Annotated in this window: 207 protein-coding genes, 12 tRNA genes, 13 pseudogenes and 3 riboswitches (2 of these 235 cut by a window edge); of the genes and pseudogenes, 186 read left to right on the top strand and 46 right to left on the bottom strand. The window is 41.4% G+C overall.

Translation table 11 applies throughout. The features are described from left to right. The 12 genes from HNQ34_RS02240 to HNQ34_RS02185 all read left to right on the top strand — a co-directional run. Positions 1-669 carry the 3' portion of an RNA-guided endonuclease InsQ/TnpB family protein gene (locus HNQ34_RS02240; RefSeq protein WP_183251099.1) on the top strand. The gene continues 492 nt to the left of window position 1, outside the view, so the window shows 669 of its 1,161 coding nt (coding positions 493-1,161); the start codon falls outside the window, past its left edge; it ends in the stop codon at positions 667-669. Positions 670-816: 147 nt separating this feature from the next. After that, positions 817-1,953 carry an N-acetyl-alpha-D-glucosaminyl L-malate synthase BshA gene (bshA, locus tag HNQ34_RS02235; RefSeq protein ID WP_183251098.1) on the top strand — a complete coding sequence of 379 codons (1,137 nt, stop codon included), beginning with the start codon at positions 817-819 and terminating at the stop codon, positions 1,951-1,953. Then, positions 1,950-3,167, top strand: a complete 1,218-nt coding sequence (locus tag HNQ34_RS02230; RefSeq protein WP_183251097.1) for a CCA tRNA nucleotidyltransferase — start codon at positions 1,950-1,952, stop codon at positions 3,165-3,167. The genes bshA and HNQ34_RS02230 overlap by 4 nt, the downstream gene beginning before the upstream one ends. Beyond that, positions 3,125-4,114 (top strand): biotin--[acetyl-CoA-carboxylase] ligase, encoded by a 990-nt coding sequence (locus HNQ34_RS02225; RefSeq protein ID WP_183251096.1) that lies wholly within the window; start codon positions 3,125-3,127, stop codon positions 4,112-4,114. Before HNQ34_RS02230 ends, HNQ34_RS02225 begins: the two co-directional genes overlap by 43 nt. Before the next feature lie 233 nt (positions 4,115-4,347). Next, positions 4,348-5,187 carry a 3-methyl-2-oxobutanoate hydroxymethyltransferase gene (panB, locus tag HNQ34_RS02220; protein WP_183251095.1) on the top strand — a complete coding sequence of 280 codons (840 nt, stop codon included), beginning with the start codon at positions 4,348-4,350 and terminating at the stop codon, positions 5,185-5,187. Further along, positions 5,184-6,035, top strand: a complete 852-nt coding sequence (gene panC / locus HNQ34_RS02215; protein ID WP_183251094.1) for a pantoate--beta-alanine ligase — start codon at positions 5,184-5,186, stop codon at positions 6,033-6,035. Before panB ends, panC begins: the two co-directional genes overlap by 4 nt. A gap of 16 nt (positions 6,036-6,051) precedes the next feature. Then, a complete protein-coding gene (panD, locus tag HNQ34_RS02210) occupies positions 6,052-6,435 on the top strand; it encodes an aspartate 1-decarboxylase (RefSeq protein WP_183251093.1) in 384 nt (127 codons plus the stop codon). 457 nt (positions 6,436-6,892) lie between these two features. Beyond that, positions 6,893-9,616, top strand: a complete 2,724-nt coding sequence (dinG, locus tag HNQ34_RS02205) for an ATP-dependent DNA helicase DinG (RefSeq protein ID WP_183251327.1) — start codon at positions 6,893-6,895, stop codon at positions 9,614-9,616. Positions 9,617-9,675: 59 nt separating this feature from the next. After that, the gene (locus HNQ34_RS02200) at positions 9,676-10,452 is read left to right on the top strand and encodes a ComEC/Rec2 family competence protein (protein WP_183251092.1); all 777 of its coding nucleotides are present in this window, start codon (positions 9,676-9,678) and stop codon (positions 10,450-10,452) included. Positions 10,453-10,675: 223 nt separating this feature from the next. Next, on the top strand, positions 10,676-10,846 hold the full coding sequence (locus HNQ34_RS02195; RefSeq protein ID WP_183251091.1) for a YpmA family protein: 171 nt from the start codon (positions 10,676-10,678) through the stop codon (positions 10,844-10,846). 12 nt (positions 10,847-10,858) lie between these two features. Beyond that, positions 10,859-11,335 (top strand): cell wall elongation regulator TseB-like domain-containing protein, encoded by a 477-nt coding sequence (locus tag HNQ34_RS02190; RefSeq protein WP_183251090.1) that lies wholly within the window; start codon positions 10,859-10,861, stop codon positions 11,333-11,335. A gap of 17 nt (positions 11,336-11,352) precedes the next feature. Then, the gene (locus HNQ34_RS02185) at positions 11,353-12,537 is read left to right on the top strand and encodes a pyridoxal phosphate-dependent aminotransferase (protein ID WP_183251089.1); all 1,185 of its coding nucleotides are present in this window, start codon (positions 11,353-11,355) and stop codon (positions 12,535-12,537) included. A gap of 53 nt (positions 12,538-12,590) precedes the next feature. Here the strand turns inward: HNQ34_RS02185 and HNQ34_RS02180 are convergent, their stop codons facing one another. Beyond that, positions 12,591-14,324, bottom strand: a complete 1,734-nt coding sequence (locus HNQ34_RS02180) for a coiled-coil domain-containing protein (RefSeq protein ID WP_183251088.1) — start codon at positions 14,322-14,324, stop codon at positions 12,591-12,593. Positions 14,325-14,720: 396 nt separating this feature from the next. Between HNQ34_RS02180 and HNQ34_RS02175 the strand changes: the two genes are divergently transcribed. Continuing rightward, positions 14,721-15,359, top strand: coding sequence for a BMQ_0737 family morphogenetic spore coat protein (locus HNQ34_RS02175; RefSeq protein WP_183251087.1), 639 nt, complete (start codon positions 14,721-14,723; stop codon positions 15,357-15,359). A gap of 107 nt (positions 15,360-15,466) precedes the next feature. Continuing rightward, a complete protein-coding gene (locus HNQ34_RS02170) occupies positions 15,467-16,048 on the top strand; it encodes a hypothetical protein (RefSeq protein WP_183251086.1) in 582 nt (193 codons plus the stop codon). A 182-nt stretch (positions 16,049-16,230) separates the two neighbouring features. On the opposite strand, the gene HNQ34_RS02165 is transcribed toward HNQ34_RS02170, so the two are convergent. Then, the gene (locus HNQ34_RS02165) at positions 16,231-16,689 is read right to left on the bottom strand and encodes a hypothetical protein (RefSeq protein WP_183251085.1); all 459 of its coding nucleotides are present in this window, start codon (positions 16,687-16,689) and stop codon (positions 16,231-16,233) included. 226 nt (positions 16,690-16,915) lie between these two features. Between HNQ34_RS02165 and asnS the strand changes: the two genes are divergently transcribed. The 4 genes from asnS to HNQ34_RS02145 all read left to right on the top strand — a co-directional run bounded on the left by asnS (position 16,916) and on the right by HNQ34_RS02145 (position 20,356). Then, positions 16,916-18,208, top strand: coding sequence for an asparagine--tRNA ligase (gene asnS, locus HNQ34_RS02160; protein ID WP_183251084.1), 1,293 nt, complete (start codon positions 16,916-16,918; stop codon positions 18,206-18,208). A gap of 228 nt (positions 18,209-18,436) precedes the next feature. After that, positions 18,437-19,138 carry a DnaD domain-containing protein gene (locus HNQ34_RS02155; protein ID WP_183251083.1) on the top strand — a complete coding sequence of 234 codons (702 nt, stop codon included), beginning with the start codon at positions 18,437-18,439 and terminating at the stop codon, positions 19,136-19,138. Between the two features lie 53 nt (positions 19,139-19,191). Continuing rightward, the gene (gene nth / locus HNQ34_RS02150) at positions 19,192-19,863 is read left to right on the top strand and encodes an endonuclease III (protein WP_183251082.1); all 672 of its coding nucleotides are present in this window, start codon (positions 19,192-19,194) and stop codon (positions 19,861-19,863) included. Then, on the top strand, positions 19,847-20,356 hold the full coding sequence (locus tag HNQ34_RS02145) for a YpoC family protein (protein WP_183251081.1): 510 nt from the start codon (positions 19,847-19,849) through the stop codon (positions 20,354-20,356). The genes nth and HNQ34_RS02145 overlap by 17 nt, the downstream gene beginning before the upstream one ends. Before the next feature lie 15 nt (positions 20,357-20,371). Here the strand turns inward: HNQ34_RS02145 and HNQ34_RS02140 are convergent, their stop codons facing one another. Both HNQ34_RS02140 and recU read right to left on the bottom strand, forming a co-directional pair. Next, positions 20,372-23,032 carry a PBP1A family penicillin-binding protein gene (locus HNQ34_RS02140; RefSeq protein WP_183251080.1) on the bottom strand — a complete coding sequence of 887 codons (2,661 nt, stop codon included), beginning with the start codon at positions 23,030-23,032 and terminating at the stop codon, positions 20,372-20,374. Positions 23,033-23,049: 17 nt separating this feature from the next. Beyond that, on the bottom strand, positions 23,050-23,649 hold the full coding sequence (gene recU, locus HNQ34_RS02135) for a Holliday junction resolvase RecU (RefSeq protein ID WP_183251079.1): 600 nt from the start codon (positions 23,647-23,649) through the stop codon (positions 23,050-23,052). Positions 23,650-23,717: 68 nt separating this feature from the next. Here recU and HNQ34_RS02130 point away from each other — a divergent pair, with 68 nt between their 5' ends. Beyond that, entirely contained in the window at positions 23,718-24,083 is a 366-nt protein-coding gene (locus tag HNQ34_RS02130) for a hypothetical protein (protein ID WP_246363688.1), read from the top strand. 28 nt (positions 24,084-24,111) lie between these two features. Then, a complete protein-coding gene (locus HNQ34_RS02125; RefSeq protein ID WP_183251078.1) occupies positions 24,112-24,495 on the top strand; it encodes a YppE family protein in 384 nt (127 codons plus the stop codon). 24 nt (positions 24,496-24,519) lie between these two features. On the opposite strand, the gene HNQ34_RS02120 is transcribed toward HNQ34_RS02125, so the two are convergent. After that, positions 24,520-24,690, bottom strand: a complete 171-nt coding sequence (locus HNQ34_RS02120) for a hypothetical protein (protein ID WP_183251077.1) — start codon at positions 24,688-24,690, stop codon at positions 24,520-24,522. Positions 24,691-24,768: 78 nt separating this feature from the next. Continuing rightward, the gene (locus HNQ34_RS02115) at positions 24,769-24,969 is read right to left on the bottom strand and encodes a YppF family protein (protein WP_183251076.1); all 201 of its coding nucleotides are present in this window, start codon (positions 24,967-24,969) and stop codon (positions 24,769-24,771) included. Between the two features lie 170 nt (positions 24,970-25,139). On the opposite strand from HNQ34_RS02115, the gene HNQ34_RS02110 reads away from it, so the two are divergent. Further along, on the top strand, positions 25,140-25,475 hold the full coding sequence (locus HNQ34_RS02110) for a YppG family protein (RefSeq protein WP_183251075.1): 336 nt from the start codon (positions 25,140-25,142) through the stop codon (positions 25,473-25,475). Between the two features lie 36 nt (positions 25,476-25,511). Here the strand turns inward: HNQ34_RS02110 and HNQ34_RS02105 are convergent, their stop codons facing one another. Both HNQ34_RS02105 and HNQ34_RS02100 read right to left on the bottom strand, forming a co-directional pair. Beyond that, the gene (locus tag HNQ34_RS02105; protein ID WP_183251074.1) at positions 25,512-25,766 is read right to left on the bottom strand and encodes a sigma-G-dependent sporulation-specific acid-soluble spore protein CsgA; all 255 of its coding nucleotides are present in this window, start codon (positions 25,764-25,766) and stop codon (positions 25,512-25,514) included. A 184-nt stretch (positions 25,767-25,950) separates the two neighbouring features. Further along, positions 25,951-26,418: an Hsp20/alpha crystallin family protein gene (locus HNQ34_RS02100; protein WP_183251073.1), complete on the bottom strand. Its 468-nt coding sequence runs from the start codon at positions 26,416-26,418 to the stop codon at positions 25,951-25,953. Positions 26,419-26,528: 110 nt separating this feature from the next. Between HNQ34_RS02100 and HNQ34_RS02095 the strand changes: the two genes are divergently transcribed. The 6 genes from HNQ34_RS02095 to HNQ34_RS02070 all read left to right on the top strand — a co-directional run bounded on the left by HNQ34_RS02095 (position 26,529) and on the right by HNQ34_RS02070 (position 30,148). Further along, positions 26,529-26,765: a hypothetical protein gene (locus HNQ34_RS02095; RefSeq protein ID WP_183251354.1), complete on the top strand. Its 237-nt coding sequence runs from the start codon at positions 26,529-26,531 to the stop codon at positions 26,763-26,765. A 189-nt stretch (positions 26,766-26,954) separates the two neighbouring features. Beyond that, a complete protein-coding gene (locus HNQ34_RS02090) occupies positions 26,955-27,629 on the top strand; it encodes a response regulator transcription factor (RefSeq protein ID WP_183251072.1) in 675 nt (224 codons plus the stop codon). Further along, on the top strand, positions 27,626-29,023 hold the full coding sequence (locus HNQ34_RS02085; protein WP_183251071.1) for a sensor histidine kinase: 1,398 nt from the start codon (positions 27,626-27,628) through the stop codon (positions 29,021-29,023). Before HNQ34_RS02090 ends, HNQ34_RS02085 begins: the two co-directional genes overlap by 4 nt. Positions 29,024-29,062: 39 nt before the next feature. Beyond that, a complete protein-coding gene (locus HNQ34_RS02080; protein ID WP_183251070.1) occupies positions 29,063-29,227 on the top strand; it encodes a hypothetical protein in 165 nt (54 codons plus the stop codon). Positions 29,228-29,239: 12 nt separating this feature from the next. Continuing rightward, entirely contained in the window at positions 29,240-29,803 is a 564-nt protein-coding gene (locus HNQ34_RS02075) for a glycerol-3-phosphate responsive antiterminator (RefSeq protein ID WP_183251069.1), read from the top strand. Positions 29,804-29,989: 186 nt separating this feature from the next. Next, positions 29,990-30,148: a hypothetical protein gene (locus HNQ34_RS02070; protein ID WP_183251068.1), complete on the top strand. Its 159-nt coding sequence runs from the start codon at positions 29,990-29,992 to the stop codon at positions 30,146-30,148. 811 nt (positions 30,149-30,959) lie between these two features. Here the strand turns inward: HNQ34_RS02070 and HNQ34_RS02065 are convergent. The 5 genes from HNQ34_RS02065 to HNQ34_RS17385 form a co-directional block, all read right to left on the bottom strand. Beyond that, on the bottom strand, positions 30,960-32,231 hold the full coding sequence (locus HNQ34_RS02065; RefSeq protein ID WP_183251067.1) for a cytochrome b family protein: 1,272 nt from the start codon (positions 32,229-32,231) through the stop codon (positions 30,960-30,962). A 256-nt stretch (positions 32,232-32,487) separates the two neighbouring features. Further along, a complete protein-coding gene (locus HNQ34_RS17705) occupies positions 32,488-32,631 on the bottom strand; it encodes a multicopper oxidase domain-containing protein (protein WP_312856091.1) in 144 nt (47 codons plus the stop codon). A gap of 19 nt (positions 32,632-32,650) precedes the next feature. Then, positions 32,651-32,809, bottom strand: a complete 159-nt coding sequence (locus HNQ34_RS17700; protein ID WP_281375860.1) for a multicopper oxidase domain-containing protein — start codon at positions 32,807-32,809, stop codon at positions 32,651-32,653. 10 nt (positions 32,810-32,819) lie between these two features. Next, entirely contained in the window at positions 32,820-33,260 is a 441-nt protein-coding gene (locus HNQ34_RS17390) for a cupredoxin domain-containing protein (RefSeq protein ID WP_246363685.1), read from the bottom strand. A 136-nt stretch (positions 33,261-33,396) separates the two neighbouring features. Continuing rightward, positions 33,397-33,483 (bottom strand): multicopper oxidase domain-containing protein, encoded by an 87-nt coding sequence (locus HNQ34_RS17385; protein WP_246363736.1) that lies wholly within the window; start codon positions 33,481-33,483, stop codon positions 33,397-33,399. Positions 33,484-34,090: 607 nt separating this feature from the next. Here HNQ34_RS17385 and HNQ34_RS02055 point away from each other — a divergent pair. Then, on the top strand, positions 34,091-35,743 hold the full coding sequence (locus tag HNQ34_RS02055) for a glycerol-3-phosphate dehydrogenase/oxidase (protein WP_183251066.1): 1,653 nt from the start codon (positions 34,091-34,093) through the stop codon (positions 35,741-35,743). Between the two features lie 36 nt (positions 35,744-35,779). Here the strand turns inward: HNQ34_RS02055 and HNQ34_RS02050 are convergent, their stop codons facing one another. After that, positions 35,780-36,553 carry an EcsC family protein gene (locus tag HNQ34_RS02050; protein WP_183251065.1) on the bottom strand — a complete coding sequence of 258 codons (774 nt, stop codon included), beginning with the start codon at positions 36,551-36,553 and terminating at the stop codon, positions 35,780-35,782. A 156-nt stretch (positions 36,554-36,709) separates the two neighbouring features. Here HNQ34_RS02050 and HNQ34_RS02045 point away from each other — a divergent pair, with 156 nt between their 5' ends. The 4 genes from HNQ34_RS02045 to HNQ34_RS02030 are packed head-to-tail and all read left to right on the top strand — an operon-like array spanning position 36,710 to position 41,425. Next, the gene (locus HNQ34_RS02045; RefSeq protein ID WP_183251064.1) at positions 36,710-37,897 is read left to right on the top strand and encodes a galactokinase; all 1,188 of its coding nucleotides are present in this window, start codon (positions 36,710-36,712) and stop codon (positions 37,895-37,897) included. Continuing rightward, positions 37,894-38,880 carry a UDP-glucose 4-epimerase GalE gene (galE, locus tag HNQ34_RS02040; RefSeq protein ID WP_183251063.1) on the top strand — a complete coding sequence of 329 codons (987 nt, stop codon included), beginning with the start codon at positions 37,894-37,896 and terminating at the stop codon, positions 38,878-38,880. The genes HNQ34_RS02045 and galE overlap by 4 nt, the downstream gene beginning before the upstream one ends. A gap of 2 nt (positions 38,881-38,882) precedes the next feature. Then, a complete protein-coding gene (gene galT / locus HNQ34_RS02035; RefSeq protein ID WP_312856078.1) occupies positions 38,883-40,409 on the top strand; it encodes a UDP-glucose--hexose-1-phosphate uridylyltransferase in 1,527 nt (508 codons plus the stop codon). Then, on the top strand, positions 40,409-41,425 hold the full coding sequence (locus tag HNQ34_RS02030) for a LacI family DNA-binding transcriptional regulator (protein WP_183251062.1): 1,017 nt from the start codon (positions 40,409-40,411) through the stop codon (positions 41,423-41,425). Before galT ends, HNQ34_RS02030 begins: the two co-directional genes overlap by 1 nt. A gap of 21 nt (positions 41,426-41,446) precedes the next feature. Here the strand turns inward: HNQ34_RS02030 and HNQ34_RS02025 are convergent, their stop codons facing one another. Both HNQ34_RS02025 and HNQ34_RS02020 read right to left on the bottom strand, forming a co-directional pair. After that, the gene (locus tag HNQ34_RS02025) at positions 41,447-41,884 is read right to left on the bottom strand and encodes an Hsp20/alpha crystallin family protein (RefSeq protein WP_183251061.1); all 438 of its coding nucleotides are present in this window, start codon (positions 41,882-41,884) and stop codon (positions 41,447-41,449) included. 97 nt (positions 41,885-41,981) lie between these two features. Next, entirely contained in the window at positions 41,982-42,263 is a 282-nt protein-coding gene (locus HNQ34_RS02020) for a hypothetical protein (RefSeq protein WP_183251060.1), read from the bottom strand. A 189-nt stretch (positions 42,264-42,452) separates the two neighbouring features. On the opposite strand from HNQ34_RS02020, the gene HNQ34_RS02015 reads away from it, so the two are divergent. The 18 genes and pseudogenes from HNQ34_RS02015 (at position 42,453) to HNQ34_RS01930 (ending at position 50,971) form a co-directional block, all read left to right on the top strand. Next, complete coding sequence (locus tag HNQ34_RS02015) at positions 42,453-43,076, top strand: PepSY domain-containing protein (protein ID WP_183251059.1); 624 nt, start codon at positions 42,453-42,455, stop codon at positions 43,074-43,076. 120 nt (positions 43,077-43,196) lie between these two features. Continuing rightward, entirely contained in the window at positions 43,197-43,727 is a 531-nt protein-coding gene (locus HNQ34_RS02010) for a hypothetical protein (protein ID WP_183251058.1), read from the top strand. A 13-nt stretch (positions 43,728-43,740) separates the two neighbouring features. Next, a complete protein-coding gene (locus HNQ34_RS02005; protein ID WP_183251057.1) occupies positions 43,741-44,415 on the top strand; it encodes a response regulator transcription factor in 675 nt (224 codons plus the stop codon). After that, positions 44,412-45,791 (top strand): HAMP domain-containing sensor histidine kinase, encoded by a 1,380-nt coding sequence (locus HNQ34_RS02000; RefSeq protein ID WP_183251056.1) that lies wholly within the window; start codon positions 44,412-44,414, stop codon positions 45,789-45,791. Before HNQ34_RS02005 ends, HNQ34_RS02000 begins: the two co-directional genes overlap by 4 nt. Positions 45,792-46,905: 1,114 nt before the next feature. Continuing rightward, a pseudogene (locus HNQ34_RS01995) lies at positions 46,906-47,500 on the top strand (DedA family protein). 85 nt (positions 47,501-47,585) lie between these two features. Then, positions 47,586-48,725 (top strand): MGDG synthase family glycosyltransferase, encoded by a 1,140-nt coding sequence (locus tag HNQ34_RS01990; RefSeq protein ID WP_183251055.1) that lies wholly within the window; start codon positions 47,586-47,588, stop codon positions 48,723-48,725. Between the two features lie 823 nt (positions 48,726-49,548). Next, positions 49,549-49,622, top strand: a tRNA-Pro gene (locus tag HNQ34_RS01985). A 16-nt stretch (positions 49,623-49,638) separates the two neighbouring features. After that, positions 49,639-49,711: transfer RNA gene (locus tag HNQ34_RS01980), tRNA-Ala, on the top strand. Between the two features lie 5 nt (positions 49,712-49,716). After that, positions 49,717-49,809: transfer RNA gene (locus tag HNQ34_RS01975), tRNA-Ser, on the top strand. A 382-nt stretch (positions 49,810-50,191) separates the two neighbouring features. Then, positions 50,192-50,264, top strand: a tRNA-Phe gene (locus tag HNQ34_RS01970). Positions 50,265-50,272: 8 nt separating this feature from the next. Further along, positions 50,273-50,354, top strand: a tRNA-Tyr gene (locus HNQ34_RS01965). A gap of 9 nt (positions 50,355-50,363) precedes the next feature. Then, positions 50,364-50,434, top strand: a tRNA-Trp gene (locus HNQ34_RS01960). Positions 50,435-50,441: 7 nt separating this feature from the next. Then, positions 50,442-50,517 (top strand) — tRNA-His (locus HNQ34_RS01955). A gap of 22 nt (positions 50,518-50,539) precedes the next feature. Continuing rightward, positions 50,540-50,614: transfer RNA gene (locus tag HNQ34_RS01950), tRNA-Gln, on the top strand. Positions 50,615-50,617: 3 nt separating this feature from the next. Continuing rightward, a tRNA-Gly gene (locus tag HNQ34_RS01945) sits at positions 50,618-50,689 on the top strand. Positions 50,690-50,695: 6 nt separating this feature from the next. Further along, a tRNA-Cys gene (locus tag HNQ34_RS01940) sits at positions 50,696-50,766 on the top strand. Between the two features lie 25 nt (positions 50,767-50,791). Next, positions 50,792-50,862 (top strand) — tRNA-Gly (locus HNQ34_RS01935). A 35-nt stretch (positions 50,863-50,897) separates the two neighbouring features. Further along, positions 50,898-50,971, top strand: a tRNA-Arg gene (locus HNQ34_RS01930). A 77-nt stretch (positions 50,972-51,048) separates the two neighbouring features. On the opposite strand, the gene HNQ34_RS01925 is transcribed toward HNQ34_RS01930, so the two are convergent. From HNQ34_RS01925 to HNQ34_RS17380, 3 genes are all read right to left on the bottom strand, one after another. Further along, on the bottom strand, positions 51,049-52,290 hold the full coding sequence (locus HNQ34_RS01925; protein ID WP_183251054.1) for an aminopeptidase: 1,242 nt from the start codon (positions 52,288-52,290) through the stop codon (positions 51,049-51,051). A 98-nt stretch (positions 52,291-52,388) separates the two neighbouring features. Then, entirely contained in the window at positions 52,389-52,676 is a 288-nt protein-coding gene (locus HNQ34_RS01920; protein ID WP_183251322.1) for a winged helix-turn-helix transcriptional regulator, read from the bottom strand. 198 nt (positions 52,677-52,874) lie between these two features. Then, on the bottom strand, positions 52,875-53,072 hold the full coding sequence (locus tag HNQ34_RS17380) for a diguanylate cyclase (RefSeq protein ID WP_246363682.1): 198 nt from the start codon (positions 53,070-53,072) through the stop codon (positions 52,875-52,877). A gap of 208 nt (positions 53,073-53,280) precedes the next feature. On the opposite strand from HNQ34_RS17380, the gene HNQ34_RS01910 reads away from it, so the two are divergent. Both HNQ34_RS01910 and HNQ34_RS17910 read left to right on the top strand, forming a co-directional pair. Continuing rightward, complete coding sequence (locus HNQ34_RS01910) at positions 53,281-53,787, top strand: DoxX family protein (protein WP_183251053.1); 507 nt, start codon at positions 53,281-53,283, stop codon at positions 53,785-53,787. A 250-nt stretch (positions 53,788-54,037) separates the two neighbouring features. After that, positions 54,038-54,269: pseudogene (locus tag HNQ34_RS17910) on the top strand (SdpI family protein); the annotation flags it as partial. A gap of 262 nt (positions 54,270-54,531) precedes the next feature. On the opposite strand, the gene HNQ34_RS01900 reads toward HNQ34_RS17910, so the two are convergent. Together HNQ34_RS01900 and HNQ34_RS01895 are read right to left on the bottom strand one after the other, a co-directional pair. Beyond that, complete coding sequence (locus HNQ34_RS01900) at positions 54,532-54,867, bottom strand: hypothetical protein (protein ID WP_183251052.1); 336 nt, start codon at positions 54,865-54,867, stop codon at positions 54,532-54,534. Positions 54,868-55,220: 353 nt separating this feature from the next. Next, positions 55,221-55,499: a hypothetical protein gene (locus tag HNQ34_RS01895; protein WP_183251051.1), complete on the bottom strand. Its 279-nt coding sequence runs from the start codon at positions 55,497-55,499 to the stop codon at positions 55,221-55,223. 192 nt (positions 55,500-55,691) lie between these two features. On the opposite strand from HNQ34_RS01895, the gene bioF reads away from it, so the two are divergent. From bioF to HNQ34_RS01870, 5 genes are all read left to right on the top strand, one after another. Continuing rightward, on the top strand, positions 55,692-56,861 hold the full coding sequence (bioF, locus tag HNQ34_RS01890) for an 8-amino-7-oxononanoate synthase (RefSeq protein WP_183251050.1): 1,170 nt from the start codon (positions 55,692-55,694) through the stop codon (positions 56,859-56,861). Further along, the gene (locus HNQ34_RS01885; protein WP_183251049.1) at positions 56,858-57,601 is read left to right on the top strand and encodes an alpha/beta fold hydrolase; all 744 of its coding nucleotides are present in this window, start codon (positions 56,858-56,860) and stop codon (positions 57,599-57,601) included. Before bioF ends, HNQ34_RS01885 begins: the two co-directional genes overlap by 4 nt. A 170-nt stretch (positions 57,602-57,771) precedes the next feature. Next, positions 57,772-59,052 carry an RNA-guided endonuclease IscB gene (gene iscB, locus HNQ34_RS01880; protein WP_183251048.1) on the top strand — a complete coding sequence of 427 codons (1,281 nt, stop codon included), beginning with the start codon at positions 57,772-57,774 and terminating at the stop codon, positions 59,050-59,052. A 65-nt stretch (positions 59,053-59,117) separates the two neighbouring features. Then, positions 59,118-59,903 (top strand): malonyl-ACP O-methyltransferase BioC, encoded by a 786-nt coding sequence (gene bioC / locus HNQ34_RS01875; RefSeq protein WP_183251319.1) that lies wholly within the window; start codon positions 59,118-59,120, stop codon positions 59,901-59,903. A gap of 696 nt (positions 59,904-60,599) precedes the next feature. Beyond that, entirely contained in the window at positions 60,600-62,432 is a 1,833-nt protein-coding gene (locus HNQ34_RS01870; protein WP_183251047.1) for a monovalent cation:proton antiporter family protein, read from the top strand. Between the two features lie 81 nt (positions 62,433-62,513). Here HNQ34_RS01870 and HNQ34_RS01865 read toward each other — a convergent pair whose 3' ends face one another. Beyond that, entirely contained in the window at positions 62,514-64,199 is a 1,686-nt protein-coding gene (locus tag HNQ34_RS01865; protein ID WP_183251046.1) for a sigma 54-interacting transcriptional regulator, read from the bottom strand. 233 nt (positions 64,200-64,432) lie between these two features. On the opposite strand from HNQ34_RS01865, the gene HNQ34_RS01860 reads away from it, so the two are divergent. The 18 genes and pseudogenes from HNQ34_RS01860 (at position 64,433) to HNQ34_RS01775 (ending at position 83,524) form a co-directional block, all read left to right on the top strand. Beyond that, positions 64,433-65,866 carry an aldehyde dehydrogenase family protein gene (locus HNQ34_RS01860; RefSeq protein WP_183251045.1) on the top strand — a complete coding sequence of 478 codons (1,434 nt, stop codon included), beginning with the start codon at positions 64,433-64,435 and terminating at the stop codon, positions 65,864-65,866. 22 nt (positions 65,867-65,888) lie between these two features. Further along, the gene (gene ahlS, locus HNQ34_RS01855; protein ID WP_183251044.1) at positions 65,889-66,737 is read left to right on the top strand and encodes an AhlS family quorum-quenching N-acyl homoserine lactonase; all 849 of its coding nucleotides are present in this window, start codon (positions 65,889-65,891) and stop codon (positions 66,735-66,737) included. Positions 66,738-66,750: 13 nt separating this feature from the next. Further along, positions 66,751-67,932 carry an iron-containing alcohol dehydrogenase gene (locus tag HNQ34_RS01850; RefSeq protein WP_183251043.1) on the top strand — a complete coding sequence of 394 codons (1,182 nt, stop codon included), beginning with the start codon at positions 66,751-66,753 and terminating at the stop codon, positions 67,930-67,932. A 338-nt stretch (positions 67,933-68,270) separates the two neighbouring features. After that, positions 68,271-68,359: riboswitch (cyclic di-GMP riboswitch) on the top strand. A gap of 31 nt (positions 68,360-68,390) precedes the next feature. Continuing rightward, positions 68,391-69,257, top strand: coding sequence for a Midasin (locus HNQ34_RS01845; protein WP_183251042.1), 867 nt, complete (start codon positions 68,391-68,393; stop codon positions 69,255-69,257). 222 nt (positions 69,258-69,479) lie between these two features. Continuing rightward, positions 69,480-70,568: an endospore germination permease gene (locus HNQ34_RS01840; protein ID WP_183251041.1), complete on the top strand. Its 1,089-nt coding sequence runs from the start codon at positions 69,480-69,482 to the stop codon at positions 70,566-70,568. Between the two features lie 4 nt (positions 70,569-70,572). Further along, positions 70,573-72,006, top strand: a complete 1,434-nt coding sequence (locus HNQ34_RS01835; protein WP_183251040.1) for a spore germination protein — start codon at positions 70,573-70,575, stop codon at positions 72,004-72,006. 94 nt (positions 72,007-72,100) lie between these two features. Next, complete coding sequence (locus tag HNQ34_RS01830; RefSeq protein WP_183251039.1) at positions 72,101-73,285, top strand: RNA-guided endonuclease InsQ/TnpB family protein; 1,185 nt, start codon at positions 72,101-72,103, stop codon at positions 73,283-73,285. 165 nt (positions 73,286-73,450) lie between these two features. Beyond that, positions 73,451-74,025 (top strand): annotated as a pseudogene (locus HNQ34_RS17905) (Fic family protein); the annotation flags it as partial. 295 nt (positions 74,026-74,320) lie between these two features. Continuing rightward, complete coding sequence (locus tag HNQ34_RS17365; protein WP_246363673.1) at positions 74,321-75,466, top strand: SEC-C metal-binding domain-containing protein; 1,146 nt, start codon at positions 74,321-74,323, stop codon at positions 75,464-75,466. Between the two features lie 232 nt (positions 75,467-75,698). Then, positions 75,699-75,899 (top strand): plasmid pRiA4b ORF-3 family protein, encoded by a 201-nt coding sequence (locus HNQ34_RS01815; RefSeq protein ID WP_183251038.1) that lies wholly within the window; start codon positions 75,699-75,701, stop codon positions 75,897-75,899. A gap of 149 nt (positions 75,900-76,048) precedes the next feature. Further along, the gene (locus tag HNQ34_RS01810) at positions 76,049-76,336 is read left to right on the top strand and encodes a hypothetical protein (RefSeq protein ID WP_183251037.1); all 288 of its coding nucleotides are present in this window, start codon (positions 76,049-76,051) and stop codon (positions 76,334-76,336) included. 391 nt (positions 76,337-76,727) lie between these two features. Then, positions 76,728-78,089: a GH1 family beta-glucosidase gene (locus HNQ34_RS01805; protein ID WP_183251036.1), complete on the top strand. Its 1,362-nt coding sequence runs from the start codon at positions 76,728-76,730 to the stop codon at positions 78,087-78,089. 190 nt (positions 78,090-78,279) lie between these two features. Next, positions 78,280-79,566 carry an ABC transporter substrate-binding protein gene (locus HNQ34_RS01800; RefSeq protein WP_183251035.1) on the top strand — a complete coding sequence of 429 codons (1,287 nt, stop codon included), beginning with the start codon at positions 78,280-78,282 and terminating at the stop codon, positions 79,564-79,566. Positions 79,567-79,624: 58 nt separating this feature from the next. Then, positions 79,625-80,551 carry a carbohydrate ABC transporter permease gene (locus HNQ34_RS01795; protein ID WP_183251034.1) on the top strand — a complete coding sequence of 309 codons (927 nt, stop codon included), beginning with the start codon at positions 79,625-79,627 and terminating at the stop codon, positions 80,549-80,551. A 20-nt stretch (positions 80,552-80,571) separates the two neighbouring features. Next, entirely contained in the window at positions 80,572-81,411 is an 840-nt protein-coding gene (locus HNQ34_RS01790) for a carbohydrate ABC transporter permease (protein ID WP_183251033.1), read from the top strand. A gap of 69 nt (positions 81,412-81,480) precedes the next feature. Next, positions 81,481-82,530 carry a LacI family DNA-binding transcriptional regulator gene (locus HNQ34_RS01785; RefSeq protein WP_183251032.1) on the top strand — a complete coding sequence of 350 codons (1,050 nt, stop codon included), beginning with the start codon at positions 81,481-81,483 and terminating at the stop codon, positions 82,528-82,530. Between the two features lie 64 nt (positions 82,531-82,594). Next, positions 82,595-82,900, top strand: a pseudogene (locus tag HNQ34_RS01780) (SDR family NAD(P)-dependent oxidoreductase); the annotation flags it as partial. A gap of 219 nt (positions 82,901-83,119) precedes the next feature. Continuing rightward, positions 83,120-83,524, top strand: coding sequence for a hypothetical protein (locus HNQ34_RS01775; protein WP_183251031.1), 405 nt, complete (start codon positions 83,120-83,122; stop codon positions 83,522-83,524). Between the two features lie 8 nt (positions 83,525-83,532). Here the strand turns inward: HNQ34_RS01775 and tnpC are convergent. The 6 genes and pseudogenes from tnpC to HNQ34_RS01745 form a co-directional block, all read right to left on the bottom strand. Next, positions 83,533-85,079, bottom strand: a pseudogene (tnpC, locus tag HNQ34_RS01770) (IS66 family transposase). 176 nt (positions 85,080-85,255) lie between these two features. After that, positions 85,256-86,436, bottom strand: a pseudogene (locus HNQ34_RS01765) (IS701 family transposase). Between the two features lie 213 nt (positions 86,437-86,649). Beyond that, the gene (locus HNQ34_RS01760; RefSeq protein ID WP_183251030.1) at positions 86,650-88,023 is read right to left on the bottom strand and encodes a short-chain fatty acid transporter; all 1,374 of its coding nucleotides are present in this window, start codon (positions 88,021-88,023) and stop codon (positions 86,650-86,652) included. An 82-nt stretch (positions 88,024-88,105) separates the two neighbouring features. After that, positions 88,106-89,704 (bottom strand): class I adenylate-forming enzyme family protein, encoded by a 1,599-nt coding sequence (locus HNQ34_RS01755; protein ID WP_183251029.1) that lies wholly within the window; start codon positions 89,702-89,704, stop codon positions 88,106-88,108. Between the two features lie 26 nt (positions 89,705-89,730). Next, on the bottom strand, positions 89,731-90,504 hold the full coding sequence (locus tag HNQ34_RS01750) for an SDR family NAD(P)-dependent oxidoreductase (protein WP_183251028.1): 774 nt from the start codon (positions 90,502-90,504) through the stop codon (positions 89,731-89,733). Between the two features lie 176 nt (positions 90,505-90,680). Next, complete coding sequence (locus HNQ34_RS01745; protein WP_246363667.1) at positions 90,681-92,021, bottom strand: sigma-54 interaction domain-containing protein; 1,341 nt, start codon at positions 92,019-92,021, stop codon at positions 90,681-90,683. Between the two features lie 252 nt (positions 92,022-92,273). On the opposite strand from HNQ34_RS01745, the gene HNQ34_RS01740 reads away from it, so the two are divergent. Further along, positions 92,274-93,485 (top strand): acyl-CoA dehydrogenase family protein, encoded by a 1,212-nt coding sequence (locus HNQ34_RS01740; RefSeq protein ID WP_183251026.1) that lies wholly within the window; start codon positions 92,274-92,276, stop codon positions 93,483-93,485. Next, complete coding sequence (locus HNQ34_RS01735) at positions 93,469-94,494, top strand: phosphotransferase family protein (RefSeq protein ID WP_312856076.1); 1,026 nt, start codon at positions 93,469-93,471, stop codon at positions 94,492-94,494. Before HNQ34_RS01740 ends, HNQ34_RS01735 begins: the two co-directional genes overlap by 17 nt. 198 nt (positions 94,495-94,692) lie before the next feature. On the opposite strand, the gene HNQ34_RS01730 is transcribed toward HNQ34_RS01735, so the two are convergent. Further along, the gene (locus HNQ34_RS01730; RefSeq protein ID WP_183251025.1) at positions 94,693-95,556 is read right to left on the bottom strand and encodes an NAD(P)-dependent oxidoreductase; all 864 of its coding nucleotides are present in this window, start codon (positions 95,554-95,556) and stop codon (positions 94,693-94,695) included. Between the two features lie 273 nt (positions 95,557-95,829). Between HNQ34_RS01730 and tnpB the strand changes: the two are divergent. The 4 genes and pseudogenes from tnpB to HNQ34_RS17900 all read left to right on the top strand — a co-directional run bounded on the left by tnpB (position 95,830) and on the right by HNQ34_RS17900 (position 99,574). Continuing rightward, a pseudogene (gene tnpB, locus HNQ34_RS01725) lies at positions 95,830-96,934 on the top strand (IS200/IS605 family element RNA-guided endonuclease TnpB). 401 nt (positions 96,935-97,335) lie between these two features. Further along, positions 97,336-98,514 (top strand): MFS transporter, encoded by a 1,179-nt coding sequence (locus tag HNQ34_RS01720; RefSeq protein ID WP_183251024.1) that lies wholly within the window; start codon positions 97,336-97,338, stop codon positions 98,512-98,514. A 200-nt stretch (positions 98,515-98,714) separates the two neighbouring features. After that, the gene (locus tag HNQ34_RS01715) at positions 98,715-99,059 is read left to right on the top strand and encodes a nucleotidyltransferase substrate binding protein (protein ID WP_312856090.1); all 345 of its coding nucleotides are present in this window, start codon (positions 98,715-98,717) and stop codon (positions 99,057-99,059) included. A gap of 245 nt (positions 99,060-99,304) precedes the next feature. Beyond that, the gene (locus HNQ34_RS17900; protein ID WP_409978346.1) at positions 99,305-99,574 is read left to right on the top strand and encodes an IS3 family transposase; all 270 of its coding nucleotides are present in this window, start codon (positions 99,305-99,307) and stop codon (positions 99,572-99,574) included. 212 nt (positions 99,575-99,786) lie between these two features. Here the strand turns inward: HNQ34_RS17900 and HNQ34_RS17895 are convergent. Together HNQ34_RS17895 and HNQ34_RS01700 are read right to left on the bottom strand one after the other, a co-directional pair. Next, a pseudogene (locus tag HNQ34_RS17895) lies at positions 99,787-100,102 on the bottom strand (IS66 family transposase); the annotation flags it as partial. A gap of 59 nt (positions 100,103-100,161) precedes the next feature. Further along, positions 100,162-102,519, bottom strand: coding sequence for a transporter substrate-binding protein (locus tag HNQ34_RS01700; protein ID WP_183251021.1), 2,358 nt, complete (start codon positions 102,517-102,519; stop codon positions 100,162-100,164). 531 nt (positions 102,520-103,050) lie between these two features. Here HNQ34_RS01700 and HNQ34_RS01695 point away from each other — a divergent pair. The 5 genes and pseudogenes from HNQ34_RS01695 to HNQ34_RS17890 all read left to right on the top strand — a co-directional run. Continuing rightward, the gene (locus HNQ34_RS01695; protein ID WP_183251020.1) at positions 103,051-104,097 is read left to right on the top strand and encodes an aliphatic amidase; all 1,047 of its coding nucleotides are present in this window, start codon (positions 103,051-103,053) and stop codon (positions 104,095-104,097) included. Between the two features lie 212 nt (positions 104,098-104,309). Further along, positions 104,310-105,833, top strand: coding sequence for an amidase (locus tag HNQ34_RS01690; RefSeq protein WP_183251019.1), 1,524 nt, complete (start codon positions 104,310-104,312; stop codon positions 105,831-105,833). A gap of 200 nt (positions 105,834-106,033) precedes the next feature. Continuing rightward, a complete protein-coding gene (locus tag HNQ34_RS01685; RefSeq protein WP_183251018.1) occupies positions 106,034-106,993 on the top strand; it encodes a bile acid:sodium symporter family protein in 960 nt (319 codons plus the stop codon). A 594-nt stretch (positions 106,994-107,587) separates the two neighbouring features. Then, a complete protein-coding gene (locus HNQ34_RS01680) occupies positions 107,588-107,734 on the top strand; it encodes a hypothetical protein (RefSeq protein ID WP_183251017.1) in 147 nt (48 codons plus the stop codon). Positions 107,735-107,925: 191 nt separating this feature from the next. Further along, positions 107,926-108,084 (top strand): annotated as a pseudogene (locus tag HNQ34_RS17890) (ABC transporter ATP-binding protein); the annotation flags it as partial. Between the two features lie 104 nt (positions 108,085-108,188). Here the strand turns inward: HNQ34_RS17890 and HNQ34_RS17690 are convergent. After that, complete coding sequence (locus tag HNQ34_RS17690) at positions 108,189-108,320, bottom strand: hypothetical protein (RefSeq protein ID WP_281375856.1); 132 nt, start codon at positions 108,318-108,320, stop codon at positions 108,189-108,191. Positions 108,321-108,598: 278 nt separating this feature from the next. Beyond that, positions 108,599-108,733, bottom strand: a pseudogene (locus tag HNQ34_RS01675) (Sir2 family NAD-dependent protein deacetylase); the annotation flags it as partial. Between the two features lie 279 nt (positions 108,734-109,012). Here HNQ34_RS01675 and HNQ34_RS01670 point away from each other — a divergent pair. Continuing rightward, positions 109,013-109,987, top strand: coding sequence for a bile acid:sodium symporter family protein (locus HNQ34_RS01670; RefSeq protein WP_183251015.1), 975 nt, complete (start codon positions 109,013-109,015; stop codon positions 109,985-109,987). 23 nt (positions 109,988-110,010) lie between these two features. Next, the gene (locus tag HNQ34_RS01665; protein WP_183251014.1) at positions 110,011-110,589 is read left to right on the top strand and encodes a Uma2 family endonuclease; all 579 of its coding nucleotides are present in this window, start codon (positions 110,011-110,013) and stop codon (positions 110,587-110,589) included. A 31-nt stretch (positions 110,590-110,620) separates the two neighbouring features. On the opposite strand, the gene HNQ34_RS01660 is transcribed toward HNQ34_RS01665, so the two are convergent. Continuing rightward, positions 110,621-111,349, bottom strand: a complete 729-nt coding sequence (locus tag HNQ34_RS01660) for a polysaccharide deacetylase family protein (protein WP_246363661.1) — start codon at positions 111,347-111,349, stop codon at positions 110,621-110,623. A 246-nt stretch (positions 111,350-111,595) separates the two neighbouring features. Here HNQ34_RS01660 and HNQ34_RS01655 point away from each other — a divergent pair, with 246 nt between their 5' ends. The 13 genes and pseudogenes from HNQ34_RS01655 (at position 111,596) to HNQ34_RS01595 (ending at position 124,203) form a co-directional block, all read left to right on the top strand. Beyond that, complete coding sequence (locus tag HNQ34_RS01655; protein ID WP_183251013.1) at positions 111,596-111,751, top strand: hypothetical protein; 156 nt, start codon at positions 111,596-111,598, stop codon at positions 111,749-111,751. A gap of 158 nt (positions 111,752-111,909) precedes the next feature. Beyond that, positions 111,910-112,887 carry a LacI family DNA-binding transcriptional regulator gene (locus HNQ34_RS01650; RefSeq protein ID WP_183251012.1) on the top strand — a complete coding sequence of 326 codons (978 nt, stop codon included), beginning with the start codon at positions 111,910-111,912 and terminating at the stop codon, positions 112,885-112,887. A 174-nt stretch (positions 112,888-113,061) separates the two neighbouring features. Beyond that, positions 113,062-114,363: an ABC transporter substrate-binding protein gene (locus tag HNQ34_RS01645; RefSeq protein ID WP_183251314.1), complete on the top strand. Its 1,302-nt coding sequence runs from the start codon at positions 113,062-113,064 to the stop codon at positions 114,361-114,363. A 72-nt stretch (positions 114,364-114,435) separates the two neighbouring features. After that, on the top strand, positions 114,436-115,317 hold the full coding sequence (locus HNQ34_RS01640) for a carbohydrate ABC transporter permease (RefSeq protein ID WP_183251011.1): 882 nt from the start codon (positions 114,436-114,438) through the stop codon (positions 115,315-115,317). Beyond that, the gene (locus HNQ34_RS01635; RefSeq protein ID WP_100660140.1) at positions 115,317-116,144 is read left to right on the top strand and encodes a carbohydrate ABC transporter permease; all 828 of its coding nucleotides are present in this window, start codon (positions 115,317-115,319) and stop codon (positions 116,142-116,144) included. The genes HNQ34_RS01640 and HNQ34_RS01635 overlap by 1 nt, the downstream gene beginning before the upstream one ends. Next, a complete protein-coding gene (locus HNQ34_RS01630) occupies positions 116,128-117,660 on the top strand; it encodes a glycoside hydrolase family 32 protein (protein WP_246363658.1) in 1,533 nt (510 codons plus the stop codon). Before HNQ34_RS01635 ends, HNQ34_RS01630 begins: the two co-directional genes overlap by 17 nt. Before the next feature lie 444 nt (positions 117,661-118,104). Next, positions 118,105-118,755 carry a hypothetical protein gene (locus tag HNQ34_RS01625; RefSeq protein ID WP_268852681.1) on the top strand — a complete coding sequence of 217 codons (651 nt, stop codon included), beginning with the start codon at positions 118,105-118,107 and terminating at the stop codon, positions 118,753-118,755. 133 nt (positions 118,756-118,888) lie between these two features. After that, on the top strand, positions 118,889-119,236 hold the full coding sequence (locus tag HNQ34_RS01620; RefSeq protein ID WP_183251009.1) for a hypothetical protein: 348 nt from the start codon (positions 118,889-118,891) through the stop codon (positions 119,234-119,236). 11 nt (positions 119,237-119,247) lie between these two features. Next, on the top strand, positions 119,248-119,526 hold the full coding sequence (locus HNQ34_RS01615; RefSeq protein ID WP_183251008.1) for a hypothetical protein: 279 nt from the start codon (positions 119,248-119,250) through the stop codon (positions 119,524-119,526). 1,295 nt (positions 119,527-120,821) lie between these two features. Next, positions 120,822-121,016, top strand: a pseudogene (locus HNQ34_RS17885) (DUF4351 domain-containing protein); the annotation flags it as partial. 130 nt (positions 121,017-121,146) lie between these two features. Next, entirely contained in the window at positions 121,147-122,097 is a 951-nt protein-coding gene (locus tag HNQ34_RS01605) for an alpha/beta hydrolase (RefSeq protein ID WP_183251007.1), read from the top strand. A 73-nt stretch (positions 122,098-122,170) separates the two neighbouring features. After that, positions 122,171-122,800, top strand: a complete 630-nt coding sequence (locus HNQ34_RS01600; protein ID WP_183251006.1) for an FMN-binding negative transcriptional regulator — start codon at positions 122,171-122,173, stop codon at positions 122,798-122,800. A gap of 326 nt (positions 122,801-123,126) precedes the next feature. Then, complete coding sequence (locus HNQ34_RS01595) at positions 123,127-124,203, top strand: NAD(P)H-dependent flavin oxidoreductase (protein ID WP_183251005.1); 1,077 nt, start codon at positions 123,127-123,129, stop codon at positions 124,201-124,203. A gap of 146 nt (positions 124,204-124,349) precedes the next feature. Here HNQ34_RS01595 and HNQ34_RS01590 read toward each other — a convergent pair whose 3' ends face one another. Continuing rightward, a complete protein-coding gene (locus HNQ34_RS01590; protein ID WP_183251004.1) occupies positions 124,350-125,177 on the bottom strand; it encodes a helix-turn-helix domain-containing protein in 828 nt (275 codons plus the stop codon). Positions 125,178-125,437: 260 nt separating this feature from the next. Between HNQ34_RS01590 and HNQ34_RS01585 the strand changes: the two genes are divergently transcribed. The 53 genes from HNQ34_RS01585 to HNQ34_RS01330 all read left to right on the top strand — a co-directional run bounded on the left by HNQ34_RS01585 (position 125,438) and on the right by HNQ34_RS01330 (position 185,497). Further along, on the top strand, positions 125,438-127,390 hold the full coding sequence (locus HNQ34_RS01585) for a primary-amine oxidase (RefSeq protein WP_183251003.1): 1,953 nt from the start codon (positions 125,438-125,440) through the stop codon (positions 127,388-127,390). Between the two features lie 76 nt (positions 127,391-127,466). Beyond that, positions 127,467-128,042 (top strand): hypothetical protein, encoded by a 576-nt coding sequence (locus tag HNQ34_RS01580; RefSeq protein WP_183251002.1) that lies wholly within the window; start codon positions 127,467-127,469, stop codon positions 128,040-128,042. A 116-nt stretch (positions 128,043-128,158) separates the two neighbouring features. Further along, entirely contained in the window at positions 128,159-129,415 is a 1,257-nt protein-coding gene (locus HNQ34_RS01575) for an ammonium transporter (protein ID WP_312856089.1), read from the top strand. 513 nt (positions 129,416-129,928) lie between these two features. Beyond that, positions 129,929-130,068: riboswitch (guanidine-I (ykkC/yxkD leader) on the top strand. Positions 130,069-130,229: 161 nt separating this feature from the next. Continuing rightward, positions 130,230-131,249, top strand: a complete 1,020-nt coding sequence (locus HNQ34_RS01570; protein ID WP_183251000.1) for an ABC transporter substrate-binding protein — start codon at positions 130,230-130,232, stop codon at positions 131,247-131,249. A gap of 12 nt (positions 131,250-131,261) precedes the next feature. After that, positions 131,262-132,080: an ABC transporter permease gene (locus HNQ34_RS01565; RefSeq protein WP_183250999.1), complete on the top strand. Its 819-nt coding sequence runs from the start codon at positions 131,262-131,264 to the stop codon at positions 132,078-132,080. After that, complete coding sequence (locus HNQ34_RS01560; protein WP_183250998.1) at positions 132,081-132,875, top strand: ABC transporter ATP-binding protein; 795 nt, start codon at positions 132,081-132,083, stop codon at positions 132,873-132,875. Between the two features lie 40 nt (positions 132,876-132,915). Beyond that, positions 132,916-133,017, top strand: a riboswitch (guanidine-I (ykkC/yxkD leader). Between the two features lie 88 nt (positions 133,018-133,105). After that, positions 133,106-133,828: an urea amidolyase associated protein UAAP1 gene (locus HNQ34_RS01555; RefSeq protein WP_183250997.1), complete on the top strand. Its 723-nt coding sequence runs from the start codon at positions 133,106-133,108 to the stop codon at positions 133,826-133,828. A 23-nt stretch (positions 133,829-133,851) separates the two neighbouring features. Then, entirely contained in the window at positions 133,852-134,502 is a 651-nt protein-coding gene (locus tag HNQ34_RS01550) for an urea amidolyase associated protein UAAP2 (protein WP_183250996.1), read from the top strand. Between the two features lie 28 nt (positions 134,503-134,530). Next, the gene (uca, locus tag HNQ34_RS01545; RefSeq protein ID WP_183250995.1) at positions 134,531-138,178 is read left to right on the top strand and encodes an urea carboxylase; all 3,648 of its coding nucleotides are present in this window, start codon (positions 134,531-134,533) and stop codon (positions 138,176-138,178) included. After that, positions 138,175-139,929, top strand: coding sequence for an allophanate hydrolase (gene atzF / locus HNQ34_RS01540; RefSeq protein WP_183250994.1), 1,755 nt, complete (start codon positions 138,175-138,177; stop codon positions 139,927-139,929). The genes uca and atzF overlap by 4 nt, the downstream gene beginning before the upstream one ends. Positions 139,930-140,448: 519 nt before the next feature. Further along, positions 140,449-141,480 (top strand): LacI family DNA-binding transcriptional regulator, encoded by a 1,032-nt coding sequence (locus tag HNQ34_RS01535; protein ID WP_312856088.1) that lies wholly within the window; start codon positions 140,449-140,451, stop codon positions 141,478-141,480. Positions 141,481-141,846: 366 nt separating this feature from the next. Then, positions 141,847-142,392, top strand: coding sequence for a 6-phospho-3-hexuloisomerase (gene hxlB / locus HNQ34_RS01530; protein ID WP_312856075.1), 546 nt, complete (start codon positions 141,847-141,849; stop codon positions 142,390-142,392). 43 nt (positions 142,393-142,435) lie between these two features. Then, positions 142,436-143,449 carry an ureidoglycolate dehydrogenase gene (allD, locus tag HNQ34_RS01525; protein WP_183250992.1) on the top strand — a complete coding sequence of 338 codons (1,014 nt, stop codon included), beginning with the start codon at positions 142,436-142,438 and terminating at the stop codon, positions 143,447-143,449. 34 nt (positions 143,450-143,483) lie between these two features. Then, on the top strand, positions 143,484-144,434 hold the full coding sequence (locus HNQ34_RS01520; protein ID WP_183250991.1) for a sugar kinase: 951 nt from the start codon (positions 143,484-143,486) through the stop codon (positions 144,432-144,434). A gap of 20 nt (positions 144,435-144,454) precedes the next feature. Next, the gene (locus tag HNQ34_RS01515; RefSeq protein WP_183250990.1) at positions 144,455-145,099 is read left to right on the top strand and encodes a bifunctional 4-hydroxy-2-oxoglutarate aldolase/2-dehydro-3-deoxy-phosphogluconate aldolase; all 645 of its coding nucleotides are present in this window, start codon (positions 144,455-144,457) and stop codon (positions 145,097-145,099) included. Between the two features lie 17 nt (positions 145,100-145,116). After that, positions 145,117-146,139, top strand: a complete 1,023-nt coding sequence (locus HNQ34_RS01510) for a TRAP transporter substrate-binding protein (protein WP_183250989.1) — start codon at positions 145,117-145,119, stop codon at positions 146,137-146,139. 65 nt (positions 146,140-146,204) lie between these two features. Further along, positions 146,205-146,750 carry a TRAP transporter small permease gene (locus HNQ34_RS01505; protein WP_183250988.1) on the top strand — a complete coding sequence of 182 codons (546 nt, stop codon included), beginning with the start codon at positions 146,205-146,207 and terminating at the stop codon, positions 146,748-146,750. After that, on the top strand, positions 146,744-148,021 hold the full coding sequence (locus tag HNQ34_RS01500; protein WP_312856087.1) for a TRAP transporter large permease: 1,278 nt from the start codon (positions 146,744-146,746) through the stop codon (positions 148,019-148,021). Before HNQ34_RS01505 ends, HNQ34_RS01500 begins: the two co-directional genes overlap by 7 nt. A 1,195-nt stretch (positions 148,022-149,216) precedes the next feature. Then, entirely contained in the window at positions 149,217-150,248 is a 1,032-nt protein-coding gene (locus HNQ34_RS01495) for a TRAP transporter substrate-binding protein (protein WP_183250986.1), read from the top strand. A gap of 210 nt (positions 150,249-150,458) precedes the next feature. Beyond that, positions 150,459-151,031 carry a TRAP transporter small permease gene (locus tag HNQ34_RS01490; protein WP_246363654.1) on the top strand — a complete coding sequence of 191 codons (573 nt, stop codon included), beginning with the start codon at positions 150,459-150,461 and terminating at the stop codon, positions 151,029-151,031. A gap of 32 nt (positions 151,032-151,063) precedes the next feature. Further along, entirely contained in the window at positions 151,064-152,341 is a 1,278-nt protein-coding gene (locus HNQ34_RS01485; RefSeq protein ID WP_183251307.1) for a TRAP transporter large permease, read from the top strand. Between the two features lie 39 nt (positions 152,342-152,380). Next, positions 152,381-153,421 carry a TRAP transporter substrate-binding protein gene (locus tag HNQ34_RS01480; RefSeq protein ID WP_183250985.1) on the top strand — a complete coding sequence of 347 codons (1,041 nt, stop codon included), beginning with the start codon at positions 152,381-152,383 and terminating at the stop codon, positions 153,419-153,421. A gap of 187 nt (positions 153,422-153,608) precedes the next feature. Next, positions 153,609-154,880, top strand: coding sequence for a nickel pincer cofactor-dependent isomerase, group 22 (locus tag HNQ34_RS01475; protein WP_183250984.1), 1,272 nt, complete (start codon positions 153,609-153,611; stop codon positions 154,878-154,880). Positions 154,881-155,068: 188 nt separating this feature from the next. Beyond that, the gene (locus HNQ34_RS01470) at positions 155,069-157,288 is read left to right on the top strand and encodes a dihydroxy-acid dehydratase domain-containing protein (RefSeq protein WP_183250983.1); all 2,220 of its coding nucleotides are present in this window, start codon (positions 155,069-155,071) and stop codon (positions 157,286-157,288) included. A gap of 248 nt (positions 157,289-157,536) precedes the next feature. After that, the gene (locus HNQ34_RS01465; RefSeq protein WP_183250982.1) at positions 157,537-158,313 is read left to right on the top strand and encodes an IclR family transcriptional regulator; all 777 of its coding nucleotides are present in this window, start codon (positions 157,537-157,539) and stop codon (positions 158,311-158,313) included. Positions 158,314-158,387: 74 nt separating this feature from the next. Continuing rightward, positions 158,388-159,287: a fumarylacetoacetate hydrolase family protein gene (locus HNQ34_RS01460; protein WP_183250981.1), complete on the top strand. Its 900-nt coding sequence runs from the start codon at positions 158,388-158,390 to the stop codon at positions 159,285-159,287. Between the two features lie 83 nt (positions 159,288-159,370). Next, positions 159,371-160,837 carry an alpha-ketoglutaric semialdehyde dehydrogenase GucD gene (gene gucD, locus HNQ34_RS01455; protein WP_183250980.1) on the top strand — a complete coding sequence of 489 codons (1,467 nt, stop codon included), beginning with the start codon at positions 159,371-159,373 and terminating at the stop codon, positions 160,835-160,837. Positions 160,838-160,917: 80 nt separating this feature from the next. After that, positions 160,918-161,745, top strand: coding sequence for an ATP-dependent sacrificial sulfur transferase LarE (gene larE, locus HNQ34_RS01450; RefSeq protein ID WP_183250979.1), 828 nt, complete (start codon positions 160,918-160,920; stop codon positions 161,743-161,745). Beyond that, positions 161,742-162,548, top strand: coding sequence for a nickel pincer cofactor biosynthesis protein LarB (gene larB / locus HNQ34_RS01445; RefSeq protein WP_183250978.1), 807 nt, complete (start codon positions 161,742-161,744; stop codon positions 162,546-162,548). The genes larE and larB overlap by 4 nt, the downstream gene beginning before the upstream one ends. After that, positions 162,545-163,822, top strand: a complete 1,278-nt coding sequence (gene larC / locus HNQ34_RS01440; RefSeq protein ID WP_183250977.1) for a nickel pincer cofactor biosynthesis protein LarC — start codon at positions 162,545-162,547, stop codon at positions 163,820-163,822. The genes larB and larC overlap by 4 nt, the downstream gene beginning before the upstream one ends. A gap of 29 nt (positions 163,823-163,851) precedes the next feature. Continuing rightward, the gene (locus HNQ34_RS01435) at positions 163,852-164,760 is read left to right on the top strand and encodes a dihydrodipicolinate synthase family protein (protein WP_183250976.1); all 909 of its coding nucleotides are present in this window, start codon (positions 163,852-163,854) and stop codon (positions 164,758-164,760) included. Between the two features lie 124 nt (positions 164,761-164,884). Continuing rightward, complete coding sequence (locus tag HNQ34_RS01430) at positions 164,885-165,838, top strand: U32 family peptidase (protein ID WP_183250975.1); 954 nt, start codon at positions 164,885-164,887, stop codon at positions 165,836-165,838. Between the two features lie 16 nt (positions 165,839-165,854). Next, positions 165,855-166,178, top strand: a complete 324-nt coding sequence (locus tag HNQ34_RS01425) for a UxaA family hydrolase (RefSeq protein ID WP_183250974.1) — start codon at positions 165,855-165,857, stop codon at positions 166,176-166,178. After that, positions 166,150-167,316: a UxaA family hydrolase gene (locus HNQ34_RS01420; RefSeq protein ID WP_183250973.1), complete on the top strand. Its 1,167-nt coding sequence runs from the start codon at positions 166,150-166,152 to the stop codon at positions 167,314-167,316. Before HNQ34_RS01425 ends, HNQ34_RS01420 begins: the two co-directional genes overlap by 29 nt. A 303-nt stretch (positions 167,317-167,619) precedes the next feature. Beyond that, positions 167,620-168,768 carry a galactonate dehydratase gene (gene dgoD / locus HNQ34_RS01415; protein ID WP_183250972.1) on the top strand — a complete coding sequence of 383 codons (1,149 nt, stop codon included), beginning with the start codon at positions 167,620-167,622 and terminating at the stop codon, positions 168,766-168,768. Positions 168,769-168,820: 52 nt separating this feature from the next. After that, positions 168,821-169,825, top strand: coding sequence for a C-terminal binding protein (locus HNQ34_RS01410; RefSeq protein ID WP_183250971.1), 1,005 nt, complete (start codon positions 168,821-168,823; stop codon positions 169,823-169,825). A gap of 58 nt (positions 169,826-169,883) precedes the next feature. Then, entirely contained in the window at positions 169,884-170,009 is a 126-nt protein-coding gene (locus HNQ34_RS17685; protein WP_281375850.1) for a hypothetical protein, read from the top strand. A gap of 123 nt (positions 170,010-170,132) precedes the next feature. Next, a complete protein-coding gene (locus tag HNQ34_RS01405; RefSeq protein WP_183250970.1) occupies positions 170,133-171,866 on the top strand; it encodes a sigma 54-interacting transcriptional regulator in 1,734 nt (577 codons plus the stop codon). Between the two features lie 182 nt (positions 171,867-172,048). Continuing rightward, positions 172,049-173,236, top strand: coding sequence for an iron-containing alcohol dehydrogenase (locus tag HNQ34_RS01400; RefSeq protein ID WP_312856086.1), 1,188 nt, complete (start codon positions 172,049-172,051; stop codon positions 173,234-173,236). Positions 173,237-173,259: 23 nt separating this feature from the next. Further along, positions 173,260-174,720 (top strand): CoA-acylating methylmalonate-semialdehyde dehydrogenase, encoded by a 1,461-nt coding sequence (locus tag HNQ34_RS01395; RefSeq protein ID WP_183251305.1) that lies wholly within the window; start codon positions 173,260-173,262, stop codon positions 174,718-174,720. A 430-nt stretch (positions 174,721-175,150) separates the two neighbouring features. Beyond that, positions 175,151-176,410, top strand: a complete 1,260-nt coding sequence (gene urtA / locus HNQ34_RS01390) for an urea ABC transporter substrate-binding protein (protein ID WP_183250968.1) — start codon at positions 175,151-175,153, stop codon at positions 176,408-176,410. A 59-nt stretch (positions 176,411-176,469) separates the two neighbouring features. Next, the gene (gene urtB / locus HNQ34_RS01385) at positions 176,470-177,369 is read left to right on the top strand and encodes an urea ABC transporter permease subunit UrtB (protein WP_183250967.1); all 900 of its coding nucleotides are present in this window, start codon (positions 176,470-176,472) and stop codon (positions 177,367-177,369) included. A 12-nt stretch (positions 177,370-177,381) separates the two neighbouring features. Then, on the top strand, positions 177,382-178,455 hold the full coding sequence (urtC, locus tag HNQ34_RS01380) for an urea ABC transporter permease subunit UrtC (protein ID WP_183250966.1): 1,074 nt from the start codon (positions 177,382-177,384) through the stop codon (positions 178,453-178,455). Then, entirely contained in the window at positions 178,412-179,161 is a 750-nt protein-coding gene (gene urtD, locus HNQ34_RS01375) for an urea ABC transporter ATP-binding protein UrtD (RefSeq protein ID WP_042535398.1), read from the top strand. Before urtC ends, urtD begins: the two co-directional genes overlap by 44 nt. Continuing rightward, complete coding sequence (gene urtE, locus HNQ34_RS01370; protein ID WP_183250965.1) at positions 179,155-179,856, top strand: urea ABC transporter ATP-binding subunit UrtE; 702 nt, start codon at positions 179,155-179,157, stop codon at positions 179,854-179,856. The genes urtD and urtE overlap by 7 nt, the downstream gene beginning before the upstream one ends. 55 nt (positions 179,857-179,911) lie before the next feature. Continuing rightward, on the top strand, positions 179,912-180,214 hold the full coding sequence (locus tag HNQ34_RS01365) for an urease subunit gamma (RefSeq protein WP_183250964.1): 303 nt from the start codon (positions 179,912-179,914) through the stop codon (positions 180,212-180,214). Between the two features lie 12 nt (positions 180,215-180,226). Beyond that, on the top strand, positions 180,227-180,562 hold the full coding sequence (locus HNQ34_RS01360; protein WP_183250963.1) for an urease subunit beta: 336 nt from the start codon (positions 180,227-180,229) through the stop codon (positions 180,560-180,562). Further along, on the top strand, positions 180,559-182,268 hold the full coding sequence (gene ureC, locus HNQ34_RS01355) for an urease subunit alpha (RefSeq protein ID WP_183250962.1): 1,710 nt from the start codon (positions 180,559-180,561) through the stop codon (positions 182,266-182,268). Before HNQ34_RS01360 ends, ureC begins: the two co-directional genes overlap by 4 nt. An 11-nt stretch (positions 182,269-182,279) precedes the next feature. Further along, a complete protein-coding gene (gene ureE / locus HNQ34_RS01350) occupies positions 182,280-182,729 on the top strand; it encodes an urease accessory protein UreE (protein ID WP_066324210.1) in 450 nt (149 codons plus the stop codon). Beyond that, positions 182,719-183,393: an urease accessory protein UreF gene (locus tag HNQ34_RS01345; RefSeq protein WP_183250961.1), complete on the top strand. Its 675-nt coding sequence runs from the start codon at positions 182,719-182,721 to the stop codon at positions 183,391-183,393. Before ureE ends, HNQ34_RS01345 begins: the two co-directional genes overlap by 11 nt. Before the next feature lie 27 nt (positions 183,394-183,420). Further along, positions 183,421-184,035, top strand: coding sequence for an urease accessory protein UreG (gene ureG / locus HNQ34_RS01340; RefSeq protein WP_183250960.1), 615 nt, complete (start codon positions 183,421-183,423; stop codon positions 184,033-184,035). Then, entirely contained in the window at positions 184,032-184,847 is an 816-nt protein-coding gene (locus HNQ34_RS01335) for an urease accessory protein UreD (protein WP_183250959.1), read from the top strand. The genes ureG and HNQ34_RS01335 overlap by 4 nt, the downstream gene beginning before the upstream one ends. A 23-nt stretch (positions 184,848-184,870) precedes the next feature. Beyond that, positions 184,871-185,497, top strand: coding sequence for a HoxN/HupN/NixA family nickel/cobalt transporter (locus HNQ34_RS01330; protein ID WP_183250958.1), 627 nt, complete (start codon positions 184,871-184,873; stop codon positions 185,495-185,497). 183 nt (positions 185,498-185,680) lie between these two features. Here the strand turns inward: HNQ34_RS01330 and HNQ34_RS01325 are convergent, their stop codons facing one another. Further along, positions 185,681-185,887: a capping complex subunit for YIEGIA gene (locus tag HNQ34_RS01325; RefSeq protein WP_183250957.1), complete on the bottom strand. Its 207-nt coding sequence runs from the start codon at positions 185,885-185,887 to the stop codon at positions 185,681-185,683. Between the two features lie 3 nt (positions 185,888-185,890). After that, a complete protein-coding gene (locus HNQ34_RS01320; RefSeq protein WP_183250956.1) occupies positions 185,891-186,802 on the bottom strand; it encodes a YIEGIA domain-containing protein in 912 nt (303 codons plus the stop codon). Between the two features lie 138 nt (positions 186,803-186,940). On the opposite strand from HNQ34_RS01320, the gene HNQ34_RS01315 reads away from it, so the two are divergent. Together HNQ34_RS01315 and HNQ34_RS17680 are read left to right on the top strand one after the other, a co-directional pair. After that, entirely contained in the window at positions 186,941-187,885 is a 945-nt protein-coding gene (locus HNQ34_RS01315) for a plastocyanin/azurin family copper-binding protein (protein WP_183250955.1), read from the top strand. A gap of 470 nt (positions 187,886-188,355) precedes the next feature. Beyond that, the gene (locus HNQ34_RS17680) at positions 188,356-188,484 is read left to right on the top strand and encodes a hypothetical protein (RefSeq protein WP_281375848.1); all 129 of its coding nucleotides are present in this window, start codon (positions 188,356-188,358) and stop codon (positions 188,482-188,484) included. 334 nt (positions 188,485-188,818) lie between these two features. On the opposite strand, the gene HNQ34_RS01310 is transcribed toward HNQ34_RS17680, so the two are convergent. The 3 genes and pseudogenes from HNQ34_RS01310 to HNQ34_RS17765 form a co-directional block, all read right to left on the bottom strand. Continuing rightward, complete coding sequence (locus tag HNQ34_RS01310) at positions 188,819-190,036, bottom strand: RNA-guided endonuclease InsQ/TnpB family protein (protein WP_183250954.1); 1,218 nt, start codon at positions 190,034-190,036, stop codon at positions 188,819-188,821. After that, on the bottom strand, positions 190,026-190,640 hold the full coding sequence (locus tag HNQ34_RS01305) for an IS607 family transposase (RefSeq protein ID WP_183251304.1): 615 nt from the start codon (positions 190,638-190,640) through the stop codon (positions 190,026-190,028). Before HNQ34_RS01305 ends, HNQ34_RS01310 begins: the two co-directional genes overlap by 11 nt. 541 nt (positions 190,641-191,181) lie before the next feature. Further along, positions 191,182-191,439, bottom strand: a pseudogene (locus HNQ34_RS17765) (YncE family protein); the annotation flags it as partial. Positions 191,440-192,056: 617 nt separating this feature from the next. Here HNQ34_RS17765 and HNQ34_RS01295 point away from each other — a divergent pair. The 12 genes from HNQ34_RS01295 to HNQ34_RS01240 all read left to right on the top strand — a co-directional run bounded on the left by HNQ34_RS01295 (position 192,057) and on the right by HNQ34_RS01240 (position 203,356). Beyond that, positions 192,057-193,910: a copper-translocating P-type ATPase gene (locus tag HNQ34_RS01295; RefSeq protein WP_183250953.1), complete on the top strand. Its 1,854-nt coding sequence runs from the start codon at positions 192,057-192,059 to the stop codon at positions 193,908-193,910. Positions 193,911-193,913: 3 nt separating this feature from the next. Then, the gene (locus HNQ34_RS01290) at positions 193,914-194,294 is read left to right on the top strand and encodes a cupredoxin domain-containing protein (RefSeq protein WP_183250952.1); all 381 of its coding nucleotides are present in this window, start codon (positions 193,914-193,916) and stop codon (positions 194,292-194,294) included. A gap of 61 nt (positions 194,295-194,355) precedes the next feature. Then, entirely contained in the window at positions 194,356-194,547 is a 192-nt protein-coding gene (locus tag HNQ34_RS01285) for a DUF2933 domain-containing protein (RefSeq protein WP_183250951.1), read from the top strand. Positions 194,548-194,681: 134 nt separating this feature from the next. Beyond that, entirely contained in the window at positions 194,682-195,065 is a 384-nt protein-coding gene (locus HNQ34_RS01280) for a DUF302 domain-containing protein (protein ID WP_183251302.1), read from the top strand. A 145-nt stretch (positions 195,066-195,210) separates the two neighbouring features. After that, a complete protein-coding gene (locus tag HNQ34_RS01275) occupies positions 195,211-196,494 on the top strand; it encodes a cell wall-binding repeat-containing protein (RefSeq protein ID WP_409978345.1) in 1,284 nt (427 codons plus the stop codon). A gap of 447 nt (positions 196,495-196,941) precedes the next feature. Then, positions 196,942-198,315, top strand: a complete 1,374-nt coding sequence (locus tag HNQ34_RS01270; protein ID WP_183250950.1) for a sensor histidine kinase — start codon at positions 196,942-196,944, stop codon at positions 198,313-198,315. Positions 198,316-198,320: 5 nt separating this feature from the next. Then, positions 198,321-198,992 carry a response regulator transcription factor gene (locus tag HNQ34_RS01265; RefSeq protein ID WP_183250949.1) on the top strand — a complete coding sequence of 224 codons (672 nt, stop codon included), beginning with the start codon at positions 198,321-198,323 and terminating at the stop codon, positions 198,990-198,992. A gap of 11 nt (positions 198,993-199,003) precedes the next feature. After that, on the top strand, positions 199,004-199,558 hold the full coding sequence (locus HNQ34_RS01260) for a TVP38/TMEM64 family protein (RefSeq protein WP_183250948.1): 555 nt from the start codon (positions 199,004-199,006) through the stop codon (positions 199,556-199,558). A 91-nt stretch (positions 199,559-199,649) separates the two neighbouring features. Next, the gene (locus tag HNQ34_RS01255) at positions 199,650-200,624 is read left to right on the top strand and encodes a F510_1955 family glycosylhydrolase (protein WP_183250947.1); all 975 of its coding nucleotides are present in this window, start codon (positions 199,650-199,652) and stop codon (positions 200,622-200,624) included. Positions 200,625-200,738: 114 nt separating this feature from the next. Next, on the top strand, positions 200,739-201,467 hold the full coding sequence (locus tag HNQ34_RS01250) for an urease accessory protein UreH domain-containing protein (protein WP_183250946.1): 729 nt from the start codon (positions 200,739-200,741) through the stop codon (positions 201,465-201,467). 24 nt (positions 201,468-201,491) lie between these two features. Further along, positions 201,492-201,692, top strand: a complete 201-nt coding sequence (locus tag HNQ34_RS01245) for an SHOCT domain-containing protein (RefSeq protein ID WP_183250945.1) — start codon at positions 201,492-201,494, stop codon at positions 201,690-201,692. A 221-nt stretch (positions 201,693-201,913) separates the two neighbouring features. After that, positions 201,914-203,356: a TlpA disulfide reductase family protein gene (locus HNQ34_RS01240; RefSeq protein WP_246363645.1), complete on the top strand. Its 1,443-nt coding sequence runs from the start codon at positions 201,914-201,916 to the stop codon at positions 203,354-203,356. 77 nt (positions 203,357-203,433) lie between these two features. Here the strand turns inward: HNQ34_RS01240 and HNQ34_RS01235 are convergent, their stop codons facing one another. After that, positions 203,434-204,141, bottom strand: a complete 708-nt coding sequence (locus HNQ34_RS01235) for a cytochrome c biogenesis protein CcdA (RefSeq protein WP_043968497.1) — start codon at positions 204,139-204,141, stop codon at positions 203,434-203,436. A gap of 187 nt (positions 204,142-204,328) precedes the next feature. Between HNQ34_RS01235 and HNQ34_RS01230 the strand changes: the two genes are divergently transcribed. The 3 genes from HNQ34_RS01230 to copZ are packed head-to-tail and all read left to right on the top strand — an operon-like array spanning position 204,329 to position 207,279. Beyond that, positions 204,329-204,640, top strand: coding sequence for a metal-sensing transcriptional repressor (locus HNQ34_RS01230; RefSeq protein WP_183250944.1), 312 nt, complete (start codon positions 204,329-204,331; stop codon positions 204,638-204,640). A gap of 17 nt (positions 204,641-204,657) precedes the next feature. Continuing rightward, positions 204,658-207,054 (top strand): heavy metal translocating P-type ATPase, encoded by a 2,397-nt coding sequence (locus HNQ34_RS01225; RefSeq protein ID WP_183250943.1) that lies wholly within the window; start codon positions 204,658-204,660, stop codon positions 207,052-207,054. A 21-nt stretch (positions 207,055-207,075) separates the two neighbouring features. After that, positions 207,076-207,279, top strand: coding sequence for a copper chaperone CopZ (gene copZ / locus HNQ34_RS01220; RefSeq protein ID WP_035019187.1), 204 nt, complete (start codon positions 207,076-207,078; stop codon positions 207,277-207,279). Between the two features lie 53 nt (positions 207,280-207,332). Here the strand turns inward: copZ and HNQ34_RS01215 are convergent, their stop codons facing one another. The 3 genes from HNQ34_RS01215 to HNQ34_RS01205 form a co-directional block, all read right to left on the bottom strand. Then, complete coding sequence (locus HNQ34_RS01215; RefSeq protein ID WP_183250942.1) at positions 207,333-207,680, bottom strand: four-helix bundle copper-binding protein; 348 nt, start codon at positions 207,678-207,680, stop codon at positions 207,333-207,335. A gap of 149 nt (positions 207,681-207,829) precedes the next feature. Next, a complete protein-coding gene (locus HNQ34_RS01210; RefSeq protein WP_183250941.1) occupies positions 207,830-209,446 on the bottom strand; it encodes a multicopper oxidase family protein in 1,617 nt (538 codons plus the stop codon). Positions 209,447-209,602: 156 nt separating this feature from the next. Continuing rightward, positions 209,603-210,475 (bottom strand): C39 family peptidase, encoded by an 873-nt coding sequence (locus HNQ34_RS01205; RefSeq protein ID WP_183250940.1) that lies wholly within the window; start codon positions 210,473-210,475, stop codon positions 209,603-209,605. 556 nt (positions 210,476-211,031) lie between these two features. Between HNQ34_RS01205 and HNQ34_RS01200 the strand changes: the two genes are divergently transcribed. The 4 genes and pseudogenes from HNQ34_RS01200 to HNQ34_RS01185 form a co-directional block, all read left to right on the top strand. Next, positions 211,032-212,231, top strand: a complete 1,200-nt coding sequence (locus HNQ34_RS01200; RefSeq protein WP_183250939.1) for an MFS transporter — start codon at positions 211,032-211,034, stop codon at positions 212,229-212,231. Positions 212,232-212,418: 187 nt separating this feature from the next. After that, positions 212,419-213,498, top strand: coding sequence for a pyruvate kinase (gene pyk, locus HNQ34_RS01195; protein ID WP_183250938.1), 1,080 nt, complete (start codon positions 212,419-212,421; stop codon positions 213,496-213,498). 510 nt (positions 213,499-214,008) lie between these two features. After that, positions 214,009-214,677: a haloacid dehalogenase type II gene (locus HNQ34_RS01190; RefSeq protein WP_183250937.1), complete on the top strand. Its 669-nt coding sequence runs from the start codon at positions 214,009-214,011 to the stop codon at positions 214,675-214,677. A gap of 109 nt (positions 214,678-214,786) precedes the next feature. After that, a pseudogene (locus HNQ34_RS01185) lies at positions 214,787-215,320 on the top strand (mannitol dehydrogenase family protein); the annotation flags it as partial. A 61-nt stretch (positions 215,321-215,381) separates the two neighbouring features. Here the strand turns inward: HNQ34_RS01185 and HNQ34_RS01180 are convergent. After that, positions 215,382-215,747: a hypothetical protein gene (locus tag HNQ34_RS01180; protein WP_183250935.1), complete on the bottom strand. Its 366-nt coding sequence runs from the start codon at positions 215,745-215,747 to the stop codon at positions 215,382-215,384. 384 nt (positions 215,748-216,131) lie between these two features. On the opposite strand from HNQ34_RS01180, the gene HNQ34_RS01175 reads away from it, so the two are divergent. From HNQ34_RS01175 to HNQ34_RS01150, 6 genes are read left to right on the top strand one after another with little or no spacing between them, the layout of a single operon-like run. Continuing rightward, positions 216,132-217,169, top strand: a complete 1,038-nt coding sequence (locus HNQ34_RS01175) for a tripartite tricarboxylate transporter substrate binding protein (protein ID WP_183250934.1) — start codon at positions 216,132-216,134, stop codon at positions 217,167-217,169. Positions 217,170-217,223: 54 nt separating this feature from the next. Further along, complete coding sequence (locus HNQ34_RS01170) at positions 217,224-217,679, top strand: tripartite tricarboxylate transporter TctB family protein (protein WP_183250933.1); 456 nt, start codon at positions 217,224-217,226, stop codon at positions 217,677-217,679. A gap of 13 nt (positions 217,680-217,692) precedes the next feature. Continuing rightward, the gene (locus HNQ34_RS01165; RefSeq protein WP_183250932.1) at positions 217,693-219,210 is read left to right on the top strand and encodes a tripartite tricarboxylate transporter permease; all 1,518 of its coding nucleotides are present in this window, start codon (positions 217,693-217,695) and stop codon (positions 219,208-219,210) included. Between the two features lie 58 nt (positions 219,211-219,268). Then, positions 219,269-220,864, top strand: coding sequence for an ATP-binding protein (locus HNQ34_RS01160; protein WP_183250931.1), 1,596 nt, complete (start codon positions 219,269-219,271; stop codon positions 220,862-220,864). Positions 220,865-220,867: 3 nt separating this feature from the next. Beyond that, positions 220,868-221,569: a response regulator gene (locus HNQ34_RS01155; RefSeq protein WP_183250930.1), complete on the top strand. Its 702-nt coding sequence runs from the start codon at positions 220,868-220,870 to the stop codon at positions 221,567-221,569. Positions 221,570-221,602: 33 nt separating this feature from the next. Beyond that, positions 221,603-222,526 (top strand): AEC family transporter, encoded by a 924-nt coding sequence (locus tag HNQ34_RS01150; RefSeq protein ID WP_183250929.1) that lies wholly within the window; start codon positions 221,603-221,605, stop codon positions 222,524-222,526. 78 nt (positions 222,527-222,604) lie between these two features. Here HNQ34_RS01150 and HNQ34_RS01145 read toward each other — a convergent pair whose 3' ends face one another. Continuing rightward, entirely contained in the window at positions 222,605-223,072 is a 468-nt protein-coding gene (locus HNQ34_RS01145; RefSeq protein WP_183250928.1) for a hypothetical protein, read from the bottom strand. A 367-nt stretch (positions 223,073-223,439) separates the two neighbouring features. Here HNQ34_RS01145 and ilvD point away from each other — a divergent pair, with 367 nt between their 5' ends. From ilvD to HNQ34_RS01120, 5 genes are all read left to right on the top strand, one after another. Beyond that, positions 223,440-225,116, top strand: coding sequence for a dihydroxy-acid dehydratase (gene ilvD / locus HNQ34_RS01140; RefSeq protein WP_183250927.1), 1,677 nt, complete (start codon positions 223,440-223,442; stop codon positions 225,114-225,116). 344 nt (positions 225,117-225,460) lie between these two features. Beyond that, the gene (locus HNQ34_RS01135; RefSeq protein ID WP_183250926.1) at positions 225,461-227,398 is read left to right on the top strand and encodes a FapA family protein; all 1,938 of its coding nucleotides are present in this window, start codon (positions 225,461-225,463) and stop codon (positions 227,396-227,398) included. Between the two features lie 495 nt (positions 227,399-227,893). Then, complete coding sequence (locus HNQ34_RS01130; protein WP_183250925.1) at positions 227,894-228,757, top strand: Cof-type HAD-IIB family hydrolase; 864 nt, start codon at positions 227,894-227,896, stop codon at positions 228,755-228,757. Between the two features lie 227 nt (positions 228,758-228,984). Further along, positions 228,985-229,797, top strand: coding sequence for an electron transfer flavoprotein subunit beta/FixA family protein (locus HNQ34_RS01125; RefSeq protein WP_183250924.1), 813 nt, complete (start codon positions 228,985-228,987; stop codon positions 229,795-229,797). Positions 229,798-230,215: 418 nt separating this feature from the next. Further along, positions 230,216-230,686, top strand: partial view of an electron transfer flavoprotein subunit alpha/FixB family protein gene (locus HNQ34_RS01120; RefSeq protein ID WP_183250923.1) — the start only. Its footprint extends 579 nt past the window's final position; only the first 471 of its 1,050 coding nucleotides appear in the window; the start codon lies at positions 230,216-230,218; its stop codon lies beyond the right edge, outside the window.

Genomic DNA, 230,686 nt, shown 5'->3' with positions numbered 1-230,686 from the left:
TACGTATCGGTATTAGTCGATGAACATGAACCAATATGTGAAACGAACAAAGGTGCTGGAATCGGCATAGATGTCGGATTAAAACATTTCGCTGTTTGTAGCAACGGCATGGTCTTTTCTAATATCAATGAGACTGCAAAAATCAAAAAGCTAGAGAAACGCCTAAAGCGTGAACAAAGAAAGTTATCACGAAAAATACACATGCATAAGCAGAAGGGAGGAAAACCTGCTACGTTTGGACGAAATATCCGCAAACAAATCGCCAAGGTACAAAAGCTTCATCATCGCTTATGTTGCATACGCCAAGACTACCTCAATAAAGTGATCAACGAAGTCGTGAAAACCAAACCTTCGTTTATTACGATGGAAGATCTAAACGTCAAAGGGATGATGAAAAACAAACATCTCGCGAAACACATTCAAAAGCAGTCGTTTCATTTATTCCGAAAGAAGTTGGAATGGAAATGTAAACAACATGGCATTGAACTACGGGTTGCCCCTCGTTTTTATCCATCAAGCAAGATGTGTAGCCAATGCGGTGGGACAAAAGTACATTTGAAGTTATCGGAACGTGTATTCCGTTGTGAACAATGCGGCTGTGAAATCGACCGCGATCAAAACGCGGCGATCAATCTGGCACGTGCGATGACATACGATGTCGCATGTTGAAGCGATTGTACCGATGGCTAGTCGGGAAGTAACGCCTTTGGAGTGCTAAACCAAACGAGAGTAGCGTTTTGCGAAATCGGGCACGATGAAGAAGGAACGTTCTCAAAAATGGGTATATTTGTCCATGTTTTGAGTAGCAGAGAAACTATGAGATTGAAAATAGGCATCGTTTGTTATCCAACGGTCGGCGGCTCTGGCGTTGTCGCCACCGAATTAGGAAAACTACTAGCAGAAAAAGGGCACGAAATTCACTTTATTTCTTCAAGCATGCCGTTTCGCCTAAATAAAGTATATTGCAACATTTATTACCATGAAGTGACGGTCAACCAATATTCTGTTTTTCAATATCCGCCGTATGATCTTGCGCTTGCAAGCAAAATCGCGGAAGTGACAAATCGGGAGAAGCTCGATGTGCTGCACGTTCATTATGCGATTCCGCACGCTGTTTGCGCAGTGCTCGCCAAGCAAATGGTCGACCATGATGTGAAAATTGTAACGACACTACACGGGACGGATATTACCGTTCTCGGTTATGATCCGTCGTTAAGCGATATGATTAAATTCGGCATTGAACAATCCGATGTCGTCACCGCTGTATCGAATGCGCTCGTCAAGCAAACGTACGAACTTCTCGATGTGCAAAAAGAGATTCATACCGTTTACAATTTTGTCGATGAACGTGTATATCGGAAAAAAAATGTCCATCATTTAAAAGATGAGTATGGTATAGGCGATCACGAAAAAGTGATCATCCATGTTTCCAACTTTCGCAAAGTCAAACGCGTGCCGGATGTCGTTCGCGCGTTTTCGTTTGTTCGCAGCCAAATTCCAGCGAAGCTGCTGCTTGTCGGCGACGGACCGGAAATGACGGTAGTGTGTCGGCTTGTCAAGCAGTTGGGACTAACGGACGACGTTCGTTGTTTAGGAAAACAAGAAAATCTCGAAGAACTGTATTCAATTAGCGATGTGAAATGGCTGCTATCGGAAAAAGAAAGCTTCGGCCTTGTGTTGCTTGAAGCGATGGCGTGCGGCGTTCCGTGCGTTGGCACGAACATCGGCGGCATTCCGGAAGTGATTGAAGATGGAAAAACGGGGTTTCTGTGCGAGCTTGGCCATATCGAAGAAGTCGCCGAAAAAACGTTGCGAATGTTGAAAAATGACGAACTTCATACATACATGGCTGAACAGGCGTTAAAAACCGTTTACGACAAATTTCATTCGCAACAAATCGTCAAGCAATACGAAAACATTTATTTTTCGTTGATGAAAGGGGTGAAGCGATGAAAGAGCCGTTTCGCCGCGCGCTCGGCCTCATTCGCACGTTGAAGCAGCACGGATATGAAGCCTATTTTGTCGGAGGAGCGGTTCGTGACCATTTGCTAAACCGGCCGATCGGTGATGTTGACATCGCGACATCGGCGTTGCCGGAAGAAGTGATGGCGATATTTCCGAAAACGGTTCCTGTCGGGCTGAAACATGGCACGGTCGTTGTGCTTCATGATGGAACGCCATATGAAGTGACGACATTTCGGACGGAAGGAACGTATGAAAAATATCGCCGGCCGGAGTCGGTCACATTTGTCCGCTCGCTTCGTAAAGATCTCGAGCGGCGCGACTTTACGATGAATGCAATCGCGATGGATGAAACAGGGCAATTGATCGACCTGTTTGGCGGACAACAAGCGATCGCTGAACGGATCATTCGCACTGTCGGCGACGCGAAAGCACGCTTTTCCGAAGATGCGCTCCGCATGATGCGTGCCATCCGCTTCGTCAGCCAGCTCGGATTTGCGCTGAGTGCAGAAACGAAGCAGGCGATTATCGAACACGCTTCCCTTCTTTCTTATATTTCGGTGGAGCGAATAACGGGCGAGTTTGAGAAATTAATGGAAGGACCGTTTGCACAAAAAGCCTTTTCGCTATTGGTGGAGACTGGGCTGTTTACGTATTTGCCGGGATTTAGCGACAAGCAAGAGGAACTTATGCAGCTGGCCAAATATGATTGGACGAAGCTGTCTGCGCCGCTGGAACGATGGAGTTTGCTTTGCTATTTGCTTCATGTACAACAAGAGGTATCCGTTTTTTTGCGCCGCTGGAAATTGCCGAACCGATTGATCAAAGATGTGCAAACGATTTTGCGTTTTCTATCCGTCGTTCGTTCGCGGTGCGATTGGACGAGAGAGCGGATGTATGAAGCTGGCGCAACTTACGCTTATGCGGCTGAAACAGTACGCTCGCTGATCAACGGAGAAGATGGAGAAGACAATCGCCGCCGGCTTCGTGAGCTGTTTGCCAAGCTGCCGATTCAAGAGCGAAATGAACTCGCAATTACCGGAAAAGATTTAATCGAATGGTATCAGCGCCCGGGCGGACCGTGGCTTGCGGATACGTTGCAAAAAGTGGAACAGGCGGTTCTTCACGGCCTCGTAGAAAATGAGAAGGAGCGGATAAAGGGGTGGCTCATTCTATGCAATCAGACACACGGAAAAAATTGTTAGAATTATTTTCCGAAGCAAAAGGCGATTTTATTTCCGGGCAAAAAATTAGCGATATTCTCGGCTGTTCCCGAACAGCGGTATGGAAACATATTGAAGATTTGCGCAAGGAAGGATTTGAACTAGAAGCGGTGCGCCGGCTCGGATACCGCATCGTCAGTACACCTGATAAAATTACGGCAAACGAAATTCGCCTCGGTTTAAAAACGGAAGTACTTGGACAAGTGATTCATTACGAAGAAGAAGTGACATCGACGCAAAAAATCGCTCATCAGCTTGCGCAGGAAGGAGCGGCAGAAGGAACGCTTGTCGTTTCCGAACTGCAAACGGCCGGGCGCGGGCGGATGGATCGAAAATGGTTTTCTCCGAAAGGAACGGGTGTTTGGATGAGCTTGATTTTGCGTCCGCCGATCCCGCCGCAAAAAACGCCGCAGCTGACGCTCTTGACGGCAGTGGCGATTGCGCAGGCGATTCAAGAAGTGACAGGGCTCGTTCCGGATATTAAATGGCCGAACGATATTTTAATCAACGGAAAAAAATGTGTCGGCATTTTAACTGAGCTGCAAGCCGATCCGGACCGTGTTCATTCGGTCATTATCGGCATGGGGTTGAACGTCAACCACGAACGCGATCAGTTTCCAGAAGAACTGCGCGATATTGCCACGTCGCTAGCCATTGAGAAAGGTGAAAAAATAAAGCGCGCGAAACTGATTCAAGAAATATTGACAAAAATGGAAACGTTATATCGTCAATATTTACAACACGGCTTTTTGCCGATTAAACTGTTATGGGAAGGATATGCGATCAGCATCGGCAAAGAAATTACGGCGCGAATGTTAAACGGAACGATTCGCGGCGTGGCGCGCGGCATTACGGAAGAAGGGGTATTGATGCTTGAAGATGCTGATGGCGTCGTTCATTATATTCATTCCGCTGATATTTCCTTCTAGAAAAAATGTTAGAATTTTGTTAAAATACAGATGGTTATGTAAGGGCAGTATCTTTCTTTAAGAACTGCACCATAATGAACGAGAATGAAAATGATCTGCCTTGATCCGCTGAAGGACTGGGACAGAGGGATGAACTCGACCGATACATAAACGTCCTTCTTTCTCAAGGTAGGGAAAGAAGGTTTTTTTATTCGGAGATTCATCTCCTCTGCGCACAAAGAGGAGGGAAACGAATGAAAACAAAAACTGATTTTTTGAAAATGAAAGAAACGAAGGAACCGATTGTGATGTTGACGGCATACGACTTTCCGTCAGCGAAGTTAGCGGAAGCAGCGGGAGTCGATATGATTCTTGTCGGCGATTCGCTCGGCATGGTCGTGTTAGGCTACGATTCCACGATTCCGGTGACGGTCGACGATATGATTCATCATACAAAAGCGGTGCGCCGCGGCGCGATGAATACGTTTATTGTAACCGATATGCCGTTTATGTCATACCATTTGTCGAAAGAAGACGCGCTTCGCAATGCGCAGCGCATCATGCAGCAGTCGGGCGCCAATGCGGTGAAAGTGGAAGGAGCCGATCAAGTTATTGATGTCATTCGCGCCTTGACGCAGGCGGGAGTTCCGGTGGTCGCTCACTTAGGGTTAACTCCGCAATCAGTTGGTGTGCTCGGCGGCTATAAAGTGCAAGGAAAAGACGCTGAAAGCGCTCGCAAATTATTAAACGACGCAAAATTGTGCGAGCAAGCCGGAGCGATCGCGCTTGTGCTCGAGTGCGTACCAAAACAAATTGCCGCGGAAATTACGAAGCAGTTGACCATTCCGACGATCGGCATCGGCGCCGGCGATGAAGTGGACGGTCAAGTGCTTGTGTATCACGATGTGCTTGGCTATGGGGTCGGGCGTGTGCCGAAGTTTGTGAAAACATATGCGAACGTGCAAGAAGTCATTCACAACGCGCTCATCAGCTATGTCACTGAGGTGAAGCTTCGCCAGTTTCCAGAAAGCGCGCACATGTTTACGATGAAAGAAGAAGAATGGGTTGCTTTATATGGAGGAAAACAGCAATGATTGTCGTGACTACGATTAAAGAGATGCAGCAAAAAATGATCGAGTATCGGAAACAAGGGAAAACGATCGGCTTTGTACCGACAATGGGCTACTTGCATGAAGGGCATGTGACGTTATTAAAAGAAGCACGAAAAGAAAACGATATTGTCGTCTTGAGTGTGTTTGTCAATCCGTTGCAATTCGGCCCGAACGAAGATTTTGACCGCTACCCGCGCGACATTGTGCGTGATGAACAAATCGCCAAAGATGCGGGTGTCGATGTGCTGTTTTATCCGGCCGTTGCGGAAATGTATCCGCGGCCGTTAAGCGTGCAAGTCGTGGTGAAAGAGCGTGTCGACGTGCTATGCGGAAAATCAAGGCCGGGACATTTTGACGGAGTAGCAACGGTGTTGACGAAATTGTTTCATATCGTCATGCCGACGCGGGCGTATTTCGGCATGAAAGACGCCCAACAAGTGGCGGTGGTGGACGGTTTAATTCGCGACTTCCATTTTCCGATCGAACTTGTGGCTGTTCCGACTGTTCGCGAAGCGGATGGATTGGCGAAAAGTTCACGCAACGTCTATTTATCAGAGGAAGAGCGAAAAGAAGCACCGGCGTTGTATGCGGCGCTAAAAAAAGCGAAAGCCGCGATCGAAAACGGATTGCGTGACCCACGAGCGGTGCGCGCGCTTATCGAAGATCATTTGAAAACATATACGCACGGCGTGATCGATTACGTCGAAGTTTACTCGTACCCAGAATTAAAGCCGCTTGACACGTTGGCTGGCAAAATCATTATTGCCATTGCTGTCCGGTTTACAAAAGCAAGGCTCATTGATAATATAACTTTTGACGTGGAATCATGAAAAAAGGGGGAGCATTATGTTCCGTACATTAATGAACGCGAAAATTCACCGTGCCCGTGTGACGGAAGCAAATTTAAATTATGTCGGCAGTATTACGATTGATGCCGATATTTTAGACGCGGTCGGCATGGTGGCGAACGAAAAAGTGCAAATCGTCAACAACAATAATGGGGCACGTTTTGAAACATATATTATTCCAGGTGAGCGTGGCAGCGGCGTGTTTTGCTTAAATGGTGCGGCTGCACGCCTCGTACAAAAAGATGACATTATTATCGTTATTTCTTATGCGCTCGTTCCGGAAGAAAAAATCGCGGAACATCGTCCGAAAGTTGCCATTATGGACGAAAACAACCGCATTAAGCAGCTGATTGCCGAAGAGCCAGCGCATACGATTTTATAAGAGGGAAAGGGGCTGTTTCTCCAATGAGAACGCCCCTCTTATTACGCAATTTGAGGTCAACAACCCAACGACTCAAGTCGTGGGCTTGAACGCTCCATGTTGACCAGATCAAGCCTTGAAACATAGTCTACGTTATCGATGTCATGACACGGTGTGGTGCTTCTCCAGCTCTACCTTCTTGTCGTGCAAGATGAGACAAATGTGGTGGATCACATTCGTGTCTTGTACATGACAACCATCGATCACATGGTCGAGGAGAACATCACCTGCTTTATGCAGAGGAAAGGGGAGAACCCGATGGTTTTTGTATTAGACACAAACTACAAATACATTCGTCGCATTCAACGATTGGATGGATACACGTATCGAAAGGAGGGAATGAAACTTGCGTAAGGCGCAAGGCACAATTCTTCCCACTCTTTCGGCAGGGGCTTCCTTGCGCGAGTTTCGTGAAACAATGGGCGAACGGTTTGTCGTCATTGACTTAGAAACAACAGGAAATGCGCCGAAAAAAGGCGACCGAATCATTCAAATCGGCATGGTCATTATTGAAGAAGGGAAAATAACAGAACGATTTTCAAGCTTCATCAACCCTGAGCGCGACATCCCGCCATTTATTCAGCAGTTAACGCAAATTGACGAACAAGCGGTTAGTGGCGCGCCTGTTTTTTCTCAGTTGGCTTCGGAAATCGCCGAGAGGATAAAACAGTCGTATTTTGTCGCGCATAACGTCGCGTTTGACTGGCCGTTTTTACAAGAAGAACTAAACATGGCGGGTATTTCTTTTCCTGCGCCGCCGATGATTGATACAGTCGAAATGTCGCGCATCTTATTTCCGACGCTTGAGAGCTACAAATTAAACGATCTTGCGCAAACGCTGCTAATTGCACATGAAAATCCGCATCAAGCGGATAGTGACGCCGAGGTCACCGCGAAATTATGGTTGATTTTGCTTGACAAACTAAAATCGCTGCCGCTCGTGACGCTGCAACAATTGCAGCGATTGTCGCGCGATATGAAAAGCGACGTTCACCCTATTATCGACGCCATCATCGCTAAAAAAATGACGTCATTGCATGATGATCGGTATGTGTATTATCGCGGAGTGGCGTTAAAAAAGCCGGCCGACGTTGCCCAAAAAAAACAGGAGAACACCGCGTCCTTTTCCGAATGGATCGCGAATGCTTCTGCGCTTCCGTTTCGTCATTATGAACATCGAAAAGGACAATGGGAGATGATGGAGATTGTTCATGAAGCGCTTGAAACGTCCCAGCACGCGTTAATCGAAGCAGGAACGGGAATGGGGAAATCGCTTGCGTATTTTATCCCGAGTCTCTATTTTGCCCGTAAGCAGCAAAAACCGGTTGTGATTAGCACCTATACGTTGCAGCTACAGCAACAGCTCATTGAACGCGACGTTCCACTTCTGCAAACAATTGTTCCATTTTCGTTTCGCATCGCGCTGTTAAAAGGAAAACGAAACTATCTTTCGCTTGAAAAGTTTGTACAATTTCTCCACGAACAAAACAAAACGTACGATGTCGTGTTAACAAAATGCCAGCTGCTTGTGTGGCTGACGGAAACAGAAACAGGCGATGTCGATGAACTGCAGCTATCTTCAGGGGGACAGTTGCTTTGGCCGACGCTACATATGGATGAAGGAAAAGAAGAAGTAGAGTACGACTTTTTCTTGCGTGCTCGCAAGCGGGCGAACGAAGCAGACATTGTCATTACGAATCATGCGTTTCTAATGCAAGACTTGACAGCCGACGTTCCGCTTCTTCCTTCGTATGAGCAGCTCATTGTTGACGAAGCCCACCATTTAGAGGATGTCGCTTCACAATATTTCGGGCAGCATATCGATTACGTGACGATTCGCTTACTGTTAACGCGAATCGGAAACGCTGATGGAGACGGATCGTTGTTTCAATTGAAAAAATGGTTGGAAAAACAAGCGGACACGGCCGTTTCGTACGTGTTTCATTTTCAGTCGTTGTTAGGTGACATCCAGCTTGAGTGCGATGAATGGTTTCGCATGATTCGCCGCTATGCGTTGGTGAAACAAACGAATCCGAATGTGATGCGGTTTCGCTATCGATTTCAGCCGGAAAAAGAACACGGTAGAAGCTGGGAGGCGATTCGTGAATTGTTATGGCGGCTTTGCCATCGCACGTCTGAGCTTGTTCATAAAGTGGCCGAACTAAAAATGCGGAAGCCATCGCTTTCTTCCCTCTCGTTTTTCGCGGATGTGGCGATGCTTTCGCAAATGATGAATGTTTTGCGGCATTTGTTTGAAAGTGATGATCCGATGGTCGTCCGCTGGATCGAAGTCGATGTGAAAGGCGCGGCAAACGCTACAGCCGTTTATTCGCAGCCGATTGAGTTGGATTCATTTTTTGCCGAGCAGTTATTTGCCAAGAAAAAAAGCGTCATTTTGACATCGGCAACATTGACGATGAACGGATCGTTTGCATATCCGCTCTCAAGGCTTGGTCTTGAAGATTTTTATCCGATGTGCCGCGTCATTCCGTCGCCATTTCACTATGAACAACAAGCAAAAATTATGATTCCGAGCGATTTGCCGGCGATTTCGGACGTTTCGCTTGAAGAGTATGCGCAGGCGGTGGCGATGCAATTGTTAAAAATGGCTGAGCGCCTAAAAGGAAAGATGCTCGTCTTATTTACGTCGCATGAGCTTTTACGAATGACAGCGTCGATCGTGAAGGAAAAAAACGACGATGAAACGCTCGTGCTTTTGGCGCAAGGAATGCAAGGGGGGAGCGCCGCGAAATTGACGAAGGCGTTTCAGCAGTTTGAACAAGCGATGCTATTTGGTACGAGCAGCTTTTGGGAAGGAATCGATCTTCTTGGGGAACAGTTGTCGTTTGTCGTGATCGTTCGTTTGCCGTTTGCGCCGCCGGATGACCCAGTGATGGAAGCAAAAAGTGAATATATTCGCGCAAAAGGCGGCCATCCGTTTTACGATTTATCGTTGCCGCAGGCGGTCATTCGCTTTAAGCAAGGATTTGGCCGGCTGATTCGCACAAAGGAGGACAAAGGAGTGTTGTTCGTCTTTGACCGGCGGCTTGTGACGGCTTCTTACGGAAAATATTTTTTATCATCGCTTCCGCCCGTGCCAGTTTACGAAGAACCACTTGAAAAGTTGCTGCAAAAAGTTTGATAATTGAACGAGAAACGACGCAATCTATACATAGAATAATCGGGTAGGTGATGGCGTCGTTGAAACTTTTTTTATCGTTTCTCATGTCTTTTTCGTTAGGAATTTTCGCGGAAGAACCGTTCGATCAAGCGGTGAAAAAAATCGATTTGCGCCTTGAAGACGAGGAAATAGCGGTCGTTTGTCTTCCGCTGGCAAACGGAGAAGCGATGCTAATGAAAAACGCGGCAGGACAAACGGTACTTGTGAATACAGGGGGAAAAGGGAGCGAAAAGCAAGTTCGAACGTGGCTTGAGCGCCTTTACATTGGGCGCATTGACACGATTTTATTGACAGACGTTCATCACGATTTTGCGTCTTCTTTTGCTTTGTATCGACGGCGATATCACGCTCAACGCGTCATTGCTGGCGTGAAAACGGAAGGGGTAACATCCGTTTGGAAAGATGGGGAACATCATGCACTTTTTCCGCATTTGTTCGCGGATGTTCTGGCAGCCGATGGCGGTCGCTTAACGATTCGGTTTCGATACGGACGGCTTTGTTTATTGTATATGGCGAGCGATGATGAATCCGTAAAACATAAGCTGATGAACATGGATCTGAAAGATGTGGACGTTTTAAAAGTGGCCCAATTCGCAAGGAGCGATCATTTAAGCGCATCGCTTTTAAAGCGAATCGACCCACAAGTAGCCATTATTTTTCATAAACAAGGAGTCCAGCCTAACCAGCGTTTGTTAGAAAAGCTTTATCAACGTTGGATCGACATTTATCAAGTGCATCAGACAGGCATCGTAATGTTGAAATGCGATTTGTCAAGATATGAAGCCATTACGTTATAAAGCGCATACCATTCATTCAATTAGCATGCTTGCTGCTAAAAACCTGCAACGCATATGTTGCAGGTTCATCAGATGTAGGTGGGGAAATTTTTTATGAAATTGTACAACGAACCTGTTATAATAATGAGAAGATACAACAGAAGCTTGTTGTATGTATAGTGTGGCTGCTTGGCCGTATTCCTATAAGTAACAAAATTTGTGGCATAGAGGGGGAAACTGTGAGATGGAGAGTAAAATCGAAGTGTTAGCAACTGTCAAAATTCAGCACTCACCCGATTTATATAAAATTGTCGATTGTTTGAATCGGACGTTAAAAAAGAACGATTTAATGTTTGGTTTGGCGCTCGATGAAAAAGATCAAAATACAGCGATTTTTACAATTTACCGTACATAAGATGGGATCTATATGAAAAAATGGAGTATTTTGTTTTTTGTTTTTTTATGTATCGTCATTTGGCTGACGGTGAGCGTTTACCGTGCGGCGATGGATCCGAAACAGTCGCTCATAGAAAAAGCGAGAGAACGAGCCGCTCAAAAAGTATCGTTTGCGTATATCGATGATACGTATACATACTACGGCGAAAAAACGTATGTCGTACTGGTAGGCACGGACCGTAAAGGAACGAAAAAAATCGCATGGGTTCCGGAAAAAGGAGAACATATTGTTGTCAAACGGGCCAAAAGCGGAATAACGAAGCAACAGGCGATTGAAAAACTTAAAGCGGAACGGAATCCGAAAGAAATCGTTTCCACAAAACTAGGGATGGAAAAAGGAGTACCTCTTTGGGAGCTGACGTATATCGATCAAGACAACCGCTATTCGTTTTATTACATCAGCTTTGAAGACGGTGCTTTTTTGAAAAGATATAGCTTCGAACAATAATTAAGGGGGACATGATGATGAAATTAGCAAAACGAGTGTCGTCGCTCACACCTTCGACGACGTTGGCGATCACCGCGAAAGCAAAAGAATTAAAAGCAGCAGGTCATGATGTGATCGGCTTAGGAGCAGGCGAGCCTGATTTTAACACGCCGCAGCATATTATCGATGCGGCGGTCAAATCAATGAACGAAGGCCATACGAAATATACGCCGTCCGGTGGATTGGCAAGCTTAAAATCGGAAATTGTGAAAAAATTTCAACAAGATCAAAATCTTCATTACGAACCGTCGGAAATTATTGTATGTGTCGGGGCGAAACATGCGCTTTACACATTGTTTCAAGTGATTTTAGATGAAGGAGATGAAGTCATTATCCCGACGCCGTATTGGGTCAGCTACCCAGAACAAGTGAAGTTAGCTGGAGGTGTGCCGGTTTATGTGGAAGGATTGGAGGAAAACGAATTTAAAATCACGCCAGAACAGCTGAAATCCGCTATCACAGAGCGGACGAAAGCAGTCATCATCAACTCGCCGAGCAACCCGACCGGCATGATTTACACAGAAGACGAGCTGAAAGCGCTCGGTGACATTTGCTTAGAGCACGATATTTTAATCGTATCTGACGAGATTTACGAAAAACTTGTGTATGGGGACAATAAGCATGTATCGATCGCGCAGCTTTCACCAGAGTTAAAAGCGCAAACGATCATCATTAACGGTGTGTCGAAATCGCATTCGATGACTGGCTGGCGTATCGGATATGCGGCAGGAAATAAAGAAATCGTTCAGGCGATGACCGACCTTGCAAGCCATAGCACATCGAACCCGACATCGATCGCTCAATATGCGGCGATTGCGGCATACAACGGGCCACAAGAGCCGGTTAAACAAATGCGGCAAGCGTTTGAAGAGCGCCTGAATATTATTTACGAAAAATTAATTCAAATTCCGGGTTTTACGTGCGTCAAGCCGCAAGGAGCGTTTTATTTGTTCCCGAACGCCCGTCAAGCAGCGTTGATGGCCAGCTATAGCAGCGTTGATGAATTCGTTGAGGCACTTTTAGAGGAAGCGAAAGTTGCCCTCGTGCCAGGCTCAGGATTCGGCGCTCCTGACAATGTTCGCTTATCGTATGCGACATCACTTGACGTATTGGAAAAAGCTATCGAGCGGATCAAACAGTTTATGGAGCAGAAAATGAAATAGATCTTGAACAAGATAGGGCAAGAAGGAGGGGAAGGCAATCCCCTCTTTCTTTGTTATTTCACTGCTTTTGCTTTTTTGAACAAAGAGAACAATCGCCATTTTTTGCTTTCGGCATACTTTTCATCGGCTCGATCAAAAACGGATTCGTTTGTTCGTACTGCATGCGACGCATAAGAGTACGGTTGTGTGTCGTCGGCTGCTTGAATCGGTACTGAATCGGCTTTTTCTTCGCCTGTTGAATTATCGTTATGGAGAAAAGCATCTAGCGCGGTAACCGTTGTGTTTTGTACATTGCCTATAGTTAAAGTGATTTCACGGTGAAGTTCTGCTTCTGCTATTTCTTGAGGCAGCATTGACGGCTCACATTCGGTATTCTCCATATGATGTTCCATCATTACTGGCGGTTCTTCTGTTGAAGCAATGAAAGCATGGATCGATGCATCGGAATCGTTGAACGAATACGTGTCTGCCACGTCATCTGAATCAGTTGTGTATAGAACGGCAGGAATTATTGAATTGGGTAATTTGTCATCATCCTCTCCCGGTGACTTATGTCGCAATGGAGGTCGGGAGCTTTGAAAAGGCTGATTTTCGATTTGCACATGCTTAATCTGGCTTGTTTTTTGAGGATATATATTAGACATTTGCGAATGGGATTGATTTTTCTTTTTAGCTGGGGATACGATGATTGATTGTTGTTTTTCATCAATGAATTCCTGTAGTTTTAGAAAGCTGTTGGCAGGTGATATTGTGTTCGCTTTTGGCGGCGAAATGGTTTCTCGCTTTTCTTCTGCCAAGAAGGGCTTTTGCTGGGACGTTAGCAGTTGAATTACCTGTGATAACATTTCTTTCATTTCGTTCATTTCTGGATTTAATAAATCTTCTTTTTTCTTTTCGGTCCGTTCGGTTAAATCGGCCATTTGATTTAATATTTTTTCAATTTCATTTGTGAAGTGAGAAGTTTTTTCAAGGAGGGATTCAATTTCAACGTGCTGATGTAAAATTTGTTTTTGCAGGACGACCATATCTTTTTGTTGCTCTTTGTCTAACTCCGATAGCATTTTTTCGATGACATAAAGCTTTTTTTCTAACGAGCGGACTTCTTCTTTTAAATCTTCAGTTTCTTGTTTTTGCGTGAATAATCCTTCTTTCAATTCCTCAAAATCCTTAAACATTTTATCACTGTTTTTTTTCAAAAAATCATAATCTTTTTCCATGATCTTGATCCTTTCTATCCAAGATGTTAATAATGATTGAAGAAACAGATAGTTTTTTAGTAGTGCATGATGAGAAGCCATTTCTTTCTCTAATGACTGCATTTTTTCTTCGATAACTTCTTTTTCTTTTTCAAGTTCCGTCTGTCTTTGTTTGTAGGTAGATGCACTGCTTAATAAAGATTGGATTTTTTCTTCATTTGTTTCAATCTTTTTGTGAAGAACAAAATTTTCATTTTTCAATTTTTGAGCTTCATCATGTAATAAACGGTTGTCTTTTTTCACTTCTTCTAACTCTGCTGATAAGCGATTTATTTCATGAGTTTGTGTGGAAATGGTTTCTTTATAATGGTCGCAAGTTTCTTTAAGTTGGGTATTTTCGGCTGTTAACTGCTCCATTTGTTCTTTAAGATGGTTCGATTGTTGATCCGATTGAAACGAAGCGAGCATTGTTTTGTATTTTTCTACTTCTGATTTAAGGTGAATAATTTTTTGCTCCAGCTGAATGCTTCTACGCCCTTGGTTCACTATCTCGCTCACCACCTTTTTAGAAATTTTTTTAATAATACCCACTCTTTACAATTGTATGCAAGATCGTGATGAAGGTTTACATAAACATAGTTTGACTATATAAATACAACTGGGAGGTTTAACTTATGGCTGACGAAAAAGTAGACTCCCTATTTTTTCGACTGTCGGAGGCAAGTCTGTGACTGGCCTTCGTCACGACTTCGCGTGACAGAGGACCGAACAACGAACCGCTTCACAGACAAATATGTTTGTCTGGAAGCGGTGTTGTTCGGTCACCCGACAGTCGAAACATACCGATTACTCCATAAAAGACGAAAACGTTAAAGTACCAAATTGCATTTATATATGTTGGAATTTTGGGCACTCATTTTGTCACGCATGTAAGTCATTTACATAGTATAGAGTAGCCTGAAAAAATTCATGAAAGGAGATTACTCGATGGCAATCAATTTAGAGCAATTTGCCCAAGAGTTTAGTCCTGAGTGTATTCAAGTTTGTAAAGTATACGACTGGACAACAAATGTTGTGTCACTCACACGAGATATCACATTCACGTTCCCTACTGGTGCTCTTACTGGTGTAACAATCTCACAAGTCAATTGTTCCATGACCCTATTAGAATGTGTGGAAGACGGTCTACGTCGTGATATCGAATGTATGGTGGGAGATCAAGCCGTTACACTTCAAGCTGTTACATTAAGTAAAACCATTCAAGTTATTTTAGAAGTGACGGGCACAAACGCAGCTGGCGCACAAGTGACTGTATCAAGTAATCCAGCATTGATTACAATAAGCGAAGAAGTGATTCTTTGCGCACCAGATGGTACAACAGTATGTTGTAATCAAACACAAAATGCTTTTAACAGTTGCCGAGTGAGTTCATTTACACTAAATGAAAATGGGACCATTACTGCGACAGTTTTTGTAAGAGTTTGTCAAAGTATTGTCGTAACATTTGAAGTCATTTTAGAAGTAGCTGCGAAGTTTTGCCAACCTCGTCCAAAAGTTATTTGCGAAGAAGAATGTCCAGTCGATGTATTTCCGCCGCAATGTCCAGCAGTTTTTCCGATTATGTAAAATAAGCGAGTTTCAACTCCTACCATTTTGAAAAAGAGGGATTTCGCCCTCTTTTTTTCATACATATTAACATGAAAGAAATCTTTATTTTCACAAGGAGGGAAAAGATGAGCGATCTGCTTTTGCAAGTGGAAAAAAAAATTCGTGCGCTGGAGCATGACATTCAGGCAATCAAGCAAACATTGAACGAAATAAAAAACGCTAAAGAACAGGAGAAAGATATTCATCATGTAAATGTCATTTCCTATTTTACGTATTCGTTATTATTGCCGAAAACCGCAGAGCGGAAGGGGACTGTCATCGGTAACTTTGTCATTCACAATGCCGGGGCGGTTCCTCTTGAAAATCCTTTCATATGTCTGAAAGTGGCACCAAAAGAACGTGCCATGTTATCGGCAAAGCTTGGAGAAGATGTGCAATATGATCGCCGTTTGAATCCATTAGTGATGGAATCGTGGCAATATATGAATGAGGATGCGAATAAAATTGTGGAGGATAAAGGAGAATTTTGGTTAAAGCCTGTCCATATTTCACAAATCGAACCTAAACAGAAATTATCTTTTTCCAACTTTCAGCTAAAATTTGATATTAGAGAAGAACAAACGACTTATAAGGTGGAAGGGTTTTTTTATTGTAAACAATTCACAAATGGGATTCGGGCTTTAAACAATATTGTCATTCATGCGTGATTCAAATGATCCGATAAAAAATTAGATGGGGGAAAGTATACAGTATGCCGAGAGAGATGGATTTGCTAAGAATGGGAAAACTGAATAGTAGAATGAATTGAACGTTAGTGAATGTAAAATCATAAATTAAGGAAGGCTGACTCAATATCTATTCTGCACTGTTTGAGTCAGCCGTTGTTTATTTATGCTTCTCGAACGACAAGAGCGTTTAATGAGCGAGTTTCTGCAGTAATAGAAGTAATACCAACAGGTAAAGTTCCAATTACAATAACGATACGGTAAATTTGTGTTCCAACGCCTGGAATGTCTACCCAAGTAAGGTTCGGATATAAAGTAGTTGTAGCAGCAGCAGTTAATGGAGAGTCTATATCAAGCTGAGCCAAATCAACGAATGCTCCTCCATTTGTAGATCGCTGTAGAACGTAACTAGCATTTGTTATGTTAAGAGCTGTTAACGATACAATTGCTAATTCAACCATGGAATCTAATTTCACTTTATCACTGCTAAGCGTAGCGATCGGCGGAAGAGTAAGCACTGTAGTGGTACCAGCTGTTGTTGGGATAGTGACATTATTAGCAACTGCTGTAAATTGTGTGCTAAACAAACGAGGAAATAATCCTCCATTACATAAGCAAGCCATAATATTACCTTCCTTTCATATATTTTATGCTTTCGCACCTATTGTATTAAATGAGAATGACCGAAAAAATGTTTCGGACAAATAACTAATATAAAACCTATTTTTACATGCGCAAAATTAGGCGCTCTCCTTCGTTTTTCTTTCATCTTGCTTGATTTTTTGTCGAAAGGTATAATGTAAATTATGCATACATAGTTTTTCGAACAAGTTTTGGAGGGACCTACAGGTGAAGACAACGATTGCAGAAGTAAGCAAATATGTAGGGAAAGAGGTGACGATCGGCGCTTGGCTGGCGAATAAGCGCTCGAGCGGAAAGATCGCCTTTTTGCAATTGCGCGACGGGACAGGCTTCATTCAAGGAGTCGTCGAAAAATCGCAAGTATCGGAAGATGTATTCAAAATCGCGAAATCAATGACGCAAGAAACGTCTTTATATGTAACGGGGATGGTTCGTGTTGATGAGCGTTCTCCGTTCGGTTATGAGCTCGCGGTCACGAATTTAGAAATCATTCATGAAGCCGTTGATTATCCGATTACGCCGAAAGAGCATGGTGTCGAATTTTTAATGGATCACCGCCATTTATGGCTGCGCTCGAAACGCCAACATGCGATCATGAAAATTCGCAACGAAATCATTCGCGCGACATACGAATTTTTCAACAACAATGGGTTTGTGAAAATCGACCCGCCGATTTTAACAGGCAGCGCACCAGAAGGAACGACGGAATTGTTCCATACGAAATATTTCGATGAAGATGCGTATCTTTCCCAAAGCGGTCAGCTTTATATGGAAGCAGCGGCCATGGCGCTTGGCAAAGTGTTCTCGTTTGGTCCGACGTTCCGTGCCGAAAAGTCGAAAACCCGCCGCCATTTAATCGAATTTTGGATGATCGAGCCAGAAATGGCGTTTTACGAGTTTGAAGACAACTTAAAAGTACAAGAACAATATGTGTCATATATCGTTCAATCTGTCTTGAAAAACTGCTCGCTTGAATTAAAAACGCTCGATCGCGATACGTCAAAACTAGCGAACATTCAAGCACCATTTCCGCGCATCACATACGATGAGGCGATTCAGCTTCTTCACAAGAAAGGATTCGATGACATCCAGTGGGGCGATGATTTCGGAGCGCCGCATGAAACGGCGATTGCCGAAAGCTTTGACAAACCGGTGTTTATTACGCACTATCCGACCGTCTTAAAGCCGTTTTACATGCAGCCAGATCCGAACCGTCCGAATGTTGTGCTTTGCGCTGACTTAATTGCGCCGGAAGGATATGGCGAAATTATTGGCGGCTCTGAGCGCATCCACGATTACGAACTGCTAAAACAACGCTTGGAAGAACACAATTTGCCGCTTGATGCGTATAAATGGTATTTAGAATTGCGCCAATACGGTTCTGTTCCACATTCTGGATTCGGATTAGGATTGGAGCGCACCGTCGCTTGGATTTGCGGCGTTGAACACGTTCGCGAAACAATCCCATTCCCGCGCTTGTTAAATCGCCTTTATCCATAAGAAAAGCAGAGGCGGCGCGTGTACAGCTTTTGAAGTGAAACGCTCTTCGGCCGCAGGGAGGTTGCCCCAGAGGGAGAAGGCTATTTCACACAAGCGAGCTAGTCGCCGGAGCTAGACAATAAAGAAAAGCTGAGGGCGCTCCAATTTTGCCAAATATTTTTCATCCCCCTATTTTTCGGGGGTTTTCTTATCTTGGTTGTGCTATACTATAAATTGAGGTGTGTTCCGATGGATAAAGGAAAAATGGCAGAATGGCTGGCCCAAGGAAGCGTTGCGATTCCGAAATTGCTTTTACATCATTATAAGCGTCTCGGCTTAACGGAAGTAGAGTTTATGTTGCTTTTGCATCTTCATTCATTTATTGAAGAAGGGATTTGGTTTCCGACTCCGGCGGAGCTCGCAGAAAAAATGACGTTAACGCCGTCGCAATGCATGGAAACGTTGCGGAAGCTGTTGCAAAAGGGATTTGTTTCGATTGAAGAACAGGTGGACGAACAAGCGGTTCGCATTGAAAAATATTCGCTCAAGCCGCTTTGGGAAAAGCTTGTGTATTACTTGTTTGTTCAATCGGCGAATGAAGAGCGAATGGAGCGGCAAGAGGAGGAACAAAGTTTGTATACGATGTTTGAACAAGAATTTGGGCGTCCGCTTTCGCCGTTTGAATGCGAGACGCTAACGATGTGGGTCGACCAAGATGAACACGAGCCAGCGATCATTAAGGCGGCGCTCCGTGAAGCAGTGTTGTCAGGAAAATTAAACTTCCGCTACATCGACCGCATTTTATTCGAATGGAAAAAGAACGGAATCCGCACGATTGAGCAGGCGAAAGATTATGGCAAAAAATTTCGCAAGCATCAGCTGAAACAAGCACCGGCATCACAAACGGAATACAAGCAAACGGTTACGTTTTATAATTGGCTCGAGTCGTAAGCGAGAGGCGTTGTCTCTCGTTTTTCTATGCATGAAATGAAAGGGGGATTCGTTTGCTTACTCGCCAACAAATTCGTGAATGTTTAGATAAAATGGGAGAAATGTTTCCTGCCGCTCATTGCGAGCTTGTGCACCGCAACCCGTTTGAACTGCTAATTGCCGTTGTTTTATCGGCACAATGCACCGATGCGCTCGTCAATAAAGTCACGAAGCAGCTGTTCGAAAAATATAAAACACCAGAAGACTATGTATCCGTTCCGCTCGAAGAACTCCAGCAAGATATCCGCTCGATCGGGCTGTACCGAAATAAGGCGAAAAACATCCAAAAGTTATGTGCGATGTTAATCGAACAATATAACGGACAAGTGCCGAACGACCGCGATGAACTGATGAAATTGCCGGGTGTCGGCCGCAAAACAGCAAATGTCGTCGTATCGGTCGCATTTGGCGTTCCGGCGATTGCCGTAGATACGCACGTCGAACGGGTCAGTAAGCGTCTCGGCTTTTGCCGCTGGAAAGATTCCGTGTTGGAAGTTGAGGAAACGCTCATGCGGAAAATTCCGAAAGAAGAATGGTCAATTACGCATCACCGCATGATTTTTTTCGGGCGCTATCATTGTAAAGCGCAAGCGCCGAAATGCGACGTTTGCCCGCTTCTCGATTTGTGCCGTGAAGGGAAAAAACGAATGAAACAACGGGGTGAGAGCGTTGCGAGTACCGACTGAATTCGTTCATCCACCCTTTTTTCGCGAAGGGGATACAATTGAAAAAACGAGCGATGTACCATTTCCATATCAAATGAAAACAGTGTATTTTTATTACGATATCGTCAGCAGTACCCCTCTACCGTGGGAACAGATCGAACAGTCAATTCCGGCGGTGCTCGAGTTATGGAACGACGAAAAAGAACAGCTCGAAGCATGCTTTGCGAAAAGAAACCGAGCTGCGGCACGGGAGCCGATGATTCGTGGATTGTCATATTTGATTGTGTGCTTATTTTGGCTGAACGGAAAGAGGACGCAAAACGTGCGCACTTGGGAAAAAGAAATCGAAGCGCTAGCGTTGAAGCCAATCAATTGCGTTGAACGACTTCAATTCATTTTCTCCCGCTGTGATGTGTACCATTCATTTATTCAGTTAAGCGAATTGTTTGAGGAAGTGACAAAACTTTTTTACAAACAGCTAGCCATGATGAAAAAAGGGATGTCTTCTCATTGAGACATCCCTTTTAGTTTATGGGACGGAAAGAGTGGTGGATCCGGCGCCGATTTTTTTGAGCGAATTAGTTTTCGTTGCATTCCTTAGGCTGTTTGTTGAGTTCGTTCCTGTTGAACCGTTTCCGGCGCCGTTGTTTGGCGCCGGCGGATTCGTTGGGTTTGGCGCCGGCGGCGTTGGTGTCGTGTTATTATCGGAATTGTCGCCGCTGTTATTTTGTTCATTGTTTCCGTTATTATTGCTATCGTTTGTTCCGTTCGGCGTCCCACTGTTATTGTTTCCATTTTGGTCGGACGTTGGCGTTTGTGGTTCGCTTTGCTCGCTGCTTGGTACTTGCAAGGTGGTTGTCGCCGGCTCGCTTTTTACTTGTCCGTCTTTGCTTACGGTATACACTTCAAACGTGTAAAGAGCCCCAGAGGTTGGATGGCTGATTGTTAATGACAAATCGGTCGTTGAAAGAACGTTCACCTCGCCTTTGTCGTTTTTCATGCGTACTTCAAACGCCACGTTTTCGATGTCGCTACCATATTTCCAAGAAAGCGAAATGGCATCGGCTATTTGATCGTATGTTGCTTGTATATTTGTCGGCGCCGGCGGCTGTTCGTCTTTTGCGGTTTCGGTCGGCTCGCTTCCTCTGACGAAACATTCGTAGACAATTTCGTCTTTTGGCGTATATTTTCCAGCGAGTTGCGGCGGATTGGATCCTTTTTTAATCGGCAGCTTCACGACGCTTTTTGGCATTGGAAAATCTTTTCCGCCGTCGTCGACATGCGCTATCACTTTTTTGAACAATAAACGCGGCAGTTTTTGTTCATATACGGATAAATTTGCTGTGCTGCTTCGCTTGCTGAAGCCGGTCCATACGGCTGCGGTGTAATTTGGCGTATAACCGACAAACCAGCTGTCCGGTACGGCATTGCTAGGAAGGCCGTACTTGCGTGCCACATCTTCCGGATAGTTTGTCGTCCCTGTTTTTCCGGCTACATGCAAGCCTGGAACGTTCGCAAGCGTACCAGTACCGTATTGAACAACCGATTTTAACATATCCGTAATCATATAAGCCGTATAATCTTTCATCGCCACTTTCGGTTTTGGTGTTAAATCCATTTCGGTATTGTCCGGGAAGACGATTTTCGTCACGGCATGTGGTTTAATGTACACTCCATTGTTGCCAAAGGCGCTATATGCACCGGCCATTTGCAATGGTGATACGCCTTTTTCAAGACCGCCAACGGCGTAAGACTCATAAATGTTGTCAAAACCCATGCCGAGCTTGTTGGCAAATTGTTTCGCGCGATTTAATCCGACCGCTTGCAATGCTTTTAACGCCGGAATGTTGCGCGATCTCGCGAGCGCCATTCGCATCGTCATCGGGCCTTCGTACGTACCGTTCCAGTTTTTAATTGGCGTTCCGTTTGAATATTGATACGGTTCGTCCACGAGTTGATGAGCGGTCGACCATTGTAAATACTCAATTGCTGGCCCATAATCTAAGATCGGTTTGATCGTCGAGCCCGGCTGTCCGACACGCTGTGTTGCATAGTTAAAGCCGAATGTAACACCGTCTTGATTCCGTCCGCCGCCAAGCGCACGAATTTCGCCCGTTTTTGTGTCGATCAAAGCGATCGCCGCTTGCAAATCTTTTTTATCCGTAAATAGCTCGTTTGAATTTAGTAAATCTTCGACGTAGCTTTGCGCATCTGGATCAAGCGTCGTATAAATTTTTAACCCGTCTTCATACACGTTGACATTTGCTTGATCTGTCACTTCTTTAATGACTTCATCGATAAATGAATCGTATGGGATAGACGACGATCCGTTATGTTTTTTCCGGTCCACTAACATCGATTGAATGGTCACTTTTTTCGCTTTTTCCGCTTCTTCTTTTGTAATAAAACCGTGCTTTTCCATTAGCGATAAGACGAGATCGCGTCGTTTCTTCGCTGCTTCTGGGTATTCATATGGGTTATAGTTATTTGGGCTTTGCGGCATTCCAGCAAGTAGCGCTGCTTCTGGAAGCGTTAAGTCTTTTAAATTCGTTTTTCCAAAATAAAATTCAGCTGCTTTGGCAACACCATACACGTTATTAGAGTAATAAACTTTATTTAAATACATCTCTAAAATTTCATGTTTTGAATATTTTTGTTCAAGGCGAAGTGCGAGCCATAATTCTTGTACTTTCCGCTTCAGCGTTTTTTCACGCGATAAGAAGGTGAGTTTTACTACTTGTTGGGTGATTGTACTTCCACCTTCCGCTCCGAACCCTTCTCTGAAGTTAGCGACAATCGCTCCGCCAAGGCGAATAAAATCGATGCCATGATGCTGGTAAAAACGGGCATCTTCGGTCGCTAGTACAGCCTGCTCAAGCATTTTCGGAATGTCTGAGTAAGAAATATACGTTCGTTTTTGCCCGCCTAACTCGGCAATTTTACGACCATTCATATCATAAACGGTAGATGATAACGGGTCTTTAATTTTTGTTTCATCAAGCGGTGGAGCGCCTTTGACAAAGTAGGCGAACACAGCGATTCCACTGATCACGCCAATCATCATCAATATCACAAGAGTAAGTGCGATCATTTTAAAAAAAGAACTCGTTTTTCGCTTTTTTGCTTTTTTAGGTTTTGCTTGTTTCGCTGCTTGTTTCCGTTCTGCGCGAGAACGATAGTCACCAGACATAAAAATCCTACCTTTCTTTAAAAGTAGATGGATTCTACTACTTTAATATAATCAATTCGCGGTTGGTAGCCAAGTGAAATGTAATGGCCGTATCGTTCGATTTCTTGTTTTGTCATCGATTTTCGCCCCCCGGATTGCTGACGCTCCCAGAAAATAAGTAAATGCGAAGCGTCTAATAAATATACTTCATCAAGAGAGGAAAAGCGCAAAATGACAAAACAAATTCCCCCGTGTTCGATCACTTGTTTCATATGCTGAATTTGATGCTCATGAAAATTTTTCAAAGGAAATGATGTCGTGCTTTGCGTTTCTTTCGCTTCGAAATCGATGTATTTGCCACGGTATACGCCGTTATAGTCGGTCGTTGACGTTTGTTTAAAATACGCCTCTTTAATGACAGCGGCGCTTCGTTTCGGATAGTCGACGCGGACGATTTGAATCGGCGTCGGCTTTTTATGAATGACCGCAATGCCGTGTTCGCGGTAATATTCATTCGTTGCATTTAAGTCTTCTTCTAACGTCATTCCACGGTTTCCGTAATTCGGATGAAAGCGATGGATACGTTCGTGATCTTCCTTCACTTTGAATCGTTTTCCCCCCGGATAGTTTAACACCATATGCCTCATCTCCTTTTGAATGTTTTTTATTATACCATAGGAAAGAAAGAATAGGGTGTATAAAGAAAATGTCAAAATTGTACGAAGAAACGAAAAAGACCACTTTCTTTGTCGAAATGGCTCTAGTTTTGTCAAGTGTGAAGGGAGCAAGAAATAAATGGCGAATGTTTAAAGGCAAACGGGTGATGGGAGGAATGATGATGCGGTGGGTAAAAAAAGAGGAAGTGGAGAAGCAGCTAGGGGAAATGTTAGAACTTATGGAACAAGTCGAAGCGAAAATGGAACATGTCATCAATGATCTCATACAAGAGCGATGCGATTTCCAACAAGCACAAATGCAGGAGTTAGAAAAACAAATCGGGCACGTTGAGCAGCGAATGGATGAAGAAGATGAAGAAAAAATATTTGTGCCGTCGAAATTGCATTTTGTATAATGGCTTTCAAAAGGAGAGAGGACATAGTATGTACGAACAGCTAGAGAAACTTACGAAGCAATTGCTGAAATATAATGACGACATTTTGCAAATTGCCGAACAAACGGACTGGGATGGCGGACAGCCGGATTTTTTTAAAACGGTCAAGCCATTTGCGGATGAAGTTAAACAGACGGCGGATGAATGGAAAAAAGAGGCACTGGCGTGGATCCGCTCCGCCGGGCCGAAGTATGTTCATCCGCAACAAATGGAGGCGCTGGCCGAAAACATTGAAAAAATCGCCATTGAAGCGTTTTATCCTGCTGCAAAGCGCCAGCGAATGAAGCAGTTTCATCAATCAATCGAATACACGCTTTTGCTTGTAAGCGATCGATTAAAAAAAGGGAACAATGAAAAACGGCTGTCCCGATAACGTGGAGGGAAGCCGTTTTTATATTTATTCATTTTTCTCGACTTTGATTGAAACAGGGCCACCTTCTTCTGTCGCTACCGTTCCGATTTCGTATTCGACTCGTTCGGTCTGTTTCGGCGGGACGTTTTTGCCGTGTTTTGGCGGTTCGTGCTCGTGTCCTTTTAACTTATGATGAAAATGAACGCCTCTGCTCATGATGCCACCCCCTTGTTCATTACTTTGTTTCAATGAACGATAAATATACGTAAAAAAACGGGAGAAAGCTGCTCCCGATTATAAACCCACATATTCGTTTTTTTGTTCCGGCTTGTAAGCGCCCGCTATTTCCAGTTCACGGGTGATGTCGCGATATTGGACAATCGTGATTTCGCCGCGCAAATATACTTGGCGCGCAAAATCGAGCAGTTCATTTAAGTCGGACGGTTCATAGTTTTTCATGGCGATAAATTTGTTTTTTAACTCTGTTGCGTTCATCGTGCATGCCCCCTTCATCCATCTTGTTTTTTATTCATCTTATCATGAAAATCGATCATTTGCGTAAATTCAAAAAATTGAAACTTCCGACAACTTATGACATGCCTCTGTTCACCTTCTGCTTATATGGCACATATACTAATGGTAGCCTAGAAAGTGGGGGATGGTGTATGTATCGATATCCGTATCCATATCGCGTTTCCTTTCCGCCGCCGTTTTCTCATTCACCGCATTATGGGGGATGGAATCCGCACTTGTATCATCAGGCGTATTCGTATTGGCCGGTTGGGCAGTACACAGGAGCTTCATACCCGACGCCATACCCGAAGTCAAACCCGATGTTGAAGCCGCCGACACCTGCCATTCAATCGCTCATGTCGCAATTTAAAAATTCGGATGGAACGTACGATATTAATAAAATGATGAACACGATGGGGCAAATGATTAATACGATCAACCAAGCCAACGGTGTGCTGAAAGGGTTAATCAGTACGTTTAAAAAGTAAGAAGGTGTCCGAAACAGTGGAGGACACCTTTTCGTATTAAAATAATAGTTCATACACTTCGTTTAAATGATGGATGCGTACCGCATCCCGTTCGTTCATCGCATAGTGGATTTCACGTGGCAAGATGCGATTTAAAAAGGCAATTTCTTGTGGTGATAAATCGCGGACGAACGCTTCTTCGCTTTCATACGGTTTTTCATGCAATTTTTGATAAATGTGCCGCGGGATGGCCGTATGGTAGTCCAAATAATTCGACAGCACTTCCCGCAAATTCGCTAACGTTGTTTCCATGATCATTCGCCTCCATATGAAAAATACTTTGAATGTCGCGACGACTTTCGCGGCATTATCTCTGATGGTCATAGAATTCATCAACCAGATAAAAAGTATGTATGGTTAATCCCTCTCAATCATGAAATCCAACAGATGAAAAAGGATAAAAGTTTGTAAAAAAAGGCGCATGCATGCACCTTTTTTAATCAATATTAATAAATTTTTTCTTTTGCGGCAGACGAATGATCAGTTCGTTATTTTCCAACGATGCTTTAATTTCTTTTTCTGTTACGGGGTAAGGAAGCGGAATCGTCCGCGTCATGTTTTGATACATGCGCCGTTTTTTATACACGTTGTTTTGCTCATCTGTCGACTCGATCACTTCATTATTTTGAATGGTGAGATGTAACATGCTGTCATCAAATTCAAGTTGAACTTGATGGCGGTTGACGTTTGGAAGGTGGGCGGTAATGACGTATTCGGTAGCTGTTTCATGGATATTGATTGGAATATACGAGCGCGAAAACGTTTCATGAAAATATTCATCGAGCGTTTCAAACATTTTTTTGAGCGGCCGTTCGTCAAAAAATTGGTCCACCATCTCCCATAAACGCTGCAGTGGCTCCTCGTTCCCCTTTTTTCTCATAGGCGGCTGCAAATGATCGTTCACCGTATTCAACTCCTTTCTTCATTCTCTTCTTTAAATGTATGTGCCACCGTTGAAAAAGGTCACTGTTATTTTTTTAGAGAAATCTCATCTATTTTTAAGATTGATCGATTATGATGGAAACGTTAACGAAAAAGCCGGTAGCAACGTTCGTCGAAATGCATCGGTATGTTCTGTGCATCCACAGCTCAATCCTTTCCAGCAAAGAAGAGGCCGGCATCAAGAAGGGAGGAGAGCATATGCGGATGGTGATTACACTTTTTTTCTCAGGAACAGCCGTATCTTTGCTTACGTATCAATTCATCGAAATTGTTCAAGCATTTATCGATTTGTTTGACAAACATTCATAAATTATACGACAACATAAGTGTTGATTATCCATTATTGTTATAAAGGTATAATAAGTTTATATATCCGGTTTAAACATTAGGTTAGCTTTTTATTGGTTAATCAACACGCCTGATACGAAAATATATTTGCTGACTGCTTCGGGCGGTTAGCATTTCTTTTTGATATGATAAAGGTTAGGAGGGAAAACAATGAACAAACGCATTTTAATTATTGAAGATGAAGCCAATTTAGCGCGGTTTATTGAACTCGATTTACTTCATGAAGGATATGAAGTGAGCGTGTGCCATGACGGCAGAGAAGGACTAGAACTTGCTTTATCCGAGGATTGGGGGCTCATTTTATTGGATTTAATGCTTCCAAGCCTAAACGGGATGGAAGTATGTCGTCGGCTGCGAGCGGTCAAGCAAACCCCAGTGATTATGATTACGGCAAGGGATAGCGTATTTGATCGCGTGATGGGATTAGATAGCGGCGCAGACGACTATATTGTGAAACCGTTTGCGATTGAGGAATTGTTAGCCCGCATTCGTGCCCTATTTCGCCGCATTCATCCTTCGTCCGAGCAGGAATGCTTAACATTTAAAGACCTTGTCGTTGATATGAAAGCACGCGTTGTGAAAAAAGAAGGACAAGTCGTCGAACTGACGAAGCGGGAATATGATTTGCTGGTAACGTTTTTACAAAACGTTGATATCGTTCTTACAAGAGATGCGTTGCTTAATAAAGTATGGGGGTTTGATACGGAAGTAGAAACAAACGTCGTCGACGTATACGTTCGATATTTACGTCATAAGTTAGATGAAACAGACAAGGAACGCTATATCCAAACGGTACGTGGTGCTGGATATGTGATGCGATCATGAAACTTTTTCGTCTGGAAAACGTCTCATTAAAATGGAAGCTTACGTTTCTTTCAGCGTCGGTGATTTTTGTCATTTACTTTTTGTTTACATACTTGCAATATGAAACGGTGAAACAGTGGCTGCTGAACGAAGAAGAAAAAACGATGAAAAAAACGATCGAAGAAATTGAAACTTATTACACAGAGAAACGTAATCTATCTTGGAAAGATATTCGCGAAAGTAAACCATTGCTTGAAAAATTAAATGAAAAATATCAAGCGATCCGCATTCTTGATGAAAAAGGAAATGTCATCGTTTCAGTTGCGAACCATGCTTCCGTTTCGTTGTTTCCAACGGAGAGACCGAAAAATTTAGAAATTGATTATCATTCGGTGAATGATGAGCGTTCGATTATTTTGCGCAAGCCATTACATCTTTTGTCGATGAACGGAACGATTGAAATGGTCCGTCATCTCGTGAAATTTCAACGAATGGCGAGGATGTTGTTTTTCATTATGACGTTGATCGGCGTCGTTGCGATGATGATGAGCGCGTTGATTGGACTGTTCATTGCCAAACATTTCGTCGGGCGTCTGCAAGCGGTAACGAAAACGATGATGAACATTAAAAATAAAGGATTCCAAGAACGAATCGACATTCCGCGTTCAAACGATGAAATGTCCGAATTGATGGTGATGTTTAATGAAATGATGGACGAAATTGAGCATTCTTTTCATCAACAGAAGCAGTTTATCGAAGATGCATCCCATGAATTACGCACTCCGATTGCGATTTTAGAAGGGCATCTTTCGCTGTTAAAACGATGGGGGAAAAATAATCGCGATATTTTAGAAGAATCGTTAGAAGCGGCGTCACAAGAAGTCGGTCGCTTGAAAAAGCTCGCGCTTGAACTGTTGGATTTATCGCACGCGGAAGTGATTACGGTGCCTTCAGATCTTCAGCCAATTTCTCCGAAAGAAGCAGCGGAACAAATCGTGAAAAACTTTCGGGTTTTACATCCGAGCTTTCAGTTTATGATGGTCGATGAGTTAAGGGACAAAGCATTCGTCCGAATAGCGAAGCATCATTTGGAACAGCTTTTGTTAATTTTACTAGATAATGCAGTGAAATATTCGCAACAAAGCAAAAAGATCACCATTCGTTTAAAGGAAGATGGAAAATATGTTTCGCTTTCTGTGATCGATCAAGGAATTGGGATTCCGCGTGACGAATTAGAAAAAGTGTTTTTACGCTTTTATCGGGTTGATAAGGCAAGAAGTCGTGAGAAAGGCGGAGTAGGGCTTGGGCTTGCAATCGCAAAGGAAATTGTCGATAAATACGGTGGGCAAATTGCCATCGAAAGCGAAGTCGGAGCAGGAACAACGGTGGAATTATTCATTCCTAAAGCCGTTTAGTGAGAACTGAAATAGTGAAGAAGAAAGGTGAGAAGAGGCATGGAAGACCATTTACACGGAGCAGTGAATCGCCAAAAGAAGGACATTCGGCACGTCATTGAGAAATTTCAAAAGCGAGGGATTAAAATAAGCGCGTGCAAGCCGCGGGCGATGATCTCTCCGTCTTGTTTGGCAACAGTCGATGTTGTGAAGAATAATGGATGAGGAGAGATATTTTTGACGATTCATCAGCAAAAAATCATTCCTGCTATCAAAACAATGAAAGACTTTGAAACGTTTTTAACTAGTTCATACGGACTCGCGGTGTTGTTAGAGCTACATCTTTCGCAGCTGAAAAGCGTGTTCCATTACGCGCGCCAATGCGGAAAAAGCTTGATCGTCCATGCGGATTTAATCCAAGGATTGAGTCACGATGAGTATGCGGCGGAATATTTATGTCAAGAATTCAAGCCGTGTGGGTTGATTTCAACAAGAGGAAGCGTGATCGTCAAGGCGAAGCAAAAAAAGGTGTTGGCGATCCAACGCATTTTCCTTTTAGACTCGCATGCGCTTGAAAAGAGCTATCAGCTCATTGAAAAGACGAAGCCGGATTTTATTGAAGTGATGCCGGGGGCGATGCCGCATGTCATCCGGGAAGTGAAGGAACGGACAGGTGTTCCGATTTTTGCTGGAGGGCTTGTTCGTACGGTCGATGATGTTGAACGCGCGCTAGCAGCTGGAGCGAGCGCGATTACAACATCGAAAAAAGAGCTGTGGGAACATTATCAAAACGCGCGCTAGCCATGCTAGATATCGCGGCACAAATAAATGTATGAGTAAAAGTCGGAGGAAGGTAAGTCCTCTTTCGTATGGTTCAAGGGGGAGGTTTCTTGAACAGAAGGAGGATGAGCAAAAAAGATGCAAAAAGGACTCTCTTCCTGTATGGTGATAAGTGCCACCTAACCACAAAGGAGGGAAGAGAGTCCTATGCAACAGTTTATCACAGGTGGGCAAACATTAAAAGAGCTAGAAGCGGAATTGTTTTCGATGTTGCAAAAAACGTATGGAGAAATGCTACAACAGGTATTGGAATGGCTGGATGAAGAGCAAGCCAAGCAACGAGATAAAAAAAACGCTATGACCTAAAAGATAAACGAACGGTACGAATCCAGACGATCTTTGGGGAGGTGGAGATCCGACGCAATTTTATAGACTTTCCTCTTCCACCATGCTGTGAGAAGGATGTGGTGCTTCATCTACTTCTTTCTTTGCCCCTATTCGCTCCAGCGTTGGTAGACATGAATAAAAAAACAGACAATGATAAAGAGCAGAGAAGATTTGGGCAACATCATTTTGATCCATCTCATATGTTCTGATCTATTCTGATGGAGATCGGCTTCCTAGTGAAGCAGCAAATAGATAATAACATACATACCCATTGACAACACAAAGATAATTTTAATCATAGACAGTGTCATGTTCAGCAGGGATCATGGCACGAGTCATCGCTCCCATCATTCCACCGATAACACCAGCTGAGATCCCAATCCACTATGGCCGCCAGTCCAAATGAAATTCCTCACAAAAAACCGAAGATAATACCAGCCAATATGCCTAACTAAGACCGTTGCCTGAAAAAAATAATTTCCTTGGATGATGCCCAAAACCATGCCTATACCTAGCTCGTCGGTCATGCCAATCCCCATAGCAGCCACCATATCGGCCATACCTGTAATGTGACACTGAAACACAAAAGCAAAACAGACCACTCACAAAACGACGATGCTATACAGACTAGCCAAGGGTATATGATCATACATCTTGCATGCCACTTTTTTCTGTCATCATCTATAACTATAGATATGATCAACTTCCCCACTATGTCCACTGTTACAAAATTCAAATAAGCTTTAGCCTGTTGTATTTAAAAACAGCTGAACAATGAAGTTTCTCTGAATTATGGCTCGATCAGCTTCACATTTCTAGGAATCTCAAACACCTCATCGGCAATGGTTTCTCCTACGCTCAGAATGGTGACCTGCAACTCCCCGATCTGGTGATCTCCTGTTCCATACTGATTTGCCCACACGCCCGGCCCCATGGCCACCTTCAAAATTCCGATATCTTCGGGTTCCACATTTTCAATCTTATTCCACACAAGCTCCATGTTCGTATCCAGCTCGGTTAAATACAACGTACGCTCGCTATACCGGTAAATTTGATGTGAGATGGGCTCTCCTGCGATTTCGATCGTTTGGCGATAGTACGGCTCACTGTCCAGATTCTTTGCCCAAAGCAGAATGTTTTGATTTGCGTTGCGGATAACCATTTCAAAGTTTGGCGCGTAATTCTGCTGGGGTTGTGTTTGTTCGGTAAACGCAGGAGGTTCTTTTATCACCCTGCTGTCAAAATAAGCTACCATTCCTGTCATCAGTACCATAGGCATGGCCAACATGACGGCTACCCCAATCAAACAGATGACCTGAAATATACTGTTCTTCCGTTTTTCACTTCTCCGCCGAAGCACAATCTTAGTGAAAGCGGCTGCCTGAAGCAAGACAGCAAGAATTCCCATGCCGAGAAAAACATACAAGAACCAGATCCGAGGATAGAACCTCCAGTCAGGAGGCGTAGCTTGAAAGAAATAAAAAAGATATAATGTACCGCGCAGCATAGCAATATAGAAAATGACAGGGACTAGTGTACCATGAATCCATTTCCATGAAGATGTTCCAAGAAACTTCACAGCCCTGTCACAGGAAGTGACAGCAAGCAAGATGATCATAGGGGCCATTACAAGGCCCATCAAGTTCATGATTCCAACCTCCGGCCTGAAGAGAACATAACTGCCCCATTCTTCGATATATTCAAACCCAAATAGTCTGGCAACGTCCCATCTTGCCCAACGATCCCAGATAGCATAACCGTGTCCAAACGATAACACCGCAAACCATATTCCAAGTTCTCTCCTCCAAGAGAGAAATCGTTTAATGGGGTGCCACAGTATGGCTGCTGGTGATAATATCAGTGTGAGGAAAAGGAGAACAAACGCAGCGTGTGCCCACGCCCGCCAAAAGGGATGGTCGTTACCCCAGTCGGGCCACAGGGCGGGTTCAACCCCCCAAGTGAAGTATGACAGATAAAACAAATAGACGAGCAGGGCGGAAAACACTGCTACGTACAGATGGCGAAGAAAAATTGCTTTTTTGTTTTGCAGATTGAGTATCATACTTTTATCACTCCTTTTCAAAATTAAAATTGTTGATATCATCACCATAACACACAGATTTGAAGAATCTATGAAGAAAAGCAGACAATTGAACTACTTCACATTTCCATCACATTCTTCCGCTATACTTAATTATATAAATGCAATTTCGAACTTTAACGTTTTCGTCTTTTATGGAGTAATCGGTATTTTTCAACTGTCGGATTACCGAACAACACCGCTTCCAGACAAATGCATTTGTCTGTGAAGCGGTTGGTTATTTGGGCTTGTTGGGGATGTTGGAATCTGGCGTGAAGGCAGGCGTAAAACTAAAATATCTTACTACTTCTGAAACCATGCCATCACGCGCATGATGCAGCTCATGACAGTAAAATATCCAATTTTTCGGATTGTCAGCGATAAAAACAATCTCGTAAGATTTATTCGGTCTGACGTTTAATGTTTCTTTGACAATGGGGAAACGTCACTTGTTCTCCATTCCTAGACAGGATATAGAAGAAATGTCCGTGAAGATGCATCGGATGATCAACATCGGTATCATGGACAATAGTGACTTTCACAACATTTCCTTCTTCCATTTCGTATATTTTATGCTTTGAAAGTCTTTATCCGACATTTGTTTGCTGTTAATCGTGAATGTCTCACCACCATCATCTGTTCCCAATACCATATCAAATTCCTTTTTAATTGCACCAAAATCTGAATTTCAACAGCCGGTGCAGCTCTAATTGCCGCAATAGATATAAGCTCAGGCTTATTGATTGGTTGCCCATCATAATGAATCACCTTAAATTCACGTCTAGCGATCCCGATCACTTGTGTGAACAATCCCGTATTAATAAATCGAAGTTTAATTATATCTCCTTTAGACATCTGAATGTTCTCTATAGCGGGAGATGCTTTTCCATTGATGATTAACGTATCATACATCATGCTCATCATTTCAGCATGGGATGGAGCGCTTGCATCATTGTTCATGTTGCCATGATCACCACGATCCATGTCATCCATATTACCATATTGCGCCATTTTTGTTTCCCTAGTGCATTCTAGCGAGATCCATCCCCAGCGATGACCACTCATCAATCATGATTATTTTATCCAAATCATAATCCGGCTGATCTTTCGGTTCAACAACGAGAGCGCCGTACAACCCTATTCCCACCTAGTTAACACCGTCCTGATGAGAATGATACCAGTAAGTCCCTAGCGTATTCGCTATAAACTCATAGATAAATGTTTCTCCAAGCATGATAGCATTTTGTGTCACTCCTAGCACGTCATTCATTTCGTCACCATTGGCGAGGAGACCCCCACTTCAAGCGTTAGCTAAGTGGGGGTAGTTGACTTGGAACAGGGAGTCCATGCGGGGTGTGAAGCGATGGGAACATCAAGAGTATTCGTTAAATTAATAACGACATGATCCCCCCTCTTGAACACGGATTTCTTGTCCGAGCAAACTCCCATTATAGCACCATATATTCTCCATCAGCTCATCATTGAACATACAATGAACTTCTTTTGTTTCCAAATTCATAACCACTTTTCCTTCAGATGTTTGGATGGGGTGCGTTTCATTTTGCTGTCCAACCTGTATCGGTTTCACCCGTTGGTGGATGATTCATACACGAATGGTCCATCGTTGGAACGCTGCAACCCGCTAATATCAACATCAATGCGCTCAAGCTCAACAACAAAAATAAATTTTTTACTAGGCAAATGAGCCGGTTTTCGTTATAATAAAAATCAAGTTAATATAAGATGTCAGGAGATTAGGAGAGACCATGCATACATGATAAGCAAAGGCTTGTCGTGTTTGGTGTGGTCTCTTTTTGTTTTCCGAAAGGGGAGGAGAAACGATGTTTTCAACTGCAAAGCGCCAAGAATATTTAGAAAAGATGAGCCGCAAACGTTATGATGTGTTAGTAATTGGGGGAGGAATTACAGGTTGTGGCATTGCACTAGATGCTGTAACGCGAGGAATGAAAACGGCGTTAGTCGAGATGCAAGATTTTGCGGCCGGAACATCGAGCCGCTCGACAAAGCTTGTGCATGGCGGGCTTCGCTATTTAAAACAGTTCGAAGTGAAAATGGTCGCTGAAGTTGGGAAAGAGCGGGCGATCGTGTATGAAAACGGCCCACACGTGACGACTCCGGAGTGGATGCTGCTTCCGATTTATAAAGACGGAACGTTCGGCAAATGGAGCACATCGATCGGTCTGTGGGTGTATGACCATTTAGCAGGCGTAAAAAAAAGCGAGCGCCGCACGATGTTAAGCGCAGAAGAAACACTTCAAAAAGAGCCGCTTTTAAAAAAGGAAGGGCTTCTTGGCGGCGGCTATTATGTGGAGTATCGCACGGATGATGCCCGCTTGACGATCGAAGTATTGAAAAAAGCGGTTCAATGTGGCGCAGATGCGGTCAATTATGTGAAGATGGAAGAGTTTTTATACGAAAATGGTCGCGTCATCGGCGCGCGTTGCCGCGACGTGCTGAGCGGCAACACGTACGATTTATATGCGAAAAAAGTGATCAACGCCGCGGGTCCTTGGGTCGATACGTTGCGGGAAAAAGATCGCTCGAAAAATGGAAAAATGTTAAAAATTACAAAAGGGGTTCATATCGTCATCGACCAGACGCGCTTCCCGCTCAAGCAGGCGATTTATTTTGATACGCCAGACGGGCGGATGGTATTTGCGATTCCGCGCGATGGAAAAACGTACGTCGGCACGACCGATACGTTTTACGACGAGGACCTTGCCAACCCGACGATGACGGAAGATGATCGCGATTATTTGTTGCAGGCGATTGATTATATGTTTCCATCTGTACACGTTACGGCCAAGGACATCGAATCAAGCTGGGCAGGGGTAAGGCCGCTCATTTACGAAGAAGGAAAAAGCCCATCAGAAATTTCGCGGAAAGATGAAATTTGGCAATCGCCGTCAGGTCTTGTTACGATCGCAGGAGGGAAGTTAACTGGTTACCGCAAAATGGCAGAAACGGTTGTCGATCTTGTCGCCAAACAGCTTGAAAAAGAAGAAGGACTAACATTCCGTCCTTGCCAAACGAAACATTTGCCGATTTCCGGCGGCGCTGTCGGTGGTTCTCATGCGTTGCCTGCTTTTATCGCACAAAAAGTGGAAGAAGCAGTGCGATATGGCTTTACAAAAGAGGAGGGCATGCGCCTTGCGAAACAATACGGCACGAACGTCGACCGCTTATTTGCCTTCAGCCAGTATTATGAGGCTGACTCTGGTCTTTCGCGCGAGGTGTTTGCGACGCTTCTATATGCGATCGAAGAAGAGATGGCCGTCAGACCAACCGACTACTTCATCCGCCGTACCGGCGCGCTCTTTTTCAACATCGCATCCGTGCGAACGTGGAAAGACGCCGTCACTCGCTTTATGGCGGATTACTTGAAATGGTCGGATGAACAGAAACGAGCATATACTGTAGAGCTGGAAAAAGCAATAAAAGAGGCGGTGGGGACAACACCTGCTTACAAATAAATTGTGTTTTGTAACCGTTCCGTTGTCTAGATGGACCTAGACAACGGAATTTATTTTTTCCAAAATCCGCCGCTTCCGGTATAACATTTTTCCGGTTTCAGCAATGTCTTCGATAAACATTTTGTTAAACATCGCGCCGAAAATAATGCCAATGATTGGCACAATTTGAAAGAGTTTTTTCCAGCCGAATTGATCGCGGAACGTCATAATGACTTCCCGCCAGCCTTGCAGCTGGGAAAATACTTGCTGATGGTCGTTAGAAAACGAGGTGAGCTGCTCGAGAATCGCTTTTTTGCCGACAATGTCGCTTGAAACAAACTGAAGGCATTTTACGATGAAAATGCGTTCTTTTTTTTCTTTCGGGTCATAGCCGTAAGCAATGGCGATTTCTTGTAATGTTTTTAACGCCAAGCCTAGCATGGCCGGGATATCGATCGCGAGTGTAAACAGTCCGCCCACGCCGGTTGTCGCTCCTTGGTATTGAGCGAACGTAATACGTGATTCGACTAATTCATCGCAAACGCGGTCCATCGTTTCCAGCGGTAGGTGAGCAATTTGCTCAATGGAAGCTACAGAAAATTTTTCAAGCATTTTTACATCGTTCACAAGATATTGCCCGCCGCTTTGGATGTAGCTGCCGAGTTCGTCGAAAAGCTGTCCGAGTTTTTTATGTACAATCGGTGGTGTCAGCTTATCCAATACTTTAAACGGAAGCCGTCCGAGCTTTTCCCAAAACCATAAGTCTTTTTGATCGTGTTCCCATTGTTCGATTTTTTTTAACTCCTGTTCTAAAAATTGTTTTGTTTCCATGAAACAGCCCCCTTTATACATAACGTGGATGTATTTGTTATTTGTTATACGTTTGTCACAAAAAAATTGTTTCAACCGGCGAGATCGTATTGTTATTTAATAAAATTTTTACTAAAATATTTACTATAAGATATAAAAAATTTAGGAGGCGTACGGATGATCAAACAGTTAAAAGCTGATTTTATGGCTTGGTTTGGTGGGATCGAAGAGGAAATTCGCACGTTCTTTTCCCCAGGCCGCGTGAATTTAATCGGTGAGCATACGGACTATAATGGTGGGCATGTATTGCCATGCGCGCTACAAATCGGTACGTATGCATTGGTGAGAAAAACGAAAAGCGCAAACGTTCGGTTTTATTCGCAAAACTTCCCAGAAAAAGGAGTAATTACGGTTCCGCTAGCAGATTTATCATATAGCGGCGAGCACGGCTGGGCGAACTATCCGAAAGGAATTATAGCGGCGTTTCAAGCGGCAGGTGCTATCATTGACAGCGGCTTTGATGTTCTGTACTACGGAAATATTCCAAACGGGGCAGGGCTGTCGTCATCTGCTTCGATTGAACTTGTAACAGCGGTCATGGTCAACAAGCTATTTCATGCGAATCTCGACATGCTTGATCTTGTAAAAATGAGCCAAAACGTAGAAAATAACTATATCGGTGTTAATTGCGGCATTATGGACCAATTCGCGGTCGGGATGGGAAGGAAGAACCACGCGATTTTATTAAATTGCCAAACGTTGACGTACCGTTATTTGCCATTAGTACTGAGCGATTGCTCGATTGTCATCGCCAATACGAACAAACAGCGTGGATTAGCTGATTCGGCGTATAACGAACGACGTGCCACTTGTGAAGCGGCTCTTGCCAAGTTACAGCAGCAACTTCCGATTCAGTCACTCGGAGATCTTACGAGCGAACAGTTCGAACAATATAAGCATCTTCTTTCTGCGATCGAACAAAAGCGCGCCCGTCATGCGGTGACGGAAAATGAACGGACGATACGGGCGGCTGAGGCGTTGGAAAACGGGGATTTATGGCGCTTTGGCGAACTGATGAAACAATCTCACATTTCACTGCGCGATGATTATGAAGTGACAGGAGCAGAGCTTGATACGTTGGTGGAAGCAGCGTGGGAACATGAAGGGACGATCGGGGCTCGCATGACCGGGGCCGGTTTTGGCGGTTGCACCGTGAACATCGTTAAAGACGAACACATCCCTTCTTTCATCGAACAAGTCGGACGGAAATATGCGCAAAAAATCGGCTATGAAGCCAGTTTCTACGTCGTGAAAATTGGTGATGGCGCAAAAGAAATAGCAGAAAAAGAGGAGATGATGTTATGATTCTTGTTTGCGGCGGCGCCGGCTACATCGGCAGCCATGCGGTGCATCGCTTAATCGAAAAAGGAGAAAAAGTCGTTGTCGTTGATAATTTGCAGACAGGGCATCGCGAGGCGGTTCATCCAGAAGCTGTCTTTTATCAAGGCGACATTCGTGACCGTGACTTTTTGCGTGAAGTGTTTCAAACATACGACATCGATACGGTCATTCATTTTGCGGCGAATTCGCTTGTCGGTGAAAGTATGCAAAAGCCGCTTCAGTATTATGATAACAATGTATACGGAACGCAAGTGTTGTTGGAAATGATGAACGAATTCGGCGTGAAGCAAATCGTTTTCTCCTCAACCGCTGCGGTATACGGAGAGCCGAAGCAAGTTCCGATCATCGAAACTGATCCGACCGCACCAACGAACACGTACGGGGAAACGAAACTGGCGATGGAAAAAATGATGAAATGGGTCGACCAAGCGTACGGCATTCGTTATATTTCCTTGCGCTATTTTAACGTCGCTGGTGCTTATGGGGCACATTTAGGGGAAGATCATGATCCGGAAACGCATTTAATCCCGCTGATATTAAAAGTTCCGTTAGGACAGCGAAGCGAAATCCAAATTTTTGGCGATGACTACGATACCCATGACGGAACGTGTATCCGCGATTATATTCACGTGCTTGATTTAGTCGACGCGCATTGGCTGGCCGTCGAAAAGTTGCGAAGCGGAGCGAAAAGCGATGTGTTTAACCTCGGTAACGGCAACGGATTTACGGTCAAAGAAGTGATCGAAGCGGCTCGCCGTGTGACCGGCCACGACATTCCGGCTAGGGTGGTGCCAAGGCGCGCAGGCGATCCGGCACGATTAGTTGCTTCTTCTGATAAAGCGAAGCGCAAACTCGGCTGGGAGCCAACGTATACAACGATTGATGAAATTGTTACTTCCGCTTGGGAATGGCATCGAGCGAACCCGAACGGATATCGGGGTGTGTGACCGTGAACATTTATGCGGCAATTGAGAAACTCATTCAGTACGGCGTCGCGCATTGTTTGCTTCAGCCGGAAGATGTCATTTATACACGGAATCGGCTGCTTTCAGCTTTGCAATTAGAAGAATGGCATCCTCCAGAGGCAGAAATGTCTGTCTGCCTCTCCACTCCCTCTTCTATTTTGCGTACTATTTTAGACTGGACATACGAGCAGGGGCTGTTACAGACGAACACGGCGACCGAGCGCGATATATGGGAAGCTAAGCTTATGAACTGCCTCATGCCGCGGCCGTCGGAAGTTATTCGCGCCTTTTACGAGCGGTACAATCAAGCACCGAAACAGGCGACGGACTGGTTTTATTCACTTAGCCGCGCGTCCAACTATATTCAAACGGATCGGATCGCGAAAAACGAGCATTGGAAAGTTCCAACGGAATACGGGGATATGGATATAACGATTAATTTAGCGAAGCCAGAAAAAGACCCGAAAGAAATCGCCAAATTAAAAGAAGTTCCTCCGTCTGTTTATCCGAAATGCGTTCTTTGTGCGGAAAACGAAGGGTACGAAGGAACGTGGCATCACCCAGCGCGTGCGAATCATCGCATCATTCCGTTATCGTTAGTTGATGAGCAATGGTATTTTCAATATTCCCCTTATTTGTATTATAACGAACATTGCATTGTCTTTCATGCGGAGCACGTGCCGATGAAAATGGAACGAAAAACGTTTGCACGACTGCTTGATTTTATCGAAAAATTTCCGCATTATTTTATCGGGTCAAACGCCGATTTGCCGATTGTCGGCGGCTCGATTTTAGCGCACGACCATTTTCAAGGCGGGCGTTATACGTTTGCGATGGAAAAAGCAGAAATCGAGGAATATATATCATTGCCGGCATTTCCGACGCTAACCGCCGGCATCGTCCGTTGGCCGATGTCGGTCGTTCGTCTTCGCGGTCGAAAAGATGAGGTGCTAGAAGCGTCAGATTTGCTTTATCGCACGTGGCAAACATATAGCGACCCGAGCGTCGAAATTTACGCCTATACTGGTGATACGCCACATAATACCGTTACGCCGATTGCCAGACGGCGCGGGGAATTGTTTGAAATGGACATCGTGTTGCGGAATAATCGAACGTCAAAAGAACACCCATACGGCATTTTCCATCCGCATGAAGAACTGCACCATTTGAAAAAAGAAAACATTGGGTTAATCGAAGTCATGGGGCTAGCGGTATTGCCGGGAAGGCTTTCGGAAGAATTAAAAACATTGGCAACCTATCTCGTTCACAACGTAAGCAAAGACAAATGGGAAGAAACGCTGCTCAAACATTGGGATTGGTACGAACAAATCCGCGCCTCCTATCCTTTTATCCGAGCGGAAAATGTGTGGGACATTTTGCGGACAGAAGTAGGGAAGCGCTTTATTACGGTACTTGAGCATGCGGGTGTATTCAAGCGAACAGAAGAAGGCAAACAGGCGTTTCGGCGGTTTTTACAAACGGTCACAACAGACGAAAAGAGGGGTGGATAATGGCAACATTAAAAGAAATCGCCGAGAAAGTCGGTGTGTCGGTGGCGACGGTGTCGCGAGTGTTGAACTATGACCCGACGCTATCTGTCTCCGATGAAACAAGGAAAAAAATTTTTGAAGTCGCGCAAGAACTGAACTATAAAACGTTGCGCGAGCGCAACCAGCATCTAGCGAAAGAGCGGTTAAGGTTTGGATTAGTGCATTGGTATTCCGAGCTGCAAGAATTAGGCGACCCGTATTACATGGCGATTCGGCTTGGGGTGGAGAAAGAATGCTTTGACCGGCAAATCGAGCTCGTTAAACTGTTTAAACAAGGCGATTCGTACCAGTCGGAATGGCTTGCAGGACTAGATGGCATTATCGCGGTCGGAAAGTTTGGCCCGAAAGATATTGAAGTGTTTACGACAAGCACGGAACAAATTGTGTTTGTCGATTGTTCCCCAGATGAGACGCGGTTTGATTCGGTCGTGATTGATTTTCGCCAATCGATGGTTCGGGTGCTTGATTATTTACTTTCGCTTGGCCATGAAAAAATCGGCTACATTGGCGGGAGAGAATATGTGGACGGAGAGATGCTCATTCGCGACGAGCGGGAAGCAACGTTTTATGAATATTTATACGTGAAAGGAATGTATGAGTCGAATTATGTGTGGACGGGACGGTTTACTGCCGAAGATGGCTATCGCCTTATGAAGGAAGCACTGTTCAAGCAAGATCGTCCGACCGCTTTTTTCATCGCGAGCGATTCGATGGCAATCGGCGCATTGCGAGCGCTTCATGAAGCGGGCGTTCACGTTCCGAAAGACGTTTCAGTCGTCGGTTTTAACGACATTCCGACAGCGGAATTTGTCCAGCCACCATTAACGACGGTGAAAGTGTATACCGAATTTATGGGCGAAACCGCGGTCGAATTGTTGGTCGAACGATTGGCAACGAAACGCCATTTATCGAAAAAAGTCGTCATTCCTACCCAATTAATCATCCGCGAAAGCAGCGGCTCATGCGAAAAAAGGTGAACCGAGCAGGTCCACCTTTTTTTAATGGAATTGGATGTCGATCTTTTTCCGCTGGTCGGACGCGATTTTTGGAATGCGAATGTCGAGTACGCCGTTTTTGTACGTCGCATGAATTTGGTCCGCGGAAGCGTTAGCCGGTAGCGGAATCGAGCGTTGGAAGCGGCCAAAAAAGCGCTCACGGCGATGCATGTGCTCTTCTTTAATCGTTTCATTGCGCTGAATCGTCCCGCTAATTGTTAACACGTTGTTGTGCACGTCAATATGAACGTCTTCTTTCCGCTCAAGTCCCGGAAGATCGCACGAAACGATATACTCGCTTTCTGTTTCATGCATATCGATGCGCGGCATGAGCATTTCATCAGCGTGAAAAAGAGATGGAAAATCAGTGGTAAAAAAACGGTTTAAATCGCGTCTCATCGCCTCGAAATGACGAAACGGATCATAAGGAACTAAAGGCATTTAAACTCCTCCTTTCGTGATGTCGGTACATAGTTTGTTCAACTTCGTTTGTTTTATGACAAACGAATGAAAAAAGTAAGCGGTTTGCGCTTACCTTTTACAGAGCAATATATTCCATCACTTCTAAATGTCGCTCAATTAAAGCGAGTTTTTCGGTTTCCGTTAACGGTGCGGCCATGATTCGCTTCACCGCGTAATGGAATTTCACTTCTGGAGCTTGCCGGACGCGCGGATGAGTCATTTCATCGCGCAGTTCTTTTTCTATTGCCTCATAAAGAAGTGATTTACAGCTTTCCTCCGTAAGCTCTTCGTCTTTGGCCAGCGACCGGTTCGACCAAAGCGAGCGGTAGGCTGCGAATAACTGAACAAACGTGAGCACGAAAATCCCCCTTTGTCAATGCTTGAGATACGCGATTACAATTATAAAAGATACAAGAAGAGAAAGAAAATGTTAAAAATTTTTCATGAAAGTATTATCGCTTGTTCATATCGGTTTTTCGTTCGTCTCATTTAAGAAAGGTACGATCATTACTGTCAAACGATTTTATAATACGAGGAGGAAAACGACATGAACAAAAAATTTTTAATCCCTGCATTAGCACTTTCAATTGTTGGAGGTGGAATGATCGGCGCCGCTCTCAAACATGATGCGTTTGCGGCAAGCCAAACAGCGCCAGCGTCAAACAAAGAAGTGTCTGAACAACAAGAGAAAGATCAATTGCAAGCAACAGCGAAAATCACGGAGAAGCAAGCGATCGCCATTGCGCTTCAACATGTAAAAGGACAAGAAAATGGGACAGAACTTGAAAATGAAGATGGTGTTGTCGTATATGCGGTAGAGGTAAAAGGTGAGCAAGGAAAGTTGTACGATGTTAAAGTTGATGCTCAAACAGGTGCTGTTGTGAACATTGATCAAAACGATCAAGACAAAAACGAGGGGGAATATAGCGACAAGGAAACAAACGATGATCAAAATGGCGGCGAAGCGGATTCGGTAAAAATCACGAAAGAAGAAGCCACCAACATCGCTTTACATGAAGTAAGCGGAGAGATCAAAGAAGTGGATGTAGAAAAGGAAAACAATGAAGCGGTTTACAGCGTAACCATTCAAACGAAACAAGGAAAACAAGAAGTCAAAATTGATGCAGAAACAGGAAAAGTATTGAAAGTAGAAGCAGATGATCAAAACTAATATTCAATCGGCTCCTTCGAGACATTCGGAGGAGCTGATTTTATGAAAAAAATTTCATTTGTTTTACCTTTTCTCTTTATGAAAGTACGGTATGATAAGCCCAAAAGGGAGTGAAAGTAAATGAGAGCTGTTTTCTCACATCACCTGTTTCATTTATTCATAAAAATAGTTGGAGCGTTGTTAGTAGCTTTAAGTGTGACGATGTTTATTTTAGTGCTGTTAACAGGGCAAAGCGAAGCTTATAAAGAAATATATAAATTTTTAGGCAGTTTAGCGGAATTTAGTGCGATCGCCGGCGGGAGCTTATGGCTTATCCGCCACGGTTTCATCCAGTTGAAAAAACGAAACATAACGTGGCAGCATCACGTAAAAGAATGGTTTTTGTTTTTCAGAAAATATCATACACTATTCGGTTGGATTACGTTTTTGCTTGTGATGAGCCATGGTACTTACTTTTTATTTAGCGGTTTTGATAGAATAGGAAGGGTATATAGCGGAATCGGGGCGTTCGTCAGTTTAATATTGGTTGTCGCCTTCGGATATGTTTTGCAGTGGTTTGGAAAAGGGAAAAACGGAAAAAGCTATAAAAAAATGCACCAATGGGTCGCGCTTTTATTCGGGATTAGCTTAGTTATTCATTTGCTCATGTAAGGTAGGGGGTAATATGTACCACATTTTAATCATTGAAGACGAAGAAGGATTAGCGGAATTTCTAGAGCTTGAACTGAAATATGAAGGATACGAAGTGGATGTAGCGTATGATGGGAGGCAGGGGCTTGAACTTGCGTTGAAGCAAGACTATCATGTCATTTTACTTGATTTGATGTTGCTTGGGTTGAATGGAGTCGAAGTTTGCCGTCGTGTACGGCACGTCAAAGATACGCCGATTATTATGTTAACTGCTAGAGACAGTGTGATGGATCGCGTCATGGGACTAGATAGCGGAGCGGATGATTATGTAGTCAAACCGTTTGCGATCGAAGAGTTATTGGCGAGGATTCGTGTGATTCTTCGCCGACAGGAAAAAAAGGAAACAAGGCCGCTCGTTTTAACGTTTAAAGATCTTGAATTGGATGTGGAATCACGGGTGCTCAAACGTGGAACCGATATGATCGAGCTAACGAACAAAGAGTTTGAACTTCTTTCAATGTTTATGAAAAACATTAATCGTGTGCTGACTCGTGAAGTGCTGTTAGATCAAGTATGGGGATATGATTCTGTCATCGAAACGAACGTAGTGGACGTGTACGTTCGGTATTTGCGAAATAAGCTGAACGCAGAAGATAAAGAACAATATATCCAGACGGTTCGCGGCGTCGGATATGTGATGAGAGAATGATCAAAAAACTCCCGGTCAAATGGAAGCTAACAATTTGGTCTTCTGTTCTATTGTGCATGTTGTTTGTATCCTATAACATTTTGCAGTATGTAGTCATTGAAAAGTGGAGCATCAATTACGAAAAGCAAAACAGTAAGCATCAACTGACGGAAATCGAAGCATTTTTGAAGGAAAAGTCGATACGAGATCCTTTGGAGCTACGACGATACGCCCAATATTTTGCCGCGATTAATGAAAAAAACCAATTGATTCGGATTTTGGATATGAAAGGGAAGCCGGTGTTCGAAGTTTCTCATTTCGTCCCGAGCAGCTGGGTCAAACCGAAAACAGTGGCATCTTTACAATATGAAATGGTGTATCACCGCGAAGATCGGTTATTGATTCTTCGTTCTCCGATGACTGTGTTTCCAGGGACGATTGAAATTGTTCGTAACATGGAAACGTTCGATGATTTTCGGGATACGATTTTTTTTGTGATGGTAGCAACGGGTGCAGGTGCTGTGATTTTGAGCTTTTTAGGCGGAACGATTATTGCCAAACAACTTCTTGTCAACGTTCAAGCGATGACGAATACGGTGCAAAGAATTAAAAAAAATGGATTGAATGAGCGCGTGCCTGTCAATGACACAAATGATGAACTCGCACAGCTCGGCAAGCTTTTTAATGACCTAATGGACGATTTAGAACAATCGTTTTTACAACAAAAGCAGTTTGTCGAAGATGCGTCGCATGAGCTAAGAACACCATTAACGATCATTAAAGGACATTTAACGATGTTAAATCGTTGGGGAAAGCATGATCCGGATGTATTAAACAAATCGTTACAGTCCAGTTTAAAAGAAGTGGAACGGCTCAATCAATTAGTACAGGAACTGTTAGAGCTATCACGTGCCGAATCGGAAGCGCCCAATATGACAGAATGGGAGATGGTTGACGCGCGCTCGGTTATGGATTCGGTCATTCGAAATTTTGAAAGCGCATATGCTGATTACACATTTCGGCAAATGCGGAGCGAACCAGCATATATTCGTATTGTTGCACGTCATTTAGAACAAATTTTTGTCATTTTATTGGACAATGCGGTGAAATATAGCCAAGAATCAAAGAAAGAAATCCATGTTTCCTTGTATCAAGAGGACGATGTGGCCAAAATAGAAATAAAAGATTTTGGAATCGGGATTCCACAAGCGGATCTTCCTTACGTCTTTCACCGATTTTATCGAGTGGACAAAGCTCGTAGCAGAAAACAAGGTGGAAACGGCCTCGGACTTTCCATTGCAAAGCGTCTCGTCGAAAAATATGGCGGAACGATTTCCATCGAAAGCAAAGAAGGTCAAGGAACGACGGTTACCGTGACATTTCCTATTATGAAGTGAGAGCGGGAAAAAGAAGATCCACTTCAAAATGAGGAAGAACGATTCGCCACAAGAAATTAATGTTTCTCGTATATCTTGTTGATTAACCAACAAAACAAGTTATCATATTGAGTAACCGGTTTAGTTAACAGTGGAGAATGTGACTTGACGACAGACTATCGATTGTTTTGTATATTATGGTGGTATAGGAGAGGGTTCCATCACTTTTGGGACACCTTTTTTTGCGGTTATTTTTATTAATGCGCACTTTCCAAAAAACTATGGTCTTTTTATAAATACATGAGGTGAGTAACGTGTTGTAAGGCAACTGACATCTCGAAAAAAAGAACGGATGGCCATTGTTGATGATCTCAGTTTAGTTGATCGGACAATTTTATTCATGAGTATGGGTTTTGGAGATATATTGAAAAAATTCGTCAATCAACGACAAGACAGCGATACGATTGAAGAAAATGTAGACAATATGCAACAGAAAGAACGGGTGAGCGCATGAATCACCCCTTCTTTTGTTTATTGCTCATTGGACTCAACAACACGGCGGTAGGGCTGTCTTCGATGGATACACTTCTTTATCTGGTCCACTTTTTCCATTGGTGAACGACGTCAACAGGCAATACGATCGGTGTCAGTCGTAACTATACTGATTGCCAATAGCGCTGTTCGTTTTGTGATTGTCATTATGGCGTGCTACTCGTTTCTTACTTCCTTAGAAAACAACTTGCACACATTGGGCGATGGACACTATTGCAATTGTACCCCACTAGTATACAGGCAATGTGGTTGTTTTATTTGGTACCGCCCTTTATACCGTTCTCAATTATGTTGGTCAAAAACGATTCGTGTTCTCTAAATAAAAACGAATAGAGTGGCAATGTAGCGTGGGAGGATAATTTAATGATGAAAGAATTTGTTTATGAAGTGTTAACTAGGCGTGTTGATTAACCAATAAAAACCAGTTGTCATCGCTCTATTCCTAGCTTTTCTGCCGTTGTCGGCAAACGTACCGTTTGCCGACTGGGCATGCTGTACGCATGCCCCGGCGTTCTTGTTCGAGGGATGTGGCAGAAAAGCTTGTGTTCAGCTATACGATTCTCTGTTTTTAGTAAAATAATGGATAATCAACACTCATGTGTTAACAAATCTAACAAATTTAGGGGACTTAGGCATTGCGCTTGGATTGATGCTCGAAGTGATTCCAAGCGAAATCGTGTTGTTTTACGATGGATTCTTTGTCTTGCAAGGAAAAATTAATTTTGTTGGAGCGATCGTTACCGGAACAATCGGCGGCACAGTTGCGCAACTGTTTCTTTATTGGATGGGGTATTACGGAGGGAGGCCTTTTTACAGAAATACGGAAAATACTTTTTCATTCGGAAACGGCATATTGATATGTCCGAAGCGTGGTTCTCTCAATACGGATCGGGAGTCATTTTTACAGCTCGTTTTATTCCTATCGTCATGCTATTTCCATACCGGCAGGAATTTCGAGAATGTCTTTAATGAAATTTATATTGTACACTACTTTCGCCGTAATCCTTTGGTTCATCTTACTTGTGTATCTCGGTATGCAACTAGGAAACCGGTGGTAACACATCAATGAAGTAGCAAAACCGTATATTCAATCTTTTATGATGTTTGCTGCCTTTTTAACTTTCGTATACGTTTTGTTTACATTGTATAAAAAGAAGAACATGCGAAAGAAACTGTAAGTATGGACAAATCCTATATTTACGAAGAGTTTTTTGTTGACATTTTTACATTTATGTCAGTCCTTCATTTTGAAAGGAGTTAGCGATGATGAGAATTCTTTTATTACCATTGTTTCAAATGAGCTCTGGCCATCATAAAGTCGCTGACGCATTGATTGATTTTTTACAAACACAAATCCCAACCGTGTTTTGCAAAAAAATAGATTTTTTAAGCTATTGCAACGAATATATTGAAAAAATCGTTTCGGAAATGTATTTACGGTGGATTCGTTCCCATCCATCGTCGTATCATCGCGTGTATAAAGCGCTTATGTATCCGGATTTTCAGCGGTTAGAATTCGTTCACCTCGAGCTATGGCTGCCTTATTTCGAGCATAAAATGAAAAAGATGGTGGAAAAGGAGCAGCCAGAGCTGATTATTTGTACGCATTCTTTCCCATCGCGTATTTTGCAACGGTTGAAAAAACGAAAAGAAGTTCAAACTCCAGTCATCAACGTATATACCGATTTTTTTATGAACGGGATTTGGGGAAAACAGGGGATTGATTATCATTTTGTTCCCCACGCGGAGGCTAAGCAGGAGCTAGTGGCGAGATACTGCATAGAGGAGAAGCAAATTATCGTCACCGGTATTCCCGTCCATGAAACGTTCATGTCAAAAGGGGACGAAATGAAAGGAAAGCACGAGCAGTTTCACTTGCTGTTGGCAGGGGGAAATCAAGGACTTGGCAATATGATTGATTTTTTTGGGAAAATGGAAAATTCCTACTCGTTCCGCTATTCCGTTTTATGCGGGACGAATGAAAAACTATATGAAGAAATCGCAGGTTGGAAGCACCCGAATATCCGCCCTTTTCGATATATATGCGATATTGAAGAAATGAATCGGCTATATAATGAAGTCGATGCGATCATTACGAAGCCGGGCGGGGTAACGGTGAGCGAAGTATTGCATAAACGTTTACCGATTTTTACGATCGACTATTTGCCTGGTCAAGAGGAGATTAATTTACGCTATCTCGAAAAACATGGGCTGATTTACAATTTAACCGGATTAGAGCATTATGAACGGAAAATCGCTTATGTGCTCAGTAATGAAAAGGAGCAAAATCGCTTTGGCAAACGAGTTAACGGGTATTTTTCGCAAATCGAAAAAACGGCGCAAAACGCCTTAAAGGACATTGTGACGGTGTATCGAGAAGACCATCGTGTGCTCTTCCGCTAACAATAGATTGAACGCCTCGTGCAGTTGTCCGTTGATCATCATGAAGAGAAGCTTTTAGGAAATGAAGGTGTGAAGAGATGATTATTCGTGCGTTACGTGATATGTGAGCAATAACAGATCGATGATACGGATTACGGAATTTTGATGGGGTTTTATTTAAAGCCGAACACTAAAATCGCATCTGCTTGAAGTCACTACGTTTTTATCAAAATTTTAGCTTTATAAATTCATTTCCCAGAGAATTTTTGTTTTGAAATATTTTCTTCTGTTAGAGGATTAATGCTTCGGGCAATATGTTGAACATCTATTGCCCCATAACGGAGCGATTTACAGCTTCTTCTGTAAACGCTTCGTCTTTGATCAGCGGCCGGTTCGACCATAGTGACCGATACGTTTCAAACAGCTCAACAAATGTGAGCACGAAAATTTCTCTTCTTTGTCACGGCCCAAAATGCATAAAATTGTCATTATAGTCGATTGATCGAGAAAGGAAAAATAATATACATTGCAATAAACGAGTGACGATGAACAGTTAAGGCAATAGAGTAGACTTCCATAAAAAATATATTGACAAAATAATAATTATAAAATAAAATTTAAAGCGTCGTTAGTGAATGAAAGGATCAATTCGTCATAAAAAACGATATTGACAACTTGACGCCATTCATTATAATAATACTTGCTCACCATTTTTATGAATGCGGAAGTAGTTCATGTGGTAGAACACTACTTTGCCAAAGTGGGGGGTGCGGTTTCGAGTCCAGTTTTCGCTCCGTAGATCATAAAAATCAGCGTTGAGTTGTCCCAGCATATCTAAAAAAATCGGGAAGTAGCTCAGCTTGGTAGAGCACATGGTTCGGGTCCATGAGGTCGCAGGTTCAAATCCTGTCTTCCCGATCATTTAATATCTCTTGGGGCCTTAGCTCAGCTGGGAGAGCGCCTGCTTTGCACGCAGGAGGTCATCGGTTCGATCCCGATAGGCTCCATTTACGGAGGAGTACCCAAGCCTGGCTGAAGGGGTCGGTTTCGAAAACCGATAGGGGTGTAACAGCCTGCGGGGGTTCGAATCCCTCCTCCTCCGCCATACATATATATTTTCTTTTTGTACATAAATGAGCGACAAAACTACTAATTGCCCTAGAAGAAAAGACAAAATTTAGGCAATTATTATATTGCGGTTCGATAGTGACGAGCGAAATATTTGTGAATATGTTGCAAGTTGCCTTGACACACCTGTCATATTCGAATAGGCTAGAAGAGGCACAGTTGGCAGAGCAACGTGCAATGCTTCTATGAATGGGCAGCAAGTTGTCCCGACGCATAGAAGAGGAAAGGACACATCCGAATAATCATCTTTGAAATAACATCCGCGTACCGCTCGAGCCGCTGCTTGAATTGGCATGCTAAGAGTGGGACGAAGGACTGTGCGAAGCAGGTGCTGAATAAGATGAATATGTTAATATTACGGCTCGATAGCTCAGTCGGTAGAGCAAAGGACTGAAAATCCTTGTGTCGGCGGTTCGATTCCGTCTCGAGCCATCTTTTTTGGAGGGGTAGCGAAGTGGCCAAACGCGGCGGACTGTAAATCCGCTCCCAGTGGGTTCGGCGGTTCGAATCCGTCCCCCTCCATCGTTATATAGGGGCATAGTTTAATGGTAGAACAGAGGTCTCCAAAACCTCCGGTGTGGGTTCGATTCCTACTGCCCCTGTCACATGGCGGCTATGGCGAAGTGGTTAACGCACCAGATTGTGGCTCTGGCATGCGTGGGTTCGATTCCCACTAGTCGCCCCATAAGCTGCTTATAAACACATATTGGGGTATAGCCAAGCGGTAAGGCAACGGACTTTGACTCCGTGATGCGTTGGTTCGAATCCAGCTACCCCAGCCATATGCGGAAGTAGTTCAGTGGTAGAACACCACCTTGCCAAGGTGGGGGTCGCGGGTTCGAGTCCCGTCTTCCGCTTTTTACGGCGGCATAGCCAAGTGGTAAGGCAGAGGTCTGCAAAACCTTTACCCCCGGTTCGAATCCGGGTGCCGCCTTTATTCCCATAAACAACATTAATATGCGGGTGTAGTTTAATGGTAAAACTCCAGCTTCCCAAGCTGGCGTCGTGGGTTCGATTCCCATCACCCGCTTCCCGTTGCCTGTTTTCAACACTTTTCGAAATTATGTCCCAGTAGCTCAGCTGGATAGAGCAGCGGCCTTCTAAGCCGTCGGTCGGGAGTTCGAATCTCTCCTGGGACGCTAGACGCTAAAAATCCTCTTTCCAAAACCGGAAAGAGGATTTTTTGTATGGTTTCGGCTGTAAGCGGGGACGCCGGTCAATCTAATTCAAACGCCCAATTCCCATTACGGAAAATCGGTTCGCGTGTTCCGTCTTTTGTGATGCCATCAATGTTAAGCTCATTAGAGCCGATCATAAAGTCTGCGTGAATGAGGCTGTCGTTGACGCCGTATGTAGCCAACTCCTCTTTTGACATCGAGGCGCCGTCCCGAATATTCGTCGGATACGCTTTTCCGAGCGCAAGATGGCAAGCGGCGTTTTCATCAAATAACGTATTGTAAAAAATCAAATTCGATTCAGAAATCGGCGAGCGATGTGGAACGAGAGCAACTTCTCCTAAACGACGTGCACCTTCGTCCGTCTCTAGCAAATGTTTTAATGTTTCATATCCTGTTTCAGCTGTAAAATCAACAACTTTTCCATCTTGAAAGGTAAGTGTAAACCCATCAATGAGATTGCCGCCGTAGTTGAGCGGCTTAGTGTTGCGCACTGTTCCGTTTACGCCGTCTTTATGCGGCATCGTAAACACTTCTTCAGTCGGGATGTTCGGATTAAAGCGTATTCCGCTTTGGCTGACTGCTGCTCCGCCGTGCCATACGTGATTGTCGACGAGCTCGATCGTTAAGTTCGTTCCTGGCGCTTTGTAAACGAGCTGTCGATATTGCTTATTGTTTAAATACTTGACCATTTTTGCAAGCCTCTTGTTATGTACCTCCCAAGCACCGATCGGATCGTCTTCATGAACGCGCGTCACCGCAAAAATGACGTCCCATAATTTGTCGATCGCTTCCTGTTCCGATAAATGCGGGAAGATTTTTTTTGCCCACGCAGGGGTTGGCACAGAAATAATTGACCAACAGTTTTGGTCAGCCATTAAGGCGCTCCGATAGTTTTTCAACGCTTGTGAGGACGTTTTCGAAAATGTCGCAATTCGTTTCGGATCGATATCTTTCAATAAATCAGGGTTCGGTGAATAAATCGATAAAAACGCTGCGCCTTCTTGTGTGAGCTGCTCCATTCCTTGTGCGCGCCACATCGGATATTCTGAAAACGCTTCATCAGGGGCATGTTTGTATTTAATGTATGTAAGAACTTCGTCATTCCATTCGACGTATACGTGTTTGGCGCCAGCTTCGTATGCTTGTTTTGCGATTTTTCGAACGAGTATGGCTGCATCAAGCGGCGCATTGACAACGAGCGTTTGTCCTTCCTGGATATTAACGCCCATATGAACAGTCAATGCCGCATATTTGTCCAACTTTTGTTCAAAATGACTCATTTATCTTCCTCCTAATCCTTGCTGTGTATCCTTTACGATCATATCATTATAGAACGATCTACACAACGATGGCACTTAAAATAAAAGAGTTGCCCGGATTAGTCGGAGAACCCTTTTTCGTCTGCCCATGTTTGAGCCCATTGCTCGATTGCCTTGATCACTGGCTTCAATGCTCGTCCTTTTTCCGTTAATACATATTCAATACGTACAGGTGTTTCCGGATAGACGTTTCGTTCCACAATCCCCGCTTCTTCTAAATCTTTTAACCGTTCTGATAACAGCTTTCCGCTAATGGGAATCGATGATTCGATTTCTGAAAACCGCGTTTTTCCTTCTAATAGCTGGCTAATAATAAGCCCAACCCAGCGTTTGCTTAAAAGTTTCATGGCTGCTTCAAATTTCGGACAAAGGCTCGATGAAGCGCAAGGGACGGCTTTCTTTTTTGATTCACTCACGTCATTCACCTTCTCATCGTTCTGCTGTTTCGTATTTTCTCATAATTTGGTGATCGCATCAATACAAAAAGGAATCACTGATTGATTTATTGCCTTTATGAAAAAAACCGGCAAGCGGTGCCTTGCCGGTTACCGAAACGATGTGCCGATGCGGTTTCGGCCATTTTGTTTCGCTTTATATAGAGCTTCATCAGCAAGAGCGATGAGCTGTTTTATGTCTGAAGAAACATGTGGTTTCATCGTTGCTACTCCTAAACTGATCGTGACATAGCGGCTGACGATTTGTACATAATCATAATGGTGAATCGGATCGTCTAATACTTGCAACGCAACTCTTCCGTACCTAATTTAATTTTTTCTATATTATTTATTATGAGCAACGTTTCTGCAAAAGTTAAAAAAATCTTCCTCTCGTTCAAGGATTTGTCAAAGTTTTGTTGAGAAAATGTGAAATAATGATCAATCTCGCTAAGTTATTTAGAAAAAAGTGGTATGATATAAGTGTAAAAAGTAAAAAGTAAGGGGGAGATGGAACATGGTAGTAAAATGGTTGCGAGAACATGTTAGCGCTGCTGCCGTTTTGACGTTGTTCCGTTTATATCTTGGGTATGAGTGGTTGACAGCAGGATGGCGCAAATTGACGGGCGGATTTGACGCGACAGGATTTTTGAAAGGAGCGCTTTCCCAAGCATCAGGAGAGCATCCGGCGGTACAACGTTGGTGGGCCTCATTTATTGAAAATGTTGCTTTACCGAATGTTGGATTCTTTAACTTCCTTGTTCCATGGGGCGAAACGTTAGTCGGTATTGCGTTGCTTCTTGGTATATTCACAACATTCGCTGCTTTGATGGGGGCTGTGATGAATTTTGCCTTTATGTTTTCAGGAACGACAAGCACGAATCCGCAAATGGTTTTGTTGACTTTTTTCATTGTTGTTGCTGGCGCCAACGCCGGAAAATTTGGGCTTGACCATTGGGTGATCCCGTGTGTTCGAAAATATTTGAAAAAAAGACAGCGTCGACACATTGCATCTGTTTCATAAATCGTTGCTCAGGCGTAACCATTAAAAACAAGTTGACATCGCTCTATTCCTAGCTTTTCTGCCGTAGTCGGCTAAGCTCAGCTTGCCGACTGGGCATGCTGTACGCATGCCCTCCTCAAACAATGAACGCTTTGCGGGCAAATTCATTTGCCCGCTGGCGTTCTTGTTCGAGGGATGTGGCAGAAAAGCTTGTGTTCAGCCATACGATTCTGTATTTTTAAGTAAAATAATGGATAATCAACACTCGTGTTATATGCCAAAAGTTAAGCATAATTATTTCGTCAGAATTCGTACACCTTGGACACTTGCCAATGAAACACCGTTTGGAACAAAACGCATCGGTTGGGCGGAAAAGTGTTTGTATTGATAGGATTCGCCTTGATGCTGACAATGTTTTTTTGGAAGATAAATGAAAATTCCTCCTATTTATCATTATTACGATGATCGGCTATTTGTATGTCATTATTCATGAACTTGATTGATGGCGTGGAAGGAAATCGAAAAGCCCGAGGCGCTCGAGGTAAATGTCGGTCTTTAGTACAAAACAGGGGACGTCGAATTGCATATCGGTGTGGAAAAGCGCGACGGGTACAACAGCAAAAGCCAACTAGTATTTGAAGTGGAAAATAGCGAGGAAGTGAGCCGCTATTTAGAAGAAAACGGCGTGCCGACGTAAAATGAAAAGCCGATTCCAAGCGTTGCTGACCGTTTGGCAAGCGAATTGAGTTTTATCCCAAATGTCGATTAATACATGTTTAACACATTTTTAACCCGCTTGATTTCTTTTTTGTTGTCAAACAATTCTTCCACGAGAATTTTTTGGCCGTTCGCTACATCGGTGAGCTGTTTATCCATTTGGGCGATCTTTTGTCCGAATTGGTCAAACCGCTCATTCATTTCGGATAGTTGTTGCTTCGTGTGCTCAAACTGCTGATCGATTTGTTCGAACCGTTGGTCAATTTGTTCGAATCGTTGGTCAATTTGCTCAAACCGGCGATTTGTTTCTTCCATATGATTTTTTAGTTGATCCGCCAGCTCTTTAATGGCCTGCCAAATCATTTCATTTGTAATTTTCGACATTAGGGACGCTCCTTTCTTTTCATTATCTCTACCATTATACCATAATCCGGTCATCGAAACATGAATTTTTGTTAAGCGCTGTTTTTCCTCCATTCGGCAAGGCGTTTTGATTTGTCAACATTTCCCGTCTAAAAACGACGTATGATTTGTCCATCATTTTTGAAAAAAGGAAGTAAAAATGTGGGATCATTGAAAAAGTTGCTTGTAAAAAAGTATAATTCCTCGTCATTTTGAGGTCTTTTTTCGTGCTTTCATCAAACAATCAGTAAAGTTTAAGCCTCTTTGGTTGATTCATTACGGGCTTAAGATGGCTAAAGGGCTCACTCGAAACGAGTGAACCCTTTTTCATGCGTCTAGTCGTCTTCATCCATCAAATATTGTTCGAGAACATCATCATCAGCGGATGAGGTGTGCGAACGTTCATATCCTGACGAAATGGGTCCTAAGAGGCGGAATAAGGCAATAATGAGCGCTAAGCGGATGAGAATGCGCCGCAATCTTCCGGCGATCCGTACCCTCATGATCAGAAAGTCGCTCCCTACCGATAACAACGTCCCTGTGAAAGTGCCATGTACGGTAATGACCCGTATGTTGTGCCCCACTAAATGGCGGGCTTGTTGCATAAAATCCATCATCATCTTCCTCCTTTCCTTGCTTTTAGTAAATGCAAGAACAGTCGCCAAAGACACGGACAAACTTATCAGTGCAAACACGGATTTTACGGTGGCTGCGCCTGATAAAAAATGTTGTTGCCATCGGCCGTCTATGATACGATAAATGTAAACTTTATTGTTACATAAGGTTAACAAAAGGGGAGAGGACTTTTGTGGCAAGATTTCCATGCGCAACTGCAAGCGTTAGACGAAAAAGCGCAAAAGCGGAAACTGAGATGGACGAATCCGGACGGCTGTTTTGTATGGATGGATGGAAAAAAGATGTTCAATTTAGCCTCGAACAACTATTTAGGGCTTGCGAACGATGAGCGCTTGATCGAAGCGAGCGTTCAAGCAGCGAGGAAATATGGAGCGGGTGCGACTGCTTCCCGCCTCATTGTCGGGAATTTCCCGCTTTATGAGGAGGTGGAAGCAGCGCTCGCCCAATGGAAAGGAAGCGAAGCGGCGCTGATCATCAATAGCGGCTATAACGCCAACGTCGGCATTATTTCCGCATTGGCCGGACGGGATGACGTCATTTTCAGCGACAAGCTTAATCACGCCAGCATCATCGACGGTGCGATTTTAAGCCGTGCGGAAGTGAAACGGTATCGCCATAACGACATCGATCATTTAGAGTCGCTTTTGAAGAAAACAGACGGACGGAAGCGGAAAATCATCGTTACTGACACCGTTTTCAGCATGGATGGCGACATTGCGCCATTGTACGAACTCGTCCGCCTGAAAGAAGCATACGGTGCGCTTCTTATGATTGACGAAGCCCACTCAAGCGGCCTTTACGGCGAAAAAGGCGAAGGGCTTGCGCACCATCTTGACATTGTCGAACAGGTCGATATCCATATGGGCACCTTCAGCAAAGCATTAGGAGCGTTCGGGGCGTATGTGACAGGCAAAAAAGTGCTCATTGATTATTTGATCAACCATATGCGTTCATTTATTTTTACAACGGCGCTTCCGCCGGCGGCACTCGGAGCGATTCAAGCGGCGATTGCCGTCGTTCAACAAGAAAACGAACGGCGCGACCAGCTTCGCAAACTGAGCGTCTATTTTCGTACAAAGCTCCAGTCGCTCGGTTTTGACATCGGCGCAAGCGCGACGCAGATCGTGCCAATCATCATCGGCGACAACGAACGAACCGTTCAGTTCAGCCGTCATCTGCAAGAACGGGGCATTGCCGCGGTGGCGATTCGTCCGCCAACGGTTCCAGAAGGCACATCCCGCATTCGCTTTTCTTTGATGGCAACGATGACGAAAGAGCAGCTTGACTGGGCGCTTGACCAAATCGCTTTAGTCGGAAAAGAAATGGGTGTGATCAAATGAACGTCGTTTGCATTCCGGGCTGGGGCATGAAAGGAGAAATTTTCATGCCGCTTTTGCGCGCGTTATCGCCAGCCAGCAGCGCAGTGGTCGAATGGGAAGGCATCAAAACCGTTCATTGCTTTCGAAAGCGAGCCGAGCAAATGCTTGGCGATCGCTCGCTTGTCATCGGCTGGTCGCTCGGTGCACTTGTGGCGTTGGAATTGGCGCATATGTATCCGAAGCGTGTGGCCGGGCTCGTTCTAATCGGCGGAACGAGCCGTTTTGTGACCGATGACGACTACGAAGCTGGATGGCACCCGCGCATCGTCGAACGGATGAAAAAGCAGCTACAAAGACATCCAGATGAAACGATTGAGGCATTTTTAGCATCGTTATGGACGCAAGGGGAAACAGCGGACATTTCCGCTTTCGTTCACCGTGACAGAACGGATGAACTCGTTATTGGGCTTGATTATTTATTGGCGGCAGATGCCCGGCCGTTTTTACCGTCGATCCACATCCCGCTGCTTCTTATTCACGGCGAACAAGATGCGATTTGCCCGCCGGATGCCTCGCGCTATATGGCAGAACGTGTCCCGAATCCCGAACTTGTGTTTCTATCGGGCACTGGACATGTTCCGTTTGTGACAAAGACCGGTGTGTGTGCGCATCTTATTCGAACATGGGTAGGTCAACAACCCAACGACTCAAGTCGTGGGCTTGAACGCCCCATGTTGACCAGACCAAGACTTGAAACATAGTCTACGTTATCGATGTCATGACACGTCGGGGTGCTTCTCCAGCCCCGTCCTCTGTCGTGCAAGATTAAACAAGCGTGGTGGGTAGCGCTAGTGTTTTGCACCTAACAAGCATCGATCACATGGTCGAGGAGAACATGACCTGCGCCATGCAGAGGAAAGGAGAAAATCCTGTGGTTTTTGTATTAGACACAAACAAACGTCCGCTTGCTCCTTGTCATGAAGCGGTTGCAAGAAAGCTGTTGAAACAAGGGAAAGCAGCGATTTACAAACGATTTCCGTTCACCATCATCTTGAAAAAAGCGGTGGATGCATCCGAAACGAAGACAGAATATCGGCTCAAAGTCGATTACGGAAGTAGACATACAGGACTCGCTATTGTGCGAGGAAAAGAAGTGTTATGGTTAGCACAACTTGACCATCGTACAGACATCAAGGAGCGATTAGATAAAAGACGTGCCTTCCGTCGATCGAGAAGAAACCGAAAAATGAGATATAGAAAAGCACGCTTTTTGAATCGCAAGCGAAAAGAAGGATGGTTACCATCATCATTAGCGAGTCGTGTGCAAAATATTCAAACATGGGTCAATCGTTTGAAGAAGGTATGTCCGATTGAGCATGTATCATACGAAAGTGCTAAATTTGACACACAGCTTATGCGAAATCCTGAAATCAGCGGTGTGGAGTATCAGCAAGGCACACTTCAAGGATACGAAGTAAGGGAATATTTGCTTGAAAAGTTTGGACGGAAGTGTTGTTATTGCGGAAAAGAACACGTTCCGCTTGAAGTGGAGCATATCATCCCAAAATCAAGAGGCGGGACAGACCGAGTAGACAATCTTTGTCTTGCCTGTCATGATTGCAATCAAAAAAAGGGAAATCAAACCGCAGAAGAATTCGGCTATCCACATATTCAAAAGCAAGTTAAAGAACCATTGAAAGACGTAGCTATCGTCAATACGACAAGATGGAAAGTGTATGAAGTGTTAAAACAAAGTGGCTTAGTTGTAGAGTGCGGAACAGGCGCACGCACAAAAATGAACCGTATTCGTTTGGGGTTACCGAAAACATACTATTTTGACGCTTGTTGCGTAGGGGAAAGCACACCGAACCATTTGCATTTCAAAACAAAAGAAGTGTTATTTATCAAGGCAAAAGGACGTGGCAGTCGCTCACGCACAAACCTTGACAAGTATGGCTTTCCGAGAGGATACTTGGCAAGACAAAAATTTTTCTTTGGCTTCCAAACAGGAGACATGGTCAAGGCGGCTGTTCCAAAAGGAAAATATAAAGGCGTGTGGTTTGGCGAAGTAGCATGCAGAAAAAGCGGAAGTTTTGACATCAAAGGAAGAGATGGAAAACGAATTGCACAAGGCATCAACTACAAATATATTCGTCTCATTCAACGATTGGATGGGTACACGTATCGAAAGGAGGGAATGAAACTTGCGTAAGGCGTAAGGCGCAATTCCTCTCATTCTTTCGGCAGGGGCTTCCTTGCGCGAGTTTCGTGAAACGAATGATTGATAAACAACTTGTACAAAAGCGGTTTAGCGAACGGGCGAAAACGTATGACCAATTTGCGAACGTGCAGAAAAAAATGGCCGATGCGCTCATCAGCCGCATCGCCGCTCGTCCGACGGCGATTCTTGAAATTGGCTGCGGTACGGGCTATTTAACGGAAAAACTGCGCCAAGCGTTTCCGGATGCGCACATCATGGCGGTCGATATCGCCGAAGGAATGATCGCAGTGGCGAGAGAGCGCCTTGGCAATGACCGCATCGTCTGGCGCTGTGCCGATATTGAAGAAATGGACATACTTGCCCGGTATGACTTGATCATTTCTAATGCGACGTTTCAATGGTTGAACGATGCAGAGCGGACGATTGCCCGCCTGTCGGATGCCTTGAATAGAGGGGGACAGCTTCTTTTTTCAACGTTTGGCGCGCAAACGTTTTATGAGCTGCATGCGTCGTTTGCGGCTGCTCTTAAGCAGCAACACATCACGGAAGCGCTTCGTATTGGCCCGTCGTTTCCGACGCTGGTGGAATGGCTTGCCTGTTGCGGACGCGCCACAAGCGCTGCGGTCCGCGGAAGCGAAACGTTCGAAACAGAACGTTTTCCATCCGTCCGCGACTTTTTCTTATCGCTTCGCCACATCGGTGCGACCAACAGCACAACGGGCCGCTATTGCCAACGCCCGTCGGTGTTTAAAGCGATGATGAAAGAATATGAACAGCGCTTTTCTGAAAACGGGCACATCCAAGCGACGTATCATTGTTTGTTTGTCGACATCACCTTATAGGGTGGTGTTTTATTATGGATTTCTACAAAAATCTCATCCATTCATTCATAGTTGCCATTTCGTCGACTGCTTTTTGTTCTACTTTTTTTTTGCGCATCCAAACTACATAAGTTGTTGCAGTTGCATCCAACTGTCCGCTCGTCACGCTACAATATCAGCGTGCAATGAATACGGAGAAAAAAAGATATGAGCATCTTGGTTGCAACTCACGGGTGTTGATTATCCGTTATTTTACTAAAAAACATAGAACCATATGGCAGAAAAGCTAGGAATAGAGTGATGTCAACTGATTTTTATTGGTTAATCAACATGCTTGGTTGCAACTTATATTATAAATACAACTGGGAGGTTTAACTTATAACTTATGACTGGCGAAAAAGCAGACTCCTTATTTTTTCGACTGTCGGAGGCAAGTCTGTGACTTGCCTTCGTCACGCCTTCGCGTGACAGAGACCGAACAACCAACCGCTTCATAGACAAATGCATTTGTCTGAAAGCGGTATTGTTCGGTCACCCGACAGTCGAAACATACCGATTATTCCATAAAAGACGAAAACGTTAAAGTTCCAAATTGCATCTATATAGCTGCTGAAGTCTTGTATTTTATGTAAAGAAATTTTTGATGAGGAGCAAAAAAATTGTAACGTTTTGCACAATCTTATATAATGATGGAAATGAATGAAAGGGGGAACGATGATGCATTCATCGATCACATCGTTAGTTATTGTCATGGTTGCCGCCTTTTTCACTCCGCTTTTGCTACATCGTTTTCGCCTTCATATGATTCCGGTCGTTGTCGCTGAAATTGTCATCGGGATTCTCATTGGAAAAACAGGGCTAGATATCGTCGAACAAGATATGTGGCTTGAAACGCTATCGACGCTTGGGTTTTTGTTTCTTATGTTTTTGAGCGGACTTGAAATCGATTTTTCTGCATTTGCACGCAAATCAAACGGAAAAGAAACGAAAGGGCCGAACGCCTTTGTTCTTGCCTCGGTTGTGTTTGTGATCATTTTCTTTTTATCGCTTGGGCTTTCCTATTTGTTTGTATGGGCAGGTTATATTCATAGCGCCTTTTTAATGACGCTCATCATTTCAACCATTTCGCTTGGTGTCGTCGTCCCGACGCTTAAAGATGCCCAACTCATGAAAACGTCGGTTGGCCAAACGATTTTACTCATTGCGGTCATTGCGGATTTAGCGACGATGATTTTATTAGCTATATTTGTTTCAAGTTATGATCCGAGCCGTGGAAGCACATGGCTGTTGCTTGGTTTATTTGTTGCCGGAATTGTTTTTTACTTTGCGGGGAAATATTTCAAGAAGCGTTCGTTTGTTGATACGATGGCAAAAGGAACGATTCAAATCGGTACGCGCGCCGTTTTTGCATTAATTATCGTTCTTGTGGCTCTATCGGAAACACTTGGAGCCGAAAACATTTTAGGAGCGTTTTTAGCCGGTGTTCTTGTGTCGCTTCTTGCACCGAATCAAGATTTTGTCCATAAGCTTGATTCATTTGGCTACGGCTTTTTTATTCCGATCTTTTTCGTCATGGTCGGTGTGAATTTAGATTTGCGCCCGTTATTTACAGAGCCGAAAATTTTATTATTAATTCCGCTTTTATTTATCGCGCTTGTTATTTCAAAAGTCGTGCCAGTTTATTTGCTTCGTATCTGGTATGATCGGAAGACGACGCTTGCCTCAGGATTTTTACTTGTATCAACACTGTCGCTCGTCATTGCCACAGCGACGATTGCCGAGCGAATGAACATGATCGATGCAAATATGAAAGGGGCGCTTATTTTAGTCGCGGTATTAACGAGCATTGTTTCGCCAATTATGTTCAAAAAGCTGTATGAAAAAAAAGGCGGTGTTCCGAAAACAGTCGTAAAACTGATCGGGACAAATCAATTTACGCTTGCCGCGGCTCGCGATTTAAATGCTCATATGTATGAAACAACGGTATATCACATTAAGCAAGAAAAGCTTGAACTTCCATCGGTCGATCACGTATTTCCGATCGTTGATATTGAAGATTATTCATTCGAAACATTGCAAAAATATGGTGCATTTCAAGCCGATATTGTGGTCGTGTTGACAGGAAATGAAGAAACAAATACCCAAGTGGCGATGTGGGGAAAGAAACAAGGAATTTCACGTGTTATCGCTTTTGCTGAATCGCCGCATGTCGTCAAAGAATTGCAGGAAAACGGAATTGAAGCTGTATCCATTTTCCTTTCAACAACCGCCATCCTAAAATCATTCATCGAATCTCCCAACATTGTGCATATGTTGACGAACAAAGATGCGGCTCTTCACGAAATCGAAATGAACAACTTAGCGTACCACGGTGTGCTGCTTCGCCAGTTTCCGTTTTTAGGCGACTGCATTATCGTCCGCATTTTCCGCAGCGGCGAATCGATCACTCCACATGGCGATACGGAATTGCGCATGGGTGATCGGCTCATTGTCACCGGATCGGAAGAGTATATATGGGAATTGAGGGAGTTGCTTGAATATGGGAGGTGAAAAAGCGACTCGTTTGTTGAGTCGCTTTTTTACGAAATTCTACATTCGTTACTTTAATATTTATCGCATTCATTTTTTGTTTCATGTTTTCCATTTTTTTAATTTTTTTACTAATGTAGAATGATCAATTCCTAATTGTTTAGCTGCTTTTCGCACGGATGAGTATTTTTGAATCGCTTCTTGAATGATTCGTTTTTCAAATTGCTCAATCTGTTGTTTGAGGGTGAGGGAATATGTTGTTGTGACTTGATCATGAATATGCAATGGAAGGTCGCGAGGTTCGATGAATTGTGATGGAATAGAAACGACCATATTTTCCATAAGATTTTTTAACTCTCTTACATTTCCCGGCCAATGATAGCGTTGTAAAATTTCTTTTGTTTTAGGGGATAGATGTTTATTTATACGGTATAGTTTACAGTAAAATGAAAAATAGTGATCAAGTAATGGCTCGATATCCTCCGGGCGCTCACATAACGGTGGGATATATATTTCAATGACTTGCAGTCTGTAATATAGATCTTCACGAAATTTTCCTTGAGAAATAAGTTCTTTCAAATTTTGATTTGTTGCTGCAATGATACGTACATCTAGTTTTTTTGTTTTATGACTTCCAATTCGTTGAACTTGTTTTTCTTGCAGTACTCTTAATAGCTTTACTTGTAGCGATAATGGCATTTCCCCAATTTCATCAAGCATGATCGTTCCTTTGTCCGCTAGTTCCAACAAACCAATTTTTCCATCTTGCCGCGCTCCAGTAAATGCCCCTTTTTCATAGCCAAATAGCTCAGATTCTAGTAGTGCTTCCGGAATAGCTCCGCAGTTTACCTTAATAAATGGATGATCTTTTCGAGGACTTACATTGTGAATAAAATTGGCAATGACTTCTTTTCCTACACCAGATGGACCAGTTAGTAAAACTGTAGCTGGATAAGGAGCGATTTGTTTCATTTTATCAAAGATTTGTTTCATAGAGTGACTACGAAATACAATTTTTTCGTCTGAATCACCAACAGAAAATGTATAACGATGGTGACTCATTTCTGAGAAACTTTTCGCTTTTTCTAGCTCGATTTTCATTTGAATAAGATGAGAGATGTCTCGAACACTTGTGACGACCATTTCGATGTCACCTTGTTGATTAAAGACAGGGTTCCCTGTTACAATTACATCTTTTTTTCCACCAATTTTTTGTAAAATAGAAATGCGCTTTTTATGTTTGAGAACAAGGAGGGAAACAGATTGATCAAAATATCCTTCATTGACTAAACTCTGCATATGCTTGCCAATTAGCTCTTCTCTCCGGAATCCCGTCATCATTTCGTAAGCAGAGTTTACCATTAGTGTAATACCGTTTTGATCGACAACATAAATGCCATCAGTCGAGAATTCAATAATCGTTTCCATTTGTTTCAAAAGAGAATGATAATGTTCCATTTCTGATATATCTTGTAGGACACCGATTGCTCCAATTAATTCCCCGTCACGATATAATGGAGTTCGATTGACGAGACATTGACGTCCTCCGATGTTCATTTTTACACCAATGGAACTTTCTCCACTTTCTAATACATAGGGAAGTTGTGTGTTAGGAATAAGTTCGCGAATATCTCTTCCTTCCCAACGCTCGTGTTCAATTTGAAGAAGTTTTTTTGCTGATGAGTTGATGAATAAAATATTTCTACTCCGATCAATCACGACCACACCATTACTGATGGAAGAAAAAATATTTTTTAATATTTCAGGATCAATGAAAGCAGTCGTCATATTAAAAAATCCCCCTCATTATTTATGATGGTGAAAATATTCAAAAATATGGTGAATTTATTCAACACTTATTTATTCGTCGTTGATTGGGCAATTCCTTTCATATGGTGACCTTTTTCACCGTTTTCGGTAAAGAACGTATAAAAAATCCTTTTTATATAGCGATTTTACCATTGGCACGGTATTTGCACTATAATAGGTTGAATTTAAACGAGAAAGGAGGTAGCGGAAAATTGCAAAATGAAGCGAAAGGATTATTGATTGATGGAAAGTGGTTAAAAAAGCAGCGAACGTATGAATTGCGCGCTCCTTACGATGGCCAATTCATAGCGCATATCAGTATGGCGGATGCAGACGATGTGGAGAAGGCGATTTTTGGTGCGCAACGGGCTTTTCAAACGATGAAAACGCTGACTGCTCATCAACGCTCGGAAATTTTATTTCGTGTCGTACAGTTATTGAAAGAACGCAAGGAAGAGCTGGCACGGATTGTTGCTAAAGAAGCAGGAAAGCCGATTCGTACTGCCCGAGGGGAATTAGAAAGGACAATTGTTACGTATCAATTTTCAGCAGAAGAGGCGAAACGGATTTACGGAGAAACGATCCCGATGGATGCTGCTCCAGGTGGGGAAGGAAGGGTTGGGATCACATGGCGCGAACCGCTAGGAGTTGTTGTTGCGATTACTCCGTTTAATTTTCCTTTTAATTTGGTTGCCCATAAACTCGGTCCGGCTTTTGCTGCCGGGAATACAGTCGTATTAAAACCAGCTGAACAAACACCTTTGAGTGCACTAGCAATCGCTGAAATTTTCCGAGAAGCAGGGCTTCCAGATGGAGCATTGCAGGTTATAACAGGAAGCGGCAGGGAGTTGAGTGAGGCTCTGTTGACCGATGAAAGAGTGAAAAAAATAACATTTACCGGAAGTGCCGCTGTCGGAAAACTCATTAAACAAAAAGCGGGATTACGAAAAGTGACGTTGGAGCTCGGTTCTAACTCAGCGCTCATTGTCGAGCCGGACGTACCGCTAGACAAAATTATACCCCGTTGCGTTGAAGGAGCGTTTTCGTTCGCGGGACAAGTATGCATTTCGCTTCAACGCATTTACGTACATGAAACCATTTATAAAGAATTTTGTAAGCGTTTTATTGAACGCGCAAGCCAGCTAAAAGTCGGTGATCCTTTAGATGAAGATACGGATATAAGTGCAATGATTCATCAGAGAGAAGCAGAGAGGATTGAATCATGGATCGCTGAAGCCGTTCGGGCAGGAGCGAAAATTGGACTAGGCGGAGTGCGAAACGGGTCAGTGTATGCTCCTACAGTTTTACTCGATGTAAAAAAAGAGATGGCCGTTTCGTGCCAAGAAGTGTTTGCTCCAGTTGTTTCAATTGTTCCGTATCGCGAATTGCAAGAAGCGATTGAAATGGTCAATGACTCTTTATATGGACTAAATATCGGCATTTACACAACGAATATTCATCATGCTTTATATGCAGCACGGCACATTGAGTCAGGTGCAGTCATTGTGAATGATATTCCTACTTTTCGTGTCGATCATATGCCTTATGGAGGAGTAAAAGAAAGCGGTTACGGACGAGAAGGAGTGAAGTATGCTATCCAAGAAATGACAGAGTTAAAGCTAGTTTCTATAAAAACTGACTTTTAAAAGGGAAGAGGAGGATGCTTTTATGTCAAATATTATTAAACCACGTCCAAAACTTTATGTAATGGATAATGGACGAATGAGAATGGATAAAAACTGGATGATCGCGATGCATAATCCAGCGACGATTCACAATCCGAATGCACAAACGGAATTTGTAGAATTTCCAATTTATACAGTTTTAATTGATCATCCAGAAGGAAAAATTCTTTTTGATACGGCTTGCAATCCAAACTCGATGGGACCTCAAGGACGCTGGGCAGAATCGACGCAGCAAATGTTTCCATGGACGGCAAGCGAAGAGTGTTACCTTCACAATCGACTAGAACAGTTAAGAGTAAGACCAGAAGATATTCAATATGTCGTTGCTTCGCATCTTCATTTAGACCATGCAGGTTGTTTAGAAATGTTTACAAATGCAACGATTATTGTACATGAGGATGAATTAAACGGCACACTTCAATGTTATGCACGTAATCAAAAAGAAGGTGCGTATATTTGGGCGGATATTGATGCATGGATCAAAAATAACCTTCAATGGCGGACAGTCAAGCGGCATGAAGATCAGCTGTTACTTGCGGATGGAATCAAAGTTCTGAATTTTGGGAGCGGACATGCATGGGGGATGCTTGGATTGCATGTGGAACTATCTGAAACCGGTGGAATTATTCTTGCTTCTGACGCCATTTACACTGCGGAAAGTTATGGGCCACCGATTAAGCCGCCGGGTATTATCTATGACTCCCTCGGTTATATGAATACTGTTGAAAGAATACGTCGAATTGCGAAAGAAACGAATTCACAAGTTTGGTTTGGGCATGATTCGGAACAGTTTAAGCAGTTTCGTAAATCGACGGAAGGATATTACGAATAAGGAGGGAGAGCGGATGACTGTTTCGCGAATCACATTTACTCCCCTAAGCTATGTTGGCTGGGGGGCATTAGAACATTTGCTTCCCGAGGTTGGACGCTTTTCTCCACAGAAAATATTAGTAGTAACAGACCCTGTTCTTGAACAAATCGGATTAGTTCAACGGGTGACTGCTCCCCTTATGAAACAAGGATATGATGTTCAAGTTTACACAGATGTTGTTCCAGAACCGCCGTTAGAAACTGGAGAGAATTTAGTTTCTTTCACGCGTCACGGCAACTTTGATATGGTTATTGGCGTCGGCGGTGGAAGTGCAATGGATTTGGCGAAGCTGGCCGCAGTTTTAGCGATGCATGAAGGAAAGGTTGCTGATTATTTAAATCTAACCGGAACAAAAAAAGTAAATACAAAAGGATTGCCAAAAATTTTAATTCCGACTACATCAGGAACAGGATCTGAAGTCACAAACATTTCCGTTCTTTCTTTAGATACAACGAAAGACGTTGTCACACATGATCATCTTTTAGCAGATGTCGCAATTGTCGATCCAGAGTTAACGATTTCCGTTCCCCCGCGTGTCACGGCTGCTACGGGGATTGACGCGCTGACGCATGCGGTAGAAGCATATATTTCTGTTAACGCAAGTCCAACGACAGATGGTTTGGCGCTGCAGGCGATTCGTTTGATTGCCCGCTCACTGCGAAAAGCGGTAGAAAACGGAACAGACAAGCAAGCGAGAATCGATATGAGCAATGGCAGTTATTTAGCCGGATTAGCCTTTTTTAACGCCGGCGTCGCCAGTGTCCATGCATTGGCTTATCCGTTAGGTGGACAATTTCATATCCCACACGGTGAATCAAATGCTGTATTACTTCCGTATGTAATGGGATATATTCGAAAAAGCTGCACGAAACGTATGGCGGATATTTTGAATGCTTTAGGCGGAAATTCGAGTTATCTTTCTGAAGAAGAAGCTTCTTATCGATGTGTTGAGGAACTTACACGTCTCGTCGATGATGTAGGGATTCCGAAAACGTTAGGAGGATTTGGAATACAAGAAACTGCTCTGGAGAGTTTAACAGAAGATGCGGTGAAACAAAAGCGATTACTCGCGCGCAGTCCTTTGCTGTTGCAAGAACACGATATAAGAACAATCTACCAATCTGCCTTTTCTGGGATAATAACCGAGCCGAAATAACACTTCTATTTGCATTGCAAAGAAAAAGCGACTCGTATTTCGAGTCGCTTTTTTGCGCACAAGGCATGTCTATCAACTTGGCGGTGAAAGTCCGCTATGGGCGTTGGGATATGCGAACACTGCTCGAGCCGCATGTTAGAAGTTGAAAAAGTTCTAGCAGTCGATCAAATGAGAGGGTTTTGATCGTATGTCTTTGGTTGAAGTTTGTTAGAAGAACAGAAAATGAGCATAGCGAAAATTGCACTAAGAAGAGAAAGCGACTCTCAGCGATTTTTTGAATCGCTTTCTTCTTTACTAGTTCAAACTACTCATGACAAGATTCGACAACAAAATTATAATAAATTTAAAGGCAAACCATGTGAAAACTTGGGACGCAAAGCTATAGGGGCTAACATAGCAATCGCTGTTATGCCAGCCAGCTGCCGTTCACAGGTAAAAAAATAGAGGGGTGAATGTATATGAAAAAATTAGCGGTAGGAGCATTAGCTGCTTCATTGATTTTTTCCCAAGGGCTAGGTGTTGCTGATGCTAAAGGGAAAGACACAAAAAAAGCGAAGATCAAAAAAGTTGCGCAAGTGGACAGCGATAAAAACGGGATTCCTGACGATTGGCAAAAGAAATACCATTTAGGACAGGGAAAATCGATCGCTACGAAAGATTTCGATAAAGACGGTTTAACCAATATTCAAGAATATCAATTGAATTTAAATCCAAAAACGAAAGATACAGACAGAGACGGGATTTCTGATGGTCAAGAAGATAACGATAAAGACGGTTTGACAAACCTTCAGGACATCCAAGCGAAATTAAGCCCTGTGTCGGCTGATACGGATAAAGACGGCATCAAAGATTCGGATGAAGACAATGATTCCGACAAATTGACAACGAAAGAAGAGTTTATTGTTGGGACAAATCCGATTAATGCTGACTCGGATAAAGATGGCACACCTGATGGTGAAGAAGATAAAGATGGTGACAAAGTCGCAAACTACGTCGAATTCGAATTGAAATATAATCCTAACGATTCTGATAGCGATCACGACGGTGTGTCAGATATCGATGAAGACTATGATAACGACGGATTATCCAATGGTGCTGAAATTCAATTAGGCTACAATCTTGAAGAGTCTGACAGTGATCATGACGGTGTAGCAGATGTCAACGAAGATGCAGACGGTGACGGATTGTCCAACGGCGATGAAGTGAAGTCGGGTTATAATCCTGCTGATTCTGGCAATCACGATGATGGTGAAGTTGATGATGACTCGACAATACCAAGTGAGACAACTACTCAACAACCAGTGCAAACAACTCCTGCTCCATAAATACGAAGAGGGGGGGCACTGTTCCAAAAGCCCTTCCGATTGTCAAAAACCCACGAAAGCATGAAGCTTTTTGTGGGTTTTTACGATTTTATCCCCTCCTATTTTATCTCTTTCCTTACTAAATTTTGAAATTATATAAAAAAACGGTTTGACTCGACATGTACATTCTTCTCGGCTCAGTATACTTTTCCATCTTTACGAAAATAATAGTAAAAGAAAATCATGAAACGGGATTGGTTAAAAATGAATGATGATAAAATTGCGCCGAAACAAGTGCTTATTATTTTTATGTTGAGTACCGGGCTTGTCAATCACGTAATGGCGATTCCGATTTTATTGGAAGTATCGGGGCGTGATGCTTGGGTCTCCGTGCTTGTCACCGCTAGTCTTTATACCGGTTGGATCGTTTTTCTTTATTGGATTGTGAAAAACATGAAGGGAAAACCTTTTTTTGAATGGATCCGCGAACGGTTCGGCTTATTGTTAGCATCGCTGTTATCGCTGGTGGTTGCCATGTTTCTTTTTTTAATGATGTTTATTACATTCAAGGATACGTTGACTTGGACGATTACGTCGTACTTTCCGCAAACGCCAATTCTCATATTAGCGCTATTGTTTGCGACGATCGCGTATTTTTGCGCTTCGTCCAACATTCAATCGCTAGCGATATCAGCCGCCGTTATTTTATTTTTTGTCGTCATTCTCGGATTTTTTGTGATGACGACGAATTTTATGTATAAAGACTACACAAGATTATTTCCGATTTTCGAAAAAGGGTTTTCACCGGCGCTGCACGGAATCATTTACAGCGGCGGCGGTTTGGCAGAAATAGCTTTAGTTATCTTGTTACAGCACCGCATTTATCCAACGATCCCGCTGAAAAACATGTGGTTGCTCGGATTCATTCTCGTCGGTTTAACGCTTGGCCCACTCATGGGAAGTATTACGATTTTCGGTGTGTCGGAAGCGAGCCATCAGCGCTATCCCGCTTATGAGCAATGGCGGCTTTTGCAAATCGGCAAATATATTTCCCACGTCGATTTTTTCTCGATTTACCAATGGCTGTCCGGGACGTTAATTCGCCTCTCGATTTTGTTATATCTTAGTGCCGACCTTTTTCCGCTTCCAACACCGCATCGGAAATGGCTGTTAAGAATTCTCTCTCTGTTATTGGTAGGGGCGTCTCTTTTTCGGATTGGAGATGCCGAACTCTACGCTTTCATTAAACACGTTTATTTTCCCGCTTCTTTATGCTTTTTTGTTGGTTTATCGCTATTCATAGGGATGTTGATTTTAGTAAAAAGGGGATAAAAAAATGCCGTATGACACACCGTTACAACAATGTAACCGTGATGAAATCATTCACTTTTTTGTAAAATATAGCGATGTTAAGCTCTATTTTATAGGCCCGTTCGTTATGCTGTATTGTGAATCGGTCGTGAGCAAAGAACTGCTCAATGAATACGTGGATCCGAAACTGCAAAAAGCTGCTCAAGGTTTGTCTCATTTTCCTTTTTGTATGGAATCACTGAAATGCCAGCCGCTGCCAGAGTCGATTACGCTTCGTGAAGCGGCAGAAAAAGTATTGGATGGGTTTCTTATTGTTTGTTTATTTGAAAAAAACTATTTTATCGCCATTGATGCGGCGGAAAAACCGAAACGGTCAGTGGAAGAGTCGAAATCGGAAATCGCGATTCGCGGGCCGCGTGAAGGGTTTGTGGAAGATCTGGAAACGAATATCGCTCTCTTGCGCAAACGGTTAAAAACATCGCATTTGTGTTATCAAAAGTTTATTCTTGGCTCAGAAACGAAGACGACGGTTGCTTTGTTGTACCTTGACGATGTTATGAATGAACAACTGTTAAACGAAGTGGTCCGGCGCCTAAAGAAAGTGGAATTGGATGGAATTTATTCGACGATGCAGCTTGAAAGTTTAATCGAAGATGAGCCTGCTTCGATCGTTCCGATGATCGCCGATTCCACGCGGCCCGATTTTGTCGTGGAATGTTTATTGAAAGGTAGATTTGCGATTTTGGTCGATGGCAATCCTTCCGTGATCGTCGGACCGGCCAATTTATCCTTTTTATTAAAATCGCCTGAAGATCTCCATTTTCCGTATTATGTCGTGTCATTCAGCCGCTTTTTCCGTTTAATGGGGTTAATGACGGCCGTGTTTTTGCCAGGATTTTGGACAGCGCTTATTTCATACCATCAAGATCAAATTCCATTTCCACTTTTAGCGACGGTCACGATGGCGCGCCTCGGGCTGCCGTTTCCAGCACCGATGGAGATTATTGTTGTTTTTACGTTGCTCGAATTATTTCGCGAGGCAGGGGCGCGTTTGCCGTCTTCGATTGGGCAAACGTTGACGGTCGTTGGCGGCTTGATTATCGGGGATGCCGCGATTCGAGCGGGGTTTATTTCCCCGTCAGTCGTAGTCATTGTCGCGTTGTCGACGTTAGCTAGTTATACGATTGGCAACCAGTCACTTGGCGGATCGGTGACGTTGTTGCGTATGGGCTGTTTGCTTTTATCCGCCTCGTTAGGGCTGTTCGGTTTTTTCTCTTCATTTTTTATCATTATCATTTATTTGGCACGGCTTCGTTCTTTCGGCGTTCCGTATTTAGCGTTGTTAAGTTCGTACGGTTTGACATGGAACGAAGCGATCCGCTCTTTGTTGCAGCCGACGTCGCACGTGTCTGACCGCAAACCGAAGTTTTTGCGAACGAAGAAAAAGGGGGGCTTTTAACTGTTAGTTATAAATGCACAAATATTTATAAAAACCTCATGATTATTTTATAATTAAAACAAAGCCAAGAAGATGCTAAAGGAGCTGGGAGAAGATGATGAAAACCTACAAAGTCATGCTTCTGCCCAACAATAAGCAAAAGACGAAGCTCTTTCAATGCGCAGGTGTTGCCAGATGGGCGTACAATTTTGCGTTAGCGCAAGAACAAGAAAATTATAAAAATGGCGGTACATTTTTAGGGGATGAAAACATCCGAAAACGGTTGACGCAACTCAAAAAAACGAAAGAATTTGCGTGGCTGAATCAATATTCCAACAACATCACGAAACAAGCGATCAAAGACGCCTCAACCGCCTACGAAAACTTTTTTGAAGGGAGAGCCGAGTTTCCGAAGTTTAAAACGAAAAAGCGAAGCCGACCGAGTTTTTATCAAGATACGGCAAAAATCAAAATGACCGACACACATGTGAAATTAGAAAAACTCACCACTTCGAGAAAGAAAAATAAGCAAAAGCTGAATTGGATTCGGTTAGCCGAAAAAGGAAAAATTCCGCATGGGAAGCATGTGAAATATACGAATCCAAGAGTCGTGTTTGACGGACTCAATTGGTTTTTAACGATCGGTGTAGAAGAAGTCGAAGTGAAGTATGAAGCCTACACCGAAGGCATGGGTGTTGATTTAGGCGTAAAAAACTTAGCAACGGTAAGCAATGGAAGGACGTTCAAAAACATCAACCAAACGCCCAAAGTGAAAAAGTTGGAAAAAAGCATCAAGCGACTACAAAGAAAGCTGTCGCGAAAGTATGAAATGAATAAAATCCAAACCAAAGGAGGTGAATACCGTTACAGAAAAACAAAAAACATCAAGAAGCTAGAACTCCTTGTTCTGAAAAAGCGAAGAAGGCTCAAAAATATACGTTTAAACTATACCCACCAAATCACGGCAACATTGGTGAAAGCCAAACCAGCGTATGTTGTGATGGAACATTTAAATACAAGTGGAATGCTTAAAAACAACAAGCTATCGAAAGCGATTCAAGAACAAACATTCCATGAGTTCAAAAGACAAATGACGTACAAATGTGCATGGCGTGGAATCAAGTTGGTTGTTGCGGATCGTTTCTATCCTTCAAGCAAAAGGTGTAGCCGTTGCGGTCATGTGAAAGAGAAGCTTTCTTTATCCGAACGGACGTACTATTGTGAAGCATGTGGGATGGAAATGGATCGAGACTTGAACGCAAGCATCAACTTGAAAAACTACGCTAAGTCCATGGTTTAGTACGACACGCGATCATGGATATGTACCCATCCGTTAGTGGGGAGTTTAAGCCTTCGGAGCACTATACCAAACGAAAGTAGCTTCGGCGAAATCGGGTGCGATGAACAAGGAAGGAAACGTAGATCTTTATAAGTTTCTTATAAAGTCTTATAAGTTTTCTGTAACGGAAAACGGCTAAAAGAACATCTTGAGGCAATCAATCATGCGGAAGCGATTGATTTTGTGGAAGAGCTTGTTTCTGCTAAAGAGAGTTTGATGGAACGAATCTTAAAACAAATTCATTATGTAGTGTTGAAAAACATCGATCATGAAAATGCAGGAAAGTATCGGACATATAATGTAAGAATTTCGGGGAGTGCTCATCAACCGCCGCATTTTTAAATATGCAAGAACAAATTAATCAACTGTTTGAATGGTATGAAAGAAATAAAGATTCGCTTCATCCAATCGCGTTAGCTTCTCATTTTCATTTTCGTCTAGTGTATATTCATCCGTTTGCCGATGGAAACGGAAGAACGGCTCGATTAGTGATGAATTTAATTTTGATGCAACACGGTTATCCGCCAGCGATCATTAAGGCAGCCCCTGAACATCGTTTGCGTTATTATGGAACTTTAGAAAAGGCAAGTATCGAAGGGGATATCGAACCATTTGTAACACTAGTAGCAGACTGTGTAGAAGAAAGTTTACAGCAATATTTGCAGGGGTTAGGGATAGACAAGCAAGGGGATGATGAATGATAATAAAACTAGTTATCACGAGTGTTGATTATCCATTATTTTACTAAAAAACACAGAATCATATGACTGAACACAAGCTTTTCTGCCTCTTCCCTCGAACAAGAACGCCGGCGGGCAAATGTCATTTGCCCGCAAAGCGTTCATTGTTCGAGGAGGGCATGCTAATACTCCCAGTCGGCAAGCTGAGCTTAGCCGACTACGGCAGAAAAGCTAGGAATAGAGCGATGTCAACTGGTTTTTAATGGTTAATCAACACGCCTGACTAGTTATATGAGATAGGAAAGGAATGGAGTAGATGGATTTTTTACAAAAAATTGAACCGTATTTGTTAAGCGACGATATCATCATTCAACGTTTTGTCTTGCAAGCGCTAGAAGATTATCCGCACGTGCCGGTTGAATGGACGGAACGTCTTTTAGAAGAAGCGATGCGTTATAAAGGGACGGATCGAGAAAGAGAAATTTTGCGCCATCTTTCAAACCATACGTTCAGCGACCGAGCAGTACAGCTATTACTGGAAATGAAAAAAGAGGACTTTTTGTTCACATTAGCTCCAGAAATCGCAGCAAAACATAAGTCTGAGTTATTGCAGTATTTGTCAGAAGACGACTGGCATATGTATGAACTGATGCTGCATGGAACAGCAGAGGACATTTGGGATGAATACTACTTGTTCATCGCATACTTAGAGCACAAAACAGGTTATGATAACATTTTGTTTACAGCTGCTAAACAAATGGTGCGCGCGCTTGTGCAAAAAGGCTGGATGATGGAATCATACATCGAAGACGTGTTGAAAAAGAACGAACAACAAGATTATTTTTCCTACGAAGGTATTTTTGCCGTTTATGCGATTGGTCTGATGAAATTGGATGCGTATATTCCGTTCGTTGCGAGTCTGTTAAGGAGAACGGAGGAAGATATTTTAATTCAAGAAGTGGAGCGAACGTTGATTGCGTTTCAATCGGATGCGGTCGTTCGTGCCGTTGCGCCGTATGCGGAAGAGAAAGACCCGTCAATCTTTGCGGCACACGTATTGGCTAATATTAAAACACCGCTCGCCTTACAGGCGTTGCGCCAAGCATTCCCGAAAATTAAGGCCGCCGAAGACCGTGCCTTTTTCTTTGAATCGCTTTGCCACCATCTTTCCGAAGAAGCGCTGCCGGAGATTGAAAGTTATTTAGAGGAAGGGAAGTTTTCTTCAGCCATTGACGTAGAACAAGTAGCGTACAGTTTTTATACCGTGATGGGACTTACTCATCCACAATTAGAAGAATGGAAACGCATTGCGCATGAAAAGGAGGCGCATTATCAACAGTTATTACAACAGCTCTTGAACTATAAAAACGTTCCACATCGTCGTGCGGAAAAGAAAGTGGGGCGCAACGATCCGTGCCCGTGCGGAAGCGGGAAGAAGTATAAAAAATGTTGTGGGAAGTAAAAAACAAAAATTTCTGTTCATTTTTTTGCAATACCTGAATCCGTGATAAAAACGCGTGCAAACTGCCGAGAAAGCGCAATAAATCAACAAATATTGTACTTGTTGCCCTTCACCCAATAGGTGAATATACAAAAATGAGCTAAAACTTTGATATGACCGGATTTTTGGGTACTTATGAGAAGAAGTTGTCACGGATTCAGGTGCAATATTTACCATGGGGGAATGAAGAAAGATGATTTATCAGTTAAAAGTTAAGTTAAAAGGTGTACGACCATCTGTCTGGAGACGGCTGCAAGTTCCTAGTGATATGACGTTTGCTGAATTTCACCGCGTGCTACAAATTGCTTTTGACTGGGATGATGATCATTTACACACTTTTTATGTGACGAAAACGCGTGGACAGAAGAAGGGATTCTTTATCCAATTTGTGTAAAGACTTCGCGTGTCGCTCCTGAAGAAGATAGCTTAGGGGAACATAAAAAATGAAAGGTCAACAATTAACGGCGCGAATTAATGAAAAACTTGCACCGTTACGCAAGGAAGTGTCCCGTTCAAGAGGGTGGTTGAAAGGTGAGGGAAGAAATGAGTAAGTGGTTAGTCATGTTGTTTTATACGATTGGATTAGCGGGGGTAGTTTATTTTTCGTTTCGTTCGCTCCTTTTTAGCAGCATCACAGCGGATCAGTTTCCGAACGGGCGTTTTTTGTTTAGTCTTGCGACGGTGATAGTTGGTGCTTGGCTAGCTGGATGGGGAATAAGAAAGTATATCATTTTTGCTAGTAATAATCGAGAGAGAGAAGCTGCAAGTGAGGTTTATGCTATGCACAATAGCGGCGATTGGGGCAGCGGTTTGGTTGTTGGGAAGCGGTGAAATATGAAATGGAGAACCAATTTGCTGATGATGAAAGCAGTTCATGTTGAGATACAAAAAAGGTCTTAAAAAACAAAAAAGGGGCTGTTCACCAAAAGTTGTGCTTAGTTTTTTCAGACGCCAAGCACACGTTATGGTGATCAGCTTTTTTATTTATATGTAGAATTTTTGATGTATAAGTTTCTTGTTGTTTTTCGTTATTTGTTCATTTTAACGAAAATTTTTGTATAAAATACAGATAAATAATTTGGGTAAAGTGAATTTTTTTAGTTTTAACAAGATTTTTATTGATTTAATTATGTATTCTTGTTATGATGAAATTACGAAACAAATGAAAGAAAGCGATTTTTTAATTTGTTGTTTACGAAAATTTTCGTAGGGGGTTCGAAACATGTTTCAGTTTCCGAAGGATTTCATATGGGGCGCTGCCACTTCATCATATCAGATTGAGGGAACAGCAACTGGTGAAGACAAAGTTTATTCCATTTGGGATCACTTTTCGCGCATTCTTGGCAAAGTAGCGAATGGCGATAATGGTGATATCGCGATCGACCATTACAATCGTTATGTTGAAGATGTCGCATTAATGAAAGCGCTTCATTTGAAGTCATATCGATTTTCGACTAGTTGGGCGAGACTTTATTCCGAAACGCCGGGCAAGTTTAACGAAAACGGTTTAGATTTTTATAAACGGCTTGTACATGAATTGTTAGAGAACGGTATCGAGCCGATGTTGACGATTTATCATTGGGATATGCCGCAGACTCTTCAAGAGAAAGGTGGCTGGGAAAATCGCGATATTGTTGATTATTTTCAAGAATATGCCGCGTTTCTTTATGAGAACCTTGGGGATGTCGTGAAAAAATGGATCACCCATAATGAACCGTGGGTTGTGACGTATTTAGGATATGGTAATGGGGAACATGCGCCAGGCATTCAAAATTTCACGTCGTTTTTAAAAGCCGCTCATCACGTTCTTCTCTCTCATGGGGAAGCGGTAAAAGCGTTCCGAGCAATCGGCCCGAAAGATGGAGAAATTGGGATTACGTTGAACTTGACACCTGCGTGTGCTGCGGATCCACAAGATGAAAAAGCAGTTGATGCAGCGCAAAAGTGGGATGGCTTTATGAATCGTTGGTTTTTAGATCCGATTTTTAAAGGACAATATCCACAAGACATGTTAGATGTGTATAAAGATTATTTACCGAATGTTTATCAAGAAGGGGATTTACAAACGATTCAGCAGCCAATTGACTTTTTCGGATTTAACTACTATTCGACGGCGACATTAAAAGATTGGAAAAGGGGTGAGCGAGAGCCAATTGTATTCGAGCACGTAAGTACAGGAAGACCAGTGACGGATATGGGTTGGGAAGTCAATCCGAACGGTCTGTTTGATTTGATGGTGCGATTGAAAAAAGATTATGGCGATATTCCGCTATACATTACTGAAAACGGTGCCGCATACAAAGATCGCATTAATGAACAAGGTGAAGTTGAAGACGATGAGCGAGTTGCTTATATACAACAACATTTAATCTCTTGTCACCGCGCAATTGAACAAGGAGTAAATTTGAAAGGATATTACGTATGGTCGTTGTTTGATAACTTTGAGTGGGCGTTTGGCTATGATAAGCGCTTCGGCATTGTATACGTTGACTATGAAACGTTAGAGCGAATTCCGAAAAAGAGCGCATTATGGTATAAAGAAACAATTATAAACAACGGATTTCAAGCAGAAGAAAATCGATAAAGGAGGTGATGGGAGAAAGAAAAAAGTTTTCCTTGTAATAGCGCGAAGTTTTGGGGGTTGACCGCTATTACAAAGAAAACTAAAAACTATGAGAATTATAACGTGAAAACGTCAAATGGGCAAATGAAACGGGCAGGTCGTATGTGGTTGACAGCGTCAAAAATTTTGTGGAAAACGAGGGGGAAAGAAAATGAAAAAGCGAGCTCTCATGTTGTTATTGGTGTTCGTGTTCATGTTTGCAACTGCGTGCAGCAATCAGTCTCAAAGTGGAAACGATTCGAAAGAAAATAGCTCAAGTGAAAAAGTAAAGCTAAATATGTGGGTATTTGGAAGCACAGGCTATGAAAAATTAGCAGAAGAATATATGAAAGATCATCCGAACGTTGAAATTAAAATCCAATCGAAACAGTTCGAGGACCATCATAACGCACTATTTACAGCTTTATCAGCTGGAAGTGGTGCGCCGGATATCGCGATGATTGAAGTAAACAACATTGAACGTTACCGTGAAGCGCAAGATCGTTTTTATAACTTATACGATTTTGGTGCAAAAGATATTAAAGATCAATATTTAGATTGGAAATGGCGTATTGGTGAAAGTGCAGATGGTAGCTTTTTGTTCGGACTTCCAACAGATATCGGTCCGACGGCGATGTTTTATCGTGCTGACGTGTTTGAAGCAGCAGGACTTCCGACAGATCCAGCAGAGGTTGCGAAATTAATTTCAGACTGGAATGCATATGCACAAGTTGCCGCAACGATTAAAGAAAAAACAGGCAAACCGATTGCAGATAATATCGAGCTTGTATACAACGCATTACGTGATCAAGCGCCTGTACAATATTTCAATGAGAAGGAAGAATTGCTTATTGAAAAAGAGCCGTACATTAAACAAGCGTATGATTACACAGTTGGTTTAATTCAAAAAGGCTATCTTGGCAGCAACGGATTGTGGACTCCTGAATGGGGGAATGCAATGGAAAAAGGAAACTATGCGACATTGCTTGCGCCTGCGTGGATGCAAGGGGTTGTAAAAGGAAATGCGCCGAATTCAGCTGGTAAATGGTTAATTACAAATATGCCAGGTGGAGCAGGCAACTGGGGTGGTTCGTATTTAACAATTCCAAAAGAGTCGAAACATCCGAAAGAAGCATATGAATTTATTCAATGGCTTGTTGCTCCTGAGCAACAGTTAAAATCATTCAAAGACATGGGCTTATTCCCATCCACTCCTTCTGTGTATGATGCACCTGAGTTTAAAGATTACAAAGATGAGTACTTCGGTGGGGTGAATACAGCTCAAGTATTCGCAGAAGCAGCTCAAAAAGTAAAAACAGTTTATATGGGTAAAAACTACACAGTCGTTCAATCAGAAATTTTAAAAGCATTGACAAACGTGCAGAAGAAAAAAGCAGATCCAGAAAAAGAATGGAAAGAAGCAATCAAACGCATTAAGCGTCAACTTGAACGTCAATAAAAGGCATGAGGAAGGGATGTATTCCTTCCTCCATCATGATTTTTTGGAGGGAAATACAATGGTATCCCATAATCATACGAATACAACCGTCCGTCCAAAAGGATTGAGTGACAAGAAAAAAACAGCATTAGCTGGTTATTTGTTTATTTCTCCATTTTTCCTTTTATTTGCTGTATTCGGCGCATTTCCGATGCTGTTTAGCTTTTATTTAGCGTTTCAAAAATGGAATGGGTTTGGCGAAATGACGTTTGTCGGATTCAAAAATTTTTCACTTATTTTTACCGATCCACTATTTTGGAAATCAATTTATAACACGCTTGTAATCGGTCTTCTAGGGACAGGTCCACAGTTAGTCGCAGCTTTAATTTTAGCGGTTGCTTTAAACTCAGCAATCGTGAAGTTCAAAAGTGTATTTCGTGTCGCTTACTTCGTGCCAAACGTTACATCGATTGTAGCGGTTGCGATTGTTTTTACCGTTTTATTTAGCGAACAAGAAGCAGGGTTAGTCAATGCAACACTTGGATTGTTTGGAATTTCACCAGTCAGCTGGCAAACGTCTGAATGGGGAGCGAAAATTGCGATTGCGACGATGATTTTTTGGAGATGGGTTGGATATAACTCGATTATTTTTCTAGCGGGGTTGCAAAGCATTCCGAAAGATCTTTATGAAGCAGCTGAAATTGACGGAGCGAAAAAATGGCAACAGTTTCTTTTCATTACCGTACCGATGTTGAAACCGATTATTGTGTTCGTCGTATTTACGGCAACGATCGGCTCGCTTCAAATTTTTGCAGAACCTCTTATTTTTGGAAGTGGCTTTAGGGAAGAAAGCATGACAATCGTTCTGTATTTATGGAGAGAAGCGTTTTCAAATAACGCGTTCGGTACAGCATCCGCGACAGCCGTCTCGCTATTTTTACTTATTATTGTGTTCACGACGATTAACTTTTTCGCGTCCAATCGTTTAGATAAATCGGGTAAGTAAAAGCATGGGGGTGAATAAAGATGGCCACGCTACGTAAAAAAGGATTTGTGAATAAAGTAACGATCCACGTTCTTTTAATTATCGGTGCGCTATTATCCGTTTTTCCTCTGTACTGGATGTTTGTGATGGCGACGCAACCGAATCATGTCATTAATAAATTGCCGCCAGCTGTTGTACCAGGGGATAAGCTAACGGAAAACTTTCAAAATGTATTAGCAAACATCGACTTTTTCGGCGCGATGTGGAACTCTTTCGTTGTCGCCAGCGTTACAACAATTGGTGTTTTGTTTTTCTGTTCTTTAGCAGGTTTTGCTTTTGCAAAGTTGCAGTTTAAAGGGCGAGAGAAGCTGTTTACCGTCATTTTGATTACGATGATGATTCCGCCGCAATTAGGATTAATTCCACAATACTTCATTATTACGAAATTAGGTTGGCTTAACGATTTAAAAGCAATTATCGTTCTAGGCTTAATGAACGCTTTCGGTATTTTCTGGATGCGTCAATATATTAAAGATGCGATTCCAGACGAATTAATTGAAGCGGCGAAAATCGATGGATGTAGCATATTCCGCATTTATTGGAACATCGTCGTTCCATCGATTTTGCCAGCTTTTGCGACGCTCGGCATTTTGACATTCATGTTCGTATGGAACGATTTCTTATGGCCGTTAACTGTATTAAGAGACGAGTCAAGCTACACGATTCAAATTGCCATCCGGGCACTTCAAGATGCATACGTAAGAGATTACGGCATGATTTTATCGGGAACATTTTGGGCAACATTACCGTTAATTGTCGTGTTCTTAATCTTTAATAAATTGTTCATTTCAAGTTTGATGCAAGGATCCGTGAAACAATAGTGACACAGCCGTCTAGCAAAGTGTGTTTGTTTTTATCGGGAAAATTTGTGCTATAATGAAGGTAAGATTATGAAGTTGAGAAGGGATCCTATGAAAATCACCATTAAAGAAATAGCAAAATTAGCGGGTGTGTCACCAGGTACGGTATCAAAAGTGTTAAATAACTATCATGATGTTGGTGAAGAAACGAAAAAAAGAGTGTTGGAAATTATGGAGCAAACCGGGTATGTCGCTGCCCGAATTCAAAAGGATACGACCCATAAGTCAAGGCTTGTAGGCGTCATTTATGCGGGAGAAATTAATGCGGATTTCAACCATCCGTTTTTTATCGAGGTCATGAACTCCTTCAAAAAAACAATGGGATCGTTCGGTTATGACCTCCTCTTTTTTTCAAATGAGCGATTTGAAGAAGGAGAGGAAGATTACTACCAGCGTGCGATGCGCTACAAGGTGGATGGGGTAATCATCATTAGCGGTGAAAAAGTGCAACCATCCATCTACCGTTTAGACATGAGCGATATTCCTTGCATCGGGGTCGATATCCCACTTGAAGGGAATCGTTCCGCTTACATTATGACAGATAACTATAAAATCTCTGCTAAAGTAGTAGAGCACTTTTACTTGTGTGGTTATCGACATATCGGTTACATTGGTGGCTTGCCAGGGGCGCAAGTGACAAAAATTCGCGAAGAAGGATTTCGGAATACGATGAAAGAGTTTGGTTTAACCATCCATGAAGAATGGTTCGCACAAGGGGATTTCTTCATGGAAAGCGGCTATGAGGCGATGAAAAAAATATTGAGCTCGTCACATCATCCTGAAGCTGTATTTGCTGCTTCGGATTTGATGGCCTTTGGGGCAATGAAAGCGATGAAGGAACAAGGATTAAAAGTGCCTGAGGATATTGCGATCGTTGGATGCGATGATGTCGAGGCGTGCAACTATACCGATCCTCCTTTAACTTCCGTTCGCCAAGATAAAGAGAAAATCGGACGACTTGCCGCACATATGCTAAAGGATATTATACACCGTCAATTTCAGCCAAAAGCAGTAATGGTTGAGCCAGAATTAATCATTCGCAAATCTTGCGGAAGCAATAGACTATATGGCATTACGTGAGAAAATCCTGTTGAAAGGTTAACCGATGAGAAATTACGCGTAACTATTCAGCATTGAAATAGAAAAAGTTTACGTGAGTGCTTTTACGGAAGGATTAGCGCATGAGTTGGCGGCACAAGGAGCGAAAATGAAAGCAAAAGTGTTGGCGCCAGCAGCGACCGAAACCGAGTTTGCTAAACGTGCATTTGATGTAAATGAGTTTGATTACCATGTTACTGTGCCGAAATTTCATACGGCAAAAGAAATGGCGGAATTTTTGCTTGCTTTATATGACAGTGACAAAGTAGTAGGAATTGTCGATGGCTATACGTATGAGTTTCAATTGCGCGATCCGATTTATCCGTTTGCCAATTGGACAGCGCAAAAATAAGCGGATGAAAAGCAACTCTTGAAGGGGTTGCTTTTTTTTTCTGTGCACGAGTTTTAGCGGTGATTTCCCAATGGATTTTTTAGGAACAGCGACAGACGCTGTTCGTGTTTTTAAAAAAATTTTGTGATCCTCTATCCTTTCAATAGTCTTGGAGCGATAGATGAAGTAAGAGGAAACTTGCCAATTTTTACGGTTGACGAAATGGGAGGTTGAGATATTATGTATATTTCCAATCAACTTGCTTGCCAAATTGGGTTGAATGAAAGCATTGTTCTTTGCGATCTTCATCAGCTGCTTCAAGAAACGGGTGGGGATCGGGTAGTGTTGACATACGAGGAATGGCAAAAACGTCTTCCGTTTTGGTCGCCAAGTACGATCCGCCGTGTCGTTCGTAAGCTCGAACGGCTTGGGTACATCGAGTCGGGCAACTTTAACAAAAATAAAGTCGACCAAACGAAATCGTATCGGCTGAATAACGAGGAGTTGCAAAAACAACATATTGTGCTAACAGAAGAACCACTATTTGCGGTAACCACGTCGTTTATGGAGAAAACAGAACCACAACGTACAGAAAAGGAACGTAAACGTCAAATAGCCCCCACCTTTTTGAAGGCCGGGGCTTGAGGTATTATTTAGTTAGCTGATGAAAAGCAATACATATAACAGGGGAGTGTGGTTGACCAAGGAAGCATTTGGTCCAATGCGTTCTTGTCTGACAAATCCATATTGGGAAGCTGCTCAAAAAGATAGCGAAGGTAGTAATATGGATGTAATTGATTCGCTTTCGCTGTCTCCACAATGCTGTAGATGATGGCACTTGCCCGTGCACCTTGCGGTGTATTGGCGAAAAGCCAATTTTTCCTTCCGATGACAACCGATTTGATGGAGCGCTCGCTGCGATTATGATCGATCTCCAGTCGCCCGTCCTCTAAAAAGGCGACTAATTTGTCCCATTGGTTCAGACAATACGCAATGGCTTTTCCTAGCGCACTCTTTGGCAACACGTGCTGTTCTTGCTTTTGAAGCCATGACAAAAAAGCGTCTAAGATAGGCTTGCTTTGTTTTAGACGTTCTTCATACCGATCTTTAGGATCTAATTTTTTAATTTACGTTCCACCGCAAACAGCTGATTACAGAAATTCAGACCTTCGGTTGCGGTTACTGGTTTCACGCTATTGGCAGGTATGGATCTTAGTGCGTCTGTAAATCCTCTACGCGCATGAGCCCAACAACCAACCAAGGTTACATTTGGCACTTGATGGTACCCTGCGTATCCATCCACCTGCAAATAGCCTTGAAAACCGTTTAGGAAATTCTTTGGGTTTTCCCCAGCTCTCGTTTCCTGATAATCATAAAGGATGATAGGCGGTCCTTCTATTCCTGTCTGATACTGCCATAAATAGGACGTAGAAGTAGCCGGTCTTCCAGGTTCCTGAAGAACCTGAAGGGTAGTTTCATCGGCATGAATAATATCAATCTCCAGAAGAAGCTCATGCATCCGATGATACAGCACACTCAGCCACCGTTCCGCTCCTTTTACCATCCAATTGGCAAATGTTTGCCGGGAAAGAGGGATGCCCATTCGCAGAAACTGTTTCTCTTGGCGATATAACGGGAGCCCCTCTACATATTTTTGCGTCATAATATGCGCCAAAATAGAAGGAGAGGCAAAACTACCCGGAATGACGGATTTCGGCCTAGACGCTGTTTTGATCGGTGTTTCGATCTCATGATGTTCACAATGGCGACAAGAGTAGACATATTGCACATGTTTGACTACTTTTAATTCCGCAGGAATATAGACAAGTTCTTGGCGTACTTCCGTACTCATTTCATGTAGAGCTCCACCGCAACACGAACAGACCTGTTCCTCATCGGATAAACGGTATTCGACCGTTTCCACAGGCAGGTTTTCAAGCATCGCTTCGCGGTGACCGCGTGTTTTCCGACGGCGCTGATAACGAATGGACTCCAAAGTAGGTTCCGGCAACTCAAGGTTGGATTCGTTTTCTACTTCGTTGAATAGTTCCAATTGACCAGGAAGGGTTTTTTCGCTCGAAACGCCAAAGCGTTTATGCTGCAGAAGGCGAAGCTGTTCTTCATACCATTTTAATTTGGCTTCCAACTCCTGTTGCTTTTTTAGCTTCACCTCTAATTCTGCATTTTGCTTTTCAAGCATTTCCAAGCGCTGAGGAGATCTTCAGTTGTAAGGGTTGAGTCAGGGAATTTCGCTGTTGTTTTCATGCCCTTATTATACAACAAAACAGCGGAATTCCCTGAATTTTTATTATTTACTGTAGTTGAGCAATTTTTATAACAATAATACCATATAAAAAGAGACAAACAGGGTACCCCTTATGCCACGTGGAGCTGTTTTTTCACGGCATCAATGGGAATATTTTGTTTTGCTGCGCTGTAGATAAATTCGACCATACTGTTGGCTTTCTTCGTTCGGAGAAGGTCGAGCCCATTCGAAAAATCGCTGTTGGACTCGAACATGCTGTATACATAAGTCAGTTGTACCAAAATCCAATACCGTTTCACCGCACGAACTTGACGAACGCGGTACCCATCGAGCTTCAGTTGGTCTTTTGCCTGACGGAAAAAACATTCGATCGACCAACGCTCAGCGTAGTAGCGCAGGATGTCTTCATCGCTCAGCTCGCGATCCGTGCTCAAAACGCAATGAAGATGTTCCGATGTCATCGGTTGATCCGCTTTCCAAGCGAGGAGCATCACTGCATCCTTGAGACCGTTCAGAGCACCTTCGTAGCGATACACTCGATAACGCTCTTCTCCCACCGTGACGAGGCGGGTATCCCGTGACTCGATAGATTTGGCAAATTCCTTTGCTTGGATTGCCGTCCCTTTTGGATAGAGAATCCGATTCGTCTTCAGCATCGCGATGACGTGGAACCCTTTTTTCAAGCAGGCTCCCACGAGGGCTTTCGATGGATACCAAGAGTCCATGAGCACATAAACGGGTTGGCGTATATCTAAAGAAGAAAGCATCTCCATCGCGAGTTCCCCTTTGCTTTTCCCAGCCTTCTTGTCATAGAGGCGAAAGGCAAAAGGAAACGCTTGAGTCATCGTATGAACCATGAGCCAAACGAGAGAATGTCCCAGACAGACTTTTTATTCGCGTGAGAATAATGCCAATCACACCCTTGGATCGCGTGTGTTGCCCGTGACGAGGGCTTTGTTTTTTGGCAAATCGTATCATCGATCGAAACAAAAATGGGTTGATTCTCTCGTTTCGCGCTGCATTCGACACGATGAAGCACCCAGTGTTGGAGTTTGCGAAGCAATATTTCTTCGTCCCACGGGCTTTTCGTGAAAAAATGGCTGAGTGTTGTGCGATGGTTCGGATGAAAACTCCCATGATGTAGATCGGTCAGTGTTCCCGAAAATCCCTTGGTTATCATCGCATCCACAAGATGAACGAGATGCTTCATGACAGGTTTTGAGAAATAAAGTGCCCACCCCAACATCGTCAAAAACTTGTGGATTCCTTGATGATGTGCTAATCTATTCATGAGACATGAACCTCCTTGTGTGAATGGTTTGGTGGCACATCTATTCTAACCAAGGAATCGGGTTCATGTCTTCTTTTTTGTTTGGTTGTAAATTTGTGTTAGTAAATTTGCTCATCTACAGTTATATAGTTTTTTGCTTACGGTTACGGCTACCCAAAAACGCTCGTTTTTGGGTAGCGATCCTTAAATTTGAATACTAGATGTTCATCCTGATTATAAAATCAGCATAAATACAGAAATAACTATACCTGTATAAATTAGTGTTATAGTAGTAAATCCCATGATGTCTCTGATTCTAAGACCTGCAATAGCAAGGAGAGGGATTGCCCAAAAAGGCTGAATCATATTAGTCCATGCGTCTCCCCAAGCGATTGCCATGACTATTTTAGCAGGATCAGTTCCCATTTCTAACGCAGCTGGAATAGCAATAGGCGCTTGTACGGCCCATTGACCACCACCAGATGGGATAAACATGTTCAAAAGTCCTGCTGCCCAAAACGTAAATAACGGAAGTGTTGAACTAGTCGAGAATTTTATAAATAAGTTGGATAACCACTCTGCCAAACCGGATGCAGAAATCATTCCCATAATCCCTGCATAAAAAGGATATTGCAAAACAAATTGCCCAACGCTATTACTTGATTTAATTAACCCTTTTCCGAGCTCCTTTACATTTCCAAACAGCAAAAGGACAGATGTTAAAAATAGCATGTTTACAGTATTTAAATCAAGCGAAAATCCGTTTTTAGAAAAATGGATGATTAAATAGGCTAATCCTAGAATCCCGCCCATTGCTGTAATGATGCGGCTTTTTTCTAATTTATCATTAACAAAATTCGTCTGTTTATGTTCTTCGTCATCAACGGAATCATTTAATAAAGTTGTGTCAATAATTAAGCGTTCTTCTTTTCTTACTGGATGTATGAATTTCATGATGAAAGGCAATGTAAAGAAAATAACCGTTACAATCGCTATATTAAGAGCAGAGAATATAGTTTCTGAAGTTGGAATAATACCGATTTGATCTTGAAATACATGATTTTTTGTAGCTACAAACAAGGCTGGGGAGGATGAAAGACCTCCTTCCCATATAACAAACCCAGAATAGCCAGCAGCAACAAGCACACGGTAATCAATATCCCGAACCTTTTTTGCAACAAGCTTTGCAATAATTCCTGCAACTACCAGCCCGAAAGCCCAGCTAATTAATGAGGCAGCTAATGAAGTAAATGTTACAAGCAATATGGCTGAGTTGGGAGTTTTGCATTTGCCGGCTATATTTTCGAGAAAGCGGGAAACCGGTTTGGTTAATGCCAAAGCATAACTCATCACAAAAGTAGTGATGATCTGGGCTGTGAATGTTAATAAACTCCAAAAACCATCTCCCCAATAACTAACCATATCAATAGGACTTTTTTTATTGATAATGATACCGCCTAAAAAAGTGATGATCGTAAGAACGACAGCGAATACAAATGCGTCAGGTAACCACTTCTCAGCGATTTTAGCAAAAAAGAGAGCTAATTTTGAAAGAGGATGATTTTCTTTATGGTTTGTTCGCATACTTGTCTGTGTTTTCATTTCCATATTTTTTAAACCTCCTTGTTTTATTAAATTTTTCCCTTGAACTGATAACGCTTTCAAAACTTTGAAACAATAATCATCCCATTTATTGGTTATTTTCTGGAGACATTTCAATCAGTTTCTTTTTTAAAATTTTTCCTCCTGGATTTCGAGGAAGTTCTTCAATAAATTCAATTTGTTTCGGAACTTTAAATTTTGGAAGGTGCTTGTGAGCAAAGATGATTACCTCTTCCTCTGTTAGTTCTTCTCCTGGTCTTTTAACAATATAAGCTTTTATCTCTTCTCCAAACAAAGGGTCTTTAACTCCTATTACTGCAGCTTCGAGAATTTTCGGATGGGCATATAAAATATTTTCAATCTCAATTGAATAAATTTTTTCACCGCCGCGATTGATGACGTCTTTTTTTCGGTCCATAATATAAACAAAACCATCTTGGTCTATACAGGAAATATCGCCAGATTTCCAATAGCCGTCCTCGGTAAAGGAAGAAAGGTTTGCTTCTTTGTTGTTCCAATATTCTTTGATGACCATCGGCCCCTTAATATACAGTTCGCCGATTTCGCCCGGTCCGCAGTCAGCGCCATCTTCACTTACGATTCTTAAGTCGGCAACTGGAACAGGCAATCCGACAGAATTTGTTTTTTCTTCAGAATAGTGTTTAGGCATGATCGTTGTCGGCGAAGTTGTTTCAGTGGCGCCATAGGCGTTATGCATGAAAGCGTTCGGGAAGCAGCGTTTTAACTGGATGATTGTTTCTTTAGACATCGGGGCCCCGCCGTAGGCAACAATTCGCACGAAATCATAGGAGAACGCGTTAAATAACGGATGTGACATCATCATGATATAGATGGTCGGCACGTTAAATAAAAATGTAATCTTTTCCTGATTGATTAACCGAATGGCCGTTTCGGTCTGGTAACGTTCCATCAGGACGACCGTTCCGCCTACTAACATCATATGGAGAAGCTGACCGATCAAGCCGGTTACATGGAAAAGCGGAATGGCGACTAAAGTGCGTACGGTATGGTCGGTTTGTAAAACGTGTCTATAGCTCAGGCAGCTATGAATGGCGTTAATATGGCTGCCGACGGCCCCTTTTGGAAGTCCGGTTGTTCCGGAAGTGTACATAATGTACAGTGGCTCTGTTTCAGATGGGGACGTATATGGGTGTTCACTGCCCGGCGTTTCTTTTAGCAGTTCATCTTTAAATGAATACATGCGTTTTGCTGGCTGCTGATCGTCAGTTAAATAGCAATATTGGATGAATTGGCTTTGTATGAGCCAGTCTTCCAACGGTTTTACAAGCAGGCTGTTGGTGATCAGCATCTTCGTCCCGGCGTTTGTCATCATATATATTAACTCGCTGGCTGTGAGCTTCGTATTCAGCGGCACGAAAATGGCGCCAATTTTCGCACAGGCCAGCACGGTCAGTACGAATTCTATTTCATTGCCAAGCAATAGTGCGATGCGGTCGCCTTTTTTGATTTGTTTCTCCATTAAGTTGTTGGCCAAGGTGTCTGTGAGTTGTTTTAGTTCTGTATAATTGAGCCGTGTCTCTCCTTTGATCAACGCTTCGTTTGTCGGAAATGTTGCGGCCGAATGGGCCAGCATTTCGTATACATTCGCTGGTCTTTCAGCAAACATTTTTACTGTTCGCCCGTATAACCGCCCTTCCGTAATCATCGAATCCCTCCATTTTTTAATAATGGTTATTTAGCTGTCCAGCCGCCGTCAACATACAAGATGTGCCCTGTTATATAATTTGCGGCATCAGAGGCAAGGAAGACGACCGGGCCGGCCACATCTTCGGGCTCGCCAATACGATTGAGCATCGTATTTTTAACGATTTCTTGGTACCGTTCTTCATCTTGAAGCCAAGCGCCGGTCATTGGAGTTTTAATATAGGCAGGAGCGATGGCGTTCACATTGATGTTATAAGGGGAGAGCTCACTGGCCCACACTTTCGTTAATTGATTGATGCCCCCCTTACTGGCGGCGTAGCTCGTTTGAAACGGCATTCCGACCCCACCGAATATAGAAGAGATATTAATGATCTTTCCATTTCCTTGTTTTATCATCTGTTTGGCGACTGCCTGACCGACGAGAAAGATGCCTTTTAGGTTCGTATTTAAGACTTGATCCCACTCTTCTTCCTCGATTTCGACCAGCGGCTTTCTAATATTCATCCCAGCGTTATTCACTAAGATGTCGAGACGACCGTATTGTTGAATGATTTGCTCAATCATAAGCTGGACGCTTTCCTTATCAGTGACATCCGCTTGGATCCATGAAAACGATAATCCTTTTCTGCTCATTTCTTCTGTCACCTTTTTTAAATCGCCCACATTTCGGCTGGCAATGACGACATTTGCCCCATGTAACCCTAAAGCGCATGCCATCGCTAGACCGATGCCTTTGCTTCCACCGGTTACAAGTGCAATTTTTTTGTCTAGCCGAAAAGAAGGAAATTGACTGATATCCATAAATTACCTCCTTTTTAATACTCAAAAATTAAAAGTAAATTCATCCAAATTTAAATGCAATTTGTATGCCAATGATAAACTATTTAAAAAAGTTCATAATGTTGTTAAACATGCTATTTCCGGCGATAAAAAGTGATTCCGAAAAGAATCATAGATGAAAATATGAATCAGCCGAATTATATACCTAACCGCTGCATTTTTTTGACGAGGGCGGATTGGCTAATGCCAAGCACTTCGGCTGCTTTTCTTGTCGTTTTATATTCAGAAATCGCTTTCAAAATCATTTCTCTTTCTATATCTTGCAGCACTTCTTTCATTTTTTTTTGTATAGGCTGTGGAACAAATGCAGTTTGATTGGAAAAGGGCAAATGAGAAGCTGTGATGTCATCCGCTTCCGTTGTAATGACAAGCCGTTCAATCAAGTTTTGCATTTCTCGGACATTTCCAGGCCATGCATACGCCTTCATTGCAAGCAAAGCATCGTCTGTTAGCTGTTTGTTAAGATGGTATTTTTGATTTGCCTGATCTAAAAAGTAATTGGCGAGTAGAGGGATGTCTTCTTGACGTTTACGCAACGGAGGAATTTTAATCGGAATAATGTTCAACCTATAGTAAAGGTCTTCGCGAAATTCACCCCGTTTGACTAAAGATTCCAAATCTTTATTTGTGGCCGATATGACGCGAACGTCAATTTTAATCGTTCGTCGACCACCGATTCTCGTCACTTCGAATTCTTGCAATACTCTTAGCAGTTTTCCTTGAAGCTGCAGTGGCATTTCCCCGATTTCATCTAGAAAGATTGTTCCTGTATGTGCTTGTTCAAATAAGCCTGGACGTCCTCTGCTGTCAGCGCCGGTAAAGGCTCCTTTCTCATATCCAAATAGTTCAGATTCAATTAGTTCCTTCGGGATAGCTGCACAGTTTACTTTAATAAACGGTTTGTTTGAACGGGTGCTCCATTTTTGAATGAGATTGGCGATTACTTCTTTTCCAACCCCAGACTCTCCGAGCAACAAGACTGTGGAATTAAAAGGTGTTATTTTTTGAACCAAATTAATAACGTTTAACATTTGTCTACTGTTAGCAATTACTCCTTCATGACTGATCATATCTTCTTTTTTTTGATAAATCTTGATTTCTTGTAAATATTTATTTGCGAGTTCTTTTGTTCTGCTTAATTCCGCTTCTAAGCTTTTTAGAGCTGATATATTTCGTAGGTTGGTAACAATATGAGACACGTTTCCCTTGTCATCAAAAATTGGATTACCGGTGACTAATAGTTCCTTTCCGTTTACATGTTGGATGATCGTCACCTGTTTTTTTTCTTTTAGAACTTTCAGCGAAACTGATTCGGATATAATCCCATCTTTAACGACGTCTTTCAGATGGCGGCCGATTAATTGATCCTCTGTTATGCCTGTCACTCGGGTGTATGCTTCGTTCATTTTGATTCCGTACCCATCTTTGTCCGCTATAAAGATCGGATCATAGCTAGCATTGATGACTTTCTCGTACAAGTTTATTTTTTCTTGTAGTTCCTTGATTTTTTCGTTTAGATCTTGAACATGTTTTTGGAGTTTCTCCGAATGTAAATGGTTAATAACTATCCCTCCATAAAACAGAATATTTTTTATTTTTATATATATGTTTTTGATTACTTTTTTCATCATTTCTTGGTGCGAAAAATGGATGGTTTAGATCATTTTGTTTGGCATGAAACATGCATGTAAACTTTTATGAATAACAAAAAGGTTGAGGAGTGATCGATTGTGTATAGTTTCAGCCCATCGTTTGAACAAAAGGAAATGCTTGAAAAAGTGACAGCTTTTATGAAGGAATATGTATATCCGAGTGAAAAGTATATGGTGCCGCATCGTGGACTGCCTGAAGAAATTTTGAAACCGCTTCAACAAAAAGTCAAAGATATGGGGCTTTGGGCTGCACACATGCCGAAAGAAGCGGGGGGATCAGGATTAGGTCTTGTGTCTTTGGCATTGTTATCTGAAGTGGTGGGACGTAGTCCTGTAGGGCCTTACGTTTTTGGTTTCATGGCTCCGGACGCAGGGAATAGTGAAATATTATGGCACGCAGGGACGGAAGAGCAAAAACGGAAATATTTATACCCGCTTGTCAATGGGGACATTCGCTCGTGCTTTGCCATGACCGAACCTGAAGTATCCGGTTCTGATCCGCGGCTTTTAAAAGCGACAGCAGTGCTTGATGGGGATGAATGGGTGATTAATGCCCATAAATGGTTTACGACAGGAGCTGTTGGCTCCAGTTTTTCGATCGTAGTGGCCAAAACTGATCCGGATGCCCCACCTCATCAGCAATTTAGTTTGTTTATAGTGGAGCACGACAATCCTGGGTTTGAAATTGTTCGCGAAATTCCAGTTATTGGTGACCATTTTACAGGGGGACATTGTGAAGTCCGGTACACGAATTGTCGAGTTCCGAAAGAAAACTTGCTCGGACCGAGAGGAGAAGGGTTTAAGCTAGCGCAGCTGAGGCTTGGCACAGGGCGCATTACACATGCCATGCGCTGGATCGGCATCGCGAAAAGAAGTTTAGATTTAATGATAGGGTACGCATTGAAGCGGGAAACACGTGGGAAACGATTGGCGGATCATCAAATAATCCAAAATTTTATCGCTGATTCTGCAACAGAAATTGAGGCGTTTCGATTAATGACGTTAAAAGCGGCGTGGATGATGGACAATGGCCAAGAGGCAAGAAAAGAGATCTCTATCATCAAATTTTTCGGGGCCAACGTTCTGCATAACGTCATTGATAGAGCCATTCAAGTACATGGAGCTCTAGGAGTGACAGGTGACACTCCTCTAGAAGGATTTTACCGGGAGGCAAGAACGGCAAGAATTTACGACGGACCAGACGAAGTTCACCGTATGGTCGTAGCCCGTTCGATGATCAAAGAGTTTGAACGAAACATGGAGGAGGATCTTTGTGCTCCAAAACGTTAATTGGTCTCGTGTTGAACAGTACTTAAGAGAAAAGTTCAATTTAATGGATGAAACTGAGGAATTAGTGATTAAGCCGTTTACTGCTGGGTACTCGAACTTAACATATTTATTACGCATCGGTCAGTGGGAAGGGGTGTTGCGAAGACCTCCTTTTGGAAAACTGCCGGCTAAAGCACATGATATGAATCGAGAATATAACTTGTTAAAAAAGATTTATTCCGTGTATCCCAAAGCCCCTAAACCTTTATTATACTGTGAAGATCATAATATAATGGATAAACCTTTTTATATTATGGAGTTGAAAAAGGGTATCGTATTAGACAAACAACTTCCTAATCAGTGGGACGTTCTTAAAATAAAAAAACAGATTTCTAAATCCTTTATTCAGGAATTAGCTGATTTACATCGCATTGACGTATATAAAAGTGGCCTAGATTCATTGGGAAAGCCAGAAGGATTTTTACAAAGGCAAGTGAATGGTTGGATTAACCGCTATAGACAAGTCAGAACAGAAGATTTGCCGTTTGTTGAAAAACTAGAAAACTGGTTGATACACAATATACCTGTTTCTAAAGAAGTTACTATTATTCACAATGACTTTAAATTAAATAATATAGTATTTAACATTGAAAATCCTAATGAAATTATCGCAGTATTAGACTGGGAAATGTCAACAATTGGAGATCCTCTTTTAGATCTCGCTATTAGCCTCGCTTATTGGACAGAGAAGGAAGATGAAGACACTGGATTGGCTACTATAACGAATCAGCCGGGGTTTATGACGAGAAAAGAGTTGGCTATTTTATATGCCGAAGTATCAGGACGAGATATTTCCAACCTTAATTACTATCTCAGCTTCTCTTTTTACAAAATAGCTGCGGTATTACAACAAATATATTATCGATATAAAACAGAGGGAATAGGTGACGAAAGATTTGCTAATCTTAACATAGGTGTTAGAAATTTAATGTTACAGTCAGACAAGGCAATACATGCTACTATTGTATAATTATAGGTTAATTTGAGAGTTATTCGATCTTTCAATTCACCAGCGATAGGGAAGTGTCTTGTTCGTCTAGCACGGGCGTAGTCTATATGGGAAAAACCTGAACTGTGAAAGTAGCGGTAACAATTTGTAGTTGGCAAAACGCAACGAGGCTGGCTCAAAAGATCGCTAAATCGACTTTTTGAAGCCAGCCTCTTTTATCTACTTTTTGGTCGATAAAAGTCCGTAAATGGCCGAGAAATCTTGTTGCCCCCATCCATATTGCTTCGCCAAGCCGTATAGTTCTTTTGCGGCGTTAGCAAGCGGCAAAGAAACGTTGTTTTCGTAGGCCGATTGGGCCATGAGCTGCAAGTCTTTTTGCATATGTTCAAGAGGAAATTCTGTCGCAAAGTAGTTGCGGAGAATATGTTCCTTTTTTCCGTTTAAAAACGGAGCGGTTGTTGGGCCGTTCAGCAAGGTGTTGACTACCGTTTCTTTGTCTAGGCCGAGCGCTTCGCCCAACGTGACCGCTTCGGCAAAAGCCGCCATCGACTCGGCGAGCATGAGATTGACGACAAGTTTCATCGACGTTCCTTTTCCGTTTTCGCCTTGATGATGGATGGCTTTTCCCATGGCATTGAGCAATGGGAGGATTTCTTCTAAGTCTTCTTTTCGGCCGCCAACGAAAAATACGAGTTCGCCTTTTTCAGCAGGGATTTTTGAACCGGCGACAGGGGCGTCTAAAAAGCGAATGCCCCGCTTCGCGGATTCCTCCGCCATTTTTCGAGTAAAGGCCGGATCGACTGTACTGCAATCGACCCAAATGCTCCCTTTAGGGAAGTGGGGCAAAAATCCATGTTCCCCGAGCGCAACAGCTTCAACGGCACGGGGTGTGGCGAGCATCGTCAAGATGACATCGGACTGCTTCGCCACTTCCTTTGGAGAGTCGGCCCATTTCGCCCCTTTTTGCAATAGGCGAGCCGCTTTTTCTTTTGACCGGTTATGCACAATAAGTTCATAGCCGCTGTCGATTAAATTTTCCGCCATGCGGCTTCCCATAATGCCTAAGCCGATAAAACCGATCATATTTCATCCCTTCTTTCATTGTGATTCGCTATCGACTGGTTGGGCTTCTGCCAACCATTTCGTACAAGAAGAAGCCATATTTTATCATTTCCCGACAGAAGACTCCCACCTCAAGGCATGTGAAGGGCGTAGCCCAATGGATAGGTGGGAGATGAATGTCGGTTAGGCGTAGCCGAAAGCTCATTTTTCTATCTGCACAAGTGCGTATTTCATCTTTTCGTACATGAAAATGATGTATGATAAAATATATAAAATACAAAGAGGTGAAAGTCAATGCTTGTCAATAAAGCCTACAAGTTTCGCATCTATCCGAACAAGGAACAAGAAGTGCTTATCAACAAAACGTTTGGGTGCGCGCGGTTTGCGTTCAACTATTTTCTTGCCAAATGGAACGACACATACGAGCAAACTGGAAAAGGCTTGTCGTATAACACATGCTCTGCGCAATTGACCAAACTGAAAAAAGAGCTCGCTTGGCTCAAAGAAGTAGACAGCATTGCACTACAAACCTCCCTCAAACATTTGTCAGATGCGTACACACGCTTTTTCAATAAGCAAAACGATAGGCCCAAATTCAAGTCCAAAAAGAATAACGTGCAATCGTATACAACAAAGTACACGAATGACAATATTGCGATTGTTGGAAATAAAATCAAACTACCCAAACTTGGATTTGTCCGCTTGGCAAAAAGTCGTGAAGTGAAAGGACGTATTCTTTGCGCAACCATCAGACGAAATCCAACAGGCAAGTACTTTGTATCCATCCTCACCGAAGAAGAAGTACAACCACTTCCAAAGACAGGATCATCTGTTGGCATCGACATGGGCTTAAAACATCTCGTCATTCTTTCAGACGGAACGGCATATGAAAATCCAAAGTGGCTTCGCAAACTAGAACAAAAGTTAGCGAAAGAGCAGCGTAAACTTGCAAGACGAAAACAAGGCGGTTCGAATTGGTATAAACAACGGATGAAAGTCGCACGCATCCACGAAAAAATCGTCAACGCTCGAATGGATTACTTGCATAAACTCTCCACCGAGATCATCAAAAACCACGATGTCATCGGGCTGGAGGATTTGCAAGTGGCCAACATGGTGAAAAACCATAAGCTAGCCAAAGCGATTCATGAAGTGTCGTGGTCGCAATTTCGAACGATGTTAGAGTACAAGGCAAAGTGGTATGGTAAACAAGTTGATTGTGGTGAGCAAGCACTTTGCGAGTTCTCAGCTTTGTTCGGTTTGTGGGTATCAAAACAAAGAAGTAAAGAAATTAAACTTGCGTGCGTGGTCGTGTCCGTCTTGTGGAACACATCATGATCGAGATGTGAACGCTGCAAAAAATTTGTTGCAAGAAACCATTCGCTTGTTGTCTTGTTAGGCAACTGAACCGCAGGAACTGCGGGGATCGCCTACTAAACATCCGCGTGACAGAGCGGAGATCGTAGGAATCTCCCACTTCTAAACGAAGTGAAAGTGGGAGTAGTTCAAGAGTAGGTTACCATATTATGTGAAGCGTTGGCAATATTTTTTGGATGGTACCTCTACTTGGTTGCCTGTAGGCGAAATGGGGGCACCTTGCGCTTTCCTTATTGCAAAAATTTGTCGATAGAAGATGGTTTACTTATTCGTAATATTTTGTATGATAAAATTGTCCTTCGATGCGCGATGAACAACTACTCAGCAACATTTCACCCAATCAAGCGATTTTTATATGTAAAACAGAAGTTGATCGACTGGCCATTCGGATCGTTAAGGCTATTAATGAGGAGAGGATAGCTGGTGGAAAAAAGACAAAGCCTAAATAAACTTGCTTATCGTTTTATTATCTTATTTGGGGTTATCAGTGCGCTTGGGGATATTACATACGAAGGTGCACGAAGTGTAACGGGCCCTTATCTTCATACGTTGGGAGCAAGCGCTGTTGCAATCGGGTTGGTAACAGGAGTTGGCGAGTTTTTGGGCTATGTGTTGCGCATTGCATCAGGTTATTGGGTGGATCGAACAAAAAGCTATTGGACGATTACCTACGTTGGTTATGCACTACTCCTATCGGTTCCGCTACTTGCCTTTACAGGTCATTGGCAGCTAGCAGCTCTCTTTTTTATTTTAGAGCGTGTGGGAAAAGCCATTCGAAGTCCTGGGAAAGATACTATGTTATCTTTCGCTACAAAACGAGTAGGTACAGGATATGGATTTGGTCTTCACGAAGCGATCGATCAAGCTGGTGCCTTTATCGGACCTTTATTATTGACGCTTAGCTTCAGCTTAACAAACAGCTACAGGACGGGATTCATGTGGACGTTGATTCCTGTGTTTCTTTTGTTGGTCGTTCTTTCTTATTTACGAATCAAAGTCCCCAATCCCGAGACAATGGAAACATCCTTGCCTAAGGGAACGGAACAGGTTCAGGCGAATATAACATTGCCAAGTGTTTTTTGGCGGTATATCGGTTTCTCGTTTATTAGTATGGTGGGATTTGTAAGCTTTCCCTTATTATCTTTACATATGAGCCAACGCCACATCATTTCACCTGCTTGGATTCCGATTTTATATGCACTTGCCATGGGAATGGATGCAATGGTTGCCTTATGGGTAGGAAAACGGTATGATCGCAATGGATTTAAGGAACTTCTATGGATTCCGGTTTTGAGCATTCCTGTTGTATTGTTGGGGTTTGTGAACCACTCATGGATGATTGTGATAGCGGTTATTTGTTGGGGAGCGCTAATGGGGATTCAAGAAACGATGATGAAGGCTGCTATCGCAGATTTGATTCCAATTCATATGCGCGGACGTGCTTATGCTATATTCAACATTACATTGGGACTGGCGATGCTTATTGGAAGTAGTATGATGGGATGGATGTATGAAACTTCCATTTCTATACTGATCGCGTTCGTTATGGTAACACAAATAATTGCTTTGTTTTTACATCGTAAAGTTAATAAAATAATATAGGATTGTAGTTTGAGTAGCAGTTGCGCGACACTTTTGGTGTGAATATGTTAAAGAAAGGTAGATTGCAATGAGTGATTTATTTGACAAATATAGAGAATCCATTATCTTATCGTATCAATATGCGTTTCGCTCATTGCTGCATTTAAAAAATGTCATCGCATCCTCTCAGCAACTCAGATGGTGATGAATTATTGAAAGAAGTGTATCGGGATTCGATTGTGAAAAAATATGAAATTTTAGAAGATCAGCTTTGGAAGCTTTTATCCAAAATTTTTAAAGCATCGGGACTTGAGTTGAATACTCGGCGATCGTGTTATCGTCAAGCGTTCAAGGAAGGGTGGATTGAGAATATCGATATATGGAATGATATGCTTAGTTCGCGAAACGCAACGGCTCATGTGTATAACGAAGACGATTATGAGAAAGTAAACATCCATGAGAAAAATTTTTCTCCCCACCCAAACATGAAAATAATCGCGAATTCGCCGTTATTTTCACAGAAAAAAAGGCAACTTCAGCTGGATATATTTATGAAAATCTATTAAAGAGAGATTTTTCTACAGCACGTCTGAATGAAAAATGGGTCGCAGATGTAACAGAAGTGGCCGTGGACGATAAAAAACGATTTGTTTCTGCCATTATGGATTTACACAATAATGGTAGGCTATCAGATTCCACAAACACACGATGTTCAACTTGTGGAAGATTCTCTATTAATATAATATGCTTTTAATATGCTTTGGAAATCAGAAACATCGATGATTTCTTAATCTTTCACACCGATCAAGGAATGCCGTATCGATCAACAAGAAGGAAAACGCTTATGGACACGTTTTCGATTACGTCAAGCATGCCAAGAAAAGATAATGCTCTTGATAACGCATGCATTGAAAGCTTTTTCTCCTATCTCAAAACAGAGATTCAACAAGATCTGCAGACCACTAAGAGCATAGAGGAGACCGTGCAACTGATACATGATTATATTCGCTATTACGAACATCGACGTATACAAAGTGTTCTCGATTATCAAACACCAGTTCAATATGCAAAGGCTAGCTAAAGAAGAGCACAAGGGGTTATATTTTCTCCTTCTCGTCTTACCAATCCATTCTCAGAATTCCAAGGGTCTGTCAAGCGTTCTCTTTGACAGGCTCTTAGGATTCTAAGACACTGAGGAAAAGACAAGAACAAGGAAAGGAACCAGAAGCTTTATCACTCTGATTCCTTCGGATTAACTGAATTTATACTGTCTACTTTTCGGATCGCAATGCAGTGACCAGGTTGACAGCCCGGTTTCTTCTCGGATGGGGGACGCGAAGAATGTTTGGTTATAAAACGCTCCGAAGAAGGCAGGGAGACGGCGGTAATTGGATATTGGTACTGTTTTTTCATGCGAGCTTCCCATTCGGCTACACGTGTTTTCAGTTGTTGGTTTTCTTTGCGAAGTTGTCTATTTTCTTGACGTAGTTGTTAGTTGTTCGTTTTCTTGAATCAACTTGGCAATCATTTGTGCTTGACCTTCAATTTTCACGATCATACTTTCTATCGCGAATACAGTTCGTTGAATGTCAAAAACGGTTTTTGCCATCGTCTTCGCCTCCCTTGGCTGGATAGTATCCAGTATGCACAAGGGAGGCAAAACAGGTCTTATAAACTTTTTCTATGTAAGGATTTTATCTTAATTTTCCATTTTTTTATTTTTCGATACAGTGTACTTCTCGTGATACCAAGAATTTTGGCTGCTTCCGAAATGCTTTGTGATTGTTGGAGAACTTGTTCAATCATCTGTTTTTCCATATTCTTTAGATTACTAGCACTAGCTAAATATCGTTGTTTCATTATATCGAATTTTTGAAAATCTTCAGGTAAGTACAGAGGAAGAATTTTTTGTTCATTAATAGCTAGCAGAAATGCCCTTTCTATGATGTTTCGCAGCTCGCGAATGTTACCTGGCCAGTTGTATGACTGAAGCAACTGCAATGTAGAATCACATAACTCTAGTGGTCCTTTTCTATAATGCTGATGAAATTGATGAAGAAATTGTGCAGATAAATTTGGAATATCTTCTATTCGCTGACGCAGCGGTGGAATATGAATAGTAAATACGCTCAACCGGTAATACAAATCTGAGCGAAAGGAACCTTGATAAGCAATTTCTTCCTTGAGATTACGGTTAGTTGCGGCTATGACACGTACATTAATAGGGCGTTCTTTATGGTCACCAATACGAACAACTTTCCGTTCTTCCAACACTCGAAGCAAACTCACCTGTAAGTCCAATGGCATCTCACCAATTTCATCGAGGAACAATGTCCCTCCATTTGCAGCTTCAAACTTTCCTACGTTGCCCCCTTTCCGTGAACCAGTAAATGCTCCTTCCACATATCCGAATAGCTCGCTGGCAATTAGTTCTCTTGGAATCGCACCAGCATTCAAGGCAACAAATGGACCGTTCCTGCGAGGGCTTTGTTCATGAATGGTTCGTGCCAAAACTTCCTTACCCGAACCAGTTTCTCCTAATATTAGTACATTAGCATCGGATTGAGCGGCAATTGCTGCGACGTGCAGCTCTTTTTGAAAGGATGGACTATAGGTTGTAATGTTGCCAAACTTATACTCCTTTGTTGCTTGTTTTTTGGTTAGGAGGGACGGTTGGTTTATTTTCTTTATCAAAAAGAGAGAAGTCTTATTGATTTGCCCAATATTCTTTTGAATTACCTGATAAGTAGAATCAAGCTCCTGTAAAAGCTCCTCCTTGAGAAAATCGCCTTGCTTAGCTCGAAGCAGAGAATAAGCAGCTGAATTAACATATAAAATCATTCTGTTTTGATCAATAACTACAATCCCATCAGATGTTTCTTTACCGATTGTCTCAACAAAAGGTTTCCATATCGACTCTTCGTCTATAGAATCGACGATAGTATTTGTCAAAAGCGGTTTTGCAGGAATCGGCTGTTCCGAGCTCCAAACAATCTTAAATTGCCCGTCCAAATCAGCTTTTCCAATTCTTATTTCACGAGATAAATGATGGTTAGACTCAATCGTAATCTGTCCGCTCGGTGATGAGAATGTTTTTTTATATAAATATTTTAATATTTGCTTTCTTTCAGTCGATTGTAGAGCATTCACCGCATCTAATATCATCTGAATTCCAGTAAATGTACTGGCCATAACCGAAGAAACAACTGTATCTGGTCCATACTTCTCCTTCATTCCTTGTACAAATTCCCGATTTTCAGGAGTATCCAATGATTGGAAATAACTGGAACAACTATAGTGTCCTGCTGCATATTTAGCTCCCATAGCGCGTATTTCCAACTCTGTTGTTATTGGGCTAAGAATTGGTATTTCCTCTGGATTTAATCTTAATTCGTAATAAGTTTGATAAAAATGTAACACACTTTCCCCAACGAGTGTGGAAAGTATTACATCAGGAGAAGATTGCTGAATGTCCTGTAAACAATGTGAAAATTCTTTATGTCCTAATGGGACATATTTTTCTCCGATGACTTCTCCGTTTAATTCGTGAAGCATTTCCCGTATTTGCTGATTCGTATATCTAGGATAAATGTAATCATTTCCAATTAGATAAACCCGTCGTCCAAACTGTTGAACCATAAATGTAAGAAGAGAGGCTATCTGTTGGTTAGGAATTTCTCCGATATAGAAAACGTGTGGATGAATCTCCTGTCCCTCATAGAGGGTCGGATATACTAAAAGACAATCATGCTGCTCAAGAACAGGTAAAATGGCTTTACGACATGCAGAAGTATAGCATCCTACAAAAATTTTTATTCCCGCACGTGCCATATCTAACGCATGTTTATAACTCTCTCTTGGATCGGAACGAATATCTCTAACCTCATAGGTAAACGAAAGATTTGAATGACAGCGATCTTTTTGGTATTTCTCTAGAGCATATAAAGCTGCTTGATATTGTCCGATTTCTGTCAAGGAAGTCGTACCTGTTAAAGAAAATAAAAAACCGATACGAATAGGTTCCATCTACCATCCCCCCTTGTAACAATTTGCAACAGTGTAGCAAAATTAAACAATCATATATATTGCTTTATTTTAATTTATAAATCTGAATATTTCAAATTTTTTTATTTATAATGTCGCAAAATTAAGAAAAAGTTTCTAATTATTTTATAAAGTGCATATATATAAATACAACTGGGAGATTTAACTTATGGCGGACGAAAAAGTAGACTCCCTATTTTTTCGACTGTCGGAGGCAAGTCTGTGACTGGCCTTCGTCACGCCTTCGCGTGACAGAGGACCGAACAACGAACCGCTTCACCGACAAATGCATTTGTCTGGAAGCGGTGTTGTTCGGTCACTCAACAGTCGAAAAACACCGATTACTCCATAAAAGCCGAAAACGTTAAAGTTCTAAATTGCATTTATATAGATTCCTTAGGAATATTCGTTTTGGCACACTTCTTGCAATGAGAATAAGGTGGATAGACTAAATAATGTTTTCGTTTGTCTATCCCATATTTATTCATAATTCAAAGAAAGGGGTAGTGTAAAGTGAGACATGGAGACATTTCTAGCAGTCATGACACAATAGGAGTAGCTGTAGTTAACTACAAAATGCCACGTTTGCACACGAAGGCGGAGGTTATTGAAAATGCAAAAAAAATTGCTGACATGGTCGTAGGTATGAAACAAGGTCTTCCAGGTATGGATCTCGTCATTTTCCCGGAGTATAGTACCATGGGTATCATGTACGATCCGGATGAAATGTATGCGACTGCAGCTTCTATACCAGGCGAGGAAACGGATATCTTTGCTGCAGCGTGCAAAAAGGCTAATACTTGGGGGGTGTTCTCGTTAACCGGAGAAAGGCATGAAGAACATCCGAATAAAGCTCCTTACAATACCCTAGTCCTCATTAACAATAAAGGAGAGATTGTTCAAAAGTACCGTAAGATTATTCCTTGGTGCCCGATCGAAGGTTGGTATCCGGGAGATACTACCTATGTTACGGAAGGGCCGAAGGGGTTGAAAATCAGCCTCATCATTTGCGATGACGGAAATTACCCTGAAATCTGGCGCGATTGCGCAATGAAAGGCGCGGAATTGATCGTCCGTTGCCAAGGCTACATGTATCCGGCGAAGGAGCAGCAAATCATTATGGCGAAAGCTATGGCTTGGGCAAACAATACTTATGTAGCTGTAGCCAATGCAACAGGATTTGATGGGGTCTACTCCTATTTTGGCCACTCTGCTATCATCGGATTTGACGGACGAACGCTAGGTGAGTGTGGAACGGAGGAAAATGGAATACAGTATGCAGAACTCTCCATCTCCCAGATTCGTGATTTTAGAAAGAATGCCCAGTCCGAGAACCATCTGTTTAAGTTGCTTCACCGTGGATATACTGGTCTGATCAATTCCGGTGAAGGCGACCGAGGTGTAGCGGAATGCCCATTTGAGTTCTATCGTACTTGGGTAATGGACGCGGAGAAAGCACGAGAAAATGTAGAGAAGATCACAAGAAGTACGGTCGGGACAGCAGAATGCCCGATTCAAGGAATCCCAAATGAAGGCAAACCGAAAGAAATCGGTGTGTAATGAGGTAGTGCCAAAAGCTCTATGAAAACTATATAATGCAGGTTGATTTTCCGACATATGTATAAAGTGTTTCGAAATGTCTTACTTATGTCGGTTTTTCAACCTGAACTTATATAATTGCACTTTTAGGATTTACCTTAATGCAAAATAGTAGATTTTTAGACGGGATTGTCTAACTATTTTTTGAAATTTTTATTTGGGAGGAAAAATGAATGGCTGTTAAAAAACCAACGATTGAACAATTAAAAAAAATTGCAGAGGGGTTTAATCTTAATCTCACGAATGATGAATTATCTTCATATCAAGAATTAATGAAAGGTACACTTGAATCTTACAATCGTTTAAATCAGCTTGTAGAACCTAGTCTCCCAGTAAAATATCCACGCACTCCAGGGTATCGCCCAAATGTCGAAGAAAACCCATACAATGCATGGTATTGGAAAACTAGCATAAAAGGAAATAGTAATGGAAAATTAGCGGGAAAAACAATTGTGCTAAAAGATAATATAAGTCTAGCAGGTGTTCCTATGATGAATGGTTCAGCAATTTTAGAAGGTTTTGTACCTGACGAAGACGCTACCATTGTAACTAGGATACTTGATGCTGGTGGAGAAATTGTAGGCAAAGCCGTTTGCGAAGATTTATGCCTATCCGGAGGCAGTCATACTTCTGCAACAGGACCCGTCTTAAATCCACATGACCTTACTAGATCATCAGGTGGTTCTTCTAGTGGAAGTGCAGCATTGGTTGCTGCAGGTGAAGTTGACATGGCAATAGGTGGTGACCAAGGAGGATCTATTCGGATCCCTAGCTCTTGGTGTGGTGTATATGGTCTAAAACCTACATACGGACTTGTTCCGTATACAGGGATTTTTCCAATTGAACAGACGATAGATCATACTGGACCTATTGCTAGAACAGTTGAGGATGTCGCTTTGTTGCTTGAAGTGATAGCTGGCGATGATGGCTTAGATCCAAGGCAGTCAGGTTTAGAGGTGAAACCATACACTGAATCACTTGTTGGTCATGCTAAGGATATTAAAATCGGAATCGTAACGGAAGGCTTTGGTTGGGACGGGCTGTCCGAGGAGGATGTAGATCATTTAGTGAGAGAAGCCGCCTATTCTTTGGAAAATAGCGGAGCAACAGTAGAAGAAGTATCTATTCCAATGCATCGGGATGGTATTCACATCTGGAATGGGATTGGTATAGAGGGCCTTACCTCTTTAATGGTCAAAGAAAATGGGATGGGAACGAATTGGAAAGGACACTATAGCACTCAACTTCTAGATGCCTATGGTAAAGCACGCAAAATAAGAGCAAACGAATTTTCAGATACAGTGAAAATGACAATCTTACTTGGACAATATATGCACGACCAGTATAACGGGAAATATTATGCTATCGCACAAAACGTAGCTCGAAAATTAAAACAAGCTTATGATAACGCACTAAAAAAATATGACGTGCTGATTATGCCTACTACCCCGATGAAAGCAACAAAGATTCCTTCTCCAGATGCTTCAAGGGAAGAAATTATTACAAGAGCTTTAGAAATGATTTATAATACTGCACCATTCAACGTTACAGGGCACCCAGCAATGAACGTTCCGTGTGGAAAATCCGAGGGTCTGCCTGTCGGGATGATGATCGTTGGAAGATATGGTGAAGATGACACTGTTTTACGTGTTGCTCGTGCCTTTCAGTGTACACGTGAACGTATTGCACTAGGATGACAGGTATTACAAAAGGTTGTTGTGTTGTAAAGTGTTGAGCCGAAAGATGAGGTTATGTTCATCGGTAGCGTTCACCCAATGGCAGATGTAACAAGAATAGCATATAAGGAGAGTTCTTGAATCCAATTATAGTTGAAATTTTTTAAATATTAAATGTATAATAATAGCTGTTATATTAATAATTGGAAGGAGAAGGAAAAATGGGGACTCTCGTAAAACTAAGCAACTTTGTCGGCAATACATTTGCAATTTGGGTATTATTATTCGCGGCTCTTGCTTTTTTTGAGCCAAAGGCATTTACATGGATCACTCCTTATATCGTACCGCTGCTTGGTGTCGTCATGTTCGGGATGGGCTTGACATTATCGGCCAACGATTTTAAGGAAGTCTTCGCACGTCCGAAAGAGGTATTAATTGGGGTAATTGCCCAATTTCTTATTATGCCGCTTTTGGCCTTTTTGCTCGCTACCTTATTGCCCGTTTCGCCTGAAGTAGCGCTCGGCATCATTCTTGTTGGCTGCTGTCCTGGTGGTACCGCTTCCAATGTCATGACATACTTAGCAAAAGGCGATACGGCGCTTTCGGTCGCTGTTACGTCCGTGTCAACCTTACTTGCCCCAATTTTGACACCGTCTCTGATTTTGTTGCTTGCAGGGAAATGGCTGTCCGTTTCCGCCGGCGCCCTATTTTGGTCGATCGTCAAAGTTGTACTTATTCCTATTATCCTTGGACTAATCGTACAAATGTTATTTCAAAAACAAGTTAAAGCAGCCATTCAAATTCTTCCGCTCGTTTCCGTTCTCGCTATCGTGGCTATCGTGGCTGCTGTCGTTGGTCAAAACCAGCAGGCTATCGCGAAAACTGGGGTTATTATTTTCCTTATCGTCGTTGTTCATAATGCGCTTGGATTATTGCTTGGTTATTGGTTTGCAAAGTTATTTAAAATGTCGGAGCCGAAACAAAAAGCGATTTCGATTGAGGTCGGCATGCAAAATTCCGGACTTGGTGCCGCGTTGGCGACCGCTCATTTTTCACCGCTTGCCGCTGTTCCAAGTGCGATTTTCAGCGTTTGGCATAACATCTCTGGACCGATTGTAGCCACCTATTTCCGTAAAAAAAGCGAAAAGAAGGAAAGTAATCAATCGACGGTTACAATATAACATAGAAAAAGCTGGTTCCTTATGGCGAACCAGCTTTTTCTAGCTTAAGTACTTCCATCGAATCAACGGCGAGAAAAAGTAAATTCTCGAAATACTTGCTCTAGATCTTCGCTTGATGGACATGGAGTGTCGCATACACGGTCGCAATTAGGATCATTTCTTTTCCATTTTATTGAACTTTCGTTTGTTTCCGATATTTGACTGGTGGGTTGCTATTTGGGGCTGTCCGAAAAGTAGTAATTAACCCCGAAATCTAAAAAAAGCACCCCAAAAGAATGTTGATTTTACAGCATTCCTTGTAGTTTAATTTTGGCGGATTTTCAACTTAAATGGGCTTTTTAGACAGCCCCAAGTAATACAGTGCGATGCCAGCGATGATGAAAAAGGTGCTGTAAAAGTATAGAGAGCTATAGCTGATTTTCGCCGCAGCAAGACCGAGGAGAAACAAAGATATGGCAAGATCGAAGGCGAAGATGGAGAGGAATGTTACCGTGGCGGGTCCTCAGTTTGGCGGATGGGCTACTTGAATGGAGATTGTCAGCCTTCCTGTCGATCAGTAGGGACTTTCGGTCGTTCGGTTAGGAACTGAGCCGTTTGCATTTGTCGCTCCGAAAGAATGTCAACAATTCTATTAAGAGAAAAGCGGTCACGGTGAAAGAGATAGATGGCATTCCGCTTCTTCTTATTTGGCGCGAAAAAAGAGAAGGGGTGTATGAAGAGATTATAGAGGAATGCAGCTAGGATTTGCACTTGTCGAAGATTGTCGGGATGATAGTCAAAGCGAATTTGCGGCTTGTGACCCTAGTGTGTCGTAAACAAAGAGACGTTTTATCTTTCTTAAGTCGTGTTGTGGGTCGCTGTGTTGTCGCTGCTGTTTTTAATTGGCGCGGAAGTTTGTGAGCGTGATTCAAAAGTATGAAGAAAAAAGGTGAACGATCGTTATTTTTTCGACGCATATGATGAATGTTGTGGCCGAAGTCGGAGATGAAATTCTTTTTATGAAAAACGGGACGGTCATTAAGTGAATCGAAAATACCGATCGCGTCCAGAAAGAAGAAACGGTATTGCAGCTGCTAAAGCTACATAGGTAACTTTAAATAAAATCCCCCACTCAACCCTGTTTGTAAACTAAAATTGAATGGGGGATTTATACGTCTACATCGACTTCTTGGTTCATTGTTTCACTCCGCTCTGTTTAATTTCGTAACATATGTTGTACTTGCTCGATCGTTAAGTTGTGAATAAATTCGATTAGATCAATCGCTTGAATGCCAAATTCTTTACATTTTTCTAAATACCGTTGATACGCTTGTGCATACATTTCCATTTTACATCGACTCCTCTCACTCTTTTGTGGAAAATGGTGCCGCACAGTGGCTTCGGCGCAACGATCGGCCTGCCTGAGCGTGGCAACTTTTTTGTTAAGTGTATTGTAATATAACAGAATACAAAAATCAATATCTGTTATATAATTATTTTCACTTTATTTCGCTAAATATAAAGGCTAGAATCTATACGTATTCATTGACGTGACATCTTGAATTTCATGCGATTGATTTGTCACAGTTTATTGTAAAATGGAAAAAATACCGACAGGAATGGAAACTCCTCGTATGAATAAATCCCGTGCTCTCCTCGAAAATCAGGAATGCCTGATTCCGTGCTCATTCCTGCTCCGGTAAAAACCGTGATGCTGCTTGCACGCTGAGTCATTTGCACCAGTTGTTTTATGTTTTCCATCATCCGTCCCTTCAAATGCTTACCTGTATGAAGAAATAATGGTACAATATACAATAATTATAACGTATTCGGCAAGGCGGAGGGGAATCTTGTGGGAAATGGAACCGCGTTGTTGTTTTTCAGTTCGTTCATTCTAAGGAGATTGTACAGTACAACGATAGGACTTTTTCTCATACTCACACATTTTTTAGACGGATATTCGGGATTAAAGTTGTATTGGCGCCAACAATAGAAAATTGTTTTTCATTAATTTAGAAGTCATTATTGGAGATGAAAACGATGTTACAAACGATAAACCGCCGCATGGAAAAGGCGTTGCCGTTTATTGTTCCAGCAAGCGTAGTGATTGGAGTGTTGTTTGCCCCTGTTTTTGCTGGCTATTCTTCGTTCGTTCCATGGATTTTTGCGATCATTACGTTCGCAGGAAGCCTAAGGTTAAGCTTTTCGGCATTAAAACAGGCGCTTTTTCATCCTATACCGATGATAACCGTTTTGTTCCTGCTTCATGTGTTCATGCCGCTTTGGGCATTGGGAATCGGAAACCTTTTTTTTCGGGGGGATCACTTAACCGTTCTCGGATTATTGCTCGCTGTCGTTATTCCAACAGGGGTGACAAGCTTCATTTGGGTAGCTATTCTTCGCGGAAACCTTGCCTTTGCGTTGGCAGTCATCTTAATCGATACGTTTTTATCACCGTTTCTTGTTCCGGGAAGCTTGCTCGTCTTTGCTGGAAACCGGGTGGAGATTGACGCTTGGAAGATGATGTCCGGTTTATTTTTTATGATTATTTTGCCGTCTTTGCTTGGGATGATCGTGAATCAATGGGCAAAGAAAGAAACGAAAGCAAGCCTAGAGGCCGTATTGTCTCCAGTTTCAAAAATTGCCTTGGCATTGGTTGTTATGATGAATAGTGCGGTTGTTTCGCCTTATTTGAGCCATCCAAATCGAACTCTTTTTTCTATTGGTTTCGTCGTATTACTCATCGCCAGCTCGGGTTATTTTTTTTCGTGGATGGCAGCAAAGCTGTTGAAGTTTTCACAAACCGATGCAATCGCTTTAACGTTTACGGGCGGAATGCGGAATATTAGCGCTGGTGCAGTGTTGGCAGCTGCTTATTTTCCACCGAAAGTAAGCATACCGGTTGTGCTTGGCATGCTTTTTCAACAAGTCCTTGCTTCGCTTTATGGTAAATTTTTAGGGAGAATGGGGCATAAACTGTCAGCTGACCGTACGTATATGGCGGGTGCAAAATAAGTTGATTTATGGAGGACGGACAGATGAGCGAACGGGAAGAAAAACGGTTGTATACGCTCGCGGAATTTTTTGCGTTTGTTGGGGAAAAGAGAATGGAGCTATACGAAGGTGTTCCGGTTTTGATGGCTCCGGCTTCTTATGAACATGAAGGGGTTGTGGCTAATTTAATTGGCGAAATAAAGCCCGCTTTGAAAGGCAGCAGTTGCTTAGTGTTTGGAAGCAACTTGCAGGTTGTTTTCCTTTTCCAAGATGAACAGAAAGGAAAGGAAAATGTTACGGTGTTGCCGGACATATCGATTGTTTGTGATAAAGAAAAACTGCGTAACAAACGGTGCTATGGCGCGCCGGATGTCATTGTCGAAGTTCTCTCTCCGAGCACAGCACGAAACGATCGATTGCTGAAGCGCCATTATTATGAAAAGGCAGGAGTGAAGGAATATTGGATCGTCGATTATCAAAATCAGACGATTGAAAAATACGTACTGTATTCCGGTTCATTGCGGCTAGAAGAAATGTATGACCGTGAAAACAGTTCCTTTGTTTCAACCGTTTTGCCGAATATCGCATTTTTCACGCATGATATTTTTTCTTTTCTCATGTAATGATAAAACTCCTGCGAAAACAGGAGTGGTATTAAAGGTTTAGATCGCGATAGTTCGGATGAAGTTTCAATAGCTCGGAAACGGTCACGAACGTATATCCTTTTTCTTTTAAAATCGGTAAAATTTCTTTCAATGCTTGTACCGTTTGATGGCGACTGCCGCTGCCGTGGTCGTGAAACAAAATGATTTGCCCGGGCTGAATATGATGGACAACGCGGCGGACAATCCTTTTTGTCCCAGGGTTTTTCCAGTCATACGTATCTTGTTGCCCCGACCACATGACGACCGTATACCCTTCGTTTCTCGCGGCGTTGATCACGTTGCGGTTGTAATAACCGAGAGGGGGACGGAATAACGTCGGACGTTTTCCGGTTAGCTTGTATAAGATGTTCTCGGTTTTTTTGATTTCACGGACGATGGTTCGTTCCGACTTGCCGCGAAAATCAAGATGTTCATACGTATGGTTCGCTAATTCGTGTCCTTCTTGCGCTTGTCTTTTGACAATATCAGGATATTTCTCTGCACGAAATCCAACGACAAAAAAGGTCGCTTTAGCGTTATGTTCTTTTAAAATGGCTAAAATTTTCGGCGTATAGATGACATCTGGTCCATCGTCAAACGTAAGGGCGACGACTTTTTTCGTTGTTGGCACGTCCCATACAATTTCTTGCCGGTCTTTATTCGTTTTTTTCGCATCATCGGTGGTAGGGGAAATGATGCCTACTACTAACATGTATAATGATATGAATAAAGACAGCATGTTCGTCAACTCCTTGCGTGTAGATGGATATAGCATGCCAAAAAAACTCGTACAAAATTCGTCATCATTCGTTTTTTTTCATAAAACGTAGTATAATGTAGAAAAACGCTTTGCTTTATTTTCCTGAAGAGTAAGCGTACTAAATCTCAGCGGATGTTGAAGTGGGGATTCCTTCGCAAAAAAAGGATGGAAAAAGTGGTGGCAGCGACGTTCTTTTTTCTCCTCATTAGCAAGAGGAGTGAGGATATGGATATTGTGTTTGCCATTGTTCCCCTACTCATCCGCATCCTTAATTTCGCTAGGATTGCTGTTCATTACTTGGAAGAGTGGGGAAGATGCGAAATGGAAGTGGCTTTCTCGCGCATTGAATATGCGTTTTTGTATATGCTATGCTTTTCATAGTGAGCGTTTCTTTCCTAATCTTGTCTTGTAAGGAAAGAGGTGCTCTTTTTCTGTGAAAATAACAGGTTCATGAACGGTTATTTTCATGTCTGGATGGCGAGCAAAGCTTGCTCATGGATGTTTTCTGTGAATTTACTGAAGAAACAAGGAGGAGGAGTATGCCGACGATTAAAGATGTAGCGCGATTGGCGGGCGTCACGGTAACAACGGTATCCCGTGTATTAAATAATCGCGGATATATTAGCGATGCAACCCGCCAAAAAGTATATCAGGCAATGGAAGAATTAAACTATCAACCAAATGAAATTGCTAGATCTCTGCATCGCCGAAAATCAAAGTTAATTGGCCTCATTATTCCTACTGTATCTCATCCGTTTTTTGGGGAATTAGCAGGTTTCATTGAATATTACGCTCATTTAATTGGTTATAAAGTGTTAATTTGCAATTCGTTGTTGGATCGAAAAAAAGAAAAAGAGTATATCGAGATGCTCAAAAGCAATCGGGTAGACGGCATTATTATGGGGAGCCACACGCTAGAAGTGGAAGAGTATATGAACTTAAATTATCCAATTGTTACATTTGATCGGCGCATTAGTGAAGAAATTCCTTATATTTCCTCTGATAACTACGGTGGGGGGAAGTTGGCCACCCATTTGCTCATTCAAAAAGGATGCAAAAAAATTGCACATATAAGCGGGAATTTACAGCTTCAATTGCTTGCCAATAAACGTTCGCAAGCGTTTATCGAATTAAGTAAAGAACATGGGATTGAATCGGTGATTGTTGAAACGGAACTGAATGTTTTTGACATCACTCAATACGAAGCGATGATTCGAAATTTGTTAGAAAAACACCCCGATATCGATGGTGTTTTTGCGAGTAGTGATGTCATGGCGGCCTATTTTATTCAAATCGGTTATTTCTTGAATAGACGGATCCCTGAAGATATTAAAATTGTTGGATACGATGATATTAAGCTTGCTTCGCTATTTGTACCGCCGCTGACAACCATTCGCCAACCAATTGAAGAGATGGCGAAATGTGCGGTTGAATTGATTGTGAGGCAAGTAAACGAAGAGCCATTTGAACGTGAGAATGTGTTTCCGGTAGAGTTAATCGAACGGTTGACGACGTGATGATGTAAGGTGTTGAAAGTGATAAACGTTTCAACACCTTTTTTTACGGTATGTCAATCGTTTAACATTTTTTATGTCAAACGATTGACATATTGAAACCGCTTTAATATAATCACGGTAGAAGGACAAATATTTTTAAAAAGAGGGGGAACTAATTTGAGCAAACTAAAAATCATGTCAGCCGCAGTATTATCTTTATCCTTACTGTTGGCAGGATGTGGAAATTCAGCGAAGGAAAGCCAACAGTCTGAACAAAAGAAAACTGCTAGTTCAGAAGTGAAAATTACGTTTTTGAATTCGAAAGGTGAAATTCAAGCACAGTTGGAAGAAGCAGCAAAAGAATTTAGCAAAGAAAATCCTGGAACGACATTAGAAGTGATTCCAGCTGCTGCAGGACAATCCCCATTTGAAAAGGTAACATCGATGTATGCATCGGGAAATGCACCGACAATCGCAATGTTGGATCCAGGTGATGTGAAAAAATTTGCTGATAAAGCGCTTGATTTATCAAAAGAAAAATGGGTGAATGATGCTATTGATGGCAGTTTAGATGATGCGAAGACAGAAGACGGAAAAATTCTCGCTTTCCCGTTTGCGGTCGAAGGATATGGTTTAATTTATAATAAAGCCGTTCTTGATAAAGCAGTAGGCGGAAACTTTGACCCTGCTTCGATTAAAACGAGAAAAGACTTAGCAGAATTAATCGGAAAAATTCAAAAAACAGGAGTAGCTTCCAATTTGTTATCTCCAATGGATTGGTCGTTAGGGGCTCATTATTTAACAATTGGTTATAGCGTACAATCAAATAAGTTTGAAGAAGTGGAAGCGTTTTTAACAAACCTGAAAGAAGGAAAAGAAGATTTGACGAAAAACGAAAAATTAAACGGGCTATTAGATACGTTTGATTTATTAAAAGAAAATAACATTAATAAGAAAGATCCGATGTCAGGAACGTATGAGCAAGGACCAGAGTTATTAGGAAAAGGAAAAGTCGGTCTTTGGTTTATGGGGAACTGGGCATGGCCGCAAATTAAAGGATTTGATACAACAAACGGCAACTACGGTTTCTTGCCAGTGCCAATTAGCGATAATCCAGATGACTATGGTAACTCGCAAATCTCTGTTGGTGTAACGAAGCGCTTGATCATTGACAAAGAGCAAAACTCCCCTGAACAACAAGCAGCAGCGAAAAAGTTTTTAGAGTGGCTAGTATATAATGAAAAAGGGCAAGACTTTTTAGTCAATAAGGCGAACATCATCCCAGCGTTCAAAAATATTACATTAGAGCCGCAAGATCCATTAGCAAAATCGATTAAAGCGTATATGAACAATAATAAAACGCTTCGATCTATGGTTACGCTTCCACCTGATCATTGGTCTCAAGTTGGTGCGTTCATGCAGCAATATTTAGACAATAAAATCGATCGAAAACAATTGTTGAAGCAAATTGAAGGTTACTGGAAATCACAACAATAATAGAGTTTTAGTTTATGTGGAATAACGGGTTTAGCCGTTATTCCACAACTTTTAGCAAGGAGATGACGATGAATGTCCAGTCAAAAATTTTTTGATAAATTGAAAATTCAGCTGTTATTCTCAGGACCCACATTGTTCGCTTTTTTTACCGTTGTTATTCTACCATTTTTATATGGAATTTATTTGACCTTCACTAACTGGGACGGAGTTTCGACAAGTCACTCGTTTGTCGGAATGAAGAACTATTTAGCGGTGCTAGATGACACTGCGTTTTGGACATCGCTGTATAAAACGATGAAATATGTTCTACTAACGGTTATTTTGATTAATGTCGTCGGGTTTTTTTTGGCGTATATGTTGACAACAGAAATTCGTGGAAAAAATTTATTTCGAGCGGGCTTCTTTACACCTAACTTAATAGGAGGCATTATACTCGGATTTCTTTGGCAGTTCATTTTCTCGAACGTACTTGTTTACATTGGCGAGCATTTTAAAATCGGCATTTTCTCCTCTTCGTGGTTGGCAGATCCGGACAAAGCGTTTTGGACGCTTGTCATTGTGACAACTTGGCAATATTCTGGCTACATGATGGTCATTTATATAGCGGGATTAATGAATATCCCTAAAGAATTGTTAGAAGCAGCAAGCATTGACGGTGCGAACGCGTTTGTTCGGTTGCGGAAGATTATTTTGCCGCTGATGGTTCCATCGTTTATTGTTTGCGTGTTTTTATCTCTTCAAAGAGGGTTTATGGTATATGATTTAAATATTGCGTTAACGAATGGAGGTCCGTATAAGAGCACACAGCTCGTGTCGATGTATGTGTATCAAAAAGCATTTTTATCACAAAAGTACGGAGCGGGACAAGCAGAGGCGTTTGTTTTGTTTCTCATTGTAGCCATCGTTACACTGATTCAAGTGTATGTGAGCAAGAAGCGGGAGGTTGAAGCGTGATGAACGTATCGAAGGCCTTAACGAAGATGGTGCGATATATCGTTTTAGTTATTTTTTTCTGTTTATATATTCTTCCATTCATATTAGTGTTGCTTAATTCTTTAAAGGAGCGAACGGAGATCATTTCCAATCCATTGTCCATACCTAAATCGATCAATTTTGCGAACTATTTAAGTGCCATGGAAAAGATGAATTTTGCGAATAGCTTTATGAATTCGTTGATCATTACAGTGTTTAGTGTAGCGTTGATTACGATTTTTTCAGCGATGACTGCTTATGTTTTTGTCCGTATTCAAAGTAAGTTGAATAAGTTTTTGTTTTTCTTAATGGTCGCTTCCATGATCATTCCTTTCCAAGCGATTATGATCCCGCTTGTCCAAATTTATGGATCGATTGGCTTTTTAAATAGCAAGTGGGCATTGATTTATATGTATATCGGGTTCGGTGCATCGTTAGCTGTTTTTATTTATCATGGATTAATTAAGAGCATTCCACTGGAATTAGAAGAGGCGGCGATGATTGACGGGGCATCACGTTTGCAAATCTTTTTTCAAGTAGTGTTTCCATTATTGAAACCAACAACGATGACGATTGTGATTTTAAATGTTCTTTGGATTTGGAATGACTTTTTATTACCGTCCCTTGTTTTAATTAAGCCGGAAGAGCGGACATTGCCACTGTCTACGTTCTACTTTTTTGGGACATACTCTGTCGATTACGGATTATTAATGGCTGGATTAGTAGTGACGATCATTCCAGTGATCATTGTTTACTTGTTTACCCAAAGATACATTATTCAAGGGGTTATGAATGGTTCGATTAAATGATGTAGAAAGGTTGGTTGCATTGTCTAGACATGAGGAAATGGTAAAGGAAGCAGAAACACGAGTACAACGAGCAAAAGAAAAAATGGACGGCACGTATCGGTTAGCATACCATATTATGGCGCCAGTGCACTGGATGAACGACCCAAATGGACTCATTCAATGGAACGGGGAATACCATGTGTTCTATCAGTTTCATCCGGATAGTCCAAAGTGGGGGCCGATGCATTGGGGGCATGTGAAAAGTAAAGACCTTGTGCATTGGGAGCGTGCACCGATTGCGCTTGCGCCGAGTGAATGGTACGACGAAGGCGGCTGCTTCTCGGGAAGCGCGGTGAATGATAATGGAGTTCTCACACTTATTTACACCGGAAATGTTTGGCTGAATGAGGAACAAACGGAATTGAAGCAATATCAATGTTTAGCGACAAGCAAAGACGGCATCCATTTTGAAAAAGACCCGGCCAATCCGGTACTTTCCGAGCCTCCGTTTGACTGCCAAGGTCATATTCGCGATCCAAAAGTGTGGAAACGTGGCGACGACTGGTATATGGTGCTCGGTACAAGAGAGGGGAATAACGGAAAAGTCGTTTTATACAAGTCGAAAGATCTGCGTCATTGGGAATATGTCAACATCCTTGCACAAAGCGATGGTAGCTTAGGATACATGTGGGAATGTCCTGATGTATTCCGTTTGAACGGCAAAGATATATTACTATTTTCACCGCAAGGGATGGAGCCTGTCGGCGACCGCTTTCAAAACCTTCATCAAACCGGTTACCTTGTCGGAACGCTTGATGAGGAAACAGGGAAACTGACACACGGAGCGTTTGAAGAACTCGATAAGGGATTTGATTTTTACGCAGCGCAAACGTTTGAAGATGAACGAGGACGACGAATTTTGTTCGGCTGGATGGATATGTGGGAGTCTCCGATGCCGACGCAAGAACACGGATGGGCGGGCGCGTTAACGATTCCGCGTCTTTTGGAATTGACAGATGATGAGAAACTTTTGATGAAGCCGGTGCCGGAGTTGCAATTATTGCGCGAAGAGCATACGCATCTGGAATCGATCTCAGTAAAACAACATGAAGCAACATACACAGTCCCTGTCGAAGGCGATCGGCTTGAGTTGCTCGTTCGCTTTTCGTTAACCGATTTTCGTGGGAATGCATTTGGTGTCAAAGTGCGCTGTTCGAGTGATGGAAGCGAAGAAACGATCTTCCGCTATGATGTGAAAGACTCCATCGTCACGTTTGACCGAAACCGTTCCGGAAAAGGAGAGGGCGGCACTCGTCGAGCGGTGCTAGATGGACAGTTAGGAGATGTCATTACGTTTCATTTCTTTATCGATCGCTCATCTGTCGAACTATTTGTCAACGGCGGCCGGCTTGTCATGACAGGGAGGATTTATCCATCCGAAACGAGTCAAGGAATCGAATTATTTGCAGAAGGTGGGGATTTAACGGTACATTCTGTTGATATATGGACGCTGAAAGATATTTGGCGCGAGGAATAAAAATCGCCCACCTTTGTCGTGGGCGATTTATACATATTTGCTGATCGCTTCATTGAATTGTTTTTGCACATCTTTGTCATGGATAAGTTTTTTGTAATTTGTTCTTGAAATAAACATGTGGCAATGCGGTGGTCTTTTAATATATGCCTTATAGTGTTTCGATCGAACGGTTTTTGTGGTGCAATAATTCCTATTTCTTGCAGATGTTTTAATTTTCGTTTTGCGGTGATGTAATTAAACTGACCTAACAACAAAAAATCTAACAATCCACCCACCATTTCAAAACATAACTTGAATAGCGTTTCCATCTTCCTCTCCGTCCTCTTTGCTATTTTTGATATATCACTTAAATTTTACCTTTTTTCATCGTAATATATTGACAAAAAAAAAAAAAATAAGGATAAAATTTTATTGTGAATATTGCGACGATTGGGTGTGTTTGTTGTGAAATTGTATTTACCTTTTTTAAGGGAGATTGAGGTGAAGTTCAAGGAAAATTCTTGTCGTATCGAGTCGACTGATGGTTTTTTTGATTTAGGTCATGTAATAGAAAAGGGGGATGAGAAGGACGAAAATATAGTAAGTATTTTCTTTAGGAAGCAGAAAATTCTAGAAATAAACATCAACCTATTAGCAAAAATGAATGAGGATTTTAAGGATACTAACTTGGTTAGATGTTTAACATGTATGGGAGTGGGAAAAAATGTTCAAGAGGTACTTTTTCCAGTGCATCCAACAAGTGATTTTAGCATAAACGATCAAGAATTATGTATTTTCATGGAATTTTCTTGTATTAAAAGAGACATACCTGTCGTCATAATTATCGAACATAATAGTGAATTTGTATACGGAAATATAGACGTTATACCAGCTGGAAAAAGTGAAAATTATCATAGAACTTTCGTACATGTTATTTTGCTTGATCATAAGCAACTCCTAGAGCATGTTCAAGGAACGAGCGAATATAAATTTTTTTTGTATTTGTTAAATGGTAGGAAGCTGGCTGAAGGTGTTTTTCGTATAAGGCGAGAAAAGCTCTCATATGGTAAGAAGTATCCCGATCTTTATAGCTATCATTTTGATGAAAAAATATAAGAGGCACTGCTTTGATTTTTCTTAGGGATATGTAAGGATAAGGAGGCTTTTTATATAAATAAATGATTCTATGGAATACAGCTATTCATTACTTATCACTACATTTCATTTCTAGTGGAAAGGATGGTTAGCAATGTCTACATGGAATAGAATTGAATCAGGAATTAAACAAGGATTAAAGGATGTAGCAGCTTCTTATGGAATTAATTGGAGTGGTGCTGCTAATACTGCTAGTAAGGTAGGTCCGGCTACAGTAGGTGCCCGTAATGGTTGGAGAGAAACAGAAGCAGAAGTGAGAACTAAGATATCCCAAGCAGAAACGAGATTGGCAGCTGGGAGAATTGAAAAGGCAGCAACACAAACGATGATCAAAGGAGCAGCTAAAGGAGCGATCAAAGCAATAGGAATATGGGGATTCATACCTGATATCGTTATATTTGCGAATGGTTTTAGAAAAGGGTACTCAGCTGCAGGCAACTAGGAGGGCTTATAGTGGGAGCTTACGAAATAAACGGAATTTTCCTCGTGGTCTTTATCTATTGGCAACTATTTTATGCTGTTAAGAAAAAGGATACTAGTCATATTGTTTACGTTGTTGCTCCTATATTATTAATGTTTATCTTTATTTATACAACTCTTTTTGATTTCATTCCCCCTTATCTACGTATCGGGATTGTTGTTATTGTATATATGTTGCTTATTGTAGTTGGTTTTAGAAATGCAAAGAGGGAAATTAAAGAAGCAAAATTTAGAAACAAGAATGATGCGTAACTTGTGATGCTAGTTGAACCCTAACGCTCGACTAGCACTACGAGGTATCGCCATTTTCATTAGATTACAGGTCAAAGAAATTAAAGGTAAATTGCGAAGTAGAAAGGATACGTAAGAACTATTGAATAGTGCCATGATACACAATGGGTTATAGAGAGATGCAAATGGCAGCTAAAGGAGCGATCAAAGCGATAGGAATATGGGGATTCATACCTGATATCTTTATATTTGCGAATGGTTTTAGAAAAGGGTACTCAGCTGCAGGCAACTAGGAGGGCTAGTAATGGGTGCTTATGAAATATATGGATTTTTCCTTGTGATCCTAATCTATTCTCAACTGTTTCGTATCATCAAGACGAAAGAAATTGACTATGTTTATGCAATAATCCCTATATTACTGGGATTTATTCTTTTTTACACGTCTATCTTTAACTTTATTCGTCTTTATACGTGTCTTAGTGGTTGTTGTAGTGTTTATATTGTGTATAGCAATTTTTATTAGATTACAGATCACAGAAATTAAAGCTAAGCTACGCAACAAAAAGGACATATGAAAATCCTCGAACTGTGATTTGAAAATGATGGTACAAAAAATAGATTTTGCTACTGTGGTTGGAGAGAAACGTTAGTCAACAGAGCGATCAAAGCGATGGGAATATGGGGATTCATACCTGATATAGCGATATTTGCGAATGGCTTTAGAAAAGGGTATTCTGCTTCTGGGAATTAGGGGGAAGAGATCTATAATGAGATCCTATGAAATATACGGAATTTTTGTCGTCATCCTCATCTTCTATTGGCTATTGGAGAGATCTATAGTGGAATCTCATGAAATATACGGAATTTATAATGTCATTCTCATCTTCTATTGGTTATTCGCGATTGTTAAGGAAAAGAACGTTGTTTATGTTTATGGAATCATCCCTACATTACTGTGGCTAGTTCTTTTCTACACTTCTCTTTTTAGTTTCATTCCGTTTCATATACGTGTTGTAATTTTAATCATTGCTTTAGTACTACTTTTTGTACTTTTTGTAATCAAGATTAGATTTGATATTAAGGAAATTAAAGCTGAGCTGCGTAATAAAAGGGATACGTGATATTATGGTAAGTATGTATGGGTGTTTATGCGCATTGGTCGCAGTGCCTGTCACTTTCCGAGGATTATCGAGATTTGAAGAAACAGAGAGTCATCGTACTCTCTGTTTGTTTTTGTAAAAAATATGGATGGGAGAGGAGGAGTTTCGAGTGTTTCATCGAAAAAGTATGTGAAGTTTTCGGAAAGGATGCAATATATGGAAGTCGACTACGATCGGTTGTTTAAAGAGCTGCTCCAAACGTTTTTTGAAGAGTTTATTCTTCTCTTTTTCCCGCAAGTGCATGAGCATATTGATTTTCAGTGCGTGTCGTTTTTGTCGGAAGAACTGTTTACGGATGTGACGGCAGGAGAGAAGTATCGTGCCGATCTACTGGTCGAAACGAAGTTGAAATGAACGAATTGAATTAAACAAACAGTTTTGTTTTTGCACATATTAGTCAGGTTGGAATTGGATGAAGCAAAGCAGCGGCTGTTGCTCGGTTTTTTTGAAACAGATGTGAAATTGTTGGAGGAAATGTTCTATGAGTAAAAAGTTTATTGATCTGCATCGAGAATTTTTACAATTACTTGAGCAAAAAGAATGGAAAAAGGCGCTCATTCTTTCGGAAAAGGCTGAAGTTTTGTATCGCGAGAAGATTTATTATACGAGTTTTTGGAAATCTTGTTTGTTAGCTCAGCTTAATCAGCCTACAGAAGCATTAACACAGTTAAAACTAGCAATGGAGCAAGGTGTCTGGTGGAACCCGGAAACGTTATTAACCGAAGAAATGTTAAGTTCAATTAAAGATAAGGAAGAATTTCAGAAAATCGTGCAAATATGCAAACAGCGTTGGCAAGAGCAACAAAAACGGTCTCTCCCACAACTTTATGTTATAGGAAATAACAAAGACAAAACAGCCATTTTGTCATTACATTGGCGAAAAGATAATGCGCGTGATTTTGCGGAATATTGGAAAAATGAAGAGCTTCTTAAACAATACATGTTTGGTTTTGCACAATCTTCGCAAGTTCGCGGATATGAAACTTTTTGCTGGGATGATAAGGAAACAGCGATAAAAGATATTGAACATTTGTATCATCTTTTTCAAAACAACTATTTAACGAAAGAAAATGAAATCATACTAGCCGGCGCTTCACAAGGTGGCAAGCTTGCAATTGAACTAGCGCTATCTCACCCAGCGATGAAAGTTAAAGGATTCATCGTTGTAGTTCCCGCCATAAAAGACTTAGGCGAATTTGAACAACTTCTTGCTTCAAAAACGGTTCAAAATGTTCCCGGTTACATGATTGCGGGGCGAAAAGACCGATTTTATGATCATACAGAAAAACTGTGCCGCTTGTTAAAAGATTATGGAATTCATTGTGGATTATATGTTGATGAGCATGAGGGGCATATGTTTCCAAAACACTTTCCTAAGCTGTTAGCTGAAGCGATTCATTTTATTGACCAATCTAACGGGAAGGACGCTTAAATTTTTCGGTTCATTCCCCCGTTCTCCTAAGTGGGAAACGGAAAAATCCAAAAATGAAAGGAGCATCGAGAATATGTATATACCGAAGGCTTTTGAAGTTGGTGATCCTGCAAGAATCGTAGAATTCATAAAAAATAATAGCTTTGGAATTTTATTTTCATGTGTAGACGGTAAACCATTTGCGACACATTTGCCATTCTTCATCGATGAGACAAAAGATAATCACGGCGTGTTAATGAGCCATATGGCTAAGCAAAATCCTCAATGGGAGAATTTGAACAACAGTGAAGTGCTTGTCGTTTTCCCTGGTCCGCATGCGTATATTTCACCTACTTGGTATAACGAACCCAATACCGTTCCGACTTGGAATTATGTAGCCGTCCATGTGTACGGAACATTTCAGTTGATTGAAGACAAAGAAACGATGAGATATATTCTGGAAAAAACCGTTGATTTTTATGAATCGTCGATGCATAATCCTTGGAAAGTTGAATTTGATGATTTTATCGAGCATTTAATCGAGAATATTGTTTGTTTTGAAATCAACATCCACAAATTTGAAGGGAAATGGAAACTCAGCCAAAACCATTCGATCCAAAGGCAGCAAAACTTGATAAAAGGATTGAAAACGGTCGATCAATATCATTCGAAAGAAATAGCGACGCTCATGAAACAAAATATTGCACAAGAAGAGGATAAATAGCAAATCATTGCACATGTAACAAGCATCTATATAAATGCAATTTGGAACTTTAACGTTTTCGTCTTTTATGGAGTAATCGGTATGTTTCGACTGTCGGGTGACCGAACAACACCGCTTCCAGACAAATATATTTGTCTGTGAAGCGGTTGGTTGTTCGGTCCTCTGTCACGCGAAGGCGTGACGAAGGCCAGTCACAGACTTGCCTCCGACAGTCGAAAAAATAGGGAGTCTACTTTTTCGTCCGCCATAAGTTAAACCTCCCAGCTGTATTTATATATAGAATTGAGTGAAAATAGGAATATATAAAAGTTAAGGAGGAAAATGACATGTGGAATCATACAGAAGTAACAAACAAACTATCAATCAAATTTCCGATTATACAAGCAGGAATGGCAGGGGGGATCACGACGCCCGAACTTGTTGCTGCTGTATCAAATGCAGGCGGTCTAGGGATGATCGGGGCGGGTTATATGACACCGGAAAAATTGGAGTCGGATATTCAAAAAATAAGGGAATTGACTTCAAAACCATTTGGTGTCAATCTGTTTGTCCCTGAAAATCCGGTTGTCATTCAAGAGGAAATTGAAAGAGCGAATCAACTGCTCGAACCCATCCGCCAAAGGTTGGGAATCGAAAAAAAGAATGATGTTCCACAAATCAACGCTTCTGTTTTTGATGAACAGATTCAAATCGTTTTAAAATACGAAGTCCCAGTCTGCAGTTTCACATTCGGCATTCCCCGGAGAGAAATTATTCATCAATTAAAGAAGAATGGCGTGATCACAATCGGAACAGCCACAACAGTAAAAGAAGCAATAATGAATGAAGAGGCTGGAATGGATATGATTGTCGTCCAAGGTAGTGAAGCTGGGGGGCATAGGGGCAGTTTTGCACAATCATTTGATCACTCTATGATCGGAACAATGGCCCTTATTCCGCAAGTAGCGGATCATGTTTCCATTCCGATTATTGCAGCTGGAGGGATCATGGATGGCAGAGGAGTGTTAGCTTCGCTTGTATTGGGAGCGCAAGCCGTTCAAATGGGAACCGCCTTTGTTACTTGTATCGAAAGCGGAGCGAATGAGCTACATAAAAAAGCGATATTAAACGGCACTGAAGAACAGGCGGTCATCACTTCGGCATTCAGCGGTAAGCCAGCTAGGGGATTAAAAAATGAATTTATCATAAAAATGAAAGAACATGAGGCTACTTTGCCAGCCTATCCAATTCAACATATGCTCACCCAAGATATCCGGTCGGAAGCCGCAAAACAGAAAAATAAAGAGTGGATGTCGCTTTGGTGCGGGCAAACTCCTCGACTAAGCAAAAATTTGCATGCTGAAGAACTAATTGGAATCATCGCAAATCAAGTACAAACCATTATAAATAAATTACATTTCTAGCGTTTTTGAACGTTGGCTTTTTTGGTTGTAAAACGGAAGTGCCCTTGCTTGCAACTTCTCCTTTCAAATGTTAGGTCACACTTTCATTTTATAAGGAATGTTCCATGCAAGGGCTATTTTTATGTTCAACGATCTTTATTCTCTATTCACATCGGAATTGAAGGCTTGTAGATTTCTTTATATTGCTTAGGTGTTAAAAGAACAAACTTTTTGAACTCTCTAATGAAATGTGATTGATCGTAATACCCATTGTCAGAAGGCAAACTTTTAGAGTTTAGCAAGAGAGGATTGTCTGCTTTAAGAATCATATCTAACGAGTTCTGAAATTTAACAATTTGACAAAACTGCTTAGGTGAAAATCCAATATGTTTTTCAAATATTTTGCGTATATATCGGTCGGAATAGCCTATCTCTTCTGATAAATGGTTAATGTTTAAAACCCCGTTAGATAAATAAATTTTTTCAATAGCATAATCAATAATTTTTTGATCATAGTCTACTTCATACTTAGTTCTATCCAAAAATTTTTTGAATATTCTAATCCTTTCATCGAAGTTTTTTCCAGCTGCTATCTCCTCTATAATACTTAAATCTCCTGTCATAACATCAAACAAAGGAATTTGTTGTTCCAAAAGTTCTTTCATTGGATATTTTAATTTGATCATTCCTTGTTCAGGGAAAAATCTTACTCCAAAATATTCACAGTTACTCAGAAATTTTGGTTGTTTGCGCCGTTGAAAGGGGCTGGTCCAAAGAAAAGCGGAAGGTTTGCTGGAACTGCAACAAAATAGTATATCAAAGCAACCATCGGGAACAAGCGAAATAGAGTAGGCCGAATCATTATTTGTTTTAAATTGGTAAAATAGTGCAATATCTTTTCCTATTAACTGTCCTATTGGTTTTAATTCTATATAAGAATTTGTACTAGCTTGAATTTCTGGCTGGAAAGGAAAATAATGTTTAAAATTTTTCAACGTGATCCCTCCTAACCTTTTTATTTGTTATAACGTGTATCGTTATTAGTCATGATTTAAAGAAATCACTATATGCATAGTGATAATATTTATTTTTTTTAGAATCAATTTTATATATGGAACAATTTATATTCCATAAATTTGTTATATTTTATTACATATCAAGTTATATTTTGAGCGTTGTTCCGATTTGTACAATACAAGCTTACTGTAAAACAATTATTATAAAGAAAAACTCAATGAATAGGGAGGAATAGTTTATGCAAACGCGCGAAGAAAAGGTACAAAAAATTTCTCATCCTTTAGAGCCGTTAACAGCCGAAGAAATTACAAAAGTGGTTGCGATTTTACGAGAAAAAAAGAACTTAAGCCATTCTGTGAGATTTGTACAAGTAGTCTTACATGAACCTGAAAAAGAAATAGTATTAAATTACAAAAAAGGAGACCCTATTAATCGAGAAGCTTTCATTATCGTTTTGGATAATGAAACAGAAAAAACATATGAAGCTGTTGTTTCGATTACTAATGAAGAAGTTGTGTCGTGGGAGTATATCCCGGGTGTTCAGCCGAACTTTATGCTAGATGAATTTGAGGAATGTGAAAGAGTGGTAAAAAATAATCCAGAATATAGAGAGGCGTTATTAAAGCGGGGGATTACAGATCCGGATTTAGTGATGATTGATCCTTGGTCTGCCGGTTATTTTAATATAGAAGAAGATGAAGGAAGAAGGATAGCTCGTGCGTTAGGGTGGGTGCGAAAATTTCCGGATGATAACGGTTATGCTTATCCTCTGACAGGGTTAGTAGCTGTCGTTGATTTAAATAAGATGGAAGTTATAAGAGTAGAAGACTTTGCTGTAAAACCTTTGCCGCCGTTAGACGGAAATTACACGCCTGAAACTTCTGATTCAATTGAATTACGTAAAGATTTAAAACCGCTAGAAATTATACAGCCAGAAGGTCCAAGTTTTGAAATTGATGGTCATCATATTCGTTGGCAAAAATGGGATTTTCGTTTTAGTTTTACACCGAGAGAAGGGCTTGTTCTTCATACAGTAGGATATGAAGATAAGGGAAAAATTCGCCCTATTCTTTATCGAGCATCATTAGCAGAAATGGTTGTTCCTTACGCAGACGCTTCACCTGCTCATAATCGTCAAAATGCATTTGATGCAGGAGAATATGGAATCGGCCAGTTAGCTAACTCTTTAACTCTCGGTTGTGACTGTTTAGGTGAAATTCGCTATTTTGATGCGGTTATGACCGATAGTAGAGGGAACGTAAAAATAATTCCTAATGCTATTTGCTTGCACGAAGAAGATTATGGAGTTGCTTGGAAGCACACGGATTGGAGAACAGAAAAAGTAGAAGTGCGTCGTTCACGTCGCCTTGTGATTTCATTTTTTGCTACTGTTGCTAACTATGATTACGGATTTTTCTGGTATTTTTATCAAGATGGAACTATAGAAGTAGAAGTAAAATTAACCGGAATAGTAAATACAGGTGCTCTTGATGAAGGTGAACAACCAAAGTACGGAACTATGATTGCGCCGCAGTTAAATGCACCTTTTCATCAACATTTCTTTACTTTTCGCCTTGATACACAAATAGATGGAATAAATAACTCAGTGGTAGAAATTAATACGGTGCCAGAAAAAAGAGGACCACATAATCCTTTTAATAATGCATTCTATATCGAAACAACAACATTTAAAACGGAACAAGAAGCTCAGCGAATTATGAATTTAGCCTCTCAACGTACATGGAAAATTATCAATCCAAATTCTCTAAACGCTGTTGGGCAGCCTGTAGGATATAAAATTGCGCCGGGTGAAAACTGTCTTCCTTTTGCATATGATGATTCCAGCTTAATCAAACGGGCAGGGTTTATCAAACATCATTTACATGTTACGAAATTTGACAAAAATGAAATGTATGCTTCCGGAAAATATCCTAACCAGCATAAAGGCGGTGATGGATTACCGAAATACGTCCAAGCAAATCGTAATATTGAGAACGACGATATTGTAGTCTGGTATACAATGGGGCATCATCATATTACCCGCCCGGAAGATTGGCCGGTAATGCCAACTGCTTATATTAACTTTCAGTTAAAACCAGTTGGATTTTTTGATCGTAACCCTGCTATTGATTTGCCGCGCCCGATACCGAAAGTGTGCCATTCGGAAACGAGCTCTTCTTGCCAGCGCTAATTGTGGTGAAAAAGGGGTTGGAAATAATGATAACCAACTCCTTTTTCATAAAATTTTGATCATTTGGAGGTGAAATATGCTGCTTATTATTAGTACATTTATTGTCCTGCTATATATAGTTTATTATGTGAGAAAAATTTATCCGAATAAGCATAATTTAAGTGGCATGGTGGGAAAAGGTATCGCAATGGCTTTAGCGATGGTGAGCAGTCTAACTATTGGTTTTTTGTTAGCCGTTCCTCTTCAAGGTCGATTGGCTGTTTCGACAGTATTAGCCATTACTTTAAGCTGTTTTATTGCCTATTTGATTGGGAAACCATTCGGCCTATTAGCGATTATAGAAGCTTTGGCTGCCGGCCTAATGGGCGGAATGATGGGAGCTATGTTAGTGGAGATGTTGCAAAATTATATTACCTTAATGATGGCGTATATGGATGTAATCTATGTTTTGAGCTTTTCTTTTGCCATTATGATTATCAACAGAGAAGCAACAAAGAGAGATTCAGAGCTCCCTAGTGTAAATCGACCTCATTCTTTTCTTTTAGCGATAGCCGTTCCATTAATTATTGTCGGAATTGTAACTTTTCTAGATAGTGATACAGAAGATAACAATATAAGTGGCTATAACCATCATCATATGATGAAAGAGTAAAGGGAGGTTGTCATATGTTTTCTTTATCGAAAAAAGGAAGTTCTTTATTCGCTTTGATATTAGGGATTTTAATCGTTTTTCCGCTAAATGTATTTGCTGCTGGAAGCGAGCCTCAAATTGATTCTGGAGATACAACTTGGATGTTAATTGCTACAGCTATTGTTATTTTTATGCATGTACCGGGTCTTGCTCTCTTCTATGGTGGATTAGTTAGTGAACGAAATGTCGTATCAACCATGATGCATAGTTTTGTCAGTCTTTTAATCATTTCTGTTGTTTGGGTACTATGGGGGTACAGTTTGAGTTTTGGGCCAGACATTAAAGGAATCATCGGCGGATTTGATTACTTAGGCTTTCGTGGGGTAGGTGGAGAGGCAGCTTTTAGTACGCTAACTATCCCTCATTATGTTTTTGCCATATTTCAATGTGCTTTTGCTGCTATTACGGTTGCTATTATCTCAGGGGGGATTGCTGGGCGCATCTCTTTTTCGGCTTGGGTTGTTTTTTCAGTCCTGTGGGTAACATTTGTTTATGTACCGATGGCTCACTGGGTATGGGGAGGCGGCTGGTTGTTTAAAATGGGAGAACTTGATTTTGCTGGTGGTACTGTCGTTCATATCCTTTCAGGAGTAAGTGCGCTTACGGCTGCGTTAGTTATTGGGCCGAGATTTGAATATTTAAAGAAAGATCACGCTCCGCACAATATTGTTCTTTTTTTAATTGGTGCGGCTACCCTTTGGTTTGGCTGGTTTGGTTTTAACGCCGGAAGTGCCCTTGGTGCTAATAGTGTAACGACGCTTGTTTTTGCTAATACTCAAGTTGCTGCGGCGGCCGGGGGATTGGGATGGATGTTAATAGAGTGGAAAATACGTAAACGCCCTACACTAGTTGGGACGGCAACGGGTGCGATAGCTGGTCTCGTTGCGATTACTCCTGCAGCGGGATTTGTCACTATTTCTTCAGCATTGATTATTGGCTTTATTGTTGCGCCAGTTTGCTATGTTGCTATACATTTTGTTAAAGCGCGGTTTAAATATGATGACACATTAGATGCTTTTGGGGTTCACGGTATTGGTGGTATATGGGGATCGATTGCTACTGGTATTTTTGCAACAAAAGATGTCAACCCAGCAGGGAACGATGGCTTGCTTTACGGTAATCCGGAGCAGCTGTTGCATCAATCTATAGGTGTAGTTATCGCTGTTGCGCTTGCTGCTATCGGAACTTTTATTATTTTAAAATTAATGGGCTTATTTATACAATTACGGGTGAGCAAGGAAGAAGAATTAATGGGGCTAGATCTTAGTTTTCATGAAGAACCAGCATATAACCAATTAGGGAGTTTAGAAATGGCGGTAACAAAATCAGACTAAATTTTCCTATGTAGAGAAATGAAGTCACTTGTATACTGTCTTACGCATAGTTTATGTATCGTTTTCGATGGTAAGCATTCGCTGAAAAATGCAGCGGGTGCTTTTTCTTATCTGCTCGCGTTCAGATGTTTAAACAGTTATGATTATAAGAAATATGTTAGATAATATAACGAAGGAGTAGAGAATTTTTTTGTTATGTATAACATCAAGGTTGAAAATATTTTAAGCATCGAAAGAAAGATTTCTTTTCGATGTTCTAGCTGCAATGATGTATATTTTATAACAAACCATGTCAAAAAATATAACACAAATGTTGCAGGCATAAATAACAAACGCTATAATCGCAATTAGAAAAGGGGTTATGCAAGGATATTAATAGACAGTTTGAAGGTTCTTCACCTTAAAGGTGTGATCATCATAATTTCAACAAATCGGTTGTTTGCCAAGTCCGGTTTATGGTGATGAGCTTAGTTAAAAGAGAATATAGTTTCCTCGCCAATCGTGCGTAGGAAAAAATAAGCTCTCTAGGGTTCCGTTAATAGCGCTTTGATGGAATGAAAAATTCGCTGTTAAGTCTGGTCCGAGAGAGAGCGTATAGAAAAATGCTTTATTGCGTTTTTCTATATACACGGAAGGATAAAAGCCTGGGAGATTTGTTACTATCTTTCATGCTTTTATCCTTTTTTATTTAATGACGAAAAGATCGTGTCATGGGGGATGGTGATTGGAGGAAATATACAACTTCTGTTCACTATTATTTTTCACTAAAGTGCTTAGATGAAAAATATAAAAATATATAACCGAGGTGAGAGAGATGAAAAAGAATTTGCGAACGCTCTTTCTTTTGTTGGTCATCATGTTATTGACAGCTGCTTGTGGAAATTCGTCAACAAACACGAAAGAAAATGCGAATGAAAAAAGCCAACCAATCAAAATTGGTTTCAGCGCATTACCTAGTTGGTATTTGTGGCATTTAGTTGAAGAAAAAGGGTTTTTTAAAAAACACGGAGTAAATGTGGAACTAGTATGGTTTCCTGTTTATGCTGATTCGCTTTCGGCGCTGAACACAGGAAAAATCGATGCAAATAGCCAAGCGTTGATTGATACGCTCTCTCCTCTTGAAAAAGGATTAGATTTAAAGGTTGTTTTTATTACAGATAATTCATTAGGAGGAGACGGGCTTGTTGCCACAAAGGATATTAAAACGGTCGCTGATTTAAAGGGAAAGAAAATTGGCACAGAAATTGGTACGATTGAACACTTTTTTATGCTCACCGCTTTGAAGGAGGCGGGATTAAGTGAATCGGATGTGAACTTTACGAATTTGACTGTCCAAGACGCTGGGAATTCGTTTATTGCAGGGAATCTAGATGCAGCTGGATTATGGGAGCCTTTTTTAAGCATGGCAGTTGAAAAAGGAAAAGGGCATAAGTTGGTGACGTCGGCTGATTTCCCTGGCCTCATTTCGGATGTTTTTGTTGTGCGAGGAGACGTCGTAAACAATCGGAAGGAAGATATACAAAAAATAGTAGCTGCTTGGTTCGATGCGGTCGATTACTTTTCTAAAAACTACGATGAATCCATTCAGTTGATCGCTGAAAAAGCTGGAATCTCTAAAGAGGAGCTAGCGGCTGGAATGGAAGGGTTTAAATTATTTTCACCAGAGGAAAGTTTAGAAGCCTTTAAAGAGGGGAATACGTATCAATCGATTTATTATACAGCTCAGAAAAATGCAGAATTTTTAAAAGATTTAGGTTTTATTAAAAAAATACCTGATCTAAGTCGTTTTGTTGATCCTGCGTTTATTAAAGAAGAGGTGGCCAAAACGAAATAAGGAGCTGATTTTATGGAATGGCGGCAAAGGAGAAGAAACAACGCGATGCTGTTTAAAATTCGCGAAGACATTTCTAAACGATGGTACTTTACAGGGGTCGCGATAGCTTTTCTTTCATTATCTTTTGTTTGGATCTTATTAAGCTATGCGAAATTAGTCGATGAAGTTTTTCTTCCTTCTCCCTCGAATGTCATTGAGTCTTTGTTTTCATCTTTATTGAATCCAGATTATTGGAAAGAAATTGGGATTAGTGTATACAGAGTGTTTATGGGGTTTTTGTTAGCGTGTATATTAGGGATACCGCTTGGGATTTTAGCGGGGACATTTAAATTTGCAGAGTCTTTCATTGTACCTGTTTCTGAGTTTATTCGTTATATGCCAGCTGCAGCTTTTATTCCACTCATCATGGTGTGGGCTGGAATTGGGGAAGTGGCAAAAATTCTCGTTATTTTTATCGGGTGCTTTTTTCAGGTTGTATTAATGGTAGCAGATAATACTAGTCAAGTTCATAAAGATTTGCTTTACGCTTCTTATACTCTCGGTGCGACCCGCTGGCAAGTTGTTTCGAAAGTGATTATTCCAGCGATGCTTCCGCAACTAATGACGACAATGAGGCTAATCATGGGATGGGCTTGGACGTATTTAGTAGTGGCTGAGCTCGTGGCTGCCAATAGCGGCCTTGGATATTCCATTATGAAGGCGCAACGATTTTTAGATACGAATTCCATATTTGTAGGCATTATCGTCATCGGATTGTTAGGGCTTATTATCGATCGATGTTTTGCGATGATTAACAAAAAGCTATTTCCGTGGGCGGAAGGAGGAAATTAAATGTTGAGTGTGATAAAAACGGAACCTTTTTCGCAAACTTCGAAAATTGAAATAGATATTCAAAATTTATCAAAAGTATATAAAACAAAAAACGGTTATTTTCAAGCGCTAGACAATGTATCTTTATATGTGAAAAATGAAGAATTTGTGTCGATTATTGGTCCTTCGGGATGCGGAAAATCAACGATTTTAAGAATATTAGCTGGTTTGGAAGAACCGACTTCAGGAAGTGTGAAAGTATCAGGTGAGGAAGTGATAGGGCCAAGTAAAAAACGAGGAATGGTATTTCAATCTTACACGCTCTTTCCTTGGTTAACTGTGAGAGAAAATATTGAATTTGGACTTAAACTGAAAGGTATGAGGGAAAAAGAACGAAAGGAAATTTCTGATCGGTACTTAGAGTTGGTAGGGTTAGAGAAGTTTGCTAATTCGTATAGTAAAGAATTGTCTGGGGGAATGAAACAGCGAGTGGCCATTGCCCGCGCTTTAGCCAATCAACCAGAAGTATTGTTAATGGATGAACCGTTTGGCGCATTAGATGCGCAAACAAAGCAGTCTATGCAGCAATTACTATTGAACATTTGGAAAAAAGAAAAGACGACCATTGTTTTCATTACGCACGATATCGATGAAGCTCTATTTCTTTCACAACGAATCTATGTAATGGAGGCGCGGCCGGGAAGGATCATTGAAGAGATTGATGCTGACTTACAATTATTCAAAGATGGCGAGCTTGTGGACGTTGAGCGATTTATGAAAATAAAAAAACATATTATTTCTTTATTAAACCATTAGATACTATCACATATGTTTGATGTTGTTGAAAAAGTGAATGATTAAAGTTTTCTAGGGTTCCGCGGATGGTTGATCCGGTCTGGTCCGAGAGAAAACGCACAGTTAAAAACTGTGTACACGGAAGGATAAAAGCCTGGGAGGTATCAATTAAGACAAATTGTCTTAGTTCCAACAATTTGTCTCATTGTTGCCTCCTTTTGATTTTTGAGAATTTAAGGGAGGTTTATAAAATGGAAAAAATTTGGTCTAAATTGCTAACCCCCGGAGGAAAGTGGTCTAGTATCATCGGGCGGGGAAAACTTGTTCGTTTTACAGCTCTCGATGAAGGAGCAAATGTTTCGTTATTGTTGTATAACGCAAAGGACATGTCTGAACGTTATAACATGCCTGATACATTAAAAGCTCAACATACGGTCTATTTAACTAAAGGAAACGTGTTAATGAGTGACAACGGGCGGGTGTTGGCTAGCATTGTTGAAGATAGTGTCGGTTGGCACGATACGATTTCCGGTTATACTACCCGGGAAATGACGGATGCCAAATACGGCGCAACCACTTATCAACAATTGCGAAACGACTGGCTTCGCAGCGGAGAAGAGAACTTTGCGATGGAACTTGTCCGAAATGGATTAAGTTTGAGAGATTTAGTTCCTGTCGTCAATCTTTTTTCAAAAGTGTATTGCGACGATCGTGGTGACATGCACTTTGTTGTAGGGCATTGCCAGAAAGGAGCTACCGTCACGCTGCGTACAGAAATGGATGTATTGCTTGTGTTGTCCAATACACCGAATCCTTTAGACCCAAGAACACCTTATCCTTCCGTGCCTGTCACGATGGAAGTGTTTAATGCTGTGCCAACAAATCTTGACGATTATTGCGTCAACTTTTGTCCGGAAAATCGGCGTGCATTTGAAAATACGTGGGAGTATTATCAATTGATCAACTGCAACTGAGCAAAATTGAATACAAGGAGGAAATGACGATGTTTCATAAAGTAGAAAGCCCGCGCAAAATAGAAGAGGCGGTGTACGATCAAATCATCCCGGCAGGAACAGGCTGGATGTACGAATTGTTTCCTGGTCAAGTTCTTCGCATTGTCGATTTGGAAGGAAACCAAGCGGTTGATACGTTATTTTTTGATTCGGAAAATCCGGAAGACCACTACAGTGCAGTGGCGACGATCACTGCCCAAAAAAATATTTACCTTACAGCAGGTTCCATATTACGTTCAGAATCAGGAAAAGAATTAATGAAAATCGTTGCAGATACATGCGGGCGGCACGATACATTAGGTGGTGCTTGCTCCGCCCAAAGCAATACAGTGCGCTATTCCCACGACACTTTATTTATGCATAACTGCCGTGATACATTTATGCTCCTTTTAGCTCAGCACGGTGGAAGTTATACAAAAAGAGACTTAGCTCCTAATGTGAACTTTTTTATGAATGTCCCTGTCACTCCGGAGGGGGGGTTAGAATTTGTCGATGGCATTTCCGGACCGGGACGTTATGTCGAATTGCTTGCGCTGCGCCGGACTACTGTGCTCATAAGCAATTGCCCGCAATTAAACAATCCATGTAACGCTTATAATCCGACACCGATACAACTGCTTATTTGGGACAAATAAAGATGGAGCAGAAATGGAGGAAAGGCATATGTTTAAGAAAGTGCTGATCGCCAATCGCGGCGCTATTGCCGTCCGGATTGAACGTACATTGCGCAAACTCGGTATAACATCAGTAGCGGTATATACAAAAGCAGATCAAGACAGTCTCCATGTAGATGATGCTGACGAAGCCGTCCTCATTGGGGACGGTCCCCCTAAAGACAGTTATTTAAATGCCGATCTCATTTTAAAAACAGCCATTGAAACGGGAGCGGATGCAATCCATCCAGGATACGGATTTTTAAGCGAAAATGCGGCATTTGCCCGCGCTTGCCATCAACATGGTATTACGTTTATCGGACCTACCCCTGAACAAATTGAAATGTTCGGGTTAAAACATTTGGCTCGCGAAATTGCCAAAAAAGCAGGTGTTCCTTTACTTCCAGGAACTGAACTCATAACAGAGGTTGAGGAAGCACTGCAACAAGCGGATGTTATTGGATACCCTGTCATTCTGAAAAGTACAGCTGGGGGCGGCGGTATCGGTATGCGCATATGTGAAAGCGAGGAGGATTTGCGTTCTTCCTTTGAAGCAGTACGCCACCTTGCTGAAGCAAATTTTAAAGATGCCGGTGTCTTTTTAGAAAAATATATACAAAAAGCGCGGCATATCGAAGTGCAAATATTCGGCAACCGTTTTGGAGAAGTAGTGGCGTTAGGAGAAAGAGATTGCTCCATTCAGCGCCGTAATCAAAAGGTGATCGAGGAGAGCCCTGCTCCTAATTTACCGGAGCACATAAGAAAAGCGATGTTAGAAGCAGCGAAGCGCCTTGCAGCGGAGGTAAATTATCGAAATGCCGGTACCGTTGAATTTCTTTATGATCCACAAACAGAAGCGTTTTACTTTTTAGAAGTAAACACGCGCCTTCAAGTGGAACACGGTGTAACGGAAGAAGTATTAGGCATTGATTTAGTTGAATGGATGATTCTTGAAGCTGCTGATGCGCTACATCATTTACCGTCATTAGTAAAAAAACCTCAAGGGCACAGCATTCAAGTTCGTCTGTATGCAGAAGATTGCTTTCACAACTTCCGGCCAAGCGCTGGTCAGCTTGATCAAGTGATATTTCCTAAAGAAGCGCGTGTCGAAACGTGGGTAAGAGACGGCATAACGATTACTACACTTTATGATCCTATGCTTGCGAAAATCATTATTCGCGGAAAGGATAGAGCAGATGCGATCGAAAAACTGATTCAAGCTTTGGAAGAAACACGATTATATGGGATCACTACAAATCTTTCATATATAAAAGCGCTTCTACACGAAAAAGATTTTCGAAACGGAAATATATATACACGATTTTTAAACGGATTTTTGCCTGCGGAATATGCGTTGGAAGTGCTGGACGGCGGAGTGCAAACAACCGTCCAAGACTGGCCTGGGCGAATCGGCTATTGGGATGTGGGTGTTCCCCCATCTGGCCCAATGGACTCACTTTCTTTTCGAATTGGAAACAAATTGCTCGGCAACGACGAAGGAGCCCCTGGTTTGGAGCTAACATTACGCGGCGGTTCGTACCGGTTTCGAAACGATATGTGGTTTTGCGTTACTGGCGCGGACATGAAAGCGACGCTCGATGGTAGCCCAATTCCGATGTATAAGCCGATTTTGGCTAAAAAAGGGCAAACACTTAACTTTGGCGAAGCGGAGAAAGGGATGCGCACATATTTGCTTGTTGCAGGTGGCTTTGATGTGCCAGACATTTTGGGCAGTTCTTCTACCTTTACACTTGGCGGCTTCGGTGGACATGGGGGACGCGCTTTACGAACAGGAGATGTTCTTTCTGTTCGTGTCAATAAAGAACATACGTCTATGATCCATACAGAAGGACTTCCTTCAACTTCTAGACCGATCTTATCTAACACTTGGACCATCGGTGTGATACCGGGGCCACATTGTACGGAAGAATTTTTACATCCAGATTATCTCGCTCAGCTAACGGAAACAAAATGGGAGGTTCATTTTAATAGTTCCCGTACTGGGGTTCGTCTAATTGGTCCTGCTCCGCAATGGGCTCGCGAAGACGGTGGAGATGCAGGACTGCATCCTTCGAACATTCATGATAATCCTTATGCGATCGGTACTCTTGATTTAACGGGAGACATGCCGATTCTCCTTGGCCCTGATGGCCCGAGCCTAGGTGGATTTGTGTGTCCTGTTACAACAGCATCAGCAGAATTGTGGAAAATTGGCCAATTACATCCTGGTGATAAGGTATATTTTCAATTAATAACTCTCGAGGAAGCAGAGCTTTTGCGAAAAAAACAGGAAGAATATTTACAATCTATTGGAAATAAAGAGAGAAAAGAGATCGCTATTCCTGAATTGCCAAAACAAAATGCAAAAATTTCAGCAAATTACCCATTGCTTGCTTACGAAGAAAATAATAGAAGATTCCCGATTACGATTCGCTGCTGTGGGGATGAGAACTTACTGGTAGAGTACGGTGAACTGGAACTGAATGTGCTTTATCGTTTTCAAGTACATGTTCTCATGCAAGCGATTAAAGATAGCGGGAAGATTCCGTTTCTCGACATAACACCAGGTATTCGCTCTCTGCAAATTCATATTGACGCATCGAAAATATCCGTTAAGGAAGCATGTCAATATGTTTTAGAGTTAGACAGTACCCTACCTCCTTTGGAGTCGATTGAAGTTCCATCTCGAATTGTCCGTCTCCCGCTTTCTTGGGACGATCCAGCGGCAAAACTGGCAATCGAACGTTATCAACAAAATGTCCGTCCGGATGCACCGTGGTGTCCTAGCAATCTAGAATTTATCCGAAGAATTAATGGTCTTAACAGTGTCGAAGACGTAAAAAACATCATATTTACAGCTAACTATCTTGTTCTAGGATTAGGAGATGTATATTTAGGTGCACCTGTAGCGATCCCACTTGATCCACGTCACTGGCTTGTAACAACGAAATACAATCCTGCGCGCACATGGACGCCAGAAAACGCCGTCGGGATTGGCGGAACATATTTATGTATATACGGGATGGAAGGGCCTGGGGGGTACCAACTTGTTGGTCGAACTGTACAAATGTGGAATAAGCTTCGCTCTACCAAAAATTTTGAACCTGGGAAACCATGGTTATTGCGCTTTTTTGATCAAATCCAATTTTATCCAGTAGAGGCTGATGAACTTTTAAGTATACGAGAAGATTTTTTGCGCGGTCGATTTGAAGTGGAAATTATCGAAACAACTTTTCGACTTGAGGAATATTTAGCTTTTCTGGAATCTATTAAAGAAAGCGCAGAACGGTTTCGCTATCATCAACAACAAGCGTTTCAATCAGAACGCGAACGCTGGAAAAAGCTCGGGCTTGCAGAATATGTACCGGAAGATCATATGAAACCGCTAGACAAAGAGGACGACCTTCCGGAAGGAGCATTAGCGATACGTAGCACCATACCGGGAAGTGTATGGAAAGTACTTGTTTCTCCTGGACAATACATTCGCAAAGGAGATGTATTGATTATTGAAGAAAGCATGAAAATGGAATGTCCACAAGTATCCCCTTATAACGGATACATTGCTTCTGTCCATGTTCGTCCGGGAGAAGGGGTGCAAGCAGGACAAATAATTGTCAGTATTTTTGAGGAAAAAGACGTGGAGGTGTCGACGAAATGAACATTCCTCGCTTGCTAACGATCGGGTGGCTGCAACAGATGTACGCAAAAGGAGCGATTACTCCTAAAGAGGTTATCGACGAAATTATGCGCCGAGCTCAAGAAGAGGCAAATATGAATATTTGGATTACTCCTCCTTCAATAGAATGGATAGAGCCATTTTTACATCAATTGCAGCATAAAGACCCAAAGACGTCCCCGCTTTGGGGCGTTCCTTTCGCTATTAAAGATAATATTGATTTGGCGGGCGTCCCTACTACAGCAGGCTGCCCCGATTACACTTATATACCGACAGAGCATGCTACTGTTGTCGAACGGCTGATCGCCGCTGGTGCCATTCCAGTTGGTAAGACGAATTTGGATCAGTTTGCTACAGGACTTGTCGGGACGAGAAGCCCTTATGGAGAAACACATAACGCCTTCCGGCCGGAATTGATTAGCGGTGGCTCTAGCTCAGGTTCTGCCGTTGCAGTTGCCCGCGGTCACGCCGCTTTTGCTCTTGGTACTGATACAGCCGGATCGGGACGTGTACCGGCTGCGTTAAATCACCTTATCGGATTTAAACCTAGCTGTGGTGCATGGTCGGTAAAAGGAGTGGTGCCTGCATGTGCTAGCCTTGATTGTGTAACGGTATTTACTCATAGTTTAGATGATGCGTTGACAGTCGATTCCATTGTGCGCGGCATGGACGAAAAAGACCCATGGTCCAAAGCTATTCCATCTCCCGTTCCACAGCTTCCCGAAAAAATATATTTGCCAAAAGAGCCGCTTGACTTTTTTGGGCCATTTGCAAGTGAATATGAACGCGCATGGAATCGTGCCGTAACGAAATTACAAACATTGGGCATCCGGATCGAATATATCGATACTCAACTATTTTCTGAAACAGCTTCTCTGCTTTACGATGGTCCTTTTGTGGCGGAACGTTGGGCTGGCTTAGGAGGCTTTGTTGATTCCCATCCACAGGCAACGTTTCCGGTGACAGAGCAAGTTTTACGATCCGGTGCCGCTTCTTATTATGATGCTGCCTCGGTATTTCGCGCTTTACACCAATTGCAATCGATAAAACTAGAGGTTCGCAAGCTGTTGCAAAACGCTGTGTTCGTTTTGCCAACTTGTGGCGGAACGTGGACACGTGATCAAGTAAGAAACGATCCGATTCGCACGAATAGCGATATGGGGCGTTATACAAACCATTGCAATTTATTAGACTTGTGTGCTGTTGCTGTACCTAGTGGCAACGCAGCACCTAGTATTCCATTTGGAGTTACATTTTTTGCTCTTTCTGGACAGGAAGGCCTTATCTGTAGCGTCGCAAACTTATTTTTACATGAAGGTCAACAGCACTCCCAATACGTTTTCTCTAACCATAAAAAAGCAACAACATTCGTCGCCGTTTGCGGTTTGCATATGAGAGGCTTTCCGTTAGAAAAGGAAATGTACGAACATGGCGCACGTTTTGTCCGCGAAGCGAGGACTGCGGCAAAATATCAATTCGTTCGTCTTCCAACCAACCCAGCCAAACCAGGACTCATCAAAAAACGAAAAGGCGGAAGTTCTATTCAATTAGAAATATGGGAAATGCCGATCGATCAATTTGGTGCTTTTGTCGCCTCTATTCCGGCTCCTCTCGGTATAGGGAAAGTAGAACTGGAAGACGGTTGTGAGGTACCTGGGTTTGTGTGTGAAGGATATATGATAGAAGAAGCAGAAGATATTACGGCGTTTGGGGGATGGAGAAATGTGTTTTAGTTGTATCAGGAGAAGAAAATATAGCCGCTATAAACTAAACGGTTTTTGAAATTAACCGTGAGCAAGAGAAGTGCACTGCGATTCGAAAAAAATATAAATTCAGTTAACTATCACGAGTGTTGCTTATCCACTATTTTGCTAAAAAACACAGAATCATATGGTTGAACACAAGCTTTTCTGCCTCTTTCCTCGAACAACACCGCTTCCAGACAAATGTATTTGTCTGTGAAGCGGTTGGTTGTTCGGTCTTTTGTCACGCGAAGGCGTGACGAAGGCCAGTCACAGACTTGCCTCCGACAGTCGAAAAAATAGGGAGTCTGCTTTTTCGTCAGCCACAAGTTAAACTTTCCAGTTGTATTTATATAAAAAGGATTTCTGTTGATAAATGAACTGCGAAAGATCATATAAAATTTTTTGTTGATTTGCCTTGCTATTATCTTAAGAGTATTTTATAATGTAACTAAACCGATTTACTAAACCGGTTTAGTAAATCGGTTTAGTTGAGAATTAATACAAGCCATTAGAAATTATTATTTCGAGGAGATAAGAATGAAAAGAGTAACTATGCAGGATGTTGCGAAACTAGCAGGGGTTTCTAAAAGTACGGTTTCGCAATATCTGAATAAGCGTTACGACTATATGAGTGAAGAGACGAAGCGGCGTATTGAAAACGCTATTAGCGAACTTGGATACCAACCTAATATTGTCGCTAGAAGTTTGAAACAAAAAAAAACCTCAACGATTGGTGTGATTGTTGCGAATATACTTCACTCGTTTTCAACTAAAGTGATAAGAGCTATCGAAGATTTTTGCAACGATAATGACTTTCATGTGATTGTTTGTAATGCAGATGATGATCCAGTTAAAGAAGCAAATTATATTAATATGTTAAGAGCAAAACAAGTAGATGGGTTAATTGTTTTTCCAACAGGCGGGAATTTGGAATTGTACGAAATGATGATAGAACAAAATTTTCCGCTTGTATTTGTAGACAGGATCATTGATGGATTATCAGTAGATACTATTCTTTTAGATAACGAAAAGGCTGCTTATCTGGCCGTTGAGCATTTTGTGAATTGCAATCACACGAGAATTGGAATTATTACTACATCATTAAGTCGTAAAGTTACACCACGAATTGAACGAATTGAAGGATACAAAAAAGCGATGCTTCATTTTGGTTTACCAATTGTGGATGAATATATTAAAGGAGTCGATCTAGATTATATCCAAAACGCCCTAAACACAATGTTTTCTTTAAAAGAACCTCCTACAGCTATTTTGGCGGGGAACGATTTAGTATTGATGGAGATCTTAAGATATGCGAAAGAAAATAGTATAAATATTCCTAATGACTTAGCTTTGATTGGCGTTGATGATGTTCCTTTTGCACCGATTTTCACACCAGCTTTAACTACTATAGCGCAGCCCGCGTTTGAAATGGGGGAAAAAGCAGCCCAGCTTTTATTGGATAAAATTAAAAACGAACATAAAGAACAGGCCCGGATTCATCGTTTTCCGCCGACGCTCATTGTTCGGGAAACGACATAAGAGAATAAGATGAAAATAGAAAGATGTGAAATTCTTTGTTGTAACTTATATATCATCACGCGTGTTGATTGTCCATTATTTCACTGTTATAAAGGCGTAGTAGCATGGCAATAAGCGTATATAGCCAATTAAAACGGGGAGGATGAACCAAGCTTTTCTGCCGCATCCCCGAACAGGAAAGCCAGCGGGCAAATGAATTTTCATTCATCGTTCGGGTTGGGCGTGCACTGTGCATGCCCAGCCGGCAAGCGAATCTAGCCGACTTCGGCAGAAAAGAAAGACATGAATTCGCCAATGCTAGCTGTAACACGCTTCTTATGCCATTTTTGGAAGCGTTAACAGAGGTGGTCAAGGGGGTGGTTTATAGTGATAAGAAGCATCATAGCGACAATTTGCGATGAAGTAAGAACAGTATTGTCAAATATAGATGAAAATGAAGCGTTAGTTTTTGCGGAACGGCTGAATCAAGCTAAGAGGGTTTTTGTTTGCGGGGAAGGTCGTTCGGGGTTAATGGGCAAAGCGTTCGCGATGCGGCTAATGCATGGTGGATACCAAGTATTTGTTGTTGGAGAGACAATTACACCAAGTATTAGACAGGGAGATTTGCTCATTTTAATTAGTGGTTCTGGGGCTACGGAATCCATTTATAGGTTTGCTGTTAAAGCTAAGGAAGTAGGAGCGGAGATAGGGTTAGTTACAACAAATCGAGATTCGAAAATTGCAGAAGTTAGTGATTTTTTATTAACGATCCCCGCCGCTACAAAATACCGTTTACCACATGAACCGGAAACTATTCAACCTTTAGGTAACCAATTTGACCAAAGTGTACATCTTCTATTAGATGCCATTACCATTCATGTTTTGCGGGACAATAATGAGACATTGCGGCAACGTCACGCAAACTTGGAATAACATTATCAAAGAAATGACCATACATAGAAAGGAAGACATTTTTATGGTTGATGTAATCGTTTCCTTTGAAGAACTAAAAGAACTTTGCGCAAAAAAATTAATAAAAGCAGGTGTAAAGCCGGAACATGCTGAGATTATTGCTGACGTTTTAGTTCATGCAGATTTACGTGGGGTAAGTTCGCATGGTGTTCTAAGAACCGAGCATTATGTGAAGAGAGTTAAGGAAGGTGGCATTAACTGTGATCCTAACATCACAGTGAAAGAGACGGGACCGGTGACTGCGATTGTTGACGGTAATGACGGTTTCGGTCATGTCATTTCTAAGTACGCAATGGAGTATGCGATAAAGTTAGCTAAAGAAAAAGGAGTTGGTATGGTAGGGGTTATAAACAGCAGTCATTGTGGCGCTCTATCTTATTACGTTAGACAGGCTGCTTCGGAAAATCTAATTGGAATGGCAATGAGCCATACGGATAAAGTGGTAGTACCTTTTGGAGGAGCGAAGCCTTTCTTTGGCACAAATCCTATTGCCTATGGATTTCCAGCAAGAAAAAACAAACCTGTGATATTGGATATGGCAACAAGTAATGTTGCGTTCGGAAAAATACTCCATGCGAGAGAAACGGGTAAGTCTATTCCTGCTGATTGGGGGGTCGATGAAAACGGAAAACCTACAACTAACCCTCATGAAGTGCAAGCTTTACTGCCTTTTGCAGGCCCTAAAGGTTACGGTCTTGCTATGACTGTAGACATTTTCTCCGGTATTCTAGTTGGCGCGGCTTTTGGACCGCATATTGTGCCAATGTATGGAGACTACGATAAAAAACGTAAGCTTGGTCATTTTTATTGTGCTATTAACCCAGCAATGTTTACCGATCTCCAATCATTCTTAGAAAATATGGACAAAATGATTGATGAAATCCATGAGGCTCAACCGGCTGAAGGGTTTGAAAGAGTCATGGTTCCAGGGGAACCGGAACAACTTCGTGAGGAAGAGAGAATGAAAAATGGCATTCCAATTCCTGAAAGTATTTATAACTATTTAATTCAAGATTAATGAGTTTTTGGATATGAAAAGGAGGTGATACAGCTTGGACGTTGTAACGTTTGGAGAAACTATGGTGCTTTTCACTCCGGATTCAACCGGTCTAATGAGATATGCGAACTATTTTTCTAGAAAATTCGGAGGCGCTGAGTCCAATTTTGCCATCGGCTTAACGAGGTTAGGACATCAAGCCGGTTGGATTAGTCGGGTCGGTGATGATGAATTTGGTAAAGCTATGGTTGCATTTATTGGCGGGGAAGGTGTTGATGTAAGCCAAGTAAAAGTGGATGAGTCGGCACCAACGGGCATTTATTTTAAAGAATTGCGGAGAGCTAATGATGTTAGAGTTTACTATTATCGAAAATATTCTGCTGCCAGCCGCATGGTGCCTGAAGATTTAGATGAACGATATATAGCTCAAGCAAAATATCTTCACATCACTGGAATTACTCCGGCTTTGAGTGAAAGCTGCTACGAAACGGTTATGCATGGAATCGAGATAGCTAAGAAGCACGGTGTCAAAATAGTCTTTGACCCGAATCTAAGAAAAAAGCTTTGGCCGGAGGAAAAAGCAAGAAAAACATTGTTAGAAATCGCTTCAAAGGCTGATATCGTACTGCCTGGGATCGATGAAGCTGAGTTTATGTTTGGGCAAGTTGATCTAGAACAATTAGGAAAGCGCTTCCTTGAACACGGTGCTTCCATAGTTGTCCTTAAAGTGGGAGCAAAAGGTGCTTACTATTTTACAGGTACGGAAAGTCGACTAGTACCGGGATTTCCTGTTGAGCAATTGGTCGACCCTGTTGGCGCGGGAGATGGTTTTGCTTCGGGGTTTGTGTCAGGGTTATTGGATGGATTAAGTCTTTACGATGCTGTTCAACGAGGGAATGCCGTTGGTGCATTTGCCACGATGGTGAGTGGTGATGTAGAAGGATTGCCTGATCGAAAAGAGTTGGAGGCGTTTCTTCGTTTTGAAAACAAAGATGTGAATCGTTAGAAAGGGAGGTGATATAACTCATGAATTTATTGGAACAAATCAAACAAAATGGTATTGTTGCTATTATTCGTGGGGCGAAGCCAGAGAATATTCTTCCTATTGCTAAGGCTTTACGCGATGGAGGAATAAAGACGCTGGAAATTACGGTGGAAACGCCAAAAGTGTTAACTCTCATCGAACAAGTAGCAAGTGAGATGGGGGACGAGGTAATTGTCGGAGCAGGCACCGTACTCGACTCGGAAACAGCGCGGGCGGCGATTATGGCAGGCGCAAAATTCATTTTTTCGCCTACCGTTAATGTGGAAACTATTAAACTAACAAAACGCTACGGTGTAATTAGCATTCCCGGCGCCTTAACTCCGACAGAAATTTTAACAGCATATGAACATGGGGCAGATGTTATTAAAGTTTTTCCAGCGAGTGCATTTGGTCCTCGCTATCTTAAGGATATTCATGGACCATTGCCGCATATTCCGTTGATGCCAACTGGAGGGGTGGATCTAGGAAATCTTGCTGAATATATTCGAGCGGGGGCTGTAGCTGTTGGAATTGGCAGCAATTTAGTCAATACAAAAAAACCGATGGATGAAGCTTATTTTCAAAATCTTCGTAAGACTGCAGAAGAGTATGTTCAAGGGGTTAAAAGAGCAAGAAATTCACAGTAAAACAAGGGGGCAAAATTATGAGAAAAATGAAATGGTTAGCTGTTATTTTAGCTGTTATGCTTACTGTTGTATCCGGATGTGGTCAAAAACAATCACAATCAACAAATACTAATTCAGGCAAAGATGGTGTGAAAACGATCAAAATTGCACATTATTTTGCAGCCGATCACCCACAAAACATTGCTTTAAAAGAAAAATTTAAACCAATGGTGGAAGAAAAAACAAACGGTAAGATTAAAGTGGAAATTTATGAAGCAAACAAATTAGGTGATGAAGCATCTTTCACAAATGGCGTTCGTAACGGAACAATCGAGATGGCGATCGCTGGAATGGGCTTACAAACAGCTCAACCAAAAATTGGTGTTGTAGAATGGCCATATTTATTTAGAGACTATGATCATGCTCGCAAAGTGTTAAATGGGGAAGTGGGAGAAGAAATTAAAGAAGAGTTTCGCAAATTAGGTGTAGAACCAATTGGTTGGACTGTTAACGGATTCCGCGTTGTTTCTGCGAATCGACCAATTAAATCGATGGATGATTTTAAAGGATTTCGTCTAAGAATGCCTAACGTTCCGATTTTTGTGGAAACCGGAAAAGCAATGGGTGCCAATGTAACTCCAATGGCGCTTTCTGAAGTATTTACTGCGTTAGAACAAAAAGTGATTGATGGACAGGAAAACCCGTATCTAACTTTAAAGGCTAATGGTTGGTATGAAGTTCAAAGCCATGTGATTGAAACGAACCATATATTTAGTCCAAACGTTTACTTAATTAATAAAAAATTATTCGATGGATTCGATAAAGAAACACAAGAGATTATTTTAGAAGCTGCGAAAGCATCTGCTGATTATGAATGGGAGTTAGCATTAAAGGCAGAAAATGAAGTAAAAGACTTCTTGAAAAAAGAAGGAATGGAAATCATTGTTCCGGATCAAAAGTTTAGAAGCGAGTTAGAAAAAGCGATGGATCCAGTCTACGAAAAACTTTACGAACAATATGATTGGGCAGAAGAACTAGTAAAGAAAATTCGTGAGCAATAAGACAGCCGGTTCATGGGATTCATCCTGAATCCCATGAAATCCTTTTTATTGAAGGTGGGAGTCATATGGAAAGATTGTTAAAGATTTTAAACAGCTCCTTAAATGCATTAATTACCGTCATTTTATCGGCAATGTGTATTTTCGTATTTTTAAATGTTGTTTTACGCTATGTATTTAACTCTGGATTAACTTGGTCAGAGGAATTAGCGCGTTATTTGTTTGTTTGGGTTGTTTTCCTTGGGGCTATTGTTGCAGCAAAGGATAAAAGTCACTTGGGAGTAGATTTACTTGTCCGTATTTTGCCGCACGGATTACAAAGAGCTGCTTATGTATTATCCAATATTGTGATCATCGTTGTACTCGGTTTGTTTATTGATGGGCTGATCAAAATGATGGCTTTGAACAGCGGAATAACAAGTCCAGGAACGGGTTTACCGGTGGCTTTATTTTATCTTGCAGGTTTATTCGCCGCTGTCTGCATGATTGGTATCAGTATCATCCAAGCGGTGCAGTTTGGATTCTTTAATCGGAATTCCCCATCATGGGCAAAAAAAGAGAAAAATGTTAATGATATGAATTTATTAAATGAGAATGGGGGAACTAAATCATGATTTGGATTTTTTTAGGTACATTGTTCCTCTTTTTGTTTTTAGGTGTTCCAGTAGCAATTTCCATGTTGGTTAGTGCCATTGTCATGATGTTTGTATTAGGGATGTTTGATACACAAATTGTCGCTGAAAATTTAATTAATGGTGCTAATAGCTTTGCATTAATGGCAATCCCGTTTTTTATATTAACAGGAGAAATTATGAACGTTGGCGGCGTTTCTAAAAGGATTGTTGATTTTGCAAGCGCTTTAGTTGGGCATATCCGTGGAGGATTAGGGTATGTTGCTATTATTGCTGGTGTTATTTTTGCCGGAATTTCTGGTTCAGCTGTTGCAGATACGGCCGCATTGGGTGCTATCTTAATTCCGATGATGATTGCTAATCGTTATAATAAAAATTCATCGACTGGATTAATAGCTTCGGTCGGAATTATTGGCACAGTCATTCCTCCAAGCATTCCAATGATTCTTTTTGGAGTAATTAGCGGTGTGTCTATTACAAAACTATTTATGTCGGGAATTGTACCGGGCGTTCTAATGGCCGTTGGTTTAATGATTGTCTGGTATTTTGTATCTAAGCGGGACAACAGTGAAACTTTACCGAAAGCAACAGCAAAAGAAAGATGGGAAGCATTTATACGAGCATTTTGGGCGTTGCTTTTGCCCTTGTTAATCATTGTAGGTCTTCGCGGGGGAATTTTCACACCGACGGAAGCAGGGATTGTTGCTGCCGTTTATGCATTAATTGTGAGCTTATTCTATCGCGAATTAAAATTATCTGATTTACCGAAAATTTTTGTAGAGACAGCGAAAACAACAGGAGTAGTGATGTTCTTGGCCTCAACAGCAATGGTATCTGCTTATGTTATTACAGTGGCACAAATTCCAGCGGAGTTAGGGACTCTGTTAGGCGGGTTAACTGAGAACCCTACTGTACTATTGCTCACGATTATGTTGTTGTTGTTCTTAGTTGGTTGTGTCATGGACCTTACTCCAGCAATTTTAATTTTTACGCCTGTACTGTTACCTTTAGTACAACAAGCAGGTATCGATCCGATTTACTTTGGGTTGCTCATGGTTATTAACTTGTCAATCGGCTTAATCACTCCTCCGGTAGGAACTGTACTGTACGTTGGCTGCGGTATTAGTAAAATAAGTATTATTGAAATGACAAAGGGAGTACTACCATTTTTATTAGTTGAACTCTTTGTTCTTGTTTTATTAACGATATTCCCAGAACTTGTTACGATTCCATTAGGCTGGTTTGGTGAATAATCATATGTAACATATGGGGGAGAAAATAGTAGCAAGATTTCAAGTGATTATCCCCCTGTCCCTACTATACTTTATGAGACAAGGAAGCGTGTTGAACTAACAGACGCATTTAGTTGAGGAAGGCAATAAAAGGACTGGGAAAAACCGGTTCTTTTTCTTTTGTTGATATAAAATTCTCATTTTAGTCCCCTGCACAATAGCTAAATAGATCAGTTACTGCATTCCCCCCTCGTGCACTTGACGACATACATTCCGCTTGTTGCTTTGAGGATTACAACATCTGATGTATATGACCTATGACCTTGCTTTGAGAAATCAATCACAGCGATCATTTTCACATCGTTTTGAATTTCTTCGGGAATTTCTTGAATATTGAATTATGTTTCTACATATAGGAAGAGAATTGTTTAGCCAAAGGTGCTGGGGTTCAAGGGTGCCGATGTTCTGCTTCGACTACAGTTATAATAAAACGATAAACTTGTAACCGAACAGGTACGATCTTTAGATGGGAAAAGGAGATGGAAAATTTATTGAATATATACTTGACTATTTAGAAAATTTGTAATATTATAAAATCAGTCTAATGGTGTTAATTTTTAATTATATAAGAACATAGTTTTATAATATAAAACAACTGTAGGGAAATATCATTTATTTTTGAAAGCGCTTAATCAAACAAAGATTATTACCTTTCGTTTTTAGTTTAAGGTACCCTCTAGTTTTTTATAGATCTAACGAAAAGGAGGGAGTTTGGGAGTAATGAAAAATTATAAGACATAAGACCAAATTAACAGTCGTTATTTTTTTCTCTTGTTATAAAACTTTATTCTATAATGTAAAACACTTTTATTATATAAAAACTTAGTTTTATAATATAAAACATATATATTTTTGAAAGCGCTTAATCACACAAAGGTTATTATTATTTATATAAGTTCAGATGAAAAGCCGACATAAGTAAGATGCTCAGGAGAGGTAAAAAGAACAGTCTGAATACTTTTATACATATGTCGGAAAATCAATCTGTATAAGTTGAATTTTTGTTTTACATCCCAGTCATTCAGCAAATGTAATACATGCCGTCTATAAGCAACATGGTTACAAATAATAGGTAAAAAATTCTTTGTTACAACTTGTATTAAGGTAACCACTAAATTTTTTATAGATTTAATGAAAAGAAAGGAGTTGTAGAGTAATGAAGAAAAATGTCCCATTCATGCTTATGTTTTTCACTTTACTTTTTATTTTCTTGTCAGGGTGTAGTGCCGAAAGACAGGTTGCACAAGAAAGCGGGAAGAATGGCGGAACTAAAGTAATTAAAGTAGCAAATTATTTTGCGGAGGATCATCCACAAAACGTTGCATTGAGGGAAAAATTTAAAAAAATTGTTGAAGAAAAGTCAGGTGGAAGTCTTAAGGTGCAGATTTATCCGAATAGTACTCTGGGAGCCGAAAAGGAATTTTATGATGGTGTGCGTAATGGAACTATCGAAATGGGTATCCCGGGATTAATTATGCAAAATGATATTCCGAAAATGGGAGTGCCGGAGTGGCCGTTTTTATTTAAAGATTTTGAGCATGTCAAAAAAGTATTAAACGGTCCGATTGGAAAAGAATTGACGGCAGAGCTTGAAAAACAACATGGCGTTCGCCCATTAGCATGGAGTGCGAATGGATTTAGAATGTTCTCGGCCAATAAAACAATACACTCTATGGAGGACTTTAAGGGTTTACGCATTAGAATGCCTAATATTCCTAACTATATTACTATGGGAAAATTGCTCGGAGCAAATGTTACGCCAATGCCAATATCGGAAGTTTTTACAGCACTGGAACAAAAAGTGGTTGACGGGCAGGATAACCCGATTGCTACACTGCGCGCTTCGGGATGGTATGAGGTTCAAAGTGATGTACTGGAATCAAAACATATGTTTAGTCCAAATGTCTATATTATTAATAGTAAATTTTGGAATAGTTTGACCTCAGAGCAACAAAAAATTATCGAAGAAGCTGCAAAAGAATCAGCCAATTATGAATTTGAACTTATGGAAAAAAGTTATGGGGAAGACAAAAAGTTTTTGGAACAACATGGAATTAAATTTACAACTCCTACCCCAGAATTTACTAAACAAATGCAAGAGGCGGTACAGCCGCTATATGATGAGATTTTTAGTAAATATGACTGGGCAAAAGACTTGTATGAAAGAATAAAAGCAGAGGCTAAATGAAGTGAAATCACGACTGTTGATTATCTATTATTTTCTGTGAAAATAACGGGTCCATGAACGGTTATTTTCATACATGGATGGGGAGCAAAGCTTGCTCATGACAGATATGGCTGAACACAAGCTTTTCTGCCGACTACGGCAGAAAAGCTTGGGATAGAGCCATTTTCAACACACCTAAAGTGAAATAAAAGAAAGGGGCGGAAGATCCTATTGAAGAAACTTAGTAAGCCGGCAAACGACATTTTGAACATTTTGATCGTATTATCGCTTGCTATAATGAGTATTTTAGTATTCGGCAACGTTATTTTACGCTATATATTTAACTCTGGAATAACTTGGTCTGAAGAAATGTCGCGTTTTCTATTTGTATGGATGGTTTTTTTAGGAGCAATTGCTGCCTTGAGAGAAAATATGCATCTTGGAGTGGACATTGTGATCAATGCATTGCCTCGTAAAGCAAAAAAGGTAGTATTTATGATTAGCAACTTGCTAGTTTTGTATGTTCTTTGGTTATTGTTAAACGGAAGCTGGAAAATGACTGTTTTAAATATGAACAGCAAAGCTCCAGCGACAGGAACTCCTTTAGGTTTAGTGTATGGTATAGGCATTGTAACAAGTGTAGGAATGGCTGTTATAGTTTTAACAAATATGTTTCGAACGCTCTTAGTACGAAATGGATCGTTATCTATGATTTCCAATTCCGATGAAGCGATTGCTACTGGGACAGCTGACGATTGTGACCAGGAAACCAATGGTAACAATTCTACAAAATTAACTATTTAAAAATACACAAAGTTCAAAATAATTGGAGGGGGATTATGGTAGGGATATTTTTAGGTTCGTTATTTGGTTCACTAGCCATCGGTGTTCCGATTGCTTTCGCACTGATTATAAGCGGTATCGCCTTAATGGTTTTCATGGGAAATTTTGATAGCCAGATCGTTGCGCAAAACCTTATAAACGGAGCAAATAACTTTTCATTAATGGCGATTCCTTTTTTCGTTCTTGCCGGTGAGTTGATGAATGCCGGGGGAATATCAAAAAGAATTGTTGCTTTTGCGATGTCGCTCGTTGGTCATATACGCGGAGGATTAGGCTTTGTTGCCATTATTGCGAGCGTTTTATTTGCTGGTTTGTCCGGTTCAGCAGTAGCGGATACTGCCGCGCTCGGGTCAATTTTGATTCCGATGATGGTTTCGAGAAAATACAACGTGAATCGATCAACTGGTATTGTTTGTGCTGCTGGAATTATTGCTCCTGTGATTCCTCCAAGTATCCCGATGATTATTTTTGGAGTAACAGCAGGTGTCTCTATTACGCAGCTGTTTATGGGGGGGATAATTCCAGGAATTTTAATGGGAGTAGGACTAATGATTGTATGGGCAATACTTTCTAGTAGAGAAACGAGTGAGTTGCCAGAAAGGAAAACAACTAAAGAAATTATTACAGCAGTACGTGAAGCTATTTGGGCATTGCTACTGCCGGTGATTATTATCGGTGGATTAAGAGGAGGAGTGTTTACTCCTACTGAAGCAGGAGTTATAGCAGCATTTTATGCCTTATTAATCGGGACACTAGTTTATAGAGAGTTGAAAATTGCAGATTTGTATCAAGTTTTCCTTACAGCTGCCAAAACAACAAGTGTTGTTATGTTCGTTGCAGCTGCTGCTATGGTTTCCGCCTGGTTAATCACTGTGGCAAATGTACCGGCAGAAATGGCGAATACGCTCGGGGGATTAGTTAATAAACCTTTACTACTTATGATCATTATCAACATCTTGTTATTATTAATTGGCTTGGTTATGGACCTTACACCGGCAATCCTTATCTTTACGCCAGTTTTGTTACCACTTGTTAAGTTAGCCGGAATCGATCCAGTTTACTTCGGGATTATTATGGTAATTAACTTGTGTATAGGATTGATTACTCCACCTGTAGGGACTGTTCTATATGTAGGATGTGGAATTAGTAAAGTTAGTCTGTGGGAATTAACGAAAGGAATTTGGCCATTTTTGATTATTCACATTCTAATTCTATTACTACTCATTTTATTCCCATCGATCATTACTGTTCCTTTAGAGTGGTTTAGTTAATCTTAAAAAATAAAAAACTCAAAAATTGGGGGGAACATGATGAGAAAAAGAAAGATGATTAGGAAGATGATGTCAGGACTTTTGTTAATAGGGCTTGTTTTTGTAAGCGCTTGTAGTTCTAATGCTACTCAAGGGAATGACCAAAAAGAACAAGCAAAAGTGATCAAGGCGGGAATTGGGTTAAATGAGGATCATCCGCAAGGGCAGGGGCTTCTGAAATTCAAAGAAATAGTAGAGGAAAAAAGTGCAGGAAAATTAAAGGTGCAAACATATTTTAGTGCTTCTTTAGGCGATGATTTAAAAATGACAGAGGCACTTCAAGGTGGCACACAGGAAGTTACTATTCCATCTACATCTCCATTAGTAGGGATGATTAAAGAATTTGGTGTGTTAGATTTTCCATTCCTTTTTAATACTGCAGAAGAAGCAGATACGATTTTAGATGGACCTATAGGAAAAAAATTATTAGAAAAACTTCCGGAACATGGATTGGTTGGTCTTGCTTATTGGGAAAACGGGTTTCGACATGTAACAAATAGCAAGAATCCAATCAATACAATGGAAGATTTTAAAGGTTTAAAATTGCGGACAATGCAAAACGAAGTGCATATCGATGCGTTTAAACAACTTGGTGCTAATCCGACGCCAATGGCTTTTTCTGAAGTTTTCACTGCACTTGAAAGCAAAACAATCGATGGGCAAGAAAATCCGTTGGCAACAATTAAATCTAATAAATTTTATGAGGTGCAAAATTATTTGAGCCTTACTAAACATGTTTATACTCCGTTTGTTTTCTTGGTCAGCAAAAAATTCTGGGATAATTTATCACCAGAAGAGCAGCAGATTTTAAAGGATGCAGCTGTGGAAGCTGGCAAGTATCAACGGGAGCTTAGTCGTCAAGAAGACAAGAAGGCGCTAGAGGAATTAAAGAAAACAGGTATTAAGATTAATGAAGTAAGTGATGAGGAACGTAAGAAGATGGAAGAAGCAATTAAACCTGTTATTGATAAATATGCTAAAAAATTTGGCGAAGAACTTGTAAAGGAAATGTACAGTGAATTAGAAAAAATTCGTCAATAAAAATATGGTAGTTCTAAGATAATATATAGAAAATATTGTAATAAAAGATAGACAGGGAAGAGAAAGCATCTGTGAAAATAAAAGAATGCAACGTTTACGTCTCTTCCCTATTTTCCTAATAAGGCGTAATGGGTTCACGTTTTGTCTTGTTTGTATATTGAAAAATCAGGCAACAGAGGGAGGAAAAATGGGGATAATTAAGGAGTTACTTAAAGACGTACCAATTCCCAAAATGATAGGAGTTAGACAAAATTTTCATGCCCCTGAAATTACAAATGTTCCTAAAGCAGTTCATGAGAGCATTAAGCGAGCCAATGTTCTCCATAGAATTTCTCTTGGTGATCGAGTGGCAATCGCTGTTGGAAGCCGTGGAGTGGCAGACATACCAATCATTACTCGGGAAGTTGTGAATGCTGTTAAACAGGTAGGCGGGATTCCTTTCATCGTTCCAGCAATGGGTAGCCATGGAGGAGCAACTGCGGAGGGGCAGAAAGATGTACTAATACATTTGGGAGTGACAGAAGAGTTTGTCGGTGCACCTATTTGTTCTAGTATGGAGGTAGTCGAAGTCGGACGGTTAGATAATGGTCTTCCAGTTTACATAGATAAGCTTGCATATGAGGCAGATAAAATAATCGTTATAAATAGGGTTAAACCACATACAGCTTTCCGAGGACCTGTGGAAAGTGGATTAATGAAAATGATCACAATTGGTCTCGGTAAGCAAAAGGGTGCAGAGGCTGCCCATCAATATAGTTTCAAGTATATGGCTAAACATGTTATCGAAATGGCCAAAATAGTGATTAGTAAGGTACCGATTATTTTTGGTGTGGCCGTTTTAGAAAATGCATATGATCGTCCCGCAAAAATCGTTACGGTCCCAGCCGAGCATTTCGAAACAGCGGAACCTGAACTACTGCTGGAGGCGAAAGCGTTGATGCCAAGAATTATGTTTAGCCCGATTGATGTGCTTGTAATAGATGAAATAGGAAAAGATATTTCAGGAGATGGAATGGATCCAAATATTACAGGCAGGTACGCTACTCCATATGCAACTGGCGGTCCGGAAGTAACACGTATAGTGGTATTAAGTTTATCAGAAAAAACACAAGGCAATGCCAATGGTATTGGCCATGCTGATATTACAACAAATAAAGTTATGGAACAAATTGTATGGGAAAAAGGGTATGCTAATGCTCTAACAAGTACAGTCGTTTCTGTAGTAAAGTTACCAATGTTTTTAGAGACAGAGGAACTAGCAGTAAAAGCAGCCATCAAAACGTGCAATGCTTTTGATATTAGCAGAGTTAGGATAGTCAGAATAAAAAATACGCTAGAACTCAGGAATATTTGGATTTCTGAGAGTCTTCTAGATGAAGCGAGACAAATAAAGGAGATAGAAATTTTATCGGAACCTTTCGAAATGGACTTTTCATTGAAGTATCTCAATCCGTGGTGAATAACTGTTTAGTTTCTTAAAAGTTTCGTTAAGTCAAGCGATTTTGGTACTCTATTTTTTACCTAATAGGTGAGAAGATGGAATGATGCAACACAGATATATCAACTTTTTTCAGTGATTGTCACCAAAATTACTAAGAATTCAGGTGAATTATTCATAAATACATTATTTAGAAAAGAGGGAGCTCAATGGTGGCGATTAAATATCCGTATATTGAAAGCAAAGTTAACCCATATCGCGACAATGTGCAAGGGAAGGCCAATGAACCTATATGTGTGGCAGGGCTTCTTGATCGTTCTAAGCAAATCCTTGGTGCCGAATTAAAAGGGATGCAACCAGATTGGACACTTGAAGAAATTTATGATCGATTGCATAACAATGCTCCTCGAATTGCGATTATTGGGGGATCTGCTGACCACCCTGCGCATATTATGGATTTTCAAACGATTGCTCGAGCTGCCATTCGCATTTGGCAAAATGGAGGAGTTCCATTTCAATTTTCAACCCCAGTAATGTGTGATGGAACGGCACAGAGCAATCAAGGGATGAGCTACTCTTTGCAAAGTCGGAATGCTGTCGCACAAATGATCGTTAATCAACTAGAATCACATAGCTATCATGGTGCTTTTGTCATTCAAGGATGTGATAAACAGCCGCTTGGAGTTGTCAGTGCTTTAGCCCATATTGATCGTGTACGTAGAGAAAGAGGAGAAGCTCCTTTCTTTGCTACCTTTGCTCCAGCACATGTTTTAAAAGGAGGAACGATTCCGCCAAAGTTATATGCCGAGTTAGAAGAAGTGGCACGGCATGCTGAAGCAATAGGGGAAGAGGATATTGCATACGATTTGCGCGATGCTCTTTCATATATTTTACAATGTTCGTCCAACACTGCTTTCCAAGGTGTGTTAGAAAGGGCAAAGGAAAAAGGGATTATTACGAAAGAACAACACGAAGATTATGAAAAACGTTTAGCAGTGGCAACTTGTGACAGTAAAGGTGGAGTGTGTGCGTTCAATGGGACTGGTAATAGTTCAAGACATATTATTGCAGGATTGGGATTGATTCACCCTGCACTGGAACTTTTAACTGCTCCACCGACACAGGAACAAATAAATGAAGCGCTGGATAGCTTAGTATATTTGATGAATAACCCAATATATGGGGTTACTAATATAATGGCTACGAATATTAAAAATGCTATTAGAATTCACAGTGCTACTGGCGGGTCTACAAATATTATGATGCATATTGTTGCTGCAATGATTTATGGAGGGTATAAGTTCGATTTATGGGAGTACGATAAAATTCATCATGAAATACCGGTTCCAGATTTGTTTGATTATAGTCTCACACAAGGAAGAGATATCTATGCTTTAGCTATTCAGTGTTGCAGTGGAAAAATAAGAGGAATGGAAACCGTATTTTATGAATTGATAAATAATGGAGTTCCAATGGACATTGATGCACCAACTGTTACAGGAACAACATGGCGGGAAAGGCTTTCTATAAAGAAAGATCAATTACTAGCTGAAAATGTGAAAGATAACCCGATTATCTTTTCTAAACCAAGACGACCATTTAGTGGTGTAGATGTTTTATCAGGAAATTTCTTTGAAAGTGCAGTAGTAAAAATTAGCGGGATGACAACAACGCAAATTGATGAGTTCGATAAGAAAGTAGCATTTGTTTTATATTACGAGAATGAGGATGATGCGAATGAAGGGCTTTTAGATGTTAATTTGTTAGAAAAACTTAAATTAAAGCGGAGTTTTAGTTATAAAAGCTTAATGACCGTACTAAAACATAATTCTCCACATTTATATGATTCGTTAAAAGTGAAGGAATATGATGAATTATTCGAAACAATGGTGAAAGAGGGAGCTCTAAAGATAGCTGTAGTTATATCTGGCCAAGGACCAGAAGCGTTTGGTATGCCAGAGATGTTTACACCGATGCAACATATTAATGCGAATAGGCAGTTAAAGCGTATTGCCACACTTATTAGTGATGGACGCTATTCAGGTGTAACATATGGTGCCGCTATAGGTCATATGACCCCGGAAGCGATCGAAGGTGGAGGTATACTTTATTTGAAAACAGGAGATCTCTTGTATATTGGACTTCGGGAACGAAAAATTCAATTTTTGAATGAAAGTGCTTTTCAAAATGATCAACTTTTATTTGAATTTGAAAGCATAAAACAGGAAAGAAAAGAGATAGCGAGAAGCAGGTTAGAAAATATGCGTAAACGTCAACGGCGTATCGCAGCCAGCAATCGTTTAATTGGACATACGGATGCTGCAAATGGAGTAGTCCCTTTCTATGTTGCTGAAGAAGCAGTATACGATTATAAAAAAGATGTTATTTTCCCGGCTTATAGGGAGTTGAATAGCAACCCGAATCCGTGATGATTAAAGGTTTCGTCAAATCACTATTTGATATGATTGTAACCAAGATAGCTGCGGATTCAGGAGTAAGTAAAAAGTGGAGGGGAATACGATAAATTTTTGAAAGTATTTAAAGTGGTGGCGATAATAATTATTTTTAGTTAGTACTCTTCACTCTCTATAATTATAATTAAAGTAACTAATTGTTAAAATTGTTCTAAAGAATAAATGTATAGTTCCAATATAAAATGTTAAAGAGGGTGAAGAATATGCCGCTGATTCAATCTGTTGACCGTGCTCTTCGTATTTTAGATTTATTTGATGAGTATGAAACGGAATTAAAAATTACGGATATTAGTGAAAAAATGCAACTTCATAAAAGTACGGTACATTCATTGTTGAAAACACTCCAATATCATCACTATATAGAACAGAATCCGGAAAACGGTAAGTACAGATTGGGGATGAAATTGTTCGAAAGAGGAAATTTAGTTATTCGTCATCTTGATATTCGTGCCATTTCTAAGAAGTATCTAATTGATATATCTACAAAAACCGGTAATACAGTTCATCTTGTGATACTTGATGGAAAGGAAGGTATTTATATTGATAAAGTAGAAGGAACTTCAGGAACAGTCTTATATTCGAGGATTGGAAGAAGAGTTCCTGTTCATAGCAGTGCAGTAGGAAAAGCATTAATCGCTTTCAAAGACGACAGAGAACTTAAAGAATTTTTAAAAGGGTATGTTTATAAGAGTCATACTGCTAACACTATCACCAGTGAAGAACAATTTCTTGTCGAGCTTGAAAAAGTTAGAAAAAACGGCTACGCACTAGATAATGAGGAAAATGAACCTGGCATTACATGTGTGGCTGTTCCTATTTGGGATCATTCTGGAAATGTTATAGCAGCCATTAGCATATCCCAACCGTCTGCAAAAGTTAACGATTCGGTACTTATAGAAGAAGTACAATTATTAAAAAATGCTGCGAATCTCATTTCTAAAGAAATGGGGTATGTTAAACATAGAAGTTTACACCCATAAATATAATTTGGGTGTATCTTTTGACAAAATAACAAAACTAGGTTTTTTAATATAAAACAAAAGGAGACGGATTTATGAGAATCATTCGATATTTAAACGGAAATTCGGATATCGTATTAGCTGCTGTTACGGATGAGAATAAAATATACCCTCTTCCATTTAACGATTTTATGGATATTATCTACGAAGCAAAAAATGTAGGATTGACCCCTTTGAATTACATCTATGGATTAATTTCTGGAAAAGAAAGTTTGCAAAAAGATTTATGTGAATTAAACTTGCTTGTGCCAATTGTTGCTCCTGAGGTTTGGGCTTCAGGTGTAACGTACGAAAAAAGCCGTGAAGCAAGAAATTATGAGAGTACGGATAAAGCAACCGGTAGTGAAACATGTTACGACAAAGTATATAATGCGGAAAGACCTGAAATATTTTTAAAATCTACCGCTGCCCGTACAGTAGGCCCTAATGAACCGGTTTATTTACGGAGTGATTCTAATTGGCAGGTTCCTGAACCTGAATTGGGTTTAGTAATCACCAAAGAAGGAGAAATTGTTGGGTATACAATTGGTAATGATATGAGTTCCAGAGATATTGAAGGAGAAAATCCTCTTTATTTACCACAGGCAAAAATATGGAAAAATTCGTGTTCTATTGGTCCGGCAATCCGACTTTCGGAAACTGTAGAAAATCCGTATAATCTTCAAATAACTTGTCGGATATATCGAAACAACCAACTTGTAGTAGAGGAGAGTGCAAATACAAGGCAACTAAAAAGAAAATATGATGAGTTAATTTCTTTCTTAATTCGCGATAATCAAGTATTTGATGGAACTGTATTGTTAACGGGTACATCGGTGGTTCCACCAAATAATTTTACTCTTCAAGACGAGGATCGTATTGAGATCGAAATTCCAGAGATAGGTATACTTTCAAACCATGTAAAGTCATTAGTGCAAAGAACGGTTACAAAGTAAATGCAAAATCTCTAAGATAAAGGTAGCAAGGATAATTGAAGTTTCTACATTCAAAATAATTAAGAAATGGGAGTGAAGTTGCTATGGCGGTACAAACTGAAGCAAAAACATATTTTAACTATATAAATGGAGATTGGGTAAGTTCGGTAACGAACGAAGTGGAGGCAAGCACCAATCCGGCTAATAAAAATGAAATTGTTGGGTATATTCAACGTTCATCTATAGAGGATTTAAATGAAGCTGTAACCGCCGCAAAACAGGCGCAAAAATCATGGTGGAAACTATCCGGAGTAGCGAGAGGAGAATATTTATATAAGACAGCTGATATTCTTGAAAGACGTCTCGAAGAAATTGCGGAAACAATGACAAAAGAAATGGGAAAAACGTTTGGCGAAGCGAAGGCGGAGACGATGAGAGGAGTTAGTATATTACGATATTATGCGGGAGAAGGGGTTAGAAAAATTGGCGACGTTATTCCGTCAAGTGATAGTGAGGCTCTAATGTTCACCACTCGAGTTCCGCTCGGGGTAATCGGTGTCATTTCGCCATGGAATTTCCCTGTAGCTATTCCGATATGGAAGATGGCACCTGCACTTATATATGGAAACGCTGTTGTTTTAAAACCTGCAAGCGAAGCCGCTGTAACGGCTGCGAAAGTGATTGAATGCTTCCATGAAGCCGGTTTTCCAAAAGGAGTCGTCAATATGGTATGCGGTCCGGGATCTGTAATTGGACAAGGAATTGCCGAACATCCGGATATTAATGGTGTAACATTTACAGGTTCCAATAGTGTTGGCAAACGGGTAGGAAGAGCAGCTTTTGAACGAGGTGCGAAATACCAGCTTGAAATGGGAGGAAAAAACCCTGTCATTGTCGCTAAAGATGCGGACCTCGATCTTGCGGTCGATGGTACGATAAGCGGAGGATTACGTTCAACAGGCCAGAAATGTACTGCCACAAGTCGCGTCTTTGTTGAAAGCGAAGTATATGAAACATTTAAAGAAAAACTTTTGTCTAAGGTAAAACAACTAACAATAGGAAACGGGATGGAGAGTGAAACATGGATGGGGCCGTGTGTAAGTGAGGAGCAATTAAATACTGTTCTTTCCTATGTTGAGCAAGGAAAAGCAGAAGGAGCAAATTTAATTTACGGCGGTAAAAGATGTGTGGAAGGTGAATTAGCTAACGGCTTTTATGTGGAACCAACTATTTTTGAAAACGTAGATTTAAATATGACTATTGCACGTGAAGAAATATTTGGACCTGTGCTCGCGTTAATCAAAGTTCATAATATCGAGGAAGCATTAAAACTTGCTAATGATACGGAATACGGGTTAAGCGCATCTATTTATACGAAAGATATTAGCAACATTCTCTCGTTTATTGATGAAATAGAAGCTGGATTAGTAAGAGTTAATGCTGAAACAGCCGGAGTGGAATTTCAAGCGCCATTTGGCGGAATGAAACAATCTAGTTCGCATTCTAGAGAACAGGGGCAAGCAGCAATAGAGTTTTTCACATCTATTAAAACGGTATTCATTAAAGCCTAAACAATATGGTTTCCCTCATAGATTTTGAGGGGAACCATTATAGCAAATAAACTCGGACATGTTAACGGGAGGAATGGAAATTGGGTGAAGTGCTGTTGGAGAGAAAAAAAGAAAAACTTATTCGTCTATTAAGGGATATGGGAAACGTGTTAGTCGCTTTTTCAGGTGGGGTAGATAGCACATTTTTGTTAGCGGTTGCAAAACAAGCGCTTGGTCATCAGGTGATGGCGGTAACAGCCGTTTCCGATACATTTCCTACCCGGGAAGTACAGTTTGCCTCTAGGCTTGCCAAACAAATAGGTGTTAAGCATTTGAAGATTCAAATTAACGAGCTAGAAAATGAAGATTTTGTAAAAAACGACTTTAGCCGCTGCTTTCATTGTAAAAATAATTTGTACACACAGTTACAAGAGTTAGTTAAAAAATATGGGGATACATACACGGTTGTTGACGGTTCTAATATGGATGATTTCGGGGAATATCGTCCAGGGCTAAAAGCAGCAAGACAGCTTGGTGTGCGTAGTCCTCTTCAAGAAGTGGAACTTTACAAAGAGGAAATCCGCACACTATCAAAGGAAATGGGACTAAAAACATGGAATAAACCTTCCTTTGCCTGCTTATCATCACGTATCCCTTATGGAACGAAAATTACAAAAGAGAAAATTGATCAACTTGATCAATCCGAAGAATTCCTTTTGGAGCTTGGTTTTTACCAAGTTCGTGTTCGTCATCATGGAGAAATAGCTAGAATTGAGGTTTTGCCTGAAGAGATGCCACGTATCATTAAATATCATCAGGAAATCCATAATAAATTAAGAGAACTAGGATTTCTATATGTAACCCTTGACCTAGGAGGATATAGATCAGGAAGTATGAATGAAGTTTTGAAAAAAGGAATGGTAAAATGAAGAATTCGCTTAGAGAAGTACTTGAACAATTAAAAGATGGAAATATTTCTATAGAAGAAGCATACGAAACATTGCGCACATATGATTATATTGGATATGCGACATTGGACATTCATCGTGAAAAACGAAAGGGTTTTCCCGAAATCATTTTTGGCGAAGGAAAAACTAAAGAACATATACTTGGTATTTTCGAAAGATTAATGAAATTTCACAAAAAAGTACTCGCCACACGCATCAATGAGGAAAAAGCAGATTACCTGATGGAGAATTTACAAAGTCGATATCCTTTCGAATACTTTCACCATCATAGCAATGCAAGGACATTTTATTGGATTGCTAAAGAGTATGTGGAAACAAAAAAACAAGGATATATAGCTGTTGTTAGTGCAGGAACATCAGATTTTTCTGTTGCCGAAGAAGCTGCTGTAACCGCTGAATTTTTAGGGTGTGAGGTGAAGCGCATATACGATGTAGGTGTTGCAGGTATTCATCGTTTATTAGATAGAGTATCTGTTATTGAACAGGCACATGTTGTGATCGTAGTTGCAGGTATGGAAGGAGCACTTGCGAGTGTGGTAGGTGGGCTTGTGTCAAAGCCTATTATTGCCGTACCTACAAGTGTAGGATATGGAGCTAATTTCCAAGGACTTTCCGCTTTGCTTACTATGTTAAATTCATGTGCTAGCGGAGTTTCTGTTGTCAATATTGATAACGGTTTTGGTGCTGGATATTATGCTGCTACTATTTTATCTGTCATCGAACAGTCTATTGAAAAGGCAATGAAACAAGGAGGGAAGAAATGAAAGTTCTCTATCTTGATTGTTTTTCGGGAATTAGTGGCGATATGATGGTCGGTGCTTTAGTAGACGCAGGAGTATCAATGGAACGAATTGAAACAGAATTAAAAAAACTGCCGATTTCGGGGTATAAATTACAATGGAACCAAGTCATCAAAAAAGGGATTTCTGCAACGAAGTTAGATGTCATCCTAGACGGCAACTTCGAACACAAACATGAATCCCATTCCCATTATCAAAATTCGCTAAATAGCTCAATCGCACATTCACATAGGCATTATGCTCACATAGTTGAGATGATCAATCAGTCAGCATTGCGTCCGGAAGTAAAGAAACGCAGTGAACAAATTTTTCATTCTATTGCCATGGCAGAGTCAAAGATTCACGACATTCCTATTGAAAAGGTTCATTTTCACGAGATCGGTGCAATTGATTCAATTGTTGATATTGTCGCCGTGGCTGTTGCGTTAGAAGAGCTTCAAATTGATCAAATCGTTTCTTCCCCTATCCCAGTTGGGAGCGGATATATCGATTGTGCTCATGGAATCTACCCTGTTCCAACTCCTGCGACGTTGGAGATACTTCGCGATGTACCAATAAAGACGAGCACTTTGCCATTTGAGCTAACAACGCCGACCGGTGCTGGGATTGTGAAAAGTCAAGTGTCTTCGTTTGGACCAATTCCGGCAATGACAATATTGTCAATTGGGTATGGTGCTGGAACACATGATTTCCCGAATCAGCCGAATGTTTTACGTGTTGTAGTAGGAGAAATGGTTAATGATTCGTTAGGGAGTGACTATCCATTACCTTCGCAACAACAAGAAATAATTTACATTTTAGAATGCCATGTAGACGACATGTCGGGTGAAGCATTGGGATATGTAATGGAGGGGCTTTTTCAAAAGGGAGCAGTCGATGTGTTTTATACACCGATCTTTATGAAAAAAAATCGTCCTGGGGTTCTTCTTACTGTTTTGGCTTCTTTCAATAGTGTAGGAGAATGTGAACAATTTATTCTTAAGGAAACCACGACCCTTGGCGTTAGGAAAAGTGTATGTACAAGAAGTATTTTAGGAAGAAAGAGTGTGAGTGTTTCTACGCCGTACGGAAATATTCGTGTAAAACAGGCTATACAAAATGAAAAAATAATAAGACAAGTACCAGAATACGAAGATGTAAAAAAAGCGGCTACTGATCATCAAGTTACTTTCTTAGAAGTATATACAGCAGCGATGGAATACGCTAGGAAAGGTCAAGGAGAGAAGAATCATAATTGAATTATATTAATTTCGGAAGGATGAAAGAAATGGATTATAAATTTAAAGGAATCATTCCACCTGTTGTTACGTTGTTCAATAAGGATGGGGAATTTGATTGGGAAGCCAATTATATACTCGCGGATCATTTAATTAAAAAAGGAGTTCATGGATTGCTGTATATGGGGAGTATGGGGGAGTTCTCCTCTTTGCCTCTTCAAGAAAGAAAACTTTTTGTAGAGAAAATGGTTCGATATGTAGATGGACGTGTTCCAGTTTTAGTTGGTACAGGAACTACCTCATTAAAAGATACCATTTATTTATCACAACACGCTGAAAGTGTTGGAGCGGACGGTGTACTAGTAGTAAATCCATTTTATTGGAAATTTACGGAACGCCAATTATATGACTACTATATGAACGTAGTTCAAAACCTTAAAATTCCTTTGGTGATATACAATATTCCGTCACTTACAGGTCAAGATTTATCACCTGACCTTATATTAAGACTAGCCATGGACCACGAGAACATAGTTGGGATTAAAGATACGACAGAAAGGTTAGGGCATATTCGACAATTAATTAGTATTACACATCAAAGGAGCGATTTTGCTGTTTTTGCCGCTTTCGACGATCTCATCCTTCCTGCGTTGCAAATGGGGGCAGCTGGTGCAATTAATGGTACTGCTACGTTCCTTCCAGAACTATCCGTCCGACTATTTGAGAGTTTTACAACCGGTCAATACCAAGAAGTACTAGTTTTAAATGAATCTATTCTCAAGCTTATGTCAATTTATGAACTGTCACAGCCGCTATTTATTGCAGTTAAGGAAGCAGTTCATCAGCTGATTTTAGGGTATCAAACGAGTCATCAGTTGCCTATTACAGAATGTGATCCTTTAAAAAAGGATGTTCACTTATTTCTAAAACAAAATCATTTATTTTCCTACGACAAATAAACATTCAACATCGTATTGCAAATTGGATTACTGACAAAAAACATAATTGATTGTTGCTTCTATCAGCTTCTATCACTATGCTTCATCAGCTTTAAAGTAAATAAGAGGAAGGATGCGTGTATTTATGAAAGAAACGAGAGAATTTCTTCAATCATTAGGTTACCCAAGCAATGATCTCTATAATCTGCCTACATCCATCAAGCGCTTCCCTGATGGAGCGCAATACCGGATTGAGATTCCGAGTGTAGAAGGTCCACGTGCTTTACAAGCAACGCTTGAGGAAGCAGATCGATTGGGAGTAACCATTCATCGGGTATCGCAAGGAAGTGGGATTATGTTGTTAACGGATGATGAGATCAGGGAAATGTGCCAGATTTGCGCGGGTAGAGGGATGGAGTTAAGCCTTTTTGTGGGCCCTAGGGGTACATGGGATATTAGTGCTCAACCATTTACAAGTTCAGGGAAAGTTGTGGGGCTTAGACACGAAGGCATCGATCAGCTCGTTTATGCCATTGAGGATTTAAAAAGAGGAGCAAGTTTAGGATTACGTGGTGCCTTAGTTGCTGATGAAGGTTTGTTACTTTTAACGAAGGAAATGAAAAAACAAGGAATACTACCACAAGATTTTGTGATTAAAGTATCCGTCCAAATGATGGCCTCTAATCCTGTGTCTATTAAGCTAATGGCGGAACTAGGTGCAGATACGTATAACGTTCCTACCGCTTTAACTTTGCCTAAACTGGCAGCTATCCGTCAAGTAACTGACATTCCAATTGATATATACGTAGAGGTACCGGACGGCTTTGGCGGATTTATTAGACATTACGAAATTCCCGAAATTATTCGTATTTTATCCCCTGTTTATATTAAATTTGGGTTACGCAATCACCCTGATGTCTATCCATCAGGGAAACATTTAGAATCAGTTAATATTGATTTATGCCGGGAAAGAGTTCGTCGAGCAGCATTAGGAATGCGGATTATTGAGCAATACTACCCGGAAGCAGTGATGTCTAAGCTAGGAGCAGAAGGATTGGGTATCCCAGTAATCGGTTCGTTCAAAAAAACGCCAGTTTAAAGGAGAAGAGGGATATATGACGTCTTTTTACCGTACTGTTATGATGAATCCCAAAGATAACGTCGCCACTGCTTTAGACTACATCCCCGCTAGTAGTATAGTAAAAGTAACATGTCAGGAAAAAGAGTACGAGATTGAAATCAAAGAAAATATTGGGTTTGGTCATAAATTTGCTGTTGTTCCTATTGAGAAAGGTATGGATATATTCAAATATGGGGAAGTTATTGGAGTTGCCTCTAAGAATATTGCCGTAGGCGAGCATGTGCATACCCATAATGTAGAGGGGAAAAGGGGAAGGGGAGATAAAATAAATGAAAATCAATCAGCTATGGGGATATAGGCGTTCTGACGGTCGAGTAGGAGTTCGCAATCATGTGCTTATATTGCCTACCATTGTTTGTGCTACGCAGGCGGCAAAGCAGGTAACAGAACTTGTGCATGGCACTGTATCTTTTATTCATCAGCATGGTTGCGCGCAAGTAGGTGTTGATTATGATCAAACATTTCGGACATACGTCGGAATGGGAACAAATCCTAATGTGTATGGCGTAATTGTCATGGGACTAGGTTGTGAAACGCACCAAGGAAGAAGTATTGCACAGGAAATTGCCAAAAGCGGCAAGCCTGTTGAACTTGTATCGATTCAAGATCATGGGGGGACGCTTGGAGCGATCGCAGAGGCAGCGAGAGTTGCAACAAAAATGGTACAGGATGCTTCTGCTATAGTTCGAGAACCATTTGATATTAGTGAATTAATTGTAGGAACAGAATGCGGAGGATCAGATGCCTGTTCGGGGCTTTCAGCCAACCCGGCAGTTGGCTATGTAAGCGACATGATTGTTGACAGAGGAGGTACGGTTATTTTAGCAGAAACAACCGAACTAATCGGAGCAGAACATCTTTTAGCAAATCGCGCTGTTGACGATCGAGTAGCTAAAAAAGTATATGAAGTCATTGAGGCGATGGAAAAACGAGCAATCATGATGGGAGTGGATATTCGTACAGGAAATCCGAGTCCAGGGAATCGAAAAGGAGGACTCACAACGCTAGAAGAAAAATCTCTTGGAGCAGCGGCCAAGGCTGGCACTAGACCATTGCAACAACTAATCGATTATGCCCAACAACCAACCAAAAAAGGGTTAGTATGGATGGATACCCCTGGTCATGATATCGAACAGTTGACAGGAATGGTTGCCGGTGGGGCGCAAATCGTTTTATTTACGAGCGGACGTGGAACACCAACAGGCTCGCCAATTGCACCCGTCATTAAAATTGCTACTAACACTCCGATGTTTGAAAAGATGAAGGAAAACATGGACATTAATGCAGGAACAATCATTGAAGGAACGGAGTCTCTAGAATCGGTAGGCGAAAGAATTTTTAACGAGCTTTTATTAACGGTTTCCGGAAAGCTTACGAAATCAGAAATTTTAAAGCAATATGATTTTGGCATTTGGAGAATTGGCCCCACATTTTAACAATTCCGTAGATTGTACATGTAAAAAAGAGCGGGCAAAAAGCCAATTTGTGTTCCATGATGAAAGTTCATGGAACAGAGAGAAGAGTTTACACAATAACTTAGATACGATCGCAACCAGAATTGATGGAATATTATTAATTGTTAATCTATATAAGTTACATTTTTGTTTTACATCCCATTCATATTGTCTATAAAAAATGACTTCAAGTAAGAAGAGGGATGCTTTAATATTTGAAAAAAATTGACCAAAAGTTTATCGGGAAAATACGAAACGCTGATGATATAGGGGAGAAAGTGCGAAATGCGGATTACTAAATTGGAAACTTTTATCGTTCCACCGCGATGGCTATTCCTCAAAATTAATACCGACGAAGGAATTGTCGGTTGGGGTGAACCAATTGTAGAAGGAAGGGCAAATACGGTGAAAGCGGCGGTAGAGGAATTAAGCGAATATTTAATAGGAAAAGATCCGTTGAAAATTGAGGATCACTGGACTGTTCTTTATCGCGGGGGATTTTATCGTGGAGGCCCAATTTTAATGAGCGCCATATCAGGAATTGATCAAGCACTTTGGGATATAAAAGGAAAATATTTTAACGCACCCGTTTATCAATTGCTAGGCGGTCCTGTTCGAGATTCTATCCGTGTTTACAGTTGGATCGGGGGGGACCGCCCAAGCGATATTGCTGAAGCAGCAAAAAAGGCGAAAAATGCAGGGTTTACAGCTGTAAAAATGAATGCTACAGAGGAACTTCAGTATATCGATTCTCATAAAAAGATTGATGAAACGATAGAAAGGGTTGCAATTATCCGACAAGTTGCTGGTGATGATTTCGATATAGGAATTGATTTCCATGGGCGTGTCCATAAACCAATGGCAAAGATTTTAGCAAAAGAACTAGAACCTTATCATCCTATGTTTATCGAGGAACCTGTATTACCGGAAAATAATGAAGCACTGCGTGAGGTTGCCAAGCATTCCAATATTCCAATTGCGACTGGAGAAAGGATGTTTACTCGTTGGAGTTTTAAAAACATTCTATCCGAGGGTTATGTAGATATTATTCAGCCCGACCTTTCCCATGCGGGTGGTATTACCGAAGTGAGAAAAATAGCTGTGATGGCTGAAGCTTATGATGTTGCATTAGCCCCACATTGTCCGTTAGGTCCAATTGCATTAGCGGCTTCCTTGCAAATTGATGCGGTATCCTACAATGCTTTTATTCAAGAACAGAGCCTCGGTATACATTATAACCAAGGAAATGATCTTCTGGATTATTTAGTAAACTCTTCTGTGTTTGAATATAAAAATGGATATGTAAAAATTCCAGAGGGACCAGGGTTGGGTATAGAGCTTAACGAAGAGTATGTAAGGAAAATGGCAGAAACAGGACACAATTGGAAAAACCCTGTTTGGCGTCATAAAGATGGTTCAGTTGCTGAGTGGTAAATAAACTTTATATTTATTCGCTCGATTGTTTGTGATGAGAGGGAGGAGAAAAATGAAAAAATTTAAAGTAGTAGTTACCGATTATGAATTTCAAACACTAGCTCCAGAAAAAGAAGTACTTTCTTTATTAAATGTAGAGCTCATAGCTGCACAGTGTCGTACGGAGGAAGAGGTTATTTCTGTCTGCAAAGATGCCGATGCGATTATTAATCAATATGCCCCTATCTCCACGAGAGTAATTGCAAATTTAGAAAATTGTAAAGTTATTTCACGATATGGAGTAGGTGTCAATACCATCGATGTGGATGCGGCTACCCAAAAGGGCATCATCGTTGCCAATGTAACAGATTATTCAGTAGATGAAGTATCTGACCATGCTTTTGCTTTGTTGCTTTCATTAACGCGTAAGGTTGTGAAATTAAATAGTGAAACAAAAAATGGAGTGTGGAATTTTAATTTAGGAAAACCAATTTATCGATTACGTGGCAGAACACTTGGGCTTGTAGGACTAGGAAGAATTCCACAGGAATTAGCTAAAAAAGCACAATCTTTTGGCTTAAATATCATTGCTTATGATCCATATATTCCACAGGAGGTAGCCAATCAATTAAATGTTCAATTGGTAGAATTAAACGATCTATTTAAACAATCTGATTACATTTCCGTCCATGCTCCGTTGACGAAAGATACACGTGGAATGATTAGCGACGAACAATTTGATCTTGCGAAAAAGGAACTATTTATTGTCAATACAGCCCGCGGTCCTGTTATTGATGAGGCTGCATTAATTCGCGCTTTGCAGGCTGGGAAGATTGCAGGTGCAGGCCTAGATGTTACAGAATATGAGCCTATTCAACCAGATAATCCTCTTCTCAAAATGGAGAATGTAATTATTACACCGCATGTTGCTTGGTACTCTGAGGAATCTGAAAGCGAATTAAAACGAAAAACCGCCGAGAATGTAGCTGATGTATTATCGGGATATTATCCTAAATATTTAGTGAATCCTAGCGTGAAAGAGAAAGTGCATTTAAAAGAAAAGAAATTGTACGTATAATATTAAAGTAACCGCCGAACTTGGGTCCACCCTTTCCTAATTGGCGTTCGCGCGGGTATTGCGCCAGCAGAACGTCGGCAATCGCGTTAACCAATCGGCGCAAGCAAACCGGAACAAGTTAAAAAATGTAAAAGCGGTAGTCGTCCAATTAACGGAAGATATGGTTGAGAAAATTTTTGCATAGACATAAAAAGAGGCAGGCGAGAGGGCTTGCTTCTTTTTTGTGGCGATAGATCGAGGTAAAGGATTTTTCTTGCCTGCGGCGAAAAATATGAAAATAGGTAAAAGGATGAAGGGGGGATTTTGCATGTGCGGCAACGCGTATGGATGTGAAGAAATCGTGTTGCGTGCCGATCAGACGCTAAAAGAAGCAATGCAGTTGTTTATCCGCTATGAGATAAACGAAATTCCGGTCATCGACCATCAGCGTCGGAAAATAGGACGGTTGACATGCAAGACATTGCTAAAAGCGTTGGCGGACAAATGGGATGACGACGCGACAATAGAGTCGCTATGGAATGCGCAGAAAACGGCGGTGGAACATACAGAGGGACAGCCGATCGATGTTCCACTCGAAAGCCATGCGTCCGTCTCGAAGCTGATCGCCAAGGTCCAGCGGCTGAAACTGGAATTACAAGAGGCGCAAAGCATGGCGGAGACGATGAAAACAGTTCTTGATTCAGCATATGAAGGAATTGTTGTTGTGGACGCGCAAGGCATTATTCGGGAAATAAACAAAGCATATTGTCAGTTTCTCGGTATTCATAGGGAAGACGCGATCGGAAAGCATGTGACTGAAGTGATTGAGAATACGAGATTACATATTTGCATTGAATCGGGTATTCCGGAAAGAGGGTTTATTCAGAAAATTTTTGATCAACCAATGGTTGTGCATCGCATTCCGATTTGGCGAGAAGGAAATGTAATCGGGGCAATTGGAATGCTTATTTTTCAAGGAGTTTCAGAAGTGTATCAAATTTTTCAGCGAGTACAAGAGCTATCGCGTCAAGCTAGTCAAAAAGAAAAGAATGTAAAACGTGCGGCTTCTCCAAAAAAACAAACTTCAAGTTTGGATAGCCTTGTCGGCCGCAGCGCAGCGATAGCTAAAATCAAACAAATGGTAAGGAGAGCGGCACGTGTGCCATTTACTGTGCTAATTACCGGGGAAAGTGGAACGGGCAAAGAGGTTCTGGCCAGAGCGATTCACCAATCAAGTCCGTATGCCGACGGCACTTTTGTCAGCGTCAACTGTGCGGCCATACCGGAGTCGTTGCTGGAGGCAGAACTATTTGGTTATGAAGAAGGAGCGTTCACCGGGGCGAAAAAAGGAGGAAAGCTGGGAAAGTTTCAACTTGCCCATAAAGGAACGCTATTTTTAGATGAGATAGGCGATATGCCGCTATACATGCAGGCGAAAATACTTCGGGTGCTAGAGGAGAAAAAAGTGGAGAGGGTCGGCGGCGTGGCGGAAATAGAGCTTGATGTCCGCATCATTGCTGCAACGAATAAAAATCTAGAGGAAATGGTGCGAAAAGGGCAGTTTCGCGAAGATCTTTTCTACCGCCTCAATATTATTCGCATTCACATTCCTGCCCTGCGGGAGCGAAAAATGGACATCCCTTATTTACTTGCCTACTATATGGAAAGGGTTTGCGAGCAGTTCGGCTTAAAACAAAAGGAATTCACAAAAGAGGCGATGCAAGCGCTTATGGATTATTCATGGCCGGGAAATATTCGCGAGCTTGTCAATGTGGTGGAGTGGCTGGTCGGGATGGTGGACGGGCAAAAAATTGAAAAAGAGCACCTGCCCTCCCATCTTCTTTCTTCCGCCTTGTTGATGAAAAACGGTCGTGAAATGGAAGAAAGAAAAAAGATCATCGAGCAAACAGATGCTCATTGGCGCGACATTGTTGATTATGATGAACGCGAAAGAATCAAGCAAGCATTAATTGAGGAAAAAGGAAATAAAGCAGCGGCAGCGAGAAAACTTGGCATGCATCGGTCCACGCTTTATGAAAAACTAAAAAAATATAATCTATAAACTTGTTGGACTAATGTACAAATATGTCGGGGATATGTCGGGAAATTGTCGGTGTATTATTGTGGTAATAAAAAACTGAATATTTAAACTAGTTAAAAAATAGAGATTCCGGATTGGCATGACTTTTGCATGATCATCATATTGAAAGCGTTATCAAAAAAGGAGGAGGAACGATGTCACAAGTGTATCAACTTCTCATGCCGAGCCGGATTTTATATGGACGCGGCGCTTTTAACGAAGTCGGGAATCAGGCGCGTCTGCTTGGGAACAAAGTGCTTATTATCAGCGATCCGATCATGGAACAGCTTGGTAATGTCGCGCTTTGTGAAGAGCATTTACGGAAAGAAGCGCTTCCATTTGCCAAGTATACAGGGGTGGATAAGGAGCCGACCGATATTCATGTGAAGGAAGCGCTAGACATTTGCCGCGAGGAAGGCTGTGATGTCATCATTGCTGTTGGCGGAGGGAGCTGCATTGATACGGCAAAAGCGGTGGCGGTTATGATGACAAATAAAGGAACGATCAGCGATTATGTTGGCAATGTCAAGATGTTTGCGAACAAACCGCTTCCGCTCATCGCTGTTCCGACGACCGCAGGCACCGGTTCCGAGGTCACGAAAGTTACGGTCATCATTGATACAAATATGAACGTCAAAATGATGATTTCCCAGCCCGAACTATTGCCGGCTGTGGCGATTGTCGATCCGCTTTTAACCGTATCGTGTCCGCCGTCGGTGACCGCGGCAACTGGAGTAGACGCGCTATGCCATGCGATCGAAGCGTATATTTCGCGGCGCGCCCATGCAGTGACCGATGTGTTGGCGCTATCGGCGATCGAAGCGATCATGGGGAATTTGCGTCAAGCGTATGGAAACGGCAACGATATTGATGCGCGTGAGAAGATGGCAATCGGTGCGATGGTGGCAGGTGTTGCATTTTCCAACGCATCGGTGACACTTGTCCACGGGATGTCAAGGCCGATTGGTGCACTGTTTCATGTTCCGCACGGCGTGTCGAATGCGATGCTGCTACCGGGGGTGCTGGAATTTACAAAAGAGAGCGCGATAGAAAGACTTGCGGCGATCGCCCGTCTGATCAAGGCGGAGTTAAAGAATGTCTCCGATGAAGAAGCAGCCGATGTGCTTATTTCGGAAGTGAAGCAGCTCTGCCGCGATCTCCATATTCCAAATATGAAAACATGGGGAATTGAAAAAGAGCAGTTTGACAAGGTTGTTGATAAAATGGCAGCCGATGCGTTGGCGAGCGGCAGCCCGGGAAATAATCCGCGCGTGCCGACTCACGAAGAAATTGTCCAGCTTTACCATGTCTGCTATGACTATCAATTCGATCATAAAGTAATGCGCTATTAAAAAAGGAGAGGGGTATGAAATTGATGACGTCTATGATGGAAACGAAAACACTGAAAAATTTTATCGGGGGAAAATGGATTGCTTCAGCTTCGGGAAAGGAAGAAATCGTGCCAAACCCCGCAACAGGGGAAGTATTGGCAAAAGTGCCTATCTCTTCACGCGAAGAGTTAGATGCAGCGGTTGCGGCGGCGAAAGAAGCGTTTCAAGAGTGGCGAAAAGTTCCGGTCCCGCGCCGTGCCCGCCTTTTGTTCCGCTACCAGCAGCTTCTTGTTGAACATTGGGAAGAGTTAGCACGTCTTGTTACATTAGAAAACGGCAAGAGCTATGATGAAGCGTACGGGGAGGTTCAACGTGGAATCGAATGCGTAGAGTTTGCCGCAGGGGTTCCTACTTTAATGATGGGGCAGCAACTTCCAGACATTGCCACAGGAATCGAATCAGGCATGTACCGTTATCCGCTTGGTGTCGTTGCGGGAATTACGCCTTTCAATTTTCCAATGATGGTCCCATGCTGGATGTTCCCTTTGGCGATTGCTTGCGGAAACACGTTTGTGCTAAAGCCGTCAGAACGCACTCCGATGCTGGCAAATCGTTTAGCTGAACTATTTATGGAAGCCGGTCTGCCGCCGGGAGTACTCAACATTGTTCATGGAGCGCATGATGTAGTAAACGCAATTTTAGAGCATCAAGACATTAAAGCTATTTCTTTCGTCGGTTCGCAGCCGGTAGCGGAATATGTATATAAAACAGCAGCGGCTCATGGAAAACGGGTGCAGGCGCTAGCCGGGGCGAAAAACCATTCGATCGTCATGCCGGACGCGGATTTAGATTATGCCGTTACCAATATCATTAATGCCGCGTTTGGTTCGGCAGGAGAACGATGCATGGCGTGTTCTGTTGTCGTAGCTGTCGGCAATATTGCCGACGAGCTTGTGGAACGTTTAAAGAAAGCGGCGGACGAGATTAAAATCGGCAACGGATTGCAGGAAGATGTCTTTTTAGGTCCGGTCATTCGCCAGACGCATAAAGAACGGACCATCAAATATATTGAAATCGGCGAAAAAGAAGGAGCGATGCTTGTCCGTGACGGCCGCTGCGACGCCGCGGCAAGCGGGGAAGGATACTTTATCGGCCCGACGATTTTTGATCACGTCAAACCGTGCATGACGATTTGGACAGATGAAATTTTCGCTCCTGTCTTGTCGGTTGTTCGGGCTCGTGATTTGGATGAAGCCATTCGAATCGCCAACAAGTCCGAATTTGCGAACGGCGCGTGCATTTATACCGATAGCGCGAAAGCGATCCGTCAATTCCGCGAAGAAATCGATGCCGGAATGCTTGGGGTAAACGTGGCAGTCCCGGCACCGATGGCATTTTTCCCATTCTCTGGATATAAAAACTCTTTCTACGGGGACCTTCATGCAAATGGCCGCGACGGCGTCGAATTTTATACGCGCAAAAAAATGGTGACGGCGAGGTATTGAAGCAGCAATTATTGTAATTAAGTGCAAAGGACTGAAGCAACAGACTCAGTCCTTTTTTGTTGCATGGTGGACCGCCTCCGACAGTCGAAAAAATAGGGAGTCTGCTTTTTCGTCCGCCATAAGTTAAGCCTCCCAGTTGTATTTATATAGTTATAGGAACTTAAAATCACCTTGTGATAATTTTTGTAACAATACACGTTTAATATATATTGTATTCAGAATTTTTTGTTGACTTAATTGTATAAAATTATGTATAATGTCAGAGAATATTACATCTTTTGTAATAAAATATTACATAAGGGGGTGAAGAAAAAAAGGAATTTTCTCACGGCCATGAGAAAATTCCTTATAAATCAGGCATTACATACGTCGGTATATGCCTGATTCTAATTATATCATAAATAATTAGAATCTTGTAAGGGGTGTTCACATGAAGAGGTTAAAAGGGAATGGATTGAAATGGCTCAGCTTGCTTTTATGCGGAAGTTTATTGGTACTGAGCGGATGTGCTGCATCATCGGCAGTCGATGAGGCGAAAGAAAAGAAGAAAGAAAGCAGCACATCGGAAACAAACGACACTGTCAAAGTAGGGATACTTCACTCATTGAGCGGCACGATGGCGATCAGCGAGGTATCGCTGCGAGATGCGGAATTAATGGCGATTGAAGAGATTAATGAATCTGGGGGGTTATTAGGAAAAAAAATTGAGCCTGTCATTGAAGATGGGGCCTCAGACTGGCCAACGTTTGCGGAAAAGGCGAAAAAGCTACTACAGAAAGATAAAGTAGTGACAATCTTTGGCGGATGGACATCAGCGAGCCGCAAAGCGATGCTTCCGGTCGTCGAACAAAATAATGGGTTGCTTTGGTATCCAGTCCAATATGAAGGGATGGAGTCTTCACCAAATATTTTTTATACAGGTGCCACGACGAACCAACAAATCGTTCCAGCGGTAAGCTGGTTGTTACAAAATAAAGGAAAGAAATTTTTCTTGCTTGGTTCGGATTATGTGTTCCCGCGCACGGCAAATAAAATTATTAAAGCTCAATTAAAAGCGGAAGGCGGGCAATTGGTCGGTGAAGAATATACGCCGCTTGGCCATACAGATTATAGCACGATTATTAGCAAAATTAAAGACGTGAAGCCAGATGTAGTGTTTAACACGCTCAACGGGGACAGCAATGTCGCGTTCTTCAAACAATTAAAAGACGCTGGGATTACAGCAAAGGATTTAACGGTTATGTCTGTGAGCATCGCCGAAGAAGAAATTCGCGGAATTGGCGGTGATGTATTGGCCGGCCATCTTGCGGTATGGAACTATTTTCAGTCAACGGACACACCGGAAAACAAAGTATTTGTAGAGAAATATAAAGAGAAGTATGGAAAAGACCGCGTCACAGATGACCCGATCGAAGCAGCGTACTTTGCTGTTCATTTATGGGCCGAAGCGGTGAAAAAAGCCGGCTCGTTTGATGTAGATAAGGTGAAAAAAGCAGCTGATGGCATCGAGTATAAGGCGCCTGGCGGAACGGTAAAAATCGACGGGGAAACACAACATACATGGAAGATTGTGAGAATAGGAGAAATCCAACCGGATGGTCAATTTAAAGAATTATGGAATTCTGGGGAAGCTGTTAAGCCAGATCCTTATTTAAAAAGCTATCCATGGGCAAAAGACTTGATGAATTAAATACATTTGTGGGAAAGGGGTTATGCTCCTTTCCTCTCCTAAAGAAGGGGGGTATTTCCTTGTCAGTTTTTGTGACACAATTGTTTAACGGTTTAAGCTTAGGTTCGATCATGCTTTTCATTGCCATTGGGTTGGCGATTACGTTTGGGTTAATGGGCGTCATCAACATGGCTCATGGCGAATTGATTATGGTTGGAGCTTATGCGACGTACGTTGTTCAACAGTTTTTTGCGCAGTATGCACCGCAATCGATGGACTATTATTATGTCATCGCTATTCCTGTCTCCTTTTTTGTTTCTGCTCTCCTTGGTTTAGGATTGGAAAAATCGTTAATTCACCACCTATATCACCGGCCGTTGGATAGTTTACTGGCAACGTGGGGGGTGAGCTTGATTTTACAGCAAATGGCGCGGACGATTTTCGGTGCTCCCAATGTGGCGGTACTTCCTCCCGAATGGTTAGATGGAGGGGTTCATGTTGCGGGAATGGTGTTTCCGTATAAACGGTTGTTCATTTTAGCATTTGTCGCCGTGTCAATCTTTGTACTTTATATGTATTTAAATAAAACAGCAGCTGGCCGAAGAATAAGGGCGGTTACACTTAACCGGGATATGGCCGCATGCCTTGGCATTTCTACGCAAAAAGTAGACGCATACGCTTTTGCGATCGGATCCGGCTTTGCGGGTTTGGCAGGTTGTGCATTAACGCTGCTCGGTCCGATTGGTCCAACGATCGGAACGTATTATATTGTCGATGCATTTATGGTCGTTATTTTAGGGGGAGTAGGGAAAGTAATCGGAACAGTTTTAGGGGCATTTGGAATCGGATTGATTGGTACATTGACCGAATATTCGACAAGTGCCACGATGGCAAAAGTGATTACGTTTGCGTTGATTATTGTCTTTTTGCAATGGAAGCCTTCTGGACTTGTGAGCATGAAAACGAGATCACTCGATTAAGGGGGGTCAAAAATGATCAAAAAGAACTGGATGTATTGGCTGTTTTTTCTTGCTTTGTTTTTAGCACCGTTTTATTTAACGGAATTTCGTTTGTCGCTGCTTGGGAAATTTCTTTGTTTTGCGATGATTGCGATCGGCATTTCTTTAATTTGGGGCTATACCGGCATTTTAAGTTTAGGTCACGGTGTATATTTTGGCTTAGGAGCTTATTGCATGGCGATGTATTTAAAACTGGAGGCTTCCGGTGGTCGTTTACCCGACTTTATGGAATGGAGCGGTGTAAATAAGCTCCCTTGGTTTTGGAAACCGTTTGAACAGCCGGTTATTGCCATTTCTTCCGCCATTATTGTTCCGGTGCTTCTAGCGATGTTTTTAAGCTATTTTACGTTTAGAAATCGAATTAAAGGTGTTTATTTTTCATTATTATCCCAAGCGATCGTGGTTGTTTTTGTGACATTATTTATCGGAAAGCAAGAATGGACCGGGGGAACAAACGGGTTAACGAATTTTTCTACCGTTTTTGGGTTCTCGCTATCTTCTCCTCTTACACAAATCGTTCTTTATTTATTAACCGTTGTTTTGCTTTTGTCGATGTTTCTTTTCTCGCGCTGGTTAACGAGGAGTCGATTCGGTCGGGTGCTTGTTGCGATTCGGGATAGTGAAAACCGGGTCCGCTTTTTAGGATTTAATCCGACTACGTATAAAGTGTTTGTATATAGCCTTTCCGCCGCTTTTGCCGGAATAGCAGGAGCGATGTTTGTGCTGCAGGTAGGGCTTATTTCTCCGGCAATGATGGGAATTATTCCTTCCATTGAAATGGTGCTATGGGTTGCCGTCGGCGGAAGAAGTTCGTTAATCGGAGCGATCATCGGTGCCATTGTGACGAACGGTGCGAAAAGCTTTTTTAGCGAAAATTATCCTGATATATGGCTGCTGTTTTTAGGGGGATTATTTATTGCTGTCGTGCTGTTCTTGCCAAACGGGCTAACAGGCGTATATCAGTCTGTTAGACAACGAAAAAAACAAGGGGAAGTGAGAGCAAATGAAGCCAGTTCTCATGTGCTGCAGCGTGTCAGTAGATTTTGACGGGTTTTATGCGTTGCAAGGGGCTGATTTGAAAGTTTATCCACATGAAGTACGATTTTTAATCGGGCCAAACGGAGCGGGAAAGACGACGCTATTAGATGTGATTTGCGGTAAAACAAGGGCAAGCAGCGGAAAAGTGTTATTTTACTCACACGATATTACCGATATGCCGGAACACAAAATTGTACAGCTTGGCATTTCTCGGAAATTTCAAAGCCCATCGATTTTTCATCAGTTGACCGTATGGGAAAACATGGAACTGGCTTTAAAACAAGATCGCGGGCTATTTGCTGTTTTACGGGCAAAGATGTCAGAGGCAGATCGGGATATGATCATCACGTTATTACAACGTATCGAATTACTCGATTATGCTGATCAAAAGGCTGGTTCTCTTTCACACGGTCAGAAGCAGTGGCTCGAAATCGGCATGCAGCTGATTCAGTTTCCTCAACTGTTGCTGCTTGATGAACCGATTGCAGGAATGAGTGCCGCGGAACGGGAACGCACAGGGGAATTGATCCATGAAATTGCTCGCGATTGTGCAGTTGTGATTGTCGAACATGATATGGATTTTGTGCGTCGTTTTTCAAAGCAAGTGACGGTGATGCATGAAGGGAAAGTATTGTGTGAAGGGACGATGGAAGACATTCAGCAAAATGAAAAAGTAGTCGAAATTTATTTAGGAAGAGAGGAGAAAGCGTGTTAAGCGTTCGAAATGTGACAGCCGGATATGAACAAAGCGTTGTGTTAGAAAACGTAAGCATGGACGTACAAAAAGGATGTGTGACGGCAGTGCTAGGGCGAAATGGTGTCGGAAAAACGACGCTTATGAAAAGCATCATCGGATTGATCAAACCGATGAGGGGCAACATCGAATGGGAGGGTGAGGATATTACATCATTGCCGCCGGAACAGAGGGTAAGAAGAGGAATTGGCTATGTTCCACAAGGAAGGGAAATTTTTCCGACATTAACGGTCGAAGAAAATTTATTGTTAGGATTCGAGGCGCTTCCTAAAAAAATCAATTCGTCACACGTTTTAGAAGAGATTTATGAATTATTTCCTATATTAAAAGACATGTTGCATCGAAAAGGAGGAGATTTAAGCGGCGGGCAACAGCAGCAGCTTGCCATTGCCCGTGCGCTGATTGGACAGCCAAAGCTGCTTTTGCTTGATGAACCGATGGAAGGCATTCAGCCATCGATCGTACAACTGATTCGTGATGTTATCATGAAAATTGCAAAAGAAAAAATGGTCGGGATTGTACTTGTCGAGCATAGCCTAGATTTAGCTTTTTCATGCGCCGACTACTTTTACATTTTCGATCGCGGCATAGTTGTTGCGCAAGGGCATGTGAGTAAAACGAGCAAAAGCGACGTTCAACAGTTTTTGACAGTGTGAATCATCTCGAGAAGAAATGCTAGTTTGCGAAATATATAGGAAGGGGAAGAGGCCATTGAAGTTAACCGCTCGTGAACAGGAGAAGTTGCTTATTGTCGTTGCAGCCGATCTCGCACGCCGCCGCAAAGAAAGAGGGGTGAAGTTAAATTATCCCGAAGCAGTCGCGCTTATTACGTATGAAATTTTAGAAGGTGCGCGAGATGGGCGGACGGTGGCGGAGTTAATGCAATACGGGACAACGATTTTATCTCGCGATGATGTAATGGAAGGGGTGCCAGAAATGATTGAAGACATACAAGTGGAAGCCACATTTCCCGACGGCACAAAGCTCGTGACGGTTCATCAGCCAATTCGTTAAAGGGGGGATACGATGATTCCAGGAGAATATTTGTTAAAAGAAGATACGATCGTTTGTAATCGCCATAAACCGATTACAAAACTGGTCGTGACAAATCGTGGAGATCGTCCGATTCAAGTTGGATCTCACTTTCACTTTTTTGAAGTGAACTCGTTTCTTGAATTTGATCGCCAATCGGCGTATGGGAAACACTTAAATATTCCAGCAGGGACGGCGGTGCGTTTTGAGCCTGGTGATGCGAAACAAGTGGAATTAGTCCCGTTTTCCGGGGAGCGCCGTGTTTACGGATTGAATCAGTTAGTCAACGGGCCGCTGGATGAAGGTGAGAAAGGGGGAGTCATGCGATGAGTTTTCAAATGTCACGGCAACAATATGCAGATATGTTTGGGCCGACAACAGGCGATTGCGTCCGTTTGGCTGATACCGATTTATGGATTGAGATTGAAAAAGATTTTACCGTTTATGGTGATGAAGTCAAATTCGGCGGCGGGAAAGTGATTCGTGACGGAATGGGACAGCATCCGCTTGCCACACGTTCGGAATCGATGGATTTAGTGCTGACAAATGCGATCATTGTTGACTATACGGGAATTTATAAAGCCGATATCGGCATTAAAGATGGGAAGATTGCGGCGATTGGGAAAGCGGGTAATCCGTTGTTGATGGACGGGGTGAATATTACGATCGGAGCAGCGACAGAAATTATTGCAGCGGAAGGAAAAATTGTCACCGCAGGGGGAATTGACGCCCATATTCACTTTATTTGCCCGCAACAAATCGAAACGGCTTTGTCATCGGGAATTACGACAATGATCGGCGGCGGAACAGGGCCGGCGACAGGGACAAATGCGACGACATGCACCCCTGGAGAATGGAACATTTATCGCATGTTGGAAGCGGCTGAAGCGTTTCCGATGAATCTAGGGTTTTTAGGGAAAGGGAACGCATCGTCGAAAGAACCGTTAGCGGAGCAAATTCGCGCAGGAGCTATTGGGTTGAAGCTTCATGAAGATTGGGGGACAACAGCCGCAGCGATTGATACGAGCTTGCAGGTCGCTGACGAATATGATGTGCAAGTGGCAATTCATACCGATACGCTGAATGAAGGGGGATTTGTTGAACATACGCTAAGGGCGATTAACGGGCGCGTGATCCACACCTATCATACGGAAGGAGCAGGCGGAGGGCATGCGCCAGATATTATTAAAGTCGCAAGTTTTCCAAATATATTACCTTCTTCTACGAATCCAACGAGACCTTACACAAAAAATACGCTAGATGAGCATTTAGATATGTTGATGGTTTGTCATCATTTAGATCCGTCTGTTCCTGAAGATATTGCTTTTGCCGATTCGCGCATTCGGAAAGAAACGATTGCGGCGGAAGATATTCTCCATGATTTAGGCGTCTTTAGCATGATTAGCTCCGATTCGCAAGCGATGGGACGCGTCGGAGAGGTAATTTTGCGAACGTGGCAAACGGCGGATAAGATGAAAAAGCAATTTGGAAAATTGCCTGAGGAGAAAGGAAGAGGCGATAATTTTCGCGTCAAACGTTACATCGCCAAATATACGATCAATCCAGCGATTACCCATGGGATTCATCAATACGTCGGATCGGTAGAAGTAGGCAAATTAGCTGATTTAGTCGTTTGGCATCCGGCATTTTTTGGCGTAAAACCGGAACTCGTTTTAAAAGGTGGCATGATTGCCTATAGTGTAATGGGGGATCCAAACGCCAGCATTCCAACACCGCAGCCAGTCATATATCGGCCGATGTTTGCGAGCTATGGAAAATCGTTATATAACACATCGATTACATTCGTATCGAAAGCAGCGTTGGAGCTTGAAATTCCACAAAAATTGAATTTGCAAAAAATGATTCGGCCGGTAGAGAATATTCGGAACTTATCTAAACATGACATGGTGCATAACAACGCGATGCCAAAGATTGAGGTCGATCCGCAAACGTACGAAGTGAAAGTGGATGGCAAGCTTATTACATGTGAACCAGCTGAAATCGTTCCGATGGCACAACGATACTTTTTATTTTGAGGTGGTCAAACATGATTGTTGAAAAAATTATTGGAAATATCCGAACATTAGATCATTTCCCGCCACACACGGAACGTGTATATATGAATAGTGATGATTTAGTGAAACGGATTCAACGAGTGGTGACGGATCATGGAACCGAAATAGGCATTCGTTTACAAGAGGCAAAGGAATTAACCGATGGCGATATTTTATTCATGGATGAGAAAAACATGATCGTTGTCAGCGTCCTTCCTGATGACTTGTTGGTCATTCGCCCGACATCGATCAAGCAGATGGGGGAAATTGCGCATCAGCTTGGGAACCGCCATTTGCCTGCACAATTCGAAGGAGAAGAAATGCTCGTTCAGTACGACTACCTAGTAGAGGAGCTTTTAAAACAGCTACATATTCCGTATCAACGGGAAAAGCGAAAAGTAAAGCAAGCATTTCGCCATATAGGACATAGCCATGCTGGATAAGCTATTGCCTTTATTGCAACTATGTGATTCCAATTTTCCTTCTGGAGCATTTTCGCACTCCTTTGGATTTGAAACGTACATTTACAACGAAAAAATCAACAACGAGAAAACGTTCCGTGAGGCGCTTTGTGCTTATATTCGAACGCAATTAACGTATATAGACGGCTTGGCATGCCGCTTAACGTATGATTTTTTACAGAAACAATCAAAGGATGATGTATGGCGGTTAAATGAAATATTGGCTGCACTTTGTTTGGCGAGAGAAACGAGAGAAGGAACGCGGATGATCGGGGAACGAATGTGGAAGCTTTGCCGTGAAATTTATCCTTTTGAGATATGGAACGATGATAAAGAAAAGCGAGATTACATTCATCCAGCCATTGTGTTTGCGATTGTATGTGATCATTTAGAGATCCCGAAAGATATAACGGTTTTATCGTATTTATATACATCTGTCCAAACGCTTGTTCAAAATGCGGTTCGCGGCATTCCGCTCGGTCAAACCGACGGACAAAAGCTGCTCGTTTTTGTCCAACCTTATCTAATTGAAGCGGTTCAAACCATTGATGCTTTAACCGAAGAAGATCTAGGGGCTGTAACGCCGGGGCTAGAAATTGCCCAAATGCAGCATGAACAGCTTTCTGTCCGCTTATTTATGTCTTAATGTTAGAAAAAGGAGATGGAATAAAAGATGGAACCAGTAAGAATTGGAATTGGGGGCCCGGTTGGTGCCGGAAAAACGATGCTTGTTGAAAAACTGACGAGGGCGATGCATCGTGAGTTCAGCATCGCCGTTGTAACGAATGATATATACACAAAGGAAGATGCGCAATTTTTAGTGAAACATAGCGTGTTGCCGGAAGATCGGATTATCGGGGTGGAAACAGGGGGATGTCCGCATACCGCCATTCGTGAAGATGCTTCGATGAATTTTGCGGCAATTGATGAGTTGAAAAGGCGCCATCCGGATGTTGAGATTATTTTTATTGAGAGCGGCGGCGATAATTTGGCTGCTACGTTCAGCCCGGAGCTCGTTGACTTTTCGATTTATGTCATCGATGTGGCGCAAGGAGAAAAAATCCCGCGTAAAGGCGGACAAGGAATGATTAAATCCGATCTATTAGTAATTAATAAAATTGATCTTGCTCCTTATGTCGGGGCTAGTTTAGAAGTGATGGAAAGAGATGCAAAAGCGGCACGTGGAACGAAACCAGTTATTTTTACAAATTTAAAGGAAGAAATTGGATTGGATGAAGTGGTCGAATGGATGAAAAAACAAGTATTATTGGTAGGGTTAGAGGGATGAACTGGTCGGGCTTGTTGCAATGTACGGCCGTGGAGAAAAATGGCCGTACGATTGTTTCTGACTGCTATTATGAAGGGGCTTTTAAGCTAGCCCGGCCCATCTATCTTCACCCTTCCCAGCCAACGATTTATTTGATGCATGTAGGAGGGGGGTATGTCGACGGAGACCGATATAAGACGGAGATCTCTTTGCAAAAACAAGCAAGGATGATTGTGACAACGCAGTCGGCAACGAAAATTTATAAGACGGTGAAGACGCCGGTACAACAATATACATCGTTTTTTCTTGATGATCAAAGCGTGCTCGAATTTTTTCCTGATCCGGTTATCGCTTACGAAAAAGCGAAATTTTATCAAGAGACGACTGTGTATATGAAAGAAAGCGCGACGTTTATATATGGAGACATTATAACGCCTGGCTGGTCAGAAAGCGGTGGGCTGTTTCGCTACGATTGGATTCGTTCAAAATTAAAGATCTATTACGAAGGTCATTTAAAGTTATTCGATCACCTTTATTTAGAACCAAGCAAAGGAATTACTGGAATTTTTCAGATGGAAGAGTATACTTATATTGGATCTCTTTTTGTCGTTAGTCCTTTGATCACAAAGGACGTTCTTAAAAAATTTGAAAACATTGCAGCGCATTTCCCTAACGAAGCCCATTTTGGATGGTCCACTCCGGCTGTTCCGGGACTTGTTGTTCGTATTTTAGCCCGCGAAACGTACATTATTGAGACTATTTTTCAACTTATCCACCAATTGATTCGGGAGGAATGTTTTCAGGAAGAACCGATTTTTTTAAGGAAGTACTAAAAAGAGAAGGGGTTGGAACATTAGTGAGCACCGTATGGCCGACATTGCTTTTTGGATTTATTTTAGGTATTAGACATGCCACAGAGCCGGACCATGTCATTGCTGTATCAACGATTGCCAGTCGGACGAAGAAGCTTTCGCTTTCGTCGCTCGCAGGGGTTTTTTGGGGAATTGGCCACACAGCAACATTATTTGTCGTAGGAATGATCGTGATCGGGCTGGAACAACAAATACCGGAAACCGCAGCGATGTGGCTGGAACTAGCGGTTGGAGTGATGATCGTCGTTTTAGGGATTACGAGTTTTCGGTCATCGAATGTTATTTCTAGTCAAAAGGAAGTAAGCATAAGCCATCTTCATGTGAAATCGACAGTGGTTGGTATTGTTCACGGGTTAGCCGGCAGCGCCGGAATGGTGCTGTTGACGTTAACGACTGTCGATACACGGTTGCAAGCGGTATTATTTATATTGATATTCGGAGTCGGAACGATTATGGGAATGATGCTATTTACGACATTTCTTGGTTTACCATTTATTTGGATTAAAAGTAAACAAATGGTTTATCAGTTCACCATTAAAGCCGTTTCGTTGATTAGTATCGTATATGGTTTATATTACATGTATCGCATAAGTAGTGAAATCATTGTTTAATCGTTTGCAAGGTTCGAAACGACAAGCATTGAGCAAGTTCAGCGTGTTGATTCACCAATAAAAACCAATTGGAACTAGTTTATTCATCATTGATCTAGCACCCAGCGGCAAGGAAGTATTTTGGCAAGGGGCGTTTTCATCCTTCCGCGGGTGATGTACTTTTTTGGCGTCATAGATGTCGATTTAAACCCTGATGATAAGGTAATCGCCGTTTTTCATTTTTACCACATCTGCCTTCATTGCTTTTGCGATATCTTGTGTCATCGCTTTTTGTTGTTCCTCATTCTCCGCCCACAACGCTAGCTGGCTTCCACCTAAAATTCGTTCTTTCTTTAAAGTGATAATGGCTAATATTGTGTAGGTAGGTCGTTCTGATGATTCACGTCCCATCTGCTATTCCCTCCCAAATAAGTTTGTATCCATTACGGAATGGCTCTTTTTTACACTCTCGAGAACGGGTGTTTTTTTTACTGCTTCGATCAGTTTGTTAACATCTTTGATAATCGGGACTAATGTGATAACAATTTTTCCTTTTTCGTACTCTTTTCGTGTAAAGTGATAACGCTTTACTCCAACCGCTCGAGTTGCTTCGAATAAGGCTGCCTGCCTTTGACCATAATGGTCTAAAGCAATTCTAAAATGTTCTTCACGTGGAATAATGACAACGGCTAACCCTTCTTTTTGAAACATATTTGCGGCGTTTTCGGTACCAAGGAGATTGGAAACAAAAATACCGTCGACAAAAAGCTCCGACTCTCTGACTTCTATTTTTCCTTCTTTAACGTCAGCAATATCACCAAGCACTTTTCCTTTGGAAAAACGCTTTATTACATAAAGGACGATAAGCCCTGTTATTGTTCCTGACATGACATTGATCGATATGAATTTACTATCAACCAACTGAATTGTTAATGCGGTTGTAAAGGAAACGATCAAGGCAAAGTAATTACGTGCCTCAAATGTCTTGGCAATCCCGTCGATATAGGCATCACCACGATAAGCAGACTCCGTATTTTCTAAATCCTTCAAACTTTCTTTTTCTGCTTTTCTAACATCTCGAAACTGTTGTATTGCTAAAGCCAAAAAAGTAACAGCGACAAAATTTTTCGTCATAAGGGCTGGGATAGCGACTGCTCCTAACGAAGCGGCAACAAAACCGGTCACTAGATGTATTAAATATCCATTAGGATAAGTGGGATATTGTCTAAAATCTTCTTTAATGGTTAAAGCTCGGGCCATTGTTCCGACAATAGTAGCTGTCACGATGATGATCAGATGGTCAGTTGAAATAATGTTTTCTTTCATAATTAGTCACCTAATGAAAAGTTTTTTCTTAATTTGGCTAACTTAGTAAAAAATAATTCATTCATTTAATAAAGGACTAACGAACTGCTTGCCCACATATATGTATACAAATAAAAACTTACAGGGAGGGACAATTCATTGTCGATTTTATTAACGGGGATCATTGTAGCGGCTTTATCTTTGATTGTTATTGTTTTCGTATTTATAAAAAGAAAGGAAATTACATGTATGACTGGCATGATGGTGGCGATGGCTTTAGGAATGCTAGTCGGACTAACAGGTGGTTTGCAGGTCGGCATTTTGTACAGCGGTAACCTCTTTTTCTCAACCGTTTTAGGAACAGGAATTGGATTGTTAGCCGGTTTTTTGGCCGGTTTACCGGTTAGTATCATGGCGATGATGGACGGGGTTTTGTCGGGCATTATGGGCGGGATGATGGGAGCGATGTTAGGAGAAATGATTTCACCGGAATACCAACATTCAATGATTCGTGTCATGCTCGTCATATTTGTTGGGATGATTTTGATTGTTTTGTACATGCTTCAACAAGAAACCGGTTTTAATCGTTTATCTTTTATGAACAAAGTATTTCATAATCCGCTGTTATTAGCAGTCGCCTTTTTGCTGTTTTTCTACACATATAACCGCTTATATCACGAGCTTGATCAAAACAATCATACGTCAATAAAAAACTCCCCTATGAATTACTCTATGACCAATCATAAGTTATCTGTTTCGCCGTTGAATTCGAATGCAAAATTGAGAAAAGTAGTCATTGAAGCAACCGAATTTGCTTACTTCCCCAAGGATTTCAAACTTACTATAGGGCAACCAGTCGCCTTAATTTTTAAAAATAGCGGTGAAATGGAACATGATATTGCATTCGAAAATATGAAAGCCTCTCTTTTACAACAGAGTGGTCATGGGAATCATTCAAAAAATCAAACCGTTCATATTCATTCTTTGCCGGGAAAAACAGCGGAGATGACGTTCATACCAATAAAAAGCGGTGTGTTTCGATTTTATTGTACAGTTCCTGGGCATAAAGAATCTGGTATGGTTGGATTCGTCGAAGTTTCTTAAAGAAGCGGAATGGATGCCGAGACATTCTCGGCTTTTATTTTTATGTAAACATAAAGTATGATTATGATGACAGGAGCAATTTATTTTTGAAAACATCTAATTGTCAAATAACTCCCACGACAAAAATTTGTGGATTTTTATCAACACTTTCTCCATACTTTTTCTTTATTCTAAAATCATAGTAAGGAAGGGGATGGCGAAAAAATTGTAAATAGGATCTTTGTTGTTACGTTAGTATTAGGAATAGAAATTGAAGTATTTGCAAATCGTAATGGTGTTGGCGAAGGTACTTTCAATTTCGGTCAGATGCTCCTATGAAGAAAATATTAACCTAATTTATTTGAAATCGAGCTAGAAATGTATTATCCATGCCGTGGCATAAATGGTGCAGTGCTAAGTAAAACGTTGAATACATGGAACCTAAAGGAATAACGATGAGCAATGTTTAAATAATTTGAGAGGTGATGATCATGATGGGTGGTATGATGAGTGGTTGGGGGATGATGGGCTTTGGAATTCTCGGCTGGTTCCTTAATTTGCTTGTCATTGGATTGGTTGTCTATTTTGCAGTAAAACTCGCATTACGTAATAAAGATTAACACAAGATATCGTGAATTACTTGCGACTTAGCGAACGCTTGAAGTGAGAACTTCTCACTATGATGAAAGCGACTTTTCGTCTCTTCTAAGCGTAGCTTCGGGTCGTTCCAACCATAGATGTCCGACCATTCGGAGGCTCTTTTGTTTGGATATTTTATCATTCTAGCCGAGAAGCCCCCCACTTCAACCGCAGGTAATATGATGAATACGGCATCAATGTAGGAGGACCGCCGCCAAGACCGTTAGATATATTTGACGCTTAGGTTATCAATTTTATTAAAATCATAAAATAACGACAAAGATTTTAATAAAATTGTTTATCAGTCCATGTAGATTAAGCTACATGTACTCTGATTGGGTGTAACCCCACACCCTCTATCCCATTGGCAAACGCCTTTGGGAATACTTTTCTCATGATGTTGTATGCCCCATTGACATCTGCGTTGATGAGCGTTCCGTTTGCGGATTGAAACAATCCTCGTTTGATGCGCTTTCCTTTGTACTGTTTTTGTTTCTTGATTTCTTCCATGTCTAAAAAACTACATTTGGATGTATAGCTTTCTTCCGTGACGATGACACGAATACCATGCTGTTCTGCTTTGTACCTCAATTGATGAATAAACGTTTGATACGGAATGTGGACGAACGATTGATTCGTGCGCTTTCCAAGATTTACTTCACGTTTCCAATCTTTATTCATCCCAACAACAATCGTATAACAGTCCAAAGACAACGCATATTTGATGACAAAGCGACTTGCTTGGTGCATAAAGTTTTCAACGATATGGTTTCGTTTTTCTGTCCATCTACTCATTCGTTTTGTCCAATCTAAGCGATTCATCTGTTTCGCCACTTTGCGATAATGGCTTATTTGTTTGTTGTAGTATTGATTGACGGATTTTAGACCTTTACCATTGATGGCGACGGGTTGGGCGTCTACATTGTTGACAATGGTTGCGAAGTTATCTAATCCTAAATCAATACTCAAATATTTACCATGATCTTGTTTTTGTTTTGGAATACTTATTTTATAAACGACTTCGATGACGATATGGCGGTGTTTGGGAATGAATCTGACTTGTTGTAACTTTCCTTTTATCGCTGTCTTTAGCCGAAAACCTTGAAAACATTCGGGGAACACAATGTCATCATCTTTTATTTTGCATGATTGGTTTGTTAGCACAAGCACATATCGTCCGTCTTTTTTTAAATATTTCGGCGGCTTCGGTCTGCCTGTATATTTTTCTTTGTTTTTACTCCAATCTTTCATTGCTTTAAAAAACGATTTCCAGTTTTGATGCAACATTCTTAACGTTTGTTGTGCACATTGAGCAAGCGGCATCGCCCGATAGTCTGCGTCCATTCCTTCCGTTTTGAGCAGTTTGTCTAGCTTATTGTAAGAAAGGTATGTGCCATTTTGAAAAAAAGTTTGCCTGACTTGATAGTTTGCAAAGTTGTACAAATTCTTTGATTGGAAGCAATATTCGTCTAACATGTGATAATAAGGATGAGTAGGACAAATGATATGCCTTTCAACACGATTAACTTCCATCTTCGCCATTCACCTCCTTTTCTTCTAATATCTTTTTTATTTTTTGTCCTTTTCTTTTAGAGTATAATCTCATCGAATAACCATGCAAGAAATGAACGATTTCTTCAAACACTTCTTCGCTGTCTAGCTTTGGAGATCCTTCTTCGCTCATGACTACAATTTCACAATGATATTTCTTAAACAGATGAGAAAATAATTCAAACCCTACTCTGCTTAATCTGTCTTTATAAGTAATGACAACCCTTTCTACTTTTCCTGCCATGACATCGTCAAGTAATTTGAAAAAGTCTTTTCTCTTTTCAAAACTGATGCCACTTGCTACATCTGAAAATACTTTTGACACAGAATACCCATTTGCAAAACAAAATTGTTTTAGCATCTGAATTTGATTTTCTAAATCAGCTTTCTGTTTTGGTGTAGAAACTCTCGCATATATATAAGTTTTTCTTTCTACCCCTTTGTTGAACAACTTATACACACTATCTTTATCATAATCATATCTACCATTAGGTAGAATATTTACTTTGATTACCCCTTCTTTAACGTATTTTGTTAAAGTAGGTCTTGATATTTGAAGCAATTCTAATACTTCTTTTGCTTTTATTGGAATCACCACCTTTCGCAATATGATGATAACATATTGCCAGATCAAAAATAACTATTTTTATAAAAATTTTTAATTATTTGGTTAATTTTATTATCCATATTCAGGATGGCAATGTTTATATTGCTGCAGGCGTGTTGATTAACCATTAAAAACCAATTGATAGCGCTCTATTCCTAGCTTTTCTGCCGCAGTTGGCTAAGCTCCGCTTGCCAACTGGGCATGCTGTGCGCATGCCCTCCTCGAACAAGGAACGCTTTGCGGGCAAATGACATTTGCCTGCCGGCGTTCTTGTTCGAGGGAAGAGGCAGAAAAGCTTGTGTTCAACCAGAGGATTCTATGTTTTTTAGTAAAATAATGGATAATCAACACTCGTGATATTGCTGTACTGAGCCCGAGAAAAAGAGAAAAATAAAAAAGACTAAAGGGATGCTGCCACAATAAAAATGAAAATCAGAAGAAAATCCCCTTGTTTTTTTCATCATTCCGTAAATAGAAAAGAAGAGCAGCAGGCTGAAAAATTCAACCTGCTGCTTTTTATTTATGGCATGATGCTGATCCCGTTCGGAATTTCACCTACTTGAATCGTTTTGATTACTTTGCTTTGCTCTTTATCAATGACACTCACCGTGTTGTCAAACATATTGGTGACGAAAACATATTTTTGATTCGGACTTGTGACAACTCCGTGCGCTCCTTTACCTGTTTCAATTGTGGCAACTACTTGTTTCGTTTTTATGTTTATTTTGCTTACGGAATGAGATGGTGCATTTTTCGTCCCTTGATTTGCATAGGCAAATTAGGGTTATAATGAAGTATATAAATTGAAATTTTGTTTTACATCCTAATTTTTTGTGAACATGCAAGATGAATCACTTTATTGCAAACCAAATTTGGAAACAGTCTTGCGGAAATTCTTTATTGCAACCTATATAGTTAAAATGCATTCATCACGGATTCAGGTGTCACTTAATTTTCTGAATTTCTCCATAGAATCTCCATGTTTTATTTTTAACATGATTATATAAATAAAGAAAAAATATACAATTTTTTCACGGAGGGGAAATTATGGAGGGAAATAAACATATTTCTAGCACCCATAACAAAAATCATCATCATGACCACCATCATCATGACCATGGTCATCATCACGCTCACCATCAAAAGAAACATTCATGCCATCACGAATCCAACACTTTCAGTTCTAGCTCGATACACTCGGATACCTCACATCAAACAGAAGAGAGAGAAAAACACGAAAATGATGAACAATTGTATCGAGAACTAATGAAAAAATGGTGGTTTGCCGGAATATTGTCAGTTCCTGTTATATTGGTATCTTATCCAGATTTTTTTCCAATCATAAGAAATTTGTTGCCTATGGGAAGCAGTCAACTCTGGTTTAGCAGACTGCTCATGGCAGTAGTAGCCTTAATTGTGATGATTTATAGCGGAAGCCAGTTTTTCATTGGGGCATGGGAAGGATTAAAACAACGTTCAGCCAATATGCATACACTGATTGCCATCGGGATCAGTGCGGCATGGATTTATTCGGTTGTCGCCTTGCTTTGGCCGGACTTATTTCCAGATCCATCGATGGCGGAAGTGTATTACGATGTTTCAACGGTTGTCACTGCGTTAGTCGTATTAGGAATGGCGATGGAAGAAAAAGCGAAGGGCAAATCATCTGAAGCAATTAAAAGACTCATTGGTTTACAACCTAAGACGGCTCGGGTGTTAAAAGACGGAGTGGAAACAGAAATTCCTGTATCGCAAATTCAGATCGGGGATCTCGTTGTTGTACGTCCCGGTGAAAAGATACCGGTGGACGGAATCATTCTTGACGGAAGTTCAGCTGTTGATGAATCGATGTTGACCGGCGAATCATTGCCTGTACAGAAAGTTCAAGGTGACGAAGTATTTGGCGGCACGATGAATAAAACAGGGAGCTTCACATTTCAGGTGACAAAGTCGCCGGATGATACCGCATTATCTAATATCATCAACATGGTGAAGCAAGCTCAAGGTTCCCGTATCCCTGTCCAACGAATTGTTGATAAAGTTTCTGCGATTTTTACTCCGAGTGTAATCATTTTATCTATCATTGGGTACTTAATTTGGTTTAATTTCGGTCCTTCACCTTCAAGTATGTATGCTCTAATTGTTTTAGTGACGACGCTCATTATTGCCTGTCCTTGTGCATTAGGAATGGCCACTCCTATGTCTTTAACAACCGGGATAGGCAAAGGAGCGGAAAACGGGATTCTCATCCGTTCCGGCGAAGCGCTACAAATCGCCCAGAAATTAACGACCATCGTTTTAGATAAGACGGGGACGATCACCATGGGAAAACCTTCATTAACCGATGTGATCGCTGTTGGTTCACTCAAAGAAGAAGAATTAATTTATTTAGCGGCAACGCTTGAACAAGGATCGGAACATCCGTTAGCAGGTGCAATACTTGAAGCAGCTAAAGAGAAAAATATATTGCTAGGAAAAACCAAAAACTTTGAAGCTATACCGGGGCATGGGGTGCAAGGATGGATTGATGATCGCCATGTTCTATTCGGAAACTTGAAACTCATGAAGAAAGGCAACATTGCAACAGAAGTTTATATACAACATGCTGAAAGATTGGCGGACGAAGGAAAAACACCAATGTTTTTGGCGGTTGATGGAAAACCGGAAGGAGTCATCTCTGTAGCGGATACGGTGAAACAAGATTCTTTAGAGGCAATTACAGCAATGAAAAACATCGGATTAGAGGTAATCATGGTTACGGGCGATAACGAACGAACGGCGCGTGCAATCGCGAAAAAGGTAGGGATTACCAATGTCATCTCCGATGTGCTCCCGCAGAATAAAGCAGAAATTGTTCGGAAACTGCAAGCAGATGGAAAAAAAGTAGCGATGGTGGGAGACGGGATCAATGATGCTCCGGCACTTACGCAGGCAGATATCGGAATGGCAATTGGAACCGGTACAGATGTAGCGATTGAAGCGAGTGATATTACCCTTGTTAAAGGAAGTTTAAAATCGGTAGTGCAAGCGATTCAAATTAGTCGGACAACGATGAGAAATGTATATCAAAATTTAATTGGTGCGTTCATTTATAATGCACTAGGCATCCCAATCGCTCTTGGCGTGCTCTATCCATTGACCGGTTCATTATTGTCTCCGCTTGTAGCCGCAGCGGCAATGGCGTTTAGCTCTGTTACCGTTGTAGCAAACGCCAATCGCCTGAAACGTTTTAAACCAAAGGAGGTATGATTGATGGATATGACTCAAATGATCGTTAATGTGAGTGGGCTGCTCCTTATTGTTTTCGTTGCTTGGTTTTTCTGGGGGCCTAAAAAGGGCGGATACAAAGCTACCTTCACCCCATCTGGATATCAAGAAGCAGAAATAATTGTCAAAGGTGGCTATACTCCACATATTGTTGTAGTAAAAAAAGGAAAGCCGGTGAAGTTTCAATTTATTCGAAAAGAGGAAAACTCTTGTTCGGAAATGGTTGTATTTCCTGAATTCAATAAAAGTGCGGTTCTCCCTGTTGGGGAAAAGGTGACGGTTGAATTTCTGCCAAAAGAAAGCGGAGAATATTCGTTTCAATGTCAAATGGGGATGTATCGCGGGAAAGTAGTTGTCCAGGATTAAAAGATGACATAGTGGTTTTTTCATAAAAGGTAAACTAAGCGGAAGAGGAGAGAGAGACTGAATGAATTGGGCTAATCTGTTAATATTGTTACTATGTCCTTTAATGATGCTATTTTGTATGAGAGGACATAAGCATCATAAACATCATGATCATCATTCTTCTGATCATCATTCCATCAAGAAATTACAGGATCAGATTACACAATTACAGGCAGACAATGAACAATTAAAGGAACAATTAAAAAGTAAATGAGTGGTGAGAAGTGTGTACTAAAAGTGCTCGCTTTTAGTACACACTTGGCTTTTATGTTATATTATTATTAAGTTTTACATACAACTAAGTGGAATAACATGCAAAAATATGTTGGAGAAAGGTGGGTGATGAAAGTGTTTCATTATACGGTTGAAGTACAAAGGGAAATGAATGAAACGATGGAAGTATTGGAGGAGAGTTTAAAAAGGGAAGGATTCGGAGTTTTGTGGAAATTTAGCGTCACGGAAAAGCTTCAAGAAAAAGGGTTCGATTTTCAAACACCGTTTGTGATTTTGGAAGTATGCAATCCTCAAGAGGCAGCGCGTGTACTTTCTGAAAATTTATTGGCAGGTTATTTTTTGCCATGCAAAATCGTGGTGTATAAAGAAAATGAAACGACAAAAATTGGGATGCCAAAACCAACCATGTTGATCAGCATGATGAATAATGAACAATTGGAACACTTAGCCGAGGATATTGAAAAAAGATTGATATCCTGCATCAATGAGTGTAAATAAAATAAAGTGAAAATCACATTATTTTTTGATAAAAAGCCTTTCATTAGGCTTTTTTTTTTTTTGGAATTTGGGAAAAGTTTAAAAGTAATAACAAATGGGGATAAATACAATAAAGAAAAGATTCTTTCAGGGAGGATTACATATGATCAGTAAATTACGTAGGGGAGCCCTAGTAGCTATGCTACCTGTCTTGATTGTTACCGGATGTAACAATCAAAACAATGACCATAATCAAATGAATCAAGGGGTAAAAAAAATGGATGGTGCGAATATGGATATGTCCGCCAATGATAAAGACAAAGGTAACAAAACAAATGAAATGGAGTTCGCGAAGCCGCCAAACTCATTCAACCGTTTAGCAAGCCAAAACATGATCGTAACAGCGACGAAAAACGTTACCCGTATCAACACAGATGATCCTATTGAGTTATCCGTCATGGTTTCACAAACGGTTTGGCCTGCCACTCATAAAGAAAACCAGCCCGGCGGAATTATTTTAGTACCTGTTGAAAGCTGGCAAATCGCATTGGCAAGTGTAGACTTAATTCATCATCCGAACAACGGCCCTGTTTTATTTACAAAAGATCAAAAAATACCGGATGCCGTCTTAAAGGAAATAAACCGCCTTCAGCCTTTAGGCACAGCTGACGGTACGCAAATTATGGTGATGGGAAATCTCGAGAAAAGCGAACTAAATAAATTAAAGAATTTTAAGCTGAAACAAATTAGTGAAACAGATCCGGCTGCGTTTGCGAAAGAAATTGACCGATTTTACAGCGACATTGCCGGGAAGACTCCGCAAAGCGTGATGATTGGTTCTTTGGAAGATAAGGCAAAATTGTACACTCTTATAGCTGCCAATTGGATTGCCCACATGGAAGAACCGTTGTTGTATGTTACGGGAAATGACATTCCACAGCCAACGAAAGAGGCGTTACAGCAAAGAAAAGGAAAAGCAAATATATACCTTTTAGGTCCCGAATCAGTCATCTCTAAAAAAGTGGAAAACGAATTAACATCATTTGGCACCGTTGTCCGAATCGCGGGCGATACACCGGTGCAGCAATCCGTTTCTTTTGCTACTTATAAAGATGAAAAAACAAAATTTGGCTGGGGGCTAAATAATCCGGGGCATGGCGTATCATTTATTTCAACGAAAACCCCTGAATTAGCGATTGCAGCTGCACCATTTTCTCATCTAGGAAAGCACGCACCTTTAATATGGCTAGAGAATGGAGCATTAACGACGGATGTATATGAATTTTTAGCTCGTTTAAAACCAACTTTTACTGTTGAGCCAACAGAGGGACCGTATAACCATGCATTTTTATCTGGCACATTCCGCTCCATCCCTTATCAAACGCAAGGAATTATTGACGAAAAGCTCGAAATTGTTCCGGCAACGGGAAAAGGACGTGCGGCGCATTAAGAAGAATACCTAAATCTATATGTTGTGTTCCGTTTAAGGGCAGGCGACCTTTTGAGCCAGCCTCTTTTTTATGCATAAATTTCAGTAAATACATAAGGAAAGAACAGCAGGCTTACCTCAACCTGCTGTTTACATTTACGATACGATGATACTGATGCCATTAATAAATAGCTCTCAACTGTTACAATTTATTGAAATCCATCAATTCTGCAAATTTATCCTGTAAAATAAAAAATAATCTAAATTAAAGGATGGTTTCAATCAGAAGTTGAATTTTTTGAGGCGAAGAAGTATCGATCTCTTATGGAGTCAGTCTATCGATGGGTAATAAACAAAAATTTAAAACGGTTTATAGCGGCAATAAAAGATAAACAACAATTCTTTTTTACGCATTTGTTTGTTATTATTATAGAGGAATAAAGAGCTCTTATTAAGGAAGGGACAAACGTGCGAAAAATTTCGTTTAAGTTAGGGCTATTATTTTTTGTCTTTGTGCTAGGAATCGAAACGGTTTTATTTGCGTCGTTATATGTGACACTTGTTAACGTTAGAATTAATGAAGAATTTGAGCAACTGTTGGCAAGAGGGAACAATCACCGTGATATATTGGAAAAAAACTATCACCCTTCCACGTTAGAACATGTCGTCATGATGGAGTCTGAAGCGGAAACGGATGTTGTCATTACAGATGCGAAAGGGAATATTTTGTATTTTTCCGATCACATTTTGCCGTTTGCGAAAAAAATCATTCCGTATGCCGATGTCCGCGACATTCCTCATAGCGGGATGGTCGTGCAAAAAAACTGGAAAAAGGAGTCGTATATCGCCACCGCCAGCCCGATTCGGATTGACGGGAAGAGCAAAGGATATGTGTATATGTTTCAACGCACGGCTTCCATTCAAAACATGATTGATAAGCTAAAACACCATTTTCTAGTCGTTGGCATTCTTTCCGTCTTTTTGACGATTATGACGATTGCTTTTTTATCAAGAGTCATTACGATTCCGCTCATTCGGATGAAACAAGCGACCGAAAAATTAAGTAAGGGGGACTTTTCTGTCCGCCTGCAAGTAAAAGGAGAAGATGAGTTGGCACAGTTAGGCAAAGCGATTCAAACGTTGGCAAGGGATTTAGAATACTTAAAAAAAGAAAGAAATGAATTTCTCGCCAGTATTTCTCATGAGCTCCGCACTCCGCTCACGTACGTTAAAGGATATGCAGACATCGCGAGAAGGCCAACTATCGAGGAGGAAGAAAGAGCAAAATATTTGTCCATTATTTATGAAGAAGCAGAGCATATGCAAAAATTAGTGAAAGACTTGTTTGAGCTCGCGAAAATGGATCAACATTCGTTTCAAATCCAGAAAGAGCCAACTTCACTGTGCCTTTTTTTGAAAAAAGTATACGAGAAAATGTATCCTGCTTTTCAGACGAAAAATATGTCTCTTGTCTACCACTGCGATGAAAACATTACCGTCCATATCGACCAACAGCGTTTTGAGCAAGTGATGATGAATCTTTTGGACAATGCGTTAAAATATTCTCATCAAGGTTCTACCGTTGCCATTGATGTAAGAATCGAAAAAAAGAACGTGATGATCATGATTTACGACGAAGGAATAGGAATTCCTGAAGCAGATTTGCCGCATATTTTTGAACGATTTTACAGGGTGGATAAATCACGATCGCGAACAGGCGGAGGGACGGGATTAGGCTTGGCGATTGTGAAAGAAATTGTCGAAGCGCACGGCGGTTCGATTTATGCAACGAGCCAATTCGGAAAAGGGACAAACATGATCATTACATTGCCGAGGGGTTGATGAAGGTGTACACGGTTTTATTGGTTGATGACGAAAAACGAATGTTGGATTTATTAGAGCTGTATCTTGCACCGAAAGGATATCATTGTGTTAAATGCGAGTCAGGAGTAGCGGCGATCCGCTATTTGGAAAATAATAAAGCGGACCTCGTTTTGCTTGATGTGATGATGCCAGAGATGGACGGATGGGAAACGTGCAAACAAATAAGAGAGTTTTCGAATGTCCCAATTATTATGGTAACAGCAAGAGGGGAAACGACAGATGTTGTCCAAGGGTTGAAAATCGGAGCAGATGATTATATTACAAAACCGTTTGACGAATCTGAGCTGCTCGCTCGGATTGAGGCGGTATTGCGCCGGTCTGTAGGAAAACAAGCGAAACTGGAGTTTAACGGCTTAGTTTGGGATGAGGCGCAACATAAAGTCCAATATGCTGGGCACGATATTTTTCTCACGCCAAAAGAGTTTGCCATTTTAGGACTTTTTCTCAAAAATCCAAACAGGGTATTTAGCCGAGAGCAATTGATCGTGACATTATGGGGATATAACGCTAATACGGAAGAGCGGACCGTCGATTCGCATGTGAAAAATATTCGCGAAAAGCTCCGCCAAGCTGGTTTTCCGATCGATCAATTTCTGCAAACCGTTTGGGGTGTAGGATATAAATGGGGGGGATAAGGTAAAAAGAAATGGAAGAGAAGCTCATTACATTGTTTCATACATATGAAAGCGTTGCTTATCTCATTAGTATTGCGATCAATATTGTGATCAGTATTTTAGGCGTTGTACCGAGCGTATTTCTCACTGCAGCTAACTTGGTGGTATTTGGCTTTTGGAAAGGCACCTTTTTATCGTTTGTAGGGGAAGCTGTTGGGGCGATTGTTTCGTTCATGTTGTATCGAAAAGGTTTTCGTAAACTTTCGGAAACGAAATGGTTTTCCTATCCGAAAGTCAAACGTTTGCTTGAGGCAGAAGGGGTAGAAGCCTTTTCTCTTGTTTTGTCTTTGCGTCTTCTTCCTTTTGTTCCGTCAGGACTTGTGACGTTTGTGGCAGCGATCGGACACACCTCCTTACTGATCTTTATCATTGCCAGCTCGCTTGGAAAGCTGCCAGCATTGCTGTTAGAGGCATATTCGGTTTATCAAGTGATGAATTGGACATGGCAAGGGAAAGTGATATCGACACTTCTATCTGTTTTTTTATTTATATTTACTTGGAAGAAAATCACTCGAAAAAAGGCTTAAACGAATGAAAAAGGGGTTTGCAATTCCATACATTCTGCAAATATCTGTTATAAAATGTGCGAAATCTACATTATACAAAGGAGAGTCGACCATGACAAAAATGACGAAAGCAATCATCATTACATCATCCATTCTTCTTCTAAGCGCTTGTTCATCATCCAACGAAAAAGAACAAGCCTTTATTACGAGCAAAGAACAAGCAAAATCGAATGTATCTGTTACCAATAATTCTTTTTTCAAAGAAAAGAAAGAAGGAAAGATCGAGCATTTACATGGAATTGGTTATGCAGGCAACCAAAATGCGGTTTACTTTGCGACACATGAAGGTTTATTCGTTTACCAAAATAATAAGTGGTATGAAACGATTTCGAATAAACACGATTATATGGGCTTTTCAGCTACAGACGACGGCTTTTATTCATCAGGGCATCCGGAAGAAGGTTCATCTTTAGGAAATCCACTTGGTCTCGTGAAAAGTTTTGATAATGGACAAACATTGATGAATTTAGGATTTTATAAAGAATCTGATTTTCATTATATGACCGTTGGCTATAAAAGCCATACCATTTATGTTGTGAACCAAGAAGAAAACAAAACGCTCGGACAAGGGGTATTTTACAGTAAGGACGACGGCAAAACGTGGTCGCCAAGTCAATTGAACGGCTTGCCGCAAACTGCAGCGGGAACGATTGCTGCCCACCCAACGGATGAAAATATGGTTGGAATTAGTACATCGGAAGGAATTTTTGTTTCAAGAGATAATGGGAATACGTTTGAACGGTTCACTCGAAAAATCAATACGACGACGTTTGCGTTCCAAGAAAAATCCATTGTATTTGCAGCTGTAGAGAACGATAAGCCTATCCTAATCAAACAATCACTAGACACAAAACAAGAAGAAGTTCTTTCCGTTCCTGCATTGGATGAAAAAGATCATATCATGTATATCACTTCTAATCCAGCAAATGACAACGAAATAGTGATTGCGACGATGAACGGGGATATTTTCATGACAAAAAATAACGGTGCAAGCTGGACAAAACTAGCATCGAAAGGGAAAATATAAAAAGACATGCGGGTGCATGTCTTTTTGCTTACTGAAAAATATATCGCTCCACAATTTCTGCAAAATTCACTGCTACAATATAAACATCAGATAAAGAAGAAGGTGAGAAGAAGGGTGTATTCGTTCTTGAGTCAAATCAGTAACCTTCTAAGTCAACCGTTTCTTAATATGGCAAATAGCATGACAGCGATTCCTATTTTGTCAGCCTTTCTTCTTGGCATCGTGGGAGCGATGGCTCCGTGTCAACTCACTGGTAATTTAGGAGCGATCACGTTATACAGTAATCAGTCTTTGCAAAAAGGAATGGCTTGGAAAGAGTTGCTTTTATTTATTTTCGGTAAAATCGTTGCTTTTTCCGGTTTAGGCCTGATTGTCTGGCTCATGGGGAAAGAGATTCAAAGTACGCTAACATTGTATTTTCCGTGGTTAAGAAAGCTCGTTGGTCCCATTCTCATTCTTGTAGGCTTATATTTGTTAGGGCTTTTTAAAATGTATTGGAACGTTACCTTGTTCAAAGTGCCTGAGAGATGGCAAAAAGGAAAAATCGGTTCGTTTTTCATGGGATTTGGCTTTTCATTAGCTTTTTGTCCAACGATGTTTGTACTGTTTTTTGTCACTCTCATGCCTCTCGTCTATTCAACGTCTTATGGGGTGCTATTACCGAGCATCTTTGCCGTTGGAACTTCTGTACCTGTTATTTTCTTTATCTTCATCCTTTGGTACTTAGGATTTAGCGGCACTCTGATGAAAAAAGGAAGGCAGGTAGGGGGGATTGTTCAAAAAGCAGCCGGAATCGTGATGGTTTTACTTGGTATATTAGATACGATCACTTATTGGTTTTAAAGTTAGGAAAAGGAGGGAAACTCAATGGGAATGTTTGGCGGTTCTTTCATGATGGTTGGGATCATGTTATTTTGGGTTGTATTAATCGCCGTTGGTTTTTATCTCTTATATCGTTTTATCAATGATCGTAAAGAAGAACTCTCTCCGATGGAAATCTTGAAAATACGATTAGCCAAAGGAGAGATTTCTTTAGACGAATTTGAACAGCTATCCAAAAAATTGTAGTCGTTATATTATACAGGAGATGCGATTTACTATTGCTCCCCCCTTTTTTCATTTCATAGATGAAGGAAGTTGTTGATTGCATTGTCAACAACTTCTTTTTATCATGCGTGTTGATTAACCAATAAAAACAAGTTGACATCACCCTATTCCTAGCTTTTCTGCCGTAGTCGGCTAAGCTAGCTTGCCGACTGGGCATGCTGTACGCATGCCCTCCTCGAACAATGAACGCTTTGCGGGCAAATGACATTTGCCCGCCGGCGTTCTTGTTCGAGGGAAGAGGCAGAAAAGCTTGTGTTCAGCCATATGATTCTGTGTTTTTTAGTAAAATAGTGGATAATCAACACTCGTGTCTTTTTATCTCCATAATAAATTCATATTTTTTCTTTATAATAAGCCAACTACATAAAATTTTGGAGGGATGCGTATTGCAATTCGGCAATATTGTAGTCCAAGGTGAAAATCTTTTGCTCATAAGCGGCTTACTGATTAGCTATGTCATGTTTTATTACGGTATTAAGATATTAAAAATAGAACGAAACATCATGGATTTAATTTTGAACAGTTTTATTAACGGTGTACTCATTTGGAAATTTAGTTATGTCGTTTTACATCCGAATTCAGTTTTACAAAATCCGATGACAATCCTTTATTTTAACGGGGGATATGTTGGCATTAGTATGGCGATTGTTTTTATCACCATCTATACTTGGTTATACGTAAAAAAGCAGAATATTCCTGTGGCTTCTTATACGCGGGCAATGGTTCCAGTATATTTTGGCTATTTTAGTACTTTTGCATCGATCCGGGTAATGGAAAATTCCGAAAATTATTTCATCATTTTGCAAGCAATAGTAGCGATTTGTTTTTTTATAGTAGCATCACGAGTCAAAATTCAAAAAACTTTATTGCAACTTCTTATATGGTTCCATCTCATCCAATTCGAACTAGCCCTGTATAAAAAATATTTTGTAAATACAGGAATCATATCAAAAGAAGTGTGGTTGTACGGCTCTCTCGTTATCGTTTTTATATGTATTTCATATTGGTTAGAGAGGCGAGAAAGAGAAGCGGTTCTTGAGGAAGGGAATAAAGGACGGAGAAATGCAATCAATCAACTCGCTTTAGGTGTGATGATGGTAAGTATTGCTGTAGCTTCTATTTTTAACAATCAACAGGAAGCAGGAAAGATCAAACCAAAGCCGGCCGTGTCTACTTCATTGGATTCGGAAAAAATCGGCACGAATAAAGGAGAAGTTGCCCCGGATTTTGAATTACTTTCAATTACAGGGGATAAAATAAAATTGTCTGATTTGCGTGGAAAAACGGTGATATTGAATTTTTGGGCTACTTGGTGTCCGCCTTGCAGAGCTGAAATGCCAGAAATGCAAAAGTTCTACGAAAACAATAAAAATAACAATGTAGAAATTTTGGCAGTCAACTTAACGAATAGCGAACGAGGTCCTGACGCGGTGAACGATTTTGTGAAAAATAAGGGAGTGACATTTAAAGTTGTGCTTGATGAGCAAGGGGAAATTGGCAATCTATACGGTGCAATAACGATCCCCACTTCGTATATCATCGATAAAAATGGGGTTATTAGAGATAAATATATAGGTCCTATGTCTTATGAAACGATGGATCGCATGATCTCGAATATTCAATAAAAACTAAATAACGATCCCTCCTGAGTGGATAATAACAAAAATTGTTACTATTCACTCAAGGGGATTTCGGGAGTATATTAAAAACCTGTGAACCCACCAAACAAACCTGTAAAAAAGATAATGATCTTTGTCATCCAATCAAAAAACAGCATAATTCCCATGATAATCATAAGAACTCCGCCGACTTTGACGATGACAGCGTTATATCTTTTTATCCAATTCAACTTGCTGATAAAAAATGACATGATGAAGAAAGGTACAGCAAACCCTAATACATATGCGAACATATATAACATAGCTGCACTCGGTTTGGTAGCTGCTAACGCGATCACTGATACAAGAATTGGACCTGTGCAGGGAGTCCAGCCCGCTGCGAATCCTATGCCAATTAAAATAGAGCCAAAATAACCGGAAGGCTTGTTGCGGAAAACTAACCGTTTATCTTTCATCATAAAGGAAGGTGAAAATACACCTAAAATGACGAGACCAAAAAAGATAATGAACAAGGCGCTAATTTGTCTGATTAAATCTTGGTAATCAACGAATAGTTTTCCTATTACAGAAGTACCAAAACCAATAGCGATGAAGATGACGGAAAAACCGAGCAAGAAAAAGAATGTATGAAGTATTGCGCGTTTTTGAAGCATTCCATTCTCTTTCTTTATTTCATCAACGGATACTCCAGTAATGTAAGATAAAAAAGCTGGATATAGCGGTAAACAACAAGGGGATATAAAAGACAGCAATCCCGCTCCGAAAGCTAGAAATACATTGATATCGTTCATATTGATCGGTCCTCTCTCTTCAATATTGATAACGATACTGTAAAATAAAATTGTGAATTTTTTGTGGAAAATGGGATTTTCCCTACTCAGTGTTTATTATGGATTGTTGGCGAACATGATTTGTGAGACATCCTAGTTGCGCTTTATACCCATTACCGGTATAATGTAATTCAAGGAGTGATGTTTGATGAACCATTATGAAGATCATAATATGGATAAAAAAATGGTTCCACGAACGGAACAGGAAATCGAAAGCATTATTAAGCGCTTGAAGCGCATTGAAGGACAAGTGCGCGGTGTGCAAAAAATGGTGGAGGACAATCGTTATTGTATTGATATTTTAGTGCAAATTTCAGCGATCACGGCCGCGTTAAATAAAGTAGGATTAAGCTTGTTAGAACGTCATGTCAGCCATTGTGTGTCGAAAGCGATCCGCGAAGAAAGCGGTGAAGAATCTATTCGCGAATTAATGGATGTCATTAAACAGTTCTCAAAGTGAGAGGAGTGGGAAGCATTATGAGTGAACAAAAGCATGTGACACTTAGAGTGACCGGCATGACATGTGCCGCGTGTGCCAATCGGATTGAGAAAGTATTAAATAAGATGGATGGAGTAGAAGCCAATGTCAATTTGGCAATGGAAAAAGCAACGATTAAATATGATCCATCAAAGCAAGTGATCGCCGATATCGAAACAAAAATTGAGAATTTGGGGTATGGCGTTGCGACAGAAAAGGTGACGCTTGATATTGAAGGTATGACATGTGCGGCATGTGCGACACGGATTGAAAAAGGGTTAAATCGGATGGAAGGTGTTACAAGCGCTGCTGTAAACTTGGCGACAAACAGTGCGGTTGTCGAATACAAGGAAGGCGTTACATCTGTCGAAGACATTTTAGAGAAAATCAAAAAGCTTGGGTACAAAGGGCAAATTCGAAACGAGGAACAAGACGATGCTGGCCGGAAAGAAGAGCGGCTTAAACAAAAACAACGGCAACTCGCCATTTCTATCATCTTATCGTTGCCGCTGCTTTATACGATGATTGCCCATATGCCGTTTGATATCGGCTTGCCGATGCCGCATCTCTTGATGAATCCGTGGTTCCAGCTTCTTTTAGCTACACCGGTTCAGTTCTACATCGGCGGTCCTTTCTATGTCGGGGCGTACCGGGCGTTACGAAATAAGAGCGCGAACATGGACGTCCTAGTGGCGCTTGGAACATCAGCCGCGTACTTTTACAGCTTGTATGAAGCTTTTCGGACGCTTGGGAATCCTGAATATATGCCAAGATTATATTTTGAAACGAGTGCCGTCTTGATTACGCTTGTGCTTGTCGGAAAATACTTTGAAACTCTTGCAAAAGGGCGAACAACAGAAGCTATCTCTAAGCTGTTGAGCCTGCAGGCAAAAGAAGCTACTGTCATCCGTAATGGGGAAGAAATAAAAGTTCCGCTCGAGGAAGTGGTGATCGGCGATACGATCCTTGTCAAGCCAGGAGAAAAAATCCCGGTAGACGGTACTGTCATTGCCGGAGCATCTTCCGTAGACGAATCGATGATTACCGGTGAATCGATTCCGGTTGATAAGAAGGAAGGCGACTATGTGATCGGGGCAACCATTAATACAAATGGGGTACTGACCATTCGCGCAGAAAAAGTAGGGAAAGATACAGCACTCGCCAATATCATTAAAATCGTCGAAGAGGCGCAAGGTTCGAAAGCTCCGATTCAGCGGATGGCGGATGTCATTTCTGGTATTTTCGTACCGATTGTTGTCGGAATTGCTGTCGTTGCATTCATTATATGGTACTTCTTTGTTGCGCCGGGTGATTTGGCAAAAGCGCTTGAGGTGGCTATCGCCGTTCTCGTCATTGCGTGTCCTTGTGCGCTCGGTCTTGCCACGCCGACATCGATTATGGTCGGTACAGGCAAAGGGGCAGAACAGGGAATTCTCTTTAAAGGAGGTGAGTACCTAGAGGGAACGCATAAAATCAATGCCGTATTACTCGATAAAACAGGAACAGTGACAAAAGGAAAACCAGAAGTGACAGATGTGTTACAATTCCAAGAAAACATGCTTGACTATGCTGTTTCGGCCGAGAGCGCTTCGGAACATCCGTTGGCTCATGCGATTGTTGAATACGGGAAGAAACAAGCGATTTCGATGAAGCCATTGGAGCACTTCTCCGCCATTACCGGCCACGGAATTGAAGCTGTCATTGACGGAAAAAGCATCCTTATTGGGACGCGAAAATTGATGAAGGAACGCTCTGTAGCGATTTCTGTGCATGAAGATAAAATGGTAGAGCTTGAAAAACAAGGGAAAACAGTGATGCTCGTTGCCATCGATGGACAGCTTGCCGGCATCATTGCTGTCGCGGATACAGTAAAAGAAAGCTCCAAAGAAGCAATTCAAACATTAAAACAAATGGGTATCGAAGTGTACATGGTAACGGGAGACAATAAACGGACAGCAGAAGCGATCGCAAACCAAGTGCACATTGATCATGTCTATGCAGAGGTGCTTCCGGAAGACAAAGCGAACATCGTCGAGGAATTGCAAAAACAAGGGAAACGAGTCGCGATGGTCGGTGATGGAATTAATGACGCTCCAGCGTTGGCGAAAGCCGATATTGGGATGGCGATTGGCACAGGAGCGGATGTCGCGATCGAAACGGCGGATGTTACCTTGGTCGGCGGCGATTTAGCGCATATCCCGAAAGCAATTGAGTTAAGCCGTAAAACAATGAAAAACATTCGGCAAAATCTGTTCTGGGCTTTGTTCTATAATTCGGTTGGCATTCCTGTAGCCGCTCTCGGATTATTGGAACCATGGATCGCTGGGGCAGCGATGGCATTTAGCTCTGTATCGGTTGTGACAAACGCGCTTCGTTTGAAACGCGTGAAAATATAAACATTTAAGGAGGAATGAATGATGACGATTACATTACAAGTACAAGGAATGACATGCGGACATTGCAAAGCGGCGGTGACAAATGCACTTCAAACGTTAGATGGCGTCAGCCGTGTAGAGGTGCATTTGCAAGAAGGTACGGTTGATGTGGATTATGATGAAACAAAAGTAAGCGTAGAAAAACTGAAAGAAGCGATTGAAGAGCAAGGATATGATGTGAAGTAACATAAAGAGGGTGTCTGAAAAGTGACTACTTTTCAGACACCCTCAAATAGTATTTATGATGACATTTTACGGCATTCTTCAGCACACTGACGGCATAAATTGGCACATTCCTGACAGTGTGTATCTTGGAATTTTGCACATTCAGCGGCACAAGCATCGCAAATTGTGGCGCAAAGTTGGCAAAACTGTTTTGCATACATGCTTCCGCGAGACATCCATTGAGCCGCCATGGCACAAATATCTGCACAATCCCTTAAAATGTTGATACAATGTGTTCTAGCCTGTACGTCAGCTGCTTTTAAACATGAAGTCAGACATTCTTCACAAGCTTGCATACATTGGTTGCAAGCATCAATACACGTTTGAAATTGTTGAACTGATGAATTAATAACTGTCGTCATATATAATCCCTCCAATGATTTAAATTCTTTATTATTTTTTTCTAACTAAAAAATAATAAACTGGAAATAAAAACCAAAAAAATAAGAGGCTGTCTCAAAAGGTTGTTAACCTTTTGAACTCAGCCTCTTTTACTTACTACGATAGATCGTTATTCCCCTTTATTCGTTGTGTCATTCGGATCTGGGGTATAGTCCGATTTGTAATCGGTATATTTTACTTCTGTGACCATTCCCGCTGAAGCATGATGCAAGTCATGGCAATGGAACATCCAATTTCCCGGATTATCCGCTTTAAAGGCGACGACATATTCTTCACCAGGGTTTACATTTAACGAATCCTTAATCAATGGAGAGCCTGTGACTGGCTTACCGTTTTTGCTTAATACTTGGAAGAAATGTCCGTGTAAATGCATCGGATGTACATCTTTTGGTGAATTGTTCACAATTCTGACTTTTACTAAATCTCCTGTCTTCACATTGATCGGCGCTGTGTCAGGATACGTTTTACCATTAATCGTGAAAATCATACCATTTTTGCCCATAGCTGTTCCTAAATCCATTGTGTACTCTACATCATATTTTTGGTCTAACGTAAATGGACCTGTCTCATATTTTCCGTATTTTGTAATATCTACCACAGGGAGGTTTTCTTTTGCGTTCGCTTTGTCCGTGTTGCTTGCTTGTCCTTCGTATTGAATTTTTACTTTCATGCCATCGGTACCTTTCATATTCCCGTGACATTCTAGTAACCATTCACCCGGGTTATTGGCGATAAACTCAATGTCGTAGCGCTCGCCCGGAGCGATATTCAACAGTTCATCTTTGATTGGTTGCGGATCTTTTAATGGCTGTCCGTCTGTTGCGACAATTTTAAACTCATGTCCATGCAAATGAAGCTTGTGGGACATATATCCTGCATTGACAAGACGAAGTCGCACTTTTTCGCCTTTTTTCACTTTTAACGGTTTGATAGACGTTCCGCTTTTTCCGTTAATCGTGAAAATATCGTACATATTCATGTTATGCCCCATGCTATTCATGTCCATTTGTTGATTATTAGAGCTATTTCCATTATTATTACTCATATTCATATTGCTATGATCCATGCCGCTCATATCCATATTTCCGCTCATATTCATATTGTTTCCGTTTTCCGCATTCGGATTGCTCATCCATTCATCTAATACAAGCGTGTAATCTCGATCGACTTTTTCTTCATTTTTCGGTTCTACGATTAATGTTCCGTACAGTCCTTTGTCCACTTGCTCTGCGCTTTTTTGATGAGAATGATACCAATACGTTCCCGGCACGGTTGCTGTAAATTCATACGTAAACGTTTCACCCGGTTTAATGGCGTCCATCGTGACACCCGGTACTCCATCTTGGTTATTTGGAACAGGATAGCCGTGCCAGTGAATCGTAACCGGTTCTGGCAATTCATTTTTTAAAACAATTTTCACCTTATCCCCTTGCTTCACGCGAATTTGCGCACCGGGTACAGATCCATTATACGTGTATACCGGGAGTTTGACTTGATCGTTGATTTGTAATAATGCTTCCTTCGCAGTAAGGTTAATCTCTTTCCCAGATAACACTTCTGTATCGGTTGCTAAAGGCAATTGCTGCTTACTCGATTCGTTGGAAGTATTTTCTTTTTTTGTATTCATGTTGGACATGTCGTGTCCTTGCATCGAAGAATTATTTGAGCAAGCTGCACCAATCGCAACAACTCCTGCCAAAACAGTTCCTAACAATAATTTCTTCATCGCTTTCCCTCCATAAACTTGTGATGTAAGTCATAGTAACATCATCATAAAAAATAAATGTGCAAAATTTATGGAGAAAAAAGTTATACAAAATAAATTAAAAGAAATACTTATTGTTAATGGAAGATATGAAATAAAAAACAAGCTACTACCAGATTAATTACGGTTATAGGTAATAGCTTGTTTGCCCATTTGGATCCAAGCGTTTATAAATTCAGACTTAGGTGCTTTTTTATTTTTTGTACCTGTCAATGGGTCATTAAAATAAATGTATTGGTCATCGTATCCAGTGATTAATACAGAGTGTTCTCGGTATGTTATTTTTATAGGACCTTGTGGGGTTTGCCATTCAACAAATTCAGACGGAGGGAGTACACGAAAAGTTGTGTTGGTAATCACCCAAACAGGGATACCTTTTGACAAATATTTATATATTTCCTCAAATGATTGTCCAGTTAAATCAACGATTTGATTAGGCAAATACATCTCGGCTAATTCTTTTATAGGTTTATGATAGACACCGTATCCTGGCTTTGTTTTTGTATACATATCACCAACAAACCCTTCATTTGGATGTCCATAAAATATTTTTCCATTATATACTCGATAAGGAGTTGGGTTTTTCTTTATTTGCTTCGCTAGCGTCATCTTATCTGCCTTGATTCCCGCATGGTTCAATAGCATAGCCAGACTTGTGACCTCGCACCCCCTTGGTAGTTCTGGAAGTTGTGAGAGAAGAGGGGCATCAATGAGAGCTGATACCATCATGACTGGTTCTTTTAGTTGTCCTAATGAGAGAGTTCTCTCTTTCGCTTTATTTTTATCAGTTGTTCTTTGTGCTAGATTTTTCACAGCATTTACCACGTTTTCGGAATTTGCATAATAAACAAATAAAGTGACAAACAGCAAGGAAAAAGCTGTATTGTATCCTAATGCTAGTTTATATAACTTCTTATTAGTTGGGTTTCGCAAAAGAAAAATAGAAAGTAAAACAATCATAAAAGCTGAAAAAAATATAATTCCTAACATGATTGTTGCAACACCCTTAATTAACTTGATATTTTTATATTATTAGTTAAATTTGCAGAAAGTATGGAGATGACTGTTGTTGCATAAAACAAGTTTTACACTTGTCGAGTAGAGAAATGAAAAAATCGTTGATCCAATAAAAAACTCCTTATAATTAGGAAGGAGCCATACACCAAATCCCTAATTACAAGGAGGACTATGTCATAAATTGTACCACAATTCAAGCGTGATGGAAAGAGCTTGATGTTCAATTGTTTCGCTTTGATTTATTTTGCAAAATATGTTTTACTGAATACTAAAGCAAGCAGCAATTGCTTCAAGCGTATGGATGAAATCAAGTTATGCTTGAATAATGGCTTTTCTGCCGACTGGGAATACGGTGCGCGTGTTCCTATGCGAGCAGCCATCGTTGTTCAACGAAAAAAATGAAATCGATTCCATAAGCGTAGAAATGGGGGATGAAAGACATCTGTAGCAGCGGCTTCGTTCTTTGCTTACAGTTGTAGAGCAGACGGATGGTTTCACGGTAACTTTTATTCTAGAAAGGTGTAAGGAAATGACAAAAGAAGCTCGACTATATTTGTGGATGATGGCATTTTTTACGTTTGCATTCGGGATGTCTAATACGTTCATCAACGTATTTCTTTGGAAGTTGAACTCATCATACATTTTTTTGGCCAAGTACAGTTTCATTTGGTCTTTTGTCATTTTAGTCAGTTTTCCGCTTTGTGCTTCTTATGCTCGTAAAAAAACGCCGATGGCGAGTTTGCGTTTGGGCGTCATCTTTTTTATTTTGACTTTCGGTTTCGTATTGTTTTATCAAGAACAAAGTCCGGCGCATATTTACGAGATCGGATTTTTGATGGGATTAGGAGCGAGTTTTTTTGCCATTGGAATGCATATGCAATCTTTGGACAGTACGGAAGACCAAAAGCGGGATCGGTTTCTTTACGTAGGAAATCTTTTAAATAGCATCAGCGGGATGCTCGCTCCGATGTTGGCAGGATATTTTATTGAGCGTTACGCAGGGATGAAAGGGTATTATCTAGTTTTTAGCATGACCCTTCTTTGGTTTTTAGTGGTTGTGTTAATGTCCTTTAGGTTGAAAGGAAAACAAGTATCGAAGCAATCCCAGTTGCTTGAAGTGTGGAAAAACCCATCTCGAGAATGGAAAGGGATGTATTGGGTGACTATGGGCTCCGGTGTTGTCGAGGGGACGTATTCGACGTTTCTTGTGACGATGATGGCGTACTCGATCTTAAAAAGTGAGCTCGTCCTTGGCGGATTTGCTACTTTTGCCTCTTTGATGGGGATGCTTACTTCATTTGTGTTGTCTAGATTTTCTAACCCTGAACGGCGGTTGAACATTTATACTGCCGGAGCATTGCTGCTTTGCGTATCATCAGTTGTACTCAGCATGAAACAAGAATTTTCCATTCTCGTTGTTTATACGATTCTATCGACGATTGGATTCAATCTCATTACAACAACGTTTAATGCGTGGACGTATGCTTCGATCGAAAAAGATCCAGCCTATCAAGAACGACGCTTAGATTATATTGTTATTCGTGAAATTCCTTTAGGATTGGGGCGGATGATCGGAATCATCTTGTTCCTAGTGCTGCATGCTTATACCGATCCGCAAAAAATTTTGGCTATCAGTTTCGCACTCTTTGGCTCTGTTTACCTCCTTTTAGTGGTGCCTTTGAGAAAAATATGGTCGAGAAGCGTCAGCGACAGAAATATAGCCGCATAGCAAGTACTGGACAACTAGCGAGGGTATCTTTTTTGCCGTAGTCAGTAACGCTTAGTTTGTCGGCTGCCCATGCCTTTTCCGAACGGGTTTCCGTCCCGTTCGTCTTTTTTTGTGCAGAAATTTTGTTTAACAAACAGGATATCGCGGCAAACTAAAGGAAAATTTTTCTGAAAGAGGAGATGAAAAGATGGCAATCGATCTCATTTGCACCATTGGACCAGCGACGAATCGCCGGGACATGCTGCAAGCTTTAATGGAGCATGGCATGACCGTTGTAAGACTCAATTTATCGCACGGTGAACAGTCTAATCATCAAAAGGTCATCGAAACGGTTCGTTCGTTAAATAAACAATTAGGAAAGGAAGTAAAAATATTAGGGGATTTGCAAGGACCGAAAATTCGGTTAGGCGACATACAAGGCGGCACCGTCATGTTACAAAAAGGACAACGGTTTACGTTGCGCACGACTGATTGCATTGGAACAGACAAAGAAGCAAGGGTAGATCATGAGCAAATGGTGAAAGACGTCACAGTCGGGGCAAAAATTTTGTTAAATGATGGAGCGGTGGAATTGGTCGTCAAACGAATAGGAGAACAAGAAATCGAAACAGAAGTAATCATCGGTGGGCCGATCGGGAGTCGAAAAAGTGTCAACTTGCCAGGGACTAAAATATCATTGCCAGCTTTGACGAAAAAAGATGAGCGCGATTTGCAATTTTTGTTGCGTGAAGAAGTAGATATGGTCGCGTGTTCATTCGTTCGGGAAGCGGCTCATTTGCATGAAGCTCACCAGTTCATCGCTTCAATGAATAACACGAAAAAGCCGATGGTCATCGCGAAAATAGAGACGTTAGAAGCGGTGAAAAATTTTCGAGCCATTCGCGAAGCGGCAGACGGAATTATGGTGGCGCGCGGCGATTTAGGAGTCGAACTGCCGTTGGCGTGGGTTCCGCTTTTGCAAAAGGCGATGATTTATGAATGCAATCGATTTCATACGTATGTCATTACAGCTACACAAATGTTGCAGTCGATGGTTGAGCAAGAAAAGCCGACGCGCGCCGAAGTGACCGACATTTTTCAAGCGGTGCTCGACGGCACGAATGCGGTGATGCTGTCGGCGGAAAGCGCAACAGGAAAACATCCGATTGAAAGCGTGACCGTATTACAAACGATTAGCGCATTTGCTGAAAAGCTGAAAAGCGAAGCGCCGTTTGACTTTGAAGATATAATGACGCTGTTAGAAATGGAAAAGGAGGGCCCTTTATAAACATCATACGGCTCTCTCTATATAATTTTGAACAAGAACGGATTCACTATTATTAGCGAAGTTGCTTATGGTGTTCCGAAAACTTTAACACAAGCCGACGCTATTCGATAACCATATTTCAAAAGTTTCGATCGCTCCTGCTCGCTCTATATATCTCCGTGTCACGATCAAGAAGGGAAATACAAATTTGGAGACGGAACTTCACATAAGACCTCTACCGGCTAATGAGCGGTTCATAAGTTATTTTGAATACGAAAGCACTATCTGTTTAATGCATGCCTTTTTCTTGAAAAATGTTTATGTGATAGAAGTTGACATGGAAGAAAATGAATATTATGATAAAAACAACGAATGCATAATTCTGGATATTCGATCTTATTTGTTTTTTACGTTTCTTAATAGAAAAAAGAAATCATTAAACAACAATTCGACTTGAATGGCATTTTGAATCCAAGAAAAATCTTTTTATAGTGAAACTTGAAACAACAACATTCGATAAGGTGATAGTATATGAACTATAAAGCGTATGTCTTTGATGTGTATGGGACGTTGTTCGATGTGTATTCGATTAGTGAAAAATGTACGGTTTATTTTGCTGACAAAGGGACGGTCATCAGCCAATTATGGCGGCAAAAGCAGTTAGAATATAGTTTTTTGCGTCAAGTCATGGGCGCTTATAAGCCCTTTTATGAAATTACGAAAGAGGCGCTGCAGTATGTATGCAGATCTTTGCACGTTCCGATTACGAATGAAATCATGGAAGATTTATTGCAAGCCTATTTAAAACTTTCTCCTTTTGAAGAGGTAGAACGCGTGCTGCAAATGTTGAGCAATGAAACGATGGCTGTCTTTTCGAACGGATCGTTTGATATGTTGCGACCGTTGCTCGATCATGCGGGGGTTGCAAAATATTTTACTCATATCATTAGCGTAGATGAGGTGAAGCAATACAAACTGTCTCCGCTTGCGTATCAGCATGTATGCAGTCAATTAAACGTAAAACCGGAAGAGATCTTATTTTTGTCTTCAAACGCATGGGATATTGCTGGTGCTAGTCACTTTGGCTTTCAAACCGCATGGATTAATCGAACAAGCGGTGTGATGGATGTATTGGATGTGACACCAAACTATACGGCCAATGATCTTCAAACCCTCTTCAACGAATTGATGAAAAAATGAGCCCGTCGTGCTTGAAACGTGAAAACATGATTCGCCCTGTGACATTTGTTCGCTGGGCGATTTTTTTGTTTTTTAAAAATGACAAGAATATGTCAGACAAAATGACGTTTACTTTACACGGAAATTGTTTACAGTGAATACTGGTCATGCACTTGCTGCTTATTTAGGGTATTACAAACAGTATCCGACCATTAACGAAGCGATGGAAGATGCTTCAGTACGTGCAGACGTTACGAAAGCGCTTCATGAGTCGGGGCGCGTGTTGATCGAGAAGTACGGGTGGAGCGCCGAAGAACATGGAGCATATATCGAAAAAATTATTCAAAGATTCACAAACTCTGCGATTACCGATGAAGTGACACGGGTGGCGCGTTCGCCAATTCGTAAGCTCGGTGCGAACGATCGCCTCGTTAGCCCAGCTTCCCAATATTACAATTTGTTCGATGAAATTCCACAAGGGTTAGTAAAAGGAATTGCCGCGCTTCTATTGTTCGACTACAAAGAAGACATAGAAGCAGTCAAGTTGCAGAAAACAATCTACGAACGCGGAATCGAGGAAGCGTTGTTGCAATACGCACAATTGTCGGCTGATCATCCGCTTGCGCTGGCAATCAAGGAACAAGTAGATGTTCTTAAGAAGTGAAGAAACCCCGCTTCCGTTTAGGAGGCGGGGTTTCCATGGTGAGAAACATGAGCTGACGAGGTTATTGTTGCTGGGATAATTTGCGGATTTTTTGTTCGTGCTGAAGCGTTTTGTGTGAAAAGAAGTCGACTGTTTCTTGCGTTTCGATCAATTCCACTCGCCAACCGTCCAGTTTCGCTTCTATTCGGCTAAATTTTGTTTTCATTTCGTCTTCGAGCTGATCGATTCGTTTTTCGAATCGGTCATTCATTTCTTGCATACGCTCATTTACTTGTTCGAATTTTGCTTCGAATCGGTCGTTCATCTCTTGCATTTGCTCGCTTAACGTTTGCACTTTTTTGTCTAACGCTGTGATCTGTGAACGAACGTCTGATGCAAACAAATCCAATGCTTTTAAAATTTCCTTCAGCATCGTTTTCTCTTCCACGTCACTCACCTCCTCTTTCCATAGTATAACGGAATTGTGTGGACAAGAAAAGACAAAGGGTGAGAAAAATATACAACAAAATGGCGTTTCACCGAAAGTTACACTTGACTTTTTAGACCACGTTTAATTCACGCTCTGAAAAGTTGTACAAACGTAATCTTTAGTATGTAAAATATACCGTTTGTTAAGTACGCTTTGTGATGAGAGGGAAAAATTTTTATTTCCGAAAACAGATATTCATCACTCCCTTTCAGTAAGAGGAGTGTTTTTTCATGCACAAAATGCACAAAATTATTTTTATTTTCAAAAACTTATTTTTCAGAAAATTATTGCTATAATTACTTCCGAATATGTAAACGCTATCAAAAAACAAGGGGGAAGAAAATGGTGAGAAAATGGGTTAATTGGTTGGTTATAGGGTTGGTTGTGTTAGTTATTAGCGCATGTGGAAGCAGTTCGGCAACAAAAGGAACGAATACGGCAACGAAGGCATCTGAAAAGCAGTCTGATTATCCGACGAAACCGATTGTAATTGTGGCTCCTTCAGGGGCTGGAGGGGGATGGGATTTAACGGCACGGGCGATTACGAAAGTATTAAGTGAAACTAATCTTGTTGAGCAAACGATGACGGTGGAAAATAAACCAGGTGGCGGTGGAGCAGTGTTTATGGCAGAGTATGCCACTCAAGATACAAAAAATGATTATAAGCTATTTGTCAATTCTCCGCCGATCATCATTAATAATTTAAAAGCAGAAGGGAACAGCCCGTTTGGCTATAAAGATACTACTCCGCTTGCGCAATTGACGAAAGATTTTGGCGCGATCGTTGTCAAAGCTGATTCCCAATTCCAGTCATTATCTCAGTTACTTGATGAAATTAAAAAAGATCCAAAGTCTGTCACAATCGCTGGCGGATCGGCACCAGGTTCGATGGACCATTTAGTGGCGATCCTTCCAATTTATAAATCAGGTATTGATCCGAAAGTGGTCAAATACGTTTCATACGATGGTGGCGGTGAGGCCATTGCCGCTCTTCTTGGTGGAAACGCAGATGTTATTGCGACAGATGCTTCCTCGGTCGGTGAGTATGTGAAAGCTGGAAAAGTAAAAGTACTTGCTGTTTCTGCGCCGGGACGCCTTCACGGAGATTTAAAAGATGTCCCAACGATGCAAGAACTTGGCCTCGATGCAGAATTTACAATTTGGCGAGGGGTGTTTGGTCCGAAAGAAATGTCTGCAGATGCGAAAAAGTTTTGGGAAGAAACATTTCAAAAACTATCCGAGCATGAAAAATGGAAAGAAGAGTTAGAGAAACAAGGATGGCAACCGGATTACAAAGGTTCAAAGGAGTTTACGCAGTTTTTACTAGAGCAAGAAACGCTGATTAGCGATATGTTGAAGTCGCTTGGCATGCATAAATAAATGGACGGGAGAGAATTCTCTCCCTCTTTTCTTAACTGAAAGGAAGGTGTGCCGATGAACAAAACGTTTGACCGTATTGCGACTTTGACGTTTTTAGCAATAGGAGTACTGTTTATGATAGAGAGTTTACGAATTTCAAAGAGTGCTTATGGAAGTGTAGTCGGTCCAAACGTATTTCCATTTTTGTTAGGGCTTATTCTTGTATTGCTTAGCATTAAGTTGTTATTCGAAACGATGCGGTATCCATCAATTCGTGGGGAAAAACAACGGCTACAATATAAAAAATTTTGGATTATATTCATCTCCGCCATTCTTTACGCTATATTACTCGAACCAATTGGATATGTAATTACTACGTTTCTTTTCCTTATCATCGGATTTCAGACGATGGAAAAAGGTTCGATACGGAAATCAATCATTATTGCCGCCTGTTTTTCGTTAGGAGTGTATGGACTATACGTTAAGATGCTGCAAGGGACGTTGCCAAGTTGGCCGATTTGGTTGAGGTAGGGGGGGAACGAGCGTGACATTTCTTCTTGATGGTTTTCAAACGGCGTTGCAGTTGCATAATTTATTTTTTGCCTTTCTTGGCGTACTGATTGGAACGGCTGTCGGTGTTTTGCCAGGAATAGGCCCGATGAGCGGGGTGGCGCTATTAATTCCTGTTACAGCCTCCATGACATCAGGGTTTGAACCGGCACAGGCCGCAACAAGTTCCATTATTTTGCTCGCTGGCGTATATTATGGGGCTATGTATGGCGGTTCCACGACTTCTATTTTATTGAACACACCTGGGGAATCGTCGTCGGTTGTTACGGCGCTTGATGGGTACCAAATGGCGAAACAAGGAAGGGCAGGCTCCGCATTAGCCATTGCAGCGATTGGTTCGTTTGTAGCGGGAATTGTTTCACTAATTGCGCTTGTGTTGTTGGCAGAACCTCTTTCGAACGTAGCACTAAAGTTTGGACCGGCAGAATATTTCTCGCTAATGCTTCTCGGGTTGGCAGCAGTCAGCGGACTGGCTGGAAATTCGATGACGAAAGCTTGGATGATGACGGTTTTTGGATTATTGCTTTCAACGATTGGCCTTGATAGTGTATCAGGGGTAGCACGGTTTACGTATAATATTTCGTTTCTTTATGGAGGATTGGAATTTTTAACCGTTGCGGTTGGGCTTTTCGCGCTTGGAGAAGTGTTTAAAGCCATTCTTTATAACGAGCAAAATAATGACGGCATTGCAAAAATTGGGAGGATTATTCCGTCGAAAGAAGAATTAAAAGAAAGTGCTGGTCCGATTGCTCGCGGCTCGCTTCTTGGCTTTTTAGTCGGAATATTGCCGGGGGCTGGAGCTACGTTGGCCTCGTTTTTTTCTTACATGTTGGAAAAGAAAATAAGTAAACATCCTGAGAAATTTGGAAAAGGGACAATCGCTGGGGTTGCTGCGCCAGAATCTGCGAATAATGCGGCTTCCGGTGGAGCGATGATTCCTCTTTTAACGCTAGGAATCCCAGGTTCGGGAACAACGGCGATTTTAATGGGGGCTCTAATGATGTATAACGTGCAACCCGGTCCATTACTTTTTGACGAACATCCAGATGTAGCGTGGGGATTAATTGCTAGTATGTTTATTGGTAACGTGATGCTTCTCATTTTAAATATGCCGCTCGTAAAAGTGTTTGCAAAAATTATTGAAACACCGTCTAAATATTTGCTGCCACTTATTATTGCTATTTCTATTTTCGGTGTGTATGCCGTCCAAGTAACGACATTTGACATCTTTTTATTGCTTGGTTTTGGAGTGTTAGGATATTTGCTCGCTTCGCACGATTTTCCGCTTGCACCTCTTGTGTTAGGACTTGTGCTGGGGCCAATGATTGAAAATAATATGAGAAGAGCTCTTACTGCTTCGAACGGTGATTTTTTCGTATTTTTAGAAAAACCGATTTCGCTTGTCTTGCTGATCGCGGCGATTTTATGGATTGTTGTTCCGTTTGTGATGAAATTAAAAGGGAAATCGGTCGTTGTAAACGAAGATATGTAAAAAAGGAAGACTTGCTGCGTCCAGCAGTTAGTCTTTCTCTTTTTAGAAAGGTGATACGATGAGATTACAAACGAAGCTCATTGTCATTATTTGTTCGTTGCTTCTTTTGGTAATTGTATTTTTGTCGTTTTTATTTCAGCGGATGTTGGCTGTCACATTAAAGGAGCAAATCGGAATGCGCGCGTTAAATGTCGCTGAAAGCGTGGCGGCTGTTCCGTTAGTAAAGGACGCTTTTCAGCAAAAAGAGCCGCATAAACAAATTCAGCCGTTTGCAGAAATGATTCGGCGTAAAACCGGAGCTGAGTATGTGGTGGTTGGGAATAAAGAAGGGATTCGTTATTCTCATCCGTTTCCGGAGAGGATCGGGAAAAAAATGGTCGGAGGGGATAACGAAGAAGTTGTCCGAGGAAAATCAATTATTTCGGAAGCCGTTGGCTCGCTCGGTCCATCGATTCGCGGGAAAGCCCCTATTTTTGATCAACAAGGTCAAGTGATCGGGATTGTCTCAGTCGGGTTTATGATCGAAGATATACAAGAGGTTGTATGGTCGTATGGTATCAAGATTTTTCTTTTTTCTATTATTGCACTATTGCTTGGTGTCATCGGTTCTGTAATGATTGCTAGAACCGTAAAAAAATCAATCCATGGGCTAGAACCGAAAGAAATCGGGCTTCTTTATCAAGAAAAACAGGCAATATTAGAAGCGATTCGTGAGGGGATTATTGCTGTTAATCAAGATGGGCTTGTTACGATGGTAAATAAGACGGCGACGGCAATGTTGGAATGTGAAACAGAGCATAATGTGTTAGGGAAGCATATTTTAGACATTATTCCTCATTCCCAATTGTTAGATGTAATCAAAACGGGAAAAGCAGAGTACGATGTTGAAATGGTAATAGGGGAACAAGCAGTGATTGCCAATCGCATTCCGATTATTGACAAGAATGAAACTGTCATTGGGGCTGTGTCGACGTTTCGGAATAAATCCGAGCTTTATCGGTTAACGAAGGAGTTGTCCCAAGTAAAAAGCTACGCAGAGGCTCTTCGCGCACAAACGCATGAATTTTCAAATAAACTTTATGTTATTTCTGGATTAATTCAGCTCGAATCTTATGAAGAGGCGCTTGAATTAATTACAAAGGAAACGAACGTTCAACAAGATATTGTGCGTTTTGTGATGAGAGAAATCCCAGATCCTGTTATCGGAGGATTATTGATTGGTAAATTTAACAAAGCAAGTGAACTAAAAGTTCATTTTGATATCGACCGACAAAGTAGTTTTCGAGATATTCCTTCAAATATTGATCGAGACCACCTTGTTACGATCATTGGTAACATTATTGATAATGCCATGGAAGCAGTATTGCAGAATGGGCGTGAAGAAAAGAGAGTAACTGTATTTTTCACCGATCTTGGTGAGGATCTTATTATTGAAGTAGAGGATACAGGAATAGGAATTGAAGAAAAACAGGGGCTTCAAATATTTCAAAAAGGATTTTCGACAAAATCTGGAATGCATCACGGCTATGGTCTTGATTTAGTGAAAAAATCATTGATGGCATTGCACGGGTATATTACGTACGACACCAAAATAGGAAAAGGCACGGTTTTTACGGTTGTCATTCCAAAACGAACGGAGGACGGGAGAGGATGAGAGATGACGAAACCGATTCGAGTTCTTATTATTGAAGATGATAAGAGGATTGCAGAAATTAACAGACGGTTTGTCGATAAAGTGGCAGGATATGAAGTCGTGGGAATTGCTACAAACGAACAAGAAGCAAAAGAATTTGTCACGATACTTCAACCAGAATTGATTTTACTGGATGTTTATTTTCCGGATATGCATGGTCTTAATTTTTTGAAATGGATTCGCGAGAGTTTTTCAAATATTGATATTATTATGATTACAGCTGCCAGAGAGATTGATGCGCTAAAGCAAGCAATGCATGGAGGGGTGTTTGATTATATTATTAAACCGATCATGCTTGAACGGTTTACCGAAACATTAGTTAGGTATAAAGAATATTACGATAAAATGCATCGGATGATGAATGCAAAAGAGATGATTACCCAAGAAGAAATTGACGAACTTATTCGACGAGACTATGCACTAAGCGATGCGGACAAAGAACTTCCAAAAGGAATTCACCGGCTGACATTGGATAAAGTGCTGGCTGTGATGAAGCAGTATCAAGAAGAGGTAACAGCTGAAGAAGTTAGCAAGCTGATTGGTGTCAGCCGGACGACCACGAGGAGGTATTTAGAATATTTAGTATCCATTTCATTAGTAACAGCTGATGTTTCGTATGGATCTGTAGGAAGACCAGAAAGAATTTATCGATTGAAAAGATTTTAGTGTAACTTTTAATTTAAAAGGGGGGCTCTTCCATTGAATATTTTTATACAGATTGTTATTGAAGTGATTTTACCATTGTTTTTGTTAATTGGGACAGGTGCTTTTTTGCATCGGTTGTTTCATTTTGATATGAATACGCTGTCGAAAGTGACGACGTATTTTTTGCTTCCGGCGGTTGGATTTGTGAATGTATATGAAAGCAACATGGCGAGTGGGATATTATTTGGCGTCCTTTCATTTCTTATTTTGCAAAACGGTACGCTCATTGCTATTAGTGCAATCATGGCGAAATGGTTGAAACTTGACCGAAGTTTAGCAGCGACGTTTCAAAACACGATCGTGTTAAACAACTCCGGCAACTTTGGCATTCCGGTGAGTCAGCTTGTATTTCGCCATGAGCCGTTAGGGCTGTCAATTCAAATTGTTGTGACGATTTTTCAAAATTTTTTAACGAATACATACGGTGTGTTTAAGTTCATATCTGCAAATGAAAACGGCGGAAAAATCGCTGTTGAATTTTTGAAAAATCCGATCATTTATGCCCTTGTGTTCGGATTGGTTTTTCGTTCGTTCCACGTTCCGATTCCGTCGTTTATTTGGAATCCGCTTGAGCATATCGCTGCCGCTTTTTTGGCGATGGCTTTGTTAACGCTGGGAGCGCAAATGGCGTATATCGACTTAAAGCGCATGCCGGCGCTTTTATTTCTTACGGTGTTTGGCCGTTTGTTGCTTTCGCCGATCATTGCGCTCGTCATTATCTTTACCTTGCATCTTAAAGGAGTGACAGCGCAGGCGTTGTTGATCGCAAGTGCGTATCCGTGTTCGAGAAATACTGCGCTATATGCGCTTGAATACGGCCATCATCCCGACTATGCAGCACAGGCAGTCTTTTTGTCCACCTTGCTTAGCCCGGTCACAGTAACCGCTGTTACCTATTTGTCGCGATTTTTGTTTTAGCAACTAAAACATAAAAAGAAGAGCGCGCAGGCTCTTCTTTATTATGATGATTGAAATGGAAGAGTACATCAAAAGGGGTTAAAGCTGTCTATATAGCTTGCGGAGTTTTCGTTCGTGTTGGGCGATTTTAGTAGAGTGGAAGTCAACGGTTTCTTGTGTTTCTGTAAGTTCGATGCGCAAGCTGTCAATTTTTGTTTCTAATCGGTTGAATCGTTCGTTCATTTCGTCTTCTAGCCGATCGATTCTTGCTTCCAGCCGTTCGTTCATTTCTTGCATTTTCGTTTCAAATCGGTCGTTCATCTCCTGCATTCTTGTTTCAAATCGGTCGTTCATCTCCTGCATTCTTGTTTCAAATCGGTCGTTCATCTCTTTCATTCTTGTTTCAAATCGATCATTCATTTCTTTCATTTTTGCTTCGAACCGCTCATTCATCTCTTTTATTTGCGCTTCGAATTTGTCGTTCATTTCGGCAATTTGTGTACGAATCTGTGTCGAAAAAAAATCTAACGCATTTAAAATTTCTTTCACCATTGTTTCTTGCTCCATTGTTTCACCTCCCTATTGTCTATTATAAAAAAATATCGGAATATCGCAAACAAAAAAGAATATCGAGATATCAATCCCGATATTTTTAAACATTATTGTCACTATAGTTGAAATTTTGTTTTACTTCCAAACTGATCACTCGCCACGTCAACTTGTATTGAGATGAAAATGGAAACGAAAAATCGGAAATTCTTTATTGCAGCTTATATATCAACGGTTCTTTTTATATCCGACAACATTCGACAACATTTTTCATCCGTTTTCGCTATGATCATTTTGTCTAATTGCTTCTACCTTTTTAATTGTCAATCTATTCGTAAAAGTGATACAATATTAAAAATATAAGGGACTAATGGAGGGATGAAAGTTGAAACAGTTACGAAGCAATATGATCAAAAAAGGATTTGACCGAGCCCCACATCGAAGTTTGCTGCGGGCAGCGGGGGTGAAAGAAGAAGATTTTGATAAACCGTTTATTGCCGTCGTCAACTCTTATATTGACATTATTCCGGGACACGTTCATTTGCAGGAATTCGGGAAAATTGTGAAAGAAGCGATTCGCGAAGCAGGTGGCGTGCCGTTTGAAATGAATACGATCGGCGTTGATGATGGCATCGCAATGGGGCATATCGGAATGCGCTACTCGCTGCCAAGCCGCGAAATTATCGCCGATTCGGTGGAAACGGTCGTGTCAGCACATTGGTTTGATGGTATGGTCTGTATTCCGAACTGCGACAAAATCACGCCAGGCATGATGATGGCAGCGATGCGCTTGAACATTCCGACCATTTTTGTAAGCGGAGGACCGATGAAAGCGGGGGTCACGAGCGATGGCCGGAAAATTTCACTTTCATCGGTGTTTGAAGGGGTTGGGGCGTATCAAGCTGGTAAAATTGATGAAAAAGCTTTGCAAGAGCTCGAACAATACGGCTGTCCGACGTGCGGGTCGTGTTCAGGCATGTTTACAGCCAATTCGATGAACTGTTTGGCTGAAGCGCTTGGCTTAGCGCTGCCTGGAAACGGAACGATTTTAGCGATTGATCCGGCACGGAAAGAGTTTGTAAAGCGCTCTGCTAAGCAGCTCATGTACTTAATCGAGCACGATATTAAACCGCGCGACATCGTCACGGAAAAAGCGATCGACAACGCGTTCGCGCTTGATATGGCGCTCGGCGGCTCAACCAACACTGTGTTACATACGTTGGCTATTGCAAATGAAGCGGGTATCGACTATCCGTTAGAGCGTATCAACGAAGTTGCCTCCCGCGTTCCGCATTTAGCCAAGCTGGCGCCTGCTTCGGACATGCATATTGAAGATTTGCACGAAGCCGGCGGCGTATCTGCAGTATTGAATGAGTTAGCGAAAAAAGAAGGCACGCTCCATCTTGATGCATTGACGGTATCCGGCAAGACACTTGGTGAAAACATTGCTGGCTGTGAAGTGAAAAACTATGATGTGATTCGCCCGATTGACAATCCGTACTCGGAAACAGGTGGTTTGGCAGTGTTATTTGGAAATTTGGCGCCGGATGGTGCGATTATTAAAACAGGTGGTATTCAAGGTAGCATTACCCGTCATGAAGGTCCGGCGATCGTCTTTGATTCCCAAGAAGAAGCGCTTGAAGGCATTGCAAGCGGAAAAGTGAAACCGGGGCATGTCGTGATTATCCGTTATGAAGGGCCAAAAGGAGGACCAGGCATGCCAGAGATGTTGGCACCGACATCACAAATCGTTGGCATGGGGCTTGGACCGAAAGTGGCGCTTATTACAGACGGGCGTTTCTCCGGTGCTTCCCGCGGATTATCGATCGGACACGTATCGCCTGAAGCTGCAGAAGGCGGACCGATCGCATTTGTTGAGGACGGTGATCATATCGTCATCGATATCGTAAAGCGAACGATTGATGTGCAAATTTCTGAAGAAGAATGGGAAAAACGAAAGGTAAATTGGAAAGGTTTTGAGCCGAAAGTAAAAACCGGGTATTTAGCTCGCTACTCAAAACTCGTCACTTCCGCAAGCACAGGTGGAATTATGAGAATTTAACCTTTTTATATATTATCAATCCAGTGGAAAAGGTGGGCAATGATGAATGTTGCTCACCTTTTCCACTATTTTTAAATAGTTTTATGTAAACATAATAACGATCGAAGTTGTTGTTTTCGTAAATGGTAAAACGACTCATGAATGTTGCTAAAAAGTGTTCTTATTAGATGGATTTTAGATTTAGAAATATAAACATTCACAAGTTGCGCGATAAGAAACTTATGGTTGTTTTATATAAATTAAAAAAAATAGTGCGTTAGTCCTACTTTTGGCACTATTTCTAAAAAATGATTTGTATATAATAGTAAGTAATTAACGTGCGTCGAAAGAAGGGGGAAGCAAGGGTGGAAAGCGTCATTTCAAAAGGAAGTACGGTCGACGAGGCGATCCGTTTAGGGCTTGAACAGTTGCAGGCGACGCGCGAACAAGTGTTAATCGAAGTAATTCAAGCCGAAAAGAAGCGGATGTTCGGCTTAGTTTCACAGGAAGCAGTTGTAAAAATTACAAAAATTAGTCCCGCGCAGCCGGAACAGCCGCAAGCAAAAGTATGGTTGAAAGATGGGAAACTATTTTACGAATGTTCTCCTACAGAGCGCCCTACGATTACAAAAGGAACAGGGATTATGCTATTTCGCAATGGGAAAGAAGTAAACGATACGATTACGATCGAAGAAGGCGATGAATTTGAAGTTTATGTTGAGGAAGAAGAAAAAATCGATGCTGTATGGAGCATCACTGTGGATTCGCAGAAAATGCAAGCAATCTTAACTGTTGAACCGGCTGTTCGAAGACGATACGTATTGAATGATCTTCCGCCAACGAAACATATGCATTTAAATGCTCAGTTACAAACGGAAGTCGAGCACACGATTACTTATGAAGAAGTGGCAAACAAACTGAAACAACTGCGCATTGTGCATGGGGTGAACGACGATAAAATAAAGGAAGCGCTTCAGGCAAACGAAAAGGTAAGCGTTGTCATTGCTGAAGGAACGCCGCCGCAAGAAGGAAGAGATGGTTGGGTCGAACTAAAAGTAGGAGCAGATCAGTCGAAAAAGCCAAAGGTAAGGCAAGATGGAACGGTTGACTATCGGGAAACGGAAATCATTTCGAGCGTTCAAGAAGGGGAAGTGATCGCCATCATTCATCCCCCTGAGCTAGGCATTCCGGGCAGAAGAGTGACGGGTGAACTCATTCCGACCCGCGATACGTTTCCCGTTCATGTTCATCTAGGAAAAGGAGTTACCATATCAGCTGATGGAACAAGCCTTGTAGCTACGCAGTCCGGACGGCCGCAAATCGTTGAAAAAGGCCGCACGGTCATTGCCTCGATTATTCCCAAACTTGTCCATCAAGGTGATGTCGATCTTTCAACAGGGAATATCCGTTTTAAAGGAGATGTTGAAATTACCGGAAACGTCCAAGATGGAATGGAAGTAGAAGCGGTTGGCAGCGTCGTGGTTTTTCAAAACGTTAACCGTGCGAAAATTCAAGCACAACAATCGATTTTGATCCATCATAACCTTATCGGTGGTACGGTCGTATCCGGCGAACAAAAAATCGTTATTGCGGAATTGACGGCACTATTGAACGATATTCGGCAACAGCTCGAAAAAATGATTTTAGCGCTTCAGCAATTAATCATGTTTTCAAAACTAGAAGAAAAAGATATTTATATTATCGTCAAAAAACTGCTCGAAACTAAGTTTCACTCGCTTGCAGAAGCGGTGAAAAAATATGAAACAGCTTGTCAAAATAAAAAAGATGTATTGGACGAGACGTGGGTCGAGATTAGCGACCGTTTGCAGACGTGCTTTATGGCAGAAAAGCCGAATCATTTCCACTATCTTGAAAGCTTTGCGGATTTGCTCCGTCAAATCAATGAGTTTATGAGCCAATACGAACAAACAGATGCAATGGATTCGGTTGAACTATCGTATGCCCTTAACAGCATCATTCATTGCAGCGGGGATGTGATTGTGTCGGGAAAAGGGTGCTATAATTGCAACATTTACGCAGGAGGAAAGCTAATGATCGACGGCATTTTACGCGGGGGAGAAGTATACGCCCAAAAAGGCATTCAAGTGAAGGAAGTCGGCTCTTCCTTTGGCATTAAGACGATATTAGCAGTTCCAAAAGGGGAAACAATTCGAATGAACAACGTTTGGGAAGGAACGGTCATCCAAATCGGCAAAAAAGTTTATACCTTCCTAGAAACACGAAAAGGAATTTGTGCGCGATGGGACGAAGAAACGGATGCGATTCAGTTAGGAAGTTGCTAACAGGTTAGGTTGTTGAGTAACGGATAAAAATATTTTCTCCTCCCCATTTATGAGATTGCATAGATTTGTCGTCAGCCGTTCTTCCTCTCACCATCTATATAAATACAACTGGGAGGTTTAACTTATGGCTGGCGAAAAAGTAGACTCCCTATTTTTTCGACTGTCGGAGGCAAGTCTGTGACTTGCCCTCGTCACGCCTTCGCGTGACAGAGGACCAAACAACCAACCGCTTCACAGACAAATGCATTTGTCTGGAAGCGGTGTTGTTCGGTCACCCGACAGTCGAAACATACCGATTACTCCATAAAAGACGAAAACGTTAAAGTTCCAAATTGCATTTATATATATGTAAATTCAGTAATAGTGCTTTATAAAATAGCAACAGTTTGCATGCAAATCCCTCCCCACTCCCCTAGTTTTTGTATTATAATGGGAAAGAGCTTAAGCGGTGGTACAACACTGCCAAGTCCCATGAAAGAAACGGGGGAATGAATTATGTTGATTGCGTTAGACATGGACGGCACGCTGTTGAATTCGAGTGGACAAATTAGTCAAAGAAATAAAGAAGCGATAGTTGAAGCGCAAGAGGCGGGCCATGTGGTGGCGATTGCGACGGGAAGAGCGTACAAAGATGCGTATGAACTGTTAGCGAAAGCAGGGATTGCCTGCCCAGTGATCGGGCTGAACGGAGCGATGATTACGCTTATAGATGGGACGGTCATAAGTGACATTCCGTTAAACAAACAGGCGCTCATTCCAATTTTGCAATGGGTGCGGGAGCAGCCGGATTTGTACTGCGAAATTTATACAAACGAAGCGGTTTATGTAGGACTGCATAACCGTGAGCATTTAGAAGCGCTTGCAAATGATGTAAGCGAACAGCATCGAGATTTAAAGCGCATTGTCGAAAAACAGTTTCAACAAGCGCGCGTAACATATGTGCAAAATTTGAGCGATGTATGGAACAACGAGTCACTCGTTTTCTATAAAGTTCTCGTATTTTCTTTAAATCCATCTCGACTAAAAGATGCTTCCGTGAAGTTTGAAGCGTTTTCCGAGTTGACGGTGACCTCTTCGCATCCAAACAATATCGAAGTGAACCATCAACAGGCGACGAAAGGGAAAGCGGTCAAAAAGCTCGCTTCTTACTATGGAATCGATCTTGCTGATACGATTGTCGTCGGCGACAGCCATAACGACCTTTCGATGTTTGCGGTTGCTGGCTACCGTATCGCGATGGGGAATGCCTCAAATGAAGTGAAAAAACAAGCGGATTTTATCACTGTGACAAACGATGAAGATGGTGTAGCAGGAGTATTAGAAGAATTAGTGAGAAATGGCTGTTTGGCCAAACGATAAAAAATTTGATTGAGCTTTTCATTGGACCATGTAGCACTGTTGCTTTTCAGTGCAAAATGGTCCATTTTTTTGTGAACGAAATATTAAATTTTCTTTCAATGGCAACAGGGAATTTATTGTATATGTTAGAATATCTATACAGACTGTCAAATAACAATAGAGTAGGGTGGTCGCACCATTCACTCATGTGAACAAACGAGCAAAAAACTTATATTGGGGGGGACATTATGCTACATATTGTAGCCTGTATTAAGCAAGTTCCTGATACGAAAATCATTAAAATGAATCCAAAAACGAATACAATGGATCGAGCGAGCGCGCCGGCCATTTTAAATCCGTATGATGCTCATGCGGTAGAGGAAGCCGTTCGCTTGAAAAAGAAGTATGGGGGAACGGTTTCGGTGTTGACGATGGGGCCTCCTCCAGCGGTAAAGGCGATTAAAAAATGCATTGAGCTTGGCGCGGATGAAGGGCATATGATTTCCGACCGCGCGTTTGCCGGCGCAGATACTCTCGCGACGAGCTATGCTCTCACAAAAGCGCTCGAAAAAATCGCGAAGCAACGTCCGATCGACCTCGTTATTTGCGGAAAAATGACGATCGACGGAGACACGGGGCAAGTCGGACCGGGAATTGCCCGCCGTTTAAACATTCCTCCTCTCACAGGTGTAAAAAAAGTTGTTGAAATTAACAAAGAAAAAGGTTATGCGATCGTTCAACGCAAGTTAGAAGACGGCTATGAAATCGTCCAATCGACATTGCCGTGCTTGTTTACCGTTGAAAAAGAAATTAACGACATCTCCTTTGCACCTTTGCCAAATATGATTAAAGCTGCACGTTATCAACCAACGATTTGGACCGCAGACGATTTAGAAAACGTTGACCGCAAACAGTTAGGACTAAAAGGATCTCCAACGATTGTTGCAAAAGTATGGGCACCGCCAAAACCAGAAGATGGAAAATTGCTCGAAGGAAGTACGAAAGAAAAAGTCGAACAATTGCTTTCGCTCGTCTTAGCGAAAAAAGAGTTGTTTCAATAGGGGGAGAAGGGCGTCAACTACCCCCACTTAGCTAACGCTCGAAGTGGGGGCTTGCAACTCCCCAGAAGTGCGAGCGGACGTTGTCCTCCTTCCTTGGCTTGGGGTTGCATCAGGGGCAGGTTGACGACTACCCAACGACACAGGTCATGCCTATGTCGCTACCGAGTGGCTCGGCATGTCTGTAGGCAGTACTTGACTTCCACGCACAACAGACGGATGTACGCTCTATTGTTTACGGTTGCAACGTTTCCTGCAACCAACTCCCTACATCGAGTAGCAACAGATGGAGTGCCTTTATTCAACGGTTTTCTCCATACCTTTATTATATCATACACAAAAAGAAAGGAGGAAGGCGCATTCCTCCCCCACTTACTCCTTTTCACTCGTTGAAGTGGGGGTCTCCTGCGCTAGAAGAATGATGAACTTTGACGATTACCGGGGAATATGGGTGTATTTAGAAGTAAAAGACGGGAATATTGCGCCTGTCTCGCTTGAATTATTAGGGGCAGGAAGACAGCTCGCGGACAAACGGAAAACAGAATTGGCAGGCGTATTAATTGGAAGCGGTGTAAAACCGCGTGCCTCCACAGCGTTTACGTACGGTGCAGATATCGTTTACGTATACGATGACCTAATTTTTGAATATTATCGAACAGAGCCATACATGCGCGCGCTGCTTGATTGCTGTGAAAAGTATAAGCCGGAAGTGTTGTTATATGGTGCGACGCCGACGGGAAAAGATTTAGCGAGCGCCATTGCTACCGATTTGCCGACCGGTTTGACGGCTGATACGACGATGCTCGATATTGAAGAAGATACCGGTTTACTGCTAGCGAGCCGACCGGCGTTTGGCGGCAACATTATGGCGACGATTTTATGCAAAAAATAT

The sequence above is a fragment of the Anoxybacteroides tepidamans genome, from assembly GCF_014201465.1.
GTDB classification, from domain to species: Bacteria; Bacillota; Bacilli; order Bacillales; family Anoxybacillaceae; genus Anoxybacteroides; species Anoxybacteroides tepidamans.
The sequence above is the reverse complement of the archived record's forward strand: the minus strand, read 5'-3'. Positions and strand labels throughout refer to the sequence as shown.

What these genes read in the sequence shown, in the direction of transcription:
- bshA (WP_183251098.1), top strand. Translation starts at nt 817, where the DNA reads ATGAGATTGAAAATAGGCATCGTTTGTTATCCAACGGTCGGCGGCTCT.
- HNQ34_RS02230 (WP_183251097.1), top strand. Translation starts at nt 1,950, where the DNA reads ATGAAAGAGCCGTTTCGCCGCGCGCTCGGCCTCATTCGCACGTTGAAG.
- panB (WP_183251095.1), top strand. Translation starts at nt 4,348, where the DNA reads ATGAAAACAAAAACTGATTTTTTGAAAATGAAAGAAACGAAGGAACCG.
- panC (WP_183251094.1), top strand. Translation starts at nt 5,184, where the DNA reads ATGATTGTCGTGACTACGATTAAAGAGATGCAGCAAAAAATGATCGAG.
- panD (WP_183251093.1), top strand. Translation starts at nt 6,052, where the DNA reads ATGTTCCGTACATTAATGAACGCGAAAATTCACCGTGCCCGTGTGACG.
- dinG (WP_183251327.1), top strand. Translation starts at nt 6,893, where the DNA reads ATGGGCGAACGGTTTGTCGTCATTGACTTAGAAACAACAGGAAATGCG.
- HNQ34_RS02195 (WP_183251091.1), top strand. Translation starts at nt 10,676, where the DNA reads ATGGAGAGTAAAATCGAAGTGTTAGCAACTGTCAAAATTCAGCACTCA.
- HNQ34_RS02190 (WP_183251090.1), top strand. Translation starts at nt 10,859, where the DNA reads ATGAAAAAATGGAGTATTTTGTTTTTTGTTTTTTTATGTATCGTCATT.
- HNQ34_RS02185 (WP_183251089.1), top strand. Translation starts at nt 11,353, where the DNA reads ATGAAATTAGCAAAACGAGTGTCGTCGCTCACACCTTCGACGACGTTG.
- HNQ34_RS02175 (WP_183251087.1), top strand. Translation starts at nt 14,721, where the DNA reads ATGGCAATCAATTTAGAGCAATTTGCCCAAGAGTTTAGTCCTGAGTGT.
- HNQ34_RS02170 (WP_183251086.1), top strand. Translation starts at nt 15,467, where the DNA reads ATGAGCGATCTGCTTTTGCAAGTGGAAAAAAAAATTCGTGCGCTGGAG.
- HNQ34_RS02165 (WP_183251085.1), bottom strand. Translation starts at nt 16,689, where the DNA reads ATGGCTTGCTTATGTAATGGAGGATTATTTCCTCGTTTGTTTAGCACA.
- HNQ34_RS02155 (WP_183251083.1), top strand. Translation starts at nt 18,437, where the DNA reads ATGGATAAAGGAAAAATGGCAGAATGGCTGGCCCAAGGAAGCGTTGCG.
- HNQ34_RS02140 (WP_183251080.1), bottom strand. Translation starts at nt 23,032, where the DNA reads ATGTCTGGTGACTATCGTTCTCGCGCAGAACGGAAACAAGCAGCGAAA.
- recU (WP_183251079.1), bottom strand. Translation starts at nt 23,649, where the DNA reads ATGGTGTTAAACTATCCGGGGGGAAAACGATTCAAAGTGAAGGAAGAT.
- HNQ34_RS02130 (WP_246363688.1), top strand. Translation starts at nt 23,718, where the DNA reads ATGTCAAAATTGTACGAAGAAACGAAAAAGACCACTTTCTTTGTCGAA.
- HNQ34_RS02125 (WP_183251078.1), top strand. Translation starts at nt 24,112, where the DNA reads ATGTACGAACAGCTAGAGAAACTTACGAAGCAATTGCTGAAATATAAT.
- HNQ34_RS02120 (WP_183251077.1), bottom strand. Translation starts at nt 24,690, where the DNA reads ATGAGCAGAGGCGTTCATTTTCATCATAAGTTAAAAGGACACGAGCAC.
- HNQ34_RS02115 (WP_183251076.1), bottom strand. Translation starts at nt 24,969, where the DNA reads ATGAACGCAACAGAGTTAAAAAACAAATTTATCGCCATGAAAAACTAT.
- HNQ34_RS02110 (WP_183251075.1), top strand. Translation starts at nt 25,140, where the DNA reads ATGTATCGATATCCGTATCCATATCGCGTTTCCTTTCCGCCGCCGTTT.
- HNQ34_RS02105 (WP_183251074.1), bottom strand. Translation starts at nt 25,766, where the DNA reads ATGGAAACAACGTTAGCGAATTTGCGGGAAGTGCTGTCGAATTATTTG.
- HNQ34_RS02095 (WP_183251354.1), top strand. Translation starts at nt 26,529, where the DNA reads ATGATGGAAACGTTAACGAAAAAGCCGGTAGCAACGTTCGTCGAAATG.
- HNQ34_RS02090 (WP_183251072.1), top strand. Translation starts at nt 26,955, where the DNA reads ATGAACAAACGCATTTTAATTATTGAAGATGAAGCCAATTTAGCGCGG.
- HNQ34_RS02085 (WP_183251071.1), top strand. Translation starts at nt 27,626, where the DNA reads ATGAAACTTTTTCGTCTGGAAAACGTCTCATTAAAATGGAAGCTTACG.
- HNQ34_RS02080 (WP_183251070.1), top strand. Translation starts at nt 29,063, where the DNA reads ATGGAAGACCATTTACACGGAGCAGTGAATCGCCAAAAGAAGGACATT.
- HNQ34_RS02070 (WP_183251068.1), top strand. Translation starts at nt 29,990, where the DNA reads ATGCAACAGTTTATCACAGGTGGGCAAACATTAAAAGAGCTAGAAGCG.
- HNQ34_RS02065 (WP_183251067.1), bottom strand. Translation starts at nt 32,231, where the DNA reads ATGATACTCAATCTGCAAAACAAAAAAGCAATTTTTCTTCGCCATCTG.
- HNQ34_RS17700 (WP_281375860.1), bottom strand. Translation starts at nt 32,809, where the DNA reads ATGGAAGAAGGAAATGTTGTGAAAGTCACTATTGTCCATGATACCGAT.
- HNQ34_RS17390 (WP_246363685.1), bottom strand. Translation starts at nt 33,260, where the DNA reads ATGGCGCAATATGGTAATATGGATGACATGGATCGTGGTGATCATGGC.
- HNQ34_RS17385 (WP_246363736.1), bottom strand. Translation starts at nt 33,483, where the DNA reads ATGCTTGGAGAAACATTTATCTATGAGTTTATAGCGAATACGCTAGGG.
- HNQ34_RS02055 (WP_183251066.1), top strand. Translation starts at nt 34,091, where the DNA reads ATGTTTTCAACTGCAAAGCGCCAAGAATATTTAGAAAAGATGAGCCGC.
- HNQ34_RS02050 (WP_183251065.1), bottom strand. Translation starts at nt 36,553, where the DNA reads ATGGAAACAAAACAATTTTTAGAACAGGAGTTAAAAAAAATCGAACAA.
- HNQ34_RS02045 (WP_183251064.1), top strand. Translation starts at nt 36,710, where the DNA reads ATGATCAAACAGTTAAAAGCTGATTTTATGGCTTGGTTTGGTGGGATC.
- galE (WP_183251063.1), top strand. Translation starts at nt 37,894, where the DNA reads ATGATTCTTGTTTGCGGCGGCGCCGGCTACATCGGCAGCCATGCGGTG.
- HNQ34_RS02030 (WP_183251062.1), top strand. Translation starts at nt 40,409, where the DNA reads ATGGCAACATTAAAAGAAATCGCCGAGAAAGTCGGTGTGTCGGTGGCG.
- HNQ34_RS02025 (WP_183251061.1), bottom strand. Translation starts at nt 41,884, where the DNA reads ATGCCTTTAGTTCCTTATGATCCGTTTCGTCATTTCGAGGCGATGAGA.
- HNQ34_RS02015 (WP_183251059.1), top strand. Translation starts at nt 42,453, where the DNA reads ATGAACAAAAAATTTTTAATCCCTGCATTAGCACTTTCAATTGTTGGA.
- HNQ34_RS02010 (WP_183251058.1), top strand. Translation starts at nt 43,197, where the DNA reads ATGAGAGCTGTTTTCTCACATCACCTGTTTCATTTATTCATAAAAATA.
- HNQ34_RS02005 (WP_183251057.1), top strand. Translation starts at nt 43,741, where the DNA reads ATGTACCACATTTTAATCATTGAAGACGAAGAAGGATTAGCGGAATTT.
- HNQ34_RS02000 (WP_183251056.1), top strand. Translation starts at nt 44,412, where the DNA reads ATGATCAAAAAACTCCCGGTCAAATGGAAGCTAACAATTTGGTCTTCT.
- HNQ34_RS01990 (WP_183251055.1), top strand. Translation starts at nt 47,586, where the DNA reads ATGATGAGAATTCTTTTATTACCATTGTTTCAAATGAGCTCTGGCCAT.
- HNQ34_RS01925 (WP_183251054.1), bottom strand. Translation starts at nt 52,290, where the DNA reads ATGAGTCATTTTGAACAAAAGTTGGACAAATATGCGGCATTGACTGTT.
- HNQ34_RS01920 (WP_183251322.1), bottom strand. Translation starts at nt 52,676, where the DNA reads ATGAAACTTTTAAGCAAACGCTGGGTTGGGCTTATTATTAGCCAGCTA.
- HNQ34_RS01910 (WP_183251053.1), top strand. Translation starts at nt 53,281, where the DNA reads ATGGTAGTAAAATGGTTGCGAGAACATGTTAGCGCTGCTGCCGTTTTG.
- HNQ34_RS01900 (WP_183251052.1), bottom strand. Translation starts at nt 54,867, where the DNA reads ATGTCGAAAATTACAAATGAAATGATTTGGCAGGCCATTAAAGAGCTG.
- HNQ34_RS01895 (WP_183251051.1), bottom strand. Translation starts at nt 55,499, where the DNA reads ATGGATTTTATGCAACAAGCCCGCCATTTAGTGGGGCACAACATACGG.
- HNQ34_RS01885 (WP_183251049.1), top strand. Translation starts at nt 56,858, where the DNA reads ATGAACGTCGTTTGCATTCCGGGCTGGGGCATGAAAGGAGAAATTTTC.
- bioC (WP_183251319.1), top strand. Translation starts at nt 59,118, where the DNA reads ATGATTGATAAACAACTTGTACAAAAGCGGTTTAGCGAACGGGCGAAA.
- HNQ34_RS01870 (WP_183251047.1), top strand. Translation starts at nt 60,600, where the DNA reads ATGCATTCATCGATCACATCGTTAGTTATTGTCATGGTTGCCGCCTTT.
- HNQ34_RS01865 (WP_183251046.1), bottom strand. Translation starts at nt 64,199, where the DNA reads ATGACGACTGCTTTCATTGATCCTGAAATATTAAAAAATATTTTTTCT.
- ahlS (WP_183251044.1), top strand. Translation starts at nt 65,889, where the DNA reads ATGTCAAATATTATTAAACCACGTCCAAAACTTTATGTAATGGATAAT.
- HNQ34_RS01850 (WP_183251043.1), top strand. Translation starts at nt 66,751, where the DNA reads ATGACTGTTTCGCGAATCACATTTACTCCCCTAAGCTATGTTGGCTGG.
- HNQ34_RS01845 (WP_183251042.1), top strand. Translation starts at nt 68,391, where the DNA reads ATGAAAAAATTAGCGGTAGGAGCATTAGCTGCTTCATTGATTTTTTCC.
- HNQ34_RS01840 (WP_183251041.1), top strand. Translation starts at nt 69,480, where the DNA reads ATGAAACGGGATTGGTTAAAAATGAATGATGATAAAATTGCGCCGAAA.
- HNQ34_RS01835 (WP_183251040.1), top strand. Translation starts at nt 70,573, where the DNA reads ATGCCGTATGACACACCGTTACAACAATGTAACCGTGATGAAATCATT.
- HNQ34_RS01830 (WP_183251039.1), top strand. Translation starts at nt 72,101, where the DNA reads ATGATGAAAACCTACAAAGTCATGCTTCTGCCCAACAATAAGCAAAAG.
- HNQ34_RS17365 (WP_246363673.1), top strand. Translation starts at nt 74,321, where the DNA reads ATGGATTTTTTACAAAAAATTGAACCGTATTTGTTAAGCGACGATATC.
- HNQ34_RS01815 (WP_183251038.1), top strand. Translation starts at nt 75,699, where the DNA reads ATGATTTATCAGTTAAAAGTTAAGTTAAAAGGTGTACGACCATCTGTC.
- HNQ34_RS01810 (WP_183251037.1), top strand. Translation starts at nt 76,049, where the DNA reads ATGAGTAAGTGGTTAGTCATGTTGTTTTATACGATTGGATTAGCGGGG.
- HNQ34_RS01805 (WP_183251036.1), top strand. Translation starts at nt 76,728, where the DNA reads ATGTTTCAGTTTCCGAAGGATTTCATATGGGGCGCTGCCACTTCATCA.
- HNQ34_RS01800 (WP_183251035.1), top strand. Translation starts at nt 78,280, where the DNA reads ATGAAAAAGCGAGCTCTCATGTTGTTATTGGTGTTCGTGTTCATGTTT.
- HNQ34_RS01795 (WP_183251034.1), top strand. Translation starts at nt 79,625, where the DNA reads ATGGTATCCCATAATCATACGAATACAACCGTCCGTCCAAAAGGATTG.
- HNQ34_RS01790 (WP_183251033.1), top strand. Translation starts at nt 80,572, where the DNA reads ATGGCCACGCTACGTAAAAAAGGATTTGTGAATAAAGTAACGATCCAC.
- HNQ34_RS01785 (WP_183251032.1), top strand. Translation starts at nt 81,481, where the DNA reads ATGAAGTTGAGAAGGGATCCTATGAAAATCACCATTAAAGAAATAGCA.
- HNQ34_RS01775 (WP_183251031.1), top strand. Translation starts at nt 83,120, where the DNA reads ATGTATATTTCCAATCAACTTGCTTGCCAAATTGGGTTGAATGAAAGC.
- HNQ34_RS01760 (WP_183251030.1), bottom strand. Translation starts at nt 88,023, where the DNA reads ATGGAAATGAAAACACAGACAAGTATGCGAACAAACCATAAAGAAAAT.
- HNQ34_RS01755 (WP_183251029.1), bottom strand. Translation starts at nt 89,704, where the DNA reads ATGATTACGGAAGGGCGGTTATACGGGCGAACAGTAAAAATGTTTGCT.
- HNQ34_RS01750 (WP_183251028.1), bottom strand. Translation starts at nt 90,504, where the DNA reads ATGGATATCAGTCAATTTCCTTCTTTTCGGCTAGACAAAAAAATTGCA.
- HNQ34_RS01730 (WP_183251025.1), bottom strand. Translation starts at nt 95,556, where the DNA reads ATGATCGGTTTTATCGGCTTAGGCATTATGGGAAGCCGCATGGCGGAA.
- HNQ34_RS17900 (WP_409978346.1), top strand. Translation starts at nt 99,305, where the DNA reads ATGCCGTATCGATCAACAAGAAGGAAAACGCTTATGGACACGTTTTCG.
- HNQ34_RS01700 (WP_183251021.1), bottom strand. Translation starts at nt 102,519, where the DNA reads ATGGAACCTATTCGTATCGGTTTTTTATTTTCTTTAACAGGTACGACT.
- HNQ34_RS01690 (WP_183251019.1), top strand. Translation starts at nt 104,310, where the DNA reads ATGGCTGTTAAAAAACCAACGATTGAACAATTAAAAAAAATTGCAGAG.
- HNQ34_RS01685 (WP_183251018.1), top strand. Translation starts at nt 106,034, where the DNA reads ATGGGGACTCTCGTAAAACTAAGCAACTTTGTCGGCAATACATTTGCA.
- HNQ34_RS17690 (WP_281375856.1), bottom strand. Translation starts at nt 108,320, where the DNA reads ATGGAAATGTATGCACAAGCGTATCAACGGTATTTAGAAAAATGTAAA.
- HNQ34_RS01670 (WP_183251015.1), top strand. Translation starts at nt 109,013, where the DNA reads ATGTTACAAACGATAAACCGCCGCATGGAAAAGGCGTTGCCGTTTATT.
- HNQ34_RS01665 (WP_183251014.1), top strand. Translation starts at nt 110,011, where the DNA reads ATGAGCGAACGGGAAGAAAAACGGTTGTATACGCTCGCGGAATTTTTT.
- HNQ34_RS01660 (WP_246363661.1), bottom strand. Translation starts at nt 111,349, where the DNA reads ATGCTGTCTTTATTCATATCATTATACATGTTAGTAGTAGGCATCATT.
- HNQ34_RS01655 (WP_183251013.1), top strand. Translation starts at nt 111,596, where the DNA reads ATGGATATTGTGTTTGCCATTGTTCCCCTACTCATCCGCATCCTTAAT.
- HNQ34_RS01650 (WP_183251012.1), top strand. Translation starts at nt 111,910, where the DNA reads ATGCCGACGATTAAAGATGTAGCGCGATTGGCGGGCGTCACGGTAACA.
- HNQ34_RS01645 (WP_183251314.1), top strand. Translation starts at nt 113,062, where the DNA reads ATGTCAGCCGCAGTATTATCTTTATCCTTACTGTTGGCAGGATGTGGA.
- HNQ34_RS01640 (WP_183251011.1), top strand. Translation starts at nt 114,436, where the DNA reads ATGTCCAGTCAAAAATTTTTTGATAAATTGAAAATTCAGCTGTTATTC.
- HNQ34_RS01635 (WP_100660140.1), top strand. Translation starts at nt 115,317, where the DNA reads ATGAACGTATCGAAGGCCTTAACGAAGATGGTGCGATATATCGTTTTA.
- HNQ34_RS01630 (WP_246363658.1), top strand. Translation starts at nt 116,128, where the DNA reads ATGGTTCGATTAAATGATGTAGAAAGGTTGGTTGCATTGTCTAGACAT.
- HNQ34_RS01620 (WP_183251009.1), top strand. Translation starts at nt 118,889, where the DNA reads ATGTCTACATGGAATAGAATTGAATCAGGAATTAAACAAGGATTAAAG.
- HNQ34_RS01605 (WP_183251007.1), top strand. Translation starts at nt 121,147, where the DNA reads ATGAGTAAAAAGTTTATTGATCTGCATCGAGAATTTTTACAATTACTT.
- HNQ34_RS01600 (WP_183251006.1), top strand. Translation starts at nt 122,171, where the DNA reads ATGTATATACCGAAGGCTTTTGAAGTTGGTGATCCTGCAAGAATCGTA.
- HNQ34_RS01595 (WP_183251005.1), top strand. Translation starts at nt 123,127, where the DNA reads ATGTGGAATCATACAGAAGTAACAAACAAACTATCAATCAAATTTCCG.
- HNQ34_RS01585 (WP_183251003.1), top strand. Translation starts at nt 125,438, where the DNA reads ATGCAAACGCGCGAAGAAAAGGTACAAAAAATTTCTCATCCTTTAGAG.
- HNQ34_RS01580 (WP_183251002.1), top strand. Translation starts at nt 127,467, where the DNA reads ATGCTGCTTATTATTAGTACATTTATTGTCCTGCTATATATAGTTTAT.
- HNQ34_RS01570 (WP_183251000.1), top strand. Translation starts at nt 130,230, where the DNA reads ATGAAAAAGAATTTGCGAACGCTCTTTCTTTTGTTGGTCATCATGTTA.
- HNQ34_RS01565 (WP_183250999.1), top strand. Translation starts at nt 131,262, where the DNA reads ATGGAATGGCGGCAAAGGAGAAGAAACAACGCGATGCTGTTTAAAATT.
- HNQ34_RS01560 (WP_183250998.1), top strand. Translation starts at nt 132,081, where the DNA reads ATGTTGAGTGTGATAAAAACGGAACCTTTTTCGCAAACTTCGAAAATT.
- HNQ34_RS01555 (WP_183250997.1), top strand. Translation starts at nt 133,106, where the DNA reads ATGGAAAAAATTTGGTCTAAATTGCTAACCCCCGGAGGAAAGTGGTCT.
- HNQ34_RS01550 (WP_183250996.1), top strand. Translation starts at nt 133,852, where the DNA reads ATGACGATGTTTCATAAAGTAGAAAGCCCGCGCAAAATAGAAGAGGCG.
- uca (WP_183250995.1), top strand. Translation starts at nt 134,531, where the DNA reads ATGTTTAAGAAAGTGCTGATCGCCAATCGCGGCGCTATTGCCGTCCGG.
- atzF (WP_183250994.1), top strand. Translation starts at nt 138,175, where the DNA reads ATGAACATTCCTCGCTTGCTAACGATCGGGTGGCTGCAACAGATGTAC.
- allD (WP_183250992.1), top strand. Translation starts at nt 142,436, where the DNA reads ATGGTTGATGTAATCGTTTCCTTTGAAGAACTAAAAGAACTTTGCGCA.
- HNQ34_RS01515 (WP_183250990.1), top strand. Translation starts at nt 144,455, where the DNA reads ATGAATTTATTGGAACAAATCAAACAAAATGGTATTGTTGCTATTATT.
- HNQ34_RS01510 (WP_183250989.1), top strand. Translation starts at nt 145,117, where the DNA reads ATGAGAAAAATGAAATGGTTAGCTGTTATTTTAGCTGTTATGCTTACT.
- HNQ34_RS01505 (WP_183250988.1), top strand. Translation starts at nt 146,205, where the DNA reads ATGGAAAGATTGTTAAAGATTTTAAACAGCTCCTTAAATGCATTAATT.
- HNQ34_RS01495 (WP_183250986.1), top strand. Translation starts at nt 149,217, where the DNA reads ATGAAGAAAAATGTCCCATTCATGCTTATGTTTTTCACTTTACTTTTT.
- HNQ34_RS01480 (WP_183250985.1), top strand. Translation starts at nt 152,381, where the DNA reads ATGAGAAAAAGAAAGATGATTAGGAAGATGATGTCAGGACTTTTGTTA.
- HNQ34_RS01475 (WP_183250984.1), top strand. Translation starts at nt 153,609, where the DNA reads ATGGGGATAATTAAGGAGTTACTTAAAGACGTACCAATTCCCAAAATG.
- HNQ34_RS01470 (WP_183250983.1), top strand. Translation starts at nt 155,069, where the DNA reads ATGGTGGCGATTAAATATCCGTATATTGAAAGCAAAGTTAACCCATAT.
- HNQ34_RS01465 (WP_183250982.1), top strand. Translation starts at nt 157,537, where the DNA reads ATGCCGCTGATTCAATCTGTTGACCGTGCTCTTCGTATTTTAGATTTA.
- HNQ34_RS01460 (WP_183250981.1), top strand. Translation starts at nt 158,388, where the DNA reads ATGAGAATCATTCGATATTTAAACGGAAATTCGGATATCGTATTAGCT.
- gucD (WP_183250980.1), top strand. Translation starts at nt 159,371, where the DNA reads ATGGCGGTACAAACTGAAGCAAAAACATATTTTAACTATATAAATGGA.
- larB (WP_183250978.1), top strand. Translation starts at nt 161,742, where the DNA reads ATGAAGAATTCGCTTAGAGAAGTACTTGAACAATTAAAAGATGGAAAT.
- larC (WP_183250977.1), top strand. Translation starts at nt 162,545, where the DNA reads ATGAAAGTTCTCTATCTTGATTGTTTTTCGGGAATTAGTGGCGATATG.
- HNQ34_RS01435 (WP_183250976.1), top strand. Translation starts at nt 163,852, where the DNA reads ATGGATTATAAATTTAAAGGAATCATTCCACCTGTTGTTACGTTGTTC.
- HNQ34_RS01430 (WP_183250975.1), top strand. Translation starts at nt 164,885, where the DNA reads ATGAAAGAAACGAGAGAATTTCTTCAATCATTAGGTTACCCAAGCAAT.
- HNQ34_RS01425 (WP_183250974.1), top strand. Translation starts at nt 165,855, where the DNA reads ATGACGTCTTTTTACCGTACTGTTATGATGAATCCCAAAGATAACGTC.
- HNQ34_RS01420 (WP_183250973.1), top strand. Translation starts at nt 166,150, where the DNA reads ATGAAAATCAATCAGCTATGGGGATATAGGCGTTCTGACGGTCGAGTA.
- dgoD (WP_183250972.1), top strand. Translation starts at nt 167,620, where the DNA reads ATGCGGATTACTAAATTGGAAACTTTTATCGTTCCACCGCGATGGCTA.
- HNQ34_RS01410 (WP_183250971.1), top strand. Translation starts at nt 168,821, where the DNA reads ATGAAAAAATTTAAAGTAGTAGTTACCGATTATGAATTTCAAACACTA.
- HNQ34_RS01405 (WP_183250970.1), top strand. Translation starts at nt 170,133, where the DNA reads ATGTGCGGCAACGCGTATGGATGTGAAGAAATCGTGTTGCGTGCCGAT.
- HNQ34_RS01395 (WP_183251305.1), top strand. Translation starts at nt 173,260, where the DNA reads ATGACGTCTATGATGGAAACGAAAACACTGAAAAATTTTATCGGGGGA.
- urtA (WP_183250968.1), top strand. Translation starts at nt 175,151, where the DNA reads ATGAAGAGGTTAAAAGGGAATGGATTGAAATGGCTCAGCTTGCTTTTA.
- urtC (WP_183250966.1), top strand. Translation starts at nt 177,382, where the DNA reads ATGATCAAAAAGAACTGGATGTATTGGCTGTTTTTTCTTGCTTTGTTT.
- urtD (WP_042535398.1), top strand. Translation starts at nt 178,412, where the DNA reads ATGAAGCCAGTTCTCATGTGCTGCAGCGTGTCAGTAGATTTTGACGGG.
- HNQ34_RS01360 (WP_183250963.1), top strand. Translation starts at nt 180,227, where the DNA reads ATGATTCCAGGAGAATATTTGTTAAAAGAAGATACGATCGTTTGTAAT.
- ureC (WP_183250962.1), top strand. Translation starts at nt 180,559, where the DNA reads ATGAGTTTTCAAATGTCACGGCAACAATATGCAGATATGTTTGGGCCG.
- ureE (WP_066324210.1), top strand. Translation starts at nt 182,280, where the DNA reads ATGATTGTTGAAAAAATTATTGGAAATATCCGAACATTAGATCATTTC.
- HNQ34_RS01345 (WP_183250961.1), top strand. Translation starts at nt 182,719, where the DNA reads ATGCTGGATAAGCTATTGCCTTTATTGCAACTATGTGATTCCAATTTT.
- ureG (WP_183250960.1), top strand. Translation starts at nt 183,421, where the DNA reads ATGGAACCAGTAAGAATTGGAATTGGGGGCCCGGTTGGTGCCGGAAAA.
- HNQ34_RS01335 (WP_183250959.1), top strand. Translation starts at nt 184,032, where the DNA reads ATGAACTGGTCGGGCTTGTTGCAATGTACGGCCGTGGAGAAAAATGGC.
- HNQ34_RS01325 (WP_183250957.1), bottom strand. Translation starts at nt 185,887, where the DNA reads ATGGGACGTGAATCATCAGAACGACCTACCTACACAATATTAGCCATT.
- HNQ34_RS01320 (WP_183250956.1), bottom strand. Translation starts at nt 186,802, where the DNA reads ATGAAAGAAAACATTATTTCAACTGACCATCTGATCATCATCGTGACA.
- HNQ34_RS17680 (WP_281375848.1), top strand. Translation starts at nt 188,356, where the DNA reads ATGATGGGTGGTATGATGAGTGGTTGGGGGATGATGGGCTTTGGAATT.
- HNQ34_RS01310 (WP_183250954.1), bottom strand. Translation starts at nt 190,036, where the DNA reads ATGGAAGTTAATCGTGTTGAAAGGCATATCATTTGTCCTACTCATCCT.
- HNQ34_RS01295 (WP_183250953.1), top strand. Translation starts at nt 192,057, where the DNA reads ATGGCAGTAGTAGCCTTAATTGTGATGATTTATAGCGGAAGCCAGTTT.
- HNQ34_RS01290 (WP_183250952.1), top strand. Translation starts at nt 193,914, where the DNA reads ATGGATATGACTCAAATGATCGTTAATGTGAGTGGGCTGCTCCTTATT.
- HNQ34_RS01285 (WP_183250951.1), top strand. Translation starts at nt 194,356, where the DNA reads ATGAATTGGGCTAATCTGTTAATATTGTTACTATGTCCTTTAATGATG.
- HNQ34_RS01260 (WP_183250948.1), top strand. Translation starts at nt 199,004, where the DNA reads ATGGAAGAGAAGCTCATTACATTGTTTCATACATATGAAAGCGTTGCT.
- HNQ34_RS01255 (WP_183250947.1), top strand. Translation starts at nt 199,650, where the DNA reads ATGACAAAAATGACGAAAGCAATCATCATTACATCATCCATTCTTCTT.
- HNQ34_RS01245 (WP_183250945.1), top strand. Translation starts at nt 201,492, where the DNA reads ATGGGAATGTTTGGCGGTTCTTTCATGATGGTTGGGATCATGTTATTT.
- HNQ34_RS01240 (WP_246363645.1), top strand. Translation starts at nt 201,914, where the DNA reads ATGAACGCTTTGCGGGCAAATGACATTTGCCCGCCGGCGTTCTTGTTC.
- HNQ34_RS01235 (WP_043968497.1), bottom strand. Translation starts at nt 204,141, where the DNA reads ATGAACGATATCAATGTATTTCTAGCTTTCGGAGCGGGATTGCTGTCT.
- HNQ34_RS01230 (WP_183250944.1), top strand. Translation starts at nt 204,329, where the DNA reads ATGAACCATTATGAAGATCATAATATGGATAAAAAAATGGTTCCACGA.
- HNQ34_RS01225 (WP_183250943.1), top strand. Translation starts at nt 204,658, where the DNA reads ATGAGTGAACAAAAGCATGTGACACTTAGAGTGACCGGCATGACATGT.
- copZ (WP_035019187.1), top strand. Translation starts at nt 207,076, where the DNA reads ATGACGATTACATTACAAGTACAAGGAATGACATGCGGACATTGCAAA.
- HNQ34_RS01215 (WP_183250942.1), bottom strand. Translation starts at nt 207,680, where the DNA reads ATGACGACAGTTATTAATTCATCAGTTCAACAATTTCAAACGTGTATT.
- HNQ34_RS01210 (WP_183250941.1), bottom strand. Translation starts at nt 209,446, where the DNA reads ATGAAGAAATTATTGTTAGGAACTGTTTTGGCAGGAGTTGTTGCGATT.
- HNQ34_RS01205 (WP_183250940.1), bottom strand. Translation starts at nt 210,475, where the DNA reads ATGTTAGGAATTATATTTTTTTCAGCTTTTATGATTGTTTTACTTTCT.
- HNQ34_RS01200 (WP_183250939.1), top strand. Translation starts at nt 211,032, where the DNA reads ATGACAAAAGAAGCTCGACTATATTTGTGGATGATGGCATTTTTTACG.
- pyk (WP_183250938.1), top strand. Translation starts at nt 212,419, where the DNA reads ATGGCAATCGATCTCATTTGCACCATTGGACCAGCGACGAATCGCCGG.
- HNQ34_RS01190 (WP_183250937.1), top strand. Translation starts at nt 214,009, where the DNA reads ATGAACTATAAAGCGTATGTCTTTGATGTGTATGGGACGTTGTTCGAT.
- HNQ34_RS01175 (WP_183250934.1), top strand. Translation starts at nt 216,132, where the DNA reads ATGGTGAGAAAATGGGTTAATTGGTTGGTTATAGGGTTGGTTGTGTTA.
- HNQ34_RS01170 (WP_183250933.1), top strand. Translation starts at nt 217,224, where the DNA reads ATGAACAAAACGTTTGACCGTATTGCGACTTTGACGTTTTTAGCAATA.
- HNQ34_RS01160 (WP_183250931.1), top strand. Translation starts at nt 219,269, where the DNA reads ATGAGATTACAAACGAAGCTCATTGTCATTATTTGTTCGTTGCTTCTT.
- HNQ34_RS01155 (WP_183250930.1), top strand. Translation starts at nt 220,868, where the DNA reads ATGACGAAACCGATTCGAGTTCTTATTATTGAAGATGATAAGAGGATT.
- HNQ34_RS01145 (WP_183250928.1), bottom strand. Translation starts at nt 223,072, where the DNA reads ATGGAGCAAGAAACAATGGTGAAAGAAATTTTAAATGCGTTAGATTTT.
- HNQ34_RS01130 (WP_183250925.1), top strand. Translation starts at nt 227,894, where the DNA reads ATGTTGATTGCGTTAGACATGGACGGCACGCTGTTGAATTCGAGTGGA.
- HNQ34_RS01125 (WP_183250924.1), top strand. Translation starts at nt 228,985, where the DNA reads ATGCTACATATTGTAGCCTGTATTAAGCAAGTTCCTGATACGAAAATC.